General features: G+C 69.8%; 198 protein-coding genes, 1 tRNA gene, 1 other RNA gene and 2 pseudogenes. 116 read left to right on the top strand and 86 right to left on the bottom strand.

The window, feature by feature from the left end:
* A partial coding sequence (locus LX16_RS23645; protein ID WP_147143594.1) for an IS3 family transposase occupies window positions 1–339 on the top strand: 339 nt, incomplete at its 5' end.
* A 64-nt stretch (window positions 340–403) separates the two neighbouring features.
* On the opposite strand, the gene LX16_RS23640 is transcribed toward LX16_RS23645, so the two are convergent.
* Both LX16_RS23640 and LX16_RS23635 read right to left on the bottom strand, forming a co-directional pair.
* Window positions 404–1,159, bottom strand: a complete 756-nt coding sequence (locus LX16_RS23640; protein ID WP_244615956.1) for a DedA family protein — start codon at window positions 1,157–1,159, stop codon at window positions 404–406.
* A 165-nt stretch (window positions 1,160–1,324) separates the two neighbouring features.
* On the bottom strand, window positions 1,325–2,089 hold the full coding sequence (locus LX16_RS23635) for a maleylpyruvate isomerase family mycothiol-dependent enzyme (RefSeq protein ID WP_147143588.1): 765 nt from the start codon (window positions 2,087–2,089) through the stop codon (window positions 1,325–1,327).
* 133 nt (window positions 2,090–2,222) lie between these two features.
* Between LX16_RS23635 and LX16_RS23630 the strand changes: the two genes are divergently transcribed.
* Entirely contained in the window at window positions 2,223–2,801 is a 579-nt protein-coding gene (locus LX16_RS23630) for a thiamine phosphate synthase (protein ID WP_147143585.1), read from the top strand.
* 71 nt (window positions 2,802–2,872) lie between these two features.
* Here LX16_RS23630 and LX16_RS23625 read toward each other — a convergent pair whose 3' ends face one another.
* Together LX16_RS23625 and LX16_RS26785 are read right to left on the bottom strand one after the other, a co-directional pair.
* Window positions 2,873–4,534, bottom strand: coding sequence for a SulP family inorganic anion transporter (locus LX16_RS23625; RefSeq protein ID WP_147143582.1), 1,662 nt, complete (start codon window positions 4,532–4,534; stop codon window positions 2,873–2,875).
* A 129-nt stretch (window positions 4,535–4,663) separates the two neighbouring features.
* Window positions 4,664–4,840 carry a hypothetical protein gene (locus LX16_RS26785; RefSeq protein WP_158645716.1) on the bottom strand — a complete coding sequence of 59 codons (177 nt, stop codon included), beginning with the start codon at window positions 4,838–4,840 and terminating at the stop codon, window positions 4,664–4,666.
* A gap of 176 nt (window positions 4,841–5,016) precedes the next feature.
* Between LX16_RS26785 and LX16_RS23620 the strand changes: the two genes are divergently transcribed.
* Window positions 5,017–5,667, top strand: a complete 651-nt coding sequence (locus LX16_RS23620) for a mycothiol-dependent nitroreductase Rv2466c family protein (RefSeq protein ID WP_147143637.1) — start codon at window positions 5,017–5,019, stop codon at window positions 5,665–5,667.
* Between the two features lie 177 nt (window positions 5,668–5,844).
* The gene (locus LX16_RS23615) at window positions 5,845–6,441 is read left to right on the top strand and encodes a carbonic anhydrase (protein ID WP_147143579.1); all 597 of its coding nucleotides are present in this window, start codon (window positions 5,845–5,847) and stop codon (window positions 6,439–6,441) included.
* Window positions 6,442–6,497: 56 nt separating this feature from the next.
* Here the strand turns inward: LX16_RS23615 and LX16_RS26780 are convergent, their stop codons facing one another.
* Window positions 6,498–7,604: a hypothetical protein gene (locus LX16_RS26780; protein ID WP_158645715.1), complete on the bottom strand. Its 1,107-nt coding sequence runs from the start codon at window positions 7,602–7,604 to the stop codon at window positions 6,498–6,500.
* 133 nt (window positions 7,605–7,737) lie between these two features.
* Window positions 7,738–8,229 carry a DUF3145 family protein gene (locus LX16_RS23610; RefSeq protein WP_147143576.1) on the bottom strand — a complete coding sequence of 164 codons (492 nt, stop codon included), beginning with the start codon at window positions 8,227–8,229 and terminating at the stop codon, window positions 7,738–7,740.
* A 555-nt stretch (window positions 8,230–8,784) separates the two neighbouring features.
* Here LX16_RS23610 and LX16_RS23605 point away from each other — a divergent pair.
* Window positions 8,785–9,123 (top strand): hypothetical protein, encoded by a 339-nt coding sequence (locus tag LX16_RS23605; RefSeq protein ID WP_147143519.1) that lies wholly within the window; start codon window positions 8,785–8,787, stop codon window positions 9,121–9,123.
* Between the two features lie 155 nt (window positions 9,124–9,278).
* On the opposite strand, the gene LX16_RS23600 is transcribed toward LX16_RS23605, so the two are convergent.
* The 3 genes from LX16_RS23600 to LX16_RS23590 form a co-directional block, all read right to left on the bottom strand.
* A complete protein-coding gene (locus tag LX16_RS23600; protein WP_244615954.1) occupies window positions 9,279–10,559 on the bottom strand; it encodes a glycosyltransferase family 4 protein in 1,281 nt (426 codons plus the stop codon).
* A 139-nt stretch (window positions 10,560–10,698) separates the two neighbouring features.
* The gene (locus tag LX16_RS23595; protein ID WP_158645714.1) at window positions 10,699–10,962 is read right to left on the bottom strand and encodes a PLD nuclease N-terminal domain-containing protein; all 264 of its coding nucleotides are present in this window, start codon (window positions 10,960–10,962) and stop codon (window positions 10,699–10,701) included.
* Window positions 10,910–11,611, bottom strand: a complete 702-nt coding sequence (locus tag LX16_RS23590; protein ID WP_158645713.1) for a dTMP kinase — start codon at window positions 11,609–11,611, stop codon at window positions 10,910–10,912. Before LX16_RS23590 ends, LX16_RS23595 begins: the two co-directional genes overlap by 53 nt.
* 571 nt (window positions 11,612–12,182) lie before the next feature.
* Between LX16_RS23590 and LX16_RS23585 the strand changes: the two genes are divergently transcribed.
* The 3 genes from LX16_RS23585 (at window position 12,183) to LX16_RS23575 (ending at window position 14,643) form a co-directional block, all read left to right on the top strand.
* Window positions 12,183–12,962 carry an electron transfer flavoprotein subunit beta/FixA family protein gene (locus LX16_RS23585; RefSeq protein WP_147143513.1) on the top strand — a complete coding sequence of 260 codons (780 nt, stop codon included), beginning with the start codon at window positions 12,183–12,185 and terminating at the stop codon, window positions 12,960–12,962.
* A 17-nt stretch (window positions 12,963–12,979) separates the two neighbouring features.
* Entirely contained in the window at window positions 12,980–13,927 is a 948-nt protein-coding gene (locus LX16_RS23580; RefSeq protein ID WP_147143510.1) for an electron transfer flavoprotein subunit alpha/FixB family protein, read from the top strand.
* A gap of 113 nt (window positions 13,928–14,040) precedes the next feature.
* Window positions 14,041–14,643 (top strand): biotin transporter BioY, encoded by a 603-nt coding sequence (locus tag LX16_RS23575; RefSeq protein WP_147143507.1) that lies wholly within the window; start codon window positions 14,041–14,043, stop codon window positions 14,641–14,643.
* 37 nt (window positions 14,644–14,680) lie between these two features.
* Here the strand turns inward: LX16_RS23575 and LX16_RS23570 are convergent, their stop codons facing one another.
* Window positions 14,681–15,631 (bottom strand): helix-turn-helix domain-containing protein, encoded by a 951-nt coding sequence (locus LX16_RS23570; RefSeq protein ID WP_147143505.1) that lies wholly within the window; start codon window positions 15,629–15,631, stop codon window positions 14,681–14,683.
* 201 nt (window positions 15,632–15,832) lie between these two features.
* On the opposite strand from LX16_RS23570, the gene LX16_RS23565 reads away from it, so the two are divergent.
* The 9 genes from LX16_RS23565 (at window position 15,833) to gatB (ending at window position 29,217) form a co-directional block, all read left to right on the top strand.
* Entirely contained in the window at window positions 15,833–16,993 is a 1,161-nt protein-coding gene (locus LX16_RS23565) for a cysteine desulfurase family protein (RefSeq protein ID WP_147143501.1), read from the top strand.
* A 54-nt stretch (window positions 16,994–17,047) separates the two neighbouring features.
* Window positions 17,048–18,679: a nucleotidyl transferase AbiEii/AbiGii toxin family protein gene (locus LX16_RS23560; RefSeq protein WP_147143497.1), complete on the top strand. Its 1,632-nt coding sequence runs from the start codon at window positions 17,048–17,050 to the stop codon at window positions 18,677–18,679.
* A gap of 15 nt (window positions 18,680–18,694) precedes the next feature.
* Window positions 18,695–19,792, top strand: coding sequence for a tRNA 2-thiouridine(34) synthase MnmA (gene mnmA, locus LX16_RS23555; protein WP_147143631.1), 1,098 nt, complete (start codon window positions 18,695–18,697; stop codon window positions 19,790–19,792).
* Between the two features lie 81 nt (window positions 19,793–19,873).
* Window positions 19,874–20,872, top strand: a complete 999-nt coding sequence (locus tag LX16_RS23550) for a uroporphyrinogen decarboxylase/cobalamine-independent methonine synthase family protein (RefSeq protein ID WP_147143494.1) — start codon at window positions 19,874–19,876, stop codon at window positions 20,870–20,872.
* A gap of 57 nt (window positions 20,873–20,929) precedes the next feature.
* Window positions 20,930–23,203, top strand: coding sequence for an NAD-dependent DNA ligase LigA (gene ligA, locus LX16_RS23545; protein WP_147143491.1), 2,274 nt, complete (start codon window positions 20,930–20,932; stop codon window positions 23,201–23,203).
* A 413-nt stretch (window positions 23,204–23,616) separates the two neighbouring features.
* Window positions 23,617–25,701 (top strand): putative bifunctional diguanylate cyclase/phosphodiesterase, encoded by a 2,085-nt coding sequence (locus tag LX16_RS23540; protein WP_147143488.1) that lies wholly within the window; start codon window positions 23,617–23,619, stop codon window positions 25,699–25,701.
* Window positions 25,702–25,926: 225 nt separating this feature from the next.
* Window positions 25,927–26,226 carry an Asp-tRNA(Asn)/Glu-tRNA(Gln) amidotransferase subunit GatC gene (gene gatC, locus LX16_RS23535; protein WP_147143486.1) on the top strand — a complete coding sequence of 100 codons (300 nt, stop codon included), beginning with the start codon at window positions 25,927–25,929 and terminating at the stop codon, window positions 26,224–26,226.
* A gap of 2 nt (window positions 26,227–26,228) precedes the next feature.
* A complete protein-coding gene (gatA, locus tag LX16_RS23530) occupies window positions 26,229–27,722 on the top strand; it encodes an Asp-tRNA(Asn)/Glu-tRNA(Gln) amidotransferase subunit GatA (RefSeq protein ID WP_147143483.1) in 1,494 nt (497 codons plus the stop codon).
* 1 nt (window position 27,723) lies between these two features.
* Complete coding sequence (gene gatB, locus LX16_RS23525; RefSeq protein WP_147143482.1) at window positions 27,724–29,217, top strand: Asp-tRNA(Asn)/Glu-tRNA(Gln) amidotransferase subunit GatB; 1,494 nt, start codon at window positions 27,724–27,726, stop codon at window positions 29,215–29,217.
* 251 nt (window positions 29,218–29,468) lie between these two features.
* On the opposite strand, the gene LX16_RS23520 is transcribed toward gatB, so the two are convergent.
* Complete coding sequence (locus LX16_RS23520) at window positions 29,469–30,953, bottom strand: metallophosphoesterase family protein (protein WP_211354726.1); 1,485 nt, start codon at window positions 30,951–30,953, stop codon at window positions 29,469–29,471.
* Between the two features lie 140 nt (window positions 30,954–31,093).
* On the bottom strand, window positions 31,094–32,236 hold the full coding sequence (locus LX16_RS23515; protein ID WP_211354725.1) for a PQQ-dependent sugar dehydrogenase: 1,143 nt from the start codon (window positions 32,234–32,236) through the stop codon (window positions 31,094–31,096).
* Between the two features lie 186 nt (window positions 32,237–32,422).
* Here LX16_RS23515 and LX16_RS23510 point away from each other — a divergent pair, with 186 nt between their 5' ends.
* Complete coding sequence (locus LX16_RS23510) at window positions 32,423–33,334, top strand: 2-hydroxyacid dehydrogenase (RefSeq protein ID WP_147143479.1); 912 nt, start codon at window positions 32,423–32,425, stop codon at window positions 33,332–33,334.
* On the opposite strand, the gene LX16_RS23505 is transcribed toward LX16_RS23510, so the two are convergent.
* Window positions 33,328–33,756 (bottom strand): PH domain-containing protein, encoded by a 429-nt coding sequence (locus LX16_RS23505; protein WP_147143476.1) that lies wholly within the window; start codon window positions 33,754–33,756, stop codon window positions 33,328–33,330. The genes LX16_RS23510 and LX16_RS23505 overlap by 7 nt on opposite strands.
* Window positions 33,757–33,876: 120 nt before the next feature.
* Between LX16_RS23505 and LX16_RS23500 the strand changes: the two genes are divergently transcribed.
* The 14 genes from LX16_RS23500 (at window position 33,877) to LX16_RS23445 (ending at window position 50,093) form a co-directional block, all read left to right on the top strand.
* Complete coding sequence (locus tag LX16_RS23500) at window positions 33,877–34,980, top strand: WD40/YVTN/BNR-like repeat-containing protein (RefSeq protein WP_147143474.1); 1,104 nt, start codon at window positions 33,877–33,879, stop codon at window positions 34,978–34,980.
* A gap of 4 nt (window positions 34,981–34,984) precedes the next feature.
* Window positions 34,985–35,269 carry a MoaD/ThiS family protein gene (locus LX16_RS23495; RefSeq protein WP_147143471.1) on the top strand — a complete coding sequence of 95 codons (285 nt, stop codon included), beginning with the start codon at window positions 34,985–34,987 and terminating at the stop codon, window positions 35,267–35,269.
* A 100-nt stretch (window positions 35,270–35,369) separates the two neighbouring features.
* Window positions 35,370–35,546 carry a hypothetical protein gene (locus LX16_RS26775; protein ID WP_158645712.1) on the top strand — a complete coding sequence of 59 codons (177 nt, stop codon included), beginning with the start codon at window positions 35,370–35,372 and terminating at the stop codon, window positions 35,544–35,546.
* Window positions 35,547–35,676: 130 nt separating this feature from the next.
* Window positions 35,677–36,201, top strand: coding sequence for a MauE/DoxX family redox-associated membrane protein (locus LX16_RS26770; protein ID WP_158645711.1), 525 nt, complete (start codon window positions 35,677–35,679; stop codon window positions 36,199–36,201).
* Between the two features lie 38 nt (window positions 36,202–36,239).
* Complete coding sequence (locus LX16_RS23490; RefSeq protein WP_158645710.1) at window positions 36,240–36,764, top strand: peroxiredoxin family protein; 525 nt, start codon at window positions 36,240–36,242, stop codon at window positions 36,762–36,764.
* Between the two features lie 2 nt (window positions 36,765–36,766).
* Window positions 36,767–38,635 carry an ABC transporter ATP-binding protein gene (locus LX16_RS23485; RefSeq protein WP_147143464.1) on the top strand — a complete coding sequence of 623 codons (1,869 nt, stop codon included), beginning with the start codon at window positions 36,767–36,769 and terminating at the stop codon, window positions 38,633–38,635.
* Between the two features lie 69 nt (window positions 38,636–38,704).
* Entirely contained in the window at window positions 38,705–39,289 is a 585-nt protein-coding gene (locus LX16_RS23480; protein WP_147143461.1) for a S24/S26 family peptidase, read from the top strand.
* Between the two features lie 58 nt (window positions 39,290–39,347).
* Entirely contained in the window at window positions 39,348–42,695 is a 3,348-nt protein-coding gene (gene ilvD / locus LX16_RS28130; protein ID WP_147143458.1) for a dihydroxy-acid dehydratase, read from the top strand.
* A 46-nt stretch (window positions 42,696–42,741) separates the two neighbouring features.
* Entirely contained in the window at window positions 42,742–45,396 is a 2,655-nt protein-coding gene (locus tag LX16_RS23470; protein WP_147143455.1) for a putative bifunctional diguanylate cyclase/phosphodiesterase, read from the top strand.
* A 468-nt stretch (window positions 45,397–45,864) separates the two neighbouring features.
* Entirely contained in the window at window positions 45,865–47,664 is a 1,800-nt protein-coding gene (locus tag LX16_RS23465; RefSeq protein WP_147143453.1) for an acetolactate synthase large subunit, read from the top strand.
* Complete coding sequence (ilvN, locus tag LX16_RS23460; protein ID WP_147143450.1) at window positions 47,664–48,248, top strand: acetolactate synthase small subunit; 585 nt, start codon at window positions 47,664–47,666, stop codon at window positions 48,246–48,248. Before LX16_RS23465 ends, ilvN begins: the two co-directional genes overlap by 1 nt.
* Window positions 48,249–48,255: 7 nt before the next feature.
* Window positions 48,256–49,272, top strand: coding sequence for a ketol-acid reductoisomerase (gene ilvC, locus LX16_RS23455; protein WP_147143448.1), 1,017 nt, complete (start codon window positions 48,256–48,258; stop codon window positions 49,270–49,272).
* Window positions 49,273–49,419: 147 nt separating this feature from the next.
* Window positions 49,420–49,674 (top strand): type II toxin-antitoxin system VapB family antitoxin, encoded by a 255-nt coding sequence (locus tag LX16_RS23450; RefSeq protein ID WP_147143446.1) that lies wholly within the window; start codon window positions 49,420–49,422, stop codon window positions 49,672–49,674.
* Between the two features lie 2 nt (window positions 49,675–49,676).
* Window positions 49,677–50,093: a type II toxin-antitoxin system VapC family toxin gene (locus LX16_RS23445; RefSeq protein ID WP_244615959.1), complete on the top strand. Its 417-nt coding sequence runs from the start codon at window positions 49,677–49,679 to the stop codon at window positions 50,091–50,093.
* A 200-nt stretch (window positions 50,094–50,293) separates the two neighbouring features.
* On the opposite strand, the gene LX16_RS23440 is transcribed toward LX16_RS23445, so the two are convergent.
* Window positions 50,294–50,803 carry an isochorismatase family protein gene (locus LX16_RS23440; RefSeq protein ID WP_211354724.1) on the bottom strand — a complete coding sequence of 170 codons (510 nt, stop codon included), beginning with the start codon at window positions 50,801–50,803 and terminating at the stop codon, window positions 50,294–50,296.
* Window positions 50,804–50,893: 90 nt separating this feature from the next.
* Window positions 50,894–52,390, bottom strand: a complete 1,497-nt coding sequence (locus tag LX16_RS23435; RefSeq protein WP_147143438.1) for an ATP-binding protein — start codon at window positions 52,388–52,390, stop codon at window positions 50,894–50,896.
* Window positions 52,391–52,608: 218 nt separating this feature from the next.
* Here LX16_RS23435 and LX16_RS23430 point away from each other — a divergent pair, with 218 nt between their 5' ends.
* On the top strand, window positions 52,609–54,081 hold the full coding sequence (locus tag LX16_RS23430; protein ID WP_147143435.1) for a chitinase: 1,473 nt from the start codon (window positions 52,609–52,611) through the stop codon (window positions 54,079–54,081).
* Between the two features lie 51 nt (window positions 54,082–54,132).
* On the opposite strand, the gene LX16_RS23425 is transcribed toward LX16_RS23430, so the two are convergent.
* The 3 genes from LX16_RS23425 to LX16_RS23415 form a co-directional block, all read right to left on the bottom strand.
* Entirely contained in the window at window positions 54,133–54,318 is a 186-nt protein-coding gene (locus tag LX16_RS23425; RefSeq protein ID WP_147143432.1) for a hypothetical protein, read from the bottom strand.
* A gap of 227 nt (window positions 54,319–54,545) precedes the next feature.
* Complete coding sequence (locus LX16_RS23420; RefSeq protein ID WP_147143429.1) at window positions 54,546–56,312, bottom strand: serine hydrolase domain-containing protein; 1,767 nt, start codon at window positions 56,310–56,312, stop codon at window positions 54,546–54,548.
* Between the two features lie 21 nt (window positions 56,313–56,333).
* Complete coding sequence (locus tag LX16_RS23415; RefSeq protein WP_147143426.1) at window positions 56,334–58,154, bottom strand: glycoside hydrolase family 3 protein; 1,821 nt, start codon at window positions 58,152–58,154, stop codon at window positions 56,334–56,336.
* A gap of 272 nt (window positions 58,155–58,426) precedes the next feature.
* Here LX16_RS23415 and LX16_RS23410 point away from each other — a divergent pair, with 272 nt between their 5' ends.
* Both LX16_RS23410 and LX16_RS23405 read left to right on the top strand, forming a co-directional pair.
* Window positions 58,427–58,981 (top strand): TetR/AcrR family transcriptional regulator, encoded by a 555-nt coding sequence (locus tag LX16_RS23410; protein ID WP_147143423.1) that lies wholly within the window; start codon window positions 58,427–58,429, stop codon window positions 58,979–58,981.
* 36 nt (window positions 58,982–59,017) lie between these two features.
* Window positions 59,018–60,577 carry an MFS transporter gene (locus tag LX16_RS23405; RefSeq protein ID WP_147143420.1) on the top strand — a complete coding sequence of 520 codons (1,560 nt, stop codon included), beginning with the start codon at window positions 59,018–59,020 and terminating at the stop codon, window positions 60,575–60,577.
* Window positions 60,578–60,936: 359 nt separating this feature from the next.
* Here the strand turns inward: LX16_RS23405 and LX16_RS23395 are convergent, their stop codons facing one another.
* A complete protein-coding gene (locus LX16_RS23395) occupies window positions 60,937–61,410 on the bottom strand; it encodes a hypothetical protein (protein ID WP_211354723.1) in 474 nt (157 codons plus the stop codon).
* A 235-nt stretch (window positions 61,411–61,645) separates the two neighbouring features.
* Here LX16_RS23395 and serA point away from each other — a divergent pair, with 235 nt between their 5' ends.
* Window positions 61,646–63,247: a phosphoglycerate dehydrogenase gene (gene serA / locus LX16_RS23390; protein ID WP_147143412.1), complete on the top strand. Its 1,602-nt coding sequence runs from the start codon at window positions 61,646–61,648 to the stop codon at window positions 63,245–63,247.
* Between the two features lie 101 nt (window positions 63,248–63,348).
* Here serA and LX16_RS23385 read toward each other — a convergent pair whose 3' ends face one another.
* Both LX16_RS23385 and LX16_RS23380 read right to left on the bottom strand, forming a co-directional pair.
* A complete protein-coding gene (locus tag LX16_RS23385; RefSeq protein ID WP_147143409.1) occupies window positions 63,349–63,768 on the bottom strand; it encodes a type II toxin-antitoxin system VapC family toxin in 420 nt (139 codons plus the stop codon).
* On the bottom strand, window positions 63,765–64,001 hold the full coding sequence (locus tag LX16_RS23380; RefSeq protein WP_147143406.1) for a FitA-like ribbon-helix-helix domain-containing protein: 237 nt from the start codon (window positions 63,999–64,001) through the stop codon (window positions 63,765–63,767). The genes LX16_RS23385 and LX16_RS23380 overlap by 4 nt, the downstream gene beginning before the upstream one ends.
* Window positions 64,002–64,257: 256 nt before the next feature.
* Between LX16_RS23380 and LX16_RS23375 the strand changes: the two genes are divergently transcribed.
* The gene (locus LX16_RS23375; protein ID WP_147143404.1) at window positions 64,258–65,253 is read left to right on the top strand and encodes a glutathione S-transferase family protein; all 996 of its coding nucleotides are present in this window, start codon (window positions 64,258–64,260) and stop codon (window positions 65,251–65,253) included.
* Here the strand turns inward: LX16_RS23375 and LX16_RS23370 are convergent.
* A complete protein-coding gene (locus LX16_RS23370) occupies window positions 65,245–65,574 on the bottom strand; it encodes a hypothetical protein (RefSeq protein WP_147143401.1) in 330 nt (109 codons plus the stop codon). The genes LX16_RS23375 and LX16_RS23370 overlap by 9 nt on opposite strands.
* A 331-nt stretch (window positions 65,575–65,905) precedes the next feature.
* On the opposite strand from LX16_RS23370, the gene LX16_RS23365 reads away from it, so the two are divergent.
* Window positions 65,906–66,946, top strand: coding sequence for a 3-isopropylmalate dehydrogenase (locus LX16_RS23365; protein ID WP_147143399.1), 1,041 nt, complete (start codon window positions 65,906–65,908; stop codon window positions 66,944–66,946).
* Window positions 66,947–67,174: 228 nt separating this feature from the next.
* The gene (locus LX16_RS23360; RefSeq protein ID WP_147143396.1) at window positions 67,175–68,272 is read left to right on the top strand and encodes a branched-chain amino acid aminotransferase; all 1,098 of its coding nucleotides are present in this window, start codon (window positions 67,175–67,177) and stop codon (window positions 68,270–68,272) included.
* 57 nt (window positions 68,273–68,329) lie between these two features.
* Here the strand turns inward: LX16_RS23360 and LX16_RS23355 are convergent, their stop codons facing one another.
* Both LX16_RS23355 and LX16_RS23350 read right to left on the bottom strand, forming a co-directional pair.
* Complete coding sequence (locus LX16_RS23355; RefSeq protein WP_147143393.1) at window positions 68,330–69,583, bottom strand: MFS transporter; 1,254 nt, start codon at window positions 69,581–69,583, stop codon at window positions 68,330–68,332.
* Window positions 69,580–70,926 (bottom strand): GH1 family beta-glucosidase, encoded by a 1,347-nt coding sequence (locus LX16_RS23350; RefSeq protein ID WP_147143390.1) that lies wholly within the window; start codon window positions 70,924–70,926, stop codon window positions 69,580–69,582. The genes LX16_RS23355 and LX16_RS23350 overlap by 4 nt, the downstream gene beginning before the upstream one ends.
* Before the next feature lie 195 nt (window positions 70,927–71,121).
* Between LX16_RS23350 and LX16_RS23345 the strand changes: the two genes are divergently transcribed.
* Genes LX16_RS23345 through LX16_RS23330 form a run of 4 tightly spaced genes read left to right on the top strand, consistent with a single transcriptional unit; the run spans window position 71,122 to window position 74,032 of the window.
* Window positions 71,122–71,721 carry a hypothetical protein gene (locus LX16_RS23345; RefSeq protein ID WP_147143386.1) on the top strand — a complete coding sequence of 200 codons (600 nt, stop codon included), beginning with the start codon at window positions 71,122–71,124 and terminating at the stop codon, window positions 71,719–71,721.
* Window positions 71,718–72,914 carry a PrsW family intramembrane metalloprotease gene (locus LX16_RS23340; RefSeq protein WP_147143383.1) on the top strand — a complete coding sequence of 399 codons (1,197 nt, stop codon included), beginning with the start codon at window positions 71,718–71,720 and terminating at the stop codon, window positions 72,912–72,914. The genes LX16_RS23345 and LX16_RS23340 overlap by 4 nt, the downstream gene beginning before the upstream one ends.
* Window positions 72,907–73,269, top strand: coding sequence for an MGMT family protein (locus tag LX16_RS23335; protein WP_211354722.1), 363 nt, complete (start codon window positions 72,907–72,909; stop codon window positions 73,267–73,269). The genes LX16_RS23340 and LX16_RS23335 overlap by 8 nt, the downstream gene beginning before the upstream one ends.
* A 10-nt stretch (window positions 73,270–73,279) precedes the next feature.
* Window positions 73,280–74,032 (top strand): class I SAM-dependent methyltransferase, encoded by a 753-nt coding sequence (locus LX16_RS23330; protein ID WP_147143377.1) that lies wholly within the window; start codon window positions 73,280–73,282, stop codon window positions 74,030–74,032.
* Between the two features lie 26 nt (window positions 74,033–74,058).
* Here the strand turns inward: LX16_RS23330 and LX16_RS23325 are convergent, their stop codons facing one another.
* Both LX16_RS23325 and LX16_RS23320 read right to left on the bottom strand, forming a co-directional pair.
* Window positions 74,059–74,346, bottom strand: a complete 288-nt coding sequence (locus tag LX16_RS23325; protein ID WP_244615953.1) for a PIN domain-containing protein — start codon at window positions 74,344–74,346, stop codon at window positions 74,059–74,061.
* A gap of 20 nt (window positions 74,347–74,366) precedes the next feature.
* Window positions 74,367–74,600 (bottom strand): antitoxin, encoded by a 234-nt coding sequence (locus tag LX16_RS23320; RefSeq protein ID WP_147143371.1) that lies wholly within the window; start codon window positions 74,598–74,600, stop codon window positions 74,367–74,369.
* 257 nt (window positions 74,601–74,857) lie between these two features.
* On the opposite strand from LX16_RS23320, the gene LX16_RS28070 reads away from it, so the two are divergent.
* A complete protein-coding gene (locus tag LX16_RS28070) occupies window positions 74,858–75,589 on the top strand; it encodes a D-Ala-D-Ala carboxypeptidase family metallohydrolase (RefSeq protein WP_147143368.1) in 732 nt (243 codons plus the stop codon).
* Window positions 75,590–75,654: 65 nt separating this feature from the next.
* On the opposite strand, the gene LX16_RS23310 is transcribed toward LX16_RS28070, so the two are convergent.
* Complete coding sequence (locus LX16_RS23310; RefSeq protein ID WP_147143365.1) at window positions 75,655–76,092, bottom strand: ABA4-like family protein; 438 nt, start codon at window positions 76,090–76,092, stop codon at window positions 75,655–75,657.
* A gap of 238 nt (window positions 76,093–76,330) precedes the next feature.
* On the opposite strand from LX16_RS23310, the gene LX16_RS23305 reads away from it, so the two are divergent.
* Both LX16_RS23305 and LX16_RS23300 read left to right on the top strand, forming a co-directional pair.
* Window positions 76,331–76,966, top strand: a complete 636-nt coding sequence (locus tag LX16_RS23305) for a Pr6Pr family membrane protein (RefSeq protein ID WP_147143362.1) — start codon at window positions 76,331–76,333, stop codon at window positions 76,964–76,966.
* 49 nt (window positions 76,967–77,015) lie between these two features.
* On the top strand, window positions 77,016–78,125 hold the full coding sequence (locus tag LX16_RS23300; protein WP_147143359.1) for a PP2C family protein-serine/threonine phosphatase: 1,110 nt from the start codon (window positions 77,016–77,018) through the stop codon (window positions 78,123–78,125).
* A 3-nt stretch (window positions 78,126–78,128) separates the two neighbouring features.
* Here LX16_RS23300 and LX16_RS23295 read toward each other — a convergent pair whose 3' ends face one another.
* Together LX16_RS23295 and LX16_RS23290 are read right to left on the bottom strand one after the other, a co-directional pair.
* Window positions 78,129–78,788 (bottom strand): MgtC/SapB family protein, encoded by a 660-nt coding sequence (locus tag LX16_RS23295; RefSeq protein ID WP_147143356.1) that lies wholly within the window; start codon window positions 78,786–78,788, stop codon window positions 78,129–78,131.
* A gap of 100 nt (window positions 78,789–78,888) precedes the next feature.
* On the bottom strand, window positions 78,889–79,668 hold the full coding sequence (locus LX16_RS23290; protein WP_147143353.1) for a tyrosine-protein phosphatase: 780 nt from the start codon (window positions 79,666–79,668) through the stop codon (window positions 78,889–78,891).
* Window positions 79,669–79,867: 199 nt separating this feature from the next.
* Here LX16_RS23290 and LX16_RS23285 point away from each other — a divergent pair, with 199 nt between their 5' ends.
* The gene (locus LX16_RS23285; RefSeq protein ID WP_147143350.1) at window positions 79,868–80,719 is read left to right on the top strand and encodes a glycerophosphodiester phosphodiesterase; all 852 of its coding nucleotides are present in this window, start codon (window positions 79,868–79,870) and stop codon (window positions 80,717–80,719) included.
* 308 nt (window positions 80,720–81,027) lie between these two features.
* On the opposite strand, the gene LX16_RS23280 is transcribed toward LX16_RS23285, so the two are convergent.
* The 5 genes from LX16_RS23280 to LX16_RS23260 form a co-directional block, all read right to left on the bottom strand.
* Entirely contained in the window at window positions 81,028–81,897 is an 870-nt protein-coding gene (locus LX16_RS23280; protein ID WP_147143347.1) for a carbohydrate ABC transporter permease, read from the bottom strand.
* Between the two features lie 11 nt (window positions 81,898–81,908).
* A complete protein-coding gene (locus tag LX16_RS23275) occupies window positions 81,909–83,273 on the bottom strand; it encodes a carbohydrate ABC transporter permease (RefSeq protein ID WP_147143344.1) in 1,365 nt (454 codons plus the stop codon).
* Between the two features lie 23 nt (window positions 83,274–83,296).
* Complete coding sequence (locus LX16_RS23270; RefSeq protein WP_147143341.1) at window positions 83,297–84,664, bottom strand: extracellular solute-binding protein; 1,368 nt, start codon at window positions 84,662–84,664, stop codon at window positions 83,297–83,299.
* A gap of 417 nt (window positions 84,665–85,081) precedes the next feature.
* Window positions 85,082–86,074, bottom strand: coding sequence for a peptidoglycan-binding protein (locus LX16_RS28065; RefSeq protein WP_158645709.1), 993 nt, complete (start codon window positions 86,072–86,074; stop codon window positions 85,082–85,084).
* Between the two features lie 519 nt (window positions 86,075–86,593).
* Window positions 86,594–87,451, bottom strand: coding sequence for a CPBP family intramembrane glutamic endopeptidase (locus tag LX16_RS23260; RefSeq protein WP_147143335.1), 858 nt, complete (start codon window positions 87,449–87,451; stop codon window positions 86,594–86,596).
* Between the two features lie 236 nt (window positions 87,452–87,687).
* Between LX16_RS23260 and LX16_RS23255 the strand changes: the two genes are divergently transcribed.
* Both LX16_RS23255 and LX16_RS23250 read left to right on the top strand, forming a co-directional pair.
* Entirely contained in the window at window positions 87,688–88,926 is a 1,239-nt protein-coding gene (locus LX16_RS23255; RefSeq protein WP_147143332.1) for a sensor histidine kinase, read from the top strand.
* A 5-nt stretch (window positions 88,927–88,931) separates the two neighbouring features.
* Window positions 88,932–89,576 (top strand): response regulator, encoded by a 645-nt coding sequence (locus tag LX16_RS23250; protein ID WP_147143329.1) that lies wholly within the window; start codon window positions 88,932–88,934, stop codon window positions 89,574–89,576.
* Between the two features lie 52 nt (window positions 89,577–89,628).
* Here the strand turns inward: LX16_RS23250 and LX16_RS23245 are convergent, their stop codons facing one another.
* Entirely contained in the window at window positions 89,629–91,689 is a 2,061-nt protein-coding gene (locus LX16_RS23245) for a M3 family metallopeptidase (RefSeq protein WP_211354721.1), read from the bottom strand.
* A gap of 66 nt (window positions 91,690–91,755) precedes the next feature.
* On the opposite strand from LX16_RS23245, the gene LX16_RS23240 reads away from it, so the two are divergent.
* The 12 genes from LX16_RS23240 (at window position 91,756) to LX16_RS23185 (ending at window position 102,553) form a co-directional block, all read left to right on the top strand.
* Window positions 91,756–93,753: a hypothetical protein gene (locus LX16_RS23240; protein ID WP_147143326.1), complete on the top strand. Its 1,998-nt coding sequence runs from the start codon at window positions 91,756–91,758 to the stop codon at window positions 93,751–93,753.
* 55 nt (window positions 93,754–93,808) lie between these two features.
* Window positions 93,809–94,498: a glycosyltransferase family 2 protein gene (locus LX16_RS23235; RefSeq protein WP_147143323.1), complete on the top strand. Its 690-nt coding sequence runs from the start codon at window positions 93,809–93,811 to the stop codon at window positions 94,496–94,498.
* Window positions 94,499–94,546: 48 nt separating this feature from the next.
* Complete coding sequence (locus tag LX16_RS23230) at window positions 94,547–95,341, top strand: ABC transporter ATP-binding protein (protein WP_147143320.1); 795 nt, start codon at window positions 94,547–94,549, stop codon at window positions 95,339–95,341.
* 36 nt (window positions 95,342–95,377) lie between these two features.
* A complete protein-coding gene (locus LX16_RS23225) occupies window positions 95,378–96,766 on the top strand; it encodes an alpha/beta hydrolase (protein WP_147143317.1) in 1,389 nt (462 codons plus the stop codon).
* A 42-nt stretch (window positions 96,767–96,808) separates the two neighbouring features.
* Window positions 96,809–97,573, top strand: a complete 765-nt coding sequence (locus tag LX16_RS23220; RefSeq protein WP_147143314.1) for an SGNH/GDSL hydrolase family protein — start codon at window positions 96,809–96,811, stop codon at window positions 97,571–97,573.
* 56 nt (window positions 97,574–97,629) lie between these two features.
* Complete coding sequence (locus LX16_RS23215; RefSeq protein WP_147143311.1) at window positions 97,630–98,403, top strand: enoyl-CoA hydratase/isomerase family protein; 774 nt, start codon at window positions 97,630–97,632, stop codon at window positions 98,401–98,403.
* A complete protein-coding gene (locus LX16_RS23210; RefSeq protein WP_147143308.1) occupies window positions 98,400–99,329 on the top strand; it encodes a class I SAM-dependent methyltransferase in 930 nt (309 codons plus the stop codon). The genes LX16_RS23215 and LX16_RS23210 overlap by 4 nt, the downstream gene beginning before the upstream one ends.
* Window positions 99,317–99,904 carry an acyltransferase gene (locus LX16_RS28315; protein WP_147143305.1) on the top strand — a complete coding sequence of 196 codons (588 nt, stop codon included), beginning with the start codon at window positions 99,317–99,319 and terminating at the stop codon, window positions 99,902–99,904. The genes LX16_RS23210 and LX16_RS28315 overlap by 13 nt, the downstream gene beginning before the upstream one ends.
* 40 nt (window positions 99,905–99,944) lie before the next feature.
* A complete protein-coding gene (locus tag LX16_RS23200) occupies window positions 99,945–100,793 on the top strand; it encodes a phosphotransferase enzyme family protein (RefSeq protein ID WP_147143302.1) in 849 nt (282 codons plus the stop codon).
* Window positions 100,794–100,951: 158 nt separating this feature from the next.
* The gene (locus LX16_RS23195; protein ID WP_147143298.1) at window positions 100,952–101,206 is read left to right on the top strand and encodes an AbrB/MazE/SpoVT family DNA-binding domain-containing protein; all 255 of its coding nucleotides are present in this window, start codon (window positions 100,952–100,954) and stop codon (window positions 101,204–101,206) included.
* Window positions 101,194–101,589, top strand: a complete 396-nt coding sequence (locus tag LX16_RS23190; protein WP_158645708.1) for a type II toxin-antitoxin system VapC family toxin — start codon at window positions 101,194–101,196, stop codon at window positions 101,587–101,589. The genes LX16_RS23195 and LX16_RS23190 overlap by 13 nt, the downstream gene beginning before the upstream one ends.
* Window positions 101,590–101,671: 82 nt before the next feature.
* Window positions 101,672–102,553, top strand: coding sequence for an NUDIX hydrolase (locus LX16_RS23185; protein ID WP_158645707.1), 882 nt, complete (start codon window positions 101,672–101,674; stop codon window positions 102,551–102,553).
* A gap of 95 nt (window positions 102,554–102,648) precedes the next feature.
* Here LX16_RS23185 and LX16_RS23180 read toward each other — a convergent pair whose 3' ends face one another.
* The 3 genes from LX16_RS23180 to LX16_RS23170 form a co-directional block, all read right to left on the bottom strand.
* Window positions 102,649–103,863, bottom strand: a complete 1,215-nt coding sequence (locus LX16_RS23180; RefSeq protein WP_147143290.1) for a hypothetical protein — start codon at window positions 103,861–103,863, stop codon at window positions 102,649–102,651.
* A 90-nt stretch (window positions 103,864–103,953) separates the two neighbouring features.
* Window positions 103,954–105,165: a sensor histidine kinase gene (locus LX16_RS23175; protein WP_211354720.1), complete on the bottom strand. Its 1,212-nt coding sequence runs from the start codon at window positions 105,163–105,165 to the stop codon at window positions 103,954–103,956.
* On the bottom strand, window positions 105,162–105,839 hold the full coding sequence (locus LX16_RS23170; protein WP_147143287.1) for a response regulator transcription factor: 678 nt from the start codon (window positions 105,837–105,839) through the stop codon (window positions 105,162–105,164). Before LX16_RS23170 ends, LX16_RS23175 begins: the two co-directional genes overlap by 4 nt.
* A gap of 115 nt (window positions 105,840–105,954) precedes the next feature.
* Between LX16_RS23170 and LX16_RS23165 the strand changes: the two genes are divergently transcribed.
* Genes LX16_RS23165 through LX16_RS23155 form a run of 3 tightly spaced genes read left to right on the top strand, consistent with a single transcriptional unit; the run spans window position 105,955 to window position 108,798 of the window.
* Entirely contained in the window at window positions 105,955–107,028 is a 1,074-nt protein-coding gene (locus LX16_RS23165) for a LolA family protein (protein WP_147143284.1), read from the top strand.
* Window positions 107,025–107,987, top strand: coding sequence for an ABC transporter ATP-binding protein (locus tag LX16_RS28055; RefSeq protein WP_147143281.1), 963 nt, complete (start codon window positions 107,025–107,027; stop codon window positions 107,985–107,987). Before LX16_RS23165 ends, LX16_RS28055 begins: the two co-directional genes overlap by 4 nt.
* A complete protein-coding gene (locus tag LX16_RS23155; protein ID WP_147143278.1) occupies window positions 107,974–108,798 on the top strand; it encodes an ABC transporter permease in 825 nt (274 codons plus the stop codon). The genes LX16_RS28055 and LX16_RS23155 overlap by 14 nt, the downstream gene beginning before the upstream one ends.
* A gap of 63 nt (window positions 108,799–108,861) precedes the next feature.
* Here LX16_RS23155 and LX16_RS23150 read toward each other — a convergent pair whose 3' ends face one another.
* From LX16_RS23150 to LX16_RS23140, 3 genes are all read right to left on the bottom strand, one after another.
* Window positions 108,862–109,989 (bottom strand): acyltransferase family protein, encoded by a 1,128-nt coding sequence (locus LX16_RS23150; RefSeq protein ID WP_147143275.1) that lies wholly within the window; start codon window positions 109,987–109,989, stop codon window positions 108,862–108,864.
* A 296-nt stretch (window positions 109,990–110,285) separates the two neighbouring features.
* Window positions 110,286–110,936, bottom strand: a complete 651-nt coding sequence (locus tag LX16_RS23145; RefSeq protein WP_147143273.1) for a response regulator — start codon at window positions 110,934–110,936, stop codon at window positions 110,286–110,288.
* Window positions 110,933–112,216 carry a sensor histidine kinase gene (locus LX16_RS23140; protein WP_147143270.1) on the bottom strand — a complete coding sequence of 428 codons (1,284 nt, stop codon included), beginning with the start codon at window positions 112,214–112,216 and terminating at the stop codon, window positions 110,933–110,935. Before LX16_RS23140 ends, LX16_RS23145 begins: the two co-directional genes overlap by 4 nt.
* 23 nt (window positions 112,217–112,239) lie before the next feature.
* On the opposite strand from LX16_RS23140, the gene LX16_RS23135 reads away from it, so the two are divergent.
* Window positions 112,240–112,848 (top strand): hypothetical protein, encoded by a 609-nt coding sequence (locus tag LX16_RS23135; RefSeq protein ID WP_211354719.1) that lies wholly within the window; start codon window positions 112,240–112,242, stop codon window positions 112,846–112,848.
* Window positions 112,849–112,860: 12 nt separating this feature from the next.
* Entirely contained in the window at window positions 112,861–113,691 is an 831-nt protein-coding gene (locus tag LX16_RS23130; RefSeq protein WP_147143267.1) for a phosphoribosylaminoimidazolesuccinocarboxamide synthase, read from the top strand.
* 41 nt (window positions 113,692–113,732) lie between these two features.
* Here the strand turns inward: LX16_RS23130 and LX16_RS23125 are convergent, their stop codons facing one another.
* The gene (locus LX16_RS23125) at window positions 113,733–115,058 is read right to left on the bottom strand and encodes a Gfo/Idh/MocA family protein (protein ID WP_147143264.1); all 1,326 of its coding nucleotides are present in this window, start codon (window positions 115,056–115,058) and stop codon (window positions 113,733–113,735) included.
* 163 nt (window positions 115,059–115,221) lie between these two features.
* A complete protein-coding gene (locus LX16_RS23120) occupies window positions 115,222–115,947 on the bottom strand; it encodes an SDR family NAD(P)-dependent oxidoreductase (protein ID WP_147143616.1) in 726 nt (241 codons plus the stop codon).
* 63 nt (window positions 115,948–116,010) lie between these two features.
* Here LX16_RS23120 and LX16_RS23115 point away from each other — a divergent pair, with 63 nt between their 5' ends.
* On the top strand, window positions 116,011–116,640 hold the full coding sequence (locus LX16_RS23115; RefSeq protein WP_147143261.1) for a MarR family winged helix-turn-helix transcriptional regulator: 630 nt from the start codon (window positions 116,011–116,013) through the stop codon (window positions 116,638–116,640).
* On the opposite strand, the gene LX16_RS23110 is transcribed toward LX16_RS23115, so the two are convergent.
* The 3 genes from LX16_RS23110 to rnpB form a co-directional block, all read right to left on the bottom strand.
* Window positions 116,584–117,165, bottom strand: coding sequence for an LPXTG cell wall anchor domain-containing protein (locus LX16_RS23110; RefSeq protein WP_158645706.1), 582 nt, complete (start codon window positions 117,163–117,165; stop codon window positions 116,584–116,586). The genes LX16_RS23115 and LX16_RS23110 overlap by 57 nt on opposite strands.
* Window positions 117,166–117,353: 188 nt before the next feature.
* Window positions 117,354–118,469 carry a hypothetical protein gene (locus LX16_RS23105; RefSeq protein ID WP_147143257.1) on the bottom strand — a complete coding sequence of 372 codons (1,116 nt, stop codon included), beginning with the start codon at window positions 118,467–118,469 and terminating at the stop codon, window positions 117,354–117,356.
* A 255-nt stretch (window positions 118,470–118,724) separates the two neighbouring features.
* Window positions 118,725–119,121: RNase P RNA component class A (gene rnpB / locus LX16_RS23100), an RNA gene on the bottom strand.
* A gap of 30 nt (window positions 119,122–119,151) precedes the next feature.
* On the opposite strand from rnpB, the gene LX16_RS23095 reads away from it, so the two are divergent.
* The 5 genes from LX16_RS23095 (at window position 119,152) to LX16_RS23075 (ending at window position 125,476) form a co-directional block, all read left to right on the top strand.
* Complete coding sequence (locus LX16_RS23095) at window positions 119,152–119,907, top strand: sulfite exporter TauE/SafE family protein (RefSeq protein ID WP_147143253.1); 756 nt, start codon at window positions 119,152–119,154, stop codon at window positions 119,905–119,907.
* 202 nt (window positions 119,908–120,109) lie between these two features.
* A complete protein-coding gene (locus tag LX16_RS23090; protein ID WP_147143252.1) occupies window positions 120,110–121,057 on the top strand; it encodes a phosphate/phosphite/phosphonate ABC transporter substrate-binding protein in 948 nt (315 codons plus the stop codon).
* A 77-nt stretch (window positions 121,058–121,134) separates the two neighbouring features.
* Entirely contained in the window at window positions 121,135–121,947 is an 813-nt protein-coding gene (gene phnC / locus LX16_RS23085) for a phosphonate ABC transporter ATP-binding protein (protein WP_147143250.1), read from the top strand.
* A gap of 6 nt (window positions 121,948–121,953) precedes the next feature.
* A complete protein-coding gene (gene phnE / locus LX16_RS23080; RefSeq protein ID WP_147143247.1) occupies window positions 121,954–123,651 on the top strand; it encodes a phosphonate ABC transporter, permease protein PhnE in 1,698 nt (565 codons plus the stop codon).
* 73 nt (window positions 123,652–123,724) lie between these two features.
* Complete coding sequence (locus LX16_RS23075) at window positions 123,725–125,476, top strand: NAD+ synthase (RefSeq protein ID WP_147143245.1); 1,752 nt, start codon at window positions 123,725–123,727, stop codon at window positions 125,474–125,476.
* A gap of 82 nt (window positions 125,477–125,558) precedes the next feature.
* Here LX16_RS23075 and LX16_RS23070 read toward each other — a convergent pair whose 3' ends face one another.
* Entirely contained in the window at window positions 125,559–126,959 is a 1,401-nt protein-coding gene (locus LX16_RS23070; RefSeq protein ID WP_158645705.1) for an MFS transporter, read from the bottom strand.
* A 133-nt stretch (window positions 126,960–127,092) separates the two neighbouring features.
* On the opposite strand from LX16_RS23070, the gene LX16_RS23065 reads away from it, so the two are divergent.
* Window positions 127,093–128,286, top strand: a complete 1,194-nt coding sequence (locus LX16_RS23065; RefSeq protein WP_147143239.1) for an ROK family transcriptional regulator — start codon at window positions 127,093–127,095, stop codon at window positions 128,284–128,286.
* Window positions 128,287–128,304: 18 nt separating this feature from the next.
* Here the strand turns inward: LX16_RS23065 and LX16_RS23060 are convergent, their stop codons facing one another.
* Window positions 128,305–129,201: a LysR family transcriptional regulator gene (locus LX16_RS23060; RefSeq protein ID WP_147143236.1), complete on the bottom strand. Its 897-nt coding sequence runs from the start codon at window positions 129,199–129,201 to the stop codon at window positions 128,305–128,307.
* A gap of 118 nt (window positions 129,202–129,319) precedes the next feature.
* Here LX16_RS23060 and LX16_RS23055 point away from each other — a divergent pair, with 118 nt between their 5' ends.
* A complete protein-coding gene (locus LX16_RS23055) occupies window positions 129,320–130,573 on the top strand; it encodes a pyridoxal phosphate-dependent aminotransferase (protein WP_147143233.1) in 1,254 nt (417 codons plus the stop codon).
* A 67-nt stretch (window positions 130,574–130,640) separates the two neighbouring features.
* Window positions 130,641–131,045 (top strand): hypothetical protein, encoded by a 405-nt coding sequence (locus tag LX16_RS23050; protein ID WP_147143230.1) that lies wholly within the window; start codon window positions 130,641–130,643, stop codon window positions 131,043–131,045.
* A gap of 3 nt (window positions 131,046–131,048) precedes the next feature.
* Here the strand turns inward: LX16_RS23050 and LX16_RS23045 are convergent, their stop codons facing one another.
* From LX16_RS23045 to LX16_RS23035, 3 genes are read right to left on the bottom strand one after another with little or no spacing between them, the layout of a single operon-like run.
* Window positions 131,049–131,645, bottom strand: a complete 597-nt coding sequence (locus LX16_RS23045; RefSeq protein ID WP_147143227.1) for a GyrI-like domain-containing protein — start codon at window positions 131,643–131,645, stop codon at window positions 131,049–131,051.
* Window positions 131,642–132,460 carry a MerR family transcriptional regulator gene (locus LX16_RS23040; RefSeq protein ID WP_158645704.1) on the bottom strand — a complete coding sequence of 273 codons (819 nt, stop codon included), beginning with the start codon at window positions 132,458–132,460 and terminating at the stop codon, window positions 131,642–131,644. The genes LX16_RS23045 and LX16_RS23040 overlap by 4 nt, the downstream gene beginning before the upstream one ends.
* Before the next feature lie 34 nt (window positions 132,461–132,494).
* On the bottom strand, window positions 132,495–132,977 hold the full coding sequence (locus LX16_RS23035; protein WP_147143223.1) for a hypothetical protein: 483 nt from the start codon (window positions 132,975–132,977) through the stop codon (window positions 132,495–132,497).
* 51 nt (window positions 132,978–133,028) lie between these two features.
* Here LX16_RS23035 and LX16_RS23030 point away from each other — a divergent pair, with 51 nt between their 5' ends.
* A complete protein-coding gene (locus tag LX16_RS23030; protein WP_147143218.1) occupies window positions 133,029–133,616 on the top strand; it encodes a phosphatase PAP2 family protein in 588 nt (195 codons plus the stop codon).
* 37 nt (window positions 133,617–133,653) lie between these two features.
* Here the strand turns inward: LX16_RS23030 and LX16_RS23025 are convergent, their stop codons facing one another.
* Entirely contained in the window at window positions 133,654–135,261 is a 1,608-nt protein-coding gene (locus LX16_RS23025) for an SLC13 family permease (protein WP_147143215.1), read from the bottom strand.
* A gap of 218 nt (window positions 135,262–135,479) precedes the next feature.
* Here LX16_RS23025 and LX16_RS23020 point away from each other — a divergent pair, with 218 nt between their 5' ends.
* The 6 genes from LX16_RS23020 to LX16_RS22995 all read left to right on the top strand — a co-directional run bounded on the left by LX16_RS23020 (window position 135,480) and on the right by LX16_RS22995 (window position 141,453).
* Window positions 135,480–136,370, top strand: a complete 891-nt coding sequence (locus tag LX16_RS23020; protein WP_147143211.1) for a LysR family transcriptional regulator — start codon at window positions 135,480–135,482, stop codon at window positions 136,368–136,370.
* Window positions 136,371–136,439: 69 nt separating this feature from the next.
* The gene (locus tag LX16_RS23015; RefSeq protein ID WP_147143208.1) at window positions 136,440–137,534 is read left to right on the top strand and encodes a tartrate dehydrogenase; all 1,095 of its coding nucleotides are present in this window, start codon (window positions 136,440–136,442) and stop codon (window positions 137,532–137,534) included.
* A gap of 74 nt (window positions 137,535–137,608) precedes the next feature.
* On the top strand, window positions 137,609–138,451 hold the full coding sequence (panB, locus tag LX16_RS23010) for a 3-methyl-2-oxobutanoate hydroxymethyltransferase (protein ID WP_147143204.1): 843 nt from the start codon (window positions 137,609–137,611) through the stop codon (window positions 138,449–138,451).
* Window positions 138,452–138,544: 93 nt separating this feature from the next.
* Entirely contained in the window at window positions 138,545–139,270 is a 726-nt protein-coding gene (locus tag LX16_RS23005; protein ID WP_158645703.1) for a TVP38/TMEM64 family protein, read from the top strand.
* 111 nt (window positions 139,271–139,381) lie between these two features.
* Window positions 139,382–139,576: a hypothetical protein gene (locus tag LX16_RS23000; protein WP_147143198.1), complete on the top strand. Its 195-nt coding sequence runs from the start codon at window positions 139,382–139,384 to the stop codon at window positions 139,574–139,576.
* Between the two features lie 290 nt (window positions 139,577–139,866).
* Window positions 139,867–141,453 (top strand): alkaline phosphatase D family protein, encoded by a 1,587-nt coding sequence (locus LX16_RS22995; protein ID WP_147143195.1) that lies wholly within the window; start codon window positions 139,867–139,869, stop codon window positions 141,451–141,453.
* Window positions 141,454–141,497: 44 nt separating this feature from the next.
* Here the strand turns inward: LX16_RS22995 and LX16_RS22990 are convergent, their stop codons facing one another.
* The gene (locus LX16_RS22990; RefSeq protein ID WP_147143192.1) at window positions 141,498–142,256 is read right to left on the bottom strand and encodes a helical backbone metal receptor; all 759 of its coding nucleotides are present in this window, start codon (window positions 142,254–142,256) and stop codon (window positions 141,498–141,500) included.
* A complete protein-coding gene (npdG, locus tag LX16_RS22985) occupies window positions 142,256–142,948 on the bottom strand; it encodes an NADPH-dependent F420 reductase (protein WP_147143189.1) in 693 nt (230 codons plus the stop codon). The genes LX16_RS22990 and npdG overlap by 1 nt, the downstream gene beginning before the upstream one ends.
* A gap of 192 nt (window positions 142,949–143,140) precedes the next feature.
* Between npdG and glnA (LX16_RS22980) the strand changes: the two genes are divergently transcribed.
* A complete protein-coding gene (gene glnA / locus LX16_RS22980; RefSeq protein ID WP_147143186.1) occupies window positions 143,141–144,490 on the top strand; it encodes a type I glutamate--ammonia ligase in 1,350 nt (449 codons plus the stop codon).
* Between the two features lie 211 nt (window positions 144,491–144,701).
* Here the strand turns inward: glnA (LX16_RS22980) and LX16_RS22975 are convergent, their stop codons facing one another.
* Window positions 144,702–145,634, bottom strand: a complete 933-nt coding sequence (locus LX16_RS22975; RefSeq protein WP_147143182.1) for a S66 peptidase family protein — start codon at window positions 145,632–145,634, stop codon at window positions 144,702–144,704.
* Window positions 145,635–145,718: 84 nt separating this feature from the next.
* Between LX16_RS22975 and LX16_RS22970 the strand changes: the two genes are divergently transcribed.
* Both LX16_RS22970 and LX16_RS22965 read left to right on the top strand, forming a co-directional pair.
* The gene (locus LX16_RS22970; protein WP_147143179.1) at window positions 145,719–146,408 is read left to right on the top strand and encodes a type 1 glutamine amidotransferase; all 690 of its coding nucleotides are present in this window, start codon (window positions 145,719–145,721) and stop codon (window positions 146,406–146,408) included.
* Window positions 146,327–149,095, top strand: coding sequence for a bifunctional [glutamine synthetase] adenylyltransferase/[glutamine synthetase]-adenylyl-L-tyrosine phosphorylase (locus LX16_RS22965; protein WP_483263576.1), 2,769 nt, complete (start codon window positions 146,327–146,329; stop codon window positions 149,093–149,095). The genes LX16_RS22970 and LX16_RS22965 overlap by 82 nt, the downstream gene beginning before the upstream one ends.
* A gap of 4 nt (window positions 149,096–149,099) precedes the next feature.
* Here LX16_RS22965 and LX16_RS22960 read toward each other — a convergent pair whose 3' ends face one another.
* A complete protein-coding gene (locus LX16_RS22960; protein WP_147143173.1) occupies window positions 149,100–151,640 on the bottom strand; it encodes a penicillin acylase family protein in 2,541 nt (846 codons plus the stop codon).
* A 329-nt stretch (window positions 151,641–151,969) separates the two neighbouring features.
* Here LX16_RS22960 and LX16_RS22955 point away from each other — a divergent pair, with 329 nt between their 5' ends.
* From LX16_RS22955 to LX16_RS22945, 3 genes are read left to right on the top strand one after another with little or no spacing between them, the layout of a single operon-like run.
* Complete coding sequence (locus tag LX16_RS22955; protein WP_147143171.1) at window positions 151,970–152,644, top strand: hypothetical protein; 675 nt, start codon at window positions 151,970–151,972, stop codon at window positions 152,642–152,644.
* A gap of 4 nt (window positions 152,645–152,648) precedes the next feature.
* On the top strand, window positions 152,649–154,253 hold the full coding sequence (locus LX16_RS22950; protein ID WP_147143169.1) for an N-6 DNA methylase: 1,605 nt from the start codon (window positions 152,649–152,651) through the stop codon (window positions 154,251–154,253).
* Window positions 154,241–154,879, top strand: coding sequence for a restriction endonuclease subunit S (locus tag LX16_RS22945; protein ID WP_147143166.1), 639 nt, complete (start codon window positions 154,241–154,243; stop codon window positions 154,877–154,879). Before LX16_RS22950 ends, LX16_RS22945 begins: the two co-directional genes overlap by 13 nt.
* Window positions 154,880–155,105: 226 nt before the next feature.
* On the opposite strand, the gene glnA (LX16_RS22940) is transcribed toward LX16_RS22945, so the two are convergent.
* On the bottom strand, window positions 155,106–156,530 hold the full coding sequence (glnA, locus tag LX16_RS22940; RefSeq protein ID WP_147143164.1) for a type I glutamate--ammonia ligase: 1,425 nt from the start codon (window positions 156,528–156,530) through the stop codon (window positions 155,106–155,108).
* Between the two features lie 179 nt (window positions 156,531–156,709).
* Here glnA (LX16_RS22940) and LX16_RS22935 point away from each other — a divergent pair, with 179 nt between their 5' ends.
* On the top strand, window positions 156,710–157,126 hold the full coding sequence (locus tag LX16_RS22935) for an RDD family protein (RefSeq protein WP_147143161.1): 417 nt from the start codon (window positions 156,710–156,712) through the stop codon (window positions 157,124–157,126).
* A gap of 81 nt (window positions 157,127–157,207) precedes the next feature.
* On the opposite strand, the gene LX16_RS22930 is transcribed toward LX16_RS22935, so the two are convergent.
* Together LX16_RS22930 and lipA are read right to left on the bottom strand one after the other, a co-directional pair.
* The gene (locus LX16_RS22930) at window positions 157,208–157,900 is read right to left on the bottom strand and encodes a DUF4191 domain-containing protein (RefSeq protein ID WP_147143158.1); all 693 of its coding nucleotides are present in this window, start codon (window positions 157,898–157,900) and stop codon (window positions 157,208–157,210) included.
* A gap of 155 nt (window positions 157,901–158,055) precedes the next feature.
* Complete coding sequence (gene lipA / locus LX16_RS22925; RefSeq protein ID WP_147143155.1) at window positions 158,056–158,988, bottom strand: lipoyl synthase; 933 nt, start codon at window positions 158,986–158,988, stop codon at window positions 158,056–158,058.
* 136 nt (window positions 158,989–159,124) lie between these two features.
* Here lipA and LX16_RS22920 point away from each other — a divergent pair, with 136 nt between their 5' ends.
* Together LX16_RS22920 and LX16_RS27285 are read left to right on the top strand one after the other, a co-directional pair.
* Window positions 159,125–162,442, top strand: a complete 3,318-nt coding sequence (locus LX16_RS22920; protein ID WP_147143153.1) for a S41 family peptidase — start codon at window positions 159,125–159,127, stop codon at window positions 162,440–162,442.
* A gap of 98 nt (window positions 162,443–162,540) precedes the next feature.
* Window positions 162,541–162,939 (top strand): hypothetical protein, encoded by a 399-nt coding sequence (locus LX16_RS27285; protein ID WP_211354718.1) that lies wholly within the window; start codon window positions 162,541–162,543, stop codon window positions 162,937–162,939.
* Window positions 162,940–163,001: 62 nt separating this feature from the next.
* Here LX16_RS27285 and LX16_RS22910 read toward each other — a convergent pair whose 3' ends face one another.
* A complete protein-coding gene (locus LX16_RS22910) occupies window positions 163,002–163,736 on the bottom strand; it encodes a VOC family protein (RefSeq protein WP_147143150.1) in 735 nt (244 codons plus the stop codon).
* 149 nt (window positions 163,737–163,885) lie between these two features.
* Entirely contained in the window at window positions 163,886–164,809 is a 924-nt protein-coding gene (locus LX16_RS22905; protein WP_211354717.1) for a LysR family transcriptional regulator, read from the bottom strand.
* Between the two features lie 100 nt (window positions 164,810–164,909).
* Here LX16_RS22905 and LX16_RS22900 point away from each other — a divergent pair, with 100 nt between their 5' ends.
* The 3 genes from LX16_RS22900 (at window position 164,910) to aspS (ending at window position 167,860) form a co-directional block, all read left to right on the top strand.
* Window positions 164,910–165,737, top strand: a complete 828-nt coding sequence (locus LX16_RS22900) for an NAD(P)-dependent oxidoreductase (RefSeq protein ID WP_158645702.1) — start codon at window positions 164,910–164,912, stop codon at window positions 165,735–165,737.
* Window positions 165,738–165,754: 17 nt separating this feature from the next.
* Window positions 165,755–166,156 (top strand): RidA family protein, encoded by a 402-nt coding sequence (locus LX16_RS22895; protein WP_147143140.1) that lies wholly within the window; start codon window positions 165,755–165,757, stop codon window positions 166,154–166,156.
* A 366-nt stretch (window positions 166,157–166,522) separates the two neighbouring features.
* Window positions 166,523–167,860, top strand: a complete 1,338-nt coding sequence (gene aspS / locus LX16_RS22890) for an aspartate--tRNA(Asn) ligase (protein WP_147143137.1) — start codon at window positions 166,523–166,525, stop codon at window positions 167,858–167,860.
* A 135-nt stretch (window positions 167,861–167,995) separates the two neighbouring features.
* Here the strand turns inward: aspS and lipB are convergent, their stop codons facing one another.
* Window positions 167,996–168,646 (bottom strand): lipoyl(octanoyl) transferase LipB, encoded by a 651-nt coding sequence (lipB, locus tag LX16_RS22885; RefSeq protein WP_147143134.1) that lies wholly within the window; start codon window positions 168,644–168,646, stop codon window positions 167,996–167,998.
* A gap of 247 nt (window positions 168,647–168,893) precedes the next feature.
* Here lipB and LX16_RS22880 point away from each other — a divergent pair, with 247 nt between their 5' ends.
* Window positions 168,894–169,796 (top strand): glutamate ABC transporter substrate-binding protein, encoded by a 903-nt coding sequence (locus LX16_RS22880; protein WP_147143131.1) that lies wholly within the window; start codon window positions 168,894–168,896, stop codon window positions 169,794–169,796.
* Here the strand turns inward: LX16_RS22880 and LX16_RS22875 are convergent.
* Window positions 169,790–169,999 carry a hypothetical protein gene (locus tag LX16_RS22875; RefSeq protein WP_147143128.1) on the bottom strand — a complete coding sequence of 70 codons (210 nt, stop codon included), beginning with the start codon at window positions 169,997–169,999 and terminating at the stop codon, window positions 169,790–169,792. The genes LX16_RS22880 and LX16_RS22875 overlap by 7 nt on opposite strands.
* A gap of 359 nt (window positions 170,000–170,358) precedes the next feature.
* On the opposite strand from LX16_RS22875, the gene LX16_RS22870 reads away from it, so the two are divergent.
* The 5 genes and pseudogenes from LX16_RS22870 to LX16_RS22850 all read left to right on the top strand — a co-directional run.
* Window positions 170,359–171,603, top strand: a complete 1,245-nt coding sequence (locus tag LX16_RS22870) for a helix-turn-helix domain-containing protein (RefSeq protein ID WP_147143125.1) — start codon at window positions 170,359–170,361, stop codon at window positions 171,601–171,603.
* A complete protein-coding gene (locus LX16_RS22865) occupies window positions 171,600–172,175 on the top strand; it encodes a flavoprotein (protein WP_147143123.1) in 576 nt (191 codons plus the stop codon). Before LX16_RS22870 ends, LX16_RS22865 begins: the two co-directional genes overlap by 4 nt.
* Complete coding sequence (locus LX16_RS22860) at window positions 172,172–172,981, top strand: Nif3-like dinuclear metal center hexameric protein (RefSeq protein WP_244615950.1); 810 nt, start codon at window positions 172,172–172,174, stop codon at window positions 172,979–172,981. Before LX16_RS22865 ends, LX16_RS22860 begins: the two co-directional genes overlap by 4 nt.
* A gap of 23 nt (window positions 172,982–173,004) precedes the next feature.
* On the top strand, window positions 173,005–173,742 hold the full coding sequence (locus LX16_RS22855) for a zinc ribbon domain-containing protein (RefSeq protein ID WP_147143120.1): 738 nt from the start codon (window positions 173,005–173,007) through the stop codon (window positions 173,740–173,742).
* A gap of 5 nt (window positions 173,743–173,747) precedes the next feature.
* Window positions 173,748–174,140: pseudogene (locus LX16_RS22850) on the top strand (reverse transcriptase-like protein); the annotation flags it as partial.
* Between the two features lie 27 nt (window positions 174,141–174,167).
* On the opposite strand, the gene LX16_RS22845 reads toward LX16_RS22850, so the two are convergent.
* The 14 genes and pseudogenes from LX16_RS22845 to aceE form a co-directional block, all read right to left on the bottom strand.
* Window positions 174,168–174,569: a phage holin family protein gene (locus tag LX16_RS22845; RefSeq protein WP_147143115.1), complete on the bottom strand. Its 402-nt coding sequence runs from the start codon at window positions 174,567–174,569 to the stop codon at window positions 174,168–174,170.
* Between the two features lie 81 nt (window positions 174,570–174,650).
* Window positions 174,651–175,676, bottom strand: a complete 1,026-nt coding sequence (locus LX16_RS22840; RefSeq protein WP_147143112.1) for an adenosine deaminase — start codon at window positions 175,674–175,676, stop codon at window positions 174,651–174,653.
* Between the two features lie 201 nt (window positions 175,677–175,877).
* Window positions 175,878–176,021 carry a GPGG-motif small membrane protein gene (locus LX16_RS26945; RefSeq protein ID WP_170283886.1) on the bottom strand — a complete coding sequence of 48 codons (144 nt, stop codon included), beginning with the start codon at window positions 176,019–176,021 and terminating at the stop codon, window positions 175,878–175,880.
* A 170-nt stretch (window positions 176,022–176,191) separates the two neighbouring features.
* A complete protein-coding gene (locus LX16_RS22835; RefSeq protein WP_147143609.1) occupies window positions 176,192–177,613 on the bottom strand; it encodes a carboxyl transferase domain-containing protein in 1,422 nt (473 codons plus the stop codon).
* Window positions 177,614–177,688: 75 nt separating this feature from the next.
* Window positions 177,689–178,903 carry a beta-ketoacyl-ACP synthase II gene (fabF, locus tag LX16_RS22830; RefSeq protein WP_147143109.1) on the bottom strand — a complete coding sequence of 405 codons (1,215 nt, stop codon included), beginning with the start codon at window positions 178,901–178,903 and terminating at the stop codon, window positions 177,689–177,691.
* 127 nt (window positions 178,904–179,030) lie between these two features.
* Window positions 179,031–179,288, bottom strand: a complete 258-nt coding sequence (locus tag LX16_RS22825) for an acyl carrier protein (protein ID WP_147143106.1) — start codon at window positions 179,286–179,288, stop codon at window positions 179,031–179,033.
* 40 nt (window positions 179,289–179,328) lie between these two features.
* Window positions 179,329–180,276, bottom strand: coding sequence for a beta-ketoacyl-ACP synthase III (locus LX16_RS22820; RefSeq protein WP_147143103.1), 948 nt, complete (start codon window positions 180,274–180,276; stop codon window positions 179,329–179,331).
* A gap of 20 nt (window positions 180,277–180,296) precedes the next feature.
* A pseudogene (locus LX16_RS22815) lies at window positions 180,297–181,196 on the bottom strand (ACP S-malonyltransferase); the annotation flags it as partial.
* Between the two features lie 103 nt (window positions 181,197–181,299).
* Window positions 181,300–182,460: a PucR family transcriptional regulator gene (locus LX16_RS22810; RefSeq protein ID WP_147143097.1), complete on the bottom strand. Its 1,161-nt coding sequence runs from the start codon at window positions 182,458–182,460 to the stop codon at window positions 181,300–181,302.
* Window positions 182,461–182,502: 42 nt separating this feature from the next.
* Entirely contained in the window at window positions 182,503–183,510 is a 1,008-nt protein-coding gene (locus LX16_RS22805) for a WXG100 family type VII secretion target (RefSeq protein ID WP_147143094.1), read from the bottom strand.
* Window positions 183,507–183,884: a YbaB/EbfC family nucleoid-associated protein gene (locus LX16_RS22800; protein WP_147143091.1), complete on the bottom strand. Its 378-nt coding sequence runs from the start codon at window positions 183,882–183,884 to the stop codon at window positions 183,507–183,509. Before LX16_RS22800 ends, LX16_RS22805 begins: the two co-directional genes overlap by 4 nt.
* Before the next feature lie 5 nt (window positions 183,885–183,889).
* A complete protein-coding gene (locus LX16_RS22795; RefSeq protein ID WP_147143088.1) occupies window positions 183,890–184,261 on the bottom strand; it encodes a hypothetical protein in 372 nt (123 codons plus the stop codon).
* 34 nt (window positions 184,262–184,295) lie between these two features.
* Window positions 184,296–185,273, bottom strand: coding sequence for an aldo/keto reductase (locus LX16_RS22790; protein WP_147143083.1), 978 nt, complete (start codon window positions 185,271–185,273; stop codon window positions 184,296–184,298).
* Between the two features lie 578 nt (window positions 185,274–185,851).
* Window positions 185,852–188,593 (bottom strand): pyruvate dehydrogenase (acetyl-transferring), homodimeric type, encoded by a 2,742-nt coding sequence (aceE, locus tag LX16_RS22785; RefSeq protein WP_147143080.1) that lies wholly within the window; start codon window positions 188,591–188,593, stop codon window positions 185,852–185,854.
* 260 nt (window positions 188,594–188,853) lie between these two features.
* On the opposite strand from aceE, the gene LX16_RS22780 reads away from it, so the two are divergent.
* The 3 genes from LX16_RS22780 to LX16_RS22770 all read left to right on the top strand — a co-directional run bounded on the left by LX16_RS22780 (window position 188,854) and on the right by LX16_RS22770 (window position 189,935).
* Window positions 188,854–189,276 (top strand): DUF3052 domain-containing protein, encoded by a 423-nt coding sequence (locus tag LX16_RS22780; RefSeq protein ID WP_147143077.1) that lies wholly within the window; start codon window positions 188,854–188,856, stop codon window positions 189,274–189,276.
* A 52-nt stretch (window positions 189,277–189,328) separates the two neighbouring features.
* Window positions 189,329–189,793 (top strand): peroxiredoxin, encoded by a 465-nt coding sequence (locus tag LX16_RS22775; protein WP_147143074.1) that lies wholly within the window; start codon window positions 189,329–189,331, stop codon window positions 189,791–189,793.
* 67 nt (window positions 189,794–189,860) lie between these two features.
* Window positions 189,861–189,935, top strand: a tRNA-Val gene (locus LX16_RS22770).
* A 179-nt stretch (window positions 189,936–190,114) separates the two neighbouring features.
* Here the strand turns inward: LX16_RS22770 and rox are convergent.
* Window positions 190,115–191,551 carry a rifampin monooxygenase gene (rox, locus tag LX16_RS22765; protein ID WP_147143071.1) on the bottom strand — a complete coding sequence of 479 codons (1,437 nt, stop codon included), beginning with the start codon at window positions 191,549–191,551 and terminating at the stop codon, window positions 190,115–190,117.
* Between the two features lie 435 nt (window positions 191,552–191,986).
* On the opposite strand from rox, the gene LX16_RS22760 reads away from it, so the two are divergent.
* The 4 genes from LX16_RS22760 to LX16_RS22745 are packed head-to-tail and all read left to right on the top strand — an operon-like array spanning window position 191,987 to window position 194,782.
* Window positions 191,987–192,487, top strand: coding sequence for a GbsR/MarR family transcriptional regulator (locus LX16_RS22760; protein WP_147143068.1), 501 nt, complete (start codon window positions 191,987–191,989; stop codon window positions 192,485–192,487).
* Window positions 192,484–193,347 carry an ABC transporter ATP-binding protein gene (locus LX16_RS22755; protein WP_147143064.1) on the top strand — a complete coding sequence of 288 codons (864 nt, stop codon included), beginning with the start codon at window positions 192,484–192,486 and terminating at the stop codon, window positions 193,345–193,347. Before LX16_RS22760 ends, LX16_RS22755 begins: the two co-directional genes overlap by 4 nt.
* Complete coding sequence (locus LX16_RS22750) at window positions 193,344–194,054, top strand: fluoroquinolone export ABC transporter permease subunit (protein ID WP_147143061.1); 711 nt, start codon at window positions 193,344–193,346, stop codon at window positions 194,052–194,054. Before LX16_RS22755 ends, LX16_RS22750 begins: the two co-directional genes overlap by 4 nt.
* On the top strand, window positions 194,054–194,782 hold the full coding sequence (locus LX16_RS22745; protein WP_147143058.1) for an ABC transporter permease: 729 nt from the start codon (window positions 194,054–194,056) through the stop codon (window positions 194,780–194,782). The genes LX16_RS22750 and LX16_RS22745 overlap by 1 nt, the downstream gene beginning before the upstream one ends.
* A gap of 73 nt (window positions 194,783–194,855) precedes the next feature.
* On the opposite strand, the gene LX16_RS22740 is transcribed toward LX16_RS22745, so the two are convergent.
* Both LX16_RS22740 and LX16_RS22735 read right to left on the bottom strand, forming a co-directional pair.
* Window positions 194,856–196,232, bottom strand: a complete 1,377-nt coding sequence (locus LX16_RS22740; protein ID WP_147143604.1) for a serine hydrolase domain-containing protein — start codon at window positions 196,230–196,232, stop codon at window positions 194,856–194,858.
* A 2-nt stretch (window positions 196,233–196,234) separates the two neighbouring features.
* Complete coding sequence (locus LX16_RS22735; protein WP_244615949.1) at window positions 196,235–196,504, bottom strand: hypothetical protein; 270 nt, start codon at window positions 196,502–196,504, stop codon at window positions 196,235–196,237.
* A 156-nt stretch (window positions 196,505–196,660) separates the two neighbouring features.
* Between LX16_RS22735 and LX16_RS22730 the strand changes: the two genes are divergently transcribed.
* Window positions 196,661–197,596, top strand: coding sequence for a helix-turn-helix domain-containing protein (locus LX16_RS22730; RefSeq protein ID WP_147143055.1), 936 nt, complete (start codon window positions 196,661–196,663; stop codon window positions 197,594–197,596).
* Window positions 197,597–197,654: 58 nt separating this feature from the next.
* Window positions 197,655–198,128: a hypothetical protein gene (locus tag LX16_RS22725; RefSeq protein WP_147143053.1), complete on the top strand. Its 474-nt coding sequence runs from the start codon at window positions 197,655–197,657 to the stop codon at window positions 198,126–198,128.
* 92 nt (window positions 198,129–198,220) lie between these two features.
* Here the strand turns inward: LX16_RS22725 and LX16_RS22720 are convergent, their stop codons facing one another.
* Window positions 198,221–200,989 (bottom strand): AfsR/SARP family transcriptional regulator, encoded by a 2,769-nt coding sequence (locus tag LX16_RS22720; protein ID WP_147143050.1) that lies wholly within the window; start codon window positions 200,987–200,989, stop codon window positions 198,221–198,223.
* A 136-nt stretch (window positions 200,990–201,125) separates the two neighbouring features.
* Here LX16_RS22720 and LX16_RS22715 point away from each other — a divergent pair, with 136 nt between their 5' ends.
* The 5 genes from LX16_RS22715 (at window position 201,126) to LX16_RS22695 (ending at window position 204,637) form a co-directional block, all read left to right on the top strand.
* Window positions 201,126–201,641: a hypothetical protein gene (locus LX16_RS22715; protein ID WP_147143047.1), complete on the top strand. Its 516-nt coding sequence runs from the start codon at window positions 201,126–201,128 to the stop codon at window positions 201,639–201,641.
* Entirely contained in the window at window positions 201,634–202,272 is a 639-nt protein-coding gene (locus LX16_RS22710) for a hypothetical protein (RefSeq protein ID WP_147143044.1), read from the top strand. The genes LX16_RS22715 and LX16_RS22710 overlap by 8 nt, the downstream gene beginning before the upstream one ends.
* Window positions 202,269–203,156, top strand: a complete 888-nt coding sequence (locus tag LX16_RS22705) for a hypothetical protein (RefSeq protein WP_147143039.1) — start codon at window positions 202,269–202,271, stop codon at window positions 203,154–203,156. Before LX16_RS22710 ends, LX16_RS22705 begins: the two co-directional genes overlap by 4 nt.
* A 112-nt stretch (window positions 203,157–203,268) precedes the next feature.
* Entirely contained in the window at window positions 203,269–203,958 is a 690-nt protein-coding gene (locus LX16_RS22700; protein WP_147143036.1) for a DNA alkylation repair protein, read from the top strand.
* A gap of 136 nt (window positions 203,959–204,094) precedes the next feature.
* Window positions 204,095–204,637: a GNAT family N-acetyltransferase gene (locus tag LX16_RS22695; RefSeq protein WP_147143601.1), complete on the top strand. Its 543-nt coding sequence runs from the start codon at window positions 204,095–204,097 to the stop codon at window positions 204,635–204,637.
* Window positions 204,638–204,696: 59 nt separating this feature from the next.
* On the opposite strand, the gene LX16_RS22690 is transcribed toward LX16_RS22695, so the two are convergent.
* The 5 genes from LX16_RS22690 to LX16_RS22670 form a co-directional block, all read right to left on the bottom strand.
* Window positions 204,697–205,572: an alpha/beta hydrolase gene (locus tag LX16_RS22690; protein ID WP_147143033.1), complete on the bottom strand. Its 876-nt coding sequence runs from the start codon at window positions 205,570–205,572 to the stop codon at window positions 204,697–204,699.
* 391 nt (window positions 205,573–205,963) lie between these two features.
* Window positions 205,964–206,671, bottom strand: a complete 708-nt coding sequence (locus LX16_RS22685) for a CE1759 family FMN reductase (RefSeq protein ID WP_147143030.1) — start codon at window positions 206,669–206,671, stop codon at window positions 205,964–205,966.
* Window positions 206,668–207,150 (bottom strand): MarR family winged helix-turn-helix transcriptional regulator, encoded by a 483-nt coding sequence (locus tag LX16_RS22680; RefSeq protein ID WP_147143027.1) that lies wholly within the window; start codon window positions 207,148–207,150, stop codon window positions 206,668–206,670. The genes LX16_RS22685 and LX16_RS22680 overlap by 4 nt, the downstream gene beginning before the upstream one ends.
* The gene (locus LX16_RS22675) at window positions 207,150–208,334 is read right to left on the bottom strand and encodes an LLM class flavin-dependent oxidoreductase (protein ID WP_147143024.1); all 1,185 of its coding nucleotides are present in this window, start codon (window positions 208,332–208,334) and stop codon (window positions 207,150–207,152) included. The genes LX16_RS22680 and LX16_RS22675 overlap by 1 nt, the downstream gene beginning before the upstream one ends.
* Window positions 208,335–208,445: 111 nt before the next feature.
* Window positions 208,446–208,712, bottom strand: a complete 267-nt coding sequence (locus LX16_RS22670; RefSeq protein ID WP_147143021.1) for a YciI family protein — start codon at window positions 208,710–208,712, stop codon at window positions 208,446–208,448.
* Between the two features lie 75 nt (window positions 208,713–208,787).
* Here LX16_RS22670 and LX16_RS22665 point away from each other — a divergent pair, with 75 nt between their 5' ends.
* Both LX16_RS22665 and LX16_RS27280 read left to right on the top strand, forming a co-directional pair.
* Entirely contained in the window at window positions 208,788–209,447 is a 660-nt protein-coding gene (locus LX16_RS22665) for a Crp/Fnr family transcriptional regulator (protein ID WP_147143019.1), read from the top strand.
* Window positions 209,448–209,626: 179 nt separating this feature from the next.
* A complete protein-coding gene (locus LX16_RS27280) occupies window positions 209,627–211,135 on the top strand; it encodes a DUF8189 domain-containing protein (protein WP_211354711.1) in 1,509 nt (502 codons plus the stop codon).

Below are 211,135 nucleotides of genomic sequence, written 5' to 3'. Positions count from 1 at the left end.
TTGCGATCAGCGATTGCCACCCTCCCGCGAGGTGCTCACCCCCTGGTTCACACCGACCAGGGCTTCCAGTACCGACACCCCTACTGGCGTCGGCTCCTGAACGAGGCCGGCTTGGTCCAGTCGATGTCACGCCGCGGCAACTGCCTCGACAACGCCGTAGTCGAGAACTTCTTCGGCCACCTGAAATCCGAGATCTTCCAGCATGAACGCCCACACACCCCTGACCAGCTCATCACCGCCGTCAAGGAATACATCACCTGGTACAACACCGAAAGAATCCACACACGACTAGAGGGTCTGAGCCCGGTCGAGTACCGGGCCCAGACCCTCGCGACCTAACCTTCAATAACCGGTCCAACTATCAGGGACCAGTTCAGTCACGCCCGGCCCCTCCACGTCGTCGTCACTTCCCGATGGTGCCCTGTCCGGGTGTGACCGTCCCGGTGGTCGGCAGCGCCACGCTGTGCATCGTGTGCGGTCCCGAGCCCGGCCGGTTCTCCGGCGGGACGTCGGCGGCGACCACCGTCTCGACGGCCTCGACCGCCTCCGCCGTCTTCCGGTTGCGGCGCTTGCCCAGGTACCGCACCAGCTCCACCACACCCGCGACCGTCATCGCGATGGCGAACCCGATGAGCAGGGCCAGCAGTGGCCGGTCCTGGAAGATCTTCCCGGCGAAGAAACCGATCATCGCCGAGTAGACGCCCCACGACAGGGCCGCGATCCCGTCGAAGAACGAGAACTTCCGCAACGGGTAACGCACCGCGCCGCAGGTGATGGTGATGGCGGTGCGGCCACCCGGGATGTACCTGGCGATGATCAGGACCAGCCCGCCGCGTTCGAGCAACGCCTTGTGCGCCCAGTCGAACGCCGCCTTGCGGCGTGTCCCGGGCTTGGACAACCGGGAGAAGCCGAATCGTCCGATGGCGTACGACACGTGGTCCCCGCAGAAGGCCCCCAAGGCGGCGAAGCCGATGATCAGGCCGATGTTCGGGTTTCCGAACGCCGCCGCGGCGGTACCCGCCGCGATCACCGACGTCTCACCCGGCACGACCGGGAAGAAGCCGTCGAGGAAGGCGATGCCGAAGACGGCCACGTAAATCCACGGCGAGGCCATGATCCCTTCGAGGTAGATCATGATCGCGTGTTCGAGTTCCTTCACGCCCACGACAGTAGAACATCGCCGCATCCCGGACATCGTCCGAAAGTGGTGGCGCGCACCTGTCTTTGGTGAGGGGTGTTCCAGTAGTGGCCGGTGGGGCGGTATGGGGGATGACCCCGGCTCCGGCACGTGTCCGGGTGGTTCGGGGACCGCCCGAGCCGGGACTCAGTCCCACTCGATCGCGGAGGTCTCCTGCCACAGCTTCAACACCGAGGCGTCGCCGCTGACGGTGAGGTCGTCGACCCGGCAGCGGTTCCACAGCGCCAGGTAGAGCAGTTCCACCGGGCCGGTCAGGGTGCAGTCGACGTGCGCGGGCGGGGTGTTGCTGCAGACCGGGGGGTCGGGGGAGATCAACAGGTACCAGTCGCCGCCGGTCGGGTGGTCGGTGGCGTGCAGCCGCAGCACCCGTTCGGTGGCCGAACGGACCCGGCTGCGGGAACGGCTGTGGAAGCCGTTGAGGAGTTCGTCTATCCCGTCGGCGGCGAACAGGTCGCCGACCGGTGAGATCTCGTCGCCTCTGGCGCTCTCGGCGTCGACGCGGTGGATCGCCGCCTCGTGGGCCTGCCGCCGCGCCCAGAACTCCAGCGGCGAGGTGGCGCGTAGGAAGTGCCAGCACTCCAGCGCCGGGTCGGCGTCGGCGAGCACCCGCACGAGCTGTCGGTGACTCTCCCGGTACCACTCGACGAGCAGTTCGGGATCGGGGATCGGGCCGGCGATACGACTCAGCTCGGCGGCACCGGGCTCGCCCGTGCGTCGCTCCTCTACTATGGTCTTGGCCCACCGGTGTACGGTTCCGGTGTGCCACAAGAGGTCTCGGACGGTCCAACCGGGGCATGTCGGCACGGGCGCGGAGAGACCGACCTCGTCGGCAACCTCGGCGAGCAACGCGCCTTCACGTCGCAGCGCGACGATGTGCTCCACAGCTCCCATCTGGTGGAGTTTGGCAGTCCGGCGTGGCGTACGCAACATCTGCGCACAGGCGATATCGAAACGTTAACGAACAGTGGCCGGTCATGAGCAGTCCGGGACGACGGGCCGGGCGACGTCGGAATACGTTGGTGCCATGGCGCTTCCCGGGCACCGGTTGCTGATCCTCACCGACATGGCACAGTCGCCGCGCCCCCTCGTGACGCAACTGGCGGCGGCGGCCGGCGGTGGTCCGTTCGGCGTGGTCGTGCGGGAGAAACACCTACCGGTGGCGGAACGCCGGGACCTCACCGGACACATCACGGAAGCCCTGGCCGGTAGCGGATGCGAGGTCCTGGTCGCCGACCCGCGGTGGCCGGTCGAGGCGTGCCACCTGTCCGTTCACCGCCCGGTGCCCACGCCCCGGCCCCGCGTGGTGGGCCGGTCCGCGCACGCCGGAGACCCGCCGCCGGGCGACGTCGACTACCTGACGTTCTCGCCCGTCCACGCCAGCACGTCGAAACCCGGATACGGCCCGGCGACCGGAGTGGTGGGACTGGCGGCCGCGTGCCGGTCGACGCTCCTGCCGGTCTACGCGCTCGGCGGCATCGAGACACCGGAACGTGCCGAGCGCGCCCGCCACGCGGGTGCCCACGGTGTGGCGGTCATGGGGGTGATCATGCGGGCACCTGATCCGGCGGCGACGGTCCGGGCGTTGCGCGCGGCGGTGGGGTGAGACGGCCTCTCAAAGGCCGTCTTTGCACCTCGGTCGTGGCGCAGTAGAACAGCGGGTGTGAAGACGGCCTCTTACAACACGCCGGTCTGACGGAGCCGCCTGCGGGCCGCCGCGACGGCCTGGTCCACGTCCCCGTGCAGGTGGTCGCCGGTGCAGACCTTCTCCAGCACACCCAGCACCGTCAGGGTGTCGTGCTGGTCGGTGCGGACGCCCGACATGTACACCGACACGCCGCGACGCGCCAGGTCGTCCACGAAGTCGCACAACGCCAGGGCGCCGGAGGCGTCCATCGTGGTCACGTTCTGCAGGTGAAGGACGACCACGCTGAGGGTGCGGCCCTCGCACGACTCCAGCAGCGCGTCCTTGCGCGCGGCGAAGAACAACGGGCCGTGGAGGTGGAACACCGCGATGTGTTCCGCCATCCGGCCCGCCCGCTCGTCGTGGTGATCGTGATGGGCGTCCGGCGCCTCCACGTGCAGGCGCAGCGAGGCCGCCAGCTTGACCAGGGCGATCGCCCCCGCCACCGCAAGGCCGATCACCACACCCCACACCAGATCCAGGGCGACGGTGGCCACGATCGTCACGATCAAGACCGCGCCGTCGGCGCGTGTCGCCCGTGCCACCGCCGCCAACGACCGGGAGTCCACCATCTTCACCGTCGTGGCCAGCAGGACCCCGGCCAGCGCGGACAACGGGACGTGGCCGACCAGCGGCGCCGCCGCGAGCATGAACGCCGCGAGCATGACGGCGTGCCAGGCTGCCGCCATACGAGAACGCGCGCCCGAACGGACGTTGACCACCGTGCGGGTGATCGCCGCCGACGCCGGCATCCCGCCGAACAGGGAACACGACAGGTTCGCGATCCCCTGACCGAACAGCTCCCGGTCGGGGGAGTGGCGACGGGAGGTGCCCGACATCCGGTCGGCGACCGTCGCGCCCAGCAGGCTCTCCAGGGTCACCAACGCCGCCACGGCGGCGGCCGGAGCCAGGAGCGCCGGTACCAGTGAGGCGTCGAAGAAGTCGGTACTGGGGGCGGGCAGTGTCTTGGGAAGCTCCCCGATCAGCGCGACGTCGAAACCACCGGCGAACTCCGCGACCGTCGCGGCGGCCACCGCCAGCAGTGAGAACGGGACGGCCGGACGCCATCGCGCACCCAGCAGCATCACTCCGGCGACACCCACCGCCATCGCCGGGTCGATCCAACCGGGGTTCGACGCGAAACCCACCACCGCCGACCACGCCGCGGGCACCACGTGGGAGCCCTCCCCGTCGATGCCCAACGCGGCGGGTACCTGCTGGAGGAAGATGACGACCGCGATGCCCACGGTGAATCCCTCGATCACCGGAACGGGGACGAACCGCACGAACCGTCCCGCCCGCAGGAGCGCCATCGCCAACAGGACACCGCCGGTGAGCAGCGCCAGCATGAACACGCCCGGTGGCCCGTGGGCCGCCACGACCGGGATCAGCACGACGGTGACGGCACCGGTCGGCCCCGACACGCTGAGCCGCGACCCGCCGAAGACGGCCCCGAGCACACCCGCGACGATCGCGGTGACCAGTCCGGCCGCCGGGTTCAACCCCGCCGCCGCCCCGAACCCGAGTGCCAGCGGCAGGGCCACGATCGCGACCGTGAGTCCGGCGAGCAGATCCTGGCGCGGCGCCTCGCGGACGTCCATCAGGTCGCTGTGGTGGGGTAGGAGTGCCCGAAGGCGGCTGAGTGTCGTGTGCATGTGGTCTCGTCTCCTGACTGGAAGGCCGGTGGCAGGGCGGCTGAAGAGCCGACGTGGGAACCGGTGACGGTCGTCGTCACCTTCGGTCGTGCCGGGCGGTCGTCCGGACGGGCCGGACCTGTCAGGGCGTCACGCGGAGTAGAAGGTGGGCGTGTTGCAGTAACGGTGATGCCGGGGGCAGAAGGCGCGGGCGGTGAGCATCCGGGCGCAGGAACCCTTCATGCGCCAGGCGGTGAGCTGGTCCGCGCCGTGATGTGTCCACCGGGCGGCCCGGCGACGCGGGTCGGCGCTCATCTCGATGGACATGTCGACAGTCAATCACCTGTTCGTCACTCCGGGTGACATATCGGAAACCTTGGCGTGGTCTGGGATCCCGGGACGGCTCCGGTGTCACGGTCCCGGTTTCCGGTGTGTCCGCTGTGATCGCTGTGACGGCGATTGCCCCGCCGCCGTCGCGTGCGGAGGACGTCCCGCCGCTGAATATGCTCCAGGGCATGACACAGCAGAAGACGACGGCGCGGTTCTGGTTCGACCCGATCTGCCCGTGGGCGTGGATGACCTCCCGCTGGATGATCGAGGTCACCAGGATCCGCGACGTCGAGATCGACTGGAACATCATGAGCCTCCAGGTGCTCAATCAGGACAAGTTGGACGAGCTTCCCGACTTCTACCGCGAAAGGGTCGCCTCCGGGGAATGGTGGCGTCCGGTGCGGATCGTCGCCGCGGCCCGTGCCGCCCACGGTGACGAGGTGGTCGGTCCGCTGTACACCGCGCTCGGCACCCGTTTCCACAACCAGGGCCAGGGGCACACCCGGGAGGTGTTCGAGTCCGCGCTCGCGGAGGTCGGCCTGCCGACCGACCTCGCCGACGCGGGCGACTCCACCGAGTTCGACGACGCGATCCGTGAATCCCACGAGGCGGGTATCGGACTCGTCGGCCAGGAGGTCGGCACGCCGGTCATCGCCGTGCCCGGCGCGGACGGCGAACCGATCGCCTTCTTCGGCCCGGTGGTCACCCCCGCTCCCAAGGGCGAGGCCGCCGGACGTCTGTGGGACGGCACGCTCCTGGTGGCGGGCACGCCGGGCTTCTACGAGATCAAGCGGACCCGCACCCAGGGCCCGATATTCGAGTGATGGACCGATTACGGAACGGATATAGTCGTCACGCCTCCGGCCCCGATGCCGGAGGCGTGACGAGCGCGGCTCCGCGTGCGGACACGTCACCGCGTATCGGGCAGGCGGCGGCGCACAACCGGACGGTCGCCGCGACGGGGCGGTGGCCCGGACACGCAACCGAGGATTGGCGGCAACATGACGACGACTCGTTCGCAGACCACGGAGACCCAGGCCCATCTCGGCCCGCTGCGGGAACTACTCGACGGCAACCGCCGGTTCGCCGCGGGCAAACCGAAATACCCGCGCGACATCGCCGCCGCGCGGGCGACCGCCACGGAGCAGCACCCGGCCGCCGCGGTATTCACCTGTGTGGACTCGCGGGTTCCCGCCGAGACCATATTCGACTGCGACTTCGGCCAGTTGATCGTCGTGAGGACCGCCGGCCAGGTACCGGACCCGGCCTCCGTCGCCTCGCTGGGCTTCGCGGTCAAGGAACTGTCGGTACCGCTGGTGATGGTCCTGGGGCACGAACGCTGCGGCGCCATCGAGTTGGCGGTCGAGGCCTGCCGCCCGGACGCCGGCGACGCCCCCGGCGGTTACCTGGTGGAGCGTCTGCGGCCCGTCGCGACCGAGGCGTGGGGGCACGACCCGGAACGGCCGCAGGCGACCGCGATGCGCCTCCAGGTGCGTTCCGTCGTGCGGCAACTCGTCGAAAGCGGTGAATGCGAGGGCGCGACGGTGGTCGGCGCACGTTACGACCTCGACAGCGGCCTCGTCGACCTCATCGACTAGCGGGGACCGCTACCGACAGGCCGCCCGGGAACCGGTTCCCGGCGGCCTGTCGGCGTTCAGCGACGTCCCGGCGGCGGAGGCGGCGGTGGGCCGTAACCGGGTGGCGGCGGGGGCGGCGGCCCGTATCCCGGCGGCGGCCCGTAACCGGGAGGAGGCGGCGGCCCGTCCGGTGCCTGCTGGTCCTGTTGCTCACGGTGCTCCTTCAGGCGGTCGCCCGCCCGCTGGATGAACCTGCCCGTCGCCGCGAGCATCTTCCCCGAGAGCCGCTTCGCGCCGTGACCCATCCGTTGCCCCACCGAGTGGTCGGGAGCCGGCTCACCCCACTGCCCCGGCGGGACCGGCTGAGGCTGGCCGGGCGGTGGTGGAACGGCCGGATACGCGCCGGCGGGTGGCGGGGGCGGCGGCGCCGGGGTGCTTCCCGGTGGCAGGGAGAAACCGGCCGGGACCGGCGGCGGAGGCGGTGGCGCCGACGTACCGGGAGCCGGGTACAGCGGCATGTGCGGGTCTGGCGCCGGCGGCGCGGGACGTTCCGGATACAGCGGCATCGGCTCGCCGTCCGCCGAGACCGGCGGCCTGGGAACCGTCTTCTTCGCCGGGCCGGGTGCCGCCTTCGGTTTCGACGGTGGCGTGGACGCCGATGGTGGGGCCTTGACCGGCGGTGGTGGCGGTGGTGGCGGCGCCGGGTCCGACTGGACGCCGGACGTCAGGCGGGTGGAGGCGGCCGACACCGACGCCGACGCGGCGGGCGGAGGTACGGCGGGCGCAGGGGCGGCGGGTGCCGCCGGTGGTTGCTGCTGCTGGGCGGCCATCTGCTGCGCGAGGATCGCGGCCTGCTCGGCGATGATCCGCTGTATCGCCGCGTGCTGGGCGGCGAGTTGCTCATCGGTGAGGGCCACGCCCGGAGTCGCCACCCCGGTCGCCGCCGCCGGCGGCGGTGCCGCCTGTGCGGCCGCGGCGCGGCGTTCCCGCTCCGCCTGCTCCGCGGCCTTGCGACGGGCCGCCTCCTCCGCGGCCGCCTTACGGCGCGCGGCCTCCTCGGCGGCGGCCTTCTTGGCGGCCAACTCGGCGCGACGCTTGGCCTCGGCGGCCTTTCGGGCCCGTTCGGCCTCCTCGGCGGTGCCGGGCCACAGTGGAAGATCACCGGGCACGGGTGTGTGGGACATCGTGGACATCCTCGTCGGCAATGGGTTCGGCGGTCGGTCGTTACCAGTATGCCGGTGCGGTCGGGAAACCGGAAACGTCCGGTGTGGGTGTGGCCGGCGCGTGGGGTCGCACGCGCCGGCCGGGCTCAGGGCCTCAGCTCACCTGTGACAGCCAGTTCTGTCCCGCGTCCTCGCCGTAATGCCGGTACGGTTCGAGTTCGGCGTCCCACTCGGTACCCAACAACCTGTTCAGGCCGTGCCGCAGGCTGTCCGGGTCGCGGCAGGTGGCCAGCAGTGCCCGGATGCGGTCCTCGGCGATCATCAGATCCCCGTTCGCGCTCGTCGCCGCGCGGTACACGCCACGGCCGGGCACGAACATGATCCGCTCGCCGTCCACCCCGGGGCTGGGGTCCTCCGTCACCTCGAAGCGAAGCATCTGCCACTTCTGGAGGGCGGCCGCGATGCGTCCACCGGTGCCGGGAGGACCGACCCACGCGCAGTCGGCACGCCAGGCGGCGGGGGAGGCCGGTTGCACCGACCAGTCGAGATCGACGGGGGCGTCAAGGACACGACCGAGCGCCCACTCGACGTGTGGGCACACTGCCGGTGGGCTTGAGTGCACGTATATAACGCCTCGCGTTGGCACGTCGAACCTCCTGGCAGTTTTGGCGTAATGCGCCTTCCCCAAACTCATTGCGTCAAACGAGTGGCGACCGCGATGGTGATCCGGGTTCCAATCCGAACGCGATCGTCACTTCTCGGCCAGGTATCGCACCACGTTGCGCGAATCTGACAACAATGATGGCTGCCGTTGGCGGTGTGGCGCTAGGGGTTTGTGGGATAAATTTTCTAGGGACTTCCGTGCGGGTCGTAACGGTTCCGCAGGCGTGACGGCGGCAGACGGCGACCGCCTCCGACGCGAATGCGGCGAAGTGGCTGTACAACGGCATGTTATAGGTCGCCTCCCGGAACCGTGTCGGCGGAGTCACACCCGGTGGCGCGGCGCTGGTCACGCCGCCCGCGTCGCGCCCGGACCGCCGAAAATGGCCGTTCGGCTACCGGCGGGCGGCGAAACGGCGTCGGGTATGGTGGTCGGAGGCCGGTCTGCGCACCGGCCGTTATGACGTCCCGCCGAGTGGTTCCCGCCGCTTTCGGCGAGCAAACCATTCGTTTTCCAATCCAATGGTGAGGAGTGCCGGCAATGGCAAACAACACCTCGAAGACCGCGCGGGCGTCGGTTCGCGCCGGGCAGGCCGGCCAGGGCGGTGGCCTGAGCGTCCTGGGTGAGTTCAAGTACCTGATCCCGCTCAACAAGGGCAAGCACGCCTACATCCGCAACCTGACCACGGGCAAGACCGTGCACGCCGCCACCGACTCGGAGGCATTCACCGCCGAGATCAAGTCGCTGGCCGAGGCCGGCCACGGCGAGAAGATCCGCGTCGAGCTCGACGCCTTCGCCGACGCCTTCCCCGACCAGGGCTGGGCCGACACCACCAAGCGCCTGGTGGACGCGGGGGCATTCGGCGGCGGAGCCGAATAGCTCATACCGCGGCGGAGCCCAACGGCTCACACCGCGGTGTGACGCACGGTCACCGGGCTACACCCGGCGACCGGAACGGCGCGTCCGCGACCAGACGACGAGAACCCGCCGGGTGTACACCCGGCGGGTTCTCTCATGCCCTGGCCCGGTACGGGTCAGCGGCGGTCGCGGCTGAAGAGATTTCCCTCGGGGATGACCACGCGCAGTTCCTCGGCGATCAGCCGTGCCGACATGTCGCGTTCCCCGTCGGCGGCGGTACGGTACGCCGCGACCGTCTGCGTCGCGATCGGTCCCCAGGTGAAGTGCCGGTCGATCATCTCGGTCGCCTGAGCGCGCAACCGCGCCGCGAGCGCGGGTTCGGTGAGCACCCGTGACACCGCCGCCGCGAGGGCGGCCGGGTCGCCCGGCCGGTGGGTCATGCCGGTCTCCGAGTCGATGATGAACTCCGCGAGCCCGCCACTGGCGGCGGCGACCACGACGGTTCCCGCCGCCACCGCCTCCAGGGCCACCATCCCGAACGGCTCGTACCGGCTGGGGATGGTGAAGCAGTCCGCCGCGGCGAGCAGGACCGGCAGGTTCTCCCCCGACACGAAACCGAGGAACCTCACCGTGTCGCCCAGTCCGAGCCGGGCGGCCCGTTCCCGCAGTTCGGTCTCCCACGGTCCCTCGCCGGCGATGAGGACCCGCAGGCCGGGGTGCGCGGCGGCGAGTGACGGTGCGGCGTCGAGCAGGTCCTGGACGCCCTTCTCGTGGACGAGGCGGCCGGCGTGCAGGACGATGGGGCCGCCACCGAAGCCGCTGCGGGTCGCGGCGACCCTGGCCGGGTCGGGTGACGCGAACGCCGAGACGTCGACGCCGTTGGGCACGACCTCGGTCTTGTCGGCGGGCAGGTCGAAGAGCGCGTCCACCTCGTCGCGCATGTACGCCGAGCAGGTGAGGACACGTCGCGCCTCGTAGGTGAGCCACCACTCCAGCGAGTGGATGGCGCGCGAGGTGTCGTCGGGCAACCAGCCCTGGTGACGGCCGGCCTCCGTCGAGTGCAGCGTCGCCACCAGGGGCAGTTCGAGGTGGTGTTTGAGCGTCACGGCGGCATGTGTGACGAGCCAGTCGTGGGCGTGCACGACGTCGAAGTCCTGGGTCTTGGCCGCACGCAGTGCGGTCCTGGTCAACGCGTGGTTGAAGGCCAGTGTCCACGGGAGCAGGGTGTCCTGATGGAAGTCGAACAGCGGCGGATCCTGCGGCGCCCGCACGATCCGTACCCCGTCGACGGTCTCGTCCATCGCGGCCGGGCTGCCGTCGGCGTGGTGGCCGTGCCTGGTGGCCACCGTCACGGTGTGCCCGGCGGCGGCCAGGGCGGTGGCCAGCGCGTGCACGTGGCGGCCCAGTCCGCCGACCAGCACCGGCGGGTATTCCCAGGAGAGCATCAAGATACGCACGGCCGCGATTGTCGCAGTCCCACGGTGGCGGCACCGGTTCGGGACGGTGCCGGGAGTGTCGCCGCGCCCTTCCGGTCACGGCGGCGTCGGTTCGGTGGCGGCCTTCGGCCGTGGGAACCGGGTGGCCGGGCCGGTGCCCTCAGCGTTCGTCGCGGTCCTCTCGCAACCGGCGGTGGAGGTCGTTGAGGAAGTCGGGGTCGTCGTCGGGGCCGGTGGCCCTGGCGGGCCGGGCCGGCCCGGCGGGGCGGCCGCGATGGCGGCCGGCGGTGAACCAGGCGATCGCGCCGCCGATCGGCAACAGCACGATGATCAGTACCCACAGTCCGCGGGTGAGGCGACGTGGCGGGTGCTCACCTCCGAGGCAGTCGGCGACCGCGGCGATGAGGGATGCCAGATATGCCAACGCGACGATGACGACGAAGCGGCCCATGGCTCAATAATGCCCTGCCGGGGAACAGACCGGGCAACGCCGACCGCACCTCGGCACGGATGTCGCCGCTGACGGTGTCGGGTTCCCGGTTGGCGTCGACGAACACGTACTCACCGGCTTCGGGTAGCGACCGGTAGGCGGCGTCGAGGGCGATCAGTTCGTCGACGGTCTCGTGGTCGATGCCCCGTTCCTTGACCCGCAGGTGGGCGACCTCCGGGGGTATCTCCAGGAACAACGTCACGTCGGGGTCGGGGTGGGGGCTCAGCCGCCGCCGGACCCACGGTTCCATGGCGGGGTAGAGCATCCTGGTCCGCGCGTACTGGCAGACGTCGTAGCGGTCCGCGACGAGGATGGGGGCGTTGCGGGCGGCGACCAGGTTGGCGTGTCGCAGCCAGGTCTCGGCGCGCAGCGCCATGCGCGGCCCGAGTAGGGCGACGGAGTCCCGTCGGCCCAGGTGCCGCGCGGCGTTGCCGAGGACGCGCCGCCCGCTGGCGGCCAGCCGGTAGCGGACCGGGTGGCCGAGCGTGGTGAGCCATTCGGCCAGCCGGGTGGCCTGTGTCGTCTTCCCGGCTCCGTCGATGCCGATGAGTGCGATGGTCGCCCGGCGGGATTCATGCGGCACCACTCAAGGATACGGGCGGCCCCGGCGCCCAGGACGATGTGGCGGTGAGTCCGGTCACGTGGCGTCGGTACCCCACCGGTGGCGTCGGGACGACCGGAACCGGGGAACCGCCTGGTTACCCGCCGGTAACTTGTCAGGGTAGTATTCGCCGTGGCGGCCGTACGAGACGCGATTCACCCCGCGGCGGGAGGACGGGGCCGTAGGTTCGTTGAGAATGGTGTGACCCGATCCGGTGCTCCACGACCACGGAGGACGGCCGGGTCACGGTCACGACGTGAGGCACGAGGAGGCGGGGATGACGTGGTCTCGACCGGCGCACGCCGCGGTGACCGCCCACGCGGGTCTCCCGGCGCCGCCCGAGGGCTCCCGGCGACCGCCTACGGTGGTCTCGGTCATCAAGTGGTGGGCCGCCCGTGTGCCCGTGACGGGATGGTCGTGGGATGGCCACGCGCGTCGCCGCCCCGAACCGAGCGGACGGCCACGGCGTGACCAGTGATCGACCGCGACACCAGACACTCTCTGAGATTGGAGGCAGGGGAGCCGAGTCCCAGACCGGAACCCCGAGACCTAGATGAAGATCGTTGTCCTTGTCAAGCAGGTACCCGATTCGGGGCTGGAGCGGCACCTGAGCTCCGATTTCACCGTCGACCGCGCGTCGGCGTCCAACGTGATCAGTGAACTGGACGAGAACGCCATCGAAGCGGCCATGGCTCTGGCGGACGCCGGGCAGGCCGACGAGGTCACCGTGCTGACCGTCGGTCCCGACCACGCCGTCGAGACCATCCGCAAGGCACTGTCGATGGGACCGGACAAGGCCGTCCACGTGCAGGACGACGCCATCGCCGGTTCCTGCGCGGTGACGACCTCCGCCGTGCTGGCGGCGGCGCTGGGCACATTGGAGTACGACCTGGTGCTGTGCGCCACCGAATCCACCGACGGCGCGGTCGGAGGCATGGCGCAGATGCTGGGCGCCCGGCTCGGTGTCGCCGCGATGACCGGTGCCCGCAAGCTCACCGTGGACGGCCAGAAGCTGACCGTGGAACGTCAGACCGAGGACGGGCACGAGACGCTGACCGCCTCCACGCCCGCCGTGGTGTCGGTGTGGGACTCGATGAACACTCCGCGCTACCCCTCGCTCAAGGGGATCATGGCCGCCAAGCGCAAGCCGGTGACCACCCTGAGCCTGTCGGACCTGGGCCTGGCCCCCGACACCGTCGGTGCGGCGGGCGCCACCAGCAAGGTGGTGCAGGCCGAACCGCGGCCGCCGCGCAGCGCCGGCCAGCGCATCACCGACGAGGGCGAAGGCGGCGTCGCCCTGGCCGAGTACCTGGCGTCCCAGAAGTTCGTGTAGCGGAGGAATAGACAGACATGGCTGAAGTATTCGTTGTCGCCGGCGCGGCCAACAAGCTCACCTACGAAATGCTGACCATGGCGCGCGGCCTCGGAGAGGTCTCCGCGGTCGTCCTGGGTGCCCCGGGCACCGCCGACGCCATCGCGGACAAGCTGTCCGAGTACGGCGCCGCCAAGATCTACGTCGGCGAGGACGACGCCCTCGACGCGTACCTGGTGGCTCCCAAGGCCGAGGTGCTGGCCGCCCTGATCGGGCAGCACCGGCCCGCCGCCGTCCTGCTCCCCAGCACCCAGGAGGGCAAGGAGATCGCGGCGCGCGTGGCGGTGAGCCTCGACAACGGCCTGCTCACCGACGTCGTCGGACTGGAGGCCGACGGCACCGCCACCCAGTCGATCTTCGCGGGCGGCATCGTCGTCAAGTCCCAGGTGACCCGCGGCGTGCCGCTGGTGACCGTGAAACCGAACTCGCTGACCCCCGAACCGGCACCCGCCGCGGGCGAACGGGTCGCGGTGGAGGTGGCGGTGTCCGACGCCGCCAAGCTCGTGACGGTCTCCGACCGGGTCACCGAGGCCAAGGGCGACCGGCCGGAACTCACCGAGGCTTCGGTGGTCGTATCCGGTGGCCGTGGTGTCGGTTCCGCCGAGCAGTTCTCCGTCGTGGAGGAGTTCGCGGACCTGCTGGGCGGTGCCGTGGGCGCCTCCCGGGCCGCGACCGACGCCGGATTCTACCCGCACAAGTTCCAGGTGGGTCAGACCGGTTCCACCGTCTCGCCGCAGCTCTACGTGGCCGCGGGCATCTCCGGTGCCATCCAGCACCGCGCGGGGATGCAGACCTCCAAGACCATCGTGGCGGTCAACAAGGACGACGGCGCGCCGATCTTCGAGATCGCCGACTTCGGTGTCGTCGGCGACCTCTTCAAGGTGCTGCCGCAGGCCGGCGAGGAGATCAAGAAGCGCCGCGCGTGAACCGTCCGCGATGACACGGGTGCGCGGGCTACCACTGTGATCAGGGGTGCGGTAGATTCTCTGCCGCACCCCTATTTGTGGGGTTCTCCTAAAAAGATTTGGAGGATTTCCCTATGACCACCCATTCCGCGGCCGTCGCGCCCCGGCAGGTGCTCGCCGACCTCATCCCCGCCGCCCGGCTGGGAGTCTGGGCCCGCGACGCGATCCTGGTCGGCGCGGGTGCCGCCCTCGTCGGCGTCTCGGCCCAGGTGGCCGTCCCGATCCCCGCGATCTCCCCGGTCCCGTTCGCGCTGAGCACCCTGACCGTGCTGCTGGTCGGCGCCGCCCTCGGACCGATCCGGGGCATCCTGAGCATGGGCCTCTACCTGGCGGCCGGTGCCGCCGGCATGCCCTGGTTCGCCGAGGCCGAATCCGGAGTCGGCATCGTCTCGCTCGGCTACATCGTCGGATACATCGCCGCGGCGGCCCTCGTCGGTGAGATCGCCAAGCGCGGCGGCGACCGCACCGTCCTGCGGACCGCCGGCATCATGATCGCCGGCAACCTCGCCATCTACGCCTTCGGTGTGCCGTACCTGGTGCTCAACACCGGCATGAGCTGGACCGAGGGCCTCGCCGTCGGCGTCGTGCCGTTCCTGATCACCGACGCCATCAAGGTGCTCATCGCGGCGGCGCTGCTGCCGGGCACCTGGCGGCTCGTCACCCGGTTCCGCCGCTGATCGACCGTGGCGCACCGGGAACCGGTGCGCCACGCCGTCACCACCGCCAACCGATGCCCAACGCGCCGGGCTGCACGTTCGACTGCGACAACTGGGCGGTGAGCCACCGGTTCAACTGGATGTCCCCGGTCTCCTGGAGCTCGGTGTCCAGACGCGACTGCGCGAACCGGAAGACCCGCTGCGGCAACAACGCCGGATCGAACCTGACCTGCAACGTGTAATGACCGACCGGATACCGGAAACCCTGCCCGTAACAGGTGGCGGGCTCACTGGTGCCGTCGGTGACGGCGAACTCCAGCAGATGCGTCTCCCCCTGCCCCAGAGTGGTGCCGAACGTCACCTCCGCCAACAGCATCGGCTCGGTGGGGTGCCGCACCACCTGCCCGATCATGCAGTCCCGCCAGGCGGTCACCTTCACCTTCTCGATGTCGCAGCCCGGATCCCCCCGGAACAGCGCGATGTGCCGGTCGACGCCGTCCCGCCGGGCACGCACCAGCATCGACACGTCGTGGCCCGCGTCGCGGCCCTCCCGGTCGATCGTGGCGGTCACCTGCTGGGTCAGGATGTCGAGATTGTGCTCCCGCGCCATGGGGAGCCGGTCACACAGTTCACGCATCGCCGAACCCCCGCCGATGACGGCCTCGGGACGGCGTTGCTTCACCCGGAGACTGCGTGGCCCCCGGGCACGGCGAGGCCCCAGGAGGCTTCGCAGACTTCCGGGCGGCAGATTGAGGATCTCCTCAAGAGCCGCCACGGCTTCGATGGACTTGGGGTGTTCGGGCCGGGTACGGCCGTGCTGCCAGTAACTCAGACTTGTGGTCGAGACCTGGAGATCCCTCGCGAGCAGCCGGTGCCGAAGCCGGTCCAGGCCCAGGCCGCGCGCGGTGATGGCGGCGCGCAGAGCCACGTGGAACGGGCCCTGCGCCAATGCGGTGGCAACCGCGGGATCAGTGACCGCGGAGCCGGATTCCACTGAATTCATTGCCATGTGAACATCCTGGCGTGGCTCGTGGCTGTAGGCAAGATATGGAAGGCCGCGCAGGTCGAGAGAGCGTTTACCGGTCCAGATCGGTCACCGCCGGGCGCGCGGCGTGCCCGATTCCCGCCCATCCGGAACCGCGGCATAGGGTGGGCGCATGAATGACGATGTGGTGCTCACTGCCCGTCATGCCCGAGGCGTCGTCGCCCGATGAGCTACCTCGACCACGCGGCCACCACCCCGATGACTGCGGCGGCCCGGGAGGCGTACCTCAAGGCCGCCGACATCGGAGGCAACGCCTCGTCCCTGCACTCGGCCGGACGCGCCGCCCGCCGCAGCGTCGAGGAGTCCCGGGAACTGGTCGCCGACCGGCTCGGCGCGGCTCCCAGTGAGGTGGTGTTCACCTCCGGTGGCACCGAGAGCAACAACCTGGCCATAAAGGGCGTGTTCTGGGCCCGGCGGGACGCGGCCCCCGCACGCCGCCGCATCCTGGTCAGCGAGGCCGAGCACCACGCCGTCCTCGACGTGGTCCGCTGGCTCGCCCAGCACGAGGGAGCCCAGATCGGCTGGCTCGCGTCCGATGCCGAGGGCCGCGTCGAGGCCGACCGGGTCCGCGACGCCCTCGCCGAATCCGACGACGTCGCCCTCCTCACTCTCATGTGGGCGAACAACGAGGTCGGCACCGTCAACCCGGTCGCCGAGGCCGCGCGGCTCGCCGCGGAGGCCGGTGTGCCCTCCCACTCCGACGCCGTACAGGCCGTCGGCCAACTGCCCGTCCGCTTCTCCGACACGGCACTGACCGCCCTGTCGCTCACCGGCCACAAGCTCGGCGGACCGGTGGGGGTCGGCGCACTGCTGTTGCGTCGCGACGCGGCCGTGGTCCCGCTGTCGCACGGTGGCGGCCAGGAACGCGAGATCCGCTCCGGCACCCTCGACGTGGCGGGGATCGCCGCACTGGCGGCGGCGGTCGCCGAAGCCGTCGACCACCGTGACGCCACCGCCGCGCGGTTGACCTCGCTGCGGGACGAACTGATCGCGCGGGTCCGCGAGGCCGTCCCCGACGCCGTCCTCAACGGCGCCGAGACCGACCGGCTGCCCGGCAACGCGCACTTCTCGTTCCCCGGCTGCGAAGGCGACGCCCTGCTGATGCTGCTGGACGCCGCCGGAGTCGAATGCGCCACCGGGTCGGCCTGCTCGGCGGGGGTCGCGCAGCCGTCACACGTGCTGCTGGCGATGGGCGCGTCGGTGCCGCACGCCCGGTCGTCCCTGCGTTTCACACTCGGTCACACCTCCACCCGGGAGGACGTGGACGCCCTGATCGCCGCACTCCCCGCGGCCGTGGAACGCGCCCGCGCGGCCGGCCTGTCCTGACCCGTCGAACCACCGCCGCGCAACGGTTGCGCCCGCATGGCAGGCTGTCCCACCGTGACCGACTATCAGGGCGACTTCGACGTCCACATCACCCTGTGGGGCCGAGGAGTGGACGGCGTCGCCGGTTTCGCGGCCCGTCACGGCCTCAAATACGTCGACATCAGACTGGAACGCGGTGAACGGCCACGGCAGGAGATGGTGACCTTCACCGGTTCCGGGACGCTGCGACAGGTCGAGGAACGCGCCCGCGAGTGGTCCGCGAAGGCCGCGGCGGAGAACCTACACCTCGATCGGGTCAAGATCGAGGCCGCGCCGTGGAACGCGGGCGTCCCCGTCACCGAAGCCGAGGCCGCCGACGACCCGCCGGAACGCTACTTCGAGCACCACGTGAAACTGCTGCTGCCGGACGACTCGGTGTCCCGGCTGATCGCGTTGGCGGATCTCGTCACGCCGCATCACGCCCACCTGTCGCACAACGCCCGCCGGCATCGCGACGACGGTGGCCACGAACGTTTCGTCACCCAGCGCTGCCACCGGGTCGGGCAGGAGACCGCCCGCGGCCGGCTCGCCGCCTTGATCGAGACGCTGCGCGGGACCGGGCACGACATCCTGGAGGTCGAGGAGGAGTACGTCGTCGTCGACTCCAAGCTGAGGCTCGACGACGGCTGGATTCACGACCCCGCCGAGACGGATGCCGACGGTTACACCGAACGCCATCGCGCCTATGAAGACCAGGCGCGCACCGCCCCCGCCGGTACTCCGGGGTACCCGGCGACCTACCGGCCGGTGAACGCCCCCGGGGTCACGTATCGCGGCGTGTTCGATCCTGCGCTGCTGCACCTTTCCAGGGCGTACCGGCACGGTGAACCGGTGTTCACCGACAGCGCCACGGAGACCGCCTGGCGTTCCACCCGGCGCGCCCTCATGAAGCACCTGCTCGGTCTGATCGCCGCGTCACCGTGGTCGGAGACGGTGGTGTTGCGTGGCAGCGTCACACTCAGCGCCTGGCTCGGGAACGCCGCCCGCGAACCGGGTGACCTGGACTTCGTCGTCGTGCCGGACACCCTCCTGGTCGAGGACGCCGGCTTCCTCGACGATCTGACGGCCCTGGTGCGGCGCGACCCGGGCCCCGGCACGGTGGTCGGCGACGTCGCCGTCGAGGAGATCTGGGCCTACGAACGCGCCTCCGGCAGACGAATGGTGTTCCCGTTCCGCCCGGAGGGATTGCCCGAGATCGCCGTGCAGGCGGACTTCGTGTTCAGGGAGCCGCTTCCGGTGCCGCCGGAGCCGCTGGAGATCCCGGGTGTGGACCGGCCGATGCTCGCCGCCACCGCGCCGCTGTCCCTGGCGTGGAAACTGTTGTGGCTGGAGACCGACATGCATCCACAGGGCAAGGACCTGTACGACGCCGTGCTGCTCGCCGAACACACCACGGCCGGCCCCGATCTGGTCCGCGGCGTGCTCGCCCGCGAACTGGGTGACTCGGCCGCCGACTTCACGCCCCGCTCCGTGCTTCAGTGGGACGTGGACTGGGCGAACTTCGTCGAGGAGTATCCCGCCGTCCAGGGCGACCGGCGGAGTTGGCTGCGCCGGTTGGCGGTCGCCCTCGACCACGGGTGGCGCGGCGATGCCGGTCACCTCACAGGCCACGGGTTATCAGGTGTCCGCGAGACGGCGGGCCGGTAGGCTGGTTCGGTGACTTTGCGAGTATTGGCCGCCATGTCCGGCGGCGTGGACTCGGCCGTGGCCGCCGCGCGTGCCGTGGAGGCCGGACACGACGTGACCGGCGTCCACCTGGCGCTGTCGTCCAACCCGCAGACCTTCCGGTCGGGGGCCCGTGGCTGCTGCACTCTGGAGGACTCCCGGGACGCCCGGCGCGCCGCCGACGTCATCGGCATCCCCTTCTACATCTGGGACATGGCCGAACGGTTCCGCGAGGACGTCGTGGAGGACTTCGTCGCCGAGTACGCGGCCGGCCGCACCCCCAACCCGTGCCTGCGCTGCAACGAGAAGATCAAGTTCGCGGCGGTGCTCGACCGGGCCGTGGCCCTGGGTTTCGACGCCGTCGTGACCGGTCACCACGCCCGGCTCGCCGACGGTGTCCTGCGCCGTTCGGTGGACCCCGGCAAGGACCAGTCCTACGTCCTCGCGGTCCTCAACTCCGCGCAGTTGTCGCGGGCGATCTTCCCGCTCGGTGACATCACCAAGGAGGAGGTACGCGCCGAGGCGGCCCGCCGGGGACTGTCGGTCGCCGACAAGCCCGACAGCCACGACATCTGCTTCATCGCCGACGGCGACACCCGCGGATTCCTCAACAGCCGCCTCGGCAACACGCCGGGCGACATAGTGGACGCCGACTCCGGCGAGGTGGTCGGCACCCACACCGGGAGTCACCAGTACACCGTGGGACAACGCCACGGCCTGGGCCTGAACCGCCCCGCCCCGGACGGCCGGCCTCGGTACGTGTTGTCGATCACCCCGGTCGACAACCGGGTGACGGTTGGGCCGCGCGAGGCACTGGACGTCGACGTGGTCCACGGTGAGCGCCCGGTGTGGCTCGGCGCCGAACCGGATTCCATGCCGTTGGAATGCCAGGTCCAGTTGCGGGCACACGGTGAATGCCACCCCGCCACGCTCACCTGGGACGCCGACCGGCTCACCGCGCGACTGCACCGCCCCGCAAAGGGCGTCGCCGCCGGGCAGGCCATGGTCGTGTACCGCCCCGACGCGGACGGCGACGTCGTCCTGGCCAGCGCGACCATCGACCACACCGAGACCCGCAGGCCCAGCCTGGTGTGACGACGCCGGACGGGCGTCCGCGATGATGTGAGCCGTGGCCCCGGGCCACACCACGGCAGTCCACGACAGGGGAGAACCGACATGCCCGAATCCCACGTGCCCACCGGTGTCGCCACCGGCGTCGGCTCGTTGCCCGGTACGGACGCCGCCGAGGCGGTACGCACGGTGTGGGGCGAACTGCCGGACTTCCCACACCTGCCCGAACTTCCCGCTCGCGGCCCCGGCGCCGACCTGATCGGCCGAGGCGCGGCCCTGCTCGTCGACCTCCCGGTCCAGTTGTACGCCGGGCGCTGGCAGATCGCGTCCCGGCCCGGAATGGACCTGCGCCGCGCCCGCGACCTGCTGGCCCGTGACCTCGACGCCCTCACCGACCTGGTGGCCGACCACGACGGGCCCGTGAAGGTCGCCGCGACCGGTCCGTGGACCCTCGCCACCTCACTCCACCGGCAGATCGGCGGGCCGATGCTGCGCGACCCCGGCGCGGTCGCGGACCTGACGGCGTCGCTGTCGGAGGGCCTGTCCCTGCACCTGGCCGAACTCGCCGCCCGGCTTCCCCGGGCACGGTGGGTCCTGCAACTCGACGAACCGTCGCTGCCCGCCGTCCTGGCGGGGACCGTCCCGACCGAGAGCGGCCTGTCCCGGTACCCGGCGGTGCCCACCGACGTGGCACGGGACCGGCTCGCCGAGGTCATCGGCCGCGAGACCCCGGTCGTGGTGCACTGCTGCGCCCCCGGAGTCCCGGTCGGCCTGCTCCGCGACGCGGGCGCGGCCGGTGTCGGGCTCGACCTCGACCTCGTGGACATGGACACCGCCGCCGGGCTCGACCCGTTGGGGGAGGCGCTGGACGCGGGCGTCACCCTGTTCGCCGGCGTCGTGCCGCCGGTGGCCGACCGTGACGGCGGCGGCAAGGAGGCCGCGGCCCTGGTGGACCGGCTCTGGCAACGCCTGGGACTGCCCGCCGACCGGCGGCGCGACCTGGTGACGGTGACCCCGGCCTGCGGCATGGCGGGCGCCTCCCCGGAACACGCCCGGCGCGCCATGGCCGCCTGCGTCGAGGCCGCCCGGCGGCTGTCGGAGTGATCCGGCGCGTCCGCGTCCGGGCGGGGAAACGTCGCACCCACCCACTAGATTCCAGGTATGAGTTCCCACGTCACCGCTGGTCGGCCGGGCTCCGGCGACTTCGACGCCGCACGTAACCGCCACGAGGAGCTGGCCGCCGAGGTCGAACGGCACCGGCAGTTGTACAACCGCGACGACGCGCCGGTCATCTCCGACGCCGAGTACGACGCGCTGATGCGTGAGCTGATCGCCCTGGAGGAGACCTACCCGGTGCTCCGCACCCAGGACTCCCCGTCACAGCAGGTCGGTGGCGACGTCTCGTCGCTGTTCGCCTCCGTTCAGCACGCCGAACGCCTCCTGAGCCTCGACAACGCCTTCGACGGCGAGGAGCTGACGGCCTGGGCCAACCGCATCACCGCGGAGGTGCCCGAGGCGAGCTACCTGTGCGAACTGAAGATCGACGGTCTCGCCGTCAACCTGACCTACGAGAACGGCGTTCTGGTACGCGGCGCCACCCGGGGCGACGGTCGCACCGGCGAGGACATCACCCCCAACGTCCGCACCATCGCCGAGGTACCTGACCGTCTCACCGGCACCCCGGAGTACCCGGTGCCGGAGTTCATCGAGGTGCGCGGCGAGGTCTTCATGACGACCGAGTCGTTCGCGCGGCTCAACGCCGACCGGATGGCCGAGAACGCCCGCATCACCGAACTCAACGAACAGCGTGCCGCCGAGGGCAAGCGGCTCCAGAAGCTGCTTCCGATGTACGCCAACCCCCGCAACGCGGCGGCCGGTTCGCTGCGGCAGAAGGACGCCGCCGAGACCGCCAAGCGGGCGCTGAGCATGACCGTGTACGGGGTCGGCGCGCGACGCGGCTTCGAACCCACCCACCAGTCGCAGGGATACGCCGCGCTGCAGGCGTGGGGCCTGCCCACCAGCCGGTACTGGAAGGTCGTCGACGACCTCGACGGCGTACGGGAGTACATCCGGTACTACCACGACCACCGGCACGACGTCGTCCACGAGATCGACGGCGTCGTGATCAAGATCGACGAGACCTCCGCGCAGCGGCGGCTGGGCTCCACCACCCGGGCACCGCGCTGGGCCATCGCCTACAAGTACCCGCCCGAGGAGGTGACCACCCTGCTGCGGGACATCAAGGTGAGCGTCGGCCGCACCGGCCGCGCCACCCCATACGCGGTGCTGGAACCGGTCAGGGTGGCCGGGAGCGAGGTCGAGTTCGCGACCCTGCACAACCAGGACGTCGTCAAGGCCAAGGGCGTCCTCATCGGAGACCGCGTCGTGGTGCGCAAGGCCGGTGACGTCATCCCCGAGATCGTGGGGCCGGTCGAGGGCGCGCGCACCGGCGCCGAACGCGAGTTCGTGATGCCGCACGACTGCCCCGAATGCGGTACCGAACTGCGTCCCATGGCCGAGGGCGACATCGACCTGCGCTGCCCCAACGCCCGCAGTTGCCCCGCGCAGTTGCGGGAACGGCTCGCCTACCTCACCGGCCGTTCCTGCCTGGACATCGACGGCCTCGGATACGTCGCGGCGACCGCGCTCGTGCAGCCGTTGGAACCCAAGACGCCGCCGTTGCGGGACGAGGGCGACCTTTTCGACCTCACGCTGGAGAAACTGCTGCCCATCAGGTCGTTGGTGCTCGACCCCGACAGTGGCCTGCCCAAGAAGGACCCGAAGACCGGCGGCGACAAGGAGGTCGCCTACTTCGCGACCAAGGACGGCAAACCCAAGAAGGGCACCGTCGAACTACTGGCCAACCTGGAGAAGGCCAAGTCGCAGGAGCTGTGGCGGATCGTCAACGGCCTGTCCATCCGGCACGTCGGCCCCGTGGCGGCTCGCGCCCTGGCCACCGAGTTCGGTGACCTGGACGCGATCTTCGCCGCCGACGAGGCGACCCTGGCCGGAGTGGACGGTGTCGGGCCGACCATCGCCGCGGCGGTCCGGCAGTGGTACGAGGAGGACTGGCACCGCGAGATCCTGGAGAAGTGGCGCCGGGCCGGAGTCGAGTTCGTCCAGGAACCCGAGGAGGGCGTCAGCAAGAACCTCGCGGGCGTCACCGTGGTCATCACCGGCACCCTGGAGGGTTGGACGCGAGACGGAGCCGCCGAGGCGGTACGTCTCCGCGGCGGCAAGGTCTCCGGTTCGGTGTCGAAGAAGACCTCCTTCGTGGTCGTGGGTGACTCACCGGGTTCCAAGTACGACAAGGCGGTCCAGCTCGGCGTCCCGGTCCTGGAGGTGGACGGTTTCGCCGAACTGCTCGGCAACGGCCCCGACGCGGCCCGGGCGGCGGCCCGCAACCCCGTCGAGTCCGAGGACGCGCAGAGCTGACCCGGGCCGGCGGTGCCCGCCGCCGGCCCGTGCAATATCACTCTGGGTGATTAATTCGTCGCAATTCGGCGAGGGTGCTCGCTTTTCGTCCCCGCCGTTACCCGAATTGGTGGGAAACCGGTTATGAAACCCACCGAATGTGATCGTTTCGATACATTTCCGCTCGCATGTCACCCCGGGATGACGATTTCGTCGCGATCGCAGTTCGGGCGTGCCACGGAATCGTTTGCCGCCCTTCACTGATATACGCTGCACTGGCGGTCCGGAGATCGCTCGACCGTCACTTCAGGGGAATGGCTGTCGTTGTTAGGGCGGGGGTTTCTAGGAACGGCGAACTGTGCCACTCTCGATAGAGCGGCCGGGCCGAGAACGTTATTGGTTGGGCAACCAGTGACGACGTCGGGAGGGTTTGAATGACGACGACATCACTGCGAAATACCGCGCCGTCACACCGCCGCGGCGTCTTCTTCGGATACATCTGGTCGGTCATCGGCCTGGCCCTGGTGACCGTGGGCGTCACGCTGTTCACCACGCCCCCCGTCTGGATACCCGAGCTCGCCCAGGTGCCCGCCGCGATGTGGCTGCTGGCGGCGATGGCGGTCCTGGTGGAGTGGCGGCCACTGCTGCCCCCGGGCTCCCGGTTCTCACCCGCCGCGATGATCTCCCTCGGATTCATCATGGCGCTGCTGCTGGGATGGGGATACCTGCCCGCCCTGGTCGTGCAGACCGTCGTCGCCGCACTCATCTTCCACCGGCTGGGCGCCACCGCCTGGCGCATCGCGTTCAACGCCGCGCAGTTCGCGCTCGCCCTGACCGCGTCCCACCTGGTGCTGCTCGCCTTCGGCGGCGCCGCCGGCGCCCTCCTCCACAGCGGCACCGGCCTGCTGGCGCTGCTGCTGGCGGGAACGGCGTGGTTCCTGGTCAGTCACCTACTGGTGTGCACCGCCTGGTCGCTGCGATTCTCGGTGTCCTGGCTGCGGATGACGGTCCAGTCGCTCGGTTACGAGGCGGTCGTCCACTTCGCACAACTCGCGTTGGCCCCCATCCTCGCCGTCGCGGCGGGCGTCAACGCGTGGCTGGTGCTGTTGTCGGCCGTACCGATCTACGCGGTGTACCGGATGGCGCGGCTGTCGAGCGAACACGAACGGATGGCCCTGTCCGACTCGCTCACCGGACTGCCCAACCGCAAGGGCTTCCGCGCGGTCGTGGAGGACAACCTTTCCCGCACCGCCGAGTCCGGCGGCCGGATGGCCGTGCTGATCTGCGACCTCGACCGGTTCGCCGCCGTCAACAACTCGCTGGGCCACGCGGTCGGCGACCGGCTGCTCAGGGAACTCGCCCGCCGCTTCCAGGTCTGCGGAGACCGGCCCCACCAACTGGTCGCCCGCATCGGCGGTGACGAGTTCGGGTTCCTGCTGGCCGAGTACATCGACGAGTCCGAGGTCGTCGCGTTCGCCGAACGGATCCAGGCCGCGCTCGCCGAACCGGTGTGGCTCGACGAGATCAGCGTCGACGTGTCCGGCGCGATCGGCATGGCCTGCTACCCCCAGGACGGCCGCGACTTCGACACCCTGTTCCGGCACGCCGACGTCGCCATGTACGAGGCCAAGAGCCGAGGGAGCGGTCTGGCCCGCTACGCCCCCGAGTACGACCACCACTCCCCGCAGCGGCTCGCACTGCTCGGTGACCTGCGCCGGGCACTGGAGGCCCCCGACCTGCCCGGTGTCGAGCTCTACTACCAACCCCAGATCGAGCTTTCCAGCGGCGAGGTCGTCGGCGTCGAGGCACTGTTGCGCTACCGCCACCCCACCCAGGGAAGCGTCGACCCCGCCGAACTCATCGCACTGGCCGAGCACAGCGCCGTCATGCGAACCCTCACCTACCGGGTCATCGACGAGGCGGTCTCCCAACTGGCGAGCTGGCGGCGCGCCGGCCTGCGACTGCGCGCCTCCGTCAACGTCAGCGTCCGCGACCTGCACGCCCAGGACTTCTGCGACTACCTGGTCACCCGGCTCAGGGAACACCGGGTGCCGCCGGCGTCACTGCGGCTGGAGATCACCGAGAGCGCGCTCATGGCCGATCCCCGGCGCGTCGTGGCGACCCTCAAACGCCTGGAGGAACTGGGCGTGGGTCTCAGCCTCGACGACTTCGGCACCGGTTTCTCCTCCATGCAGCACCTGCGCCGACTCCAGGTGACCGAGGTCAAGATCGACAAGTCGTTCGTGCTGGGGATGCGCGACGACGCCGACGCGGTCGCCATCGTGCGTTCCATCATCGAACTCGGGCGGGCGTTGGGCCTCCAGGTCGTCGCCGAGGGCGTCGAGGACGAACGCACCTGGCGACAGTTGCGGCACCTCAACTGCGACATGGCGCAGGGGTGGTTCCACGCCAAACCGATGCCCGCCGGGCAACTCGCCGGCTGGCTGCACCGGTACCGGCCGCCCGTCCTGCCGCACGCCGTCCCGGAGGGCGCCACGGTGCCCGCCGAATCGGTGTGACCCCGCCGTTTCCCGGGTGTTTCGCCGCGATGACGCCGGGACCAGTGGTTTCACCCGGGCCGGCGACGCCTACAGTGAATGGGCGGCCCACCGCGGGCCGGCGGTATCCCGGTGACGGACACCGCCGTCCGTGCGTACCGGAGCCGCCACCCAGCACCGGCCGCCGGTCGCGTCGCACTTAGACTCGACCGGTCCTTAATCCCGTGATTCACGAAGGATCGACCGATGACCGCAATCTCCCGTGACGAGGTCGCGCATCTGGCGCACTTGGCGCGCCTGGACGTGACGGAAGCCGAACTCGACCGTTTCGCCCAGCAGTTGGATGTGATCCTTCAGTCCGTGCAGCGAATCGGTGAGGTCGCCGCAGACGACATCCCGCCCACCTCGCACGCCGTCCCGTTGACCAACGTGTACCGCGCCGACGAGCCGGTCCCCGGCCTGAGCCGCGAGGCCGCCCTCGCCGGAGCCCCCGACGTCGCCGAAGACCGCTTCCGCGTGCCGCGCATCCTCGGGGAGGAGGAGTGAACATGATCATCCACAAGACCGCGGCGGAACTCGCCGAGGCGATCGCCGCCGGCGAACTCACCGCCGAGGCCGTCACCCGCGCCTTCCTCGACCGGATCGAGGCCGTCGACGGCAGGGTGCACGCCTTCCTGCACGTCGACGCCGAAGGGGCGCTGGCCACCGCACGGCAGGTCGACGCCGACCGCGCGGCCGGCCGGGCACTGGGACCGCTGGCGGGCGTCCCCGTCGCCGTCAAGGACATCGTGGTGACCAAGGGGCTGCCCACCACCGCCGCCTCCAAGATCCTGGAGGGCTGGATTCCTCCGTACGACGCGACGATCGTGGCCCGCCTGAAGGCCGCGGGCATGCCGATCCTCGGCAAGACCAACCTCGACGAGTTCGCGATGGGTTCCTCCACCGAGTACTCCGCGTTCGGAGTGACCCGCAACCCGTGGGACCTCAACCGGATCCCCGGCGGCTCGGGCGGCGGTTCGGCCGCCGCCGTCGCGGCCCGGATGGCGCCGCTGGCGATCGGTACCGACACCGGCGGCTCGATCCGGCAGCCGGGCGCCGTCACCGGGACCGTCGGAGGCAAGCCGACCTACGGAGGCACGAGCCGGTACGGACTCATCGCCTTCTCCTCGTCCCTCGACACCCCCGGGCCGGTCGCGCGCACCATGCTCGACGCGGCCCTGCTCCACGAGGTCATCGCCGGGCACGACCCGCGCGACTCGACGTCCATCCCGCAGCCGGTGCCCCCGGTGTCGGCCGCCGCCCGCCAGGGCGCCGAAGGCGACCTGACCGGCGTCCGGTTGGGCATGGTCCGCGAGTTCGGCGGCGACGGTGCCGAACCGGCGGTGCTGGCCGCCTACCAGGCGGGCGTGGAGGCACTCGTCAAGCTCGGTGCCGAGATCGTCGAGGTGTCGTGCCCCCACTTCGAGTACGCGCTTCCCGCCTACTACCTGATCGCGCCGAGCGAGTGCTCGTCCAACCTGGCCCGCTTCGACAGCGTCAGGTACGGGCTGCGGGTCGGCGACGACGGTTCACGCTCCCTCGAGGAGGTCATGTCGGCGACCCGGGAGGCCGGTTTCGGCCCCGAGGTCAAACGCCGGATCATCCTCGGCACCTACGCGCTCTCCTCGGGTTACGTCGACGAGTACTACGGGCAGGCGCAGAAGGTCCGCACACTCATCACCCGCGACTTCGAGGCCGCGTTCGCGAAGGTGGACGCCCTGATCTCACCGACGACGCCGTTCGCGGCCTTCGAGTTCGGCGCGCGCACCTCCGACCCGTACCAGATGTACCTGGCGGACCTGTACACGATCCCGTCGAACCTGTCCGGCGGCCCGGCCGTGTCGGTGCCGGTGGGCTTGGCCGACGGCCTGCCCGCGGGACTGCAGGTGATGGCGCCGACCATGCGCGACGACGTCGCCTACCGGGTCGGCGCGGCACTGGAGTCGACGCAGGAACCCCGCCTGGCCGACCAGGTCCCCGACGTGGCTGACAAGGAGCTGTGAGATGACGACCGTGACCTCGCCGTCCTACGCGGACGCCGTTGCCAAGTACGAGGCCGTCATCGGCCTGGAGACCCACGTCGAACTGGGTACCCGCACCAAGATGTTCTGCGGCTGCACCACCGAGTTCGGGGCCGACCCGAACACGCAGGTGTGCCCGGTGTGCCTCGGTCTGCCCGGTGCGCTGCCGGTCGCCAACGAGGCCGCGATCGAGGCCACCATCCGGATCGGCCTGGCGCTCAACTGCCGGATCGCGGAGTGGTGCCGGTTCGCGCGCAAGAACTACTTCTACCCGGACATGCCGAAGAACTTCCAGACCTCGCAGTACGACGAGCCGTTGTGCGAGGACGGCTGGCTCGACGTCGACGTGGACGGTGAGACCGTCCGCATCGAGATCGAGCGCGTCCACCTGGAGGAGGACACCGGTAAGAGCATGCACGTCGGTGGGGCCACCGGCCGGATCCAGGGCGCCACCGAGTCCCTCGTGGACTACAACCGGGCGGGCATCCCGCTGGTGGAGATCGTCACCAAACCCGTCAACGGCACCGGTGCGCTGGCACCGGAGGTCGCCCGGGCCTACGTCACCGAGCTTCGCGAGGTCATCCGTTCGCTGGGCGTCTCCGACGTCCGGATGGAGCAGGGATCGCTGCGCTGCGACGTCAACACCTCGCTGAACCTTCCCGGCCAGGAGTGGGGAACCCGCACCGAGACCAAGAACGTCAACTCGCTGCGCAGCGTGGAACGCGCCGTCCGTTCGGAGATCATCCGGCAGTCCGGCCTGCTCGACGCGGGTGAACGGATCGTCCAGGAGACCCGTCACTTCCACGAGGACACCGGGCAGACCACGCCCGGGCGCAGCAAGGAGACCGCGACCGACTACCGGTACTTCCCCGAACCGGACCTGACCCCGATGTCCCCGGACCCGGAGTGGGTCAGCCGGCTGCGCGAGGCGTTGCCCGAGCTCCCCCGGGACCGGCGGCGGCGTCTCCAGGAGGCGTGGGGACTGTCGAGTCTGGACATGGCGGCGGTGCTCAACGCCGGCGCGGTCGACCTCATCGAGGCGACCGTCGCCGCGGGTGCCAAGCCGGAGGGCGCCCGGAAGTGGTGGATGGGTGAACTGTCCCGACGCGCCAACGAGGCCGAGATGGAACTGGGCGCGCTCGGCATCAGCCCGGCGCAGGTCGCCGAACTCCAGGGCCTCGTCGACGCCGGGACCCTCAACGACAAACTCGCCCGTCAGGTCATCGACGGCGTGTTGGCGGGAGAGGGCGACCCCAAGGCGGTGGCCGACGCGCGCGGGCTGGCGATCGTCTCCGACACCGGTGCGCTCACCGCCGCCGTGGACGCCGCGATAGCCGCCAACCCGGACGTCGCCGACAAGGTGCGCTCCGGGGTCCACGCCGCGGCGGGTGTGCTGATCGGCGCCGTGATGAAGGAGACCAGGGGACAGGCCGACGCCAAGACCGTCCGCGAACTGATCCTGTCCCGGCTGTCCTGAGCCGGTACACGTCGAAGGGGCACCGACCACTCGGGTCGGTGCCCCTTCCGTGTCGCGGTGGGGCGAGGGAGGAGGCGGGGTGGGGTAGGCGGCGGTCCGGGGCGTGACGCCTGTGAGACACCTCGTTCCCGGCACGCGGGTCACGGGGGCCTCCAACCTCCGCCCCATATGTCGACCGTAGACCGGTTTCGCTGAACGCAGCCTTAACCGGCCTTAAGCCGCCTTCAGGTATGTGGTTCGGTGTGCCCGGGTCAGTTGCTGTCGGGCTCGCGGCCCGCCTCCTCCTCCAGGTCGGCGGGATCCACCTCGTCCGGGTTGGGGATCAGGTCGGAGGAGTCGTCGGGTAGGCCGTCGGTCAGGATGTGCCGTTGCAGGGTCACCTCGGTCTCACCGACACCACCCACCGAGATGTCGTCGAACGCCTGCAACTGGCGGGTCTCCTTGTCGAAGTACATGACCGAGAGCTGCATCGGCACCGGTTGGTCCTGTTGCAGGCCCCGCAGTCCCGCACCGCCGGTCGACCCCTGTACGAGTTGGAGCGTGTCGTCGTCGATGAGGTACGACTGCCGTTGGTGGCGGTGGCCCGACAGCACCAGCGGCACCTCCTCGCCCAACGGGCCGGCGCTCACCGGGTCGTGGACCAGCGCCAGGTCGGCGCCGCCGGACTCGATGACGGTGTCACGCAGTTGAATGCCGGAGTCCAGCATCACCTGCTCCTCCCGCCAGTCGGACGCCTTGGCGGACTTGTCGGGAGTGAACCGGGGGTCGCCGATGCCCGCGATGCGCAGCCCCTCGATCTCGACCACCTCGTCGTCCAGCACGACGGCGTTGCTGTACTCCGCCACGGTCTCGGCCGTGGCGTCGGAGTCGTGGTTGCCCCGGATGTACACGTAAGGCACGGTGATGTCGGGGATGCGTTCGGTGTAGAGCCCGGCCTCCTGTTCGGTACCCCAGTCGCTGATGTCGCCGGTGTCGATCACCAGGTCCACCTGGAACTGCTTGGCCACCGACTCGATGATGTCCCACGCGCCCGGGTTGAGATGCAGGTCCGACACGTGCAACGCCCGGATGGTCCCCGGGTCGGGTTCGAAGGCGGGGAGGGTGCGCGCGATCGTGTAGAACTGCGACATGTTGATGATGAACCGTTGAAGCTGGTCCTGGTACTGCTGGTAGCGGTCGGCGATGTTCTGTGCCGAGCCGACGACCGCCGGGGCGTTGGCAAGCAGGCCCTCGTACCGCGGTTCGGTGATGGAGTCCGGCCGGACGGTGGCCGCCGCCATGCCCAGCCCGGCGAGCGCCACGACCATGGAGAGGGTGCCGCAGATGGCCGCCCGGCGTCGCGACCGGAACACCAGCGCGCCCAGGATTATCCCGCCGAGGGTCGCGCCCGCCACGGCGCCCAGGCCCACGTTGGTGATGCCGAACAGCAGGTCGTCGGGGACGCTCTCGCTCGCCTTCTTCACACCCTCGGGGTCCGCGATGAGTTCCTGGGTGCGGGACAGGTCCAAGGTGTCCAGTCGAAGCGACAACCGCAGCGGCCCGTCGTGGCTGTCGAAGATCAGAGAACCCAACGGTGGCAGGTACACCTCCGACTCGCCGGCGTTGGACGGCTCGATGGACATGGTCGTCTTGAACGGCCCCACGTCCACACTGGATATTCCGCCGAGGTAGACGCCGAAGGCGGCTCCGATCACCGCCAGCGCCGTGAACATGGCCGCCTTGGCGGTCCTGCGCACTCCCCGGTTCCCGCGCGCCCACTTCCACGCGCGTCCGGCGTGGTTCCGGCCGTGCCGGTAGACCGTTCGGGCGCGGCGTGCGGTCCGCCGGGCGCCGGCGGCGAGGCGGCTGCGGGCTTCGGTGAAGGAGTTGCCGTTGATCAGGTCTGCCCTTCCGTCGATCCTCCGGCCACGATCCGGATGATCTGGTCGTCGCCGTCGCGCGGTTGGTCCTTCTCCCGATTGGAGGTACTGATCCACAGGGTGCCGTCGGGGGCTTCGGCGACCGCGCGCAATCGGCCGAGTTCTCCCGTCAGACTAGCGGTCGGCTCGCCCACGGTGGTGCCGTTTTCGGTGAATTCGATGGTCCACAACCGTTCTCCGCGAAGGCAGGCCGTGACCAGGACCGAGTCGGCGAACGACGCCCCCGCGCAGGATGCCTCGGCCGGATCCCAGGTGACCACGGGGTCCACGAACTCGTCGTCACCGCCGGTGCCCTCCACCTCGGGCCATCCGTAGTTCTCGCCGGCCTCGATCCGGTTGACCTCGTCGGCGGAGTCCGCACCGAACTCGGTGGCGAAGAGTTCGCCGTCGGCGTTCCAGGCGAGGCCCTCGGAGTTCCGGTGCCCCAAGGTGTACACCAGGGAGTCGTCGAACGGGTTGTCGTCGGGCACCTCGCCGTCGGGCGTCATCCGCAGGATCTTCCCGGCCAGGCTGTCGCGGTCCTGTGCGGCCTCGGCGTCACCGGCGTCTCCCGTGGTGGCGTACAGCATCCCGTCGGGACCGAACGACAACTGGCCGCCGTTGTGGTTGGTGGACTTGGGGATGCCGGTCACGATCGGGTCGGGCTCCTCGCCGAGCGTCAACTTCGCGATCCGGTTGTCCTCGGCGGCGGTGTAGAAGATGTAGACGGTGCCGTCGTCCTGGTAGTCGGGCGACACGGCGATCCCCATCAGGCCGCCCTCGCCCGCCGGCTCCGCCTCATCGACGACCTGCAGTTCCTCGGTGGTGTAGGCCGATTCGCCGTCCGGGCTCGGTGAGACGCGCAGGATGCGGGCGGATTCGCGTTCGGTGACCAGCGCCGAACCGTCGGGCAGGAAGTCGATGCCCCACGGCGTGTGGAGGTCCTGCGCCACGACGGAGGCGACCACCGACTGGTCCGGCGCCTCCGCAGAGGTGGACGGGGTCGGCAGGTTGGGCGGCTCACCGGTCTCGTCGGGCGGCGGTGGCCCGAAGCTGCAAGCCGAGATCGAGGCGGCCACCGCGGCCGTGGCGAGGAGGGCGCGCCAGGGTCGATAAGTCACCCCGCCAGCGTAGAGGATCGCCGCCCGGTGCCCGCCCCGTCGGCGTCGCCGCGCCGCCGGTGCGGGGCGCCCGAAATGAGACACAGTGGATCGATGTCACGATGTGTGGCCGCGTGACTGCGGCGCATCCCTCGGTGGTCCGGCCGGCGGCAAGCGCCTGCCCGGCCGCGTCCTAAGCTTCGCGTCATGAAGGCGTGGATATCGCACGAGGCCGGGTTGGCGGCGATGGGGGAGATCCCCCGCGGCGTCACGGTGGAGGTCTTCCGCCAGGACGGCGACTACCCGTCCGACCCCCGCACGGTCGAGTTCTGGGTGCCGACGTACATGGGCCGCGACTCCGCGACCCGGCCGTTGTCCGACATGACGGGGCTGAAGGTGATCCAGTTGCTGTCGGCGGGCGCGGAGGTGTGGGTGCCCGTCGTCCCCGAGGACGTGGTGTTGTGCGACGCCCAGGGCGCCCACACCGCCTCGACCTCGGAATGGGCCGTGACGGCGATGCTGGCCTCGCTGCGCCGGATACCGGAGTTCGTGCGCGCCCAGGACCGGGCGGAGTGGGCGCCCCGGTCGAGCCCCGGACTCGCCGGGAGGCGGGTGCTGATCCTCGGCGCGGGCGACATCGGTGAGGCGATCGCCCGGCGGGTGGCGGCGTTCGACGCCGAACCCGTCCTCGTGGCGCGACGCGCCCGCGACGGCGTGCACGACACCTCGGCGCTTCCGGCGCTACTTCCGGAAGCGGACGTGGTGGTGGTCATCGTCCCGCTGACGGACGCCACCACCGGCATGGTCGACGCCGGTTTCCTGGCGCGGATGCGGGACGGCGCCCTCCTGGTCAACGCGGCCAGGGGCCGGGTCGTCGATACGGCGGCGTTGACGGCCGAGACGGCCTCGGGGCGCCTGTCGGCGGCACTGGACGTCACCGACCCCGAACCGCTGCCCGCCGACAGCCCGCTGTGGGCGATGCCGAACGTACTGATCACACCGCACGTGGGCGGCACCGTGGACGGCGCGTTGACGAACATGTACCGCATCGCCGGGGAACAGCTGCGCAGGTACGCCGCCGGGGAACCGCTCCGCAACGTCGTGTCGGAGGGTTACTGAGCGTCCTCGTCGCTCACTTCCCGGCCGCTGACGGCCAGCAGCCTGGGCAGGTCGGCCGGCCGCACGCTCGGCAGCTCCAGCCGGTTACCCGACTCCAGGACCGCGAACACCCTGCCCTCCCGGCGGTCGAAACCGGTGATCTCCGACCACCGGACCCGGCGGCCGTTGAACAGCGCCTTCACCGTCACCCCGTCGGGGCCGGCGTCGACTCCCGAACGCAGCGACCACACCACCACCAGCAGCGGGACGATCAGGGCCACCACCGCCACCGGCGCCAGTAGAAGGCGCGTGGTCTCGGACAGCTCCACGAAGACCGAAACGGCGAACGGCATCACGAACACCCAGCTCAGGAAAGCCGCGAGCCAGATGCCGCCGCTGCGGCGGAACCGGATCACCCGGGATGAGGTGTTGACGACCGACATGACCCGATGCTGTCACATCGGGTCGCGGAGTGCCCGGTTGGGCCGTCGGCCGGACGCGAAATGTCATACCGTCGGGCCAGACTGTGATCGGCATCTCCATACGACGCGAAGGGCGTCCTCATGACATACCTGTTGGCAATCGGTACGAAGAAGGGCCTGTTCCTCGCCGTCAGCGCCGACCGGCGCGACTGGGAGGTCACGGGCCCCGTGGTGCTGGGCCGCGACGAGAGCACCGTCCAGAGTTCCGTCTACGCGATCGGGATCGACACCCGCAGGGAGCGCCCGCGGCTGCTGGTCGGCGCGGACAGCTCCCACTTCGGTCCCAGCGTGTGGCATTCCGACGACCTGGGAGCCGACTGGACGGAACCGTCCGACGCGCCGCCGATCGCGTTCCCGCCCGACACGGGGGCCAGTTTCGTACGTGCGTGGCAGTTCGCGTTCGGCCCGGAACCGGACGTGGTCTGGGCCGGGGTGGAGCCACACGGCCTGTTCCGCAGCGACGACGGCGGCGTCACGTACACCCTCAACCGCGGCCTGTGGGACCACCCGCACCGCACCGAGTGGTTCCCCGGATTCGGTGGGCCCGCGATCCACACGATCCTGCCGCATCCGGCCGACCCGTCGCGGGTGACCGTGGCCATGTCCACCGGGGGCGTCTACCAGACCACCGACGGAGGGGAGACCTGGCATCCCGCCAACCACGGCATCGGCGCGGACTTCCTCGCCGAACCGACACCGGAGTTCGGGCAGTGCGTGCACAAGGCGGTGCGCGACGCCACCGACCCGGCGAGGATGTTCGTGCAGAACCACGGCGGCGTGTACCGCAGCGACGACGAGGCCGGCCGGTGGACGTCGATCGCCGAGGGCCTGCCCGCCGACTTCGGCTTCGCGATCGTGGCGCACCCCTCGCGGGGCGGCACGGTCCTCAACTTCCCGGTCGACTCCGCCGGTGGCCGCTTCCCGCCCGGAAACCGGCTCCAGGCCCAACGCAGTGACGACGCGGGCGCGACGTGGCGCTCGTACAGCGACGGTCTGCCGGAGGAGCCGTACTTCGGGATCGTGCTGCGTGACGCCGCCACCACCGACGGCGCCTCCGACGCCGGCTGGTACTTCGGCACCCGCTGCGGTGACGTCTACGCGGCGGTGGAGTCCGAAGGCGGATGGCGACAGGTGGCGGCGCACCTTCCCGACGTGTTGTGCGTCCGGGCCGCCGAGGTCGGGTGATCGCATGTCGGTGACCGTGTACATCCCGGGCGTCCTGCGCAACGAGTGCGACGGCGCCTCCTCGGTGGTCCTCGCCGAGATCGCGCCCACCAGCCTCGCCCAGATCCTCGACCAGCTCGCGGTGCGGTATCCCCGGCTGGACCGCCGCATCCGCGACGAGCACGGCGGGTTGCGGCGCTACGTCAACGTCTTCGTCGACGCCGACGAGTGCCGCACGCTCAGCGGCCTCGCCACCGAGGTCGCCGACGGCGCACAGGTGCGGATCCTGCCGTCGGTCGCGGGAGGTTGACACGTGAAACCGCTGCGGTACAGGGCTTGCCTTCGGTCCACATCGTCCGTAGGCTGTCCGTTGGACGGGCGCTTTCTATTACCTCTCAAGGAGAACCGAGATGAAGCACCTGAACCGCATCGGCGACGCCATGCTGGCGAGACTCGTTCCGACCACGGAGGCCGCGGCGGCGCCCTGTCCGTGCAGCTCGCGTTGCTGCTTCAAGTACGACTCCCGACTCTGGTGCTGGACCGACGGCACCGGTTGCGCCATCGTCTCCTGCTCCACGAGCTGCTGAGGCCCCGACGGCCGTGGACGGCGACCGCCGTCCACGGCCGTCACAACCGATGCATCCCGGGATCTTCACTTATCGTCCGACAGCAGTCATAATCGAGCGGCCGTATCTCCCACTCACGACAAGGAGTCCGATGCCGTATCTGCTGTTGGCCGTCCAATTCGGGCTGGCGGGGGTGTTCCTGGTGTCCTCCGTCGCCAAGGTGAAGGCACTGGCGGACACGGTGCGGATGTGGACCGACCTGCTTCAGGCCGTTCGACTGCCCGCCGGCCTCGCCGGAGTCGCGTCCTGGGCGCTCATCGCCGGAGAGTTCGCCACCGGTCTGGCCCTGCTGGTACCGGTGTGGCTGTTCCCCTGGGGCCTGTGGCCCGCGACCGCGTTGTTGGTCGGTTTCACGGTGTTGGCCGTGGTGTCGGCCCGCACCACCATGAACCTCAAGTGCGCGTGCTTCGGCCGTGCCACGACACCACTGGGATGGCGGCACTTCTGGCGCAACCTGGTGTTGTTGGGGATGGCCGTCACCGGCCTGGTGGTGTGGGGCGGCGGTGCCACGCCCGCGACCGATCCGGCCGGTGTCGCGGTGGCGGCCCTGGCGGCGGCGCTGGTGGCGCTGCTGGCGGCCTTCTACGACGACATCATGGACCTGGTACTGGAATAAGCCCCTTCCCATCCCCACCCTCACATTGGAGACACCCCATGCCCTTTCTGATCGCGGCCGTCGTCCTCGTCGGCGCAATCGCCGTCTTGAACCTGTTGCTCACCATGGCGGTGATCCGCAGGCTCCGCAAGAACGAGTCGGCGATGTCGCCGATGATGGAGTCCGGCCCGCCCAAGGGGAGCCCGGTTCCGGAGTTCACCGCCGAGGCCACCGACGGCACCACCGTCACCGCGGCGTCGTTCGCCGGTCAGTCGGCGGTGATGGCGTTCTTCTCGACGACCTGTTCGGCGTGCAAGCCGGCCGTTCCGCGGCTGGTCGCCCACATCGACGCCAACGGTCTCAAGCCCCAGCAGGTCGTCGCGGTGATCAACGGTGAGGGTGACGAGCAGGCCGAGTTCACCGAGCTGTTGAAGGACAAGGCGACGGTCGTCTGGGAGTCCGAGATGGGTGAGGTCACCGCGGCGTTCACCGTCAGCGCCTTCCCGACCTTCGTCCACATCGGATCCGACGGCAAGGTCGACAAGTCTCACAGCGGCGCCAACGAGCTGGCCGGAGCCGCCTGATCATGCAGAAGCCGGAGGTGACCAAGGTCGGCGGTTGGCGCGGACTGCTCTCGCGGGCCGGACGTGCCCTGGCGCTGACATGGCGCGCGGGACCGTGGTCGGCGTCGCTGTACCTGATACTGACCCTCGCCCAGGGTTTGATCCCCGCAGGCGTCACGCTGCTGACCAAGTGGTTGCTCGACGGCATCCAGTTCGCCCAGGTGCCGGCCGGTGAGAAACCGGCCGGCACCTTCGACCCGATCATGCTGGTGGCCGGGATCGGGGTGCTGGGCATCCTGGTGGCCGCACTGCCCTACGCGACCACCTACGTGCAGTCCCGGCTGAAGCGCGGCGTCACCCTCGTCGTGCAGGACCGGCTGTTCGGGGCGGTCAACGGGTTCGACGGAATGGCGCGGTTCGAGAACCCGGCGTTCCTGGACCGGCTGCGGATGGCGCAGCAGGCCGCCACGATGGCACCCGAACAGACCACCGCGTCGATCTTCGGGATCGCGCAGAGCATGTTGACGGTGATGAGTTTCCTGGGCGTGCTGCTGGTGATCAGCCCGCTCATCACGTTGATCACCGTCGTCGCGGCGATCCCGGCGTTGTTCGTGCAGCTTCGGATCAGCCGCCAGCAGGCCGACATGATGTGGACGTTCAGTCCCCGCAGCAGGCGGCAGCTGTTCTACCAGATGCTCATGCTGGACCTGGCCGCGGTGAAGGAGATCCGGCTGTTCGGCCTCGGTGACTTCCTGCTCGGCCGGATGCGCCGCGAGACCGTCGCCATCAACGCCGCCGAGGAGCGACTCGACCGGAAGGTCATGGTCTCCCAGGGGCCGCTCGCCGGACTCGGTGCCGTGGTCGCCGCCGGCGGCCTCGTGTGGATGGTGTTCCGGACGCTGGAGGGCCAGTTCACCATCGGCGACATCTCGGCGTTCATCGCCGCCGTCGCCGGCGTGCAGGCCGCGATCGCCGGTGTCGTCGCCGGGGCCACCCAGGGGTACGAGTCGTTGCTGTTGTTCGGGCACTACGTCGACGTCAGCGACATGAAGTCGGACCTGCCCGCGGCCGCCCCCTCCAGGCCGCTACCGCCGCTGAGCGCGGAGATCCGCCTGGAGGACGTGTGGTTCCGCTACACCGACGATTCGCCGTGGGTGCTCAAGGGCGTGTCGGTGACCATCCCGTTCGGCGGTTCCCTGGCGCTGGTGGGTCTCAACGGCGCGGGCAAGTCCACACTGGTCAAACTGCTGTGCCGGTTGTACGACCCGACGAAGGGCCGCATCCTGTGGGACGGCGTGGACCTGCGGGACGTCGCCGTGGACGACCTCCGCGACCGGATCAGCGCCGTGTTCCAGGACTACATGTCCTACGACCTGTCGGCCGCCGAGAACATCGGCATCGGCGACCTGGCCAACATGGACGACCGTGACCGTGTCGTGAGGGCCGCCGAACGGGCCGACGTCCACGAGTTCGTCTCGGAACTGGGCAGGGGATACGACACGATGCTGTCGCGGATCTTCTTCCAGGGCGAGGACAACGACGACCCCGAGCAGGGCGTGACCCTGTCGGGCGGGCAGTGGCAGCGCATCGCGCTGGCCCGCGCCATGATGCGCGTCGGCCGGGACCTGTTGATCCTGGACGAACCCAGCGCCGGGCTCGACGCCGCCGCCGAGCAGGCCGTCCACGACCGGCTGCGCGAGTACCGGAAGGGCGCCACGAGCGTCCTCATCTCGCACCGGATGGGTGCCGTCCGGCACGCCGACCGGATCGTGGTCCTTCAGGAGGGCGTCATCACCGAGGAGGGCGACCACGCCTCCCTGATGCGCGCGGGCGGCGAGTACGCGAGGTTGTTCAGCATCCAGGCCGCCAACTACGTCGAGGAGGCGGAGTGACGGCGGGGGCCGCCGCCGGTCCCCGCCACACCCAGGCGCCGCCCACCCCGACCGGATAGGATTCCGCGCATGACCCACCCCCGAACCGCTCGCCGTGTCGGACTTCTCGCCACCGGGGCGGCCGTGGCGGTCGCCGCGGGCGTCGCGGCCTACGTGCGCCGCCAGTACGTCGCGATCACCGTGGAGGGCATGAGCATGAGCCCCGCGTTGTATCCCGGCGACAAGGTGCTGGTGCGCCGCGGGATCCGGGGCATCCGGCCGGGCAGGATCGTGGTCCTCGCCCGGCCCCGCTCCGGTGAGGGGTGGCGGCGGCTGGCACCGGCCGGCCGGGACCTCGACGCCACCTCCTGGTACATCAAGCGGGTGGTGGCGGTGTCCGGGCAGCCCTACCCCGAGGTGATGAAACGCGAGGGCGTGGTGCCGTCCGGGCACGTCGTCGTCATCGGCGACCACCCGCACAGTGAGGACTCCAAACAGCACGGACCGTGTCCCGTCGACCAGATCCTCGGAGTGCAGGTCCGCAAACTCAGCATGACCGACCCGGCGGCGGCCGCGGTGCCCGATCTGGGTGCCGTGGTGTTCGACGACGACGCGGTGGTGCTCTCCGAGGACGACATCCGCGCGGCGGACCCGACACGCCGAGAGGGCGCCTAACCCGCCGAGCCGCCCGCGCCGTGTTTCGCTTCAGTGGAGAACGGGGAAGCGGGGCGGCATGTCGAGATTGTGGCGGACCAAGTCGATCGAACAGTCGATCGCGGACACCGACGAACCGGGCAGGCGACTACGGCGGGACCTGACCGCGTGGGACCTGACGGTGTTCGGTGTCGCGGTCGTCGTCGGTGCCGGCATCTTCACCTTGGCGGCCAGTACCGCCGGAGACCTGTCGGGCCCGGCGGTGACGTTGTCGTTCGTCATCGCGGCGATCGCCTGCGGCCTGGCCGCGTTGTGCTACGCCGAGTTCGCCTCGACGGTGCCGGTGGCCGGCAGCGCCTACACCTTCGCGTACGCGTCCTTCGGGGAGTTCCTCGCCTGGATCCTCGGCTGGGACCTGGTACTGGAGTTCTCGCTGGCCGCCGCCGTGGTGGCCAAGGGGTGGTCGACGTACCTGCAGCAGGCGGTCGGGCACCTGGGCGCAGACATCCACACCACTGTGGATGTCGGTGGCGTGGCACTCGACTGGGGATCGATCCTGATCGTGGCGGCGCTGACGGTGCTGCTGGCGACCGGGACCAAGCTGTCGGCCCACGTCAGCATGGTCATCACGGCGATCAAGGTCGCCGTGGTGCTGCTGGTCGTGGTGGTCGGCGCGGCGTACATCAACGCCGCCAACTACACGCCGTTCGTCCCGCCGTCGACTCCGGCACCGGAGGAACGCGCCAACGTCGAGTCGTCACTGTTGGCGTACGTACTGGGTGACGTGGGCACCCAGTACGGGTGGTACGGGGTGCTGGCCGGCGCGTCGATCGTGTTCTTCGCGTTCATCGGTTTCGACGTGGTCGCGACCACCGCCGAGGAGACCCGGCGGCCGCAGCGCGACCTGCCGCGCGGCATCCTCGGTTCCCTCGTCATCGTGACCGTCCTGTACCTGGCGACGTCGCTGGTCATCACGGGGATGGCCGGTTACGAGGAGTTGAAGACGCAGCCGGACGGCACGCGGGCGACCCTGGCGACGGCGTTCTCGGCCCTCGGGGTCGACTGGGCGGCGGCGGTCATCGCCTTCGGCGCGCTCGCCGGGTTGACGACGGTGGTCATGGTGATGATGCTCGGCCAGACCCGGGTGCTGTTCGCGATGTCCCGCGACCGGTTGCTTCCGGCGTCGTGGTCGAAGACCGGCCGTCACGGCACGCCGGTGCGGGCGACGATCGGGGTCGGGGTGTTCGTCGCGCTGTTGGCCGGTGTGTTCCCGGCGGCGCGGCTGGAGGAGATGGTGAACGTCGGCACGCTGTTCGCCTTCGTGCTGGTGTCCGGCGGTGTGCTGGTGTTGCGGCGTACCCGGCCCGACCTGCCGCGCGGCTTCCGGGCGCCGGGTGTGCCGTTCGTGCCGATCCTGGCGATCGTGGCGTGTGTGTGGCTCATGGTCAACCTGACGGTGTTGACGTGGCTGCGGTTCCTGGCGTGGATGGCGCTGGGCGTGCTGATCTACCTGGCGTACGGTTACCGGCATTCAAAGCTTGGGCGGAGTGTCTCATTATGCGGACAGTGGCAGACTGAGCGTATGCCAGCACTGCGATCGCGTACCTCGACGCACGGACGGACGATGGCCGGAGCCCGGGCACTGTGGCGTGCCACGGGCATGACCGACGACGACTTCGGCAAGCCGATCGTCGCGATAGCCAACAGCTACACCCAGTTCGTCCCCGGCCACGTACACCTGAAGGACCTCGGCGAGATCGTCGCCGAGTCGATCAGTGAGGCCGGTGGCGTCTCCAAGGAGTTCCACACCATCGCGGTCGACGACGGCATCGCCATGGGCCACGCCGGGATGCTCTACTCGCTCCCCAGCCGGGAGATCATCGCCGACTCGGTGGAGTACATGGTGAACGCGCACTGCGCGGACGCACTCGTGTGCATCTCGAACTGCGACAAGATCACGCCCGGCATGTTGCTGGCCGCCATGCGGCTGAACATCCCCACCGTGTTCGTGTCGGGAGGCCCCATGGAGGCGGGCCGCACCGTCTCCGTCGACGGTGTCGTCACCCGCAGGCTCGACCTCATCGACGCCATGGTCGCCTCCGCCGACGAGGGCGTCTCCGACGACGAGCTGGCGAGCGTCGAACGATCCGCCTGCCCGACCTGCGGCTCCTGCTCCGGGATGTTCACCGCCAACAGCATGAACTGCCTCACCGAGGCGATCGGGCTCGCACTGCCCGGCAACGGCTCGGTCCTGGCGACCCACTCGGCCCGCCGCGACCTGTTCAGGCGCGCCGGCGAGGTCGTCGTCGACCTGGCACGGCGCTACTACGACGGCGACGACGAGTCCGTCCTGCCGCGCAGGATCGCCGACCGGCACGCCTTCGACAACGCCATGAGCCTCGACGTCGCCATGGGCGGCTCGACGAACACCGTGCTGCACCTGCTGGCCGCCGCCCGCGAGGGCGGCGTCGACTTCTCGGTCGAGGACATCGACGCGATCTCCCGGCGGGTCCCGTGCCTGGCCAAGATCGCGCCCAACTCGCCGGACTACTACATGGAGGACGTCCACCGCGCCGGCGGCATCCCGGCGATCATGGGCGAACTGCACCGCGCCGGCCTGCTCCATTCCGACGTCGGCTCGATCCACTCCGCCTCGCTGGACGAGTGGCTGACGGAGTGGGACATCCGTTCCGGCGGCGCCTCGCAGGCCGCGCTGGAGCTCTTCCACGCCGCCCCGGGCGGAGTCCGCACCACGCAACCGTTCTCGACCGACAACCGCTGGTCGAGTCTGGACACCGACGCCGAATCCGGTTGCATCCGCGCGGCGGACCACGCCTACTCCGCGGACGGCGGCCTGGCGGTGCTGTCGGGCAACCTCGCCCCGGACGGATGTGTCGTGAAGACGGCGGGCGTCCCCGAGGAGAACCTGGTGTTCGCCGGTCCCGCCAGGGTGTTCGAGTCCCAGGAGTCGGCGGTCGCCGGCATCCTGGACGGCACGGTGACCGCCGGAGACGTCGTGGTGATCCGCTACGAGGGCCCCAAGGGCGGACCGGGGATGCAGGAGATGCTGCACCCCACGTCCTTCCTCAAGGGACGGAAGCTCGGCCGCGCCTGCGCGCTGATCACCGACGGGCGGTTCTCCGGCGGAACCTCCGGACTGTCGATCGGCCACATCTCACCCGAGGCCGCCGGTGGCGGTGTCATCGCCCTCGTCGCCGACGGCGACCGGATCGAACTCGACATCCCCGCCCGGACCATCCGGCTGTGCGTGTCCGACGACGAACTCGATGCCCGCCGGATCGAGGAGGAGAAGCGCGACCGGCCGTACACCCCGGTCGACCGCGACCGGACCGTCAGCACCGCCCTGCGCGCGTACGCGGCCATGACCACGGCCGCCAGCGACGGCGCCTATCGCAGGATCCCCTGATCGGCGTCGGTAGATGCCGAGTATGGCGGGATGGCACTCTAGATGTGTGTACCCCCTTGGCATCGCCCGCCTGCGGCGGCCGAACCTTTTACTGACCGCGACGGTCGTGGGACTGGTCCTGCTGATCGCCGCCACGACCGCGTTGGTACGCACCATCGGCGGTGTCCAGGCCAGGCCCGGACTGTGGACGGTGATGCTGGCCGTGTCCGCCGCCGCCGCGGGCGCCGCGGTGTGGCGCATCAGCGACCCGATCCGGCCGCGTCGGCAACGGGTGCCCTACCGCCGGCTCGCCGTCGGTCTGGAGGTCGCCGCCGTCGGCATGGGCCTGTCGGTGATCTTCACCGGGACGACGCTCATCGCGGTGGGCGGCATGGCGATGATGCTGCTGTTCACCGAGGCGCTGACCCGCATGCCGCAGGACTCCGGCCAGGCGACCCGCTCCCGCTGGACGCTGGACGGCGTCTTCATCGGAATGTGCCTGCTGTTCGCCGGCTGGGTCGTGTTCGGGCCGGGCCCCGACGGCCCCGCCCTGCTGGCCCGTTACGCGCTGGCGGCGGCCACCACCGCCACCGCCGCCGTCATGATCGGAATCGGGCTGGTGGCCGCGATCCGGGCCGACAGCCACCGGCGGCGTCAACTGCTGCTGGTCGCCGGTCTGGCCCTCGTGGGGACCGCGCACGTGGGCATCCTCGTCACCAACACGGCTCCGGCGTCGCTGTGGGTGTGCCGGGTGATGGTCGTCCTCGGGTGCGCCGGCTGCGGCCTGGCCGCCGGCGCGGCGTGGCTCGCCCGGCAGTACCCCGGTTCGCCGGTCGCGACCCCGCTACCTCGGGTCGACGCGGCGGTCTCGCTCGTACCCGCCGGGATGGCGGCGTTGACGGCACTGGTGTACGGCTTCGCGGTCGGGCCGCTACCGGTAGACCTACTCCTGCTGGCGTTGACGTTGGTGGCCATCATGTCCGCCCGGCAGCTGTTGGCCAGAATGGACGTGCGCCGCTACGCGGAGGAGGCCGCCGACCGGGAACGTTACCTGCGGTCCATCGTGGCCGGTTCCAGCGACGTCATCACCGTGTTGGACGAACGGTGCCGGGTCCGGTGGCAGGCCGCCTCCCCGGCGTGGCGGCTGGGACCCGACGCCGCCGACGTCGTCGGTTCGAGTTTCACCCGGCTGGTGCATCCCGACGACGCCCCCGAAGTGGACCGCCGGCTCGCCGAGCTGCTGGCGGAACCGTGCGACGGCAGGCGCATCCTGGTCGACGCCAGGATCCGCGACGTGGACGGCGTGTGGCGCGACACCGAGTCGACCGTCGCGGACCAGCGGGACATCCCGCAGGTCAAGGGACTGGTCCTGCACACCCGCGACGTCGGCCGCCGCCGGTCGCTGGAACGGGAACTGGCCAAACTGGCCTACGCGGACGCGTTGACGTCGCTGTCGAACCGGCGGGCGCTGATGCGGACTCTGGAGGCCGACGTCGTGGGCGGGTCGATGCCCTGCACGCTGCTCGCCATCGACCTGGACGGATTCAAGAACGTCAACGACACACAGGGCCACGACATCGGTGACGCGGTGCTGGTGGAGGTGGCGCGGCGGCTCACCGCGAGCCTGCGCCCCACCGACGTGGCCGCCAGGCTCGGCGGTGACGAGTTCGCGGTGCTGCTGTGGTGCAACCCGGACGACGGCTTCCAGATCGCCGAACGGCTGCGCGAGGTGCTCGCCGAGCCGTACCAGTTCGACCGGCACGCCGGCGTGTACCTGTCGACCAGTATCGGCCTCGCCGGTTGCGCGACGGCCGACGACGTGGAGGCGTTGCTGCGCAACGCGGACCTGGCGCTGCGGGCCGCCAAGCAGAGCGGCAAGAACCGGATCGAGGTGTACGACGCGGAGTTCGAGCAACGGGTGCGCCGCGCCAACATCCTGGAACAGGCGTTGCACGGCGCGATCGAGCGGGACGAACTGTCCCTGGTGTACCAGCCGGTGATCTCGCTGCCGAACCGGCGGATCGTCGGCGCCGAGGCCCTCATGCGCTGGAACCATCCCGTGCTGGGCGCGGTGTCGCCCGGGGAGTTCATCCCGATCGTCGAGGAGGCGGGGCTCAGCACCATGCTCACGAACTGGACGCTGCAGCAGGTCGCCGAGCGGCTGGCGGTGTGGCGGACGGCGGGGCATCCCACGTGGATCTCGATGAACCTGTCACCCCGGCAACTGCACTCCCCGCAGTTCGCCACCGAGCTGGCGCAGGCACTACTGGGGCGGGGAGTCATGCCGTCGCGGTTGGTCGTGGAGGTCACCGAGCACGACGTCGCCCGTGACATCGACGTCCTGGTCGCGCAACTGGCCGCGTTGCGCGGCACCGGGGTCCGCATCGCGCTCGACGACTTCGGCGCCGGGTACTCGTCGCTCGGGCAACTGCACCGGCTGCCGGTGGACATCCTCAAGATCGACCGGGACCTGGTCGCCGGCGGGGACCGCGGCGCGGCACCGCTGGCCGACGTGGTGGTCAGGCTCGGCGACCGGCTCGGTCTGTCGGTCATCGCCGAGGGCGTGGAGACCGAACTCCAGCTCGACGTGGTGGAGCAGGCCGGCTGCGGCATGGTGCAGGGCTATCTGCTGGCCCGGCCGATGCCGGTGGAGGACATCGACCGGCTGCTCGCCGAGGAGGCCGCCCTGTACCGCAGTTCGCCCTTGGCGATCGAGTCGTGACGCCCCGGTCGACCGCCGCGTGCCTCGGGGCGGCGACCGGCGGCACCGGGCTCGGGGCGTATGACGTTTGCGGCGGCCCCTCGTACGTCCTCGGGCGGTCGGCCGTAGGCCCTCCCGATGTCCGGGCGGTGCGGCACTCCCGATGTTCGGGCCATATGACACTCCCGATATCCGGGCTATATGACACTCCCGATATTCGGACCACGTGACACTCCCGATATTCGGGAAAGGTTGACAATTACCGGGACGATGGGGCATTCTTGCGGCGTGCCACAGCTGCGAATCGCCGACCCGACCACGGAGGACCTCCGTGTGCTCGGGGCTGTAGTACTTATCTAGCGCACCGTCGTCACCACGACGGTGCGCTCGCCCCGTGCGTCTCTGCACGCGGGCGACTTTTTTTGCCCAAATCCGCTCACCAGGCGGAATCGTCGAGACACACAAGGATCAGCGAACCGGATTAATGGGATGAACAACTCGGAAAAGTTCGCCATACCACGCCCGCCCGGCAGGCGACCGGGCCAGTCCGCTCCGACGATGACGGGCGCGCAGTCGCTCGTACGTTCCCTCGAAGAGCTCGGCGTCGAGGTGGTGTTCGGCATTCCGGGCGGGGCCATCCTGCCCGCCTACGATCCGCTGTTCGACTCCACCCGCGTCCGGCACGTCCTGGTGCGTCACGAACAGGGCGCCGGCCACGCCGCCACCGGCTACGCGCAGGCCACCGGCCGGGTCGGCGTCTGCATGGCCACCTCGGGACCGGGAGCGACCAACCTGGTGACCCCGCTCGCCGACGCCTACATGGACTCCGTCCCGATCGTGGCGATCACCGGCCAGGTGGCCACATCCATGATCGGCACCGACGCGTTCCAGGAGGCCGACATCCACGGGGTGACCATGCCGGTCACCAAACACGGCTACCTGGTCACCGACGTCGACGACATACCCCGCGTGCTGGCCGAGGCGTTCCACGTCGCCGCCACCGGTCGGCCCGGTCCCGTCCTCGTCGACATCCCCAAGGACCTCCTGCAGGCCAACACCCACTTCGACTGGCCGCCCCGGCTCGAACTGCCCGGATACCGGCCCACCACGCAGCCGCACGGCAAACAGGTCCGGCAGGCCGCCGAACTGCTCGCCACCGCCCGCCGACCCGTCCTGTACGTGGGCGGCGGCGTCCTGAAGGCCGACGCGTGCGGTGAACTCGCCCGGCTGGCCGAGGCGAGCGGGGCACCGGTCGTGACGACCCTGATGGCACGGGGCGCCTTCCCCGACAGCCACCCGCAGCACGTCGGGATGCCGGGGATGCACGGCACCGTGTCGGCGGTGTACGCCCTGCAGCGTTCCGACCTGATCGTGGCGCTGGGCGCCAGGTTCGACGACCGCGTCACCGGCAAGATCGACAGCTTCGCACCGGACGCGAAGGTCGTGCACGTCGACATCGACCCGGCCGAGATCGGTAAGAACCGGCACGCCGACGTCCCCATCGTCGGCGACGCCAAGGCCGCCATCGGGATGCTCGCCGACGCGTACGACCCCGAGGCGCCGCGCTCCCGCATGGACACGTGGTGGGAGGAGCTGACCGACCTGCGGCGCCGCTACCCGCTCGGCTACGACAGGCACGCCGACGGGACTCTCGCGCCGCAACAGGTGATCGAACGCATCGGCCGCCTCGTCGGACCCGAGGCGATCTACGTGACCGGCGTCGGTCAACACCAGATGTGGGCCTCGCAGTTCATCCGGTACGACCGGCCGTACAGCTTCCTCAACTCCGGGGGACTGGGCACCATGGGGTACGCGGTCCCCGCGGCCATGGGCGCCAAGTTCGGCAAACCCGACACCGCGGTGTGGGCGATCGACGGCGACGGCTGCTTCCAGATGACCAACCAGGAGCTCGCCACCTGCGCGTTGGAGGGCATCCCGATCAAGGTCGCCGTCATCAACAACGGCAACCTCGGCATGGTTCGGCAGTGGCAGACACTGTTCTACGAGCAGCGGTACTCGAACACGAACCTCGGCACCCACGGCCCGCGCGTCCCCGACTTCGTGAAGCTGGCGGAGGCACTGGGCTGCGTCGGGTTGCGCTGCGACGCCGAGGCCGACATCGACGCCACCATCGAGAAGGCGATGGCCGTCGACGACCGCCCGGTCGTCATCGACTTCATCGTGGGAGCCGACGCGATGGTGTGGCCGATGGTGCCCGCCGGTGTCAGCAACGACCACATCCTGGCGGCCCGGGACGTGCGCCCCATCTTCGACGAGGACGACTGCTGATGATCGACCGCCACTCGACCGGACCCGGTCGCAAGCACACCCTGTCGGTGCTGGTGGAGAACAAGCCGGGCGTCCTGTCACGGGTCACCGCGCTGTTCTCCCGCCGGGGGTTCAACATCGACTCCCTCGCCGTCGGGGAGACCGAACAACCGGACGTCTCCCGCATCACGATCGTGGTCGACGCCGCCGAGCTTCCGCTGGAGCAGGTCACCAAGCAGCTCAACAAACTGATAAACGTGCTCAAGATCGTCGAACTCGAACCCGACGCGTCGGTGCAGCGGCAACTTCTGCTGGTGAAGGTGCGGGCCGACTCGGTCGTGCGTTCTCAGGTGGTGGAGGCCGCCGGACTGTTCCGTGCCAAGGTCGTGGACGTCACGCCGGACACCGTCACGGTGGAGGCGACCGGTTCGGCGGGGAAGATCGACGCGTTCCTGCAGGTGATGGAACCCTTCGGTATCGCCGAACTCGCCCAGTCGGGGCTGGTCGGGTTGAGCCGGGGTGCCAAGTCGATGACGTCCATGGCGCGGTCCCGCGCCGCGTTACCAGGAGTGAGCGGGCCGCCGCGCCCGTCCGATAGGAGATAAGGGATTCATGACCGCTGAGGTTTTCTACGACGACGACGCCGACCTGTCCGTGATCGGGGACCGCAAGGTCGCCGTCCTCGGATACGGCAGCCAGGGGCACGCGCACGCCCTGAGCCTGCGGGACTCCGGAGTGGACGTCCGCGTCGGCCTGCCGGAGGGCTCGAAGTCGCGGCCCAAGGCCGAGGAGGAGGGCCTGCGCGTCCTCACTCCGGCCGAGGCCGCCGCCGAGGCCGACGTGATCATGGTGTTGATCCCCGACACGGTGCAGGCCGAGGTGTATGAACGCGACATCGCGCCGAACCTGTCACGGGGTGACGCGCTGCTGTTCGGTCACGGCTTCAACATCCGGTACGACCTGATCAACCCGCCCGAGGGCGTGGACGTCGCCATGGTGGCGCCCAAGGGCCCCGGGCACGTGGTGCGGCGCCAGTTCGTCGACGGCAAGGGCGTGCCCTGCCTGATCGCGGTCGAGCAGGACGCCACCGGAGGCGCGCAGGCGCTGGCCCTGGCCTACGCCAAGGCGATCGGGGGCACCCGCGCGGGCGTCCTCAAGACCACCTTCACCGAGGAGACCGAGACCGACCTGTTCGGTGAACAGGCCGTGCTGTGCGGCGGTGTGGCCGAACTGATCCGGGCCGGTTTCGACACCCTGGTCGACGCGGGGTACGCCCCCGAGGCGGCGTACTTCGAGGTGCTGCACGAACTCAAGCTGATCGTGGACATGGTCAACGAGGGCGGACTGTCGAACATGTGGTACTCGGTGTCGGACACGGCCGAGTACGGCGGTGTCACCCGGGGACCCCGGATCGTCACCGACGAGACCCGCGCGGAGATGCGCAGGGTGCTGGGTGAGATCCAGGACGGTTCGTTCGCGCGTGAGTGGGTCGCCGAGTCCAAGACCTACGAACAGTTCGAGAAGCTGCGCGAGGACCAGCGCAACCACCGCATCGAGCAGGTCGGCGCCGGGCTGCGCGACATGATGCCGTGGGTGGGCAGGGCCGCCAAGGGCGGCAAGACCGCCTGAGCGTCACCGGAGGCCCGGGAGCACGTGGCACACCACGTACTCCCGGGCCTTTCGCGCGCCTCGTGGTGAACCGGATCGCCGCGTACCGTTCGCCGAGGCCGGCGTCTCTCGTTCTGGAATGCCATACCTGAGGCTAGAATGGTGGACATGGCGTTCAGTATCAAGAGTCCGTCGGCGGACGAATTGGCCCGTAAACTGGCCGCGGCCACGGGAGAGTCGTTGACCGAGGCTGTGGAGACCGCTATCCGGGAGCGGTTGGAACGGCAGCTTCAAGGCGCGCGTTCCCGGCGTATTCACCACCGGTTGGACGCACTCCGTGCCGAATTGAACGCGGCGCCGGTTGCCGACTCGCGTACCGGCGACGACATCGTCGGATACGACGAGAACGGGCTCCCCGCGTGAACATGGACGCATACCCGGTGGTGGACACATCGGCGGCCGTCGCCATCCTGAGCAGTGAGCCTGACGCCGACTGGCTGGTCGACTTCCTGGCCGAGGCGGAGTCCGCGGTGATGCCGGCCGCGACCTACCTGGAGCTGGGAATGGTCCTGGAGTCTCGATTCGGCCCAGCCGGAACCGGAGCAGCCGCCCGATTCGTTCGCGATGCCGGGATCGAGATCGTCGAGGTGACCGCCGCCGCCGCTGAACGAGCGTTGGAAGGGTGGCGCCGATACGGCAAGGGCCGGCACCGAGCGAAGCTGAACTTCGGAGACTGCATCGTTTACGGCATGGCGGCCGAATTCGACCGGCCGATCCTCTGCGTCGGAGAGGATTTCGTCCACACGGACATACCGGTGATCCGGCCTCCGTCACGGCACTGACTTCCGGTTCCACGCACGAAACGACGGATCGACCGGTGGGCTCGGCAAGCAGATCATCCGGAACTCCCGCGCGGAACTCGACGTGTCGTGGAACAAGGGCGTCGCCATCGATCTGGAGCGGTACATTCCGGACGTCGTCGTCGCACCCGGACACACCACGCCCGGTGTGACGGTGCCGCCGGGCCGGCATCGGGGGAGGGTCAGCCGCCCGGCCGGGCCGCGGCGAGGTGGTCGGCGGTGGAGCGGACGGTGCCGAACCTCGGCAGGATCCGGGTGACGGCGAAGTCGTGTTCCTCGGCGGTCAAACCCGACATGGCGTCCGACACGAACTCCAGTTCGTAGCCGAGGTCGTTGGCCGCCCTGGCGGTGGACTCCACTCCCATGTTGGTCACCAGACCGGCGAACACCAGTGTGGTCACACCGCGTTCCCGCAACCGCTCGTGTAGGTCGGTGCCCTGGAAGGCGCCGATGGTCCGTTTCACCACCGTGATGTCACCGGGGCGCACCACTCCGTCGGCGAAGCCACTGCCCGGCGGTTGCGCGTCGACGTTCGGGCGGTCCACTCGCACCGCCGCCACCGGCGAACCGCCGTCGCGGAACGCCGAGGCGAGCCGCAGGCATCGTTCCAGCACCTCCTCACCCGAGTGCGGCGCCACCGGCAGCGCGATGATCCGGGGCATCAGGTCGATCAGTACCAACGCTCTAGTCACGCGCCCACCGTAGCGAGTGGCCGCCATACCGATCACATGGCGGTCTGTCACCGGTCCTAGGGGTTCAACACATGACGACGGGGTGTCCTGTCACCGTGCCGTCGAGGCCGGTCGGCCGTGAAACAGCCGGTCGAGATCCACCAGCTCGATGTCGGCCCGTTCGCGGGCGAGCGTGGTGAGGTCCGGTGTGAAACCGGTCCGTGAGAACACCGCGATGACGGCGCCGTCGGTCCGGTAACCCATGTCGGCCAGCAGACGGAGCAGCAGGCTCAGGCGCTCGACCGTGCTCGTCCCCTGAGCGCGTAGCGTGGCCTTCGCCTCACCGATGAACTCGATGTTCTTACCTCGCACGGCCAGTACGTCGACCTCGTGTTTGGCCCTGCCCTTGTGATCGGGGATGTTGGCCGTTCCGATGTCGCCGAAGCCGTTGGGTCTCCCCAACTCGTCCGGAGCGAACCGCCGCAGCCATTCGCGTGCGATCTCCTCGAAGTGAGGGCCGAGGATCTGCGAACGAAAGCTCGGTGCGGCGGCCTTCCAGACCTGCTCCTGTCTGCCGAGTTCGAGCTGGCCGAGATGTGGGGCCGTGATGAGGCGGTCGAACCGGATGATCGGATCCGCGACCGTGACGGTGTCTCGGTGGTTGATCAGGTCGGTGATCGAGGTGACGTAACCCCCGGATTGCAGGGTCTCGATCGGTTTGCGGACCGATTCCTTCGTGCGTCCGGTGGCGGCCCCGATCTTGCTCAGGGACACGCGGCCGTCGGCGATGGCCCCCAGTATGTCGTAGTAGATGGCCTTGTCGGAGATCCGTGGATCCTCCCGGAGCAGATAGTCCACCTCGGTACTGGTGAAGACACCCATGCCGACGCTCAGCATCGTGTCGCATATCCAGCGGTCGAAGTCCGCGAAGCCGGACGGTCGCTCGTCGATGAGCCGTCGATACCCCGGATAGCCGCCGATGCAGGCGTGGACGTGCAGCATGGTCTGCGCGTCGTCGATTCCCCACAACCGGCCGGTCTCCCGGTAGTCCAGCGGCCGCAGTCGGAGGTCGATGGTCGCGCGGCCCCTGAGTGGTTTCGTCCCGGACAGCAGTTCCCGCATGACACTGAGGGATGATCCACAGAGGATGATGTTGCCGGACGAGGTCCCGTCCCGCTGTGCTTCGTCGTAGAGGAGCTGCAGGATGCCCGGGAGCTGTGGTGCGTTGGCCATGGCGTACGGGAACTCATCGATGATGAGCACGGGTCGTGTTCCGGCCGGGGCGACCCGGGCGGCGACGGCCAGTGCCGTGCGGAGTAGTTCCTCCCAGCCGTCGTGATCGTCGTGTCGGACGGGCGTGCCGCCGGCGTAACGGGCGATGCTGGCGGCGAACCGCCTCCTCGCCGCCAGGTCGCCTTCGTCCTGAACGCACGCGTGGTACAGGCCGCCCGTCTCGCCTTCGACGGCGGTGAGCAGAAACGTCTTGCCGACTCGTCGGCGTCCGGAGACGATGCCGATCCGCAGCCCCGGATCATCGGTGGGGCGCATGAAGCGTTCCAGGACACGCCATTCGTGGTCTCGTCCGATCACGCGATCCGGCTTCCGCATGGCGCCCTCCCCGCTCGGTGTGTACCTCAATGTACACGAAAGGCGTGTACATGGAAGTACACGATTTTCGTGTACTTCGAAGTACACGGTTTGCGGATCGGGTGGGTCGGGCGGTGGTCGGGCGGCCGGGCCTAAAGATTAGATAAGAAACCTTGACAATGCCGGAAGGGATCCACTTATATCGATCTAATATCTCCTACTCCCCGAGGGTCGGACCCATGCGACAACGTCACCTCTTCTCCGTGATCGCCGCCGCGGCGACATTCCTGCTGGCCGGGCTGCTCGTCACCTGGCCCGCGAACGCGGACACCGTCAACCTGGTCAACGGCGACTTCGAGACCGGCGACCTCTCCGGCTGGGACTGCGACGCCGGCACCGCCGTCTCCGGTCAGGCGCGCTCCGGCGGACACGCGCTCGCCGGCACCCCCGCCGGCTCCGGGTACGCCGGCTGCCGCCAGACCGTCTCGGTCCTCGCCGACACCGACTACACCCTGACCGGCCACGTCAGGGGCTCATACATCTACATCGGAGTGGAGGGCGGGGCCTCGAACTGGACGCCGGGAACCGGTGCGGCGTACCAGGCGTTGTCGGTGTCATTCACCACCGGCGCGAACCAGACCAGCGTCACCGTGTACATCCACGGCTGGTACGGCCAGCCGACCTACCACGCCGACGACCTGGTCCTGTCCGGTCCGGGCGGCCCCGACCCGACACCCACCACGACCACCGGCGAACCCACCCCCACCGACGACCCCACCGACCCGCCCACCGATCCGCCCGGTGACGGCCCGCTGCCGAAGCACTCGCTGACCGGATACTGGCACAACTTCGTCAACGGATCGACCAACCTCCGATTGCGCGACGTGCCGCCGGCCTACGACCTGATCGCGGTGGCCTTCGCCGACGCGGTGCCCGGCACGCCCGGTGCCGTGGACTTCGCGGTGGACCCGCAACTGTCGGACGCCCTGGGCGGCTACACCGAGGCGGACGTGAAGGCCGACGTCGCCGCCCTCCAGGCCCAGGGCCGCAAGGTGATCATCTCGGTCGGCGGGGAGAAGGGCAGCGTGTCGGTCGGCAACCCCGCCGCGGCCGCCGCGTTCGCCGCCAGCGTCCACGATCTGATGACCACCTACGGCTTCGACGGCGTCGACATCGACCTGGAGAACGGTCTCAATCCCGACGCGATGACCACCGCGCTGCGCGACCTGTCGTCCCGGGTGGGCTCCGACCTGATCATCACCATGGCACCGCAGACCATCGACATGCAGTCGCCGGGTGGCTCCTACTTCCGGCTCGCCCTCAACATCAAGGACATCCTGACGGTCGTCCACACCCAGTTCTACAACTCGGGTTCGATGCTGGGCTGTGACAACAACCAGGCGTACGGCCAGGGCACGATCGACTTCATCGTGGCGTTGACCTGCATCCAGTTGGAGAACGGCCTGCGTCCCGATCAGGTCGCGATCGGCCTGCCCGCGACGAGGCAGGCCGCCGGAGGCGGATACGTGTCGCCCTCGGTGGTCAACGCCGCGCTGGACTGCCTGGCGACCGGCGAGAACTGCGGCTCGTTCACGCCGCCGCGTACCTACCCGTCGATCCGGGGCGCGATGACCTGGTCGATCAACTGGGACCGGGCCGGCGGCCTGGCGTTCTCCGGCACGGTCGGTCCGCACCTGGACACCCTGCCCTGACGACGTGGGGGCGGACCCGATCGGGTCCGCCCCCACGTCGTGCTCACCGGGTTACGGCCGGTACCAGGCGCCGCACATCGTGGTGCAGTCGCCGTTGTACAGGCACCGGCGCCGGTACAGGATGCCGTCGATGCGGCGGTGCTGGTACCAGGGATCCGGGTCGCACCCGGCCGCCGCGCTGCGAGCGGGAAGCAGTCGGTCGAGCAGGGCGTCACCGAACCCGCGAATGAGCCTCATGTCGTCGTCCTCTCCGTCGTCTCGGCCGAAGTCACCGGACTTCGGCCCCAGGGGGGTTCCGTCATCGGAGCGGTGGTGCGCACGGGGCCGTGCCCGAACCGGGGCGCGGCCCGTGACGCGGTAGGTGGCCACCGCGTCCGACGTGTGCGGGAAACGGCCCCCGCACACACGGCACCGTAACCGTTCCGGCGCCTCCGGAGAGGGGAGCGAGGTGGCGCGGTTGGTCGTCAGTCCCGTGCCCGGGTCCAACCCACCGCGACGAAGGCGTCGTCGTCGCGTGGGCGCCGGGAGTCGAAGACCAGCCGGTGACCGTCACGCACCCTGACGTCGGTGATGTAGACGCCGCGGCCCTGGTACGCGGGATCGCTCTCGTAGGACCAGCGCAGCACGGTGGTGCCGGCGGGGAGGTCACCGTGGGCGCGGCACCATTGCCGGCCCTGGAAACCCGCCAGCGCTCCGTCCGTGGTGGACCACCGGTGGTCGTCGGTCTCCACGGTCAGGTCCACGGCCGTCCACGTCGTGCCGTCCGGCGAGGCCAGCAGCCGTGCGTGGTCGGTGCTCTCGGTGTCATACCACAGTGAGAACTCCGCGGAGCCGTCGTCGAGAGCCCGCCGCATCGGTGCGGTCAGGGTCGCGGTGAAGCCGTCCCGTTGGCCGCCGAACCACGCCCGGCGACCGTGGCGCGGCTCCACCGGGACGCTGCGCGCCACCACGCGGGCGGGGCCGCGCCGGTAGGTGCTGACCGTCCCCCACTCACGGGTGGGGTGTACCCGGTTGGTCAACAGCACCAGCAGCGTCCCCGACAGCGGGTCCACGGTGATGCTGGTGCCGGTGTACCCGGTGTGTCCCGCCGTCACCGGCGAGGTCAGCGCGTCCATGTAGAACCGCTGGTCGATCTGCCAGCCGATGCCACGTGCCGCGGAGGGACCGAACTCGGCGTTGGTGTTCGTGATCATGGCGCGCACCGCGTCCTGCGGCAGGATCCGCACGCCGTCGTACTCGCCGCCGTTGAGGACGGTCTGGCCGAAGACCGCCAGGTCGGCGGCGGTGCTGAATATCCCCGCGTGTCCGGCGACGCCGCCGAACGACCAGGCGTTCTCGTCGTGCACGCTGCCGCGGATCATGCCCCGGCCGGTCCAGGGCTGGTACTCGGTGGCCGCGACGCGGTGCCACCGGTCCTCGGGCGGATTGAAGCCGGTGTCGGTCATCCCGAGCGGCCCGGTGATGCGCGCGGCGACCATCCCGTCGAGCGTGTCGCCGGTGATCCGGCACATGACCTCGGCGAGCACGATCAGGTTGAGATCGGAGTACTCGTAACCGCTTCCCGGTTCCCGCTGCAGCGGCCTGGCGTAGATCGCGCGCATCCGGGCCTCGTCGTCGGGGAGCGAGTACATGTTGATGAACGCGATCTGTCCGGAGACGTGCCGGTAGAGCTGGTCGACGGTGACGGCCGCCTTGTCCGGGTCGAGGGAGGCGAACTCGGGAAGGTACCGGGTCACCGGCGCGTCCGGGTCCAGCGAGCCCTCCCAGACGAGTTGGGTCGCCAGCACCGATGTGAACAGCTTGGTCACCGACGCCATGTCGAAGATCGTGTCGGTCGTCATCGGCACCCACTGATCGGCGGGCAGCGCGACCGGAACGTCGTTCTCGTCGTCCCATGAGGCGTACCGGACCGCGTGCCCGATCGCCGCCGTCTCGGCGACCACGCCGTGCCGCGCCACCAGGACGACCGCGCCGGGGAACGAGGGCGGTGACGTGTGCATGTGGCCGGTCAGTTCCGGTATCAGCTCCGCGAGGTGTTCGGGTGTCAGACCCGCCTCGGCGGCCGTACCCGGCCGCAGGACCGGGGGCCGCCGGGGGAACCGGATGTCCTGCGGGGTGACGGTGGGCGGCCCGGTCGGTGTTCCGGCGGTCTCCTCGGCATGGCCGGTGCCACTCAGCAGAGGTGCCGCCGACAGGGCGGCCATCCCGGTGAGAACGGCGCGACGTCGCATCGATGCTCCTGATCAGACGGTTTACGGGTAGCGCAGGCCGTGTCCGAACTCGTACAACGGGATCTGCGGGTCTTCGGCGGTCGGAACGGTCACCGGTAGGCGCCCCGACGGGTTCACCTCGCCGTACAGGACCTCGACCAGGGAGTCCAGTGCGGGACCGGTGTATGAGTAGGTGGCCAGGCTCGCATCGACGCCGGGATGGGTGGCGATGTCGTAGGGGACGCCCACTGCCACCGCCACGACGGTGCGTCCCGCGTCGATCAGCGCGTCGACGAGCCGCGCCTGCGCGGCGTTGCGCCAGGCGCCGTTGGTCAGGACCACGGTCGTGTCGTGCGACGCCGAACGCGCGACCGCCTCCGCGACGGCGGCGTCGGTCGGTGACGTCCCCGCCCAGTACGAGGACGCGGTGACGCCCCGGTCGGCGATCCGCTGGGCGACCGAGGCGGTGGTCGACTGGCCCCAACCGGTGACGAAGACGCCGCCGGAGTCGGCGCCCAACGGCAGGGTCTCCGCCTCGTTGCGGATCAGGGTCGTCGACGCCTCGGTCACCACGGTGGTGACCGCGGTGTGGAGGCGGTTGCCGACCACGTGGTCGATCCGGTCCAGGTCCGCGTACGGGTCGGCGACGATGCCCCGCTCGTGTTTGAGCGTCAGGATCCGCCGCACCGAACCGTCGAGCCGGTCGAGGCCGATCTCACCGGATTCGACCGCGGCGAGCACCGAGTCGAAGGCGAGTTCGATGTCGGGCGGCATCAGGAGCATGTCGGCCCCCGCCGCCAACGCCATCACCGGCACCCTGTCGTCACCGTAGGTCTCGCGGACCCCCGCCATGCTCAACGAGTCGGTCACGACGACGCCGTCGAAGCCCATTTCCTCGCGCAGCAACCCGGTGAGGATGTCGTGGGAGAGGGTGGCGGGCAGCAACGAGTCGTCGAGTGCCGGGAACTGTATGTGGCCGGTCATGATCGAGTCGATTCCGGCGTCGATCGCGGCCTCGAACGGCGGCGCGTCCAGGCGTTGCCACTCCTCCCACGTGTGCGTGATGCGGGGGAGTGAGACGTGGCTGTCCTCGTCGGTGTCACCGTGACCCGGGAAGTGCTTCGCGGTGGCGGTGACGCCGCCGAGTCCCTGGTACCCGAGGACCTGCGCGGCGGTCAGGTCGGCGGCCAGTCCGGGGTCGCCGCTGAACGACCGGACCCCGATGACCGGGTTGTCGGCGTTGACGTTCACGTCGGCGACCGGGGCGAAGTTCTGGTTGATGCCGACCGCCTTCAACTCGGCGCCGGTGACGACGGCGGCGGCTCCGGCGGCCCACGGGTTGCGGACCGCGCCCAGTGCCATGTTGCCGGGGAACGCGGTCGCGGGTGGACCGAACCGGGTGACGATGCCCTGTTCCTGGTCAGTGGAGACCAGCAGCGGAGCGCCGTCGTCCTCGGTGGCCACCGCCTGCATGTCGTTGGACAGTTCCGCGATCTGGTGCGGGTTCTCCAGGTTGTTGGACCATCCGAAGTAGATGACGCCGCCGAGGTGGTACTCGTCGATGAGCTGGGCGGCGTTGTCGACCCCGTGGGCGGCCCGGTTGGCGGCCACGTCGGCCGGGTCGGTGGTGTCGGCGGTCTGGCCGTAGACGTAGGTGACGAACAGTTGGCCGACCTTCTCCTCGACGGACATGTCCTTCAGCCGCTTCTCCACCCACGCCCGTGTCCGGTTCTCGTCGGAACCGGTGACGTCCTGACCGGTCGGATGGGCGGTGGCGGGGGAGACGGTGAGGGTGACGAGTGCGGGTAGGACGGTGAGGAGTGTCGCGAGACGGAGAAGGCGAGCGCGGACGGGCTGACGCATGGTGACTCCCGCGGGCCGGAGGGGCGTGAGGCGGATCCGTTGTGGAGTGACGGGGCGGTTTCGCTCCGGGACGCCTCTCCCGTCATGCTGCCAGAAATCTTCATGGCTTGTAAAGATTCCGTAGCTCGGTTTCACGACTCCTGCCCGAGTCGAAGTCGTCGGGAGCCGGCCGGCGTCCTGTGCCGTCGGTCATATCCGCGGCGGCCCGATGAGACATTCTTGTATCATCTGAGACAAGATCGTCTCAAGGTCGCGAGGGGAGGTGAGGCCCGATGGGTGCCGAGGAACTGGCGAAGGCCGCACTGCGGACGCTCAACGCCGAACCCACCGCCTCCATGTCGCGCATCGCCGCCTCCGCCGGCGTCAGCCGGGCCACCCTGCACCGCAACTTCGCCAGCCGGGAGGACCTGATCCGCCAACTCGGCCGGATGAGCCTCGACTCGTGGCGGCAGGCGCTCGACACGGCGGACGTCGACGCCGCCGGAGGGTCGGGCGACCCGGAGCGGATCCGCGTCGCCATGAACGTCCTGTGCCGTGAACTGGTGCGCGACGCCGACGAGTACGGCTTCACCCTGACGCTCACCGAGCACGTCCAGGACGCCGCCATCGCGGCCGAGAGCGTCCGGCTTCACGAGCGTGAGATGGCGTTCTACGCCGCGGCGCAGGAATCCGGCCTGCTCCGCCGCGACATGCCCGCCGCCTGGATCGCATACACCGTGTTCGGTCTGCTCGTCGGCCTGCGGGACGCGCTGCGCCACGGCGCCGTCGCGGTACGAGACGCCGAACGACTGCTACGCGACACGATCCTGCACGGCGTGTCGGCCTGACCGGCACGTACTTCCACGACCCGAAACGAGGTGACCATGTCCCCGGCGAGCCCTGCCCGCGATCGCGGACTCGCGCGTCCCGCCGAGCCCGACCCGCGTCGCTGGGTCGGATTGGCGGTACTGTGCGCCAGCCTGCTCATCGTCGTGATGGACCTGACGGTGCTCAACGTCGCGTTGCCCCGGATCAGCGCCGACCTGCTGCCCACGTCGGTGGAGCTGCTGTGGATGGTCGACGTGTACGGGCTCGTCGTGGCGGGCCTGCTGGTCACCGCGAGCGGTCTCGCCGACCGGTTCGGCCGCCGCCGGATGCTCCTCGTCGGATACGCCGTGTTCGGTGCGGTGCCGTTGCTGGTCCTGGTGGTCGACTCGCCGCCCGGGCTCATCGCGCTGCGCGCCCTGCTGGGCGTCGGCGGCGCGCTCATCATGCCCTCCACCATGTCGATGATCCGTGACCTCTTCCACGACGCCCGGGAACGCGCCGTCGCACTGGGCGCCTGGGCCGCCATGGCCGCCGTGGGCGGCGGACTCGGCCCGATCGTCGGTGGCCTGCTCGTGCAGACCTTCGACTGGCACGCCGCCTTCCTGTTCAACACGCCGGTGATGGTGGTGGCCGCGATCGCCGCGATCGCCCTGCTGCCCGAATCACGGGGCCGTGCCGTCCGCTGGGACTTCCCGAGCATCGCCCTGTCGGTGCTCGGCATGACCGCCCTGATGTACGCCATCAAGGGAATGGGCAAGGACGGGTTCGACGACCCGCTCGCGCTGACGGCCTCGGCGGTGGCCGTGCTCAGCCTGACCTGGTTCGTGCTCCGGAGCCTGCGCCGCCCCGAACCGCTGCTCGACATCAGGCTGCTGCGGCAACCCGAGTTGTCGGCTGGACTCGTGTGCGCGTTGGTGTCCAGCATCGCGATGGCCGCGATCATGCTGCTGCTGGCTCAGTGGATGCAACTCGTCGAGAACTACAGCCCGATCGAGACGGGCCTGCGGCTGCTGCCGTTGGCGATCGTGTCCGGCGTGTTGTCCCCGCTCGCACCTCGGATCGCGGCCGTCATCGGCGCCCGCACCGTCATGGTCGGCGGGCTCGCCTTCGGCGGCGTCGGATTCGGGGTCCTCTACCTCGGCGGCGACTCGATGCACTTCGGCCTGATCGTCGTCTCTCAGGTGCTCGTGGGTGTCAGCATGGCCACCCTGGCGATCGGTTCGGCCGTCATCCTCTCCTCGGTTCCCGCCGAACGCTCCGGCAACGCCGCCGCGTTGGAGGAGACCAGTTTCGAGATCGGCAACGCCCTCGGAGTCGCGGTGCTGGGCAGTATCGCCGCGGTGGTGTTCCGTTCGCTGATCACGGCGGGGGACCTCGCCGGCTACGGCGTTCCCGCCGACCAGGTCGAACCCGCCCGGGAATCACTGGGTGGTGCGCTGGCCGTCGCGGAGGACCTGGGGGCGCGGGGGGCCGGCCTCGCCGCCGAGGCGCAGGCCGCCTTCACCGACTCCCTCGGCGTGGTGGGCCTGGCCGGTGGGGCGCTCATGCTCGCGGCGGCCGTCGTCGTGTGGCTCCTGACACCGCGCGGCCTGACCGTCGAGGGCACCGGCCACTGACTCACAGGATCATTCGGTGGATTTCGGATGGCGGACACCGGCGTACGTTATCCAGCACGTCCGATGCTCCACGTCGGCGAGATACCAGACGCGGCCGCTTCCGGTCACCTCGATCTGCCACTGTTCGTGAACGACACCCCGGTAGGTCGAATGCCGGAGGGAGCCCTTGAGACGGTGATGGCGCTCGTTCCCCACCACTGACGGTGGGCGGTTCCGCATCAGGTCCCACGCCGTTCGCGCGGCGGACGGCACCTGAGAACAGAGGTCTTCCCAGCCCTTCGCCGAGGTGTTGTCGGCGAAACGTATGTGCCACTCACCGCCCACCGCCGGTGGCGCGACCCGGTCACCACGCCGTGGGCTCACCCGGCGGCCTCCGGTGCGCCGGGCTCGGGTACCTCACCGAAGTCGTCACCGTATTCACGGTTGAGGACTCGGTGCAGCACCGGATCGGCGTGGATCTCGGCGGTATGCCGCCAGGCGGCGACCAGTGTCGGCAACGCGGACTGATTGCCTATGCTGTCGGCGGCTTCGGCGAGGTCGGCCAGTTCGGCCGCGAACTCGGCGCGCTCGGGCTCCGGAAGGAACCGCACCCACGGGTACACCGAAGGCAGTACCTCTTCGAGGACGTCCTTCCGCCAGGCCTTCATCCGGGTCAGCGCGATGAGGAAACGATGCGCGTCCGACACCGTCGCCAGATGCGTCTCGTAACGTTCCACGGTCGTCAGGACCAGGTCCTCCCCGTCCCGGCGGTGGAGCCGGATTCCGGGGTTGTCGTCGAGAAGCGCGAGGGTGCTGCGGTTCTTGTTGACGAGTTCCGAGAAGTTGACGGTCACGGCCGGAATCATAGTTCGAAAGTAGTTCGGTATTCACCGGCTGTCAAGCAGGTATGTGGATGTCTCTTGCGCCGAGCCCCCGGTGACGCCCCGGTGGCGTCTCGTCAGATGGGCGGACATACCATTGGCGAGGCTCATCACCGCTGCTCAGCAGCCGCAGCGGCGTGATCTTTGTGATGGCAGCGTGGCCATCGGCCCGCCGTATCGAAGCGAATCCGCCAGGAGCGTTCAACCCATGACCACGCCAGTCCGACCCGTCGTCGTCATCGCCGACAAGCTCGCCGACTCCGCGATCGCCGTGCTGTCGGGTGACTTCGAGGTGCGCACCATCGACGGCACCGACATCCCGACGCTGCACGCCTCGCTCGCCGACGCCGACGCCGTCATCGTCCGCAGCGCCACCCGCATCGACGCCGACGCCATGGCGGCCGCGCCGCGACTGAAGGTCGTCGCGCGCGCCGGAGTCGGCCTCGACAACGTCGACATCTCCACGGCGACCTCACGTGGCGTGATGGTCGTCAACGCCCCGACCTCCAACATCGTGTCCGCCGCCGAACAGGCGGTGGCGTTGCTGTTGGCCTCCGCCCGCCACACCGCCCAGGCCGACGCCTCACTCAAACGGGGGGAGTGGAAGCGGTCGAAGTTCACCGGCGTGGAGCTGGCCGGCAAGACCGTCGGCGTCATCGGGCTCGGCAAGATCGGGCAGTTGTTCGCCGCCCGGATGGCCGCGTTCGACACGCGGCTCATCGCCTACGACCCGTACGTACAGCCCGCGCGCGCCGCGCAACTGGGCATCAACCTGGTCAGCCTCGACGACCTGCTGCTGAAGGCGGACTTCATCTCGATCCACCTTCCCAAGACCCCCGAGACGGTCGGCCTGATCGGCAAGGCGGAACTCGACAAGGTCAAGCCGGGAGTCAGGATCGTCAACGCGGCCCGCGGCGGCCTGATCGACGAGGCCGCCCTCGCGGAGGCGTTGTCGGACGGCCGGGTGGCCGGTGCCGGCATCGACGTGTTCGCCACCGAGCCGTGCACCGACTCGCCGTTGTTCGGACTGGACAACGTCGTGGTCACCCCGCACCTGGGCGCGTCCACCCGCGAGGCCCAGGACAACGCGGGACTCGCCGTGGCGCGCAGCGTCAAGCTCGCCCTGTCCGGCGAGTTCGTCCCCGACGCGGTGAACGTCCAGGCCGGTGGCCTGGTCGCCGAGGAGGTCAGGCCGCTGCTGCCGCTCGCCGAACGGCTGGGGCGCGTCTTCACCGCGGTGTCCGGCGGGGCCGCGCAGTCGGTGACGGTCGAGGTGCGCGGTGAGGTCGTGGCCAACGACGTCACCGTGTTGCAGCTCGCCGCCACCAAGGGACTGTTCGTGGACGTCGCCGAGCAGGTGACCTATGTCAACGCGCCGCTGTTGGCGGCCGAACGCGGCGTGGACGTCGGCCTGTTCACCTCCGGAGACAGCCTCGACTACCACAACAAGCTCACCGTCCGGGGCGCGCTGGTGGACGGCCGGGCGCTCACGGTGTCGGGGACGGTGACGCAGGGCCTCAAGGAGATCCGCAAGCTCACCGAGATCGACGGCTTCGACATCGAGATCGACGCCGAGGGTCCGTTGTTGATCCTGCGATACCACGACCGCCCCGGCGTGGTGGGCCTGGTCGGAGGCGCGCTCGGCGACGCCGGTATCAACATCGCCGCGATGCAGGTGGCACGTAAGGAGGCCGGCGGAGAGGCGTTGATGGTCGTGGCCGCCGACGCCGAGGTGTCCCCCGAACTGCTGTCCCGGTTGTCGTCCACGGTGGGCGCCACGACCGCCACCGCCGTCACCCTGACCGACTGACGTCGTCGCGTGCCCGCCGCTCCGGTTCCGGAACGGCGGGCACGCGGCTCGGACACGCCGATACCGATTCCACCCGGTTCCGGCCTCTTCGTGGTCGGACGTCAGGTGGCGGGTGGTGTGAGGATCCGAGCCCGCGGCCCGCTGGCGCGCGCGAGTTTCACGTCGAGCGTCAACAACGGGATCCCCCGCAGTTCGGCGAGCGCGACGTACGCCGCATCGTAGGACGTGACGTTGTCACGGAGTTCCCAGATCCGACCGGCGAGGTCGCGGTAGGGGTCCAGGTTGATGTTGAGATCGAGGAGATCCGAGTGCGCCAGGGTGGCGTGTGCCTCGCTCAGCAGTCCGGCCAGGCGCGCCCGGCGCAGGATGTTCGTCGCCTCGTACCACATCAGCTCGGGAGCGTGCAGCGTCGTGCCGCTGATCGTTTCGGCGACCCAGTGTCCGACCGCGCCCGGTTCCGTCAGCAGCGCGACCACCGCCGACGCGTCGATGACCAGGGACCCGGCCGATGAACCGGTCACCGGCGGTCCGCGTCGCGGAAGTCGAGGATGTGATCGGGGGTGACCCGGCTTCCGAGGTCGCTGACACGGCGGCGAGTCCGTGCCACCACTTCGTCCAGGGGTGGCCGGGCGGCCAGGTCGGAGAGCTCGTGGAGCAGGAACTCCTGTAGCGAGCGGCCGTTCTTCGCCGCTCGCGCCGCGAGCTCGTTGCGTACCGATTCGGGAACATGCCGAATGGTGATCGATACGGTCATGCATGCAATATAGCAGCAACAGCTGCGAAATGCCGTCAAGCCGCCGATGGTGTCGTCACCGTGCGAGTGGGGGCGTCGTGGCGGACGTGGCCGGGTATCGCCGCGTGCGTCTCCGCGAGGGCCGACCTGTCGACGCTCCGAGAAACGAGGCCTCGGTCACGGGACGGCGCACTCGGCCGGAGGCCACTCGCGACGGACGGGAGACCGACACTGCCTCTAAGCTGAGCGGACATCCCGGACCGATGAGGTGAATCACATGGTCGAGAACAACCACAGCACCGACTCCACAGGGGAGTTCAAGCGTTCCCGCAGCCGTTTCGACGACCGCATACTGGACGACCCCGGGGCGCGATGGCCGGTGGAGCCCGGTCGGTACCGGCTGGTGGTGAGCCTGGCGTGTCCGTGGGCGAGCCGCATGCTCGTGGTACGGCGGCTGTTGGGCCTGGAGGAGGCGATCTCGCTCGGCGTCGCCGATCCGATCCAGGACGAGAAGAGCTGGCGGTTCACACTGGACCCCGGCGACGTCGATCCGGTCCTGGGCATCCGTTACCTCGCCGAGGCGTACCAGCTCGCGGAACCCGGGTACGAGGGCGGCGTGAGCGTCCCCGCGATCGTCGACGTCCCCAGCGGACGGCTGGTCACCAACGACTATCTACAGATGACACTCGACCTGTCGACCGAGTGGACCGCGCATCACCGCCCCGGGGCGCCGGACCTGTACCCGGAACCGTTGCGCGACGAGATCGACGAGGTCGTGGAGGCGGTGTTCCGCGACGTGAACAACGGTGTGTACCGTGCGGGTTTCGCCACCACGCAGGAACGCTACGACGCGGCCTATCGGGACGTGTTCTCGCGACTGGACTGGCTGGAGGAGCGGCTGACCGGCTCGCGTTACCTCGTCGGTGACACCATCACCGAGGCCGACATCCGGTTGTTCACGACCCTGGTCCGCTTCGACGCGGTCTACCACGGGCACTTCAAGTGCAACAGGAACAAGCTCACCGAGATGCCCGCGTTGTGGGCCTACGCCCGGGATCTCTACCAGACCCCGGGATTCACCGACACGGTCGACTTCGACCACATCAAGCGGCACTACTACCAGGTGCACACCGACATCAACCCGACGCGGATCGTTCCGTGCGGCCCCGACCTCTCCGGCTGGACGACTCCCCACGGTAGGGAGGCGTTGGGAGGCCGGCCCTTCGGTGACGGCACACCCCCGGGCCCCGATCCGACCGCGGCCTCACGCTGAGTCGCGGAACCTCACCGCGCCCGGGCAGACCCGTCCGTCGGAGACCCACGCGAGCTTCAGCGCGTCGTACATCGCGGTGAGCAGCGCCTCCGTCGGGCGGCCCCAGCACTCGTGGACGCGGAAGGCGCGGTACTCGCGGACGAGTCCCGCCTCGACGGCGTCGATCTCGGCGACGTGCTCGCCGCAGACGTCGGGGTCACAGCGGTAGACAAGGGTGTGCCGGTCGGCCTGTGCGGGAAGCATCGGGTTGCCGCATGCGCTGCTGCGCAGTTGTTCGGGCGCGGCCAGGCGTATCGCCGGATCGTAGATACAGTTCGTCATCTCGTCGGTCGTCCCCTCGCGAGCATCGGTACCGGCCGGGACCGATCGTCCGGTGCCCGGCCGGTACAGACTGGACCGTGGCGCGTCCTCGGAGTCGCACCGTCGGTGCGACTTGCAGATGCAGGTTTCCACCGACCGGGTGACGGTCGTCCGTCGTCGAGGCTCCCAACTGCGGAAACGTCCGTGTGGCGCCGGTGCGGTGGTATGGCCGTTGGCACGAGTGGTGGCACCCGAACAGGTGAGTGCGCCACATCGTGGGATCGATCCACCGAAATGCGGGAAGCTTCCGGTATGGTGGTGCCGTTCAGGCGGCGAACGAAGGTGGAATGACATGACGCGGATCGCGGTGATCCCCGGCGACGGAATCGGCACCGAGGTCATCACGGAGGCGCGCAAGGTCCTCGACGTGGCCCTGCCGGGGCACGAGGCGACCGAGTACGACCTCGGCGCCGCCCGCTACCACCGCACCGGCGAGATCCTCCCCGGATCGGTGCAGGACGAGATCGACGGGCACGACGCGATCCTGCTCGGCGCGGTCGGCGACCCCACCGTCCCCCCGGGCGTCCTGGAACGCGGTCTACTCCTGAAACTGCGTTTCGACTTCGACCAGTACGTGAACCTGCGGCCGTCCCGCCTCTGGCCCGGAACGAACGGGCCGCTCGCCGACGTCAAACCCGGCGAGATCGACCTGGTGGTCGTGCGTGAGGGCACCGAGGGCCTGTACGCCGGAGCCGGCGGCAGCCTGCATCGCGGCTCACCCGCCGAGATCGCCACCGAGGAGAGCCTCAACACCCGGTACGGCACCGAACGTGTCATCCGCGACGCCTTCCAGCGCGCGCTCCGCCGCGACCGCCGACACGTGACCTGCGTCCACAAGGCCAACGTGCTGTCCCACGCCGGAGACCTGTGGCGCCGTTGCTTCGAAGAGGTCGCCGCCGAGTTCCCCGACGTGACCACCGAGTACCAACACGTCGACGCCGCCGCCATGTACCTCGTGACCCGGCCGCAGGACTTCGACGTGATCGTCACCGACAACCTGTTCGGCGACATCCTGACCGACATCGCCGCCGCGGTGACCGGCGGTATCGGCCTCGCGGCATCCGGATGCGTCAACCCGGACCACTCGCACCCCTCCATGTTCGAGCCGGTGCACGGCTCGGCTCCCGACATCGCCGGCCGGGGCGTCGCGGACCCGGTCGCCGCGATCCTGTCGACCTCCATGCTTCTGGAACATCTCGGTCACGGTGAGGCCGCCACCGCGGTCGGCCGGGCCGTCGCCGACGAACTCGCCGGGCGGACCCCGGGCGAGTCGCGGAACACCTCCGCCGTCGGTGACCGGGTCGCCGCGCGAGTATCCGAGCTCCTCGGCTGACCCGCGGCGAACCCACCGCCCGCCGCCCCACGAGCGGCGGGCGTCCCGTCCTACTCACACGCGCCCGGTCGGCAGCCGCCGTCCGGGCGCGTCGTCGTCCGGCGGTACGGGTGCATCAGGGCTCCTGAACGAACGGTAAGTTTCAATATGGGTATCACCACCACGCCACCCGCGGCGCGGTTCCACCTGGCACACCCACCGACGACGACGTCTCCTGGAGGGATTGAGATGACCGGCATAGACGTGTCACAGTTCGAGATCCGGCCCCACCCCAGCCCCAGGTCGGAATCCGAACGTGCGGCGATCCTGGCCAACCCCGGGTTCGGGCGTGACTTCACCGACCACATGGTCACCATCCGCTATACCGAGGGTAAGGGCTGGCACAGTGCCGAGGTGGTGCCGTACGGACCGCTGTCGTTGTCGCCGGCCACCGCCGTCCTGCACTATGCGCAGGAGATCTTCGAGGGGATGAAGGCGTACCACCGCGCGGACGGCCGGATCGGCCTGTTCCGGGCGGAGGAGAACGCGGCGCGGTTCCAGCGTTCCGCCGACCGGATGGCCATGCCGCTGCTGCCGGAGGAGACCTTCCTGGCATCGCTGCGGGTGCTGCTGGAGGTGGACAGGGCGTGGGTTCCCGAAGGCGAGGACACCAGCCTCTACCTGCGGCCGTTCATGTTCGCCTCCGAGGAGTTCCTGGGCGTCCGGCCCGCCCACGAGTTCCTGTTCTCGGTGATCGCCTCTCCCGCCGGTGCCTACTTCAAGTCGGGACCGCAGCCGGTGAGCCTGTGGGTGTCGCACGAGTACACCAGGGCCGCACCCGGCGGCACGGGAGCGGCCAAGTGCGGCGGGAACTACGCGACCTCGCTGCGGCCGCAGGCCGAGGCCATCGAGAACGGCTGCGAGCAGGTGGTGTTCCTCGACGCGGTGCACCGCAAGTACGTCGACGAGCTCGGTGGGATGAACATCTTCTTCGTGTTCGACGCCGACAAGACGATCGTGACCCCGCCGCTGGGGACGATCCTGGCCGGCATCACCCGCGACGCCGTGTTCACCCTGGCGCGCGACGCCGGTTACCAGGTCCACGAGCGGCCGTACAGCATCGACGAATGGCGCGCCGACGCGCGTTCCGGCAAGCTGACGGAGGCCTTCGCCTGCGGCACGGCCGCGGTGGTCACCCCGATCGGCGCGGTCCGCGACGTGCACGGTGAGTTCAGCGCCTCCGACGGGCAGGCCGGGCCGTTGACGATGCAGATCCGGCAGACCCTGCTGGACATTCAGCACGGGAAGATCCCCGACCCGTACGGCTGGACCACCGTCCTGGACTGACCCGTTCTTCCGCGCGGTCCCCGCCGTTGTCGGCGGGGACCGCGCGGGGTGGTCGGGTCAGGGGACGGACTTGACGCGCCAGATCAGGATCCCGCCGGCGACGGTGACCACCGCGGTGAGCGCGTAGAGGGCCGTGTACCCGCCGAGCCACGAGACGATCGGGGCGGCCAACGCAGGGCCGAGCACCTGTGGCGCCGAGTTGGCGATGTTGACGACCCCCAGGTCCTTGGCGCGGTCGGCGGCGCGCGGTAGGACCTGGGTGATCAACGCCTGGTCGACCGAGAGGTACACGCCGAAGCCGGCCCCCATCACGGCCGCCGCGACGACGGTCACCGGCCAGGTGTGCCAGAACGTCAGCAGCAGTGCCGCCACCGCCATGACCAGCGATGACGCGGTGACGAGGAAACGCCTGCGGCCCAGGCGGTCCGAGAGCATCCCGCCGAGTACCGCGGTGGCGAGCACGCCGCCGGTGTACACCAGGGTCAGGATCAGCACGCCCTCGTCGGCGGTGTGACCGGGGAACAGCCGCTCGTATCCGACCGCGTCCTGGAGGAAGTACAGCAGGTACAGGGTGCCGGTGGAGTTGCCGAGCATCACGAGGAACCGGGTGATCCAGGCCCAGCCGAAGTCGGGGTGCCTGCGCGGTGATATCCACAGTGCCCGCAGCACTTCACGGGCGGGGCGCCGCGGCGAGGTCTTTCGGGGCTGCGGCGGGTCCGCGGTGGTGAGCACGAACGGAAGGACGAGCAGCACCGCCGCGAGGGCGACCGCCGTGTAACCGGCGGCGGTGCCGGTGACCACCATGGTCACCAGTACGGCGCCGACCACCAGGCCGAGCGCCTGCGGGAACCCCATCCAACCGGAGACGGCCGCGCGTTGCCGGACCGGGACGTGGTCGGGCACCGCCGCGTTGAGTGAGGCGTATCCGGCGTTGAGCGCGGCCTGGGCCAGGCACCACAGGACGAGGACGCCCCACACGGTGGTCTGTTGCCCGAGGGCCACCAGGGCGACGGCTCCGACCAGTACCCCACCCAGCGTCCACGGGTGCCGTCTGCCGAACCTGGAGGTGGTCCGGTCGGACAGGGCGCCCGCGACCGGGTTCGCGACCACGGCCACCAGGGCACCGGCCCCGGTGACGACGCCGAACCAGCCGATCCGCCCGTCCGCGTCGACCTCGGCCAGATGCAGCGGCAGCAGGACCTGTATCGGCGTGAAGAACGCGACGTACACGCCGAGCGTCGCCGCGCTGATGCCGCCGATCCATCCCGCTCCGACACGCCGCCGCGGTTCGGCGGTGTGCGGGGTCGTCATCCGCGTTGCCCGGAGATGAGGCCGGCGTACCAGTCGAACGAGGACTTCGGGTGGCGGTCGCGGGTCTCGGGATCCACGTGGACCAGGCCGAAGCGTTGGTGGTAGCCCTCGGCCCACTCGTAGTTGTCCATCAGTGTCCAGGTGAGGTATCCCCGCACGTCGGCGCCGAGCGTTATGGCGGCGTGCACGGCTCTGATGTGGGCGTCGAGGTAGTCGATCCTGGCCTGGTCGTGGAACCGGCCGTCGGTGCCGGGCTCGACCCGGTAGGAGCAGCCGTTCTCGGTGATCCACAGTGGTGGCAGTGCCTCGCCGTATTCGGCGGCGAGTCCGGTGAGGAGCTGCGTGAGACCCGAGGGGATCACCGGCCAGCCGAAGTCGGTGACGGCCACGCCCGGGAAGTCCACCATGGTGAACGGCAGCGCCTCGCCCGGCGGTGGTGCCGCGAGCCGGGTCGGGTTGTAGTAGTTGATCCCGAGACCGTCGAGGGGCGTGGAGATGATCGCGAGGTCGTCGTCTGCGACGAAGTCGAGGGCGGTGACGTCGACGCCGAAGGCGGACAGGTCCGGGTAACGGCCCCGCAGCACCGGATCGGTGAACAGCCCGTGGTGGAGGGCGTGGTAGGCGGCGGCCGCCGCGTGGTCGGCGGGGTCGTCGGAGGCGGCGTGGGCGGGGGAGTAGCTGTTGGTCAGCAGGACGCGCGCGGCGGAGTGCTCGCGCAGTACCCGGGTGGCCAAGCCGTGGGCGAGGAGTTGGTGGTGGGCGACCGGCAGTGCCGCCAGTCCCATCGTGTGGCCGGGCGCGTGGACGCCCAGCGCGTGGCCCAGCGCCATGTGTTCGAAGGGTTCGTTGAGGGTGATCCAGTCGCGTACCCGGTCGCCGAGTCGTTCGGCGACGACGCCGGTGTAGCGGGCGAAGTGTTCGGCGGTGTCGCGCCGGAGCCATCCGCCGTGGTCCTCCAGCTCCTGGGGGAGGTCCCAGTGGAAGAGGGTCGGCATCGGGGTGATCCCGGCGTCGAGCAGTGCGTCCACCAGCCGGTCGTAGAAGTCCAGGCCCGCGCCGTTGACGTGGCCGAGGCCGTCGGGGACGACCCGGGACCAGCTCAACGAGAACCGGTAGACGTCCACGCCGAGTCGCCGCAGCAGGTCGACGTCCTCCCGGTACCGGTGGTAGTGGTCGCACGCGGTGTCGGCGACGTCGTCTCCCCGGATGCGTCCGGGGGTGTGGCTGAAACCGTCCCAGATCGACGGGCCACGTCCGTCGGTGTCGACGGCTCCCTCGATCTGGAACGCGGAGGTGGCGACGCCCCAGGCGAAGTCGTCGGGAAACGGCGGCATGGTCGTCATGGCTGCCTCCATGGGGGACTGACGGGAGGATGACCGCAGAACATGAGGAAGGGTCATGTCACGCGAGAACCTACCAGCAAACCGGGTTTCCGTGGGGGCCCGCGAACGCCACGGCGCACGGTCCGATACCGGTGAGTCGGGCCGATAAGCTGCCACACTGACCGAGACCTCCTAAACCGCGCGAAGGGGATGAACGTGATCGAAGGTGCGGTCCAGCTCAACCGGTTCGGGCTCGAACGCCGCCGTACCTGGCCGGCGGTGGCGCTGGCGATCGCCGTCTTCCTCCCCGCGTTGTTCTGGACACAGTGGAACAAGGCGGTGCCCGGGGAGGCCGAGGTGGCACCCGGGACGGTGCTGACCCTGTCCGCGACCGGACCGCCCGAGACGGGCTCGTTCGGCCGGATCCGGTTGACGATCCCCGCCGACGGCTCCGGCTGGCGCACGGCCACCGGCCGGAACCGGCAGAGCACCGTCGTCCTGGTGCACGGTTCGGTGTGGCTGGAGACCCACGCCATGGCCGGCGTGGACGACTTCGGGGTGCTGTTCGACCGGCAGTCCCGCGACCTGGGCAACGAGGACCCGGCGATGTTCACCACCGGCAAGGAACGCTACACCTCCCCGACCGGGTTGACCGGTTACCGCGGAACCCTCACCGGGGAGCGGTACGGCGGAACGCTCTACGTCCTGGGCCGCGGCGACGTCGCGGCCGTGGTCGTGACGCGGGCGCCGTTGGGCCGTCTCGACGGCGAGGCGCTCACCATCGAGCAGATCCTCGCCACCTTGGAGGTCGTATGACCGGGCACACCACACGGGTCGTGGTGGAGGGTCAGGGAACGTTCGTCCGGGTCAGGAAACCCGCGTTCTGGCTGTACGTCGGGCTCGTCGGTTTCGGCCTGATCCACATCGGAGAGACCCTGACCGGCGCGCTCCGCGAACTGTCGACCGCGCTGTGGATCGCGATCCTGCTCAACGGCGTCCTCGCGGCCGTGTTCATCTGGATCCTCGGCCGGATGGACCTGTTCGAGCGGGAACCCGCCGCGGTGCGCGCGGCGGCGTTCATCTGGGGCGCGCTGGTGGCGACGTCGGTGTCGATCATCGCCAACAACAACCTGTTGGCGCTGTTGACCAAGCTGTACGGTGTACCGTTCGCCACGCGGTGGGGGCCGGCCATCGCGGGACCGCTCAACGAGGAGTGGTTGAAGATGCTCGGCGTCATCGCGATCGTCCTCATCGTCAGGGAGCACTTCCACCACGCCCTGGACGGCCTGATCTACGGCGCGTTCTGCGGGCTGGGCTTCCAGGTGGCGGAGAACCTGACCTACGCGGTGAACTTCGCGTTGTCGAATCCCAACAGCGACCTGGCGGGTTCACTGTCGATCACGATCACCCGGATCCTGGTCGCCGGGCCGTGGAGCCACCCGATCTACACCGGGGTCGCCGGACTGGGCGTCGCCTTCGCCGTCACCAGCCGCCGCCCGGCGACGGTGCGGTACCTGACCGCGGCGGCACTGTTCCTGGCGGCCTGGGCGATGCACTTCCTGTGGAACTCACCGATGCCGGCCTGGCTACCCGGCGGCCTCAACGTCCTGGTGACCTACGGCAAGGGGATCCTCATCCTCGTCTTCTTCCTGTCGTTGTACCGGCACGCGGTGCGCAGGGAGTGGCGGTGGTTCACCGAGATCATGCAGGGGCAGCCCGAGACGGTGATCACGCCCGAGGAGATGGAGTCGATGCGCAACCTGCGGACCCGTCGTAAGGCCCGCAAACAGGCCGAGTTCATCTACGGCACGGCGGGCAAGAAACTGGTGTCGCGGATGCAGCGTGCTCAGGTGGAGCTGAGCGAGGCGCTGTTCCGTGCCCAACGGTCACGGCAGAACCCCGAGACCGCGTTGGACATCGTGGTGGCGAGCATGAACGTGCGCGGCATCCGCGAGGAGCTGGAGGCGGCGAGGCTGCCCGGCGTGCGGCAGAATATGCCGAGTGACTGACGCGCTGCCCGAGTACGCCGACGACGTCCTGTCGGTCGTGGACCTGATTCCCGCCGGTCGCGTGATGACCTACGGCGACGTCGCGGACCACCTCGGCCGGGGCGGTCCCCGGCAGGTGGGCCGGGTGATGACGCTCTACGGCGCGACCGTGGCGTGGTGGCGGGTGGTGCGTGCCGACGGTCGTCTGCTGCCGGGGCACGAGACGGAGGCACTGGCGCGGTACCGGCGGGAGGGGACGCCGTTGCGAGACGGTACCGGTGACCGGCATCTGCCCCGGATCGACATGACGCGGGCACGTTGGGACGGTGAACGGCCCGCCGGGAATTCGGTGGCCGGGGCGGAGGGGACCGGATAGTTTCGCCGATATGGACGGTGATGAGCTGATCGAGCGGGCGTTGTCGACGGACTTCGAGGGGTGGGACTTCTCCGTCCTGTCGGGACGGTTGACCGAGGGCGATCCGGACTGGGACTACGAGACGTCGGCGGCCGAGGCGGTCGCGACGGCGGAAGCCGTACTGGACATGGGGACCGGCGGTGGCGAGTTCCTGGCGCGTCTGCTGCCCGCTCCCGGCCGGGTGACGGCCACCGAGTCGTATCCGCCGAACGTACCGGTGGCGCGGCGGCGGTTGGAACCGCTGGGTGTCGAGGTGGTCGCCACCGACGCCGACCGCGACGACGTGCTGCCCTTCGAGGACGCGCGATTCGACCTCGTCCTCAACCGTCACGAGTCCTTCGACGCCCGCGAGGTCGCCCGGATCCTTCGGCCCGGCGGCGTGTTCCTCACCCAGCAGGTGGGCGGCGGCGACCTGTCGGAGCTCAACGCGGCCCTCGGCGGCCCGGCCAACCCGTACGGGGACTGGAACCTGGACGCGGCGGCGGGACTGGTCGCCGAGGCCGGCCTGACGGTGACCACTCGGCGCGAGGCGTTCCCGCCCGGCCGGTTCACCGACGTGGGTGCGGTGGTGCTGTACCTGCGGATGGCGCCGTGGCAGATCGACGGCTGGGATCCCGCCGCGCACCGCGACCGGTTGTCGGCCCTGCACGACCGGATGACCGCCGACGGAGGGCTCGCGGTGCGGCATCACCGCTTCCTCGTGGTGGCGCGGAAACCGGATTGAACCGGTCGCGCCGTCGGCTCACATCATCAGACGGGTACCAGCTCGGTGACGTCCGGGTGTGGTTTCGCCAAGCCCTGGTCGAAGGTCGCCGGCCGGCCGTCATGAGACCGGGCGAGCGCGGCCGGATACGCGTCGGTCACCTGCCGGTGGCCGATGACGCCTGTCATCGCCACCTCGGTGGACTGCGGGCCGTCGGGCCAGACGTACGAGGCTTCCCTGATCGGGCAGGTGGCGATGTCGCCGTCATACTCCGTGAGCCGGTTCTCGGCAGCGGCGTGATGAACGTGGTCCTCTACGAGAAGCGCTATCGGCACGTCGGCATCCAAGAGCGCGATCATCGATCGTCGTCTTCCAAGGCCCTGACGTCCTCGGTGGAGATGACGGTGCCGAGCCTGATGACGGAGAGGCCGGTGCGTTGGCTGCGGAACACCTGTGACGTCGCCTGACCGGTGCCCAGTGCGCGGCGCATGAGGTCGGCCACGGTTTCGCTCAGGGTCTTGCCGGTGTCCCGCGCGATCGACATCGCCTGCCGGTGCAGATCGACGGGTAGGTCTATGGTCGTGCGCATCGATCCATCATCGCATCATGATGTGCCACGCCCTGTGGTCGAGGCGTCGCCGACGGTGTGGCGGCGGGCGGCCGGATGAGGTCCCGATCCCCGGTCGTCACCTCAGCGTGAAGAATTCGATGCGAATATGCCGATGTAGGAAACTTTCCATCTGCGCAGATCACGGCGAGTTTCTTGACGTGGCTTGACAACTGCGGCATCCTGTTGTCGAGCCGCCGCCCCCAGGCGGCTCAGACACACTGGAGGGATACCCGGTAATGTCCAAACAGTCAAGGCGCACCTTTCTCACGGCGGCGATCGCCCTGCCCACCACCGCCGCGGTAGTCGGTCTCACCGGAGGCGTCGCCCACGCCGCCGGATACGTCTTCCCCCGCACCCTGCAACAGGGCCACTCCGGCTCGGATGTGCGCGAACTGCAGGTCCGCGTCGCCGGATACCCCGGTTACGGCGCGGTCCTGGCGATCGACGGTGCCTTCGGTCCGGCCACTCACGCGGCGGTCCGGCGGTTCCAGCAGGCATACGGCCTGGCCGTGGACGGCATCGTCGGCCCGAACACGCGCGGCAAGCTGCAGGCGCTGTCCGACTCCGACAACACCCCTATCCACTTCACCTACGCCGAACTGAACCGGTGCAACAGCACATGGGGCGGCGGACGGGTGTCGGCGGCCACCGCCAAGGAGAACGGCCGCCGGGCCATGTGGAAGCTGGAGGCCCTGCGTCACGCGCTCGGCGACCGCCCGATCAACATCAGCAGCGGCTTCCGCAGCGTCTCGTGCAACTCCGCGGTCGGCGGTGCCACGAACAGCCGGCACATGTACGGCGACGCCGTCGACCTGGTCGGCTCGCACTCGTTCTGCACGATGGTCAAGCAGGCCCGTAACCACGGATTCTACGAGATCCTCGGCCCCGGTTACCCGGGCCACAACGACCACGTTCACGTCGCGGCCCGTTCCGGTCGCTTCTGGGACGCCCCGAGCTGCGGGGTCTGATCCGTCACGACATCACGGGCGTGTCCGCATTCCGGGCACGCCCGTGCTGCCGCCGTCGGTCGAGTTCACCCGGCCGCCTCGGTCCGGGAGCGCGGCCACACCGCCCGCACCGCCAGGTACAGCACGAATCCCAACGGCGCGAGCAGGATCGTCACCAGCAGGATCGGGGCCATGACCAGCGGGTGCACGCCGCGCCGCCGGGAGTCCCGGTACTCCCACGCCCCCACGAACAGGTCGAAGGCGATGAAGTGCGCCCAGCCCAGCGCCGCGCCCTCCGGGGTCGCGAGCAGCGCCGATACCGCCTCGATGTCCGGTCGGGACACCGCGGTGAGCACCGTCCCGAACTGGGGCACCAACAGGATCACGTAACAGGCGGCGGCCGGTAGCGCGATGAGTGGCGACTTCATGATCGTCACCGTCCACCGCCAGCGCGGCAGCACGATCATCAGGAACCAGAACGGTGCCGCGAGTACGAACACCAGTGTGAAGAGCGTGTCGGCCATGTGCCGCCTCCTGTGGATAATGGGTAACGCCACTATCGATAGTAGCGGTACCCATTGGTTGAGGGGAGCCGCCTCCCGCCGCGGCCGACGTTCCGCAACCGCGCTCCGCGCCGCAGCACGCCCGGCCGGGTGACGGCGCGCGGCCGGACGTGGGCGGGCCGCTTCGCCTCCGCCTTCCACCACAATGTTCACGCCCCCGACCAGGTCCCCACCCGCTAGAGTCCGGTGCGGGGGGTACATGACGGAGGGTTTCGCGAGATACACCAGGGCGGTTCTCGGCCTGGTCGTCGCCGCGACCGTCGCCTTTCAACTCGGCCGGTGGCATGACGCCCCGGGCCACGGGGTCGCCGCCCAACTGACTGACGCCTCCATGGTCGTCGGCCTGCTCGCCGCGGTGAGCCTGATCGTCACCGCCGCCGCGTCCGACCCGCGTGACCCCCGGTTCGACGGCCTGCGCGGTGCCGCCTGCCTCTCCGGCGTCGTGGTCGCGGTGACCTGCCTGGCGTCGGAGGCCGTCCCCGCGTGGCCGTTGCCGCAGTGGGTCCTGCCGTTGGCGTTGACGGCCGACTGGTGCCTGTGGCCGCCGCGGCGCAGGGTCACCGCCCGGCTCGTCGCCGCCTGGAGTGCGCCGCTGCTCCTCTACCCGGCGATCGTGTTCCTGCTGGGCGGCCTGGGCGGCTGGTATCCGGTGTGGATCCGTCAGGTCACCGCGTCCGGTGTGCCCGTCCTCGCCGCCGTGGCCGGCGCGACGGCCGTGACGACGGGCCTGTTGGCCGTCGCCACGTTGCGCCGGGACGGCGCCCGGCGACCACAAGTCGGCGACCCCGGCATGTCGGGAACCGCCGACGCGGCCACATCGGTGCACAATCCATGAACACGGTGTGACCGGTGCACCGGAGGAGTGCCGGAGAGGAGCTGGCCGGGTGCTTCAGCTGCTGAAGCGGACCGCGATGGCGTCCCCGGGGGACAGGGCACCCGCGTGGCTGCGATGGCTTCCCGTGCTGGTGCTGCTCGGACTACTGCCGGCACACCTGCTGACACCCGACAACGTACGACTCTCCTTCCTCATCGTGGCGATGCCACCGCTCGCGGCACTCGTCAACGGCCCGTTGTTCACCAGCCTGCTGTCGCTCGTCGCGATCACCGAGTTCGTGCTGTTCTACCTGCTCGCCGACACGCCCGACGGCTGGCACGACACCGCCACCGACGGACTGTCCACCATGTTCGGCATCGTGGTGATGAGCATCCTCATGGCGTGGGTGCGTGACAGGTACAACAACCGGCTCGTCCGGGTCAGCACGGTCGCCCGGTCCGCGCAACTCGCCCTGTTGCCGCACATCCCCGACGCCGTGGGCGCCCTGCGGTGTGCCGCCTGGTACCGGCCCGCGGAACAGGACACCATGGTGGGCGGCGACATGTTCGACGTGCAGGACACGTCCTACGGCGTGCGCGTGATGGTCGCCGACGTCAAGGGCCACGGCTTGGGCGTGGTCGCCACGGTGGCGGCGTTGCTGGGCTCCTTCCGGGAGGGCGCACTCGACGACTCCACCCTGGACGGGATCGGCGGCCGCCTCGAACGCCGGATGGCGTGGGACAACGCAGGACGTGACGAGTGGAGGACCTCGTTCGCGACGTCGCTGCTGATGGAGTTCCCGCCGGGGAACCGCGAGGTGAGACTCACCAGTTTCGGTCACCCCACGCCGCTGCTGCTGCGGCGCGGCAGGGTCAGGGAACTGGTCGCGCCGCCGGGTCCGCCGCTGGGCCTCGCCGGCCAGTTGCGCGGCGGCGTCACCACCGTCTCCGCCCGGCTCCAGACCGACGACGTACTGCTGGCCTACACCGACGGAGTCACCGAGGCCCGCGACCGCCAGGGCACCTTCTACCCGCTGGTGGAGAGGGTCACCCGGCGGCTCGCCGACGAACCACACGTCACCGCGGCGCAGCTCGTCGAGTTCATCGACGTCGACCTCGACGACTTCGGGGCCAGGCGACGGGACGACATGGCGGTGCTGGCGATCAGGGTCTCGCCGTGAGGGTCACAGCTCCTCCAGCGTGACACCCAGCATGTGCGCCTCCTGGCTGAGGTCGGACGTCAACTTGGCGATCGAGCCCCGCCCCCGGACCGTCAGCCTCGTACTCCGGGAACCCTCCCGCGACCGTTCGGTGCTGACCTCGGTCACGGTGAACCCCTGACTGGTGCACAACGCGAGCGCCGCCGCCAGGGCCGTACCCGAGTCGTAGGTCAGTTGCAGCCGCCCGGAACGTTTCGCGAACCGCCCGATCAACCGTTCCATCGGCGTCAACCCCGCCACCACGATCAGATGCAGCACCGTGACGCCGACCGCGATAACCGGCAGGCCCGCCGCACACGCCATGGCTATCGCCGTGGTGACCCAGATCGAGGCGGCCGTCGTCATCCCGAACACGAGGTTGCGCTGGAAGAAGATGACGCCCGCGCCGAGGAAACCGATTCCCGACACGACCTGGGCCGCGATACGGGCCGGATCGACGCCGGGGGAGTCGGCCGACACGTCGAAGCCGTAGCGTCCCGCCATGACGAACAGCGCCGAACCGAGCGCGATGAGCGCGTGGGTGCGCATGCCCGCCGGCTTGCCCTCGTACTCGCGTTCGGCCCCGATCAGCAGGCCGAGGAACAGGGCGAGGCCGAGCAGGCCGAGATGTTCCCAGAAGTCCATGAGTCACCGTCCTCTGTGCGGGGCGATGCGCGTCGCGGTCGCCGTCGGCGGTGACGGGTCCGCTCACCGCAGGACCGTATTTCCCCGGAGGAGTCCCGGTTCAATCGAGCAGGCGTTCCCGCAGACCGTCCACCGCCTCCGGTGTCAGGCCCAGTCCGTCGGTGACGAACCCGTCGAACGAACCGTACCGTCGGTCCACCGTGTCGAACGCCGCCGTCAGGTATTCCGGTCGCTGCTCCAGCACGGGGATGAACAGGTCGACGGGTACACCGGCGCGGATGAGCATCGCCAGGTGGTCCGACGCCCGGGGCCGGTAGAACTCGTTGGACGCCAGGTAGTCGGCGATCACGGAGTCACGGGGGACTCCGAGCAGGGTCAACAGGATCGCCGTCATCCATCCGGTGCGGTCCTTCCCCGCCGTGCAGTGATACAGCACCGGCAGCCCGTCCGGGCCGGCCGCCAACCCCACGGCCTTCCCGAACTGCGCCCGTTCGGCGTCGTTGTCGACGAATCCACGGTTCACGTCGCACATCAACCGGGCCCCGCCGCCGTCGCCGAGTACTCGCGTCAGTCTCCCGGGATCGCCCGACACCGCCAGCGCGTAGAACTGCTGGATACTGCCGCCACCCACCGGCAACGCGACGGGCTCCACACCCTCCGGCAGGCGGTCGGGACCGTCGGTGCGCACCTCGTCGGAGGTCCGGAAGTCGATGACGGTGCGCAGTTCCAGCTCCGCCACCCGGGTCACGTCGGCCGGGGTCAGTCCCGACAGCGAACTCGACCGGTACACCAGGCCGCTCTTGACCGTTCTGCCGTCGGCGGTGTGCAGGCCCCCGACGTCCCGCAGATTCGGGGTGCCCTCCAACTCGATCAACGCCACGCCGTCTCCCTTCGAGTGCTGGCACTATACCGGTGGCCGGTGAGGGCGACCACGCGCAGCGGCGACATGCCGGACGACCGGTGGCAGGACACCCGCCCGCCGCACCGAGTTTCCCCGCCCGACATCCGCGTGTGTCCCCTCCGTGCGGTCCGGCCGTTACCTTGGCGCGGGACCGAACCTTCTACCGAGGTGCGTAACCATGATTCACGTACGCAGAACCCGGGCCGTCCCCACCGCGCGGGCACACCGTCGCCTCCACCGTGGACGTGGCCGCTTCGCGGTGGCACACCGGGCCGGCTGCGGTGACGCGCCCGAGATGACGGCCGCGGCCTTCGCCGCGGCGGCCGCCCACCGGCCCACGACCATCGAGGTGGACGTGCAGTTGACCCGGGACGGTGTTCCGGTGCTGCTCCACGACTTCACCCCGGCGCGTACGACCGACGTGGCGGCGGTCTTCCCGGGCCGGGCCGACCACCCCGTGAACACCTTCACGCTGTCGGAACTCCACCGCCTCGACGCCGGAGCCCACCGGAACGGGCGGTTCGCCGGACAGCGGATCCTCACCCTCGCCGAGGTGCCCGACCTGATCGGGCCCTGCCGCACCGGCCTGTTCGTCGAGTTGAAGCACCCCGCGAGGCACCCGGGACTGGAGAGGGCCGTCGACGACGTCCTCTCGTCCGACTCCCGATGGGACGACCTGATCGCCGCGGACCGGTTGACGTTCCTCTCGTTCGCCGCGGACTCACTGCGCCGGATGTCGGCACTGCGCCCGGGAGTCGCGTCGATGTGGCTGGCGACGCGAATCCCGGGGAGGAGCCGACTCGCCCGGCTCGCCGGTTGGGCCGACGAGTTCGGAGTGGACGAGCGGGCCGTGTCGGGACCCGACGACGTCGCCAGGGTGCAGGCGGCGGGGCTGCGCCTCAACGTCTACACCGTCAACGACCCGGACCGGATGCGTGAACTGCTGGACTGGGGCGTCGACGCCCTGACGACCGACTACCCCGGTGTGCTGGCGGCGGTGCTGGATCGGGAACCGGCGGGAGTCAACTGAATCGGGGAACCGAGGCCGCCACCCGGCGTGTGAAGCGCCCGGGTGGCGGCCTCGGTCGTTCCCATGGGCGGTTCACGTGACCGCTCGACCGGCCTCCGCGGGCGCGCCGGGCGACCACGCCGTTCCGTTCGTCGGTGACGCGACTCGTGGCGCGGCCGGTGTTCGCAGCCGGTGCCGACTCCGAAGGCCGCCGGCCCGTCCGTAGGTGACGGACTCGTGCGCCCTGCCGTCTGACATGCGAACGGCTCGCCTCGTCGTTCAAGGCGAGCCGTCGCGCGGCGTTATTTGTCGCGAGCCATCGCGCTGTACTACTTGTCGCGAGCCATCGCGAAGCCCTTCATGAACGGGCGTTGCAAGGCGAGGAACACCAGGATCGGTGGGATCGACGCGATGAGCGCACCCAGCATCAGCGGCCCGTAGAGCTGTCCCTGGCCGGACTGCTGGAGGCTGGCGAGTCCCACCTGGACGACCTGGTCGGACCGGTCGTTGACGGTGAGCAGCGGCCACAGGTACATGTTCCAGCCGTACAGGAACTCGATGACCAGCAGTGCGCCCAACACGTTCCACGACAACGGGATCAGCACTCGGGTGAGGAACTGGATCGGGTTGGCGCCGTCGAGCTGCGCGGCCTCCGACAGGTTCGCCGGAAGGTTCGCGAAGTGCTGCCGGAACAGGAACGCGGCGGTCGCCGAGGCGAGGAACGGAATCGTCAGACCCGCCATCGTTCCCGAGATCCCGAAGTCGTGCGTCACCTCGAACAACGCCAGGATCGAGATCTCGGTGGGCATCATGAGCGTGATCAACACGAAGAAGAACACGATCCAACGACCCGGGAACCGGAAGTACACGAACGCCAGACCCGCCAGCAGGCCGGTAGCGGCCTTGCCGACCGAGATGATGATCGCCATTATCGCCGAGTTGACCATGAACCCGCCGAGATCGCGGTCGTTCCACACCGTGTCGAGGTTCGCGAGGAACGAGTCCCCGAAGGTGAGGTCGAAGTTGATCATCTGCGCGTTGTTCTGGGTCGCCACCAGGATCGCGTAGACCACCGGTGCGCACGAGACCGCGCAGATCAACGACAACGCCACGTGCAGGTACCACTTGCCGCCGCGTCTGCGGCCGCGGCGTCTCGGTACCCGTTCCTCGGTCGCGGTCACGGCCTTGGTGATGTCCATGCCATGGCCTCCTATGCTCCGTAGTGGACACGTCGGCCGGTGGCCCGGAACTGCCAGGCGGTCACCGCGAGCACCATCGCGAACAGGACCAGGGAGCCCGCCGCACCGTCACCGATGTTGCCGGTCGAGACCTCGATGATGGAGGTCATGGCGTCGGTGGTGGCGCCGGAGGGGCCGCCGCCGGTGAGATACGCGATCGTCCCGAACACCTGGAAGAACGCGTAGGTCACGTTCGTGACGATCAGGAAGAACGTGATGGGCGTCAGACTCGGCAGGATGAAGTGCCGGAACCGCTGCCACGCGTTCGCCCCGTCCATCTGCGCGGCCTCCAACATCTGGGTGGAGACGTTCTGCAACCCGGCGATGTAGAACAGGATCGTGAAACCGAGCGTCTTCCAGATGCTCGCGACGATCACCACCACCCGCGCCAGAGTGGCGTCGGTCCGGTAGTTCGGCATCTCCCAGGGTGTCAGGGTCTCCCAGATGTGCCCGGCGATGCCGGTGAGCGGGTCGAAGATGACGAAGAACAGGATGCCCGCGATCGGCGGGCTGATGGCGTACGGCCACACCAGGAGAGTTCGGTAGATGGACCTGCCGCGGATCGGCTGCGACACCAGCAAGGCGATTCCCAGGCCCACGGCGAGACCTATCAGGACTGTCCCGGAGGTGAGGATCAGGGTGGTGACGAAGACCGGCCGGTAACCGGGGCCGAACACCGACGCGGTCGCGGCGACGACCGTCAGGACCACCAGGGCGCCACGCAGCCTCGCCAACCGGTTCGCGGTGTCGTCCAGGCCCGGGCGGGCGTGCCGTCTGGCGACGTGGGCCGCCACCGCCGCCACCAGCAGGGCCGCGGCGGGTACGACGAACCACCACTCCAGGCTCGGACCGAGCAGCGCCGTGTAGTTGTCCACACAGACGAACGGCTCACGCGGGGCGCCGCGCCGGACCAGGTGCGTGGACAGCCGGAACGTCTCCACCAGTGGCCAGTACAGGAACACGGCGAGGATCGTCAGCGTGGGCACCAGCAGCAGCCACGGCATGAGCGGCCGGTGCCGGTACGTTCCCGAGTCGCCGCCGCTGTCGAGGTTCCCGAGTCCGCCGGGACTGCTCAATGCCCGGCCGATCCACGCCACCGCGGCGATCGCCACGGCCGCGCCTCCCGCGAAGGCGACCGTCCCGACCGCGTTGTCCATGAGGCCGCGCTCCGGTTCGAAGGTGCACGACTCCAGGGGGACCATGGTGATGAGGGGACCCAGTAGACCCGCCGGCGCCACGATGAGGGCGCCGGCGCGGCCGGACAGTCCGGCGGAACGCCAGACCGCCCGGCCCACCAGGGCTCCGGCCACCGCCGTCATCGCGAACAGCGGCAGCATTATCGGATAGACCGTCACGGATGTCAGCCCGAGTAGAGCGAGTTGTACTCGTCGAGGAGCTGCTGCGCGGCGGCGTCGGCCTCTTCGAACCGCGTCGCGGGATCGGCTCCTGAGGTGAGGATGTCCTCCACCGCCTTGGTGATCTCGGCGCGGATCGCCACGAAGCTGCCCAGCAACACGCCCGAAGCGGCGGGTGAACCGTCCGACAGCGCCAACTGGTCGGTCGCGACCTGCTGGTACGGGTTCTCCTCGAACCAGCCCTCGGTCTCCAGCAGTTCGATCGCGGAGTTCGTGATCGGGATGTAGCCGGTGGTCTTGTGCCAGTCGGCGGCGTTCTCGGGGTTGTTGAGGTACTGCATGAAGGCCAGGGCGCCGTCTCGGGTGTTCTCGGGGAGGCCGTCGACCAGCCACAGTGTCGCGCCGCCGATCAGGTTGCCCGAGTAGGGCTTGTCGGCGAAGACGGGCATCCGGCTGACCTGCGCCTCGAATCCGGTGGCCTCGGCCTCGGTGACGACGGAGGTCGCGTCACCGGAGGAGGTCAGCAGGAACGCGACCTCCTGGCCGCCGAAGGCGTTCTTGGGGCCGTCCCAGTCCTCCTGGACACCGGAGTAGTAGTAGTGGCCGGAGTCGTTGAGCTCCTTCCAGTACTCGATGAACGACAGCCACTCCGGAGAGGTCAGGTCGACGTTCTCCGCGCGGCCCGACCGTCCGTTGTCCTGGTCGGCGAGCAGGCCGCCCTGCTCGGCGAGCACCTGCTCCGGGAACCAGGAGTGGTTCGGCCAGCTGATGCAGTTGGCGGGGGCGTCGTCCAGCGCCATGATCTTGTCGCAGGCGGCGGTGACGTCCTCCCAGGTCTGCGGGGGCGCGTCGACGCCGGCCGCCTCGAGGTACGTCGAGTTGGAGTAGAACAGGGTCGTGGAGGTGTTCCACGGCATGGAGGAGAACTCGCCGTCGACCGTGTAGTACGAGCGGGCGGCGTCCACGACGTCGTCCAGGACGACCGGTTCGCCGAGGATCTCGTCGCGGCCGCCGATGGCGTCCTCGACGGAGGCGAACAGCGGTTCACCGTCGGCGTTGACGGCGTCCCTCGACTCCTGCGTGGCGGCCTCGAAGTTCTGCACGATGGTCGGGGGCTCGCCCTGCTGGGATGCCGCGGTCAAGGCGTCGAACAGGACCTCGTAGCTCTCGTAGCCCTGCACGTTGACGGTGAACTCGGGGTGTTTCTCGGTGAATTCGGCGGCGCGTTCCTTCGCCCAGTCCAGTCGGTAGTCGGTGAATCCGATCCAGACGTCGATGGCGCCTTCGTCTTCGGGTTCGTCGCTGCATGCCGTCAATCCGGTCACGAGCAGCGCCGCCAGCGCACAGCCGGCGATCGCGCGAGCGCGTCGCATTCTTCCTCCATAATGGGCTTAAATGGATTCCCGGGGTGGGAACCGGGGCAGAGGTCACCCCACTATGGATGAACGCGGAAGCGACCCTGGTTCCGACGCAAGGACGATACCCACAAAGATCCAAACTTGGCAATAGCCGGATCTTAATGGCGGAATCGGCCGAAAACGCACGGAGCCGCACCGTGACCGGCCGGATGCCGGCGCGCGGTGGTGACGGCCCCCGGCCGGATCACGGAGATCACGGTGAACCGTCAGACGGAACTAAAGGCCGCCCGGTTAACCTGCCGGCCACCCCGGCGGGGCGGACGGCGGACGTTTGGGTGGCCGGAACCTGAACACGGCCGGAGGGCGGTCGCGGTCACGGGTGAAGGCCGTGCCGCGACCGCCCCCGGCGATCACGGGCGAGGAGCGCCGGGATCAGTAGTAGCAGCCGGTGGTGGGAAGGGTCGTCGGGTTCGGTACGGGGTCACCGTCGTACACGGCGATCAACCAACGCTGCGGGCAGACACTGGTGTTCGGGGGCTTCCGGATCGCGAAGTGCAGGTGCGGGCCGGTGGAGTTCCCGGTGTTGCCGGTGCGTCCGATCTGCTGCCCGGGCGTGACCTTCTGCCCGTTGGAGACGCCTATGGAGGAGAAGTGGCAGTAGGTGTAGCGGTTCCCCGCCGCGTCGACGATGTTGACGCCCAGGCCGCAGCTCGAATCGTTGATGCGGCTCGCGGTACCGGCGACCACCGCCAGCGCCGGCGTGCCGGTCGGCACGGCCAGGTCGATGGCGGGGTAGTCGTGGTGCGGGTCGTCCCATTCGGTGCGGGGCAACAGGTCGTGGTCCAGTGGCAGCGAGGCGTCGCCGACCGGCGGTGAGGCGCCCACGAGGTACTGCCACACCGTGTCGTTGACGGCGGTGCCCGCGGCGAGACCGTGTTCGGCCTTGAACTCGGCGAGCGCGGCCTGGGTGGCGGACGAGAACGCGCCGTCGACCGGCACGTCGTGGTCGTGGCGGTTGAGAAGGGTCTGCAGCGCCTTCACCGCCTCGCCCGAGGAGCCGGTGTTCAGGTCGACGGTGAGTACCGGCCAGGTCTGCGGACCCACGATGCCGTCGGCGCCCAGTCCGTTGTCCTGTTGGAACCGGGTGACGGCGCCCTTGGTGAGCGGACCGAAGATGCCGTCCGCGTCGATCGATTCACCGTGGTGACGCAGCAGGAGCTGCACGGTCTTCACCCGGTCGCCGGTGTCGCCGTTGCGGACGAGCGGCCAGGCGGGAGCGGCGGTGGTGGCGGGTGCGGCGTAGGCGAGGTTGGCGCCGACGACGCCGGTGACCGCCAGCGCCAAGGCGGTGGTCAGCCCCACCAGCAATCGGGTGAGTCGGCGGCGGGAGTGGCCGACACGAGAGGGTGTCGGTGTTCTGTTCATGGTGATTCTCCGGGCGGTGTCCGGCCGTCGCCGGCCGGTCGGCGGTGTTCGCCGTGGTGGCGAACCTGGACCGGAGGCCGCGGTGGTGCCGGGGATCCGGCGACGCCGTGGGTACGCGGGCGGGCCGGTCGGTGACCGGGGCCTCCGGTTCGCCGGGACGTGGGTCCCGGTGGGTCGGAATCGTCCCACTGTGACTTTACGATTGTCAATATTCGCAACCATAATCGACATACTCCGTAGCGGCTGCGGTGTCGGTAGCGGCCGCTCTCACCTGCGGAGTCATGTGACCTGGCCGGTGTGTCCACCATGTGGGAGCCGCCTTCGGCTACGCCGCACGACATTCGCGTTCGGGAACATCGGCCGTCGCGTGGTCACGACCCCACCTCGTCGACGGCCCGTCGCCCGTCCCGTGGCACGTCATCGGCGGCCGGAGCCGGGGGTGCCGGTGTCTCATCGGCGGGATGAGGCGGTGTCCCCGACTCCGGTGGTGCGAACGTCACGACGAGTGTGGTGGACGGTTCACGCCGCCGGTCCGGCGGCTACCGCCGTGGCGGTGGGAACGGCGTTCCCGGCGCGACGGGAACGCCGCCGGTCGAGCAGGAGCAGAACCGTGCCGAAGCCGGCCAGTGCCGCGCCGGACAACAGCAGCGACCAGTCGTAGGCCGACGTACCGAGCGCCCCCGCCGTCAGATTGTGACCCGTGTGGAAACCCACCGCGAGCCAGATCGTGCCGCCGTAGGCGCGGCACGCGGCCACGGCGAGCCCGAGGCCGGTGGCCATGACCGCGTACAGCAACCGGAAACCGAGGTCGGCGTCGGCGCCGGGGTTGGAGATGACGTGCAGCACGCCGAACGACACCGACACCGCCGTGACCACCGCCCAACGCGGCCACTGCCGCGACAGCGACGAGAACAGGTAGCCCCGGAACAGCAACTCCTCCGGGAACGCCTGGCCCAGCAGGATCACCAACCCGCGCAGCGCGAGCAATCCGGCCAGTACCCAGCCGCTCATCGGGAACGCCTGCCAGGTGTCGCCCAGGAACAGGACACGTACCACCTTCACCAGGCCCATCACCGCCGCCGCCAGCACGACACCGGTGAGCAGCGCCCCGCTGGCACTCCACGGCGACGACCGGCGCACCGGGCGGACCGGCCGCCGGTCGACGAACCGGCGCAGCAGCGCGGCGACCCCGATCGCACCGGCCGCCATACCCGCCACCGAGAACAGGCCGGCGACCTCGGAGTGCAGCCCGAACGGCATGACGATCAGGGACACCGCGATTCCCGCCGCCACGAAGCCGAACATCCCGGCCATGGTCAACAGGATCCGCACCAGCGGATGGAATCTCGGGGGCTTTGACTCTTCGATCTCACTCATGCCCCGAACGTATGGCGACCCCGTCGGCGGGCGGATCGGCCGAGCGGACCCGGCGGGTCATGTCGCGGCACGGTGGAACACCGGACCGGAGTCCCCCGATCGACACGGCCGAACGGCCTTCCGGCCATGCCGGGCCATGACCACGGTCATGTCCTCGGCACGGTGCCACCGCCCCGACCAGCGTAGACGTCGCCGCCGCACCTCGCGCTGCGGTCGCGCGCTGTTAGCGTTGCCGTATGGAGGAACCAACACCACCCGACCCGCGCGGACGGTGGATCCGGGTCGTCGACGGCCGGGCACCGTTGCTGTTCAGCGGACCGTTCTGGTGTGCCGTCGTACTGGTGTTGGCGTCCGCCGCGGCCGACCTCAACCTCGTCGACGTCGGCACTCCACAACGGATGCAACCCACGACGGCACCGATGCTCGTGGGTGCGCTCCTGGCCGCCGCCATCTGGCCGATGCTGAGGTGGACACCCACCGCGCCCGCTTGGCGCAAGGTACTGAGCGCGGTGTTCGCCGCCCTGATCTGCCTGATGCTGCTCGTGGGCGGGTGGGCGAGCGTCGTGCTGATGGCGTTGGTCGTCGTCCACGTCGTCTTCGTCTTCGGCAACCGCGGGGCGATCGTGTACGGGTTCGTGATGTTGGCGGTCGCCTTCGGCATCTCCCTGTACTTCCGCAACAGCCTGACCGTGGCGCTGGTGGAGTCCGCCGTGACGGGGGTCTTCGCCGCGTGGGCCATCGCCATGGCCAACGTCCTGAGTTCGGAGCAACGGCATGCCCGTCGCACCCGGGAACTGCTGGCGGAGCAGGCCCGCGCCCACGCCGATCTGCGCCGGTACGCCGACCGGGTCAGGGAACTGACCGTCGGCGAGGAGCGCGCCCGCATGTCCCGCGAGATGCACGATTCGGTGGGTCATTACCTGACGGTCATCGCTCTCGGCCTGCGCAACGCCGAGCGGTACCGCGCGGCGGGACGGGACGGCGCCTGGGAGGAGGTCGCCCAGGCCAGGCAGCTCACCGCCGAGGCCCTGGCCGACACCAGGCGGTGGGTGCGGGCACTCCGGCCGCTGGCACTGGAGGGACGGGCCGGGATCGACGCCCTCGCCGCGCTCGCCGGATCGTTCGACGGGGACGGCCTGACCGTCGACTTCGCCGCCCACACCGGCGTGGACGAGGTCGGTGAGGACGCCGAACTGGTGCTGTACCGGGTACTCCAAGAGGGACTGACCAATGTGGTGAGACATTCGGGTGCCCGCCGGGTGACGATCCGGCTGGACCGGTCGGTGCTCGGTGTGGTGCTGACCATCCGCGACGACGGCCGGGGCCGCGGCGACGACGTCTCCGACGGCCTGGGCATCGACGGCCTGCGTCACCGCGTCGCCGTGCTGGGCGGCACGATCACCACGACGGGCGACACCGGCGGGTTCACACTCCGCGCCGAACTCCCCGCGCCGGTTCCGGCCCGGGTCGGGTGACGGCGATGCGGCCGGTGCGGGTGCTCATCGTCGACGACCAGGTGCTCATGCGCCAGGGACTACGCAAACTGTTGGAGATCGAACCCGCCGTCGAGGTGGTGGGTGACGCGGCGGGTGCGGCGGCCGCCCTCGCCCTGCTGGAACGAGTGGAGACCGACGTCGCCCTCGTCGACGTCCGCATGCCGCACATGGACGGGATCGCGTTGATCGAGGCGATGTCCCACCGGCACCCGGCCGTCGCGGCGGTCATCCTCACCACCTTCGACGACGACGACTACGTCTTCGGCGGGCTGCGCGCCGGGGCCAGGGGCTACCTGCTGAAGGACACCCCGCCGGAGGAACTGGTGTCGGTGCTGTGCCGGGCGGCGCGGGGTGAGACCGTGCTGGGTGGGGCCGCCGCGGCACGCCTGGTCGCGGGCCTGCGCTCCGACGGTGCGGTGGGCGACGGTGGGGGACTGTCGGAACTGTCACCACGGGAACACGAGGTCGCACGGCTCGTCGGGGACGGCGCCACCAACCGCGAGATCGCGAGGCGGCTCTACATCACCGAGGGGACGGTCAAGAACCACATCTCGGCCGTGCTCAGGAAACTGGGACTCCGCGACCGCACCAGGCTCGCCCTGTACGTCGCCGGGCACCGGCCGGACTGACCGTCCGGAGAAGACGCCCGCCGGTGCCGCGCGGCACCGGCGGGCGGATCGGTCAGATCGCGGCGTCGAGGCCGCGCTTGCGCAGCAACGGCTCGATGCGCGGGTCGCGGCCCGCGAAGTCGCGGAACAGGCCCATCGCGTCGGTGCTGCCGCCGCGCGACAGCAGCCGCGCGCGGAAGCGGTCGCCGTTGGCGCGGGTCAGGCCGCCGTTCTCCTTGAACCACGCCACCGTGTCGGCGTCCAGCACCTCACTCCAGATGTAGGAGTAGTAGCCGGCGGAGTACCCGCTGCTGAAGACGTGTCCGAAGTAGGTGGTCCGGTAGCGGGGACGCACCTCCGGCACCGCGACACCCGCCGTCTCCAGGGCGGCCGCCTCGAACGCCTCCACCACCGCGCGGGCGTCGGAGCCCGAGGGCACCCGGTCGGCGGACAACCGGTGCCACGCCAGGTCCAGCAGCGCCGCGGCGAGGTATTCGGTCGTGGCGAACCCCTCGTTGAACTGCTGCGACTCCAGCAGCCGGTCCACCAGTTCCCGGGGCATCGGTTCACCGGTCTCGTGGTGCCTGGCGTAGTTGGCCAGCACCTCCGGCCAGGTCGACCACATCTCGTTGACCTGGGAGGGGAACTCGACGAAGTCACGCGGCACGTTGGTCCCGGCCAGGCGGGGGTACGTCACGTCGGAGAACAGCCCGTGCAGGGCGTGACCGAACTCGTGGAACATGGTGGTGACCTCGTCGAAGGTCAGCAGGGCCTTCTCACCGGCGGGCGGCTTGGGGATGTTGAGGTTGTTCACCACCACCGGCCGCTGATCCAGCAGCCGCGACTGCAGCACGTGGGAGTTCATCCACGCGCCGCCGTTCTTGGAGTCGCGGGTGAAGAAGTCGGCGCAGAACAGTCCGAGCGGCGAACCGTCCTCCTCGAACACCTCGAACACCCGCACGTCCGGGTGGTACGTCGGAAGGTCGGACCGTTCGGTGAAGCTCAGGCCGTACAACCGGTTCGCGGCGAAGAAGACGCCGTCCCGGAGGACCCGCTCCAGTTCCAGGTACGGCCGCAGCGCCGAGGCGTCGAAGTCGTAGCGCTCCTTGCGGAGCCGTTCGGTCGCCAGCGACCAGTCCCACGGGTCGATGGTCTCGCGGCCGAGCACCTGGGCGCGCTCCACCGCCTCGACCCTGACGTTCGCCACCGCCGCCGGAGCCAGCCGCGCGAGCATGTCGGCGGCGGCCTGCGCCGTCCCGGCCGTCTGGTCCTCGATGGTGTAGGCAGCGTGGTCGGAGTAGCCCAGCAGCGCGGCCCGCTCGGCACGGGCGGCGACGATGCGCAGCACCGTCTCCGAGTTGTCCGAATCGGACCCGTCGTTGCCGCGCCGGATCGACGCGGTGTAGATCCGCTCCCGCACCTTCGGGTCGGTCAGGGCGGCGAGCTGCGGGTGCATCGTGAAGTTGTTGAACGTCAACAGGTACTTGCCGTCCAGGCCGCGGGCGGCGGCCGCCTTGGCGGCGCTGGTGATCGCGTCGGCGGACATGCCGTCGAGCTCGGCGACGTCGTCGATCACGACGGCGGCGGCGTTGGTGGCCGCGAGCTGGTTCTGGGAGAACGTGGTCGACAGCAGCGCCAACTCCTCGTTGAGCTCCCTGAGGCGACGCTTGTCCTCGTCCGACAGGGCGGCACCGGCGCGCACGAAGTCGAGGTGGTACCTGCGGAGCAGCCATGCCTGCTCCTCGTCGAGGCCGAGTTCCCCGGCGCGGTCGTGAAGGTCCTTGATCCGGGCGAACAACCGGGCGTCGAGACGCATCTCGTCCTGATGGGCGGTGACCATCGGGGCGATCCGCTTCTGGAGGTCCTGGAGGTTCGGGTTGGTGTCTGCGGAGCTGATGTTGTAGAACACCAGCAGCACCCGCTGAAGTATCCGGCCGGAACGTTCCAACGCCACGACGGTGTTCTCGAAGGTGGCGGGTTCGGGATCGGAGACGATCGCCTCGATCTCGGCGCGCTGCTCGGCCATTCCCCTCTCCACCGCCGGAAGGTAGTGGGCCTCCTCGATCGTGTCGAACGGCGGCATCTCGTACGGCAGCGTACTGGGAACGAAGAACGGGTTATTCGTATCGGTCACCCACGTCAGGCTACCCGTGATCACCGACCTACCATGGTCGCGAAGGCGACAGGGGTGACAACGGGCGTGCGGACTTGCTTCGAGATAGATGAACGCGACGAATATCACGTCGCCCGGAATCTGCTCGTCCGCCGGTGCGTGGTGTGGGCGCGGGAGCGGTCGCTGCCGGCCGACCCGGAACTGCTCCGGTCCGCACTGGACTCCCGCCACTACTCCAGCGACGGCAGGCTCACCTACTGGACGCCCGCCCACGTGCGTCATCACCTTCTGGAGTGGATCCCCCGGTATCTCGACGCCGAACCGGAGGAGCTCGCCGCCGCCCCCGAGGTGCTGCGGTCCCTGCTGCGTTTCATCGCCGACTACGGGCTCCGCGACCCCAGGGGCGCGGCCCTGCCCGACAACGAGGCCGCGATCGACGCCGCCGCGCGGGAATACCCCGCCGCCCTCGCCGACGTCGAACGGTACGGCGTCGGCAAGTACTGGTCACTGCTGGCACGCCGCCACGGCGTCTCCGTCGACGACGCCGAACGGCTCGCCGCCTTCCAGCGTCGTGCCCGGCGGGAACGGCTCGGTGTGGACGAGGCGCTGCTCGCCAGGCTGACCGCGGCGCAGGCCGGGCACTGGCAGCCGGGGGAGGAGCGGGCACCCGCGCAGCTCCCGGTCGCGTTGCCCGACGACCACCGGCTCGCCGACGCCGCCGCGACCGGAACCACCGTCGCACGGGTCCACGGCCTGATCCGGTGGCTCGGCGACACCGGGCGACCGGTGGACCCGGCGACCGGCGGACTGACCGGGCACCGGTCGCGGGAGCTGGTCGCCGCGATCGGCGCGGGCTCCCGCGCGGAGGCCGACCTGCTCGTGGCCTGGGCCAAGCGCGCCCGGCTGGTCCGGCGCTACCGGGGACGGCTCGTGCCGGTGGCGCGGGCCAGGCGGGTGCTCGCCGATCCGATCGCCCTGTGGCGCCGGCTGTTCGAGGCGATCCCCGCACTGGGCGGCCGTTTCCTGCGACCCGACCCGGCGGCGCCGCCCTCGGCCCTGGAACCCGGGTTCGACGAGGTGCTGCCCGACATCCTCAGCTCCCTCTACAGTCTCCCCTCACCCATGCCGGTCAAGCGCCTGGAGGAGACCGTGTGGTGGCACTGCTGCGGCGCGGTCGTCGACATAGAGTCCATGCCGCCCCAGGTGCGGCGCCGCCAACGCGGACTCCTGGAACGGGACCTCACCGGACTGTGGGACCGGCTCACCGACCTGGGGGCGGTCCGGCGCGACTTCGGCGTCACCGACCCGGTGTTCCTGGCCGACCTGTCCGGCGACGGCATCGACAGCCCCTTCGACCCCGACACCACCGCCGACCTCGCCGCCGAACTGCGGCAGCCGACGGAGCTGGTGCGGCTCACCGACCTCGCCACCTTCGTACTGCGCGACAGGATGCTCGCCGAGGGACGCGAGGCCGGCCTGGTCGGTGAACTGGCCGCGTCGGAGGCGACCGAGATGCTCGGCGTCGTCACCCAGCACTATCCGCCGGCCGCCGCCGCCAGCGAGGTCGACGCCTGGCTGTCCGAGCCGGGACGCGATCTCGAGGCCCTGCTCGACGTCGCCCGCGCCACCCCGCTGCGAAGCCGCGCGGCGGCGATCCTGGAACTGCTCTACGACGTGCAGCCCGGTTCGGCGAAGCTGCTGCGGCGGGTGCGTTCGGACCCGGCCCTGGCCCCGGCGGCCCTGGTGTGCCTCGTGGAGACCGGGATCCTCGACCTCATCGACCTCACCGACGACGAGCGGCAACTCCTCACCGCGGAGTCGTCGCTGCGCCTGATGGAACTCGACGGTCCTGGCGAGATCATCGCCGGACTGGAGGAACTGCCACGTCACGACGCCCGCCGGGTACTGCACCGGGTACTCACCTCCGGTCACCCGGACCGGCAGGGGCTCGCCGAGTTCCGGCGACTCGTCGTGTCGCGGATGCGACGTGACAGGGGCGCGATGCCGCCCGGCACACCGACCTGGACGCCCGAACGGCTCGGTGCCACCCGGCGTGCCCGAATTCGCCGCGGTGGCCACGGCTGATGCCGCCATACACCCGCCGGGTCCGCCACCCGGCCGCCCGTACGACGGAGACGTGATGAAGCTGACCATCGTGATGCCGGTGTTCAACGAGGCGGCGCGGGTCGCCGACGCGATCGCGCACGTGCTTGCCGTCCAGTACCCGTGCCCGGTCGAGCTCATCGTCGTGGACGACGGCAGCCGGGACCGGACCGCGGCCATCCTCGCCGACATCCGGGACCCGCGGATGCGGTTGCTCACGCACCGCCGCAACCGGGGGAAGGGCGCGGCCATCAACACCGCCGTCGCCACCGCGACCGGTGAGTACCTGGTGATCTTCGACGCCGATCTGGAGTACGACGCCCAGGACATCCCGCACCTGCTGGCGCCGATCCTGTCCGGTAGGGCCGAGGTCGTGTACGGCAACCGGACCTTCGGCAGCCACACCTCCTACTCCTTCTGGTACGTCATGGGCAACAAGGCGGTCACGCTGGCGGCCAACGTGTTGTTCAACTCCTACATCGGTGACCTGGAGACCTGTTTCAAGGTGATGCCGGTCGCGTTGTACCGGTCGCTGCGCATCCGTTCGCAGGGCTTCGGCGTGGAGGCGGAGTTGTCGGCGAAGCTGCTGCGGCGGGGAATCCGCCCATTCGAGGTGCCGATCTCCTACCGGGCGAGGACCCGCGAGGAGGGCAAGAAGATCACCTGGCGGGACGGCGTCGAAGCACTGTGGATACTCGGCAGGGAACGGGCGCGCCCGCGCCGGTGACCCGGGCCGACCCGGACCCCGGCACGGCGGCCATGGCAGTATTCAAGCGTGCCGGATTCAGCCGATCTCGTCATCAACGCCGCCAAGGTCGTGGTTCGCCGCGGCCGGAACACCCTGCTCGACGCCGTCGACTGGCAGGTGGAACTGGACGAACGCTGGGTGGTGCTCGGTCCCAACGGGGCGGGTAAGACCACGCTGCTCAACCTCGCGGCCGGACGGATGCACCCCACCGGCGGCACCATGCGCGTCCTCGACGAGCGACTGGGCAGAGTGGACCTCGCCGAACTGCGGCCCCGCATCGGCGTCACCACCGCCGCACTGGCCGAGTCCATCCCGGCCGACGAGAAGGTCCTCAACGTGGTCGTGACGGCGGCCTGGGCGGTGGTCGGCCGCTGGCGGGAGCAGTACGACGCCGTCGACGAGGAACGCGCCCGTGAACTGCTGGACCGGTTCGGGATCGGCCACCTCGCCGACCGCGACTACGGGACCCTCTCGGAGGGTGAACGCAAACGCACCCAGATCGCCCGGGCGCTCATGACCGACCCGGAGCTGCTGCTCCTGGACGAACCGGCGGCCGGCCTGGACCTCGGCGGCAGGGAGCGACTGGTCGCCACCCTCGGCGAACTCGCCATGGACCCCGACGCACCCGCCCTGGTGCTGGTCACGCACCACGTGGAGGAGATTCCGCCCGGGTTCACGCACGCCATGTTGCTCGGGGAGGGCGCGGTGGTCGCGTCCGGGCTCATCGACACCGTCTTGACGGCCGAGAACCTGACGAAGACCTTCGGCCTGCCGCTCACCCTCACCCGGGACGGCGACCGGTACGGCGCCCGGGCCGCGTGACGTCGGACGACCGCCGGAACCGTTACCCTGATTGAGGTGAACCGAACCACCCGCCGAGTGATCGCCGGTGTGTCAGTGCTGCTCGTGCTGCTCGCGGTGACGACTACCTGGTGGCCGCCGGCACCCCGGGAATCCACCGTCGTCGACTCCGTGGAGATCGCCGAGCGGATGACGGACGCGGACCCGATGCGGATGGTCGAGGCCCACCTACCCGCCGAATACGTCGGGTCGTCCCCCGAGGTGGTGGCCGAACGGGTCGCCGCCGACCCGCTGCTGGCGATGGAACGCAGCGGTGCCAGACCCGACCCGGACTCCCCGAATCCCACCGAGGCCGCCTTCGCCGCCCTCGTCACCGGCATGTCCGCGGAGGACTCGACCGCGCCGGGCGACGTGTACCAGCGGCTCCCCCGCGACGTCGCCGACTGGCTGGCGGTCGTCTTCCCGGGCGTGGTCGGCAACCTGGCGGGCGCACCCTTCGAGAACCGCGTCACCGCCAACCGGATCCGGCTGGCGGCCTCCGTCGCCGAATCCACCTACTGGCCCGGCCCCGACCGACCCTGGCACGACGAGCGGGAACCGCGAGCCGACTTCCAGCGGGTGATCGACGGCGGCCACCGGCTCGTCTACCTCGACCCGCTCGCCAACGACGGACAGGGTTCCTGGGTGGAACTGGTCGGTGACCTGTCGACCGCCCGCCACGTCGGCGTGCTCGTCCCCGGCGGCAGCGCCTTCATATCCAGCGACAACTTCACCCGCTACTCCGACCGCGCCGGCAGCTTCGTAGACGCGGCCGGCGGCGACCTCGCCATGCTGGTGTGGGCCGGTTCGCCGTTCCCCTCCGGGTGGATACAGGAGGCCGGGTCGAGTTGGGCCGCCGACGCCGCGCCCCGGCTCGCCGAGTTCCTCGCCGACCTGCGCAGACAGGTCGGCGGCGACACCACCATCACCCTGGCCGGTCACTCCTACGGCGGCGCCGTCGTAGGCATGACCGAGACCTACGACATCGACGTCGACCGGGTCATGCACATCGCCTCCGCCGGCGCCGGATACGGCGTGTCCGGCCCGCGGGACTACACCTCGCCGTGCCGCACCCGGTACGACCTGATGGCCCCGGGCGACCCGATCGGATACGTCCAGGACGTCCCCGGCTTCACCGGCCTCGGGCACGGCGTCGAGGTGGCCGACATGCCCGGGGTGCTCCGCCTGGTCACCGGGTCGCTGCCCGACGATCCCCAGGCCCTCGACGACGTGAATCGAACCCTGGGCAGTCTGGGTATCACCGGTAAGGAGATCGGCGGCATCCACGCGCACAGTGAGGTGTTCATCCCGAACTCCGACGCCTGGTCGAACATGTTGGCGGTGTTCACCGGCGAAGAACCGCGGTTGCTCACGCGACAGCCCCCGGCGCTGCCCGGCTGTGACTGACGACCCTCCGGACCTCTGGGCCGACCGACACGAGGAGCAGGATTGAGGACGATCGCGAAGCGGGCGTTGCTGTGGACGGTTCTCGCGGTGATGGCCACCGCGGCGGCCGTGGTGATGCGGAACCCGGTCGAGTCGCCGTTGCCGATCTCGGTGCACGACGGCACCGTGTCCATCATGCCGCTGGGGGACTCGATCAGCGGCTCCACCGGTTGTTGGCGTTCGCTGTTGTGGAACCGGCTGGCCGACGCCGGTTACGACGACCTCGACTTCGTCGGGAAGCGGCAGGGACCCGAGTGCGACGAGGGATTCGACGACGACAGCCGCGCCTACAGCGGTTTCGAGGCCACCGGCGTCGCGGAGGAGGGGCTGCTGTTCAGCTGGCTCAAACGCGACCCGGCCGACGTCATGCTCGTCCACATCGGATCCAACGACATCAGGCGTGGCGACACCACCGACGAGATCCTCGCCGGGTACTCGACCCTGGTCGACCACATGCGACAGATGAACCCGCACATGGTCATCGTGATCGCCCAGATAATCCCGATGACCGAGTACCCGATGGACAAGGCGTGCCTTCACTGTCCGTCCCAGGTGGACGAGCTGAACGCCCGCATCCCGGCGTGGGCGGAGGGACACGACACCGTCGAGTCGCCGATCCTCGTCGTGGACCAGAACGCCGGGTTCGACGTGGAGGCCGACACCTATGACGGCCTCCACACCGACGGCTCGGGCGCCCGGAAGATGGCCGACAAGTGGTACTCGGCGCTGCGCCAGGTACTCGCGCCGCCGTCGCGGGCCGCGACCTGACCGCACCGACACGGCGACAACGCGCCCGGGATGCGCACGGCGTGTAGCCTGCCGGTGTGGCAGAGTTCGTGAACCTTGAGCAAACCGACGGTATCGGTGTCATCCGCCTCGACCGGCCCCCGATGAACGCGCTCAGCACCCGGGTGCAGGAGGAGCTGCGGGAGGCCGCCCTCGCCGCGGACGAGGACGACGACATCCGGGCGGTGATCGTCTACGGCGGCGAGAAGGTGTTCGCCGCCGGAGCCGACATCAAGGAGATGTCCGGCATGGGATACCCGGAGATGTCCACCCGGGCGCCCCGGCTGTCGTCCGCCTTCGACGCGGTCGCCAGGATCGGCAAGCCGGTGATCGCGGCCATCACCGGATACGCCCTCGGCGGCGGATGCGAACTCGCGCTCGCCTGCGACATCCGGATCTGCGCCGACGACGCGAAGCTCGGTCAACCGGAGATCAAGCTGGGGATCATCCCCGGTGCGGGCGGAACGCAGCGACTTCCCCGGTTGATCGGTCCGTCGCGTGCCAAGGAACTGATCTTCACGGGCCGCATGATCGACGCGCAGGAGGCGCTACGGATCGGCCTGGTGGACGACGTGGTCCCCGCCGCCGAGGTGTTCGAGTCCGCCAAGGCGTTCGCCGGCGTGTTCGCCGACGGTGCGCCCCGCGCGTTGCGGGCCGCCAAGCAGGCGGTCGACACCGGTCTCGAACTCGAACTCCCGGCCGGCCTCGCGTGGGAGTCGCAACTGTTCGCGGGCCTGTTCGCCACCCACGACGCCCACGAGGGCATGACGGCGTTCGCCGAGAAGCGCAAGCCGGGATTCAGCGGCCGATGACCACGTTCGAGGAGGTCGAGGCCGCCCGCAGCGATCCCAAGCGCGCCAACGTGCTCTACCACGACTGGGAGGCCGAGACCTACGACGACAAGTGGTCGATCTCCTACGACCGGCGGTGCGTCGACTACGCCCGGGGCAGGTTCGCCCTCGCCGCCGGCGAGACGGGTTGGCCGTATCCGACGGCACTGGAACTGGGCAGCGGCACCGGGTTCTTCCTACTCAACCTGATGCAGGCGGGCGTAGCGACGCGCGGCGTCGTCACCGACATCTCGCCCCGCATGGTGGAGGTGGCCTGCCGCAACGCCGAACGGCTCGGCCTCGACGTGGAGGGACGGGTCGCCGACGCGGAGACCATCCCCTACCCGGACGAGTCGGTGGACCTGGTGGTCGGGCACGCCGTACTGCACCACATCCCCGACGTCGGTAAGGCGTTCGAGGAGGTGCTTCGGGTGTTGCGCCCCGGCGGCAGGTTCGTGTTCGCCGGTGACCCGACCCGCATCGGAGACTTCTACGCCCGGCGGCTCGGCAGGTTGACCTGGTGGGCGACCACCACGGTGACCCGGCTGCCCGGTCTGTCGGGTTGGCGACGACCGCAGGTGGAGCTGGACGAGTCCTCGGCCGCGGCGGCCCTGGAGGCCGTCGTGGACCTGCACACCTTCGTGCCCGGTGAACTGGCGGCACTCGCCGAACGGGCCGGCGCGGTGGACGTGCGCACCGAGACCGAGGAGTTGACGGCGGCGTTCCTCGGTTGGCCGGTGCGGACCTTCGAGGCGGCCGTGCCGCCGGAACGGCTCGGTTTCGGCTGGGCGAACTTCGCGATGCGCGGCTGGCAGGTGCTGTCGCGACTCGACAGGGAGCTCGCCCGGGTACTGCCCGCCGACGTCTTCTACAACGTCCTGGTGACCGGCCGGAAATGTGGCGGCTGAAGCCCCGGTTCTGGTGGAACCTCCTGCGGTTCGCGTACCTGCGGGTCCGTCGTCCGCAGGTGCGCTGCGACGGGATGGTGTACCTGGGTCGTCGTGTCGACCTGGTCGCCCGGCCGACCTACGGCCGGTTGCGCATCGGCGCCGACGCCCACATCGGAACCGACAGCGCGTTGCGGGCGCACGAGGGCAGTCTGCGCGTCGGTGACCGTTGTGTCCTCGGCGCCAGGGTGACGGTCAACTGCTACCTCGACGTCCACATCGGAGAGGACACCCTGATCGCCGACGACGTCTACGTGATCGACTTCGACCACGTCTTCGACGGCGTGGACGTGCCGATCAAGGACCAGGGCATCCGCAAGGCGCCGGTGCGGATCGGCTCCGACTGCTGGCTCGGCACCAAGGTCGTCGTCTGTAGGGGGGTCACGATCGGGGACGGCGCCGTCGTGGGTGCCGGAGCGGTGGTGACCCGGGACGTCCCGCCCCGCGCGGTGGTCGCCGGCGTCCCCGCCCGCGTCATCGGCCACCGGCCCACCGGACAGACGGCCGATCCTTCCGAAGTGGTCGCGGGTCGGTAAGGGGCTTGTGGGCGTTCGGGTCGAGAGGCACGATCGTCGAATGTCGATGCTGGTGTCCGTGATCCGAGCCGTCGAAGGCCGGCTCGCCCGTCGCGTCATCGTGGCGGAGGTACTGGTCGACCACTACGACCGCGCGGTGTTCCGAAGTTCCGATCCCGACCTCGGCGAGGTGGTCGTCAAGGCGCAGACCGCAATCGTCGATCTCGCCGTCGAGGTCGAGGGGATGCGCGCGGCCGAATCGGCCGGCGTCCCGGTACCGGCCGTCCTGGCCCATTTCGACACCACCGAGTTCGCGGTGCTGATGATCCCGTGGACGGCGGGCAACCCGCTCGGCCCGGAGAATCCCGACGCCGACTGGCATCGGGCCGGAGCGGTGCTGCGACGGCTGCACGACCATCCGCCACCGGCGGGGCTGCCGACGCTGTTCGGCGGCGGCGACGAGAGTACGCCGGTGCTGTACCGGCCCGGGCCGGTCGGTGCGCTGCCCGATCCGATACGACACCGGCTGGCGGAGTTGACGGCCCGGGCGATGGCCGCCCCGCAGGCTCCGGGGCGGCTCCTGCACGGCGACCTCTCCCCGGACCACCTGCTGTTCCATGACGGCCGGGTCGCCGCGGTCATCGACTTCGGGCTCGCGCGAACCGGTGACCCGGTATGGGACCTGGTGCGGTTGACGATGTGGCACCGCGGACGCCTGTCCACGGTATTGGACGGATACCGGGCGACGCGGGCGTTCCGCCACCACGTGCGCCGGCTCTACGAACCCTTCACGGTCGCGCATCACCTCGCGGCGTGCGACTGGCTCATCGATCATGACATCGATCCGACCCCCACGGTCCGCGAACTGACCCGGATCGCGACCGAATACCCCCCACGGCCGACGATATGACCCCGGCCGCCGGCCACCCGTTCCGGGCACCGCCCCACTCCGCCGCGTGTCGGCTATCGGACATCTCCTCGCAGTGACGGTGTGGTGTGCCGCGTCGTTCTTATCAGTAGGTTCTCGATCGGCTGGACGTGAGTTCGGCCCGTCGATACCTTTACTCCATGGCCAAGAAAGTAAAGCGAGTGCGGAGGCCCGGTGTGACTCGTGTATCCGCGAAACACCAGGTGACCCTGCCGGCCGTTGCCATGCGGGCCGCGGGGATCAAAGTCGGCGACGAATTGCTCGTGCGCGTGGAAAGTGACGGCCGGCTCGTCCTGGTCAGAGAGGCCAGCAGGCTCGACGCATGGTCTGGGGCGTTGCCGGGCCTGGGAACCGCCGACGACGTGGAGATGTTGCGAGACGAATGGGAACGGTAGTACTGGACAGCAGCGTGCTGATCGGCTTGCTGAACCCGTCGGATGCGCTCCACGACTCCGCCGAGCGGGAGTTGCGACGGCGGGCCGACCAGACTTTCGTGATACCCGCATGTGTCTTCGCCGAGATCCTCGTGATGGCTCAGCGACTGGGCGGATCTGCGGTTGCGGTGGTGGAGAGCATGGTCGACGACCTCGCAGGTGCCGTGCAGCCCGTTGATCGGCACATCGCCCGGATCGCGGCCCGGATCCATGCCGAGTCACCGGCCGTACGCCTCCCCGATGCGTTGGTGTTGGCGACAGGCCGAGCGCTCGACGCTGAAATACTCACCGGTGACAAGCGGTGGTCCGGCAGGCCGGAACGCATCACGGTCATCTCCGCCTGACATCGAGGCTGGGACGACGCGGTGCGGATCCCGGAATCGACCGGGGCGAGTATCTGCGTGGGTGGCTGTTAGGTTCGTCGGCATGGACCGGACGATGCGGGTGGGCGCTTACGGGATTCTGTCGGACGACGCGGGGCGGATCCTCATGCGTCGCGCCACCGAGGCGACCGGGTCGCCGGACTCCTGGTGGCTGCCGGGTGGGCGGGTGAAGCACGCCGAGGATCCGGCCGACACGGTGGCGCGCACACTGTCCGTGCAGACCGGCCTCGACGTGGAGATCACCGCCCTGCGCACCGTCACCTCGGCGGTGGTGCCGATGACGGACCAGTGGCGGGAACACCACACGTTGATCGTCTACGACCTGAAGACCGCGGGTGGTGAACTCGCCCCCGAGCGGGAGAACGCCCGGAACCTGTGGGTGGACCCGACCGAGTTGGCCGGTCAGCCGATGAGCCAGATCACCTCCACCATGCTCGGGCTGTCCGAGACCGGGCTACCGCCGGGACACGGGCGTGCCCCGGAACCCCCGCCCGGCAAGCTGCTGGAGCAGCGGGTCGGCGCCTACGCCTGGCTGACCGACCCGGCCGGCCGGGTGCTGCTGACCATGATCCCGGAGGGTTACTGGGCCGCCGGGAAGTGGCACCTGCCCGGCGGCGGTGTCGACTTCGGTGAACAGCCCGAGGCCGGTCTGTTGCGGGAGATCCACGAGGAGACCAGCCAACGCGCTGTACTCACCGGACTGCGCCGAGTGGTGTCCCGGCACGACCCGGACTCGATCACCCCGGACGGCCGCCCCTCCGACTTCCACGGCATCAACCTGATCTGGGACGGCGTCGTGCCGAACCCGAGTCAGTTGACCATCGTGGACGTGGGTGGCTCGACCAGCGAGGTCCGCTGGTTCGAACCCGCCGACATCCCCGGCCTGCCCAAGACCGTCGCCGTCGAGGCCGGCCTCGACCCCTGACAGAGTGAGCCCGAGCTCTGGCGGTCACGGGAGGTGGGAGGCCGGTCTCGCCGCCGCGGCGGTGCGGACCTCGTCGGTCTCCAGCGGGTCGTCGCTCAGCTGTCGGAGCCGATCCCGGGCCGGTGCGGAGTCGGGAACCGTGGCGACCGACAGCAGTCTGACCTGCTCCTCGCAGTCCCACAGGCCCTCCAGAAGCTCGGGTGTGTCGTCGGTCCGTCGAGGGCGACCAGGGCGCGAAGGTACGAGGTGCGCTCATAGCTGTGCGGAGTCGCCTGCCAGAGGCAACGCAGTTCCCGCCGGAACCACGTCGCCGTCTCCGACCCCGGGGCCTCGGCCACCCCCAGTCGGATCAGGCCGTCGGTCAAGGTGTCGTACCGGCACCATTCGCCCTGGTCCCGCAGCCTGGCGAACTCCGCCGCCAGGACGGTATGTCGGCGGCGTCGCCGTGGACGGCGAGGAGATTCACTCCGGTCCGGGCGAGCGGGTGCTCCGGTTCGGCCGACCAGCGCCGGGCATACGGAACGGTGGCCGGTCCGAGTGCGTCGAGGGCGTGCCGGAGAAAGGGGATCGGTATCGGCCGATCTTCCCAGTTCGCGGACGACATGGACGAGCCCCTCGGCGAGGTCCAGTAGTTCCGGCGGCGGAGCCAGCTCGGTGAGGCGCCGCAACGCCGCCACCTTGGCGGCGCGAGGCATGTCGGGGTCGCGCAGCAGGGCGAGCAACCGATCGGTGGACAGGCCGGGTCTCAGGCCGTCGCCGGTGTGCCGGTCCGATCGGGAACGCCACGCGGTGAACGCCTCGGCGAGCCGTGGATCCATCGTCTCCCAGGTCGCCCAGGGTTTGCCGGCCGGGAACAACCGGTCGATGGTCGGGGGATCGAGTCGCGCGAGGGCGGTCTCGGCGTATCGCCGCCATTGCTCGGCGGGCCATTCGTCGACGACGATCTCCAAGGCGTCCACCCAGTGTGGACCCTGCGCGATGTACCGATCGATTCCGGCGCGGGCCGTCTCGTCCCCGATGAGGGCCAGCATGCTCAGTATCCGGGCGGCGACATCGAAGTCGTTACCGGCTTCCGGTGGCTCCGTTTCGAGCTGTTCCCCGATGGGACCACTCGGCAGGCCCAGGTCGCGCACCAACCGGGCGAGGTAACCCGGGCGGTCGTCGACCTGCCATTCCCACCGCCAGTCGTGACGGACACAGTCCATCACCAGGGACTCGGCCGCCGGATCGTCCGCCACGGTGCGGGCGCCCGCGCCACGGCCACGCTGCAGTTGCCCGAGGAGGCCGTCGAACGGCGCGTAGTCGCTCAAGCCGGTACCCGTCTTCCGTTGCGCGGCATGGATGTGACGGCAAGGTAGCCCATGGGCCGCAAGGCGGCAACGGCATTACGCCGCCGTGTCTCACCGGGGGATGCGGACCTCGGCGCGCAGGCCGTGCGGGTTCTCCGACGTCAACCGGACGGTCCCCCGGTGGGCGGCCACCAGTTCCGCCACGATGGACAGACCGAGGCCGGTGCCGCCCAGGTCACGGTCGCGGGAGTCGTCCAGCCGGGTGAACCGGTCGAACACCCGCCGGCGGTCGGCGGGCGGAATGCCCGGTCCGTCGTCGCTCACCGACAGCAGGACGTCGCCGCCGTCCGTCCGGTAGGCGACCCGCACCTCGGTGTCGGCGTGCCGCACGGCGTTGTCTACCAGGTTCACCAGGATGCGGTGCAACCCGTCCGCGTCGGCGTCCACGGTCGACGGGGATCCCGGCAGGTCGAGCCGCACCGGGACCCGCGCGTCGGTGTAGTCGTCGGCGGTCTGCCGCAGCAGCGCCGACAGGTCCACCGGTTCGGGCCGCCACGGGCGCCGCGCGTCGTCCAGGCGCGCCAGCAGCAGCAGGTCCTCCGTCATCCGCGTCATCCGCCGCACGTCGGTGAGCAGGTCGTCGATCAGGTCCTCCTGTGGACCGATGCGCGCGGCGACCTCCAGCTCGGTGTGCATGTTCGCCAACGGGCTGCGCAGTTCGTGGGCGGCGTCGGCGACGAACGCGCGCTGTTTGGCGCGGGCCGCCTCGACCGGCCGCAACGTCCAACCGACCGCCCACCACAACGTCACCGCGATCACGGCCGCCAACGCGCCGAAGGTGATCGCCAGGCCCGACGACATCTTCGGCACCGCGTCCAGTTCCGACTGCGACACCGCCACCAGCACCGTCCGCTCCCCGGCCCGCTCGGCGGTGGCGCGCAGCGTGCCGGTCATGCTGGCCCGGCTGCCGTCGACCGTGAAGTTCTCGCCCTCCAACGCGCGGGGCCACAGGTCCTTGGGAAGCAGCGGCACCAGGGGGTCCGCGCCCAGCGATCCCCGTTCGAACCGGCCGTCGGCGTCGAAGACCTGCACGATGGTGGAGTCCCGGCCGGTGGGGATCGGATCGGGTAGTTCACCGGCCGCGATCAGCTCGGCGATGTCGGCGGCGGTCTGCTCCGCGGAGGAGTCCACGGAGCGTTGCAGTGACATGTGCAGCGCCCACACCAGTACCGCTCCGCCGATCGCGAAGCCGATCAACAGTCCCGCCACTCCGAGCGCGACGAGCCGCACCCGCAGCGGGACGGTGTGCCAGCGGGTGGTCACGCCGGGTCCGCGGTGAGCCGGTAACCGGCGCCCCGCACCGTCTGGAGACTCCGCCGCCCGAACGGCGCGTCGATCTTGCGCCGCAGGTAGCCGATGTAGACCTCGACGAGGTTGACGTGGGTGTCCTCGGCGGCCGACCAGACGTGGTCGAGCAGCGTCACCTTCGTCACGACCTGCTCGGCGTGGTGCATCAGGTACTCCAACAGCGCGAACTCGCGGGTGGACAACGCGACCGGCGTGTCGCCGCGCTTCACCTGGCGGCGTCCGGGGTCCAGTGTCAGGTCTCCCACGCTCAACACCGCCGGCCTGGCGGGTTTCCCCCGCCGCAGTAGCGCGCGCAACCTGGCCAGCAGCACCACGTACGAGAACGGCTTGGTCAGGTAGTCGTCGGCACCCAGGTCGAGGCCGTCCGACTGGTCGTACTCGCCGTCCTTGGCCGACAGCACCAGCACCGGCACCCAGTTGTTCTCGGCGCGCAGCGCCCTGATCACCTCGTAACCGGACAACAGCGGCAACATGATGTCGAGGATCACCGCGTCGTAGCTTCCGAACCTGGCCGCCTCCAGGCCCGCCCGACCGTCGTGGACGACCTCCACGGCGAAACCGTCCGCGCGCAGGCCACGCGCCAGTGCCGCGGCCATCCGCCGTTCGTCCTCCACGATCAGAAGTCGCATGCATCGACGGTAATCGACGGAACCGGGAACCGCCCGTGACGCTCTCAGTGCCGCCTCAGTCGAGGATGCGCATGATGGTGTTCCACACATCGCACGAGTGATCGAGGAGACCACCATGCCACGACATCGCACCGTCCGGCGCTTCGCCGTACCGGCGTCCATCGCGGCGGTCGCCATCGCGGTGGGAGCCGGAGCCGGAATCGTCTCGGCGGACGACCCACCGGACCTCCCGGACCAGACTGCGGCCGAACTCCTCGCCGCCGTCCAGAACTCCGACATCCCCGGGCTGTCGGGAACCGTCGTCGCCAACATGGAACTGGGCCTTCCCGACCTCGGTTCCGACGGCGGCCTCCCGTCGGCCGGAAGCAGCAGCATCCGCATGTGGTACGCCGCTCCCGACAAGGTGCGCGTCGCCTTCCTCGACAAGCTCGGCGAGACCGACGTGATCCGCAACGGCGCCGACGTCTGGACCTGGGACAGCGGAGACAACGAGGCGGTCCACTACGAGGCCCCCGCCGAGGCGGCCGACCTGCCGATGTGGCCGCCGAGCCACTTCACCGGCGCCTCGCCCATGGAGGCCGCCGAACAGGCGCTGGCGGCGATCGAACCCGACACCGAGGTGACCACCGACGGCACCGTCGAGCTGGCCGGCCGTGCCGCCTACCAGCTCGTCCTGTCGCCGAAGGACCCGGACTCCCTCGTCGGCGAGATCCGGCTGGCGATCGACGCCGACACCGGTGTCCCGTTGTCCACCCAGATCATCCCGGTCAGTGGTGACGAACCGGCCTTCGAGGTCGCGTTCTCCCGGATCGACTTCACCGTTCCGGACGCCGAGAACTTCACCTTCACCGCGCCGGCCGGTGTGACGGTCACCGAGGGCACCGACGAGGTCGGCGACCTCTGGGAGTCGGGCCGTCACGCCGACTCCACCGCCCCACGGCTGGTAGGCGAGGGCTGGGACAAGGTCGCCGTCATCGACTTCGACACCGCGCGGATGTCGGAGGAGGCCACCGGCGAGGCCCCGGAGGTGTCGGGTCTCCTCGACCGGCTACCCGAGGTGAGCGGCGACTGGGGATCCGGAAGGGTGCTGACGTCCTCGCTGGTGTCGGTGCTCATCACCGACGACGGGAGGCTCCTCGTCGGCGCGGTGACCCCCGAACGCCTCTACGCCGTGGCGGCCACGGCATGACCACCGGCGCGCGGCGGCCGGTCTCCGGCCGCCGCGCCGTCCGTACGACCGGCCTGAGCAAGACCTACGGCAAGGCGCCTCCCGCCGTCGACGACCTCGACCTGGAGGTACCCGAGGGCGCCGTCATGGGGTTCCTCGGACCCAACGGCAGTGGCAAGACCACGACGATCCGTATGCTGCTCGGCCTGATCGAGCCCAGCCGCGGCCGGGTGGAGTTGCTGGGCGAACCGATGCCCGGCGGGGCGGCGCAGGTGCTACCGAAGGTCGGCGCGCTGGTGGAGGGACCCGCGTTCCACCCGTATCTGAGCGGGCGCGACAACCTCCGCCGCCTGGACGCCGCCGACCGCAGCACGGGCCGCGCCGACCGGGACGCCCGCATCAGCCTGGCCCTCGACCGGGTCGGCCTGCTCAAGGCCGCCCGCAAGACGTACCGGGCGTACTCACTGGGCATGAAACAGCGGCTCGCGCTGGCGGCCGCGTTGCTGCGCCCCCGGGATCTGCTCGTCCTCGACGAACCCACCAACGGCCTGGATCCGCAGGGCACCCGTGAGGTCCGGTCGCTGATCGCCGATCTGGCCGCCGACGGCACCACGGTCCTGCTCTCCACGCACCTGCTCAGCGAGGTGTCCCAGGTGTGCAGCCACGTGGCGGTGATGCATCGGGGCGGGTTGAAGGCGCAGGGCGCGTTGGCCGACCTGGCGGCCCGGGCGGGGCGGCGGGTCCGGGTGGACTCGCCGGAACCGGCCGCCGCGGCCGGGGCGTTGACGGCCCTGGGGCTGGCCGAGGTGGTCACGGACGGGACCGGCGCCACCGCCGAACCGGGGGAGACGCCACCGGAGAAGATCATCGCCTCGGTCGTGACCGCCGGGGTCCCGGTGGTGGGTTTCCGGGTGCACGCCCCCGGCCTGGAGGAACTGTTCCTCGGCCTCACCGGGGAGGGTTTCGATGTCAGCGGCTGACGGCGTCACCGGTGGACTGCTCGCGTCCGAGCTGCGGCTCATCGTGACGCGGCGGCGCAACATCGTGGGGCTCACGGTGTTGTGCGTACTGCCGATCGTGTTGGGTGTCGTGATGCGGGTCTACGGCCCCACCGGTGACGGGCCGCCGTTCCTGGCGGGGCTCACCGGGAACGGGCTCTTCCTCGTGCTGGCGACGCTGGCGGTGGAGATGACGGTGTTCCTGCCCATGGCGGTCTGCATCCTGGCCGGTGACACGGTCGCCGGAGAGGCGGGCCTCGGGACGCTCCGGTACCTGTTGGTCGTGCCGGTGAGCCGTCGGCGGCTGCTGGCCGTGAAGTTCGCCGCGCTGCTGATCGCGGCGGCGATCGGGGTCGTGGCGGTCGCCACGACCGCGGGTGTCACCGGCGTCGCCCTGTTCGGTGCGGGTGACCTGGTCACTCTCTCCGGGGGCGCACTCGGTTTCTGGCCCGCGCTGGGCAGGGTCGCGTTGATCGCCGGATACGTGACGGCGTGCCTGGCGGCGGTGGCCGCGATCGGCCTGTTCGCCTCCACGTTGACCGAGCAGCCGGTGGGGGCGGCCGTCGGGGCGTTCGGCTGGCTCGTGGTCGACCAGGTGCTCGGCGGCATCGGCGCGGTCGACTGGTTGCACCCGTTCCTGTTGAGCACCTACTGGAGCGACTGGGCGGGACTGCTGCGCGACCCGGTCGACGTGACGGGTGTCCTCGGTGGACTCATCAGTCCCGCGGTGTACACGGTCGTGTTCGCCACGGCGGCGTGGGCGCGGTTCACCACCGCCGACGTCACGAGTTGAACCGGTTTCCGCCATCGGGCGGCACCTCGTCACGAGCGGGTGCCGCCCGATGGCGGAAACCGGTCAGGCGGTGACCTCGCGGCCACGACCGCCGCGGGTCTCGACCTCACCGCGGCTCTGCCGCCGTTCGGGTTTGCGGAGCAACCAGTCGAGTCGGGGTTCCACCAGCGGCCGGGTCAGCCAACGCACCGGCGGACTCATCAGCAGGAAGGCCGTCAGGATCGCCAGGAGGGTCACCGTGACCGCGCCCAGTGCGGTGTGGACGAAGGCGTTGTCGTACCAGCCGAAGACGTAGGAGGCGCCCCGCGTCACGAACCCGTGCAGCAGGAACGTGTACATGGTCGCCTCGCCGAGCCGGCTGATCCGCAGCGTGCGGTCGGGGATCCAGGCGAAGAACGTGATCAACAGGACGACGGCCGCCGCCATGAGGGTCAGTTTGATCGGCAGCGCGGCGGTCCGGCTGACGTCCATCTGGCCGGCGCCCTCGTTGAAGTAGATCCAGTTCGTGTTGAGGTCGCCTCCGAACCGGAACGCGAGTGCGAGGATCCCGGCGGTCAGCACCAGGCCGCCGTACTTGAACACGGGCCGCTTGAGCAGTTCGAAGTGTTCACGGCGCAGGAACATCCCGGCGACGAAGAACGGCAGGAACTGGAGTATCCGCCCGAGGTCGAAGACGCCCGGCAGGTCCATCATGAGGGCCCCGACCGAGATCAGCGTGGCGACCACGACGGGGTACTTCACGATCCGCCAGATCGGTGAGGTCACCCGCCACACGAACAGGGCGGCGAGGAACCAGGTGAGGTAGTACGGGTAGAGCAGGCTCCAGGAGAAGTGCCCGTCGATCCAGATCCGCAGCACGCCGTACAGTCCCGAGAAGATCACATAGGGCGCGACGATCCCGGTCAGCACCCGGCGGACCTGGTCGGGGCGGCCGGTGAAGCTCCGCGAGAAGTATCCGCACAGCAGGATGAACGCGGGCATGTGGAACGCGTACAGGGTCATGTAGACGGCGCGTACCGAGTGACTCTCGCCGATCAGCGGGGACCAGGCGTGGCCGCACACCACCAGCACGATCAGGACCAGTTTCGCGTTCGAGAAGTAGGCGTCCCGTTTCTTCTCGGCGGGTGGTGCCGCCTGGGCGGCCTGGTCGGTGGCGGGTGTGATCGGCGTGGCCGGCGCTTCAGTGGACATACGGTCTCGGCAACTCCTCGCGGGCGTCGGGTCAGGAGTCAGACGAGTCGTGAGTACGGCGATTCGGCCCGCGCGGCATACCGTGTCCACTCGTCGCTCTCGGTCTGTTCGGTTGTGTCCGCGCATCGGCCGTGCGGTGACGCCGCTGTCACGTCGCCGTCTCATTACCCGGCAGCCGTTGCGGTGCAACGTGTCCCCGCGCGAAGGATTACGGGCGGGTAACGGTCCGGGGATATTACCAATGAACTCTGGGAGCTTTCTGAGGATTTTCTGAGAATCAGTGACTCAGTGGAGTCTCATGGTGACGCGGAGTGGACTAAGTCGATCCGGTGTTCCCGCGCCATGATCGCCGCCTGCACCCGTGACCGCAGGCCCAACTTCGCGAGCATCCGGCTCACGTGCGTCTTGGCGGTCGCCTCCGCCATGTCGAGCCGCACCGCCACCTCCGCATTGGACAGACCCCGGCCGACCAGCGCCAACACCTCACGCTCCCGCGCCGTCAGCAACGCCAGATCCGGTGACGGCGTCTCGGGACGGCGGCGGCCGAACTCCGCGATCAGGCGGCGCGTCACCGTCGGCGAGATGAGGCCGTCCCCGCGCGCCACGACCCGGATCGCCTCCAGCAGTGCGGGGGCGTCGGTGTCCTTCAACAGGAAACCCGCCGCGCCCGCCGACAACGCCGCGAACACGTGCGAATCGCCGCCGTACGTGGTCAGGATCAGCACGTCGGCGATCCCCGCCAGCCGCCGGGTCGCCTCGATGCCGTCGACCCTGGGCATCCGGATGTCCATCACCACCACGTCGGGCCGCAGCCGGGTCGCCGCCTCGACGGCGGCCTCACCGTCGGCCGCCTCGCCCACCACGGTGATGTCCTCCGCGCCGGCGCAGATCAGCACCAGTCCGGCACGTACCGCCGCGTGGTCGTCGGCGATCAGCACCTCGATCACGATCCGTCCTCCTCCGGCGTGGGCAGGACCGCGTGAACCCGCCAACCGTCACCGTGTCGCCCGGCACGGCACTCACCACCCAGGATGATCGCGCGTTCACGCATCCCCGGCAGGCCGCTCCCCGAACCCGGTAGCGCCGCCGGGCCTTCGAGCAGCGCGTTGGTGACGGTCAACTCCAGCTCCCGAGGCAGGTAGCGGATGGTGACGACGGCGTCGCGCCCGTACTTGAGGGCGTTGGTCAACGCCTCCTGAACGATGCGGTAACCGGCGAAGTCCACCGCCGTCGGCAACGTCCGCTCCGTGCCCTCCACCGTCGTCGTCACCGCCAGACCGGCGGCCCGCATCCGCTCCACCACCCCCGGAACGTCGGCCAACCGGGGCTGCACCCCGTCGTCCCCCGACTCGTTGGCGCGCAGGAACTCTATGGTGCGGCGCATCTCCGCCAGGCCCGCGACGCTCTCCGCCCGGATCGACGTCACCACCGGCAGCACGGTCTCCGGCGGCATGTCGGGACGCGACAGCACCGCGCTCGACTGCATCGCGATCGCGCTGAAGTGGTTCGCGATCGTGTCGTGCAGCTCCCTGGCCATCCGAGTGCGCTCCTCCGCCAACACCGCGCGCCGGTCGACCTCCGCCAACCGGGCGATCGTGTCGGCGCGGTCACGCTCCAACTCGGCCTGCTCGCGATGCTGCATGACGACGATCCCGGTCGCGACCGGCGACACCGTGATGACCGCCAACAGCGAACCGGTGCTCAACGCCGTCCGCAGATCCGTCAACGCGAACACCAGGGCCGTCACCGCGACCGAGACGGTCACCGTCGCGACCAGCAACACGCCGCCCGAACGTCGTGGCCCCCGCACGGTCGCCGAGTACAGGTTGTCGGTGTAGACACAGACCGTCACCAGCGCCAGGCCGATCACGACCTCCACCGCCATCCCGGCGGTCCCCAGCGCCAACCCCGTCAGGGGCGCCACCCGGCGCAACGCCAGGCCCGCGCACACCAGGGTCAGCGGGACGAACCGCCACCACGTCGGCACCGTCACGCCCGTATCGGTGTAGACGCCCGCCGACAACATGACGGCACCGGCCGCGAACGACACCACCGCCACTCCGACGCCGTGCCGTAGATCCCCGGCGGTCCGCCATCTCACCACTACATCGAACCATCGAGTCAGCCGCGCCGCCTCCTGCCCCGCCACGACCGCCGGATACACCGAAAGTCGCAGCCGGGATTCGTCGCCGCGGTGGACGAGACCGCGCGCCGGGTCGGACAGCATTGAGGGGGAGAGGGGAGGCCGGTGTGCTGATCTGGGTGATCATCGCGTGCGAGGTCGGATTCTGGGTGCTGTTGGCGGCGGGGCTCGCCGCGCGATACCTGTGGCGGTCGCCACGCCTGTCCACGGTGCTGCTGATCGGGGTGCCGCTGTTGGACGTCGTGCTGCTCGCGGCCTCGATCATCGACATGCGCGGTGGCGCGACCGCCGATCTGCGGCACGGCCTGGCCGGTGCCTACCTCGGCTACTCGATCATGTTCGGCCACCGCACCATCCGCTGGGCCGACCGGAGGTTCGCGCACCGGTTCGCCGGCGGACCGCCCGTCCCGAAGGCACCGGCGGAACCGTGGCCGCGGTTCCGTTACGAGGGTGTCTTCTGGTTGCAGCTGGTGGGCGCCTACGCCATCGCCTGGGCGGTGACCGGACTGTTGATCTGGCTGGTCGGTGACGCCGACCGCACCATGCCGCTGGTGGCCTTCAACGCGCAGCTGGCCAAGGTGCCGCTCATCGCCGCGATCTGGCCGGCGAGTCACCTGTACACCGCGATCCGAAGCGGCGGCAGGGACTCGGAGGACCCGCCGGACCGGCGGGAACACGGTCCGGTGGCCGCCTCCCGGCCACCCGGTCGGCCGTGATCGAATGTCGCTGTGAGACTGCTGCACTCCGGCAAGGTCCGGGACGTATACGCCGACGGTGACGACATCATCCTGGTCGCTTCCGACCGGGTCTCGGTCTACGACGTGGTGTTGCCGACGCCCGTCCCGGACAAGGGGCGGCTGCTGACCGCGTTGAGTCTGTGGTGGTTCGACCGGCTCGCGGACGTCATACCCAACCACGTGATCTCCGCCGACGACGTGCCCGCCGAGTTCGCGGGACGGGCGGTGCGGTGCCGGCGGCTGGAGATGATCGACGTCGAATGCGTGGCCCGGGGCTACCTCGCCGGCTCGGCACTCAACGACTACCGCGACGACGACGAGGTGTCCGGCATCGGCCTGCCCGCCGGTCTACGCGAGGGCGACCGGCTTCCCGAGCCGATCTTCACGCCCTCCACCAAGGCCCCGATGGGCAGCCACGACATGCCGATCAGCTACCACCACGTGGTCGGCAAGGTCGGGCCGGAGACGGCGAGGCGGCTGCGGGACGTCACGATGGAGATCTACCGCCGCGCCTCCGAACTGGCGCTGTCGCGGGGGCTCCTCGTCGCCGACACCAAGTTGGAGTTCGGCGTCGACGCGGCCGGGGAACTGTGCCTGGGCGACGAACTGCTGACCCCCGACTCGTCCCGGTTCTGGCCCGCCGACCAGTGGTCGCCGGGTGGGCCGCAGCCGTCGTTCGACAAGCAGTTCGTCCGTGACTGGGCCGCCGGAACCGGCTGGGACAAGCGGGAACCGGCACCGGAACTGCCCGAGGACGTCGTGGAGGCGACGCGGCGTCGTTACGTCGAGGCGTACGAACGGATCACCGGCCTCACCTGGTGAGCGACGTGGTGGCCCGGACCGATCGGTCCGGGCCACCACGTTCAGCGTCCCGTGTCGTGCCGGCGTGGCCGGGTCGAGAGGCCGTCTCCTAACACGGCCAGCGCCGGGCGCGACAGCGTCGGTGCGTCGGCCAGCGACTCCACGGTGCCTTCGAGCCGCGCCCGTTCCGCGGCGAACACCGCCAGGTGCGTCTCCAGCGACTCGTCCGGCCCGGACAGTACGAGCGACTGGTCGTTCTCGGCGACGGCGTGGACGAACGCTTTGACCAGCCCGGCGTCACCGCCACCGTGGCCGTTGCCGGCGCCGACACCGGTGGTCTTGACCTTCGAGACCACGGTCTTCTCGGTGTTGAAGTCGAACACCCGGATCTCGGCACCGTCGCCCTCGATGACGCCCTTGGTACCGAACAACCGGGTCTTGCGGTCCTCGAACGGGGTGAAGGCGGTGACGGTGAAGGTGCCCGTGACGCCGCCGGCGAACTCCATGTTGACGACCTGGTGGTCGACCACGTCGTTGTCGGTGTGGTACACGCACTTCCCGTACGGGCCGTCGGCCAGTGCCTTCTCCAGGTGCGGTTCGTCCAGGACGTCGAGGACGTGGCGGACGGTGAAGGTCTTCTGTTCGAGCCCGGCGGTGTAGATGCGTTTGGCGGAGTACGCGCAGTCCGGCTCCACCGGACACGTGACGCACCGGGTGGTCGAACCCTCCGGAGCACCCTCGGGCCGGAAGTGGCGGAGGTTGCCGAAACTGGACAGCCGGGTGAACGGCTGCCCGACGACGTGCCGCAGCCAGTCCAGGTCGTGGCAGGACTTGGCCAGCAGCATCGAGGAGGACTCGGCCTCGTTACGCCACGGCCCGCGCACGTATGAGTGCGCGAAGTGCCAGAAGCCCACCGGCTCCAGGTGCTGGACGGTCACCAGGTCACCGATCGCCCCGGAGTCGAGGATCTCCTTGAGCGCCTTGGTGTACGGGGTGTACCGCAACACGTGGCACACCGCGAACACGCCGCCGCCCTTGTGGGCGGCGGCGACGATCTGCTCGCACTCCTCGGGCGTGGGCGCCATCGGCTTCTCCAGCAGCACGTGCCAGCCGTTGGCGGCGAAGGCGATCGCGGGCTCGGTGTGCAGCCGGTCCTGGGTGCAGATGAGTACGGCGTCGGCGACCCGTCCCGCGTCGAACAGCTCCTCCCAGCTGGAGAAGCGGTGCGATTCGGGAATGCCGTGGAGTTCGGCGAACTCGCGCCGCACGTCCTCACGGGGTTCCGCCACCGCCACGACCTGCGCGGCCTCCGGGTGTTCGAGTGCCCAGGACGCATAGGTCCGTCCCCGGCCCCCCGTGCCGACCACGGCCAGCTTCACCGTTGACATCACCAAGATCCTTTCGGTTTGACAGACAGGGAGCGTAACTCCGCCGAGTCGTTTTCGAAAGGCACCGAAACCAGTTTTCTTTCTGGCGGTGACGGCAATTAACTCTTCAGCTTCCCGCTGGGTGGGATTCACGTGCAAAGGGTTGCCGAGGCACGCCGAACCGTCACCTGCTTGGGAAGGCGCCGCCGTCCACTTTCAGCACCTGGCCGGTGATATTACGTGCGTCACTCGATGCCAGGAAATAGGCCGTGCCCGCGATATCGGAGGGATTTCCGGCGCGCTTGATCATGGTGGCGGAGACCCGCATCGCATGTGATTCCTCTGTGATGAGTCCTTTAAAGAATTCCGTATCCACAATATAACCGGGCGACAGGACATTGCTCGTCACGCCTCGTGGGCCGACCTCCCGCGCCAGTTCGAGGTTCCACGACGCGAGGGCCGCCTTCGCGGCCCCGTACGCGCCCGTCCCCTTGTCGGCCGCGATGGAACCGATGTGGATCATGCTGCCGCCGTCCGGTACGCGGGGCATCAGCAGGCTCGTGGTCAACACGGCGGACATCAGATTGGCCGACAGATTGGCACGCCATGCCATCTCCACGCCCTCGATGTCCTCCGGCGGTGGAGCGCCGATGGCCGTGTTGCCGCCGGCGTTGTTGATCAGGACGTCGATGCGCTCGGGGAGGGCGTCGGCGAGTCGGCGCAGCGACCGGGTGTCGGAGTGGTCGCATGCGATCGCGGTCGCCGTCTCACCGAGGGCGGCCGCGGTGGCGGCGAGTGGTTCCGGCCGGCGGCCGGTGAGGAACACGCGGTCTCCACCGGCGGTGAAGCGCGCGGCCATCGCGGCGCCCAGACCGGTACCACCACCGGTGACGAGGATGTTGCGGGTCATAGAATGCTCCCGGTAGGTTCGTTGTTCAGCGCTAAATTTAGGGCTAAATATACAGGGGTGCAAATGACCGACCGGTACCCGCTCGACCCGCCCGCCCACGTCTCGCCCGCCGACATCGCCGCGGCCTGGCGCAGGGAGGGCCCGGAGCTGCCCGTTGACTCGATACTCGTCATAACGCCACTGTGGAGGATCGCCAAACTCCTCGCCGACGACCGGCGACGACTCCTCGCCCGGCACGACGTCGACCCGGCGACCCTCGACCTGTTGAGCACGCTGCGGCGCGCAGGCCCGCCCCACCGGCTCGCCACGCGCGAACTCGCCGCCCGATGCCTGGTGACCGCCGGCGCCGTCTCCCAACGGGTGAACCGTGCCGAGGAGCGGGGCCTGGTGACGCGCGAACTTCCGGGCGGCCGCCCCCGGACCGTCGTGGTCGGCCTCACCGAGGCCGGCCACGCCCTGGTCGACGAGACGGTCTCCGCCATCCTCCACCGGGAGGACGACCTGCTCGCCGGCCTCGGCCGCGATCAGCGCGACACACTCGCGGAACTGTTGGCGCTGCTGCTGGCGGACCTGACCGACCGGGTCGGGACGCCGCCCGGCACACCCACGGAACCGGGTGTGCCGGGCGGGGCGGGATCAGCCGGCGGGCCGGTCGCGACGGGTCCGCCACAGGACCAGCAGGCCGGCCAGTAGCGCCGTGGCGCCCGCCGCCGCGACGACGCCGCTGGGCGCGCCGGTGGTCGGCAGCCGCTGCTCGTCGTCCGGCGGGACGTCGTGGTGCACCGGTGGCGTATCCGTCTCGGGGCCGTCGGTCGAGGGGGTCTCGGTCGGCGACTTCGTCGGCGGAGTCGACGGAGTGTCGGTCGGCGTCTCCGTCGGGGACTTGGTCGGGTGTGGCGAGTGCGTCTTGGTCGGCTTGTCGGTCGGCGACTTCGTCGGGTGGTGGGTGTGGGTCTTGGTCGGGTGATCGGTCGGCTTGTCGGTCGGTGACTTCGTCGGGTGGTGGGTGTGCGTCTTCGTCGGGTGAGGCGTCTTCGTCTTCCACTCGCCGTCCCCGAACTCCGACCCCGTGCCGCCGCTGAGGGGATCGAAGTCCTCCCAGGGCGAGGTCGCCTGACTCGCACCCGGTAGCAGCAGTCCCCCGATGAGCGCGATGGTTCCGGTGATGACGAGCAGTGTTCCCGCCCTCGGCGCACCGGGCGCAGTCGTCCGTGACATGTCGTTGATTCCCCGCTTTCGTCGGATACCAGAATCGGTGCCGAATCGGACATTAACCTGAAAACGGGTGGGTGTGTCGGAAAAGGGCGAGTCGGGCGGCCCCATTGCGACCTTCGTGGCGGATCTTCTGTGGACGACCGGTCTACGGCGAGGGGTTCCGTCCACGACGGAACCCCTCGCCGCCGCCGTCAACCTCGCAACCGGCGACGACTCGCCCACAACAGCAGCAGCCCCGACACGGTGGCGGCCGTACCGGCCGCCAGCAGGATGCCGACCGGTCCGCCGGTCACCGGCAAGCCGTCGCCGGGGCCGCCACCGGCGGGCGGCGTGGTGTCCGGCCCGGTGGGCGGCGTCGACTCCGACGCGCTCGGGGACTCCGAGGGTGTCTCGGTGGGCGTGGTCGGTGTCTCGCTCGGCGACTCGGACGGTGTCTCCGTGGGTGAGGTGGGTGTCTCGCTTGGAGATTCCGACGGTGTCTCGGTCGGTGTGGTGGGCGGATCGGTGGGCGTGGTCGGCGTCTCGCTCGGCGTCTGCGGGTCGACGGGTGCCTGGCACTCGACCTTCACGTGTCCCACCGTCAGGTCGAACAGCGGTCCGGAGTACACCAGGTCGCCGTTCTCGTCGTACAGCTCCGCGGTGGCGGTGTACTCCAGGTACGCCTCCGCGCTGGTCTGCTCGGGCTCGTTGACGACGTTCTCCACCGCCTGACCCAGCACCGTGACGGTGCCACCGGCCACTCCCGGCATGTTGAGGTCCGCCCCGGTGACCGCGATCTCGGTCGGGACGTAATAGGGGATGCTCTGCCCGAGGACCATGAACTGCACCGCGTCGGTGCGGGCGTAGGCGAGCGCCGCGGCCTGGCCGTCCACGCAGCGCGCGTAGGAGTCCACCGATCCGGCGGTCAGGAAGTCGTCGACGCCGTTGTAGTCGAACTCGAACCCGGTCGCGTTGCCTCGGGTGGTCAGTTGGCCGGACGCGGCGTCCCAGGACGTCTCCACCACCTGGGTGCCGTTGACGGTGACCAGATCGAGCACCCCGTCGGGGTCGCTGAAGTCGCCGTCGACGTGGTCCGAGGGCGCTCCCGTGTCGGGGGTGCCGGCGGTGCCGTAGGCGCCGTCGAACCCCTCCACCGGGATGACCGGTATCGGTGTGACGGTCAGCTCGACCAGGGTGCTCTCGGCGACCCGGTCCTGGGCGGCCAGGCTCGCCGGTGCCGCCAACAGCCCTCCCACCAGCGTGACGATGCCCGTGACCGCCAGGACCGTGCCCGCCGCACGGACCGACCGGGCACCTCGTGACCCCATCCCGGACATCATGACCGCACTCCCCGTCCTCGTGTGATGACTCACTGTGATGATTCGTCCGGGGTGAGCCTAGGACCGTATCCGCCCCCTGTCCGGGGACACGCCCGCTTCCTCGGACTCGGCCGCGAAGACCGGGCGAGGCGCGGAGCGCAGGAGGGGTGGCGCGCCGATGCGAGCCACGACGGTGGGGGAGAAGGGACGACGTGGCGTCGGAAGACCACCCCGCCGGCCGGGCGTCGGCGGTCGATGGCGGGGCGGACGAGCCGGCCGGTACGCCGGATTCTGTGACCGGGACGCGTCACCGCGTTGTCCCGGCCGGTGGCCATCCATCTAGGCGAACCGTCGCCGGTCCGCTCCAGCGGTCTACCCGCGGACTCGGGCGGGCAGCCCTCACACGTCCGCGCAGAGCCCGAGGGCTCCTCTTGACCTTGCTCCAGGTGGGGTTTACCGAGCCGCCCCCGTCACCGGGGGCGCTGGTGGTCTCTTACACCACCGTTTCACCCTTACCCGCAACCAGTGCGGGCGGTCTGTTCTCTGTGGCACTTTCCCGCGGGTCGCCCCGGGTTGCCGTTAACAACCACCCTGCCCTGTGGAGTCCGGACGTTCCTCGACGGTGTGCAGAACACCCCGCCGCGGCCACCTGGCTGGCTCGTCCGCCTCGACAATCGTAGTCTCTTCGCCCATGGACCTCACCTCGACCGTGCTGCTGGTGGCCGCCGGTCTCACCGCGGGCGCCGTCAACGCCCTCGCGGGCGGCGGATCGCTCATCACCTACCCGGCGCTGCTGGGCACCGGACTGCCACCGGTGTCGGCCAACGTCACCAACTCGCTGTCGGTCTTCCCCGGCTACGTGGCCGCGGCGTTCGGAAGCCGCGCCGACCTGTCCGGGCAGCGACGCCGCACGCTCACCCTGTTCCCCACCGCGATCCTGGGGGCACTCGGCGGCACGGCGCTGCTGCTGTTCACACCGGCGGCGGCCTTCGAGGCGATCGTGCCGTTCCTGGTCATCATGGCGGCCCTGCTGCTGGCGCTCCAGAAGCGGATCAGGACCCTCGTCGGCCAGCCGCACGACATGTCGTCTCGCCGCCGCACCGTGCTGCTCCACGTGTTGACCGGCGTCGGCAGCCTCTACGGCGGCTACTTCGGGGCGGCGTTGGGGGTCATGCTCGTCGCCGGTCTCGCCCTGGTCCTGCCGGACTCCCTGGCGCGGGTGTCGGCGGTGAAGAACGCCCTGTCGGCGGTGGTGGGCCTGGTGACCGTGCTCGTCTACGGGCTGATCGCGCCGGTCGTGTGGACGGCGGTCCTGGTGCTGGCCCCGGCCACGGTCGTCGGAGGATTCCTCGGGTCCAAACTCGCGCGTCGCCTTCCGCAGAACGTGCTGCGGGCGTTCATCGTCTGCTATGGACTGGGCGTCGGCGTGTACCTGTTGTTCGACTGACGCCCGGCCGTGCCCGTGACGACCAGTCGTTAACCGGTTGCCCCCGTCGTTCTTTGGTAATGTCCGTCCGTCCGGCTTCGCCAGCCACCACCCCGAGCACCACGAGAGGCCGGCGAGCCGTCCGCGGAAGCCGTTCGCGGACCAGGACCGCCCCGTACCCCCACCGACCGCACGCCGACGTGCGGTCCGCAAGGAGACCCCCATGAGACCACGCAAGAGTCTGTTGCGGCTCGCCGCGGTCGCGGGCGCCGCCGTCCTGGCGCTGGCCGCCTGCGGCGAGAGCGCCGACACCTCCTCCGACGACGGAGAGGGCGTCACCCCGGAGACGCTGGTGATCTCCGGCGTCCCCGCCGAAGAGGGCACCGACCTCAGCAACACCTACACGCCGGTCATCAAGATGCTGGAGGAGGAGCTCGGCATACCCGTCGAGTTCCAGCCCGCCACCAGCTACGCGGCCGTCATCGAGGGCCAGCGCAACGGGAAGATCCACATCGCCCAATACGGTGCCCTCGCCTACTACCAGGCGGTGCAGACCGGTTCGGACATCTCGGTGCTGGGTGCGATGGTCAAGGAGAAGGGCGTCGAGCCCGGTTACCAGTCCTACGGTGTGGTCCCCGCCGACAGCGACATCGAGTCGATCGAGGAGTTCGCCGGCAAGAAGCTCTGCTTCGTCGACATCAGCTCCACCTCGGGATACCTGTACCCGGTCAAGGGCCTGCTCGACGCCGGTGTCGAGATGGGCGACTGGGAGGAGAACCTCGCCGGCGGACACGACGCCTCCGCCATGAACGTCGCCAGCGGCGAATGCGACGCCGGATTCGCGCTCGACAGCATGATCGAGTCGACCCTGATCGAGAAGGGCGACCTCAAGGAGGGCGACCTGAAGGTCGTCTGGAAGTCCGACACCATCGCCGAACCGCCCATCACCATGTACAACGGCCTGGAGGCCGGCCTCAAGGACAAGATCGCGAAGATCTTCGCCGAGCAGGCGAACCAGGACTACCTCGTCGCCAACGGTTACTGCATCGAAGGCGAATGCGACCTGACCGACCAGCGGATCTGGGGCTGGCAGACGGTCGAGGACGACTACTACACCAGCCTCATCGAGGTCTGTGAGGCCACGCAGGCGCAGGCCTGCTCGGCGGCCTGACCTCCCTCGTGGGGGCGGACATCCCTGGTCCGCCCCCACGAACCCCGCCACCCCCCACCCCCACCGCAAGGACCCACGTGACACGCCAGAACGACAACTCCGACACCGGCGGCCGGGAGGCCGTCCGCTTCGACGGAGTCACCAAACGATTCCCCCCGAACGTGACAGCACTGGACTCCGTCTCGCTGTCGGCCCGGTTCGGAGAGGTCGTCGTGCTGCTGGGGCTCTCCGGCTCCGGGAAGTCCACACTGCTGCGGCACGTCGACGGGCTGCAACTGCCGACCGAGGGAAGCGTCCACGTCCTGGGCGTCGACGTCGCGGCCGCCCGTCCCAAGGCGTTGCGCAGACTGCGTGGCCGCATCGGCTTCGTGTTCCAGCAGTTCCACCTCGTGCCGACCCTCACCGTCCTGGAGAACGTCTGCACCGGTGCCCTCGCCCGGCTCAGGGGGCCGCGTCTGGGGCTGCCGACCTACCCCAGACGCATCCGCGAGGCGGCCCTCGACCAACTCGACCGGGTGGGCCTCGCGGACCGGGCGTTCCAGCGCGCCGACACCCTCTCCGGCGGCCAGCAGCAGCGTGTCGCCATCGCCCGCGCGATGCTTCAGGAACCCGAGATCCTGCTCGCCGACGAACCCGTCGCCTCGCTCGACCCGGAGTCGTCGCACCAGGTCATGGAACTCATCAAGCGCGTCGCCACCGAGGACGACCTGACCGTCCTGTGCAGCCTCCACCAGGTGGACCTGGCACTGGCCTGGGGCGACCGGATCGTCGGCCTGCACACCGGGCGGGTCGTGATGGACACCCCGGTGGCCGACATCGACCACGCCGACGCGATGTCGATCTACGCCCGCGTCGGGGCCGAGAACGTCGCCGACGCGGCCGCCGAGTAGGCCGGCATGGACACCCCCACCAAGACCCCGGGCACCGCCGCACCCCACCGGCGCACCCTGGCCGTCCCCCGCGTCAACACGATGGCGGCCACCGCGGTCGGCCTGGCACTGCTGGGCTTCGGCGTGTGGTCGCTCATCGCGCTCCGCATCAACGTCGCCACTCTGATCGACAGCTTCGACAACGCCGTGGAGTTCCTCGGCCGGGTGGTGCCGCTGGACTTCCCGCCGCCGGGCGAACTGCTCGCCCTGATCGGCCAGACCCTCGCGATCGTCATCGCCGCGACCCTGCTGTCGATGGTGCTGAGCATCCCGTTGGCGTTCTGGGCCGCCGGCAACACCACCCGCAACCGGGTCACCCGATTGGGCTCGCGGGCCGTCATCGTCAGCATGCGCGCCATCCCCGACCTGGTGCTGGCGATCATCTTCGTGCGGGTGTTCGGGCTCGGCGTGATCCCCGGTGTGCTGGCCATGGGCCTGCACTCCATCGGCATGATCGGCAAGCTCTACGCCGACGCGATCGAACAGATCGACGAGGGACCCCGCACCGCGATCCGCGCCACCGGCGCCCGGCGGCTCCAACAACTGGTCAGCGGCGTCCTACCGCAGGTGATGCCGTCGTTCGTCGCCACCGCCATGCACCGGCTCGACATCAACCTGCGGATCTCGGTGCTCCTGGGTTACGTGGGCGTGGCGGGCATCGGCAAGGAGATCAAGAACGCGCTGGAGACGTTGAACTATCCGCGCGGAATCGCACTGGCGCTCGTCGTGCTGGCGCTGTGCATCGTGATGGAGTTGATCTCCGGGGCGATCCGGCGTGCCATCCTCGGTCCGCAGGCCGACACCCGCCGAGGCGGGATCCTGGGCCTGATGGGGCGTGCCCGGCGCGGCGTCGCGGCGGGGACCGCGGCCGCGGCGCGACGGGTCAGCGTCCCGATGAGCGGCCGCCGGTTCGCCCGGCTCGCCTGGACCTTCGTCGGCGTCATGATCGTGCTGGTATCGGTCGGGTTCGTCGGACGGGACCTGTTCGACATGACCGGGTCGGGGATCGCCAACACCCTCGACCGGTTGTGGCCGCCCGACACCGGCGGTGTCCCGTCCGCCGAGTTGATCGACGCCATGTTCGTCACCGTGCAGGTCGCGTTCGCCGCGACCCTGATCGGTGCGGTCCTGGCGTTGCCGGTGGGTGTCCTCGCGGCCCGCAACGTCGCGCCCCGGCTGTGGCTGGGCAAGGTGTTCCGGATGTTCATCGTGTGCGTGCGCGGTGTGCCGGAGTTGATCCTGGCGATCGTGTTCGTCGTCATGATCGGGCTCGGCGAGGTCGCCGGGACGTTGGCGTTGTCGATCGGAGCCATCGGTTTGTTCGGCAAACTGGTGGCCGACTCCGTGGAGGAGGTCGATCCCGGTGTGGAGCAGGCGCTCCGCGCCACCGGTGCCTCACGGTCCCAGGTGTTCTTCGCCGCGACGCTGCCGCAGGCGTTGCCCGCCGTCATCGGGCACCTGCTGTACCAGTTGGACGTCAACATCCGCTCGGCGACGCTGCTGGGCATCGTCGGCGCGGGCGGCATCGGCTACTACCTGCTCCAGGCGTCCCGGGTCAGGGAGTTCGGCACCGTCACCCTCATCACCCTGATGCTGTTCGGCGTGGTGATGCTCGTGGAGCTGATCGCGATGTGGCTGCGCAGGACCGCGGGAGCCAGGAGTTGACCGGCCGACCCGCCCCGTGTCGTCACGGCCGGGGCGGGTCGGCGCCCGGTGGACGCGCGGGCACAATGACCGCATGTCGATCTTGCGTATCGCGCTCGCCCAGACCAACACCACCGTCGGTGACCTGGAGGGCAACCTCGCCATCGTCCGCGATTACACGGCACGCGCCGCCGAGGCCGGCGCGCACCTGGTCGCGTTCGGGGAGATGGTGCTCACCGGATACCCCGTGGAGGACCTGGTGTTCCGGGACTCCTTCGTGGCGGCCAGCCGCGCCGCGGTCACCACACTGGCCGCCGACCTGGAGTCCTCCGGTCTCGGCCACGTCGTCGTGGTCGTGGGTTACCTCGACGCCGACGGACCCGCCCGCCTCCACGCCGAGTCGGACCGGCACACCGGGCCGCGTGACGCCCTGGCGGTGCTGCACGGCGGACGGGTCGTCACCCGCTACTTCAAGCACCACCTGCCCAACTACGGCGTGTTCGACGAGAACCGCTACTTCGTACCCGGTGACGTCCTGCAGGTGATCCAGGTCGGCGGCGTCGACATCGCGGTCACGGTGTGCGAGGACATCTGGCAGCCAGGCGGGCCCTTCGCCGTGGCCGGCAAGGCCGGTGTGGGCCTGGTCGTGAACATCAACGCGTCCCCGTACGAACGCGACAAGGACGAGCGACGGTTGCCGCTGGTGCGGCGCCGCGCCGCCGAGGCCGGTGCCGCCGTCGCCTACGTGAACATCGTGGGCGGTCAGGACGAGTTGGTGTTCGAGGGCGATTCGCTGATCGTGGCCGCCGACGGCACGCTGCTTACCCGCGGACCGCAGTTCGAGGAGGCGCTGCTGATCACCGACCTGGAGTTGCCGCAGGCGTCGCCGCCGCGGCCGGTGACAGGCGAGATCATGTCGGTGGAGCGGACCGTCCTGTCGGGTGGCCCGCTCGCGGTGTCACCGGCCGAAGCCGGCGCGCCGGTGTTCGCGGAGCCGTTGTCGGATCTGGCCGAGACCTGGCGGGCACTGGTGACGGGCCTGCGCGACTACGTCACCAAGAACGGGTTCCGGTCCGTCGTGTTCGGGCTGTCCGGCGGCATCGACTCCGCGGTCGTGGCCGCCCTGTCGGTGGACGCGTTCGGACCGGACCGGGTGTACGCGGTGTCCATGCCGAGCCGGTACTCCTCGGACCATTCCAAGGGCGACGCCGCCGACCTGGCGGAACGCACCGGGCTCCACTACTCCAGCGAGCCGATCCAGGCCGTCGTGGACTCGATCATGGCGGAGGTCGCGCTGTCGGGCCTGGCGGTGGAGAACCTGCAGGCACGGGTGCGCGGTGTCATCCTGATGGCCCTGTCGAACCAGCACGGGCACCTGGTCCTCGCCCCCGGCAACAAGAGCGAGTACGCGGTCGGGTACTCCACACTGTACGGTGACTCGGTCGGCGGATACGCCCCCATCAAGGACGTCCCCAAGACGCTGGTGTACCGGTTGGCGGAGTGGCGCAACGCCGAGGCCGAACGCCTCGGCCGGACGCCGCCGATCCCGGAGAACACCCTCACCAAACCCCCGAGCGCCGAACTGCGCCCGGGGCAGGTCGACTCCGACTCGCTGCCGCCCTACGACGTACTCGACGCGATCATCGCCGGATACGTCGACGCCGACACCGGCCGCGACGACCTGGTGGCCGCCGGGCACGACGCGGCCACCGTCGACCGGGTGCTGCGGCTCATCGACCTCGCCGAGTACAAGCGTCGCCAGACCGCGCCCGGCACCAAGATCTCCGGCAAGTCCTTCGGCCGCGACCGCCGCCTCCCGATCACCAACCGGTTCACCGAGGGCTGATCCCGGGGCGGCCCGGTGGCCGGAGAACGCGCCGGCGGTGGGTCGCACGTGAGAACCGTGCGCCCACCGCCGGCGTGGTCGATCAGGCCGGTTCGACCGCCGGGATCCGGGCCGGCTCCTCGACCCGATGGAGGTCGTCGGACGACCGGCGGGACATCGCGGGCATCTCCACCGTGGGGGAGTCGTCGGCGAAGCTCACCGTCACCGGCGCCGACGCGACCACCGGCTCTCCGATGCTCACCGCGATGTCGCTGGGCCGGGCGGACCGTCCCAGCGTCAACGCCACCACCGGCGCGGAGCGGGCGACCCGGGTGAAGCTGATGCGGCGCGGGCGCAGCCGGGCGATGCGGGTGACCGTGGTGCCGGTGGCCGGAGCCGCCTGCGGGCCCAGCACGCCCGCCATCACGACGATGACCAGGATGACCACGGCCGTGATGCCGAACGCCGCCGCCAGCGAGAACCGGTCGGCGATCCCGCCGATGGCACCCGGTGACGCCAGGCACGCCAGGTAGCAGATGGTGACGACCGTCGAGACGCCGTTCCCGCCGGGCGTGGTCCGGCCCGCGGCCGAGACCACGACGGGGCCGATCGCGGCCAGACCCAGGCCGAGCATCGCGAAACCTGCCATGGCGAGCGCGGGTGCGGTGGCCGCCATCGCCAGTACCGCGCCCGTCGCCGAGAGCAGGCCGCCGAGCCGCACCACCGTGACCGGGCCGTACTCCTGGACGAGCCTGTCGCCGCACAGCCGCCCGACCGCCATGGTGGCGACGAAGACCGCGAAACCGAGCGAGGCGGTGGCCGGGGCGCCGCCGGGGAGCTGGGCGATGAACACACTGCTCCAGCTGTGCGCGGCGGCCTCGGCGAAGGAGGCGCAGAAACCCAGCAGGCCCAGGATGAGGAGCGTTCGGCCCGGCAGGGCGCGGCGCCGGGGGGCGGCGACCGTGACGGCCTCGGGTTCCTCGACGCGGGTGGCGGGCAGCGCGACGACCACGACGGCCGCCAGGACCGCCAGCGCTCCGCCGACGGCGGCCAGGTGGATCCGGGCGTCGAGCGCCGCGAAGGTGGCGGCGGTGCCGATGCCCGCGCCGATGAGGGTGCCGATGCTCCACAGTCCGTGCAGCCGCGACATGATCGGCCGCTCCAGGTCGCGTTCGACGGCGATCGCCTGTTGCTTCATGGCGGCGTCGGAGGCGCCGGCGGCGGCGCCGTACACCAGCAGGACGGCGCACAGGGTGCCGAAGTCCGGCATCACCGCCGGGGTCGCCAGCCCGAGGCACAGTGCCAGCAGGGACACCCGGGTCACCGGGCGGGGACCGAACCGGCGGACCAGTCGTCCGGCGAGCGGAATCGACAGGAACGAGCCGAGTGCCACGCACAGCAGGGCCAGACCGATCTCACCGGCCCCGAGCGAGAGGTGCTGTTGAATCCATGGGACTCGGGTGGCGAAGTTGCCCGAGACCGTGCCGTGCACGGCAAATACCATGGCAAGCACCATTTGGGCACGCCGCTGGTCCATCGAAGCCGTCCTTAACCGTAGTGATTTGATCGCCGGATCCGTGCGTGTGGCGACCCACTGGCTAAAATAACAGGCAGCCTCCCTGATGAAAAGGACTGTGATGAGTCTCAACCCCGCGAGTCCGGCGATGGCCCGCGCCATCAACGACCGGATGGCGTTGGACCTGCTCTTCGGGCACAAGAAGCTCAGCGCCACCCAGTTGCGCGAGCTGACCGGCCTGTCCCGCCCCTCCGTCGCGGACCTGCTGGAACGTCTCCAACAGGAGGAGCTCATCGAGGTGGTCGGCGAGGGCGGCAGGAAACGTCGCGGCCCCAACGCCAAGCTCTACGGCCTCATCCCCGGCCGCGCCCACCTGGCCGGCGTGGACGTCCGCGACGGCGCCGTGGACGCCGCCGTCGCCAACATCGCGGGCGACACCGTCGCCACCGCCCGCCGCCCCATCGACGAGGGGGTGCGGTTGTCCGAGCAGATCCGCGCGACCGTCCGCGACGCGGCCGAAAGCGCCGGTACCGACCCCGGCCGCCTCCACACCGTCGTCATCGGCGCGCCGGGCGCGGTCGACCAGGCCACCGGCGAACTCGGACCCGGTTACGAGTTCCCCGGCTGGGACGCGGACTTCCTGCCCGAACTGGTCGACGGTCTCGACGTCCCGATAGTGCTGGAGAACGAGGTCAACCTCGCCGGAGTCGTGGAACTGCGACACGGCGCCGCCAAGGGCCGCCAGGACCTCGCCGTCCTGTGGCTGGACCGCAGTGTCGGCGCCTCGATCATCCTGGACGGCCGGCTGCGACAGGGCGCCTCCGGAGGTGCCGGTGAGGTCGGAAAACTCGCGGTGCCGGGTGCGCCGCCTCCCGTGGCGGGCAAGGCCGCCGGCGGCTTCCACAGCCTCGTCACCACGGCGGCCGTACGGCTGCTCGCCGCCGAACACGGCTTCACCGACGGTGGTGCGGGCGAGGCGGTCGCGCGGGCCTGTGCCTCGGACACCCCGGCGGCGCGGGACCTCATCACCGCGCTGGCCGACCGGATCGCGTTGGGCGCGCTGGCGTTGATCGCCACCATCGACCCGGGGATGATCGTGCTCGCCGGTCAGATCGGCATCGCGGGCGGCGACCGCCTCTCGGACCGGGTCGCCGAGCGGCTGGCCACCATGCACGCGATGCCCGTCGAGGTCCGCCCCACCGCGCTGCGGGACAGCCCGATCGTCGGGGGAGCGGTGGAGACGGCGCTGAGCATCGCCCACGACGACCTGTTCGGTGGCGTGGCCGCCCTCGACCTGTACGAGACGGGTACCTGAGGCGGCCCGCCTCTCGTCTCAGCGGAGTTTGCCCGCCGCGACGCCCAGCAGCCGCAGGACCTCCGCCACCGCAGGGCGTTCGGCGCTGGCGGTGCGGTACACCGCGAACACGTCCCTGCCGGGCGCGTCCTTCAGTTCCCGCATCCGTACCCGGTAGTGCCGGTCCACCACGGCCATCCGGGGTGCGATGGTGATGCCGAGCCCACGGGAGACCAGGGTGATGATGGTGTCCAGGCCCTCGAACTCCCACCGCACCTCCGGCTGCACCCGGTCGGTCAGCAGCCGGTCGAGGGCCTGCCGGGACGGTTCGGTGTCCAGGCCCATGATCCAGGACTCGGCGGTTATCTCCCCGACGTCGATGGCCGGTTCGCCCGCCAGCGGATGGTCCTGCGGCACCACCAGGACGAGCGGGTCGTGGCACAGGAAGTGCCACGACAATCCGGGGGTGCGCGGCCAGCCGTGTCCCGGCCACTCGTCCACCAGCGCGATGTCGGCCTCACCCGAACGCACCTGGTCGAGACTCTCCTGTGGACGTGCCTGCCGCAGTTGCAGGGTCAGGGAGTGGTGGCGGCGCAGCCGGTTGGCGACCGGTGGGGCGAGTGCCACCGCGGCGGTGGGGTACGCGGTGACGACGACCTGGCCGTGCGGGGTGGCGTCCTGCGCGGCGAGAGCGGATTCGGCGGCCTCGATGGCGGACAGGATCGTCAGGGCGTGTTCGACGAGTTTCCGTCCCGCCTCGGTGAGCGTGGCACTACGTGCCGTGCGGTCGAGGAGTGCGTGTCCCGCCTCCCGTTCCAGGGCGGCGAGTTGTTGCGAGACGGCGGATGCGGTGTAGCCCAAGGAATCGGCGGCTGCGGCGATGCTGCCGCGGCTCGCGAACTCGCACAGCAGCCGGAGCCGGCGCGGATCAAGCATAAGAAGATCTTACTCCTACGGCCATGTTTAGTCGTTTGCGCTTATGCTTTTCCCGGGTAAGACTGTTGCAGGACCACAGCACTTCACCGACGGTACTTCCCTCATAACTGGAGCATTCATGTCTGTCTCAGCCACCTTGGCCGCCAACGAGACCATCATGAGACGTCGCCAGGCGGGAGAACACGTCCTACCGCTGGCGTTCGGGGAGGCCGGCCTGCCGGTACACCCCGAACTCGTCGAAGTCCTCTCCACCCACGCCACCCGCAACGGATACGGCCCGGTGTCGGCCGTCCCGCAACTGCAGGAGGCCGCGGCCGGTTACTGGAGCCGCCGACGGCTCCCCACCGCGCCCGACCAGGTGGTCGCCGGACCCGGGAGCAAGCCGCTCCTGTACGGCCTCCTGGCCGCACTCGGCGGCGACGCCGTGCTCGCCCAGCCGAGCTGGGTCAGCTACGCCGCGCAGTGCCGGTTGCTCGGTGGCACTCCGATGTACGTGCCCACCTCACCGGGAGTGGGCGGCGTGCCGGACCCGGACCTGCTCGTCCAACACCTCGACCACGCCCGCGCCACCGGACGCCGGATCACCACCGTCGTACTCACGCTGCCCGACAACCCGACCGGCACCGCCGCCGACGCCGACACCGTCGCGCGGGTGTGCCGGATCGCCAGGGAATGGGACCTGTTCGTCATCTCCGACGAGATCTACCGCGACCTGCGGTTCGCCGGAGAGGACGGCTTCGTCAGCCCCGCCGAACTCGCGCCCGAGCGCACCGCCGTCACCACCGGCGTCAGCAAGAACCTCGCGCTGGGCGGATGGCGGCTCGGGGTGTGCCGGCTGCCCGACTCGCCGACCGGCCGCCGGGTGCGCGACCGGCTGCTGACCATCGGCAGCGAGATCTGGTCCAGCGCGCCGCAACCGGTGCAGTTCGCCGCCGCGCACGCCTTCACCGAGCCCGCCGTGCTGCGCGACCGCGTCCGCGACTCGGTGCGACTGCACGCCACCGTCGCCCACGCGGTCGCCGACCGCTTCCGGTACGCCGGCGTGCGGGTGCCCACACCACAGGGCGGTTTCTACCTCTACCCGGACTTCACCGCGCACGCCGACCTGCTGGAGAGCCGTTGGTCGGTCACCACCAGCGCCGACCTGGCGAGCCTGCTGCTCGACCGGTTCGGTGTGGGGGTCCTGCCGGGCAGCGCCTTCGGCGACGATCCCAAGTCGTTGCGGCTGCGTGTCGCTACCAGCCAGCTGTACGGCGACACCGACGCCGACCGTGAGGCGTCGCTGCGGTCGGCCTACCCGACGCGACTGCCGTGGCTGCGCGGTTCACTGGCCAGACTCGACGAGGTGCTCGGCGAACTGCTCACCGGCTGAACCGTCCACACCGAACCGACGACGGGCCGTCGCGGACACGTTCGCGCAGCGCCGATCCGGGGCAAGCTTGAGGTACGACGACCTCCGGGAGACCCCGATGGACCGGCAGAGCTGGCAAGTCCTGAACCTGTATCGCAGACACCTGTCGACCAGGCTCGAATACACCTACGGCGACGGCCGCATCAGCGCCGAACAGTACGCCGAACTGCACCGTGAACTCGCCGAGGCCAGGCGCTTCGCGCAACTGCGCCGCGTCGTGGTGAGACTGCGGGCGGCCACCGTCCGCGCCGAACGCACCCGGCGGTGGCGCACACCGCGCTGGCACCTGGAACGCCGCCGCCGCCGTATCCGGCGACAGCGGCGTTGGTGGCGCCCCGAACGGTTCTGGGTGCTCGGCGTCGGCATCGCCGTCGCCATCGGTGTCGCGGTCCTGGCGCTGCTCAGCGCGGCGACCGAGTGGCTGGGCCGTTGACCCTCACTCGATCCCGTACCGGATCAACGTCCGGAGCCGCTCCGGCGCGGTCCGGCGCGGATCCGACAGGTAGATCTCCTGGTGCCTTCCCACGACGCGGTGGCCGTGTTCGCGGGCGAAGTCGAGCATCCGCATGATGGAGGGCTTCTCCGAACTGTACGGTCCGATGTGGAGTATCTGCACGGCCGGACCCGACGGCAGTCGGTCGAGCCGTACCTCCGGCGCGTCGGGGTCCTTGCGCCGCGCCGCCTCCCGGGCGGCCTCGAAGCGGTCGGGCGTGCACTCCGGCGGCAGCACGATCAGCATCGTCCAGTTCCACTCGTCCCGGGGCGTCCGGTCGGTCATCATGCCCCGGTCGGCCGTCCACAGACCCTCCAACGGCATCACCGGCCGGGCGAGGCCGTCCTCCCGCTTCACGATGGCCCGCACCTGATACGCCGAACGGTAGAGCGCCCCGACCGCCGCCCGGTACGGCGCGTCGTCGGGGTCGCCGTGCCCGTCGACCGCCACCACGGGCAACGGCGGCACCTCGATCAGGGCCGGCTCCGTCCCACCCCCGTACAGCTCCCGGTACTCGCGCTTCAGATCGGCGTGACTCACATGTCCTCCTCGACGTCCCCGGCCCCGGAACCGGCACCGGTACTCCTCTGCGGTCGATACGTCACCGAGACCCGGGTCACCGGTGTGACACCGTCACCCGGCGCGACCAGGTACTCCTCACGCACCGGACCCGACGGCGTCAGTCCACGACCGTGCAGCGCCGCGAACAGCGCGTGGTACGTGACCGGGATGGACCCGTACCCGCCGACGTGCACCGCCGACACGGCGGCGCCGCCGGGCAGCCGTCGCGACGGCCCCGCCACATCGGCGACCACACCCACCTGCACCGGAACCACCGGCGTGAGCCGCACCGGGAACAGGCCCCACACCACCGAACCGGTGGAAACCGCGGGGCCGCACCGGGAGAACAACCGCGACACGCACCCCCCGACCACCTCACCGATCGCCTCGGGCGCGCACTCCGCCGACTCCACCGCCAACCGCAACGGCGGCGCCGTCACCTCGACCACCGGAACCGGGGCCGGATCACCCAACCGCTCCAACACCTCCAGTCGGCGCCGGTCGGCCGCCATCCGGGCGACGACCCTGCGCCGCTCGGCCTCGATCAGCACCCGCCGTTCCGCCGGTGCCGCCGCCACGATCCGGGCCACCGACGCCAACGGCACGTCCAGGTCACGCAGCAACGCGATCGTCAGCGCCGCCTCCGCCTGATCACGCCGGTAGTACCGGTACCCGGTGTGCGGATCGGTCCACGCCGGCGGCAACAACCCGCTGGCCGCGTAGTTGCGCAACCGCTTCACCGTGAGCCGGCACGACGCCGCGAACTCACCGATCCCCAGCAGCTCCGTCGTCATGCCGGACATCATGAACCCTCCCCTCGGGGGAGGGTCAACCGGCGCGCCACGCCCTTCGCCACCGGCGCAGGTCACGCGCCAGATGCGCTGGCCGCAGACCGTGACGCCCCAGCCGTGCCAGGTCGGCGCGATTGTCGTAACTCAACTGCACGTGGAAGTAGTTCACGTGCTCCACCACGGCGAACAACGCCAGTCCCAGACCCGGCAGGGTTCCCGCGCCCGGCGCGGCGACCGTCAGGCCGCCGCACACCGCCACCACCACCGCCAGCCACCACGGATTCCACCGCCGCAGCGACGCGAACCCGTCCAGTCCGGCCGGAAACGACTCCCGACGCCGCACCTGCCGCAGCTTCAGCCACCAGTACGCCGAACCCTGCGCCAGCAGCATCGCGAACGCCGCGAACCCCGCCAGATTCGCCACCGACGCCGGGAACAACGACACCAGGACGAATCCCCACAGCGGGATGTTCACCAGTTCCAGTACGGCGAGCGACCTCAACCTCCCGGACGGTCTCACGCCGGCCTCTCCCTCTCCTCGACGACGGCCGTCTCCCGGTACGGTGTCGCGGTGCCCGACTCACCCCACCGGTTCGCCCTCGCCGTGACGCACGTGTTCTCACCCGCGGCCGTCATCACCGTACTGTGCCTGGCGGTGGCCGCCTCGACCACCGATCCCCCTTCCGTCGCACTGGCGTGGGGACTGATCTGCGCCCTGTTCACCGCGGGCATCCCGATGACCGTGATCTGGCTCCACATGCGACGCGGCAGGGTCACCGACGTCCACATCCGTGAACGCGCGTCCCGCCTGCGGCCGCTACTGGCGATGATCGTCTCCGTCTCCGCCGGTGTCGCCCTCACACTGTGGTGGCCGGCCCCGCCGCCGATGCCGGCGCTGACACTGGCGTTGTGCGCCGGCCTGGTCACCACCACCGCCGTCACCGCACTGTGGAAGATGTCGTTCCACACCGGAGTGTCCGCGGGAGCGGTGGCGGTCCTGGCGGCCGTGTACGGCTGGTGGGCGTCGGTGGGGCTGGCGGTGGTCGCGCTCATCGGCTGGTCCCGGGTCCGGCTGCGAGACCACACCGTCGCGCAGACGGTCGCCGGGGCCGCGTGGGGCGCATTGGTGGCCGGAATCGTCTTCACCGCGTCGCGCTGACGGTGTGCGCCCGGCGGACCGGGCGCACACCGTCACGTCACACGATCCCCGACACCACGACCATGACCGGCAGCAGCAGCAGGATCAGGATGCCGCCGATCACGTCGAAACCGAACCCCGACCGGATCATCCGGGTGATCGGCACGACCCCCGACCCGTAGGCGATGGCGTTCTGCGGCGTCGACACCGGCAGCATGAAACCGAAGGACGCCGCGAACGTCGCCGCCAACGCCGGGACCATCGGATCCACCCCGGCGGCCTGCGCGATCGGGATGATGATGGGCACCACGACCGCCGCCGACGCGGTGTTACTGGTCGTCTCCGACACCAGGATCGCCAGCACCACACCGAAGGCCGTGATCGCGAACACGCTCGACAGGCCCAGCGCGTCCGATGCCGAGACACCGATCGTCTCGGCCAGACCCGTGTCGGCCAGCAGCGACCCGAAGATGATGCCGGTACCGAACAGCAGGACCGTGCCCCAGTCGATCTTCGCCGCGTCGCTCCAGGTGAGTGTGAACTCCCTGGCGCGCCAGTCGATCGGCAGCAGGAACAGCAACGACGCGCCCAGTACCGCGACGACACCCTCGTCGAGGTGTTCGCTGACCGCGCCGTAGAACTGGGACTCGGTGCCGCCGAACAGCGCCACCACACCGGGGAAGATCCACAGTGTCACGGTCACGCCGAACGCGATCAGGGTGTTGACCTCCGACCGGCTGAACCGGCCCAGCTCCGCCCGCTGCGACCTGATGTACTCCTCGACACCCTCGATCCGGCGGATCTCCGGCCTGTTCAACAGCAGGAGCACCACCACGAGCACCACGAACATGATCGCGCAGATCGGCAGCGCCGTCATCACCCACTGCAGGAACGAGATCCGCTCGCCGGTCACCTCCTCGATCATGCCGCGCCCGATCAGGTTCGGCGGCGAACCGATGGGCGTCAACAGGCCACCCACACTGGCGCCGTACGCGAGCACCAGCACCAGCGCGGCACCCACCCGCAGACGCAGCGGGTCGAAGTCCTCGGCCACCAGGCCACGGGCCTGCAGCAGTTTCGCGATGACGGCCAACAACCCCAGCGCCGTCGGCAACAGCATCGCCACGGTCGCGGTGTTCGACACGAACGCCGACAGCACGCACGTGATGAGCCCGAACGCCGCGATGACCCGCCACGTCGACTTGCCGATCCCGGGCAGCCCCAGGATCCAGAACGCGAACCGGCGCGCCAGGCCCACCTTCAGCATCGCCTGCGCCAGGATGAACGCGCCGATGAACGTGAACACCGTCGAGGAACCGAACGGGGCGAGCGTGTCGTCCGGCCCGACCACGCCCAGCACCACGATCGCGCTGATGCCGAGCAGGCCGCCGATCGGGATGGGGACCGGCTCCGTCACCCACAGCACCACCACCCCCAGCAGGATCGCGGCAAGCGACTGCTGCGTCCGGTCCATCTCCAGCGGCAGGACCCAGAACACCACGGTGATCAACGGGGCGAGCCACAGCCCGGTCGTGCGGCGGGCCTTCTCGAACCGTTCCTCCGAGGGGGACAGCCGCTGTTCCCCCAGGCTCCGGTACGTCGCGCTGCCCAACAGCGCCTTGTCGACATCGGTCCTGGCGCCCTCCGGCGCCGCTTTGCCGGCCATCGGCCACTCCTCGCTGAGTGTGTCGTCGGCGGCCGGATCGGCACCCGGCGCGCGGTTCGGCGCACGCCGGAACCACCGCCGGCGCCCGGTCGCCCGGGACCGCCGTACTGGTAACGGCAACCTAGTGGCGGTGCCGGGGCTCGGCAAGACGGCGAAGAACTATGGGACCGTTAGGCGGTGCCTATGGGTCGGACCCGGTGGCGGAGAGGCGGACCACGATGGACATACGGCAGTTGGAGTACTTCCTCGCGGTGGTCGACCACGGCGGCATCAGCCGCGCCGCGCGGGCACTCTACCTGGCGCAACCGTCGCTGTCCCAGGCGATCCGCACCCTCGAACGAGACGTCGGCAGCCGCCTGTTCAACCGGCTCGGCCGCGGCCTCGTCCTCACCGAGGCCGGGCGCGCGCTCGTCGAGCCGGCCCGGCAGGCCGTCCGCAGCCTCGACGTCGCCCGGGCCAGCGTCTCGGCGGTGGAGACGATGGTCAGCGGCAACCTCACCATCGCCGCGATGCCCTCTCCCGCCGTGGAACCGCTCAGCAGCATGATCCAACGGTTCACCGCCGCGTTCCCCGACGTCACCGTCGTCGTCCGTGACGGCCAGGTCGCGCAGGCCGTCATCGAGATGGTCCACAACGGGCGGACGGAGGTGGGCATCCTCTCGTCGTGGGACCACCCGGCCGAAGCCGACGTCCACCTGCGCGAAGTGCAACGACAACGATTCGTCCTCGTCGCGCCACCCGGCGGCGACTTCGCGCCCGGTGAACCGGTGCCCTGGACCGCCCTGTCCGGTCACCGCCTCATCGTGGGTGAACACGGCACCGGCATCCGGCGCCTCGTCGAACAGATCCGCGCCGCCGGAGTCGCCGTCACCATCGCCGTCGAGACCGAACACCGCGAGGCGGTCCTCCCGCTGGTCCTCAAGGGCGTCGGTGTCGGTGTACTCGCCGAGGCGTGGCGGCCACTGGCCGAACGCGCCGGTGCCGTCGTGTGCGACCTCGCCCCGGCAGCCTCACTGCGGCTGCTGCTGGCGTTCCGCAAGGGCTGGCTGTCGCCCGCCGCCACCGAGTTCGTCGCCCTCGCGTCCGACACCCCGGCGTCGCGGGCATAGGCGCCGCCTATCGGCCGTATCGGCGACACGTCCTGGACGCCGCGGCACCCCGTTGCTTGACTGGCCGCCATGACGACCCACCACATCGCAGTCATCCCCGGCGACGGCATCGGACGCGAGACCGTACCCGCCGCCCTCGAAGTCCTCGACGCCATCGCAGGGGACGCCTTCACCCTGCGCACCACCGAGTTCGACTGGTCCTGCGCCCGGTACCGCCGGACCGGCGCCATGATGCCCGACGACGGCCTCGACGTCCTGCGCGGGCACGACGCGATCCTGCTGGGCGCCGTCGGCGCCCCCGGGGTACCCGACCACGTGTCGCTGTGGGGACTGCTCATCCCGATCCGGCGGGCCTTCCAGCAGTACGTCAACCTGCGGCCGGTCCGCCTGTTCGAGGGCGTCACCGGACCACTGCGCCCCGATCTGGCCGAGGCGATCGACCTGGTCGTGGTCCGGGAGAACGTCGAGGGCGAGTACAGCCGCATCGGAGGACGGCTGTACGAGGGCACCGAGATCGAGACCGCGATGCAGGAGTCCGTGTTCACCCGGACCGGCGTCACCCGGATCGTCGACTACGCGTTCCGGCTCGCCGGGACACGCGGGCGCGGCCTCACCTCCGCCACCAAGTCCAACGGCATCGTCCACACCATGCCGTTCTGGGACCAGATCGTCGCCGAACGGGCCGCCGCGCACCCCGACGTGCCGTGGCGGCAGGAACACATCGACGCCCTGTGCGCCAAACTCGTCCTCGCGCCGAGCGGATTCGACGTCATCGTCGGCTCCAACCTGTTCGGCGACATCCTCTCCGACCTGACCGCCGCCGTCGCCGGGTCCATCGGTATCGCCCCCTCCGCCAACCTCAACCCCGAACGGGAGTTCCCCTCCATGTTCGAACCCGTGCACGGGTCCGCGCCCGACATCGCCGGGCGGGGCGTCGCCAACCCGATAGGCACCATCTGGTCGGCCGCGATGATGCTGGAACACCTCGGCCACCCCGAGGCCGCCCGCCGCATCGACACCGCCGTGGCGGCGTCCCTGGCCGACCCCGCCACCAGGACCCGCGACCTGGGCGGTCACGCCACCACCGCCGAGGCCACCCGCGCCGTCGTCGACGCCCTGCCGGCCTCCCCGTTACCGGGATCACAACCGTCCGCCACCCGGTGAGGACTAGGGTGGAAACCGACATTCACACCCGCCCGGGGACCCCGCACCGGCCCCGAGGAGAGACGGAGAATCGCATGTCCTCGCACAAAGAAGTGCCCGCGTTGTACGGACCCGCAAGGAAGAACAGTCGCATCCGCACTCGCGACCTGCGTTCCGCCAAGGAACGGGGCGAGAAGTGGGCGATGCTCACCAGTTACGACCAGTACACCGCCGCCATATTCGACCGGATCGGCATCCCCGCGTTGCTGGTCGGGGACTCCGCCGCCAACAACGTCTACGGCTACGAGACCACCATCCCCGTCACGGTCGAGGAACTGTTGCCGCTGGTCGGTGCGGTCGCCCGCTCCACCGAACGCACCCTCGTCGTGGCCGACCTCCCGTTCGGCTCGTACGAGGCCGGGCCGCAGCAGGCACTGGAGACCGCCGTCCGGTTCATGAAGGCCGGCGCGCACGCCGTCAAACTCGAAGGCGGCACCAGGATCGCCGACCAGATCGCCGCGCTCACCGGCGCCGGCATACCCGTGATGGGACACGTCGGCTTCACACCGCAGAGCGAACACCTCATCGGCGGTTACCGGGTCGCCGGACGCGCCGGACAGGCCGCGGCCGTCGTCGCCGACGCCCAGGCCGTCGCCGAGGCGGGCGCGTTCGCGGTGGTCCTGGAGATGGTGATGGCCGACGTCGCCGCACAGATCACCAAGGAACTGGCCATACCCACCGTCGGCATCGGGGCCGGACCCGACACCGACGCCCAGGTGCTGGTGTGGCAGGACATGGCGGGCCTCCGGCAGGGACCCGCCCCCCGGTTCGTGAAGAACTACGCCAACGTCGCCGACGTCATCGGAGAGGCCGCACAGCGGTACGCCGAGGAGGTCCGCGGCGGTGTGTTCCCCGCCGAGGAACACAGCTTCCGGTGAGCCTTCCCCGGTGACGGGTCGCCGCGCCCGTCACCGGGGACCCGCGACCCCGTTGTGGCTCTTCCGTGGGCGGAGCCCGGTAGCGTCATGGCCGTGAAGACGGCACACCAGTCACGGGCGGCCCTGTGGCGGTTCGGATCCCTCGTCGGGGGGATCGTCGTGCTGGCCGCCCTCATGCTCCTGGCCGGTCCGCCCGACGCGGAGCTCCTGCGCGCCCGGGTCGCCGACCTCGGCGGCCTCGGGCCGTGGGTCGCTGTGGTGGGTGTGGCCACCGGGATCCTCATGCTCGTGCCGCGCACCGTCATGTCGATCACGTCCGGCCTGCTGTTCGGCTGGCTGCCGGGATTCTGCTACATCATGATCGGCAGCCTGCTCGGCGCGACCATCGGTTTCGTCATCGGGCGGCTGCTGGGCAGGGAGTTCGTGGCGCAACGCCTGGAACGTTGGGCGAGCCGGGACGGCGCCGGGACGGACGGCCGTCGTGCCGCGTTGCGGCGCTGGACGGAACGCCAGTTGGCGAACGTCGACGCCTGGCTGGGACGCAGCGGGTTCGTCGGCATGTGGATCGTCCGGGTCATCCCGCTGTCCCACTTCGGATTCACCTCCTACGCCGCGGGGACGACGACCGTGCGATACCGGCACTTCGCGATCGGGACACTGCTGGGCGCGCTGCCCAGCTCCCTCGGGTACACCGCCGTGGGCGGGGCGATCCTCGGCGCCGGCGGCCTGCCCATGGCCATGCTGGTCGCCACCGGCATGAGCCTGTTCAGCGTCACCGTGGCGCTGGTGGTACGCCGCCGCCTACTGCGCGGCCGCTGAGGCGGAGAGACGCGCCGGTCACGGGGGACCGCCCCGGTCGGGCGCGCCGCGGGGACGATGCCCATAATCGACCGGCACGGCCTTGATCCGACCCCGGGAACGGAGACCGACATGGAGTGGATGCGGCGGCACTCGCGCGGAATCGCGTTGATCGCCCTGATCGCCATGGCCACTCCGTTCGCCGCCCAACTGGTGGGCAGGCTCACGGCGCTGGATCCGCTGCTGGTCGCGGCCCTGTTGTTCATCGTGGTGGCGGTGGCCATCGCGGGGACGGTCGTCCGCCGCAAGGACCGCGACGACGACTGAGCCGCTGCCGGTGCCGCCGGGCGGTCTCATCGACGTCCGCGTCGCCGACACCGTCCGGTGGTCGCAGTAGTCCGGGGGGCAGGGTGTCGGGGTCGTTCGTGGGTGTCGGTGACGGCCCGGTGTTGCGCCGTACCTTCCGCCCGGATCACGTCGGCCGTCGACGCCGTGGCGCCCTTGTCAAGCCACACGCGGCATCCGGAACGGCTGAAACTCGACAAAGGTGTCGAGGATGGGCAGAATGGGGCGGTTCTCGATGTACCGCCCCGCCTTGAGACCACCCCGGAGCCCTCGTGTCCCACCTCGATCGCCGTGCCTTCCTCGCCCTGTCGGGCGCCGGTGTCACCGCCGCGCTCATGGGCGAGTCGCCCTCGACCACCTCGTTCGCCGTCAACCCCTTCCAGCTCGGTTCGGCATCGGGGGACGCCACGACCGACAGCGTCATCCTGTGGACTCGACTGGCGCCGTCCCCGACGGCGCCGGACTTCGGGATGGCGGGCCAGCCCGACACGGTCAGCGTGCACTGGCGGATAGCCGAAAGCCATGAGGCGGTACAGAGCGACGCCACCAGTCTCTACAGTGGAAATGTCGGTGCGCGGAAGGCCGACGCCTGGTCGGTTCACCTGGAGGTGAAGACCGCCGGAGGGCCACTGGCCCCTGGAAAGCAGTACTACTACCAGTTCTCGTTGCCGGACGGTTCGTACAAGGCGTGGATCGGGCAGACCCGGACCGCGCCGCGGTCGACCGCCGACGTTGATCCGAACTTCGCGGTGATCAGCTGCCAGTCGGCGGCGACCGACGCCTCCGTCAACGACGGTCCGTCCTACTGGCACGGCTACACCCATCTGGAGAGCAACCCGGTGGACTTCGTCGTTCACCTCGGCGACTACATATACCGCGAAAGCCACGAGAACACCATTCCGAAGGACGACTACTGCACCGAGCTGGTGGACTACCGCCGCCGTTGGGGTTGGTATCTGGAACGCCACAACATTCAGCGCGTCCGCAGGCTCTACCCGATGTACGCCGTCCCCGACGACCACGAGATGTACAACGACTACCAGGGCGCCAACATCAAGCCCCGTTTCGGGGAAGGCACCGACTGGCAGTTGCGGTCGTTCAACCACGGACTGCGGACCTACTGGGAGAACATGCCACTACGGGGCGGGCCGCCCACCGCCGCCAGTGGGGAGGACAAGCTGCGGTTCCGCCTGGACCGCATCGGGCTCAACTGGGGCGGCAACCTCGACCTGGCACTGCTGGACTGCCGGCAGCACCGCACCGCGCCGGGGGCGGCGTCACCCACCCTGCTGGGGGCCACCCAGCTTGCGGCCGCAACACAGTGGATCAACAGTTCCCGGGCGACCTGGACGACCTTGGGAGTGGCCAGCCCGCTCAGTGTGTACTTCGCGTCCGCCGGGGTGCCCACCAGTCCGACCAACTGGACGGCCTTCCCGGCCGAACGGCGACGGATCACCGACGCGCTGGCCGCCAGGCGTGCCGCCGGAGGCAATCCGGTGGTACTGGCCGGTGACGTGCACTGCCCGTTCGCGGCCAGGGTGATCCGTAGCCAGAACGCCGCCAGCAAGGACTTCGTCGCCACCGAGTTCTCCACCCCCTCGATGTCCAGCTACGGCTTCAACTGGACTTCACGTCGCGACGCGAACCCGGACGTCTTCGCCTGGGTGGGGATGCGCGCCGATGGAACTTCGCGCGCCCAACCGCAGCCGTTGAAGGGGTACCTGCGGTGCAGCGCCACCTCGACCACCTTCTACACCAACTTCCTGGCCACCCATCAGACCGCGATCTCCTCGGGCGCGGTCACCTCCGTCGCGAAGTTCCGCACCCGGACCGGGACACTGGGAGCCGTTCGGTACTGACCGGGGCCAGGGCACGTCGAGGGAGGGTCGCCGTTCGACCGGGTTCACGCGGATCCGAAGAGCTGTCTCGACAACAGGGAGTGCGCCTCGACCAGGCTGGGACCGTGCCACGTCAGGTGCCTGCCCGACACGAGCGCGCACGGCAGCCCCGGAAACGCCTCGGGACCGTCCCCGGCCGAGAACTCGTAGGGCTCGTCCGGCAGGACGACCAGGTCCGCGCCCCGCTCCCGCACCTCGTCCGGAGTCGTGCGCGGATAACCCGGCTCGGCGTCGAACACGTTCGCGACACCGAGCCGCCGCAGCACGTCCCCGGCGAAGGTGCCGCCGCCCAGCACCATCCAGGGCCGCCGCCACACCGGTATCGCCGCCCGCCGCGACACCGGCGGCGTCCGCGACCACAGTGACGCGGCCTCGCCGATCCAGTCGGGCTCCGGAACGCCCAGCGCCAGACGAAGCATCCGCGACGCCGAGGTCAACGCCCCCGGCACGTCCTTCGGGAAACACGTCCACACCCGCACGCCGGCGGCCTCCAGCCGTTCCACGTCCTCGCGCCGGTTCTCCTCCGCGTTCGCCAACACGACGTCCGGTTCGCAGTCGAGCACCGCGTCCACCCGGGGGTACTTGCTGCCGCCGACCCTGGTCACCGACAACCCCGCCGGGTGCACGCAGTAGTCGGTGGCGCCGACCAACAGCCCCGGCGCCGCCAGCGCGAGGGTCTCGGTGATCGACGGCACGAGCGACACCACCCGCCGTACCGGGCCCGGCGCGAAACGGCGTCCCAGATCGTCGGTGACCGTGGCCATCAGATGTCCGTCACCCGGATCCCCACGTGCGCCCGGTACCGGCGGTTGATCGCGATCAGGTTCGCGGTCAGCGCCTCCACCTGGCCGGCGTTGCGCAGCCGCCCCGCGAACACTCCGCGCATGCCCTCGATCCGGGTCGCCAGCGCCTGCACGGTCGCCGCCGCCGCCCGGTCGTCGCCGAGCACGAGGATGTCGGTGGCGATCGACTCGATCTCCGGATCGGTCAACAGTGTCGCCGACACGTGGTGGAACGCGGCGGTGACCCGTGACTCCGGCAGCAGCGCCGCCGCCTGCTCGGCCGCGCTACCGGCCTCGACCTCCAGCGGGTACGCGCCACGCTCGTCGAAACCGAGCGGGTTGACGCAGTCGACGACGATCCTGCCCGCCAGCCGCGGCGCCAACCCGGTGAGCAGGTCGCCGTGCCCCGGCCACGGGACCGCCACGATCACCACGTCGGCGTCGCAGGCGGCCGCGTTCTCCCCACCGGTGATCGGTGCCCGGTCGCCGCCCGGCATCGCCGCGATCGCCGCGGCGGCGTCACGGGCACGCGCGGCGTCACGCGAACCGATCGTCACCCGGTGTCCGGCCCGCACCAGCCGGTAACCCAGACCGCGTCCCTGCGCACCCGTGCCACCGAGAATCCCGACCGTCACACCGGACACGTCGGGCAATTCCACGTCCTCAAAAGCCATGGCGACAATACTGGCAGTACGTCCGTCCGGTATGCCAGTGGTTGTCCGCCAAGTCTCCCCGGTCGGCCACCGTGAAACATGCCCGAAACACCCGAGGGGCACACTGGTGGGACCGGCGGCCGTATCCGGGCGGTTCCGGCGGGCCGGGACAGCGGAGGGTGACCACCACGATCGGCCAGGAGGAATCGACTGATGGAACGCCAGCAGGAGTTCGTGCTGCGGACGCTGGAGGAGCGCGACATCCGGTTCGTCCGGCTCTGGTTCACCGACGTGTTGGGCACGTTGAAGTCGGTGAGCGTCGCCCCGGCGGAGCTGGAGTCGGCCTTCGACGAGGGCATCGGCTTCGACGGCTCCGCGGTGGAGGGGTTCGCGCGGGTGTACGAGTCCGACATGGTGGCGATGCCCGACCCCACGACCTTCCAGGTCTTTCCGTTCGAGGGCACCGGCATCGGTGAGAGCGCCCGCATCTTCTGCGACATCGTGACCCCGGACGGCGCACCCAGTTGGGCCGATCCCCGGCACGTGCTGCGGCGGGCGCTCAGCCGCGCCGCCGACAAGGGCTTCACGTTCTACACCCACCCCGAGATCGAGTTCTTCCTGTTCGAGACCCAGTTGGGGGCGCAGGGCCAGCCCATCCCGGTGGACGACGGCGGCTACTTCGACCACACCACGCACGCCGTGGCGCGCGACTTCCGGCGGCAGGCCATCCTGTCGCTGGAACGCATCGGTATCTCCGTGGAGTTCAGCCACCACGAGGTCGCCCCCGGCCAGCAGGAGATCGACCTCCGCTACGCCGACGCGTTGGCGACCGCCGACAACATCATGACGTTCCGGCACGTCGTCAAGGAGGTCGCGACCTCGGCGGGCGTACACGCGAGCTTCATGCCCAAGCCGTTCACCGACCAGCCCGGCAGCGGCATGCACACCCACATGTCGCTGTTCGAGGGGGAGCACAACGCCTTCCACGACCCGGTGGACGAGATCAAGCTGTCCAAGACCGGTAAGGCGTTCATCGCGGGCCTGCTGCGGCACGCGCCGGAGTACACCGCGATCACCAACCAGTGGGTGAACTCGTACAAGCGGTTGTTCCCCATGCCGCTGGCCAACCAGGTCACCGAATCACCGGCCTACGTCTGCTGGGGGCACCGGAACCGGTCCGCGCTGGTGCGGGTACCCGCGTACGGCAAACCGAACTCGGCCCGCGTCGAACTCAGGTCACTGGATTCGGCGGCCAACCCCTACCTGGCGTTCGCCGTGTTGCTGGGCGCGGGACTCAAGGGCATCGAGGAGGGGTACGAGCTTCCACCGGGCACCGAGGACGACGTGTGGTCGCTGTCGGACCGGGAACGCCGCGCGGCGGGTTACCGGCAGTTGCCCGCCAACCTGGCCGAGGCGATCGACGCGATGTCGGAGTCGGAGCTGGTCGCCGAGGTGTTGGGCGAGCACGTGTTCGACTTCTTCCTCAAGAACAAGCAGGCGGAATGGGACGAGTACCGCAGGCAGGTCACCGCGTACGAACTGAACCGCTACCGCGACCTGTGAGCGCGACGGTTCCGCGACCGGTACGCCGGCGGGACCGCATGCGGACGAGACGGCGCCACCGCGCCGCGTCCGTCCACATGCGGTCGTCCACGAAGCCCGGTCATCCACGCCGAGGGGCCTTCGCACTGGACGACACGGCCGGAACCGGTCCGGGTGCGAAGTGCGGGGAGGAGGTCGGCGGCCGCCGCGTGAGGACGGTGCCGCCCCCTGCTCAGGCCACCGCCGACTCGACCGTCAACCGTCCCGCGACCGGGTCGAGCGTCGCCACGGTGCCGAACGGGACGGTCATCGGGTCCGGTCCGTGCCCCAACGGGAGCCCGCCCAGGATCGGCACCCCGAACGCGCCCAGCAGGTCCCGCAACACGTCCTCCACGGTGACGTCCCAGTCCGAGTCGGCGCAGTCGGTGAACTGCCCCAACGCGAAACCCGCGACCCCCTCGAACACCCCGCTGCGACGCAACTGGGTCAGCATCCGGTCCACCCGGTACGGCTCCTCGTTGACCTCCTCCAGGAACACGATCGCGCCCGCGTAGTCCGGGCACGTCGAAGTCCCGACCGCGTCCACCACCAGCGACAGGTTGCCGCCCAAAAGCGGCCCCGACACCGGCGCCTCACCACAGGTCAGGACCGTGCCCGGTTCGTCCTCCCGGACCTCGACCGTCACCGGGTCCGCCGTCATCACCGCGTTCCGCAACGCCTCGGCGGTGCCGCGCCCGTGCCCGGCGGCGAAGGTCGTCACGACCGGACCGTGTACCCCGGCGAGGCCCGCGCGGACGTACAACGCCTGATGCAGCACCGTGATGTCGCTGTACCCGACGACGGGTTTCGGGTTGTGCCGGGCGGTCTCGAAGTCCACCAGGTCGACCATCCGGCCGGCGCCGTAGCCACCGCGGGCGCAGAAGATCCCCGCCACGTCGGGGTCGGCCAGCGCCTCGACCAGCTCGGCGGCGCGCGCCTCGTCGTCGCCCGCGAGGTAGCCGCGCCCGTCGAAGATCCGGTCGGGACACTGCACCACCAGGCCCCACGACTCCAGTTCGGCGATGCCGGCGGCCACCGCCCCGGCCTTCGGGGGACCGGACGGGGCGACCAGGCGGACGGTGTCGCCCGGCCGCAACCGGCGGGCACGTGTCAGGGGTGTCGTCATGGCGCAGGAGGATACCCGGCCGGGGCGACCGTCCGGCGCGGTGACGACGGTTCGCGGGCACCCGCACGGACTAGGCTGGGACGGATGGGACGCGTACTGGTCATTGAGAACTCCCCACGGTGGCACCTGGGGCGGATGCGACGCTGGCTCGACGAGGCCGGGCTCGAACCGGCGGTCGTGCGGCCGCACGCCGACGAACCGGTCCCGGCCGACGCCGGCGACCACGACGCCGTCGTCGCCTTGGGCGGCGGCCGGGGCGTCGCCTGGAACGGCGAACTCGCGGCACTGCTGAACCGCGCCGTCGCGGACTCGGTGCCCACCCTGGCCGTGTGTTCGTCGGCGCGGCTGCTGGCCACGGAGTTCGGCGGCGCCACCGGTGAGGTCGACGGGTTCCACCCCGGGCCCCGGTTGGTCGGGCGGCGTGACGCGGCCGCCGACGATCCGCTGTTCGCCGCCGCCCCCATGGCCATCGACGTCGTCTGGTGGCGGCACGAGGAGATCACCGCGCTGCCCGAGGACGCGCTTCTGCTGGCGGCGTCCCCGCACGGCGTCCCCGAGGCGTTCCGCATCGGCGACCGCGCCTGGGGCGTCCAGTCGCACATGGAGTTGGACGCCGCAATGATCCGGGCACTCGACGGCGGCGACGACCTCGCCGAACGGGTCGACGCCGTCCAGGAACACCTGGAGGAGACCTGGCGTCCCGTCGTCCACCGGTTCGGCGGCCTGGTGTCGGGGCGGGTCGCAGGCACCCCGCTGCCGTTGCTCGACTCGTGATGGCGGACCTCGCGAAGCGGCAGCTGACCCGGCTGCGCGAGACCGACGACACCCTCGACACCGCCCTACACGACCATTCCGCACTCGGCGCCCGGTTGACGGCGGTCCTGTCCGCGTCCGAGACCCTCGGCGACCACCTGGTGGCCAACCCGGGGGAGTGGCGGTGGCTGACCGACGGCGTACCCGACCTCACCGCGCTGGCCGAGGCCGACGGCGTCCTGGCACTGCAACTGGCCTACCGGGGACAACTCCTGCGCATCTGCGCCGACGACCTCACCGGTGACATCGACGTGGCGGAGGTGTCGCTGCGGCTCTCCGACCTCGCCGACGCCACCCTCCAGGCGGCCCTGCGCATCGCCAGGACCGAGCAACCCGACACCGCCGGCGGCACCCGGCTGGCCGTCATCGCGATGGGCAAGTGCGGGGCGAGGGAACTCAATTACGTCAGCGACGTGGACGTCCTCTTCGTCGCCGACGGCGACCTCAACCGCGCCACCGCGTGGGCGGTGCGGATGATGGCGGTCTGCGCGGCGGTGGCCTGGCCGGTGGACGCCGGTCTGCGCCCCGAAGGCCGCAGTGGGGCACTGGTCCGTACCGTCGACAGCTACCTCGCCTACTACCATCGCTGGGCGAAGACCTGGGAGTTCCAGGCGCTCATGAAGGCGCGCCCCGCCGCGGGCGACCTCGAACTGGGCCGGGAGTGGCTGACCGAGGTCAGCCCGGCGATCTGGCAGACCGCCGACACCTCCGAGGTCGTCGACGAGATCCGCGCCATGCGTCGCCGGGTCGTCGCCGAACTCCCCAAGGAGGACGCCGAACGGGAGATCAAGCTCGGAAGGGGAGGGCTGCGCGACATCGAGTTCGCGGTGCAGCTCATGCAGCTGGTCCACGGCCGCCATGACGCGCGGCTGCGCGTCACCGGGACCCTCGACGCCCTCGACGCCCTCAGCGCGGGAGGTTACCTGGCCCGCGCCGACGGCGACGCCCTCACCGACACCTACCGGTTCCTGCGCACCGTCGAGCACCGTCTGCAACTCCAGAAGCTCCGCCGCACCCACCGCATACCCGCCGACGTGGAGTCCCTGCACTGGCTCGCCCGGGGCCTGGGCTACCGCGACTCGGGCGGTTTCCTCGCCGAGTGGCGCCGCCACGCCGGCACCGCCCGCCGACTGCACGAGAAACTGTTCTACCGTCCGCTGTTGGAGGCGGTCGCCGAAGTGCCCAGCGGCGGGCTGCGACTGACCCCCGACGCCGCCCGCACCAGGCTCGTCGCGCTCGGCTTCGCCGACCCGGACGGGGCGTTGCGGCACATCTCCGCCCTGATCTCGGGCGTGTCGCGGACCGCCGCGATTCAGCGGACGCTGCTTCCGGTCCTGTTGGGCGAGTTCGCCGAGGCCCCCGAACCGGACCGTGGGCTCCTCGCCTACCGGAAGGTGTCGGAGAAGCTGGGCGGGACACCGTGGTACCTGCGACTGCTGCGCGACGGCGGCCCGATCAGTCTGCGGCTGGCCCGGATCCTCGCGACCTCCCGGTTCGTCACCGACCTGCTGCTGAAGGACCCCGCCGCGCTGCGGCTCCTCGCCCACGACGCCGACCTGCGGCCGCGCACCGCCGAGGACCTGCGGGACGGGATGGCCGCCGCGGCGGGCCGCCACTCCGAACCGGAGAAGGCGGTCGCGGCGGTCCGCGCCATCCGCAGGCGGGAACTGCTGCGCATCGGCTGCGCCGACCTGTTGGGGCTGTGCGACGTCAGGACGGTCGGGGTGGCCCTGTCCGACCTGACCGACGCGGTCCTGCACGTGACCCTGTCGGTGGCGCAGCGCGTCAAGGGAACCCGGGTCCCGTTGGCGGTGATCGGCATGGGCCGGCTCGGCGGTCGCGAATGCGCGTACTCCTCCGACGCCGACGTGCTTTTCGTCCACGGCGGCGGCACCTCCGAGGAGTCGGCGGCGGTCACCGCCGTCGTCGAACTGGCCCGGGACCTGCTGTCCACACCCTCGGACGAGCCCGCCCTGCGCATCGACGCCGACCTACGCCCCGAGGGACGGCAGGGGCCGCTGGTGCGGAGCCTGGACGCCTACCGCCGCTATTACGAACGCTGGTCGCGGCCGTGGGAGTCGCAGGCGTTGCTGCGTGCCCGCCCGGCCGCCGGAGACGCCGCACTGGCCGGTGAGTTCGTCGCCCTGGCCGATCCCATCCGCTACCCCGAGGGCGGGTTGACGGCCGAGCAGTTGGTCGAGCTGCGCCGCATCAAGGCCCGCATCGACACCGAACGGCTGCCCCGCGGCGCCGACCGGGAGGGCAACGTGAAACTCGGCCCGGGCGGGCTCACCGACGTCGAATGGGGCGCGCAGCTCCTCCAGCTCCAACACGGCTACGCGGAACCGGCGCTGCGGACCACCGGGACGCTCGCCGCGGTCGCCGCCGCAGAGGCCGCGGGCCTGGTGACGGAGTCCGACGCCGAGGCGTTGACCGACGCGTGGCTCGGCGCCTCACGCGTCCGCAACGCGTTGACCCTGGCACGGGGCAAGCCCTCCGATCAGTTGCCGCGCCACGGCCGGGAACTCGCCGCGGTGATGGCCGTGCGGGGCCTGACCGACGAGGACCCGGGGGAGTTCGTCGACCACCACCTCCGGACCGCGCGGCACGCGCACACCGCCGCGGAACGGCTCTTCTTCGGCGAGTGACGGTTCAGTCGGCCGGCTCCAGCGACAACCGGGCCGTGACCTCCACCGACCCGGGACTCCACGGCATCGGCAGCAGTGCCCCGCGCTGCCAGAGGGGGAGCTGGTCGGCGTAGTTCTTGTGGTAGGCGTGCCCGGAGTTGCCGGTCAGGTTCACCCATTGAGAGGCGTCGAAGTCGGACAGGTCGACGATCATCCGCATCGACGGCACCGCGTCGACCTCGTAACCGGTCGCGGCGTCCCAGCCGGTCGCGTTCACCAGTCCGTCGCCGCCGGAGACGGGAATCGGGTCGGCGTTGAACACGTCCTCCACCGGCGAGATGCCCGAGGTTCCCAGGGTCGCGTGGGTGACGGCGAGGGTGTGCATGTCGCCCCACCGCCACGCCGCCGGGTCCTCGCCCTGCGACTCGGTGAGCTCGGCGACGGCCGCGTCCACCGCGATGCGCAGCATCTCGTCGCGGCCCTCGACCTCGCCGGTCGCCCGGTCGTCCCACCACGGCGAGCCGGGTTCGGCCAACAGTGTGGCCACCACCTGCGCCCAGCGTTCCCCGCCGCCGGGTTCACTCCCCTCGGGAAGCTCGTCGAACGTGACCGCGAGCAGGTGCCGCCACACGGCGTTGTACAGCGCGGCCGGCGCCGAGTCCGCGCCCTGCTGTAGGTCCCAGTCCGTGAGGATGCGGGTCTGCGCCGGCAGGTCGGGGAGTTCCCGCAGCGCCGCCAGGACCGGCACCGCGCCCTCGTTGGCGGAGTCGAGCTGCATCCGCCGGATGTCGTCCGCGGTCACCGGACCGGCGGTCCCCGAGATCATGTCGCGGATGCGTTGGCTGCGATAGCCGTATGCCCAGTCCTTCGTGAGCAGGTGCGGATACTGCTCCCCGATGACGGCGTTGTTGGCGGTGACGACGAAACCCTCGGGCGGGTTGTAGACGGTGGGCAGTTCCTCGAACGCGATGAAACCCTGCCAGTCGTAGTCGGGATCCCAGCCGGGCGCGGGGAGGGTTCCGTCCCCGGCGCCGCGGATCGGGATGCGCCCGGGCGCCTGGTAGCCGATGTTGCCCTCGGTGTCGGCGTACACGAGGTTCTGCGCGGGCACGGCGAACAACTCCGCCGCCGCCCGGAACTCCTCGAAGTCGGTCGCCCGGTTGAGGGCGAAGATCGCGTCGGCGGTGTTGCCCGGATCCAACGCCGTCCACCGCAGTGCCAGGCCGTACTCGCCGTCTTCGGACGCCGACGGCGAACCCGCCGCCGTCGCCGCCATCGCCTCGTCCCGGTCGGACATCAACGGTCCGTGCCCGGTGGAGCGGACCCGTATCGTCACCGGTTCACCGCCCGCGACCTCGATGACCTCGTCACGGACCTCCATGTCGCGCCACTCGTCGCCGACCAGGTACCGGTCGCCGTCGAGCCGTTCCACGTAGAAGTCGGTGACGTCGGGGCCCAGATTGGTGAAACCCCAGGCGATGTCGCCGTTGTGGCCGATCATGATCCCGGGAACGCCCGAGAACCCGAACCCGGTCACCGTGAACGGGCACTCCTGATTGACGGTGCGGCAGTGAAGACCCACCTGGTACCACACGGAGGGCATCGCGGCGCCGAGGTGCGGGTCGTTCGCCAACAGCGGCATCCCGGTGTCGGTGAGGTCGCCGGAGACCACCCACGAGTTGGAGCCGATCCCGTCGGCGCGGTCGGATCCCACGACGCCGCTCAGGGTCTCGGTGACGCGCAGCGTCCGGTCGAGCGCGTCCGCGGCCGAGCGGGGGATCGGCCAGCTCTCCGCCGGGTCGTCGGTGTCGGGCGCGGCCTCGGTGAACTCGCCGTCCACGACGGTGCCCTGGGTGACGATCGGCAGGTGCTCCTGCTCGGGATACGGCGGCCACAGTTGCCCGATCTGTTCCGGCGTGAACCCGGCCGCGGCCAGCCTCGCCCGGTCGAGTTCGGCCGAGTAGTTGCCCTTGAGGTCCCACGCCATCGCCTTCAACCAGGTGAGGCCGTCGACCGGTGTCCACTCCTCGATCTCGTAGTCGAGACCGGTCAACGCCAGCAGCGTGTACTCCAGACTGACGTCGTCGGGTGACTTCCCGGCGAGGTAGGCGTTGACGCCCTCGGCGTAGGCGGTGAAGTAGGCCCGGGTCTTCTCGTCCAGCTCCACCCACTCCGCCTCGGCGACCCGCCGCCACCCCATGGTGCGGATGGTCGCGTCGGTCGCGACCTGGCTCTCGCCGAACATCTCCGCGAGCCTGCCCGAGGTCACGTGGCGGCGGAAGTCCATCTCGAAGAACCGGTCCTGCGCGTGGACGAAACCCTGCGCCATGAACAGGTCCTCGGCGGAGTCCGCGTAGATCTGCGGCACGCCCCATTCGTCCCGAAGCACCTCGACGCCGCCGGAGAGGCCGGGAAGCTCGATCACGCCGTCGAACTGGGGATGTGACCGCCGGGCGGTCCACCCCACCAGTACCGAGGCGGTAGTGACCAGTACACAGACGACTACCAGGCTCCAGCGGGCGGCCGAACGCCATCGGCGGCGAGCAGGCGAGGGGGCAACGCTCATGTCGCCGGATACTACTGCCGAGTCACCCTCACCGCCTCCCCGGTTCCGGTCGCTCCGCCCCGTCACACCGGCCGCCTATGTGTCGATCGAAGCAGATCTGAAACGGGGAATCCGTGAGTAGCGACCTAGTATCCCCGTCATGGCAACGGAAGTGGCCCCCCTCGCGAAGGTTAACAAATCAAGCTGTATTACAGTACAGCCTAGGTCGTACGGGCCTTCCTCGCCGAACCGAGGGAGGGGATCTGGAAACAGCAGTGCCCCGGGTGGCATGCAAGCAGCGGCGCCCCGGGGCGTACCAGGCAAGAGTACCAGATTGGCGAGGATGCGTGATGGAAACCAGGGCGACGACGAACGATGGTGGTATCCCCGCCTGGGCTCGAGTCTTCTACTCCGAACCGAGGCTCGGGAGATATCTCGACGCATGCGGGCACGACGGCCCGGCGACCATGGAACTCTACAGTTGGAACGCACAGGTGGCGGGCGCATTCTACGATCCCCTCCACAAGCTCGAGATCGGTCTGCGAAACCACATTCATGTTCAGATGAAGCTGTTCATCAAGAGCGAGCACTGGTGGACTGCGATAAATCTGCACCCGGTCGCTCACAATAAGACGACTGTCGCCCTGGCACGAGCGGGCGGGAAGAGCCGACACGCCGGCCGGGCTCGGGCGGACGACGTGGTCGCCGAGTCGAGTTTCGGGTTCTGGGTGTCGTTGTTGGCGAGCCGATACGACCGGCAGCTATGGATTCCGGCACTCCGGAAGGCGTTCCCCAACTTCACCGGACGGCGTAGCGACCTACACCGTGGATTCGATTCGGTTCGGCTTCTTCGCAACCGCATCATGCACTACGAACCGGTGTTCCATCGTGACCTGAACGCCGACCATGCCAAGATCATCCGATTGATGAGCTACCTGAATCTCGATGCCGCCGAAGAGCTGAAGAGGACGAGCATCGTTCCGGAGGTTTTGGCTCAGCGCCCGCCGAGGAGAGGCCAGGGGTGACGCATTGACCGATCATGACGAACTGATGTCCGCATCCGAGATCGCACGAGAATGCGGAGTGACGGCGGCGACCGTGTCTCAATGGCGCAAACGCCATACCGACTTCCCGCCGAGCACCATCGTGCGGGGACGAGCGAGGTTCAACAAGCAAGCAATCATCGACTGGCTGCGAGATCGCAGGATTCCGACCGACGCGCGACGGCCGGGCGAATCCGATACGGCGACCTATGCCGACCGTATGAGCGGTCGCGCCTCCAACGTTCCACCTGTTGTCGAACCGATGGTGGAGGCGCTCACTGGCGCACTGTGGCGATTCGTTGACGGCGGCGGCGGCATGTCAACCGGTGAAACGTTGATCTCTCTGCTCCTGTACTTGCAAGGTTGTCATCCCGGGACGATGGAGCCCGTCGTGACGCACGGCATGACGGCGTTGTCTCATGGCAAGTGGTCGCTGGCCGATCAACGCGATGTCCCGGTCGCCGTCGAGCCCATTCTGGACGGCGCGGGGGGAAAGGAATTCCTGCGTGGCGTGGCCGATGTGGTTCGAACAATTGAATCCCCACAGCAGGCGGCAATCGTGTTCGATGCGGTGCTGACTGCCGTTTCCAAGCAGCAGGGACGAAAGAGAGATCTTCAGACACCGGAATCCATTGCCCGACTGCTTGCCCGACTCGTATCCAGGAACGATGACGATGGTCCTGTCAGGGTCATCGATCCGTTCTGCCGTACCGGTGAACTGCTCACCGCGCTGATGGACGAGCGTGGAGGTTCTGCCGCTGATCTACAGGTGTGGGGATATACGCCTACACGCCACCATCGGGGATTGGCGGAGATGCGGATCCGGCTTCACGGCGGATCATGCGAGCCGACGTCGTCTGTGCACCCTGAGTTCCTGGGAGACTCTATTGATGTGGTGGTATCGAATCCGCCGTTCAACATGAGGGCGGCGGGATTCTGGGATGCTCAGACCGGCCATCTCAACTGGCCGTACGGTGTACCGCCCAAGTCCAACGCGAACTTCGGCTGGCTGCAAATCGCCGTATCGCTTCTAAACGAGGACGGCCGCGCTTGCATCGTCATGGCCCCTAATGCGGCCTCCACCCAGAACCCCAGTGAGCGGGCAATACGACGAGCGATGATCGATGCCGGCGCTGTCGAGGCGATCATCGAACTGCCGCCTCAACTGTTCAGCGCCACTGGGATCGCGGTGACTGTTTGGGTCCTGCGCAAACCCGTGGGAGCGCCCACCGACGTGCTCTTCATCGATATGAGCGATGCGGGTGAGCGAGTCACCCCGACCTTGCGGGTACTCAGCGACAGCGACATGCAACTCATCGTCTCAACGGTGGAAGCCGGCCGTGGCGCGGCACGTCCTCAGGAGCTGCCACTCGGACCTCGGCGAGCGGTAATGGCCGCACCAGAACAGATCACGGCCGCCGACCACGTGCTCGTTCCGCGCAGGTACCTGCCCCTCGCCCCCGATGAGCCCGATCAGATTATTCAGACGATGGAAGTCGCCTCCCAACTGGCCGACCGGCAACAGCAAGCTCAAGTGATGGACGAGAGGGTACGCCGGAACCTGGAGAGGCTATTGCCATGGAACCCCTGATCCGCCCGCTTCCTCCCGACTGGGCGACGGTTTGCCTCGAGAAGTTGGCACGGCTGTCCTCCGGGTACTCCGGAGCTAGCGAGACCGGAGGACGCCCGGACGAACGGGGACGCCCCCTCATCAAACCCTCACATATCGATGATGGTGACATAATCGAGCGGGATATCGAGTACGTGCGCACTACGAGCCGTCGATCCGCCGAAAGCCTTGAGCTGGCGGTTGGGGACATCCTCATATCGCGGGTCGCGACGATCGGCCACATTGCGCTGGTAAGAGCCAAGCACCACGGCTGGTTGTTCTCCTCAGGGCTCATTCGAATCCGTGTCAAGTCCTCAACTATCACGCCTGAATACCTGCACCACTACCTCCGATTGCCAGTAGTGCGCAAGTGGCTGGACCACCACGCCACGGGAACTGCCATGCGGTCGATCTCTGCCGAGCTGCTACGTGGGCTGCCGGTATCGGTTCCCCCGTTGGATGTGCAGTCCCAGATCACCGAGATGCTCGACGGACTGGACGCTCAGATTCGAGCACACCGTTCGGTGGTCGACGCTGCCACGCGGTTGCGTTCCTCAATGGGCTTGTCGCTGATGACCGGCACTCTGCGAGTGAGCCCGTCCCCGTAGCGCGATGGGTTTCCTCCGCTAGCACGTTTCGCCCCGCCAGCCCAGTAGTGCCAAAGCCAGAGGGGGTATGACGTCATCACCGCCGTAATGACGTCATACCCCCTCTGGCTTTGTGCGGGTGCCGCTGCTTCGGTTGCTTCGCTTCGCTGAGCGTGCCCGGGCTCGCTTCGCTCGCCCGGGCACGCTCAGCAATCACAGTGCTTCTACTTCGACTGCTTCGCTTCGCTCAGCAATCGAAGTACAACGCGAACTCGTGGGGGGTCGGGCGCAGCCGGACCGGGTCCACCTCGTTGACGCGCTTGTAGTCGATCCAGGTGTCGATGAGGTCCGAGGTGAAGACCCCGCCCTCCAGCAGGAACTCGTGGTCGGCCTCCAGGCTGTCGAGCACCGCCGGAAGCGAACCGGGGACCTGCTTGATGTCGCCGTACTCCTCCGGGCCCAGCTCGTACAGGTCCTTGTCGACCGGCTCCGGCGGCTCGATCTTGTTCTTGATGCCGTCGAGTCCGGCCATGAGCATCGCCGAGAACGCCAGGTACGGGTTGCTCGACGGGTCCGGGACCCGGAACTCCACCCGCTTGGCCTTCGGGTTGGTGCCCGTGACCGGGATACGGGTGCACGCCGACCGGTTCCGCTGCGAGTACACCAGGTTCACCGGGGCCTCGAAGCCCGGCACGAGGCGGCGGAACGAGTTGACCGTCGGGTTGGTGAACGCCAGCAGGGACGGTGCGTGGGTCAGCAGCCCGCCGATGTACCAGCGCGCGGTGTCCGACAGGCCCGCGTAACCGGTCTCGTCGTAGAACAGCGGGTCCCCGCCCAGGGTCAGGCTCTGGTGGGTGTGCATTCCCGAACCGTTGTCACCGAACAGCGGCTTGGGCATGAACGTGGCGGTCTTCCCGGCGGCCCACACCTCGTTCTTGACGATGTACTTGAACAACTGGAGCTGGTCGCCCGCGTTCAACAGCGTGGAGAACCGGTAGTTGATCTCCATCTGGCCCGCCGTGCCCACCTCGTGGTGGGCACGTTCCACGGTGAAACCGGTGTCGACGAGGGTCCGCACGATGCCGTCGCGCAGGTCCGCGAAGTGGTCCACCGGCGGGACCGGGAAGTAGCCGCCCTTCTGCTTGGGCTTGTATCCGCGGTTGCCGCCGTCCTCGGCGCGACCGGAGTTCCAGGCGCCCTCGACGGAGTCGATGTGGTAGTAGCCGTGCTGGGTGGCGGTGTCGAAGCGGATGTCGTCGAAGATGTAGAACTCCGCCTCCGCGCCGAAGTACGCGGTGTCGGCGATACCGGACGAGACCAGGTACTGCTCGGCCTTCTTGGCCACGTTGCGCGGGTCGCGGCTGTAGGGTTCCCGGGTGAACGGGTCGTGGATGAAGAAGTTCAACGCCACGGTCTTGGCGGTCCGGAACGGGTCCACGAACGCCGTGGTCACGTCGGGGAGCAGCAGCATGTCCGACTCGTGGATGGCCTGGAAGCCCCGGATCGACGAACCGTCGAACGCCAGACCGTCGGAGAAGACCGACTCGTCGAACGACTCGGCGGGGAGGTTGAAGTGCTGCATCACCCCCGGCAGATCGCAGAAGCGCACGTCGACGAACTTGACGTCGTTGTTCTTGATGTAGGCCAGCAGTTGGTCGGGATCGGTGAACATCTGCGAATGTCCCTCATTTCGGTGAAGAGCCATGCCGGGCTGTCTCACGGCAGATTACGGCCGGGCCGTTGCTTGAGCGTGTCTCGACTGTTTCCGGCGTGTTACGCACTGGTTAGCCAGGCCACATTGCCACCGACACCGGCCCGGTCCGGGGGAGGCGCGCCGATTACGCTGCTTCCATGACCGCGAGTCCCCCCACCGAATCCGCGACCCGGCCTGACGCCGAACCGGCCGGTCTCGGCCAACGGTTCTGGGCGCTCGTGGCGGACTGGCTGCTGTGCCTGCTGCTCGCCGGCGGCCTCACCCGGTTGGGGATGCTGCCCGATCCCGAGGCGCTGTGGCCGAGCGTGATCCTGGTCGTCGAGTACGCGGTCTTCCTCGGGTTCTTCACCCAGACGCCGGGGATGCGGTTGCTGCGGATCCACTGCGTGTCGATCCGGCACGGCCGCGCGATCGGGCTGCCGCGGGCGCTGGTGCGTGGTGTCCTGCTGGCCCTGGTCCTGCCCGCGCTCCCCGCGTTCTACGAACCGCGCCGGCGCGGACTCCACGACGTGTTGGGGGATTCGATCGTGCTGCGGGAGCCTCCCCGCTCCTGAGCGGCCCCCACATGTGAAGGCCCGCCCGCGATCGGCGTCGTGCCGGTCGCGGGCGGGCCTTCGTTCAGGCGCGGGACGGGGTCAGCGACCCCGCATCGCCTTGCGGGCGCCCTTCGGGGGCTTCATGTTCTTCGGCACCGGCCCCTTGGGCATCGGCGCGGTGTTGCGCAGGGCAGCCAACCGCCGGTTGAGGTCGTTCGCCTGCTTGGCGTTGATGTTGCGGGGCAGCTTGTTGAGCGTCTTGCGGAGTTGACGGATCGACAGCTGTCCCTCCTCCTCGCCGACGTTGAAGTCGTAGACGGGGGTGGAGCCGACCACGCGGGCGAGCTTCTTCTTCTCCTGGTTGACCAGGTTCCGCATCCGGGGGCTACCGCCCTCGGCCAGCAGCACCACACCCGGCTTGCCGACCGCCCGGTGGATCATGTCCTGCTGGGTGGACACCGCCACCCCGGGGGTGACGAACCAGCCCCGCATGGTGTCGACGATGGCGTACGCGGCGCCCGGTTGCCCCACCGACTGGTCCATGACGACCTTGCTGGTGCGCATGTTGAGCACGATGAGCATCGCCAACAGTGAGAGGAAGACGCCGCCGATGAGGAAGAGCCAACTGCCGTCCAGCAGGAAGACGTAGGCCACGACCAGCAGGATCGGCAGCAGCCCGGCCAGGATGACCAGCGGCAGGAACAGCTTGTCGCGCTTCGCCGTGAATGAGAACGCCAAGCCGATCTGCTTCAACCGGGCACCGAAACCGTCTTGTTGCTGCTCTCTCGCCATAAGACGCAAGCTTAGAACTCCGCCTCGGCCGCCGTCTAACAGGGCGGCTCGTGGGGGGCCGGAGTGTGCCGGGCGTCATCGCAGGTACGGCCCCGCGGGGACGTCACCGTGGACGTGAGCCGTCCCGGCGACGCCACCGCGGTGTGTCGGCCGCCTCAGGCGGGTTGGCGGGCGGCGACCGCCTGCTTGTACAACCGGCCCGCCCGGTACGACGAGCGCACCAGCGGACCGCTCATGACACCGGAGAAACCGATCTCCTCGGCCTCGGTGGTCAGCTCCACGAACTCCTCCGGCTTGACCCACCGGTCCACCGGGTGGTGCCGTGGTGAGGGGCGCAGGTACTGGGTGATGGTGATCAGCTCGCACCCGGCCTCGTGCAGGTCGCGGAGCGCCTGCGAGACCTCCTCGCGGGTCTCGCCCATGCCCAGGATCAGGTTCGACTTGGTGACCAGGCCGGCCTCCCTGGCCAGGGTGATGACCTCCAGGGACCGCTCGTACCGGAATCCGGGGCGGATGCGGCGGAAGATACGCGGAACCGTCTCGACGTTGTGGGCCAGTACCTCCGGACGGGACGAGAAGACCTCGGCGAGCTGGTCGGGTACGGCGTTGAAGTCGGGGATGAGCAGTTCCACCCCGCATCCGGCGACGGCGGCGTGGATGCGGCGGACGGTCTCGGCGTACAGCCACGCCCCGCCGTCGTCGAGGTCGTCGCGGGCGACACCGGTGATGGTCGCGTACTTCAGGCCCATGGTCTGCACCGACTCGGCGACCCGGCGCGGCTCGTCCCGGTCGAGGGCGGCCGGCTTGCCGGTGTCGATCTGGCAGAAGTCGCAGCGGCGGGTGCACTGGTCGCCGCCGATGAGGAAGGTGGCCTCGCGGTCCTCCCAACACTCGTAGATGTTGGGACAGCCGGCCTCCTGGCACACCGTGTGCAGTCCCTCGCGGTCCACCAGGCCCCGCAGGTCCCGGTATTCGGGTCCCATCTTGGCCTTGACCTTGATCCAGGACGGTTTGCGTTCGATGGGCGTTGCGGCGTTGCGGGCCTCGACTCGAAGCAGCCGCCTGCCTTCTGGCTGTACGACAGTCACCCCGGAAGCCTACGCTTCATGCGACCGATGGGAGTCCCGTCGTGGGGGCCGTCACCCCCACCGCGGACGCACCGGTACGCCGTCGTGACCGATCATGGTAGGTGACGCGGTCCCACATCTGTCTAGATAGGACGACATGACCACTGGATATCCACGTTTCCCGACCATTCACGGCGACACGATCGTGTTCGTCGCCGAGGACGACCTGTGGCGGGTGCCCGCCGACGGGGGGACCGCCCACCGGTTGACGGCGGGGCTCGCCGCCGCGAGCGATCCCCGGATCTCCCCAGACGGCCGTCACGTGGCCTACACCGGTGCGGAGGAGGGACCCGCCGAGGTCTACCTCGCTCCGTCGGAGGGGGGTGAGGGCCGCCGCCTCACCTACGAGGCGGGCGGTTCCTGCAAGGTCGTCGGTTGGACACCCGACGGGTCCCACGTCCTCTACGCGAGTTCGATCACCAGCCCGACCCGCGTGGAGAGCCGGTTGCGTAAGGTCGCCGCCACCGGGGGAGACTCGGTGGAACTGCCGCTGGGCCGCGCCGGATCGATCAGCTTCGGCCCCGGCGGCGCCCGCGTCATCGGCCGCGAGTACTGGCGCGACTTCGCCCACTGGAAGCGCTACCGGGGCGGCACGGCCGGGCAACTGTGGCTCGACGCGAACGGCGACGGCGACTTCCGCAAGCTCATCAAGCTCGACGGGAATCTGACGTCACCGCAACTCATCGGCGACCGGGTCTACTTCCTGTCCGACCACGAGGGCTACGGCAACGTCTACTCCTGCGACTACTCGGGCGGTGACCTGCGCCGTCACACCGACCACGACGACTTCTACGCCCGCTCGCTCAGCGGCGACGGCAGCCGGATGGTCTACCACTGCGGCGGCGCCCTGTACCTGCTGGACCCGGCGGAGGACGGTCCGCGCCGGCTGGACGTGTACACGCCGGTGACCCGCACGCAGCGGGCCCGCAAGTTCGTCGACGCGTCCTCCTACCTGCACTCGGTGAAACCGTCGCCCGAGGGCGGCCGACTGGCGGTGACGAGCCGGGGCAAGGCCTTCAGCTTCGCCAACTGGGAGGGCCCGGTCATCCAGCACGGCGACACCGACGGCACCCGTTACCGGTTGCTGACCTGGCTCCACGGTGGGAGGCGGCTCGTCGCGGTGGCCGGCGACACCTCCCCGGAGGAGACCCTGGCGGAGTTGTCGGCCGACGAGTCCGAGCCGCAACGGCGTCACCCGCAGCTCGACCTGGGACGGGCCGTGCAACTGGTCGCGTCGCCCACCGAGGCAAGGATCGCCGTCGCCAACCACCGCAACCAGCTGCTGCTGGTGGACCTGGACGGCGAGGAACCGCGTCTGACGGTGCTCGACACCGCCCGTTACGGGCGTATCTCGGACCCGGTGTTCTCGCCGGACGGCAAGTGGCTGGCGTACGCGTGCCCGGAGATCCCCTCCGAGATCGACTCCGCTCCGGCCAACGGCATCAGGCTGGTCGAACTCGCCACCGGCGAGATCACCTCGGCCGCGGAGCGGGTGCTGTCGGACTCGTCGCCGGCCTTCGACCCGGACGGCAGGTTCCTGTACTTCATCGGCCACCGCGAGTTCAACCCGGTGTACGACTCGCTGCACTTCGACCTGGGTTTCCCCACCGGATCCCGCCCGTACGCGGTGTCGCTGCGCGCCGACACGCCGGTACCGTTCGTGCCGCAGCCGGCGCCGCTGGTCGAGTCCGGCGACGACAAGCCGGCCGAGGACAAGGCATCCGAGGACAAACCGGCCGACGCCGATTCCGGCGAGGAGGCCGCCCCGGAGGCCACCGAGGCGCCCGATCCCGACGCCTTCCGGATCGACCGGGAGGGCCTGCGCGACCGCGTCGTCCCCCTGCCGGTGCCCGACGGCGTGTACCAGCGGGTACTGGGTGTGTCCGGCAAGGTGCTGGTCCTGTCGGAGCCGGTCGCGGGGACGATCCCGTCGCATGAGTCGGATGACTCTTCGCAGGGTGTGATCGAGACCGTGGACCTGGCGACCGGGAAGGTCGAGCGGTACGCAGACGGGGTCTCGGCGATGGCGCTCAGCGCCGACGGCAAGGCGCTGCTGTACCTGACCGACGACCAGGTCCGGGTCGTCAAGGCGACGGAGAAGGCCCCCGACGGCGGTGACTTCAACCGCGAGTCCGGCTGGGTGGACCTGAGCCGCATCAAGGTGTCGGTCCGGCCGGAACTGGAGTGGCCCCAGATGTTCCGCGAGGCGTGGCGGCTGCTGGCGCAGCAGTTCTGGACCGAGGACATGTCCGGTGTGGACTGGAACGCCGTGTACGACCGGTATGCGCCGATGGTCGACCAGGTCTCCACCCGCGCCGAGCTCTCGGACCTGATCTGGGAGATGAACGGCGAACTCGGCACGTCTCACGTGTACGAGACCCCGGGAGACCCCAGGCGCGGTCCCCACTACGGACAGGGCTACCTGGGCGCGGACTTCTCGGTGGACGAGGAGGGCCGGTACCGGATCGACAGGATCCTGCGCGGCGACGTCTGGCGCCCCGACGCGACCTCGCCGCTGAACCGGCCCGGCGTGGACGTCCGGGAGGGTGACCTGGTCCTGGCGGTCAACGGGCAGCCGGTCGGCGAGGCCGGACGCGCGCCGGCGACCGTCGGGCAACGCCTGGTGAACCAGGCGGGGGAGGAGGTCCGCCTCACCGTGCGACGCGGCGACGGGCCACCGCGCCAGGTGGTCGTCAAGGCCCTCGTCGACGAGCAGGCCCTCAGGTACCGGGCGTGGGTGGACGCCAACCGCGCGGCGGTCCACGCCGCGACCGGTGGGCGTATCGGCTACGTCCACATCCCCGACATGGGGCCGCACGGCTACGCCGAGTTCCACCGCGGCTTCCTCAACGAGTACGACCGGCAGGGACTGCTCATCGACGTGCGCAACAATGGCGGCGGTCACGTGTCGTCGCTGCTGATCGAGAAGCTGGCCCGGCGGCGCCACGCCTACGACTTCTCCCGCTGGGACGCACCGACCCCGCATCCGGTGGAGAGTCCGCGCGGGCCGATGGTCGCGCTCACCAACGAACTCGCCGGTTCCGACGGTGACATCTTCAGTCACAGCTTCCGCCTGTTGGGGTTGGGGCCGCTGGTCGGTACCCGCACCTGGGGCGGAGTCATCGGCTACACCGGCCGGCCCGGCCTGTCCGACAACACGTTCCTGTCGCAGCCGGAGTTCGCGTTCCACTTCGACGACGCCAAGTGGGGGGTGGAGAACTACGGCGTCCAACCCGACGTCGAGGTCGAGTACCCGCCGCAGGCGTACGCCGCCGGGGAGGACCCGCAGTTGGCGAAGGCCGTCGAGGTGGCCCTGCAGGAGCTCGAACGGCGTCCCGGGCACCGTCCGGACCCGTCGGACCGGCCCCGGCTGTCCGCGCCGCCGCTGCCGCCCCGGCCGCAGGACCGGTCGTGAGTACCGCCGAACTGGCACACATCCGGGATGTCGCGCCGGTTCGGCGGTGCCTATGTTGTACGGGTAACGACGTTGAGAACGACAAGTGAGGCATTCCGATGAGCGACGACATGTGGATCGACTTCGACGGTGACGGCAACGAGGACGCCTTCGAGACCGAGACCCTCGAGGACGGCAGCACCGCCTACTCGCACGACGCGGACGGTGACGGTGACGTCGACTCGGTCGCCTACGACGAGGACAACGACGGCTACATCGACACCATGACGTTCGACACCGACGGTGACGGCACCATGGACACCCTCATGACCGATGTCGACGGCGACGGGTTCATGGACACGTCGGAGGAGATCACGGCGACCGATGAGACCGCCACCGACACCAGTGGTCTGGACGCCAACGGCGACCTCGTCGGTGACCCGCTGGCCGACGCCGGGTTGGGCGCACCCAACCATGAGGCGATCCAGGACTTCGTGGACCCGTTCAGCAGCCGCTGATCCCCCACCGACCGACGGCCGGGCCACCATCACGGTGGCCCGGCCGTCGGCCTCTCAAAGGGTCACAGCCGCAGTTCCGGTATCAGGGAGATCACCCCGAACGCGGCTCCGGCCGGGTCGGAGAGTCCGGCGTACGTCCCGATGCCGACGTCCCACGGCGGTTGGTGGACCGTGCCGCCCAGGCGTACACAGGTGTCGGCGGCGGCTTCGCAGTCGGCGACCTCGAAGGTCGTGCTCCAATGTGCCGTCACCGCGGCCTCGGCGGGCAGTTCGCTCATGCCGCACACGGCCCGGCCACGACTCCACCACTCCAGATAGGTCATTCCCGGGGCGGCCTCGCCGGGTCGCGCCTTCCAGTCGAAGACGGCGGCGTAGAACGTCTCGGCGGCCGTGGTGTCGGCGGTCCGCAGATCACTCCAGCACACCGCGCCGGGTTCCTCGTGCAGTTGTGCTCCGCCGTGACCGCCGGCCCGCAGGCCGAAGACGGCGCCGGCCGGGTCGGCGACCACGGCCGCCTCGTCGGATCGGCTCAGGATTCGGCCACCCGCGCCGGTGGCGGCCGTGACACTCGCGGAGAGGTCGTCGGTGGAGATGTGGGTCAGCCAGGTCGGCCGGTCGGCCCCGTCGGGACGGGCCGACGCGACGCGCAGGTCCCGGATCGTGAACCTGACGCCGGTCGCGTCGTCGGCCGCGTCCCAACCGAACAGGCCGGTGTAGAACGGCACCACGACGTCCGTGTCCACACCGGACAGTTCGGTGAGGCACGGGGTGGCGGGCGGGTATCCTCTGGTGCGCACCCGGATCCTTTCATCACAGGGGGGTTGTGCTCGACGCCGTCGCCGCGTGGCCGACGCGGAGCCCGGTGGCGGCGCGCCCGGGCGGTCACGAGACGACGGTCGGGCAAACATATGGCATCCGCAGCCGGAATGTGTGCCCGCGGCGCTCCTCACCCCTCCGACGGGCCGATCGAGTCCCATCGGGACACCGTCCGTGCCAGCGCCCGCAGGAACCCCCGCACCGCCGGGGCCGGCGCCGAGTGTGGCGAGGTGGCGGCGTGGACCTCGCGCAGCGGCGCGTCGTCGGGATGCAGCGACAACAGCGGCACGTCGCCGCGCAGGCCGCCGGCCGCCAGCGCCGGGACGAGGGTGACTCCGAGTCCCGCCGCCACGAAGCCGAGTTTCGCGGTCCACTCACGGACGATGTACTCGACGCGCGGCGCCGGGCCGTGCCGCAGGAACGCCGAGATGAGCGTCTCGCCCGGGGTGTCACTGCCGGCGATCCACGACTCACCGGCCAGCTCCGCCACCCTGACCGACCGCCGGTCCGCGAGCCGGTGTCCCGGCGGCACCGCCACCAGGATCGGTTCGTCCCACAGGTGGTGCAGCCGCACCTCCGTCAATCCCGCGATGCGGTCGCGATAACCGCCGACCACGGCGACGTCCAGCGCCCCGTCGGCCACCCGTCGCACCAGTTCCGAAGTCAACGCGTCGACGTGGGTGACGGTCACCCGTGGATGGGCGGCCCGGAACGCGGCGATCGCCTCCGGGACGAGGCGCGCCCCGGCAGTCGGGAAACACCCGATCCGTACGTGCCCGACCTCGCCGTCGCGCAACCCGGCGAGTTCCCGCCTGGCGGCCCCCAACTGGTCCAGTACGACCTCCGCCCGCGCGGCCAGCCGACGGCCCGCCTCGGTCAGGCGCACACCCCGGGGCAGGCGTTCGAACAGCGGCGTCTTCAAGTCCGACTCCAGGGCGGCGACCTGCCGCGAAACGGCCGACTGCGTGTAACCCAGTTCCCTCGCGGCGGCGGTGAACGAACCGAGCCGGGCTATCGCGGCGAACACCTTCAGCCAGTCCGTCTCCACTGCCACCTCGCGTCATGTGCTTCCGGCATGTCAGCCATGCCGGACATTCGTTGGTCGAATGCCGGGAACGACTCTAGCGTCGGTGACCACGACGAAGGGAGCGCGCATGACGCACATCGCGGTACTGGGAATGGGGCGGATGGGGCGGGCGGTCGCGAGACGGCTGTGCGAATCGGGCGCCACCGTGACGGTCTGGAACCGCACGCCGGGTCGCACCGACACCCTGGTCGCCGCCGGGGCGCGAACCCGCCCGACCCCGGCGGAGGCGGCCTCGGGCGCCGACCTCGTGATCACCATGCTGGCCGACCGGGCCGCCCTGGCCTCGGTGATCACCGGGCCGGACGGCGTGAGGGACGGCATCGACCCGCACGCGCTACTGGTGGAGATGTCCACCGTCGGCCCGGCGGCCGTCGAATGGCTCGCCGGGCGGCTCCCCGCCACGGTGCGCCTGGTCGACGCGCCCGTCATGGGAAGCGTTCACGCGGTGGCCGCCGGAGGTCTCACCCTGTTGGCGGGCGGGGAACCGGCGCCGGTGGCCGAGGTCGCCGAACGCCTGGCGGCGCTCGGGCGGGTAAGGCACTGTGGACCGTCGGGCACCGGTGCCGCGATGAAGCTGGTCGCCAACAACGCGATGCTCACCACTCTGACGGCACTGGCGGAGACGCTGGCGCTGGCGGACGTACTCGGACTCTCCGAGGAGGCGGTGACGGACCTGCTGGCGGACGGCCCGCTCGCCGGTGCGTTGCGCCGTTCCGTCGCGACGGAGGCCGACTTCCCGATCCGGCTCGCCGCCAAGGACGTCGCCCTCGGCCTGGCCGTCGTCAACCAGCCGGTCACCGCCGCGGTGCGGGACCGCCTGGTGTCGATCGGTGCGGACGAGGCCGACGTGGCCCGGATCGTTCCGCGTATCCGTGCCGCCGTCACCACCCCCTGAACGATGAAGGAGAAACCATGCAGATAACGTTCGACGACCCGCCCGGCGTGTGGCTGCCCGCCGGCCGGTACTCACAGGTGGCCAGAGTGGACGTCGGTACCGGGGCGCTCCTGTTCGTGTCCGGGCAGGTCGCGGTCGACGAGTCGGGAGAACTCGTCGGGCCGGACGACATGACGGCGCAGGCCCACGCCGTGATGCGGTCGCTGTCGACGGTCCTCGCCGCCCACGGCGGCACGCTCGCCGACGTCGTCAACATCCGCAGCTTCCTGACCGATCTGGGGCGCCTGGCGGAGTACGGCGCGGTACGCCGTGGCTATCTCGGCGACGACCTGCCGACCAGCACCACGGTGGAGGTCGGCAGGTTGTTCGTCCCCGGCGCCCTACTGGAGGTCGAGGTCGTCGCGGCGATACCGCACTGAATCGGCGGGGTGTGACATCGGCCGAAAACGGGCTTGACGCATCGTGCGCGGGGTGGGTTAGTCTCATGGCCACGGTTATGACGGAGACGAGTAGGTCTGCCGGATCACCGCGGTGAGGGGTCCACAACCCCGGAGAGAGCCGTCACACGCTGAGACGACGGACCGCGGCCCCGGACCGAAGACACTCCCGAACCGCGGGAGGAACCGGTCGTCCGCGACCGAAGTAGAACCCGCCGGCTGGCCCACGACACGGGCGTCCAACGAGGCCCGGCGCCGCCAGTGCCGGGCGAAGGTGTGGTGGCACCGCGATTCCCGATCGCCCACACCTCCGGGGTTTCGATTCGAACCGAGGAGGTGTCCACACACATGTCCCTTCACATGTCACCGCCGAGCCCCGCGGCCCTCGACCGGCCGCCCAGAGTGCTGTCGTCGGAGCTCGCCGCTCACACCGGCGGTCGGGTCACGGTCGCGGGTTGGCTGCATCGCCGCCGACTGTTGAAGTCGGTGGCGTTCGCCATCGTCCGCGACCGCGCCGGCCTGAGCCAGATCGTCGTCGCGGCGGAACCCGCGCGAGCACTACTGGAAACGCTCAGCGAGGAGAGCGTCGTCGAGGTGACCGCCACCGTCACCGCCAACGAGACCGCGCCCGGTGGCCTGGAGTTGACCGAGCCGCAGTTCACGGTGTTGTCCGAGGCGGAGCCCCCGCCGGTGGAGCTGTTCCGTCCGACGTTGCGGGCGGGCCTGCCGGTACTGCTCGACAACGCGCCCGTGACGCTGCGGCACCCGCGCCGGAAGGCGGCGTTCAGACTGGCCGCCGCGGCGGTCGCCGGGTTCCGTGCGGTCCTGTCTGCCGAGGGCTTCACCGAGGTGCATACGCCCAGAATCGTCGGTTCGGCGACCGAGTCGGGGGCGAACGTGTTCGCGCTGGACTACTTCGGCCGGCCCGCCTTCCTGGCGCAGAGCCCGCAGTTCTACAAGCAGACGCTCGTGGGGGTGTTCGAGCGGGTCTTCGAGGTCGGTCCGGTGTTCCGGGCCGAACCGCACGACACCGTCCGGCATCTGGCGCAGTACACCTCGCTGGACGTGGAGTTCGGGTTCATCGAGTCGTACCGCGACGTGGCGGCCGTGCTGGTCGAGGTGGTCGCGGGGATGCTCGGCGCGGTCGCCGAGAGCGGCGCCTTCCATGAACTGGGTATATCGATGCCGAGGCTTCCGGAGGAAGTGCCGCACATCCACTTCGCCGACGCCATGGAGATGCTCGGGCGTGAACTCGGCGAGGACCTGACCGGCGAGGACGACCTCAGTCCCGCACACGAACGCCGGTTGGGGGAGTGGGCGCTGCGGGAGCACGGCAGCGACTTCCTGGTCGTCTCGGGTTATCCGATGCGGAAGCGGCCGTTCTACACCGCGCCCGAACCGGGTCGCCCCGGCTACAGCGACTCCTTCGACCTGCTGTTCCGGGGAACCGAGATGGTCACCGGCGGCCGGAGGCTGCACCGGTACGAGGACTACGTCGCGGCCCTGGCGGCCCGGGGTGAGGGCACCGAGCCGTACGAGTCGTACCTGTCGGTGTTCCGGCACGGCATGCCGCCGCACGGTGGCTTCGCGATCGGCCTGGAGCGGTTCACCGCCCAGCTGACCGGCGCGGCCAACGTGCGCGAGGTGACGCTGTTCCCGCGCGACCTGCACCGGCTGACCCCGTAAACCCGGCCCGCTTGGTCCCCGCCGGATGGACGACACACCGCACGAAGTGCCCGAAATGGGCGCAAATGTGTCGTATGTCCGTTCCCGGCGGGGACCAAGCGCGACCCGGCGAGGACCAAGCGGAAGGGGGAGGGGTCAGGGGGTTTCGAGGATCTCGGGCAACCGGGCCTCCACGATCGGCATGACCTCGGCCACCGTCACCGGCCGGCCCAGCTCCCGGCTGAGCGAGGTGACACCGGCGTCGGTGATGGCGCACGGGGCGATCCGGTCGTAGTACGTCATGTCGCAGTCGCAGTTGAGCGCGAACCCGTGCATGGTGACCGCCCAGCGCACCCGTACTCCGAGGGCGGCGATCTTCCTTTCGGGGCCGCGGTCGTCGGCGGCGAGCCACACGCCGGTCCGGTCGGGCACCTGGATGGTGTCGATGCCGAACTCGGCGCACACGCCCATCAGCATGCGTTCCACACGCCGCACGTACTTGACCACGTCGATCGGCTTGCTGAGCTTCACGATCGGATAGCCGACGATCTGTCCGGGGCCGTGCCACGTGATCTGGCCGCCACGGTCCACCTCCACCACCGGGGTGCCGTCCTGAGGCAGCGCCCACGCCTCGGTGCGGCGTCCGGCGGTGTAGACGCTGGGGTGCTCCAGGAGCAGTACGGTGTCGTCGATGTGATCGTCGATGCGTTGCTGTTGCAGCCGCTTCTGCTGCTCCCATGCCTCCTGGTATTCGACCAGGCCGGGCTTGTGGATGCTCAGCGGGCGGCGGGAAGCCGTAGTCGTCACGGATATCAGCCTAATCCGGTTCGGGGCGTGTGGGCGGTTCGGCGAGGGTGGAGCCGGTCACGGTGGCCGTGGCGGGTCGGGCACAATGTGCCGAGCGTTCCACGCACCGGATCCGGGCGCCGGGTCGATATCGAATGGATATTGACATGTGGCTATCGGATCGGCCGGTTGGCGTAGAGTCGCACTGGCGTGAAACCGCGTCTACCCCCCTGCCGTCGCGTCCCCCGGCACAGAAAGGCCCCACATCGTGCTTCTGAGGCGGAAACTGGCTTCGCTTGCGTCCTTCGCGGCCGTCATGCTGGTGGCTTCGGCCTGCCAGGCGGCCAGCTCGGTCGACCCGACCGACGTGCCCAGCGACTACGTCATGGAGATGGCCGACGAGGCCGACATGCCGGAGGAGATCCTGGAGATCCGGGAGCGGGGACGGCTGGTGATCGGTGCGCGGTTCGACCAGCCGCTCACCGGTATGCGCGACGACGCCACCGGCCGCATCGAGGGTTTCGACGCCGAGATCGGCCGCATCCTGGCGCAGCGCATCTTCGGTTACGTGGCGGAGGGGGAGAACCTCGACTTCATCGAGACCGTCGCGGGCAACCGGGAGACGTACCTCCAGGAGGGGGTCGCCGACATGGTGGTGGCGACCTACACCATCACCGACGAGCGCAAGGAGCTCGTGGACTTCGCCGGTCCCTACTACGAGGCCGGGCAGTCGATCATGACGTTGCGGGGCGAGGAGATCTCGGACGTCGACGACCTGGCGGGGCGGCGGGTCTGCGCGGCGACCGGATCGACCTCGGCGGCGACGATCGAGCAGTTGGCGCCTCAGGCGGACTTGAGTCCGATGCGCGACTACTCCAGTTGCGTGGAGGCGCTTCGCAGTGGCACCGTCGACGCGGTCAGCACCGACAACGTGATCCTGTACGGATTCTCCAAGCAGTGGCCGGAGGAGTTCTCGGTCTCGGAGAACCTGTTCACCTCCGAGCCCTACGGAATCGGGCTGCCGCACGGTTCTCCGGAGCTCCGCGAGTTCGTCAACGCCACCCTGGAGGAGGCGTACAGCAACGGCGACTGGAACCGGGCGTTCTCCCGGACCCTGGAGACGGCCGGTGCGCCCGCACCGGAGGAGCACCCCAAGATCGTGCGTTACTGACCGACGGTTCCGCCGCCGGCGCGGGCACCGGGGGACGGGAACATCCCCCACGCGACCGCGCCGGTGACGACGACGGCGGTCACGAACAGCCACCCTCCGACGCCACGGGACGCGAGTGCGAAGCCCAGGCCGGCGAACGACGCGATCACCGTGGTGGCCCATCTGGCGGCCCGCCAGGGGCGGATGGGTCTGCTGGATCGCAATGGTTGTCGCATATCCGACACAACGACCGAGTCGTCGTCCGGCCACGGGATGTCACGAAAGTGGCGCGGTCGCCACGGGTTTCTCCGCCCGATCGGGTTGCGCGTAAACGATTCCTTCTGAAGCGACGAATGGGAATATGCGTACTCGCCTGTGGTCGGCCGTGACCATCTGGCACGACTGATCGTTGCGCCTTGCAGACGGTCGGTGTAAATACGATGGCGTGCCCAGGAAACAGGGTTGGCAGTTCGATCGGTCGCGCCGGGTGCACCGCCCCTCCGGGCGGAACGCGTCGACCGGTACATCTCAATATCCGCGAGGCCGCCTCGGCCTCAACTCCAATAGAGACGGTGGGGTCGACATGGAGTGGTCTGATCAGCCGATAGGGCGGCGCGTCGCGTATTGGCGACAACGTCGCGGCATGTCCCAACAGGTGTTCGCCGACGCGATAGGAAAGTCCAAGAGCTGGGTCGACAAGGTCGAACGTGGGGTTCGCCGGCTCGACAAGTTCTCCGTCCTCAACGAGATAGCCGACGCGCTGTCCATCGACACCCAGCAGTTGATGGGCCGCGACGTGCAGCGCCGCAACGACCACGCCAACTGCATCGACCAGGTGGAGGTCGACAACATCAGGGCGTCGCTGGAGAGGTACGAACGGCTGGGCAAGTACCTGGGCGCGGCGCCCATCGAGACGCCCCCGCTCCCGGAACTGCGCAAGGCCGTGAACCACGCCTGGTACGCCTACGAGAAGGCCAACTACCCGGCCCTCGCCCGCACCCTGATCGACCTGCTCAAGGCCGCTCCGGTGGCCGAGGAACAGGCCCGGGGCGACGCCCGCGCCGAGGCGGCCGGGCTGCTCACGCAGGTGTACCAGATAGCGTCCACCGTGTTGCGCAAACTCGGAGAGTCGCAACTGGCGTGGCTCGCCGCCGACCGCGCGATCGGGGCCGCGCAACGATGCGACGATCCGCTCCTGATCGGTATCGCCACGACCCGGGTCGCCAACGCCCTGCGGTCACTGGGCCGGTTCGAGGCGGCACTCGACCTCAACGTGCAGGTCGCGCACGGCATCCTCACCGAACTGGGTGTGGAGGCCAAGAACAACCGGGCGGCCTTGAGCGTGTACGGCGCCCTGCTGCTCCAGGGCGCGATGGCGGCGTCCCTGACCGGAGACGCCGCCACCACCAGGGATCTACTGGACTCGGCGCAACAGGCGGCCGAACAGGTCGGCGACGGCGCCAACTACTACTGGACGTCCTTCGGGCCGACGAACGTGGAACTGCACCGCGCGGCCGCCTACGTGGAACTGGGCGAGGGCCGCATGGCGCTCCAGGTGCACCAGCGCATCCCCGACCACGCGTTGGCCGCGCTGGTGCCCGAACGGCGCGCCCATCACTTCCTCGACCTGGCGCGGGGCTGCGCCCAGATCGGCGACCTGGAACGGGCCGGCCGCGCACTGTTGGCCGCCGACCAGGCCGCCACCAGCGAGATACGGTGCCGACCGTTGGCACACGACATCCTGACCGACGTCCTGCGTCGCGGAAACGGGACGAAGACGCCGCTGCCGGTGCGGCAACTGGCCGATCGGATGGGTATCACCGCATGAGTCCCGGACCCGCCGCATCGGACCGGCCGGTGCTCCAGGTCGTCGTGTGCGGTTCACCGCTGGCGCGTGACATCGACCGGATGTTGCGCCCGGCGGTGGCCGAGGACTGGGACGTGTGGGTGGTCGCCACCCCGTACGGCACCAGGTTCTTCGACGTGGACGCCGCCGCGCGGACGACCGGCAATCCGGTCCACAGCAGTTACCGGCACCCGGCCGACCCGGTGGACGTGCCCTACGCAGACGTCATGGCGGTCGTCCCGGCGACGGTCAACACCGTCAACAAGTGGGCGGCGGGTATCGGTGACACGCTCGCGTTGGGCCTGTTGACGGAGGCGCTGGGCCGGGACTGCCCGATCGTGGCCGTCCCGTACAGCAACCGGGCGCACACCGCGCACCCGGCGTTCCGGAACAGCCTGGACCTGTTGCGCTCCTGTGGTGTCACGGTCCTGTTCGGGGACGACTTCCATCCGCTGCATCCGCCGGGGGAGGGCGGCCCGTCCCGGGACGCGTTCCCGTGGCGGCGGGTGTGGCACACGGTCCGGGATCTGCGTCCAGTACGCTCGCGCCGGTGAGTGCCACGATCGGACGGATCATCGCCGCCCTCGACGAGCTCTACCCCCGTGAGTGGGCGGCAGACTGGGACCGGGTGGGGCCGGTGTGCGGCCGTCCCGAGCGACGGGTGGACCGGGTCCTGTTCTCCGTCGACTGTGTCCCGGCGACGGTGCGGGAGGCGGAGGAGGTGGGCGCCGGCATGATCGTCACCCATCACCCGCTGCTGTTGCGCGGAGTGTCCAGTCTGGACCCGACCGGCTACAAGGGCGACGTGGTGCACCGGCTGATCGAGAACGGGACGGGCCTGTACACCGCCCACACCAACGCCGACGTCGCCTCGCCCGGCGTGTCGGACGCCTTGGCGACCGCCCTGGGGCTTTCCGGCCTGCGGCCGTTGTCACCGGTGGACGACGGGCCGCGCGGCATCGGACGGATCGGCGAGCTCGCCACGACCGTGTCCCTCGCCGACTTCACCGCCCGGGTGGCCTCGGCGCTGCCCGCGACGACCTGGGGTGTGCGTGCCTCGGGCGACCCCGACCGCCCCGTACGGACCGTGGCGGTGTCGGGAGGCGCCGGCGACGGGTACCTCGCCGACGCCGCTCGTGCCGGTGTGGACGCGTTCGTCACCGCCGACCTGCGGCATCACGTCGCCGGGGAGTTCGCCGAGACCGGTGGCCCGGCGTTGATCGACGCCGCGCACTGGGCGACGGAGTGGCCGTGGCTCGACTTGGTGGCGGCCCAGGTGCGCGCCGCGTGCGACGTCGATACCGTGGTGAGTGACCACAACACCGACCCGTGGACCGTTCACCGCGCGTCCCGGGTATGACAACTCCACACCGAGGAGAGCGCGTGCACGCCGATCCGGCCGACCAACGCCGCCTGTTGGACCTCCAGCAGGCCGACACGGCACTGACCCAGCTGACCCATCGCCGCACTCACCTGCCGGAGGAGGCCGTGATCACGGAACTCACCGGCCTGGTCAACACCACCACCGACAACCAGGCCCGGTTCGAGGCCGCCGCCTCCGATCTCGATCGGGACATCGCCCGGGTGGAACGCGAGATCGAACAGGTCCGCAACCGCGCCGACCGTGACCGCGCCCGGCAGGACTCCGGGGCCGCCGGCGCCAAGGAACTGACGAGCCTGGCCCACGAACTGGAGACGCTGGCCCGCCGCCAGTCCGAATTGGAGGATCAGCAGCTCGAACTCATGGAACGCCGGGAGGCCGTGGCCGAACAGGAGGCCGCCGAGGGGAAGCTGCTCGCCGAACGCCGCGCCGAGCTCGCCGAGGTCACCGCCGCCCGTGACGCCGCCGCGGCCTCCATCGACGCGGAGGCCGCCGCGCAGCGTGCCGCCCGTGACGCCATCGCGGCCGACATCCCCGCCGACCTCGTCGCGTTGTACGAGAAGATCCGCAAGACCAAACCGATCGCGGCGGCGATGCTGAGGCAGCGGCGTTGCGAGTCGTGCCGGATCGAGCAGTCCGGTGCCGAACTGGCCGAGCTGCGCAGTGCGGCGCCGTCGGACGTGATGCGGTGCGACAACTGCCGGGCGATCCTGGTGCGGACGGGGGAGTCGGGTCTGTGAGCCGGATCGGCAAGGTCGTCATCGAGGCGGACGGCGGATCCCGGGGCAATCCGGGGCCGGCCGGGTACGGGGCCGTCGTCCTGGACGCCGACGGGCAGGAGTTGCTGGACCGGTCGGGGTTCCTGGGCGTCACCACGAACAACGTGGCCGAGTACCGGGGCCTCATCGCGGGACTGGCGGCGGCGCGGGAACTGGGTGCCGTCCACGCCGAGGTCCGGATGGACTCCCGGCTGGTGGTGGAGCAGATGAGCGGTAACTGGAAGGTGCGGCACCCCGGGTTGAAGCCGCTCGCCGCCGAGGCGCTCGCCCTGGTCGGCGAGTTCGAGTCGGTGAGCTTTCACTGGGTGCCGCGCGCCGAGAACCTGCGCGCCGACGCCCTGGCCAACCAGGCCATGGACGACGGGCGCTGATTCGGGCGGCGGCGGTCAGGTCGGCCGGGCGCTCGGTCCCGAGCCCGGGATCCTCCGGTCGACCTCCGCGAAGGCGCGGTCGTCGATCAGGTCGTAGGCCAGGGTTCCCAGCCAGACGATCACGGTCGCGAACACCCAGGTGAAGAAGCCCTCGATCTGGATGCCCCGTGACAGGATGTCGGTCACCAGCAGCGCCAGCCAGGTCGTGACCAGGCCGGCCGCCCACGTGCCCAGCCGGTTGAACCTGCCGAGCAGTGCCTTGACGGCCATGGTCGCGACGGTGAATACGACCACCGCCAGGACGAACAGCCAGAACGATCCGATCTCGAACCTCGGCAGCACCAAGGCGGCGATCGCGAGTGCGACGGCGTTGGCGACGAGCGCCAGCGCGGTTCTTATCAGCCATTTTCGGTTCATGACTCGACCATGGCACTTAAGATCCCGTGGGGTGCCGCAATCCGTGATCCGGTGATGGCAGTGGGTGATGAGCCTCCCGGTTCATTCGTGACCGTGGAGGCGCGTGTAGTCGGATATCTCCCGGCGCAGCGCGGCCTTGACCGCATCGGGGGCGAACGACGCGTCCACCGCGGCCGTCGCCAGCGCGGCCACCCCGGTCTCGTCGAGGCCCAGCAGTTCGGCGGCGATCGCGTACTCGGCGTTGAGGCTCGTGCCGAACATCGGCGGGTCGTCACTGTTGATCGACACCGGGACCCCAGCCTCGACCAGGATCCGCAGCGGGTGCGCGTCCAACGCGGCGACGGCGCGGGTGGCGATGTTCGAGGTGGGGCACACCTCCAGCGGGATGCCCTCCGCGGCCAGGTGCGCCATCAGCCGGGGATCGGTGGCGGCGCTGGTGCCGTGCCCGATCCGTTCGGCCTTGAGGTGGTGGAGCGCGTCCCATACCGTCTCGGGACCGGTCGTCTCGCCCGCGTGCGGGACGCTGTGGAGGCCGGCGGCCACCGCCTGCGCGAAGTGCGGCGCGAACTGCGGCCGGGGGACGCCGATCTCGGGGCCGCCCAGACCGAAGGCGATCAGCCCGTCCGGCCGGTGCTTCAACGCCAGTTCCAGGGTCAGGTCGGCGGCGGGGATGCCCGCCTCCCCGGGGATGTCGAAGCACCAGCGCAACACCACGCCCAGGTCCCGTTCGGCGTCGCGCCGCGCGGACTCGATCGCGGCCATGAACTCCTCCGCCGGGATACCGCGCGTGACCGAGCTGTACGGGGTGACGGTCAGCTCCGCGTACCGGATCTGCTGCGCGGCCATGTCCCGGGCGACCTCGTAGGTGAGCATCGCGACGTCGTCGGCGCTGCGGACCAGATCCATGACCGACAGGTACAGCTCGATGAAGTGCGCGAAGTCGCGGAACGTGAAGTACTCGGCGAGCGCCTCGGGATCGGCGGGGACCCGGCCGTCGGGATGCCGTGCCGCCAGTTCCGACACGATCCGCAGCGAGGCCGAGCCCACGTGATGGACGTGCAGCTCCGCCTTCGGGAGTCCGGCGATGAAAGCGGGCAGGTCGGACACGGGAGGCTCCTACGACGACGCGGACACGGGGTCACATCATAGAGGCCGGTCTCCCCACGTCCGCCGTCCTGCCGCGCAGTGGCCGCGCCGACCGGAGCCGGCGCGGTGTGAGCCCGGTGCGCACGTGAGCCGGCCGGGACGCCGATGCGGCGTCCCGGCCGGAGGGACGGGTTCTTCTGTCATCGGGTTTCGGGCGCGCGGTCACGTGAAGACGGAGACTCCACCGGGTCCGACCAGCAGGCCCACGACGATGAGGACGATGCCCCACAGCAGGCTGCCGCGAACGATCGCGACGATGCCGGAGATCACCAGGATGACCGCGAGTATCCAGAGTATGAATTCCATGATGGTGTAGTACCCCTCCCCGACGTCTCTCACACCTGTCGTGGAACAGCAGGTCAACGGGGTAGTGCAGTCCCGGGAACGACACATCGGGTCCCGCCCGGAGGCGGAACCCGATGTGGACTGGACGTCGGTGTACCGAGCGTGGCCGGTGTGGACACCCGGCGTGGCGGCTACAGCGGGATGTTCCCGTGGGCGCCGCGCGCCGCCGGAGCTGCGGCCAGGGCCACGGCCAACCGGTGGCGGGTCTGCTTGGGGTCGATCACCTCGTCGACCACGCCGATCTCGCTGGCCAGGCCGACGCCGCCGGCTTCGGCCTCCTGCTTGGCGATGAACGTCTGACGCAGCGCCTCGCGCTCCTCCTCGGGAGCGGCGGCCAGCTGCTTGCGGTAGAGGACGTTGACGGCGGCGGACGCGCCCATGACGGCGAGCTGCGCGTCGGGCCACGCGAAGACGGCCGTGGCGCCCAGCGCCCGCGAGTTCATGGCGATGTAGGCCCCGCCGTACGACTTGCGGGTGACGAGGGTGACCCGCGGGACCACCGACTCGGCGAACGCGTGCAGCAGCTTCGCGCCGCGCCGCACCACGCCGTCCCACTCCTGTCCCAGACCGGGCAGGTAGCCGGGCACGTCGACCAGGACCACCAGCGGGACACCGAGCGCGTCACACATGCGCACGAACCGGGCGGCCTTCTCGGCGCTCTCGGAGTTGAGGCAACCGCCCAGTCGCAGCGGGTTGTTCGCGATGACACCGATCGTGCGGCCCGCGAACCGGCCCAGCACCGTCACGATGTTGGCGGCCCACTTCGCGTGCAGTTCCACCGGGGACTCGACGTCGTCACCCGAGTCCAGCAGCCGCTTCACCAGCGGCTTCACGTTGTACGCCCGGTTGGGCTGGTCGGGAAGCAGTTCACCGAGGTCGCCCTCGTCCACCGCGTCGGCGGGTTGGACGTGTCCCTGCCGTCCCAGCAGCGAGGTGAGGTCCCGGGCGGTCGCCAGCGCCGTGGCGTCGTCCTTGGTCGTGACGTGGGCGACGCCGGACTTGCGGCCGTGCACGTCGGGCCCACCCAGCGACTCCATGTCGGAGTGTTCGCCGGTGACGCTCTTGACCACCTCGGGGCCGGTGACGAAGATCCGCCCGGTCGCGGACATGATCACGATGTCGGTCAGCGCGGGTCCGTAGGCGGCGCCGCCGGCGGCCGGGCCGAGCACCACCGAGATCTGCGGGACGCGGCCGGAGGCGCGGACCATCGCGGCGAACACCTGGCCGACGGCGTGCAGTGCCACCACGCCCTCGGGGAGCCGGGCTCCACCGGAGTGCCAGATCCCGACCACGGGGATGCGTTCGGCCACGGCGGTGTCGATGGCCGAGACGATGTGCGCGCAGCCGTCGGTGCCCATCGCCCCTCCCATCTTGCGGGCGTCGGAGCAGTAGGCGATCGCGGGAGTCCCCCCGATGTCGCCTCGCGCCGTCACCACGCCGGAGTCGTCGTCGTGGGCGACGAGCTGGAGGGTGCCCGCGTCGAACAGCGCGGTCAACCGGGGAAGCGGATCCCTTACGTCGACGGTCACCGGGGTGGCCGGCGTGGTGGCGATGGACACTGTAGACCTCCTAGAGGGCCTGGGTTGCGCGAGTGGTGTGCGCACCGGGCGACCGGTGCGCACACGGCGTCAAGACTTCGTGAAGACCAGCGAGACGTTGTGGCCGCCGAATCCGAACGAGTTGTTCATCGCGGCGGTCAGTTCGGCCTTGCGGGCCGTGTGTGCCGCCACGTCGAGGTTGAGCGCGTCGTCGGGCTCGTCGAGGTTGATGGTGGGAGGGATGACGCCCTCGTACAGCGCCATGATCACCGCGATGGACTCCACGGCGCCGGCCGCGCCCAGCAGGTGTCCGGTCATGGACTTGGTGCTGGTGAGCACGGGGTGTGTGCCGACGGCCTCGGAGATGCCCCGGACCTCGCCCATGTCGCCCACGGGGGTGGAGGTGGCGTGGGCGTTGACGTGTCCGATGTCGGTCGCGGCCACGTCGGCGAGTCGCATCGCCATCCGCATGGCCCGGATCCCGCCGTCGGGATCGGGCTGCACGATGTCGAAGGCGTCGGAGGTCATCCCGGCACCGGCGAGCCGGGCGTAGACCCGGGCGCCGCGCGCGGCGGCGTGGTCGGCCCGTTCCAGTACCACGGCACCGGCGCCCTCACCGAGGACGAAACCGTCGCGGTTGCGGTCCCACGGCCGTGACGCCCTGGTGGGGTCGTCGTTGCGGGTGGACATCGCCTTCATGGAGGCGAAACCGGCGATCGGCAGCGGGTGCACCACGGCCTCGGCGCCTCCGGCCACGACCACGTCGGCACGACCCGACTTGATCATGTCCAGACCCCAGGCCAGGGCCTCGGAACTGGTCGCGCACGCGCTGGTGGGGGCGTGGACGCCGGCCTTGGCGCCCAGTTCCAGCCCGACCCAGGCGGCCGGGCCGTTGGGCATGAGCATCGGCACGGTGTGCGGTGACACCCGCCGCGGCCCCTTCTCTTCGAGGATGTCGTCCTGTTCCAGCAGGGTGATGGCGCCGCCGATACCGCTGCCGAAGCAGACGCCGAGGCGTTCGGGGTCGAGGGCGGCGTCGGCCATCCCGGCGTCCGCGAACGCCTCGGTGGCCGCGATGAGGGCGATCTGCTCGCTGCGGTCGAGCCGCCGCTGCCGTACGCGGGGGATCTTCTCGCCGGGGTCGACCGCGAGCTGCGCGGCGATGCGCACCGGAAGTTCGGCGGCCCACTCCTGGGTCAGCGCGCCGACCCCCGAGACGCCGTCGAGCAGGGCACGCCAGGTCGACGGGACGTCTCCGCCAAGCGGGGTGGTCGCACCGAGCCCGGTCACGACAACGTCGGTCATTTGTGCTCCTAGACAGTCGTTCGGTCAATGGCGGGCGGTCGACCGTGCCGGGGCCGCCGGTCCAGGCAGTGGTGGCTGCCTGGCGTCGACGGCGCGCCGGAGGACGCGGCGGACCGCCCGGGGCGGGTCAGCCCTGGGCCTTCTCGATGTAGGAGACGGCGTCGCCGACGGTCTTCAGCGACTGGACGTCGTCGTCGGGGATCTTGACGCCGAAGCGCTCCTCGGCGGCGACGACGACCTCGACCATGGACAGCGAGTCCACGTCCAGTTCCTCGGTGAAGCTCTTGTCCTCGGTCGCCTCCTTCGGGTCCACCCCGGCGACCTCTTCGAGGATCTCGCTCAGTCCTTCGACGATCTCTTCGCGCGTGTTCTTGACGGTGCTCATTCGGTTTCCCTTCGATGTGTGGTGTTGTGGTGTCGACGTGTCACGGACAGCGGATGACCTGACCGGCGTAGGTGAGGCCGCCGCCGAAGCCGAACAGCAGCACCGGGTCGCCGGACGCGATCCGTCCCGACTCGGCGAGCTTCGACAGTGCCAACGGCACCGACGCGGCCGACGTGTTGCCGGACTCGACGACGTCGCTGGCGATGATGGCGTTCGGGGCGTCGAGCTTCTTGGCGATGCCCTCGATGATGCGCAGGTTCGCCTGGTGGGCCACGAACGCGGTGATGTCGGCCATGTCCACCCCGGCGCGTTCGGCGGCCTTGCGGGCCAGTGGGGCCAGCGTCGTGATGGCCCACCGGAAGACCGTCTGGCCCTCCTGCGCGATGTAGGGATGCGACGCCTCGATCCGCACCGCGTCGCTCATCTTGGGGACCGATCCCCACACGACGGGCCCCACCTCGGGGGTCTCGCCGTCGGCGACGCCGGTGATGACGGCGGCCCCGGCTCCGTCGCCGAACAGGACGCAGGTGGAGCGGTCGGTCCAGTCGGTGAAGTCCGACAGCTTCTCGACGCCGATCACGATGGCGCTGGTGGCCGCGTCGGCGCGGATGGCGTGGTCGGCGGTCGCCAGGGCGTGGGAGAAGCCCGAGCAGGCGGTGTTGACGTCGTAGGCGCCGGGAGCCTCGATGCCCAGCCGGTCGGCGACCCGGCACGCGATGTTCGGTACCCGGTCGATGGCGCTGCAGGTCGCCACGACGACCAGGTCGATGTCGGCGGCGGTGCGTCCCGAGGCGGCCAGCGCGCGTTCGGCGGCGGCGGTCGCCATGTCGGCGACGGACTCCTTCTCGGCGATCCGGCGTTCCCGGATGCCGACACGGGACTGGATCCACTCGTCGTTGGTGTCGACCATCTTCGCGAGGTCGTCGTTGGTGAGGACCTTGTCCGGCTGGTAGTGGCCCAGTCCGATGACGCGGGTTCCGGTGGTCATGAAGCGCCTCCCGTGTTGACCCGCGCGATCAGGTCGGCCGCAGCGGCCAGGTCGTCGGGCGTGTTGACCTTGAGGATTTCGATGCCTTTGAGTTGACGCTTGGCCAGGCCCGCGAGGGTGCCGGCCGGTGGCAGCTCGACGACGGCGGTGACGCCGCGGTCGGCCATCGTCTGCATGCACGCGTCCCACCGCACCGGCGCGGTCACCTGGGCGACGAGGCGGTCGAGCGCCTGGCGTCCGGAGGTCATCGGCTGTCCGTCGGCGTTGGACAGCCAGGTGCGGGCCGGGTCGGCGACGTCCAGTCCGGCGGCGTGCGCGGACAGTGCCTCCCGGGCGGGGGTCATGAACGGCGTGTGGAACGCGCCGGCGACCGACAGCGGGATGAGTTTGGCCTTGGCGGGCGGTTGCGCCGCCAGTTTCTCCAGTGACTCGGTGGTGCCCGCCGCCACGATCTGTCCGGCACCGTTGCGGTTGGCCGGATACGCGCCGGCGGCCTCGATCGCGGCGAGTACCTCGTCGGGGTCGCCGCCCAGGACCGCCGACATCCCCGTCGGGGCGAGGGCGCACGCGGCGGCCATCTCACGGCCCCGCACCGCCGCGAGTGTCACGGCCGCCTCCGGTGTCAGGACGCCGGCCATGGCGGCGGCGGCCAGCTCACCGACCGAGTGCCCGGCGACGACGTCGACCCGGTCCACGGGCAGGTGTTCGGCCGCCAGCAACGCGGCGGCGACCAACAGCGGCTGGGTACGGGCGGTGTCGGTGATCTCCGCCTGATCGGCGTCGGTGCCGAGATGGACGAGGTCCACCCCGCACAGCTCCGACCAGGCGGCGAGCCGGTCGCGGGCACCTGGCAGGTCGAGCCATGGCGTCAGGAAACCGGGTTTCTGGGCACCCTGCCCGGGTGAGAGAACGGCAAGCACGACTACGACTCTCGCCCATGTGACCTCGAATTCCGCATAGCGCCACTGACGATATCTCATGAAAAATTTTGGAGGGTTCCTCCAAAGACCGGGTCTAGCTGGCCTAACGGATCACATCGGACGCCGGGTCGAGCCGCCCTATGGCCAACGCCACACGCAAGGTGAACGCCTCGTGCGGGTCGAACGGCGAGAAACCGGTGACCTCCGCCACCCGCCGCATCCGGTACCGGATCGTGTTCGGGTGCACGAACAGCGCCCTGGCCGTGCCCTCCAACACGCCGCCGGTGGCGATGAAGTTGTCCACTGTAGCCAACAGTGCGCCGCCGGCGCGTTCCAACGCGCCGAACACGTCGATCCGCAGTATCCGCCGCGCGTCGGTGTCACCGGCCAGCGCCCGTTCCGCCAGGAGCTGACCCGCCGACACCGGCCGGGGCGCGTCCGGCCACGCCCCGGCGGCACGGTACCCCGACATCGCCGCCCGCGCCGACGCCCCCGCTTCGGACAGGCTGGCCGTCACAGGCCCCACCACCACCGGTCCGTCACCGAACTGGCCCGTCAGGTGCCCGGCGACCTCCAGCGGCTCCGGAGCGCCCCCCAACACCAGGATCAACCTGTCGTCGTGCACCCCGGCCAACACGTCCACACCCATCCGCCGCGTCGCCCGATGGATCCCGTGCAGGATCGCGGCGGCCTCACCACCGGGGGAGCGGCCCACCGTCACCGACACCGGCGTGGCGTCACCCCACCCCAGGGCGGCCGCCCGCCCGGCCAGTTCGTCACCGTCGTCCCCGCGCAACAGCCCGTCCACCAACAACGCCTGGAGCCGGGCGTCCCACGCGCCCCGCGACTCGGCCGCCCGCGCGTACACCCGCGCCGCAGCGAACGCCACCTCACGGGAGAACCGCATCACGGCGGTCGCCAGCTCGGCCTCCTCACCCGGCTCCGCCAACTGCGGCACCTGCTCCTCGACGACCTCGATCATCACCCGGACCAGCGCCACGGTGTGCTGCAGACTGATCGACCTGGCCAGCTCGACCGGTGCGGCGTCGAACACCTCGTCGCTCACCGCCGGATTCCGGCCCTCACCGCGCAGCCAGTTCACGAACGAACCGACCCCCGCCTGCGCCACCAGCATCACCATCGAGCGCTGGTCGGCGGGCAACTCCCGAAACCAGGAGAGTTCCTCGTCCATACGCGCCACGCTCTGCGTCGCCAGAGCACCGGCGGCGCGCTCAATCCGTTGAATCGTCGCGGCCAGTTCCATCGGGATAGGGTTCCACGCCCGCTGCGGCACCCACACGGCGGCTCAGGCGTCGTCGAGGCCCCGCCGCAGCTCCTCCGCCACCGCGTCGTCGGCGCTGACCCAGACCCGCCCGATCTGCCGAAGCGTGTCCGCCAGCTCCGTCAACTGCCGGTCTGCGCCGCGGTACGTCTCCACGTCACGGTCCAGCATGTCCCTCACCCGGGGCTGGAAGTCGACACCCGCCAGACCGAAGGCCGACACCGTGAAGTGCTCGCGCGCGGCCGTCATACCGGAGTCGGCGGCGGCCCGCCAGCAGTCCGCGGAGTCGCTGAGCGCCGCCGTCAGGCTCGCCATCGCCCGTGTGTCGAGCCACACCTGTGAGTGCGTCGGGTGCCATTCCTCGGCCATGTCCTCCGAGGGCGAGGGAAGACGCAGACCGTTCGCCGTGGCGGTCAACCCCGGGGCCGGCTCGGCCGCCGACACCAGGAGCGAACCCGCCTGGTGTGAATCCGCGCGGAGCGCCACCAGCGACTCGGCGAGCTGATCGACGTACTCGGCGAACTCCTCCACGATCCCGATCACCGAGATCGCCGCCTGCACCCTGTCCGGGCCCGCCGCCGAGACCGCGAAGGTCACCTCGTCGGCGCTGCGGTCGACCCGGCGCAGCAGCCGCTCCCACAGCAACGTCATCGACACGTTGAACGCCTTCACCGCCGCGGCGGTGTCCAACACCGCCTGATGCAGGTGGGACACGGCCTCGGTCAGCCTCGGCATGTACCGGGTGAACGCCTCGCTCCCGCCGCCCTGCCAGGACTGGCTCACGTCGGGATGGGCGCTCTCCAGGTCGGCGATCACGTCGGCCAACTCCACGGCGACCCCGGTCTCCAGGATCCCCGCACCGGCCTCCAACGACTCCGGCCTGCCGGGAACCTCGCCCAGCACCTTGTACGCGTACATCAACGTCTCGGTCACCTCGTCGGTGACGTCCCCGGCGCGCCGCCACAACCGGGTCGCCACCGGGCGCAGGTCGTCGGGCAGTTCCGCCAGCACCGCTTCCATCTGGAGGGTCACGCCGATCTCCTCTGCCCGCCGGACGACACCGGCTCACCGAAACACCGTGCCACGGTGTCGGCGGCCGTCTCCGGATTCTCCCGCCACCCCGCAACCGTGTCGTCACCCAGTCGCAGACCACCGTACGCGTGCTGGTGCAGCGCGTCGACGGCACGATCGGCGGCCCGGAACGCCGCGGTGAAGTGGGCACCCAGCTCGTCGTCGCCCAGCCGCAACGCGCCGCGCCGGCACGTCACCTCGTCCACCTCGCCGAAACCGGTGTAGACGACCTTGACGACCCCCTGCGGGGAGGTCGCGGTGACCTTCGCCTTACGCAGCCGTTGGGCCATCTCCCGGTAGTCGCGTCGGGCACCGTCGTCGGGGGTGGAGTCCATCCGGTTCACCTTCCTGCCGGATCGGCGCGGTGCGGCGCCGTCGGGCGGGCGCCGCGCGCGATGGTGCGCGCCTTGGTCCGGGCCTCGACCACCGCTTCGCACAACCGCGCTTCGTCGACTTCGTTGTACCGGGTGCTGTCAACCGTGATCCGGTGCACCTTGCCGCTGCCCAGGCACTCCACCTCGGCCAGGCCGTCCTCGCTGGTCGAACGGTAGACCTTCTCCTTGGCGGCCTCCACCGTCGCACGCAACCGCGCCCCCGCGGTGGACATGCGTTCCCGTGCTCCCCGCAGCATCGCCAGGTCGTCCTCCAACGCCCGCAGCTTCGCGGCGTAACCGGCGTCGGAGTCGACGTGTGTGTCGTCGATCGTGCTCATGAGCTCCCGTAAAGTCGCGCGGCGGACCGAACGGTCACCACGCCCACGCCTCCGGGCCGACGCCGACGGGCGGGAAGATCTCGTCCAGTCGGCGGGCCGTCTCGTCGTCGATCCGGATGTCGAGTGACCTGCGGATCCCGTCGAGTTGCGCGACGGTGCGGGGACCGATGATCGGTGCGGTCACTGTCGGTTGAGCGAGAAGCCACGCCGTCGCGAGTTCGCCGGGTGCCTGCCCGCGCCGCCGACAGAAGTCCTCCCACGACTGTAGTTGATGACGGTGAACGTCGATCGTCTTCAAGGTGCCGGGCGAACCGGTACGTCCGGTGGTACCGGATTCCCGCTTCGCCAACGCCCCCGACAACGCGCCTCCGGCCAGCGGAGACCACGGCAACACGCCCAGGCCGTAGTGTTCGGCGGCGGGTAGCACCTCCGACTCCACCCGCCGGTTGAGGAGGTTGTAGATGCACTGTTCGCTGACCAGTCCGAGGCTGTTGCGGCGGTCGGCGGCCTCCTGGGCGGCGGCGATGTGCCAGCCTGCGAAGTTGCTGGAACCCACGTACAGCACCTTGCCCTGCGCCACCAACATGTCCATCGCCTGCCACACCTCGGCCCACGGCGCCGACCGGTCCACGTGATGCATCTGGTACAGATCGATCCGATCCGTCCGCAACCGCCGCAACGACGCCTCACATCCCGCCACGATGTGCCGCGCCGACAGACCACGGTCGTTCACACCGTCACCCATGACGCCGTACACCTTGGTCGCCAGCACGACCCGGTCGCGGCGGGACGGGTCTGCGGCGAACCAGTTCCCGATGATCCGTTCGGTGACTCCCTCACCGCGCCTGCGCCCGTAGGTGTCTGCGGTGTCGAAGAAGTCGATCCCCAGGTCACGCGCCCGGTCCATGATCGCGTGGCTGCCGGCCTCGTCGGTGTTCGGGCCGAAGTGCATGGTGCCCAGGCACAACCGCGACACCCGCAACGCCGTCCGGCCCAGATTCGTGTACTCCATCCGGCGATCCTCGCACCACACCCGTGCCCGCGCGTGCCGTCCACGGCATCCCGGCTCGACGTGGCTCGGCCGCCCGGGGCGCCGCGACGCGGCAGAAGGGGCCGCGAGCGACGTCCTCACCGACCACCGGCGGCACGCCACCGTTTCCGGCGGGTGACTACAGCCGGCCCGGCTCCTCCTGCGGCGCGGGCGCCGTGGCCTCCATCCGCCGTGACTTGACCACCGGGCACGGCCACGGCACCGGCGCCCCGTCCTGCGGTGGGCATCGACGGCACCACCTGCCGTAGATCACGTCCGGGAAATGCGGCGTCGTGTCCTCAACGGGCTCTGGCACCGTCGGCCTCCATTCCGAGTCCCCACAACCTCGGGCGGCGGTGTCCCGGCGTCACCGGTGCGGCCGTCCTGGAAGCACCATATGCACGCCGGAGGCGTCGATCGGGTGAACACGACCGCGCCGACCCGGAAGTGCGCACAACGGCACGTTTCGGTGCGTGTGCATTCGGCGCACGCGGAATTCACCGGAAACGCGAACCGGCGGGGGCCCTGTTCGGGGCCGCCCGCCGGTCGTCGCGCGTGGGTCAGGAATCGCCGCCGGTCTCGCCGGCCTCCGCCGCCGACACGTCACCGATCGCGTACTTCTGGGCCGCCTGCGCCGCCGCCTCCGGGGGCAGCTCGCCACGCCGGGCCAGGCCGCGCAGCGCCGCCACCGTCACCGACTCGGCGTCCACGTGGAAGTGCCGCCGCAGCGCGCCACGGGTGTCGGACTGGCCGAACCCGTCGGTGCCCAGCGAGGTGAACTCACCCGGTACCCACCGGGAGATCAGGTCGGGGACCGCGCGCATGAAGTCACTGACGGCCACGACCGGCCCCGACGCCTCCCGCAACTGCTGGGTGATGAACGGGGTCTTCTCGTGGACCCCCGGGTTGAGCAGGTTGTACTCCTCGCACGCCACCGCGTCACGCCGCAGCTCCGTCCACGAGGTCACCGACCACACGTCGGCCGATACACCCCAGTCGGTCGCGAGCAGCTCCTGCGCCCGCAGCGCCCACTGCATCGCCGTGCCCGACGCCAGCAGCTGCACCCTCGGCAGGTTCGCGTTCGACGGTGCCGCCGAGTAGCGGTACATGCCCTTCAGCAGTCCACCCACGTCGAGGTTCTCCGGCTCCGCGGGCTGCGAGATCGGCTCGTTGTAGACGGTCAGGTAGTAGAACAGGTCCTCGGAGTCCTCGCCGTACATGCGGCGCAGACCGTCCTCCATGATGTGCGCGATCTCGAACCCGAAGGCGGGGTCGTACGCCACCACGGCCGGGTTGGTCGCCGCGATGAGTATCGAATGCCCGTCCTCGTGTTGGAGTCCTTCACCGTTGAGGGTGGTGCGTCCGGCGGTCGCGCCCAACAGGAAACCGCGCGTGAGCTGGTCCGCCGCGGCCCACAGGCTGTCGGCGGTGCGCTGGAACCCGAACATCGAGTAGAAGATGTACATCGGGATCATCGGCTCGTCGTGCGTGGCGTACGACGAGCCCGCGGCGGTGAACGCGGCGGCCGACCCGGCCTCGTTGATCCCCAGGTGCAGGATCTGGCCCTTCTCGGCCTCCTTGTACGACAGGAAGAGGTCCCGGTCCACCGACAGGTAGTTCTGGCCGTGCGGCGAGTAGATCTTCGCCGTCGGGAACATGGCGTCCATGCCGAACGTGCGGGCCTCGTCGGGGATGATCGGCACCCAGCGCGGACCGATGTTCTTGTCCTTCATGAGGTCCTTGAGGAGCCGGACGAAGGCCATCGTCGTGGCGACCTTCTGCTTGCCCGAACCCTTCTTGACCACGTCGTAGGTCTTCGACGGCGGCAGCTCCAGCGGCCGGCTGACCGGTCGGCGCGACGGCAGCGGCCCGCCGAGACTCCGACGGCGGTCCATCATGTACTGGATCTCGTCGGAGTCCTCACCCGGGTGGAAGTACGGCGGCAGGTACGGGTTCTCCTCCAACGCCGAGTCCGGGATGTCCAGGTAGAGCCGGTCGCGGAACGACTTCAGATCGTCCAGCGTCAGCTTCTTCATCTGGTGCGTGGCGTTGCGGCCCTCGAAGTGGGATCCCAGCGTCCAGCCCTTGATCGTCTTGGCGAGGATCACGGTCGGCTGTCCGGTGTGCTCGGTCGCCGCCTTGTACGCCGCGTACAGCTTGTGGTAGTCGTGACCACCGCGCTTGAGGCCCCAGATCGCCTCGTCGCTCATCGGCTCGACCATCTTCTTGGTGCGCGGGTCACGCCCGAAGAAGTGGTCGCGGACGAACGCGCCGTCCTCGGCCTTGAACGTCTGGTAGTCGCCGTCGGGCGTGGAGTTCATGATGTTGACCAGCGCGCCGTCGGTGTCGGCGGCCAGCAGCGGGTCCCACTCCCGGCCCCAGATCACCTTGATGACGTTCCAGCCGGCGCCCCGGAAGAACGACTCCAACTCCTGGATGACCTTGCCGTTGCCCCGGACGGGGCCGTCGAGGCGCTGCAGGTTGCAGTTGATCACGAAGGTGAGGTTGTCCAGCTCCTCGCGGGCCGCCAGGTGGATGGCGCCCAGCGACTCCGGCTCGTCCATCTCGCCGTCGCCCAGGAACGCCCAGACCCGCTGGTCGGAGGTGTCCTTGATACCGCGGTGATGGAGGTAACGGTTGAACTGCGCCTGGTAGATCGCGTTGAGCGGGCCGAGGCCCATCGACACCGTCGGGAACTCCCAGAAGTCCGGCATCAGACGCGGGTGCGGGTAGGACGGCAGGCCGCCACCGGGGTGGCTCAGCTCCTGCCGGAAGCCGTCGAGCTGGTGCTCGGTGAGCCGGCCCTCCAGGTACGCCCGCGCGTAGACACCCGGGGACCCGTGCCCCTGGATGTAGATCTGGTCACCGCCGCCGGGGTGGCCCTTGCCGCGGAAGAAGTGGTTGAAACCGACCTCGTACAGGCTCGCCGCCGACGCGTAGGTCGAGATGTGGCCGCCCACTCCGATGCCGGGCCGCTGGGCGCGGTGCACCATGATCGCGGCGTTCCACCGGATGTACGCCCGGATGCGCCGTTCGACGTGCTCGTCACCGGGGAACCACGGTTCCGCCTCCGGTGGAATGGTGTTGATGTAGTCGGTGCTGGTCAGCGCGGGTACGCCTACCTGGTGCTCCCGCGCCCGCTCCAGGAGGCGGAGCATGACGTACCTGGCACGTTGCCTGCCTCGTTCATCCAGTAGACCGTCCAGCGAATCGAGCCATTCGGTGGTTTCGGCGGGATCGATGTCCGGCAGCTGGCTGGGCAGGCCGTCGCTGATGACCGGGCGTTTGCGTTCCGTTCCCACGGGCTGTTCCTCTGCTTATCGACACTGATAGGACAAGGCGTGCTTGCTTCGGTTCGTGCGGTGCGCGCCTTCCATCCTGCCCCTTCTATTTGATCACCTCGTGCACAGGATCCGGTCTTCTGGGACCGCCGACACACTCGCGCGCCCATGAATCGACGGCATTGCGTATTCTCACGGTGCGGCGTCGCCTTCGGGCGGTGGCTGCCACCACTGGTGCCGGACGTCACGATGCCGGCAATGATGCGAGGAGGAAGCGCGACGTGAATGCCACGGCTGGGTCGGCCGACGGCGTACAGACCATCATCGACCGGTTGGGTGTGAAACCCGGCGATGTCGTCATGGAGATCGGTTTCGACAGCGACATCGACGCCGCGCTTCGCGAGGCGGTGGTCGGTTGTGTCGGTGAACTGCACGACGAGGGCACCGACGAAGTGGTCGACACGGTGCTGTTGTGGTGGCGTGACGACGACGGCGATCTGGTGGACGTGCTCATGGACGCGCGCACCCCGATGGCGGAGGACGGTGTCGTGTGGCTGCTGACACCCAAGCCGGGTCGCGAAGGTCACATCGAGTCGGCCGAGATCGCCGAAGCCGCGCCGACCGCCGGGCTCCAGGGGACGTCTAGTCTCAACGCCGGGGCCGACTGGGTGGCGACCCGCCTCGTCGCTCCACGTGGCCGCTGACCGGGCGGACCGGTCCGAACCGGTTGCCGACAGCATGAGACAGGAGACGCAGATGCCGATCGAGGTGGGGCACACCGCCCCCGAGTTCACGTTGAAGGACCAGAACAACCAGGAGGTCTCGCTCGCGGACTTCCGGGGCGCCAAGAACGTCCTGTTGGTGTTCTATCCGCTGGCGTTCACGGGCGTCTGCGAGGGGGAGCTGTGCGGCGTGCGTGACAACCTGTCCGCGTACCAGAGCGACGAGGTGCAGGTGCTGACTGTCAGCGTCGACTCGGCGTTCGCGCACAAGGTGTGGGCCGAGCGGGAGGGCTTCGACTTCCCGCTGTTGAGCGACTTCTGGCCGCACGGCGCGGTGGCGCAGTCCTACGGTGTGTTCGACGACGCCAAGGGGATCGCCAACCGTGGGACCTTCGTCATCGACAAGTCCGGTGTGGTTCGCTTCTCGGAGATGAACCTGCCCGGTGAACCCCGGGATCAGGCCGGCTGGCAGAAGGCGCTTGCCGAACTCTCCGGCTGACCGGACATCGCTGCGGTGAACCCGTGGGGCTCGTGTAGCCTTTACCGGTCCACCGTCGCGGTGGTCGGGGCGCTTAGCTCAGCGGTAGAGCACTGCTCTTACAAAGCAGGGGTCACTGGTTCGAAACCAGTAGCGCCCACCAGGCAAAACGGCCCTCCACCCTCCATGGTGGAGGGCCGTTTCGGTAGCGGTTCGGAAGTCAGTCGCCGAACACACCGCGAACGTCCTCACCGTCATCGGTGAACACGCGGCATGGAGATTCACAGTGGTCGAAACCCGTGCACGGCGGGCCGCCGCTGAACGAGGCGTTGCCGCCCGGACTCATGTCCGGGACGGGGTGCCGAACCAGCGGGGGAGGGCCTCGTGGAGGGCGGCGTGGTCGGAGCCGACCCAGACCACGTGACCGTCCGGGCGCAGCAGCGCCGCGGGCACGTCCAGTTCGGTGCCGTCGTCGACGACGTGGTCGACCCGGTCCTCCCATCCGGCCACGGAGAGTCGACCGGTCCGGTCGAGCAGCAACCCGCGTCCCTCGTGGGTCAGCTCGTAGAGGCGTCCGCGTGACAGCCGGATGTCACGAAGCCGCCTGCCCAACAGTGCGTGGCCGCTCTCCCCGACGTCGTACCGGACGCCGATCGCGCTGATCTTCTCGGCCAGGAACCGGTTCACCTCCTCGAAGTCCATCAACTCGGCCAACAGGCGGCGCACGGCCCGGGGTCCGGGTTCGGGGGAGATGAGCTCCGACTGTGCCCTGGTGTTGTTCAGCACGTCGTCCGCGACCGGGTGTCGCTCGGTGTGGTACCCGTCCAGCAGCCCCTCCGGCGCCCAGCCGTTCACCTCGGCGGCGAGCTTCCATCCGAGGTTGAACGCGTCCTGGATGCCCAGGTTGAGTCCCTGGCCGCCCAGCGGCGGGTGCACGTGCGCCGCGTCACCGGCGAGGAACACCCGTCCGGTCCGGAACCGGTCCGCCAGCCGGGTCGCGTCGGTGAACCGCGACAGCCCGCGCGGTGAGTGGACGCCGAAGTCCGTGCCGGCGTAGGCGCGCAGCCGGCTCCTGAACTCGTCGAGTGTGGGTGGTGCGGTGCGGTCCTCGGCCACGGTCGCGGCGGGCACCACGGCCCGGTACCACCCGTCCCCGGCGGGACCGATACCGAAACCCTTGTGGGTCTTGCGCACCTCCTCCGCCACGGTGGCGATCTCGTCGGGCGGCGCGGTCACCCGCACCTCACCGAGCAGCCATTCGGTTCGGGCGGATTCGCCGGGGAAGTCGATCCCGAGCAGTTTCCGTATCCGGCTGCGTCCACCGTCGCAACCGACCAGCCAACGCGAGCGCAGCCGGTTGCCGTCGGCGAGCGTCACATCTACTCCGTCGGTGTCCTGCGCGACGTCGACCACCTCGCAGCCGCGCCGGATCGTCGCGCCGAGTTCACCGGCCCGTTCGGCCAGCAGGCGGTCGGTGACCGGTTGCGGAATGCCGAGCACGTAGTCGTGCGCGGTGTCCAAGGTGGTCGGTGCCGGTTTGTCGATCGCCGCGAACCGGCCGACGCCGCCGGGGTACCGCCGTCCGTGAGCCAGGAACCGGTCCAACAGTCCACGCTGGTCGAGTATCTCGACGCTGCGGGGGTGAAGGCCGAGGGAGCGGACCAACGGACTCGGCTCGGTCTCCTTCTCGAGCACCACCACGTTCACCTCGTGTAGCCGTAGCTCGCTCGCCAGCATCATCCCGGTCGGTCCGCCCCCACCGATGATCACGTCGTACATGACACCTCCACTCGTCCGAACTCCGTCCCGATGGACCCGCCCCCACCCGCACGACCGTGCACAGTGGTGCCCGGCCTCGGTCGGGATCGGATCACGGCCGACTAGTCTGCCCGCCATCATGGACTTGCCGCAAGCCCCCCTGTGCGCGTTACAGTGGAGGTGGCGAGACGTGTCGCCGTTCTGCGCGTGGACGGAGCGGCCGGCGGTGGTCGTTCGTCACGGGGCACGTCATCGGTCTCCGCCTCTCATCTCCGGCGCCCTCCGAGTGGTCGGGCGGACGGTGGCGTCACACCCGGAGCCCAGGGGGCCGGGTCTCGCGAATCCGATGTCGGACGTTCTCGTCCTCACCGTTCGTGGCCGATTGGGCGGTGGCCAGTGCACCCAATGATTTCAAAAACTATTGAAAGTTCAGAAATTCATCGGTAATCTTCCGGCATGGCATCCGAGACGCACAGCACGCAGATCCCCGACCCTCCGCAATGGACACGATTCGCCGAGGAGGTCGGGCAGTTCCTGGAGAACGAGGGGATGCCCCGCATCCAGGCCCGGGTACTGGCCTGGTTGTTGGTGAGCCAACCCGCGCATCAGTCGGCCGAGGAACTGGCGACCGGCCTGCGGTCGAGCAGGGGCTCGATCAGCATGGCGGTGCAGAGCCTGCAACGCGCCGGAGCCGTGGAACGCTTCACGGTCGCCGGCTCGCGCCGTACCCACTACCGGATGCGCCCCGGCTTCTGGCTGAACGAGGCCGCCCAGAAGGCCCGGCTCGCCCGGCAATGGACCGAGCTGGCCGACCGGGGCATGAATCTCCTGTCCGGACCCGGCGACGACACCCGCCGGTTGCGGGAGACGCGCGACGTCTACGCGTTCCTGGCCGAGCAGTACGAACGAATCCACGAACTGTGGCTACTACGTCAGAAGGACCATCCCCCCACATGACTTCCGTGATCGAGGTCGACGACCTCACGTTCACCTACCCCAAGGCCGCCTCACCGGCCGTCACCGGCATGGACTTCACCGTCGAGAAGGGCGAGGTGTTCGGCTTCCTCGGCCCGTCCGGCGCGGGCAAGTCCACCACTCAGAAGATCCTCATCGGACTGTTGACCGGGCACGGCGGCGCCGCCCGCGTGTGGGGCCGGCAGCCCGCCGACTGGGGAGACGACTACTACGCGCGAATCGGCGTCTCCTTCGAGCTCCCCAACCACTACCTCAAGCTCACCGGCCTGGAGAACCTCGAGTTCTTCGCCTCGCTGTACCCCGGCCCCACCGCCGACCCGATGGAACTGATGGAACGGGTCGGGCTCGCCGACGCCGCCCACACCAGGGTCGGTAAGTACTCCAAGGGGATGCAGATGCGACTGGTATTCATCCGGGCACTGCTCCACCGGCCGGAGCTGTTGTTCCTCGACGAACCCACCTCCGGAATGGACCCCCGCAACGCCCGCACCGTCAAGGAGATGATCTCCGAGCTGCGGGACGAGGGGCGCACGATCTTCCTCACCACCCACGACATGACGACCGCGGAGCAGTTGTGCGACCGGGTCGCCTTCGTGGTCGACGGAAGGATCGCCGCCCTCGACACACCCGCCGAGCACAAGCTGAGCCGGAGCCGGCGCGTCGTCCGAGTCACCTACCGCGACGGCGATCGACTGAGTGAACGCGAGTTCGCCATGGACGGCCTGGTGGACGACCCGGAGTTCCGGGCGTTGCTGACCACCTCGACGGTGGAGGCGCTGCACAGCCAGGAGGCGGACCTGGAGGACGTGTTCATCGACGTCACCGGCCGGAGCCTGCGATGAACATCCTGACCGCCGGTGTCCGGCTGGATCTCAGACTGCAACTGCGATACGGGTTCTACTACGCGGCGGCGTTCTCGGTGCTGCTGTGGGAGGTGGTGGTGTTCCTCCTGCCGGGCGGACTGCGCGCACCCGCCATGCCCTACCTGATCTTCGGTGACCTCGCGATCGTCGGGTTCTTCTTCATCGTCGGCGCGGTGTTCTTCGAACGCGGCGAACGGACCCTGTACGCCAACCTCGTCACGCCGATGAGGTTCGGGCACTACCTGGCGGCGAAGCTGTTCACCCTCACCGTGCTGAGCGTGGTCCTGAGCCTGATCATCGTCGTCACCGGTGTCGGCCTGGACTTCGCGTTGCTGCCACTGCTCGGCGCCGTCGTCCTGTGCGCGGTGATCTTCCTGTTGGCCGGCTTCATCTCCGCGACGCCGTTCACGTCGATCAGCGACTGGTTCATCCCGTCCACCGTGGTGATCGCGCTGCTCAACATCCCGCTCATCGACTATTCGGGTCTGTGGCAGCACCCGGCGATGTACCTAGTACCGACACACGGCTCGCTGCTGATGCTGGGCGCCTCCTTCGGCCAACTGTCGCTCGAACCCTGGCAGTGGTGGTACGCCGTCGGGTATCAGGCGGCCTGGATCGCCGGACTGTGCTGGTTCGCGAAACGCGCCTTCGTGCGCTTCGTGATCGCCCGGGAAGGGGCCGCGTGATGGCCGGCGTCATGGCCGCGTACGGCCGCAACGACCTGAGGAACATCCGCCGCGATTCGCTGCTGCTGGGCGTACTCGCCGGGCCGTTCATCTACTCGGGATCCAGTTGGGCGGTCGCCCCGCTGACGGAGTTCCTGCAACGCGAGTACCAGTTCGACCTGACGCCCTATGTGCCGCTGATCGTGAGCGCGTTCCTGGTGCTGGGCCCCATCGCGGTGCTCGGCGCGGTCTGCGGACTGATCCTGTTGGAGGACAAGGACCAGCGCACACTGGCCGCGCTCCACGTGACCCCGGCTCATCCGGCGAGCTACCCGGTGTACCGGTTGGTCATGATGGTGTTGGTCGTGGTGGTGTCCGAAACGGCCGCGATACTGATCTCGCCACTCACCGGGTTCGATGACCTGTCCTGGGCGCTTCCGGTCACGGTGGTGTCGGGCCTGTTGGCGACGGCGGTCGGCCTCGTGATGGCGGCCTGGGCGCGCAACAAGGTCGAGGGACTCGCCGTGATCCGCGCGTTGGGCCTGGTCATCTTCATGTTGCCGCTCATTCCGTGGTTCGTCGATTCGCCCTGGAGTTGGGCGTTCGGTGTCCTGCCGTCCTTCTGGCCCGCGAAGGCCACCTGGGCGGCGATGGCGGGCGATGACTTCTGGCCGGCGGTGATCATCGGGGCCGTCTACAACGGCCTCCTGGTCGCCGTGCTGATACGCAGGCTCGCGACGCGCGCCTGACGCGCGATGCGGTCTCACCCGCCGGTGGGACCGCATCGCGCGCCCACGGCCGGACCCGGGAGGGGCACCGCCGTCAGTCGAGGCGACGGTGTATCCGGGCGTTGGTGTGGAGGAAGCGGGCCGGGCCGTCGGTGAAGTCGTACAGTGCCACGGTCTGGGGGTCCTCCAACGGGTGGGTCGGCGGCATGAGGAAGTGGGTCCCGCTGATCGGCAGCATGTCGTACCGGATGCGGGGCGGCCTTCCCATGACGGCGGCCTGCATCGGGTCCAGCTCCAACGTCAGGTGGAGGTCACCGCCCTCGGCCGAGACCTCGTAGCGCGTGCCGAGGTTCCGGTACACACCGGTGTACCGCGACGGGTCCACCGGCCGCGACTTGCGGGGAACCGGTGGCCCGGGGGCGGCCGGCATGCTGAGCTGCCCGAGTATCTCGTCGCACACCTCGCGGTGGAAGGGCTCCCGTGGACCGCCGTTCGTGAGGACGGTGACGGCGGTGCCCGAATCCGGGAAGACGCGGAGTCTGGCGTTCTGACCGATCGTGCTGCCGTCGGAGGCGTAGACGGTCCGGCCGTCCCAATCGCACACGACCAGGCCGAGTGCCCACTGCGGACCGATCAGGTACGGGTCCGGCACGGGCACCCGTGATCCGGTCATCTCGCGGACGGCCTCGGCGGAGACCACGCGGTCGCCACCCGGTGCGAGGCCGCCGGACACGACCACGTGTGCCATCGCCAGGACCTCCCGGACCGTGGAGGTGATGTTGCCGCCGGGACCGAAGGCACGCGGCAGGTGGTCGACGGGCGTGCGGAACGGTCCCTCCTCCAGGGACCGGATCAGGTGACCGGTCGCGGTGCGGGCCGGGTCGACGTCCTCGGGCCGGGTGTGGGTGTCCACGAGCCCCAGCGGTGTGAGGAGTCTGCGCCGCATGACCTCGTCCCAGCGTTCTCCGTCGTGGACCTCCAGGATCCGTGCCAGCAACGCGTAACCCAGTGCCGCGCTGTATCCGTGGGTACTTCCCGGCGGGAACATCTGAGGGGCGTCGGACATCGCGGCGGTCATGCGCGCGTACACGTCGTCGTCCTCACCTGGATCACCGAAGGACTCCGCGATCCCGTGAGTGTGGTGGAGGAGGTGACGGGGGGTGATCCGCGCGGTCGCCTCGGGGTCGGCCACCGCGAACCCGGGAAGCTGCGCGCGTACCGGCTCGTCCAGGTCGGCTCCGCCTTCGTCGACCAGTTGCATGAACGCCAGGGCCGTCCAGGTCTTGGTCATGGAACCGCACTGGTACACGGTCTCGGACGTCGCGGACGTCCCGGTCTCGACGTCGGTGACCCCGGCGGCGAACGCAGTGACCTCACCGTCGTGGAGTACGCCGACCGCGGCGCTCGGGATGCCGTACCGGGGGAGGAGCGCGTTGAGGTGGGCCTCGGCCCGTGGGATGTCGATCGGCATCGTCACAGCCCCACCGCGTTGGCGGCGTCGACCTCGAAGAACTCGGTCACGGCGGTGTCCCCGACGTGGGAGTCGAAGATCCGCCGGACGTCCTCGGTCGAGGCGGCGGTGAGGATGTTCACGGCCCTGGTCCCGTCTCTGCTCGCGACCGCCAGCCTCCAGGCGACGCCACCGGGAAGGTCCACATAGGCGCGTCGCAGTCCGTCCCAGAACCCCTCGCCGGAGACGGTGGACACCGCCATCACGTGTTCCATGTGCTTCTCCTTTCGCATGAACGAAAGCTACGTTGCGTTTCTGAAATCGTCAATAAAGATGCGAGCAAAAAACCTCGTAGAGCGCATATTGTTGCAACCATGATGTGAGTGAATGCAAGCTGCCGCTAGGATCGTTGCAACGTATTGCCGTGAAACGCACAGGTGGGGACGAGGATGCCGGGTCGAAGGCTCACACACGAGGACCGCCGGAACATCGAGGCGTGGCTCGACGAGGGCCTCGGCTTCGCCGAGATGGGACGCCGTCTCGGTAGACCGACGTCGACCGTCAGCCGCGAGGTGATGCGCAACGGTTCACCCGGCGCGTACCGGGCGGACGCCGCGGACAGGACCGCCGACGCCCGCGCCCGCTCCCGCAGGCCCGGCAGGGCCACCTCACCCGAGATCGCCGAAGGGACCACCGAAGGCGGTGAGGTCGTCGAGGAGATCGCGGCGTCGCTGGCGGCCACCGGTCTGCCCCGGATGACCGCCCGGGTGTTCGTCTCCCTGCTCATCGCCGACACCGACGGACGCAGCGCCGCCGAACTGGTGGACTCGCTCCGGGTGAGCCCGGCGTCGGTGTCGAAGGCGATCGCACTACTGGAGACGATGGACCTGGTCACCCGGCACACCGAACCCGGCAGCCGCCGCGAACGGTACGTCGTCGACGAGGACGCCTGGCTCCGCGCCTGGCGTTCCGACGCGGGCGCCCACGCCGCCGTGGCCGAGGCGGCACGGCGAGGCGTCGAGACCTTCGGCCCCGACACCCCCGCCGGTACCCGGCTCGCCGCGATGAGCCGGTTCTTCGGTCGCATCCACACACAGATGAGCGGTGACGACCTCACCGAGGCCGCACTCGCCGACGCGCTGACCGTCATCGCCGCCACGGTGCAGGCGGGCCGGCCCGTCACCGTGGACGTCCTCTCCGCCGCGCTCCGGTGGCCCCGGGACCGTGTCACCGCCGCCGTGGACGTGATCCGGGCGCATCCGGCGGTCGCCGATCCCGTGACACTACGTGCGACCGCGGCCGGAACCCTCGTCGCGACCGCCGCCCCCGACCGGTTGACCCCGGCACAACGCGCCGCCCTGCGAAGGTCACCGTCGCGGGAGTGAGCTGCGACGGCCGGTGCCGCGATCGTCGGGTCGAGGACGTCGAGGGGATACTTCCCGGGTGTTGTTGACGTACATCGCCGAGGTCGCGGACGAGCCGCCGGTGTTGGATCCCGGGGACCGTCGGCGGGAGATGAGTGCCAACACCCGGTGGTTGGGGGCCACCGTCGAAGACCGTGGCGCGGTATCGGTTCCGGAGGTGGTGGCCGCCTTCGATCATGTCGTCGCCGCGGTCCGGCATCGCGTCAAGGAGGTGGGCTTTCCCGGCGTGGCGACGTTCTACGTGTGGCACGACACGCAGGCGGGGCAGCTCCGCTGTTCGACGGCCTCGGTGTCCGCTGCGGAGTTGCCGTTCGGGAGCCGCTACACACCCACGGCGGATCTCGCCGGCATCGTGGCGGACTTCCTGCACGATGAGCAACCGGGTCTGATCCCCTGGGGGGATCTGGACGACGTAGGCGGGGCGGAATCGGCATGGACCGAGCCCGAGGCCGCGCCGTTCCCCGTGTGGGTGCGCAACGTCGGCCCGGACTGACGCGCGTACCGGCGGCTCACCGACGACGAGGCGAGTGCACGAACCGGTTCTACCGCGCATACTGCCGAACACGGCGATCCTACTCATTCGTCCTATGTGGTCGGCGGCGCCGTGTCCGATGTGGCGAGTTTCGTGGTGAGGGCGTCGGCGCGGTCGTCGCGGCGCTGCCGCCGGAGCATGTCGCGCGCCTCTAGCCAGTGCTCCCGGGCCTCGTCGTCCCTGCCCAGATCCCGAAGCACGTCACCGATCGACTCGATCACGTCCACCCGGTCCAGGTCCTCGTCCGACCCGAACCGCTCCACCGACAGTCGATAGTGCTCCAGCGCGGTCTCGTGACGTTCCTCCGCATGCGCGATGTCGCCCAGTGTGGAATGGACGAACCCCAGCATGCCGGAGTGATCGAGGCGGCGCGCGATGTCCAGGGCCGCCTCGGCGTGGACGCGCGCCCTTCCGAGGTCGCCGAGACCCAGGTGGCCGCACGCCAGGTTGTTCAGGGACTCGGCTTCCCGAAGCGCCACACCGAGTTCCCGGAAGAGCCGCAACGCGCGTTCACCGTGCGAAACCGCCCGGGCGTAATCGCCGTGTGTCGTGTGCATGACGGTCAGGCCGCGATGGACGAAGCCCTCCTGCTCCCGGTCGCCGGTCACCCGGCACAGTTCCAGCGCTCGGCGGTAGTGTTCGGTGGCCTCGTCCACCCGGTGGGTGAACGCCAGACCGACCGCGAGCCTACGACGGCAGACGATCTCGATCGCCGGGTCCGCGACGTGCGCCATGCCCTCCACCGCCGGCCGCCAGAAGCCGGCCGACAGGTGCATCAGCGCGCGGGAGTACAGGTAGCTCTCCATGGACCACGCGATCCGCCACACCCGGTCGTACCGGTGGTGCGAGGCCGCGAGCCGCTGTATCGCGGTCAGGTTCGCCAACTCGGCGTCGAACCAGCGATGAACCTCGTCCTCGTCGGCGAACGTCGAGTGGACCGTGCCGACGGCGGGATCGTCGAGCGTGATGACGGGCCGATGTGGACTGATCAGGCGTTCCCCGGCGAACGCGGTGTGCAGGTAGTGGTCGGTCAGGCGGAGCAGCGCGGCCTCACGTGCGTCGCGGGGAAGGTCCGCGGCGGCCCGCTCGGCGGCGTACAGCCTGGTCAGGTCGTGCATCCGGAAGCGTCCCGGGGCGGGTTGGTCGACGAGGTGCGCAGACGTCAGTTCCCGCAACAGTGCCGCCGCCGTCGATTCCGGTATCGCGGCCACGCTGGCGACGGCGGCCGGTGAGATGTCGGCTCCCGGAGCGATCCCGAGAAGGAGCCACACGTGCACGGCCTCAGGGCTCGCCACCGCGATCGACGTGTCCAACACCGCCCGGACTCCGACCGACAGCTCGCCGGAGTCGAGCGCGTCCAGCCGGGCGCGGTTGAGTTCGGCGGTCAGGGTGCCCAACGGCAGCTCCGGCCACAGCGCCGCCCGCACTCCGAGGATGCCCAGCGCCAGCGGCAGCCCGGCGCAGTGGGTGAGCAGTTCGTCCGTGGCCTCGGGTTCGGCGGCGATCCGGGTGTGGCCGACGCGCTGCCGCAGCATGTCCCGGGCGTCCCGGTCGTCGAGCGGACGCAGCCCCCGACGCCGTGCGCCGTGGGCCGTGACCAGGCCGGTGAGGTCGGAGCGGCTGGTGACGACGGTCAACGAACCGGCCCCGCCCGGCAACAACGGCGACACCTGCCTGGTGTCCCTGGCGTTGTCCAGCACGACGAGCACCCGCTTGTCGGCGGACAGGCTGCGGAACAGGCCCGCCTGCGCGTCCAGGCCGACCGGCATCGACCGGGGTGGAATCCCCCACGCCGCCAGGAGATCCCGGATCGCCACCTTCGGGGCAACGGGTTCCTCGTGCGGATCGAAGCCGCGCAAATCCAGGAACAACTGGCCGTCGGGGAACCGCTCCCGCTGCGTCTGTGCCCAGTGGACGGCGAGCCAGGTCTTGCCCATCCCGCCCGCGCCGGTGAGTACCGCGAGCCGGTGTCCGTCGGCCACGACGTCGTCGAGGAACCCCAGGTCCGCGAAGCGTCCGACGAAGCCGCCGGGTGGGGTGGGCAGTTGCCGGGGTACCACCGACCGTGCCGCCCCGGTGGCGGGTACGAGATCCAGTGAGGCGTCACGGCCGAGGATGCGACGGTGCAACCGGGACAGTTCGGGTCCCGGTTCGCTGCCGAGTTGACTCACGAGTCGTTCCCGCAGCTCACGGAAGTGGTCGAGTGCCTGTGACTGCCGCCCCGACCGGTACGAGGCGAGCATGAGTTGCCCGGCCACGCGCTCGTCGAACGGATGGACGGCGGCGCGTTCCTGTAGGACGGGCAGCAGCTCACCGTGCCGGCCACGCCGGAGCCGGACGTCGTCGTGGTCGAGTTCGGCGGCGAGACGTTCGGCGGCCAGTACGCCGGCGACCGCCTGCAGCCACGGCACGTCCAAATCCTCGAAGGCGTCGCCGCGCCACAGGTCGAGGGCCGATGCGAACAGTTCGGCGGCCTCGGCGTCGTCGGTGGCCTGGCGGGCCCGGATCACCAGGTTGCGGAACCGGTGCATGTCGACCCGCATGGGGTCGACCGACAGGACGTAACCGCCCGACCGTCGCTCCAGGACGCCGTCTCCGCCCAACGCCGTTCGCAGCCGCGACAGGTAGCTGTACAGGTTCCGGCGGGCGTTGTGGGGTGGCGAATCCGGCCACAACCGGTGAAGCAACTGGTCGGTGGAGACGACCCTGCCCGCCTCCACCAGCAGGACCGCCAGCAACGCGCGGCGTGACGCGGGACCGACGTCGACCGGAACCCCGTCGTTCTCGACCGCCACGGCCCCGAGGACTCGGAACACCGCCACTGTGGCCCTCTTCCTGATTCGGCGGAATCCGCGCCGTGACAGGTTTTCGGCAGGGTTCCGACACGCCGGGCCCCGCAGAGTGATGGCGACGGGCCACGCGCCCGATTCGAAGTCCCTCTGTCACGAGGCGGGAAACATGCCACTGATCGTAGACCTGAAACGCGTCAGCGTTAACGCCGTGTCGCCGTGCCGGACGGTGCGCGCCAAGGCCACCGGAACCTCCGGAATAACCGTCGAGTTCGGACTCACCGGGCTGAACGGCCATGAGGAGCGGACCCTCGACACCGCGGTGTCGTCCGCCGTCAACGGTGCCGTGGCCGGCTACCGCAAAGCCACCACGATGGTGATGAAACGGCACCGGGCGTCGTGGGCGGCCGAGGACCGCGACCGCGTCGTGGCGGGACGTCGCAGGTTGGGCGAGGCGGTCGCGGACCTGACGGTGCGCGGGATCTCCGAGCACGGCCACGTCCGTGCCAGGATGAGCGGCCGCGACGGCTTCGCCCTGCGGATCCGGCCCGGCACCCTCCACCTGTTGCGTCGCGACGAGACGTCGATGGCTGCCGAGATCAACTCGGCGGTGGCGGTCGTGATGAGCGAGTACAACCGGCGGCTGACCTCCATTCGGCGGAACGGAGCACGTGAACATGGCTGAACCGAACGAGGCCCTCGTCGCCGAGCTGTCGGACCTGTACTGGGCCGGCGCGAACCAGTTCCCGTTGGTCGCGGCGTACTACGCCCAGGCCACCCGGCACCTGCACAACTCCAGTTGGCGGGAGTCGGAGGCGTTCCAACGCACCGAGGACAGGCTGGTGCCGACCCGCGACGAGGACGTGATGGTCGACGAGGACGAGACCGGCACGCGCACCACCCTGCTGCCCGAGAAGGTCGTCTGGGAACGTCCGTGGGAGAAGGGGAAGCCGTCCGGGCTGACATGGGAGAGCGTCGAGACCCGGAGCCGGGTGTATCCGCACCTGAAGGGATTGCGCGACCGCCTGCAGGAGGTCCTGGGAGACACCTCGTGGAACCTGCAGATCACCGGCACGGTGCTGATACAGGTCGCCGACTCCTACGCCTCCCGGGACGAGGCGACCGCCGAGGCGGTCCGGGAGACGGTGGCCGGGTTCGCCCAGGACGACCGGCTGGTCAAGGCACCTGAGGAGATACCGACGATCATGATGCCGGGCGCCGAGCACGACACCCATGTGGAGTTGCGGGAGTCGCCGGTGCCGTTCGGCCCGGACCATCGTGAGGTCGTCGTACTGGACGAGGAGCCGAAGCCGTGAGCAACAGTGACGACATCATGACCAAGGCGGTCGAGATCCAGGAACTGTTCATGAAGATCGCCGAGTCGGACTTCATGGTCGAGTGCGCCTACGCGGCACCGGCCGGAGACAAGTTCAGCAGGTTGATCGAGCCGTACGCCGACGTCATCGAACGGTTCCGGTGGGCCGCCGAGCTGGACCCCGGAAAGTACGACCCGATGCTCGAACACATCGAGTACACCAAGGCCACACTGGATTCCGCCGAGATCTCCGACGCCATGGCACGGATCCGCACCCGGCTCACCTACTGGGAGGGAAACACCGCCAAGGACTTCGTCGACAACTTCCTGACACCGTTCGACGGTGTGCGGATCCGCCAGGTCTTCCTCGCGGAGAACGTCCGCCGGGCCGTGCAGGCGACCCGGGACATTGAGGAGACCGTCCAGCGGGACATGTTGGAACTCCAGGACGGCATCATCGAGGTCCTCAAGCAGATCAAGAAGGAGGAGAAGGGGTTCTTCGACAAGTTGATGGCCGTGGCCAAGGTCGTCGGGACCATAGCCGGGGCCGCGGTCGCGTTCGGTTCGATGGGCCCGGGCCTGGCGATCGGGCTGGGACTGATCGCGACCACCGGTGAGGCCATGAGCCTCCAGGAGACCTTCAGCGTCACGGTCGAGGGTGAGAACCCCGCCGAGGTCGTGGAGTCGATGGACAAGGCGATCAACGGACTGCGTGACGCCATGACGAGGGAGGAGGACAAGCTGATCGAGATCCTGGCCGAGGACATCACCATGATCGACCGGGACCGGGTCGAACCGGTCCCCGACTTCGTCTGCCGCCGACCCGACGTGGCCGACGGTGTCGCGGACCTTGAGCAGTTCCGGCCGCCGCCCTCCACCCGCTGAGCCGCCGCCGCGGGGCCGCCGCCGACCCCCGGCGCGGTCCCGCGGCCGGTCACACCCCGTCGCCGCCGCGACGCGGAGCGGCGGGAGGCGACGTAGGCTGTTCCCGCAGGCGATGACAGGAGGGACCGAGGTGACGGATACGACGGTGACCGAGGTGATGGCGGAGCTCGCCACGCTGGAGGACCCGAAGGCGCGCGTGGTGAACGAGCGGCATGGGGACGACCACGGCGTCAACCTCGGCAGCCTCCGGGCGCTCGCGAAGCGGTTGAAGACGCAGCAGGACCTCGCGCGCGGACTGTGGGACACCGGTGACACCGCCGCCCGGCTGCTGGCCCTCCTGATCTGCCGCCCCAAGGCGTTCACCCGGGACGCGCTGGACGCCATGCTGCGGGAGGCGCGCACCCCCAAGGTCCACGACTGGCTCGTCAACTACGTGGTGAAGAAGTCCACGCACGCCGAGGAGCTGCGTCTCGCCTGGCTCACCGACTCGGACCCCGTGGTGGCGAGTGCCGGTTGGGCGCTGACCACCGAACGTGTCGCCAAGCGGCCCGAGGGGCTGGACCTGCCGGGACTGCTCGACGTGATCGAGGCGGAGATGAAGACCGCTCCGGACCGGTTGCAGTGGGCGATGAACAACTGCCTGGCGCAGATCGGCATCGAACACGCCGACCACCGCGCCCGTGCCATCGGAATCGGTGAGCGGCTGGAGGTCCTGAAGGACTACCCGACCTCGCCGGGCTGCACGTCCCCGTTCGCGCCCACCTGGATCGCCGAGATCGTGCGGCGACGGGACGAGGCGTAGCCGCCGCCGGGTGGCCTCGCCGGACCGGCGCGGAATCGGGTCGCGCCGCACCGCGCCACGGTCTACCCTCACCGGCGTGACGACACACGACGCGCCCGAGTCCCCCCATGCCGCCGCCCCACCCGCCGGGCCGGTGGTGATCAGGGACGAGACCGCCGACGATCACCGAGACGTGGGGGAGGTGCACTCCCGGGCCTTCGGCGACGGAGACCGCGTGCCCGGACTCGTGGCGGCGCTCCGCGTCGCGGAGGCCGCGTCGGCGCCGATGTCGTTCGTCGCGACCGTCGACGACCGGATCGTGGGGCACGTCATGCTGAGCGCGACCCGGTTGGACGCGCCGCGCCGGATCGTGGACGTCCTGACGTTGTCACCGCTGGGCGTGCTCCCGGAGTTCCAGCGCCGGGGCGTCGGTTCGCGGCTCATCGCCCACGCTCTTGACGCGGCCGACGCCCGGCGGGTGCCGTTGGTGTTCCTGGAGGGCTCGCCGTATTACTACAGCGCGCGCGGTTTCGAGGGCGCCGTCGCGGCGGGTTTCCGTTCGCCGTCGCTGCGCATCCCCGAGGCCGCGTTCCAGGTCGCCCGGTTGTCGGCGTACGAGCCGTGGATGACGGGCACCTTCGTCTACTCGGAGACGTTCTGGGCTCACGACTGCGTCGGCCTGCGTGACTCCGGAGCCTGAGGACGGACCGTTCCGGTCCGGTGGCCGGGCCGGTACGTGACCGGCCCGGCCACCGGAGGTCAGACAGCCATGCCGTCGAGGATGTCGGCGAGTTCCTCCGGCCGGAGGAGGAAGCCGGTGTGACTCGTGTGCAGGGTGTGCACGTCATAACGGTTGCCGGGTGTCAGCGCGTCGGCTTCGGCGATGAGCCTGTCCTGCATCGCGATCGGCAGCGAACGGTCCTCGGTGAGGCGTACGTAGCTGCGGGGGACGGTGCCCCACGTCTCGGCGTCGACGGAGGCGTCGGCGGTCATCACCGCCAATGACTCGTCGGGTTGCAGGATGTTGAGGAACGCCAGGAACTGCGCGTCGGTGCCGTCGGCCATGATCGCCGCCTTGAGTGCGGAGATCAGGCCGGGATCCGAGGTGCGGTAGTTGGCGCGACCCACGCCCAGGACCCCGGGGTCCCCGACGTTGAGTGTGGCCAGCGGCGCCAGCAGGTTCGCCTCGAACTCCGGTTCGGCCATGTACTCGATCGGGCTCTTTCGCTCCACACAGGACCAGGCGGACACGTACACCATCCGGTCCACGAGTTCGGGGACGGCGTTGCCGACCCCGGTGATCGTGGTGCCGCCCAGGCTGGCGCCCACCAGGACCACCGGCCCGTGCGCCGCGACTCGGCGTACGACGTCGGTGACCATGTCGACGTTGTCCTGCAGGGTGACCCCGGCCAGGGTCGACGGTTCGGTCGCCCAGGTGTCGAGGTCCTGAGGTGCCTGGTAGGCGGTCGGGTACTGGGCGTCGAAGCCGTGACCGGGAAGGTCGACGGCGAACGTGCGGTGTCCCCGTAGGGCCAGCTCGCGCTGGATCGGCGCCCACATGAACGAGTTGGAGCCTGAGCCGTGTACGAGTACGAAGGTGGTGCCGTGGGCACGCGTGTCTGGGGTTGCGGTCATGTCTCTGAGATCCGTTCTCATGTACTGCGGCGGGCACGGTCGTGTGACCGGCCTCGCCGGAGGGAAAAGGGCCTGTGTCCCGGCGGCCGAAAGGCGGGCGGGGACACGGTGACGCGTCGGCCGGGCGGCGTCGATGCGCTGCGCCGTCGCGGACCGCGTCGGTCTGGCCGCGGGTTCGGTCGCGTGGCGACCGGACGTCACGCGGGGTCAGGCGGCCCTGAGACGGATGTACATGTGAACCATGGGGTGGACGATACCCACCGGCGCCGAGTCGTGGGACGCGGGGCCGGAGGGAATGTGGCGCAGTGCCGTCCGATGAACCGTCCACGACGGGGAGGCGGCGGGGGTGGCCCCCCGCCGACACGCGGTGTGGCACCGACGGGGGAGGGCGTCACGCCCGCGCGCCGCCGCCCGCGCCACCTCCGGCCGCCAGCCGCATCATGTCGCTGTCGAGGTCGATGTCGAACTCGGTTCCCCCGGCGCTGCCGTACTCGTGCTGGTAGCCGTTCCACGCCTCGTCCTTCAGCCTGCGGGCGAAACCGCTCTGCATGAGCAGCAGCAGTTCGATCGCGGCACGCTCGATCCGCCGGCCGAGCGCACCGTCGCTCCAGTCCTCACTGGAGGCGAACACCGAGGTCGGGGCAGTGAGGGTGCGGAGGTAGGCGAACAGTGGACGCATCTGGTCGTCGACGACGAGCGCGTGGCGTGCGGTTCCGGCGGTCGCCGCCAGTACGACGGGTTTGCCGATCAGGAGGTCGTTGTCGAGCACGTGGAAGAACGAACTGAACAGTCCGCTGGGGGCCGCCTTGTAGACGGGCGCGCTCACGATGACACCGTCGGCCTCACCGAGGATCGCGACGGCCTCGGCAAGTCGGGGGCCGATGGACTGTGAGACGACGGCGGTCGATATCTCGCCGGCCATGCCCCGCAGGTCGATCGTCCGGGTGGTGACGGCCTCGCCGCGGTCGTGGGCGAGACGGGTGACCGCGGCGGCGATCCGGTCGGCCAGCATGCGGGTCGTGGAGGGGTCACCGGTACCGCCGCTGACGACGGCCAGCCGGAACGGTGGCGTGGTCGTGTCGCGTGTCGGGTCGTTCATGGGGAGTACTCCTCGTCTCGTGGTGTGGAGGGGTCGGCGGGTGTGTCCTCACCGGAGAGTCTGCGGCACAAGGCCTGTAGCGTCTCCATCTCCTCTTCGGTGAGGCGTGCGGTCATGGCGCGGGCGACGTCGACCGCGTGCCGCCCGCCGACCCGGCGCTGTTCGGCGCGTCCGGCGTCGGTGAGCGCCAGCCGGACGCCCCGACCGTCGTGAGGGTCGGTGGTGCGTGCCACCAGGCCCCGCTCCACCAGCCGGTCGACCATCCGTGACAGCGCCGGTTGGCTGAGCAGGTGCCTGCGGTGCAGCTCGGAGAGCCGGATCGGGCCGGGGCATTTCGACAGCGTGTACAGCACGTCGTACTCACGCATCGTGATGCCCTGCCAGACGTCGGCCGCCGTGAACCGTTTCATGAGGGTGGTGTGCGCGCGGAACAGCGCCTCCCAGCTCTCGTTGGCGAGTCTGCCGTTGCCGGTGGCCATCAGAACAGGCTCGGGTAGTCGGCTTCGACCTCGCTGTCCTGGTAGGGCGAGGCGCCGGTGACGTTGTCACCGCGGTTGGCGTTGGGACGCGGCTGCCGCGCCGGCTTGTCGCCGTACTTGGCCGTGACCAGTCCGGCGTGCGTCGGCGCGGGTGCCGACTCCGGGTCCCTGCGCGACTCCAGTTCCCTGCGCACCACGGGGATGACCTCCTCGCCGAGCAGGTCCAGCTGGTTGAGGACGGTCTTCAACGGCAGGCCCGCGTGGTCCATGAGGAACATCTGGCGTTGGTAGTCGCCGAACGTGTCGTGGAATCCCAGGGTCTTGTCGATGACCTCCTGCGGGCTGCCGACGGACAGAGGTGTCGTGGAGCTGAACTCCTCCAGCGTCGGGCCGTGGCCGTACACGGGTGCCTCGTCGAAGTAGGGTCGGAACTCCTTGTACGCGTCCTGCGACCGCTTGGCGATGTACGCCTGGCCGCCGAGCCCCACGACGGCCTGCTTTACGGTGCCGTGGCCGTAGTGGGCGAACCGTTGCCGGTAGAAGTCGATCAGGCGGCGGAAGTGCTCCGCCGGCCAGAAGATGTGGTTGGCGAAGAACCCGTTGCCGTAGAAGGCGGCCTGTTCGGCGATCTCCGGTGTGCGGATCGAGCCGTGCCACACGAACGGCGGCACGTCGTCGAGCGGACGCGGTGTGGAGGTGAACCCCTGCAGAGGGGTGCGGAACTCGCCCTCCCAGTCCACGACGTCCTCGCGCCACAGCCGGTGGAGCAGGTTGTAGTTCTCCAACGCCAGCGCGAGGCCCTTGCGGATGTCCTTGCCGAACCACGGGTACACCGGACCGGTGTTGCCCCGGCCGAGCATGAGGTCCATGCGGCCCTTCGACAGGTGCTGCAGCATCGCGTACTCCTCGGCGATGCGGACCGGGTCGTTGGTGGTGATCAGGGTCGTGGCGGTGGACAGGATGATCCGTTCGGTGCGGGCGGCGATGTTGGCCAGCAGCGTGGTCGGTGACGACGAGAAGAACGGCGGGTTGTGGTGCTCGCCGATGGCGAAGACGTCGAGTCCGACCTCCTCGGTCTTCTCGGCGATGCGCACGATCGCGTCGATGCGTTCCGCCTCGCTGGGCGTCTCGCCCGTCACCGGGTTACGGGTGATGTCGCTGACGGAGAAGATTCCGAATTGCATCGTGACTCCAGACGGTGAGGTTCATGCGTTTGCATCTACCCTCAACCGCGTGGTTCCCCGGCCTATTCCACCACCGTCGGGGGGTACGTCACAGCCTCGGAGCCGGGCGGGTCACACCTGGCCGCCCACCACCGGAACCCACTCGCGCACCTCCGCCACCGTCACCCCCGGCGACGTGTAGTAGGGGTCGTCCCGAAGGATCTCCGCCACACGGGCGCGATCACACCGGAACACCAGCAGCGCACCGTCGTCGTCGCGCCAGGGACCGGCCGTCACCAGGTCGCCGCGGTCGTGCAGCGACTCCAGCAGTTCCCGGTGGGCGGGACGTGCGGCCAGGCGCCGGGGATCGTCGTCGAATTCGAGTCGTACACAGATCATGGACGGAGGCTACGGGCCCGCCCCGGCGGCCGTCTGTATCGGCTGATACACCCGGCCTCGGCGATACTTGCGGCCATGGACACCGCTGGACTCGCCGGGATCCCGTTGACCGCGGGACTGTCGGACGAACGGTTGCGATGGCTGGCCCGAGTCTGTCCCGAACGGCGCTTCGCCGCCGGGACGGCGCCGGTGCGGCAGGGTGAGTCGGCCTCGACGGTGCTGTTGGTGACCCGGGGACGACTGACCGCCGTCCACGAGACGGCCTCGGGTGAGCGGCTGCGCTGCCCGGACGCGGTCGCGCCCTGCGCGGTGGACAAGGCGGCGGTGCTGCACGCGGCGGATCACCCGTACACCTGGACGGCGGTGGAGGACGTCACGGCGAGGGTCATGAGCCGGCAGGTGCTCGCCGAACTGCTGGCGACCGAGCCCTCGGTGCGGGACCACGCGCTGCGGTTCCTGTCGGCGGAGGTCCTGCGCGCGCGGTGGGGACGTATCGACGACCACGGCGCGGACGGCCTGCGGAGGGTGTCCCGGTGGCTGTCGGCGGCGCACCGGGGCACGGGTGGGTGCGACATCGCGCTGCCCGGTGGACAGCAGGGGCTCGCCGAGGAGCTCGGCCTGTCGCGCGTCACCGTCAATCGGGCGCTCGCCGTGCTGTCCGGCCGGGGAACGGTGCGAGTCCGCAGAGGACGTGTGGAGGTGCGCGACCCGCGCGGGCTGACCGTCACCGACTGAATCCCATGCCCGCGTGCGGCTGGTGGCGCGCAGTGTCCCGACTCGTGGATTGTCGCGGGATTGTGGCCTAGAAATTGACGTTCGTCTATTGGTGCCGATAGCGTGACCGTGCCGGTGTCGCGGTCCACGCGACCACGCCCGCCCGACCTACGCCCGTCACGCCCGTCTGGAGCCGGATCATGCGTATCCACAGTGCCCGTTCCGGTCGCCGCCGACTCCTGTCGGCCGCCGTCGGTCTCGCCGCCTCGGTGGCCTTGGTGGCGCCCGCAGCCGCCGCACCCTTTCACGCCCCGTCCGACGACGTGGCGATACAGGCGTGCGACTACATCCCGCCGGGGCACGATCCCGCCGTGATCCGGGTCGTCTACCAGGTCGGGCTGGACCACCACGTCAACGACAAGGTGATGCTCGCGGGTTTCGAGGCCGGCTGGGTGGAGTCCCACATGAACAACCTCCCCTGTGGAGACAAGGACTCACTCGGTGTGTTCCAGCAACGGCCCAGCCAGGGCTGGGGGACCCCGGAACAGATCCTCGACGTCCATTACGCGTCGACGCAGTTCTTCGTACGGGCCGTCGACTGCGACCGCCGCTACCCCCACTACTCCGCCGGACAGGTGGCGCAGTGCGTGCAGCGATCGGGTTTCCCGGAACGATACGACCAGGTGGAGGCGAAGGCGCGGGCACTGCTGGCGGAGGCGCAGGCGTCCGTGTCACCGCGGACGTCGGGTCAGGCGTATTTGTTCGGTGGTTCTCAGCGTTTCGCCGGGGTGGATGTGTCGGGGTCGTTGATGAATTTCTCGTGGTCTGCGGGGACGGGTGTGGTGCGTGCGGATTGGGGTGGGGGTGCGGTAACGGGTGTTCCGGTGGGGTATGTCCATGACGGGTTGCAGCACGTGTTCGCGCGTGGCAGCGACGACACCCTGCGGCACTGGTACCAGTCCGGGACCCACCCGCCGGGCCTGGACTCGTGGAACACCACCGGCCTGGTCAGGTCCGACCCGGCCGGGTTCGCCTACGGCACCCAACAACACGTGTTCTTCCGCAACCCCCAGAACAGACTCGAACACCGCTTCTACGACACCACCACCGGACAGGTCCACGGCGGCGTCTGGAGCGACCACACCTTCACCGGTAACCCCTACGCCTTCGTCCACCGCGACCAACAACACGTCTTCGCCCGCACCGCCGAAGGCGCCCTCCTCCACTGGTACTGGTGGCCCGGCATCGCACCGGCCGTCGACGACTGGGGAATCACCACCGGCATCGCCTCCGACATCACCGGATTCTCCTACCACGGCACCCAACACCACATCTTCTACCGCGACACCGACGGCCACCTCCAACACCGCTACTACGACGACGCCTCCGGCACCCTCAACGGAGGCACCTGGCCCGGCGGCACCTTCGAAGGCGACCCCCACGCCCTCGTCCACCGCGACCAACAACACGTCTTCGCCCGCAACACCGACGGCGACCTCGTCCACTGGTACTGGTGGCCCGGCATCAACCCCGCCGTCGACGACTGGGGAGCACAAAACACCGTCACCGGCGACCCCGTCGGCCTGTCCACACCCGGCCAACACCACGTCTTCTACCGCACCACCAACGGCACCCTCGCCCACCACTGGATCGACGACGGCCACCACACCCCACACCACGACAACTGGGGCGGAAACATCACACCCTGA

It is taken from the genome of Stackebrandtia albiflava, from assembly GCF_007994225.1.
Taxonomy (GTDB): domain Bacteria; phylum Actinomycetota; class Actinomycetes; order Mycobacteriales; family Micromonosporaceae; genus Stackebrandtia; species Stackebrandtia albiflava.
This window is presented reverse-complemented; position numbering and strand designations above follow the sequence as displayed.

Excerpts from the sequence above, each read along its gene's own strand:
- LX16_RS23635 (WP_147143588.1), bottom strand. The coding sequence starts at position 2,089 with ATGGGAGCTGTGGAGCACATCGTCGCGCTGCGACGTGAAGGCGCGTTG.
- LX16_RS23630 (WP_147143585.1), top strand. The coding sequence starts at position 2,223 with ATGGCGCTTCCCGGGCACCGGTTGCTGATCCTCACCGACATGGCACAG.
- LX16_RS23625 (WP_147143582.1), bottom strand. The coding sequence starts at position 4,534 with ATGCACACGACACTCAGCCGCCTTCGGGCACTCCTACCCCACCACAGC.
- LX16_RS26785 (WP_158645716.1), bottom strand. The coding sequence starts at position 4,840 with ATGTCCATCGAGATGAGCGCCGACCCGCGTCGCCGGGCCGCCCGGTGG.
- LX16_RS23620 (WP_147143637.1), top strand. The coding sequence starts at position 5,017 with ATGCTCCAGGGCATGACACAGCAGAAGACGACGGCGCGGTTCTGGTTC.
- LX16_RS23615 (WP_147143579.1), top strand. The coding sequence starts at position 5,845 with ATGACGACGACTCGTTCGCAGACCACGGAGACCCAGGCCCATCTCGGC.
- LX16_RS26780 (WP_158645715.1), bottom strand. The coding sequence starts at position 7,604 with ATGTCCCACACACCCGTGCCCGGTGATCTTCCACTGTGGCCCGGCACC.
- LX16_RS23605 (WP_147143519.1), top strand. The coding sequence starts at position 8,785 with ATGGCAAACAACACCTCGAAGACCGCGCGGGCGTCGGTTCGCGCCGGG.
- LX16_RS23585 (WP_147143513.1), top strand. The coding sequence starts at position 12,183 with ATGAAGATCGTTGTCCTTGTCAAGCAGGTACCCGATTCGGGGCTGGAG.
- LX16_RS23580 (WP_147143510.1), top strand. The coding sequence starts at position 12,980 with ATGGCTGAAGTATTCGTTGTCGCCGGCGCGGCCAACAAGCTCACCTAC.
- LX16_RS23575 (WP_147143507.1), top strand. The coding sequence starts at position 14,041 with ATGACCACCCATTCCGCGGCCGTCGCGCCCCGGCAGGTGCTCGCCGAC.
- LX16_RS23570 (WP_147143505.1), bottom strand. The coding sequence starts at position 15,631 with ATGGCAATGAATTCAGTGGAATCCGGCTCCGCGGTCACTGATCCCGCG.
- LX16_RS23565 (WP_147143501.1), top strand. The coding sequence starts at position 15,833 with ATGAGCTACCTCGACCACGCGGCCACCACCCCGATGACTGCGGCGGCC.
- LX16_RS23550 (WP_147143494.1), top strand. The coding sequence starts at position 19,874 with ATGCCCGAATCCCACGTGCCCACCGGTGTCGCCACCGGCGTCGGCTCG.
- ligA (WP_147143491.1), top strand. The coding sequence starts at position 20,930 with ATGAGTTCCCACGTCACCGCTGGTCGGCCGGGCTCCGGCGACTTCGAC.
- LX16_RS23540 (WP_147143488.1), top strand. The coding sequence starts at position 23,617 with ATGACGACGACATCACTGCGAAATACCGCGCCGTCACACCGCCGCGGC.
- gatC (WP_147143486.1), top strand. The coding sequence starts at position 25,927 with ATGACCGCAATCTCCCGTGACGAGGTCGCGCATCTGGCGCACTTGGCG.
- gatA (WP_147143483.1), top strand. The coding sequence starts at position 26,229 with ATGATCATCCACAAGACCGCGGCGGAACTCGCCGAGGCGATCGCCGCC.
- gatB (WP_147143482.1), top strand. The coding sequence starts at position 27,724 with ATGACGACCGTGACCTCGCCGTCCTACGCGGACGCCGTTGCCAAGTAC.
- LX16_RS23510 (WP_147143479.1), top strand. The coding sequence starts at position 32,423 with ATGAAGGCGTGGATATCGCACGAGGCCGGGTTGGCGGCGATGGGGGAG.
- LX16_RS23505 (WP_147143476.1), bottom strand. The coding sequence starts at position 33,756 with ATGTCGGTCGTCAACACCTCATCCCGGGTGATCCGGTTCCGCCGCAGC.
- LX16_RS23500 (WP_147143474.1), top strand. The coding sequence starts at position 33,877 with ATGACATACCTGTTGGCAATCGGTACGAAGAAGGGCCTGTTCCTCGCC.
- LX16_RS23495 (WP_147143471.1), top strand. The coding sequence starts at position 34,985 with ATGTCGGTGACCGTGTACATCCCGGGCGTCCTGCGCAACGAGTGCGAC.
- LX16_RS26775 (WP_158645712.1), top strand. The coding sequence starts at position 35,370 with ATGAAGCACCTGAACCGCATCGGCGACGCCATGCTGGCGAGACTCGTT.
- LX16_RS26770 (WP_158645711.1), top strand. The coding sequence starts at position 35,677 with ATGCCGTATCTGCTGTTGGCCGTCCAATTCGGGCTGGCGGGGGTGTTC.
- LX16_RS23490 (WP_158645710.1), top strand. The coding sequence starts at position 36,240 with ATGCCCTTTCTGATCGCGGCCGTCGTCCTCGTCGGCGCAATCGCCGTC.
- LX16_RS23485 (WP_147143464.1), top strand. The coding sequence starts at position 36,767 with ATGCAGAAGCCGGAGGTGACCAAGGTCGGCGGTTGGCGCGGACTGCTC.
- LX16_RS23480 (WP_147143461.1), top strand. The coding sequence starts at position 38,705 with ATGACCCACCCCCGAACCGCTCGCCGTGTCGGACTTCTCGCCACCGGG.
- ilvD (WP_147143458.1), top strand. The coding sequence starts at position 39,348 with ATGTCGAGATTGTGGCGGACCAAGTCGATCGAACAGTCGATCGCGGAC.
- LX16_RS23465 (WP_147143453.1), top strand. The coding sequence starts at position 45,865 with ATGAACAACTCGGAAAAGTTCGCCATACCACGCCCGCCCGGCAGGCGA.
- ilvN (WP_147143450.1), top strand. The coding sequence starts at position 47,664 with ATGATCGACCGCCACTCGACCGGACCCGGTCGCAAGCACACCCTGTCG.
- ilvC (WP_147143448.1), top strand. The coding sequence starts at position 48,256 with ATGACCGCTGAGGTTTTCTACGACGACGACGCCGACCTGTCCGTGATC.
- LX16_RS23450 (WP_147143446.1), top strand. The coding sequence starts at position 49,420 with ATGGCGTTCAGTATCAAGAGTCCGTCGGCGGACGAATTGGCCCGTAAA.
- LX16_RS23445 (WP_244615959.1), top strand. The coding sequence starts at position 49,677 with ATGGACGCATACCCGGTGGTGGACACATCGGCGGCCGTCGCCATCCTG.
- LX16_RS23435 (WP_147143438.1), bottom strand. The coding sequence starts at position 52,390 with ATGCGGAAGCCGGATCGCGTGATCGGACGAGACCACGAATGGCGTGTC.
- LX16_RS23430 (WP_147143435.1), top strand. The coding sequence starts at position 52,609 with ATGCGACAACGTCACCTCTTCTCCGTGATCGCCGCCGCGGCGACATTC.
- LX16_RS23425 (WP_147143432.1), bottom strand. The coding sequence starts at position 54,318 with ATGAGGCTCATTCGCGGGTTCGGTGACGCCCTGCTCGACCGACTGCTT.
- LX16_RS23420 (WP_147143429.1), bottom strand. The coding sequence starts at position 56,312 with ATGCGACGTCGCGCCGTTCTCACCGGGATGGCCGCCCTGTCGGCGGCA.
- LX16_RS23415 (WP_147143426.1), bottom strand. The coding sequence starts at position 58,154 with ATGCGTCAGCCCGTCCGCGCTCGCCTTCTCCGTCTCGCGACACTCCTC.
- LX16_RS23410 (WP_147143423.1), top strand. The coding sequence starts at position 58,427 with ATGGGTGCCGAGGAACTGGCGAAGGCCGCACTGCGGACGCTCAACGCC.
- LX16_RS23405 (WP_147143420.1), top strand. The coding sequence starts at position 59,018 with ATGTCCCCGGCGAGCCCTGCCCGCGATCGCGGACTCGCGCGTCCCGCC.
- serA (WP_147143412.1), top strand. The coding sequence starts at position 61,646 with ATGACCACGCCAGTCCGACCCGTCGTCGTCATCGCCGACAAGCTCGCC.
- LX16_RS23380 (WP_147143406.1), bottom strand. The coding sequence starts at position 64,001 with ATGACCGTATCGATCACCATTCGGCATGTTCCCGAATCGGTACGCAAC.
- LX16_RS23375 (WP_147143404.1), top strand. The coding sequence starts at position 64,258 with ATGGTCGAGAACAACCACAGCACCGACTCCACAGGGGAGTTCAAGCGT.
- LX16_RS23370 (WP_147143401.1), bottom strand. The coding sequence starts at position 65,574 with ATGACGAACTGTATCTACGATCCGGCGATACGCCTGGCCGCGCCCGAA.
- LX16_RS23365 (WP_147143399.1), top strand. The coding sequence starts at position 65,906 with ATGACGCGGATCGCGGTGATCCCCGGCGACGGAATCGGCACCGAGGTC.
- LX16_RS23360 (WP_147143396.1), top strand. The coding sequence starts at position 67,175 with ATGACCGGCATAGACGTGTCACAGTTCGAGATCCGGCCCCACCCCAGC.
- LX16_RS23355 (WP_147143393.1), bottom strand. The coding sequence starts at position 69,583 with ATGACGACCCCGCACACCGCCGAACCGCGGCGGCGTGTCGGAGCGGGA.
- LX16_RS23350 (WP_147143390.1), bottom strand. The coding sequence starts at position 70,926 with ATGACGACCATGCCGCCGTTTCCCGACGACTTCGCCTGGGGCGTCGCC.
- LX16_RS23340 (WP_147143383.1), top strand. The coding sequence starts at position 71,718 with ATGACCGGGCACACCACACGGGTCGTGGTGGAGGGTCAGGGAACGTTC.
- LX16_RS23330 (WP_147143377.1), top strand. The coding sequence starts at position 73,280 with ATGGACGGTGATGAGCTGATCGAGCGGGCGTTGTCGACGGACTTCGAG.
- LX16_RS23320 (WP_147143371.1), bottom strand. The coding sequence starts at position 74,600 with ATGCGCACGACCATAGACCTACCCGTCGATCTGCACCGGCAGGCGATG.
- LX16_RS28070 (WP_147143368.1), top strand. The coding sequence starts at position 74,858 with ATGTCCAAACAGTCAAGGCGCACCTTTCTCACGGCGGCGATCGCCCTG.
- LX16_RS23310 (WP_147143365.1), bottom strand. The coding sequence starts at position 76,092 with ATGGCCGACACGCTCTTCACACTGGTGTTCGTACTCGCGGCACCGTTC.
- LX16_RS23305 (WP_147143362.1), top strand. The coding sequence starts at position 76,331 with ATGACGGAGGGTTTCGCGAGATACACCAGGGCGGTTCTCGGCCTGGTC.
- LX16_RS23295 (WP_147143356.1), bottom strand. The coding sequence starts at position 78,788 with ATGGACTTCTGGGAACATCTCGGCCTGCTCGGCCTCGCCCTGTTCCTC.
- LX16_RS23285 (WP_147143350.1), top strand. The coding sequence starts at position 79,868 with ATGATTCACGTACGCAGAACCCGGGCCGTCCCCACCGCGCGGGCACAC.
- LX16_RS23280 (WP_147143347.1), bottom strand. The coding sequence starts at position 81,897 with ATGGACATCACCAAGGCCGTGACCGCGACCGAGGAACGGGTACCGAGA.
- LX16_RS23275 (WP_147143344.1), bottom strand. The coding sequence starts at position 83,273 with ATGCTGCCGCTGTTCGCGATGACGGCGGTGGCCGGAGCCCTGGTGGGC.
- LX16_RS23270 (WP_147143341.1), bottom strand. The coding sequence starts at position 84,664 with ATGCGACGCGCTCGCGCGATCGCCGGCTGTGCGCTGGCGGCGCTGCTC.
- LX16_RS28065 (WP_158645709.1), bottom strand. The coding sequence starts at position 86,074 with ATGAACAGAACACCGACACCCTCTCGTGTCGGCCACTCCCGCCGCCGA.
- LX16_RS23260 (WP_147143335.1), bottom strand. The coding sequence starts at position 87,451 with ATGAGTGAGATCGAAGAGTCAAAGCCCCCGAGATTCCATCCGCTGGTG.
- LX16_RS23255 (WP_147143332.1), top strand. The coding sequence starts at position 87,688 with ATGGAGGAACCAACACCACCCGACCCGCGCGGACGGTGGATCCGGGTC.
- LX16_RS23250 (WP_147143329.1), top strand. The coding sequence starts at position 88,932 with ATGCGGCCGGTGCGGGTGCTCATCGTCGACGACCAGGTGCTCATGCGC.
- LX16_RS23235 (WP_147143323.1), top strand. The coding sequence starts at position 93,809 with ATGAAGCTGACCATCGTGATGCCGGTGTTCAACGAGGCGGCGCGGGTC.
- LX16_RS23210 (WP_147143308.1), top strand. The coding sequence starts at position 98,400 with ATGACCACGTTCGAGGAGGTCGAGGCCGCCCGCAGCGATCCCAAGCGC.
- LX16_RS28315 (WP_147143305.1), top strand. The coding sequence starts at position 99,317 with ATGTGGCGGCTGAAGCCCCGGTTCTGGTGGAACCTCCTGCGGTTCGCG.
- LX16_RS23200 (WP_147143302.1), top strand. The coding sequence starts at position 99,945 with ATGTCGATGCTGGTGTCCGTGATCCGAGCCGTCGAAGGCCGGCTCGCC.
- LX16_RS23195 (WP_147143298.1), top strand. The coding sequence starts at position 100,952 with ATGGCCAAGAAAGTAAAGCGAGTGCGGAGGCCCGGTGTGACTCGTGTA.
- LX16_RS23190 (WP_158645708.1), top strand. The coding sequence starts at position 101,194 with ATGGGAACGGTAGTACTGGACAGCAGCGTGCTGATCGGCTTGCTGAAC.
- LX16_RS23185 (WP_158645707.1), top strand. The coding sequence starts at position 101,672 with ATGGACCGGACGATGCGGGTGGGCGCTTACGGGATTCTGTCGGACGAC.
- LX16_RS23170 (WP_147143287.1), bottom strand. The coding sequence starts at position 105,839 with ATGCGACTTCTGATCGTGGAGGACGAACGGCGGATGGCCGCGGCACTG.
- LX16_RS23165 (WP_147143284.1), top strand. The coding sequence starts at position 105,955 with ATGCCACGACATCGCACCGTCCGGCGCTTCGCCGTACCGGCGTCCATC.
- LX16_RS28055 (WP_147143281.1), top strand. The coding sequence starts at position 107,025 with ATGACCACCGGCGCGCGGCGGCCGGTCTCCGGCCGCCGCGCCGTCCGT.
- LX16_RS23155 (WP_147143278.1), top strand. The coding sequence starts at position 107,974 with ATGTCAGCGGCTGACGGCGTCACCGGTGGACTGCTCGCGTCCGAGCTG.
- LX16_RS23150 (WP_147143275.1), bottom strand. The coding sequence starts at position 109,989 with ATGTCCACTGAAGCGCCGGCCACGCCGATCACACCCGCCACCGACCAG.
- LX16_RS23140 (WP_147143270.1), bottom strand. The coding sequence starts at position 112,216 with ATGCTGTCCGACCCGGCGCGCGGTCTCGTCCACCGCGGCGACGAATCC.
- LX16_RS23125 (WP_147143264.1), bottom strand. The coding sequence starts at position 115,058 with ATGTCAACGGTGAAGCTGGCCGTGGTCGGCACGGGGGGCCGGGGACGG.
- LX16_RS23120 (WP_147143616.1), bottom strand. The coding sequence starts at position 115,947 with ATGACCCGCAACATCCTCGTCACCGGTGGTGGTACCGGTCTGGGCGCC.
- LX16_RS23115 (WP_147143261.1), top strand. The coding sequence starts at position 116,011 with ATGACCGACCGGTACCCGCTCGACCCGCCCGCCCACGTCTCGCCCGCC.
- LX16_RS23110 (WP_158645706.1), bottom strand. The coding sequence starts at position 117,165 with ATGTCACGGACGACTGCGCCCGGTGCGCCGAGGGCGGGAACACTGCTC.
- LX16_RS23105 (WP_147143257.1), bottom strand. The coding sequence starts at position 118,469 with ATGGGGTCACGAGGTGCCCGGTCGGTCCGTGCGGCGGGCACGGTCCTG.
- LX16_RS23095 (WP_147143253.1), top strand. The coding sequence starts at position 119,152 with ATGGACCTCACCTCGACCGTGCTGCTGGTGGCCGCCGGTCTCACCGCG.
- LX16_RS23090 (WP_147143252.1), top strand. The coding sequence starts at position 120,110 with ATGAGACCACGCAAGAGTCTGTTGCGGCTCGCCGCGGTCGCGGGCGCC.
- phnE (WP_147143247.1), top strand. The coding sequence starts at position 121,954 with ATGGACACCCCCACCAAGACCCCGGGCACCGCCGCACCCCACCGGCGC.
- LX16_RS23075 (WP_147143245.1), top strand. The coding sequence starts at position 123,725 with ATGTCGATCTTGCGTATCGCGCTCGCCCAGACCAACACCACCGTCGGT.
- LX16_RS23070 (WP_158645705.1), bottom strand. The coding sequence starts at position 126,959 with ATGGTATTTGCCGTGCACGGCACGGTCTCGGGCAACTTCGCCACCCGA.
- LX16_RS23065 (WP_147143239.1), top strand. The coding sequence starts at position 127,093 with ATGAGTCTCAACCCCGCGAGTCCGGCGATGGCCCGCGCCATCAACGAC.
- LX16_RS23060 (WP_147143236.1), bottom strand. The coding sequence starts at position 129,201 with ATGCTTGATCCGCGCCGGCTCCGGCTGCTGTGCGAGTTCGCGAGCCGC.
- LX16_RS23055 (WP_147143233.1), top strand. The coding sequence starts at position 129,320 with ATGTCTGTCTCAGCCACCTTGGCCGCCAACGAGACCATCATGAGACGT.
- LX16_RS23040 (WP_158645704.1), bottom strand. The coding sequence starts at position 132,460 with ATGACGACGGAGCTGCTGGGGATCGGTGAGTTCGCGGCGTCGTGCCGG.
- LX16_RS23025 (WP_147143215.1), bottom strand. The coding sequence starts at position 135,261 with ATGGCCGGCAAAGCGGCGCCGGAGGGCGCCAGGACCGATGTCGACAAG.
- LX16_RS23020 (WP_147143211.1), top strand. The coding sequence starts at position 135,480 with ATGGACATACGGCAGTTGGAGTACTTCCTCGCGGTGGTCGACCACGGC.
- LX16_RS23015 (WP_147143208.1), top strand. The coding sequence starts at position 136,440 with ATGACGACCCACCACATCGCAGTCATCCCCGGCGACGGCATCGGACGC.
- panB (WP_147143204.1), top strand. The coding sequence starts at position 137,609 with ATGTCCTCGCACAAAGAAGTGCCCGCGTTGTACGGACCCGCAAGGAAG.
- LX16_RS23000 (WP_147143198.1), top strand. The coding sequence starts at position 139,382 with ATGGAGTGGATGCGGCGGCACTCGCGCGGAATCGCGTTGATCGCCCTG.
- LX16_RS22990 (WP_147143192.1), bottom strand. The coding sequence starts at position 142,256 with ATGGCCACGGTCACCGACGATCTGGGACGCCGTTTCGCGCCGGGCCCG.
- npdG (WP_147143189.1), bottom strand. The coding sequence starts at position 142,948 with ATGGCTTTTGAGGACGTGGAATTGCCCGACGTGTCCGGTGTGACGGTC.
- glnA (WP_147143186.1), top strand. The coding sequence starts at position 143,141 with ATGGAACGCCAGCAGGAGTTCGTGCTGCGGACGCTGGAGGAGCGCGAC.
- LX16_RS22975 (WP_147143182.1), bottom strand. The coding sequence starts at position 145,634 with ATGACGACACCCCTGACACGTGCCCGCCGGTTGCGGCCGGGCGACACC.
- LX16_RS22970 (WP_147143179.1), top strand. The coding sequence starts at position 145,719 with ATGGGACGCGTACTGGTCATTGAGAACTCCCCACGGTGGCACCTGGGG.
- LX16_RS22960 (WP_147143173.1), bottom strand. The coding sequence starts at position 151,640 with ATGAGCGTTGCCCCCTCGCCTGCTCGCCGCCGATGGCGTTCGGCCGCC.
- LX16_RS22955 (WP_147143171.1), top strand. The coding sequence starts at position 151,970 with ATGGAAACCAGGGCGACGACGAACGATGGTGGTATCCCCGCCTGGGCT.
- LX16_RS22945 (WP_147143166.1), top strand. The coding sequence starts at position 154,241 with ATGGAACCCCTGATCCGCCCGCTTCCTCCCGACTGGGCGACGGTTTGC.
- glnA (WP_147143164.1), bottom strand. The coding sequence starts at position 156,530 with ATGTTCACCGATCCCGACCAACTGCTGGCCTACATCAAGAACAACGAC.
- LX16_RS22935 (WP_147143161.1), top strand. The coding sequence starts at position 156,710 with ATGACCGCGAGTCCCCCCACCGAATCCGCGACCCGGCCTGACGCCGAA.
- LX16_RS22930 (WP_147143158.1), bottom strand. The coding sequence starts at position 157,900 with ATGGCGAGAGAGCAGCAACAAGACGGTTTCGGTGCCCGGTTGAAGCAG.
- LX16_RS22920 (WP_147143153.1), top strand. The coding sequence starts at position 159,125 with ATGACCACTGGATATCCACGTTTCCCGACCATTCACGGCGACACGATC.
- LX16_RS27285 (WP_211354718.1), top strand. The coding sequence starts at position 162,541 with ATGAGCGACGACATGTGGATCGACTTCGACGGTGACGGCAACGAGGAC.
- LX16_RS22900 (WP_158645702.1), top strand. The coding sequence starts at position 164,910 with ATGACGCACATCGCGGTACTGGGAATGGGGCGGATGGGGCGGGCGGTC.
- LX16_RS22895 (WP_147143140.1), top strand. The coding sequence starts at position 165,755 with ATGCAGATAACGTTCGACGACCCGCCCGGCGTGTGGCTGCCCGCCGGC.
- aspS (WP_147143137.1), top strand. The coding sequence starts at position 166,523 with ATGTCCCTTCACATGTCACCGCCGAGCCCCGCGGCCCTCGACCGGCCG.
- LX16_RS22870 (WP_147143125.1), top strand. The coding sequence starts at position 170,359 with ATGGAGTGGTCTGATCAGCCGATAGGGCGGCGCGTCGCGTATTGGCGA.
- LX16_RS22865 (WP_147143123.1), top strand. The coding sequence starts at position 171,600 with ATGAGTCCCGGACCCGCCGCATCGGACCGGCCGGTGCTCCAGGTCGTC.
- LX16_RS22845 (WP_147143115.1), bottom strand. The coding sequence starts at position 174,569 with ATGAACCGAAAATGGCTGATAAGAACCGCGCTGGCGCTCGTCGCCAAC.
- LX16_RS26945 (WP_170283886.1), bottom strand. The coding sequence starts at position 176,021 with ATGGAATTCATACTCTGGATACTCGCGGTCATCCTGGTGATCTCCGGC.
- fabF (WP_147143109.1), bottom strand. The coding sequence starts at position 178,903 with ATGACCGACGTTGTCGTGACCGGGCTCGGTGCGACCACCCCGCTTGGC.
- LX16_RS22825 (WP_147143106.1), bottom strand. The coding sequence starts at position 179,288 with ATGAGCACCGTCAAGAACACGCGCGAAGAGATCGTCGAAGGACTGAGC.
- LX16_RS22820 (WP_147143103.1), bottom strand. The coding sequence starts at position 180,276 with ATGACCACCGGAACCCGCGTCATCGGACTGGGCCACTACCAGCCGGAC.
- LX16_RS22810 (WP_147143097.1), bottom strand. The coding sequence starts at position 182,460 with ATGGAACTGGCCGCGACGATTCAACGGATTGAGCGCGCCGCCGGTGCT.
- LX16_RS22800 (WP_147143091.1), bottom strand. The coding sequence starts at position 183,884 with ATGGACTCCACCCCCGACGACGGTGCCCGACGCGACTACCGGGAGATG.
- LX16_RS22795 (WP_147143088.1), bottom strand. The coding sequence starts at position 184,261 with ATGAGCACGATCGACGACACACACGTCGACTCCGACGCCGGTTACGCC.
- LX16_RS22790 (WP_147143083.1), bottom strand. The coding sequence starts at position 185,273 with ATGGAGTACACGAATCTGGGCCGGACGGCGTTGCGGGTGTCGCGGTTG.
- LX16_RS22775 (WP_147143074.1), top strand. The coding sequence starts at position 189,329 with ATGCCGATCGAGGTGGGGCACACCGCCCCCGAGTTCACGTTGAAGGAC.
- rox (WP_147143071.1), bottom strand. The coding sequence starts at position 191,551 with ATGTACGACGTGATCATCGGTGGGGGCGGACCGACCGGGATGATGCTG.
- LX16_RS22760 (WP_147143068.1), top strand. The coding sequence starts at position 191,987 with ATGGCATCCGAGACGCACAGCACGCAGATCCCCGACCCTCCGCAATGG.
- LX16_RS22755 (WP_147143064.1), top strand. The coding sequence starts at position 192,484 with ATGACTTCCGTGATCGAGGTCGACGACCTCACGTTCACCTACCCCAAG.
- LX16_RS22750 (WP_147143061.1), top strand. The coding sequence starts at position 193,344 with ATGAACATCCTGACCGCCGGTGTCCGGCTGGATCTCAGACTGCAACTG.
- LX16_RS22745 (WP_147143058.1), top strand. The coding sequence starts at position 194,054 with ATGGCCGGCGTCATGGCCGCGTACGGCCGCAACGACCTGAGGAACATC.
- LX16_RS22740 (WP_147143604.1), bottom strand. The coding sequence starts at position 196,232 with ATGCCGATCGACATCCCACGGGCCGAGGCCCACCTCAACGCGCTCCTC.
- LX16_RS22735 (WP_244615949.1), bottom strand. The coding sequence starts at position 196,504 with ATGCGAAAGGAGAAGCACATGGAACACGTGATGGCGGTGTCCACCGTC.
- LX16_RS22730 (WP_147143055.1), top strand. The coding sequence starts at position 196,661 with ATGCCGGGTCGAAGGCTCACACACGAGGACCGCCGGAACATCGAGGCG.
- LX16_RS22715 (WP_147143047.1), top strand. The coding sequence starts at position 201,126 with ATGCCACTGATCGTAGACCTGAAACGCGTCAGCGTTAACGCCGTGTCG.
- LX16_RS22710 (WP_147143044.1), top strand. The coding sequence starts at position 201,634 with ATGGCTGAACCGAACGAGGCCCTCGTCGCCGAGCTGTCGGACCTGTAC.
- LX16_RS22700 (WP_147143036.1), top strand. The coding sequence starts at position 203,269 with ATGACAGGAGGGACCGAGGTGACGGATACGACGGTGACCGAGGTGATG.
- LX16_RS22690 (WP_147143033.1), bottom strand. The coding sequence starts at position 205,572 with ATGACCGCAACCCCAGACACGCGTGCCCACGGCACCACCTTCGTACTC.
- LX16_RS22685 (WP_147143030.1), bottom strand. The coding sequence starts at position 206,671 with ATGAACGACCCGACACGCGACACGACCACGCCACCGTTCCGGCTGGCC.
- LX16_RS22680 (WP_147143027.1), bottom strand. The coding sequence starts at position 207,150 with ATGGCCACCGGCAACGGCAGACTCGCCAACGAGAGCTGGGAGGCGCTG.
- LX16_RS22675 (WP_147143024.1), bottom strand. The coding sequence starts at position 208,334 with ATGCAATTCGGAATCTTCTCCGTCAGCGACATCACCCGTAACCCGGTG.
- LX16_RS22670 (WP_147143021.1), bottom strand. The coding sequence starts at position 208,712 with ATGATCTGTGTACGACTCGAATTCGACGACGATCCCCGGCGCCTGGCC.
- LX16_RS22665 (WP_147143019.1), top strand. The coding sequence starts at position 208,788 with ATGGACACCGCTGGACTCGCCGGGATCCCGTTGACCGCGGGACTGTCG.
- LX16_RS27280 (WP_211354711.1), top strand. The coding sequence starts at position 209,627 with ATGCGTATCCACAGTGCCCGTTCCGGTCGCCGCCGACTCCTGTCGGCC.